The organism is Aequorivita sp. IT1282 (assembly GCF_058068205.1).
The window spans coordinates 115343-346028 of the sequence record NZ_JBYRHR010000001.1 but is presented as its reverse complement, the minus strand read 5'-3'; the positions used below and the strand labels follow the sequence as shown (position 1 = coordinate 346028).

The following is a 230686-nucleotide window of genomic DNA, read 5'->3' as shown; positions in this document are numbered from 1 at the left end:
TTGAACTCCGACCTTAAAGGCAAAATAAAATCGCCAAACTACTTTTTCACGGCTGGCGACACTATTAAAAAGAACCAACAATTAGATTTGATAATGCTCACCCAAGGATGGCGACGATTTACTTGGCAAGCATTATTAGAGAATTCTTCGCCTCAGGAATTTAAACCAGAAGTTGGATTTTTTATAGGCGGCTATACTTTAAATGCGAAATCGCCATTCCAAAATAAAGTTAGCGAAACAAAACTTACGTTTAGAAAAAAAGGATTTTATCAAGAAGCCGAAATGACCGATAACACGGGTCACTTTTCTTACGGGCCGTTTGTGTTTAATGATACTATAGACGTGTTTTTACAAGCTGGGGCCGACCTTTCTTCAGAAAAACCCAATTATACAGACACCAATATTAAATTGGATCCGCCTGCCCAGCGACCAACCATTATTCCTGATAGAATCGTAAATCCCTTCAATCGAAACCTAGAAATTGCCAACGTTGAAAATTATAGAAAAAAAACGCGGCTCAATGTTTACAGAAATTTTGAATTCGACCAGGAAAGAGAACTTTTGGATGAAGTAAAAATTGAAGGAAAAGTAACTACAAAAGAAGAAATTGCAGAGGCTAAAAGAGAAAAAAGAACGCGATCCTTTGCGCCCTCTCATCGAATTGTAGTTGATGAATTGGGGCAAAATGGAGGAGGTAATTTTATGGATTTAATAATGAATGTTCCTGGAATTCGAGTGGGTAGTAAATACGGTGCCGAAACTTCACAGGATTACGAAGTGAATCTTCGCGGTCTAAAACCAACATATTATGTTGATAATGTTGAGGTTGATTTAGGCGTTGCACGCTCAATCCATCAAGCCGATATTGACTTTATAGATATTCTAAACGTTGGGCCAGCATCAGCGGCATACGGTTTAAAAGCGCAAGGTGTTATTGCTATCTATACAAAACAAGGATCAGGTAGAGGGATTGATATAACAAACAAAAAGCTGGGGTCCATTAATTTCAAATCCGAAGGTTTTTATGAAGCCAGAGAATTTTATGCGCCCGATTATACATTGGTAGATAGAAACATTAGTCGCGAAGACATACGCACCACGCTTTTTTGGAAACCGGGTGTCGTAAATAATGGTTATAAAAAAACCGAGCTTGTTTTTTATTCAAGTGATGTAAAAGGAAAATTTCAAATAGAAATTGAAGGAATTACTGAAGACGGAATTCCATTTTATAACACTTCCTTTCTTGAAGTTGAATAACTCGTTTTTATCGCTCAAGTATTTATTCAAAAAAATAAATTTTCAGTTCAATATAACTTAAATCATAAAAAGTCTTAAAATCACAAGTGGATTGGTTTTTTTCCAATTTATGGCGTAGAGTTTGTTATTTTTGACTCAAAACTGAATAGTAATGAAAAAGCTCCTTTTCCTATTTATCCTCTTCGCAACTCAAATCACTTTTGCACAAAATGATACCGAACTATACGTTTTTAATATCGCTCCCGCGTACGAAGGTTTAGAGATTATGAATGCGCGAAATATTTCAAACAACAAAGGGTATGACAATCAACCCTTTTTTATTTCGAATGAAATACTTGTTTTTGCCGCGAATAATGAGGGGCAAACAGATATTTCAGAATATAATTTAAATTCAAAACTAAAAAAGTGGGTCAATACTAAAACGGAAGGCGGCGAATATTCTCCACAAAAATTCCCTTCAAATGAAGATTTTGCTGCCGTTAGACTCGACAAAGACGGCTTGCAACGTTTATATCGTTACAGTGCCAAAACAGGCACTTCTTCTGAGTTAATTAAGGATTTACAAGTGGCCTATTTTGCTTTTTACAACGATCAGAAAATTCTCGCTACAGTTTTGAACGGTGATTCTCTTGATTTAGTTTTAATAGATCTGTCAACAAAAACCACCGATACTATTTTCCGAAATGCTGGAAGAGGAATTCAAAAAGTTCCGAAAACAAGTTCGATGAGCTATTCACTAGTGAATGATGAAGGAAACTTAGATGTTTATATTTTAGAAATGGGAAGTTATGAAAGCTATTTTGTAACAGAATTACCTATCGGAATTCAGGATTATGTTTGGCTGAACGATACACAAATCTTGATTGGCAGCGGAAATAAACTGTATATGTACGACACATTGGGCGATTCTGAATGGACTCGAGTTGCTTCGCTTGAAGAATACGGATTAAAAAAAATATCCCGAATGGCAATCAGTCCGAACGGAAAAATATTGGCGGTAGTTGATGAAAATTAGGTAGTACGCCGTTTTATTTCAATCAAAAACCTAACAGTTTATATAAACTGTTAGGTTTTCTTATGAGCCAGTAGGTCTTAGTGGTTCTTTTTGGTATTTTTAGCTAAAATTTTCTTCCCTATGAAAATACTCGGTTTACTCTTCATTTTATGCGTTTCAATTGCATCTACTGCGCAAACTAATCAGAAAATTTATGAAATTATCAATTCTATTTCTTCGGAAAGAATTGAAGCAGATATAACCAAGCTAGCCAATTTCGGCACCCGCAATACTTTTAGCGACACGATTAGTAACACTCGCGGAATTGGTGCGGCGCGAAGATGGATTAAAAGTGAATTTGAAACCATTTCAAAAGATTGTAACAATTGCCTAAATGTTTTTTATCAAAAAGATTTAGTGAAAGCTGATGGCAATAATAGAATCCCCCAAGACACTTGGATTGTTAATGTTGCAGCCGTTCAAAAAGGAACAAAATATCCCAATCGTTACATAATTATTAGCGGCGATATCGATTCACGAAATAGTGACGGAAGCGATTTTACAAAAGACGCACCCGGAGCAAACGATAATGCTAGCGGTATGGCCGGAGCTATTGAAGCGGCTCGCGTACTTTCAAAATATAAATTTGAAAGCAGCATTATTTATTTAGGATTAAGCGGCGAAGAACAGGGACTTTTCGGCGGAAAAGGATTTGCAGATTACGCCAAAAATAACGGCTGGGAAATAATTGGCGTTTTCAATAATGATATGATCGGCAATATTAAAGGCGTAAACGGTGTAATTAGCAATCGCGATTTCAGAATTTTCAGCGAGCCCGTTCCCCCAACCGAAACAGAACGCGAACGCCAAATGCGACGTTTTTACGGTGGTGAAGTTGATGGTATTTCACGTCAGTTAGCGCGTTACGTTTATAAAACTACGAAAACATATATGCCAGAAATGAACCCGATGATGATTTATAGATTAGATCGTTTTGGCCGTGGCGGTCACCACCGTCCGTTTAACGATTTAGGCTGGGCCGGAATCAGAATTATGGAAGCCCACGAAAATTACAATCAGCAGCATCAAGACATTCGCACCGAAAATGGTATTGAATACGGCGATATGCTAAAATTCGTGAATTTTGACTACGCCGCAAAACTTACTGCCATAAACGCAATAAACTTGGCAAGTCTTGCGTGGGCGCCATCCCCTCCAAAAAATATTGCCATTGGTGGCGTTGTAGAGCCCTCTGCAAAATTAAAATGGGACAAAGTAAATGGCGCCACAGGTTATAAAATATATTGGCGAGATACCACCAGCCCAACTTGGGACCACAGCCGCAACGTGGGCGATGTTTCAGAATTTACCTTAGAAGGAATTGTAATAGACAACTACTTTTTTGGCGTAGCCGCCGTTGGAAAAGATGGCTTTGAAAGTGTTGTTGTTTTTCCGAATTCGGTGTTTAGGTAAATCAAATAACCTCCTCTAAAAACTCAAGGAATTAAAATAGAAATAAAAAAAATATGCCTAAAATTTTAATCAAAGTACGAACCATTTCCCCCTTTGAAGGGAGATTAAAGGGGATGTTCACCCTCGCATTTTTAATGTTCCTTTCCACTGCTTCTGTTTCACAAGAATTTACCCGCGCAGATACCCTTCGCGGTAGCATTACCCCAGAGCGCGCTTGGTGGGACGTTATGCATTACGATTTAAATGTTACGGTAAACCCTTCTAAAAAGTCTATTGAAGGAAGCAATACAATTACTTATAAAGTTTTAGAACCGTATAACGTAATGCAAATTGACTTGCAAAGCCCTATGAATATTGATAAAATTCTTCAAAATGGAAAAGAGATTTCATTTACTTCCGAAGGAAACGCTCACTTTTTAAAACTTCAGAAAAAGCAGAAAAAGGGTAAAGAAGAGAAAATAACAATTTATTTCTCCGGAAAGCCAGTTGTTGCAAAACGTCCGCCGTGGGACGGTGGTTTTACTTGGAGTAAAGACAGCAACGGCAAGCATTTTATTGCAACTTCCAACCAAGGTATTGGCGCCAGCGTTTGGTGGCCACTCAAAGACCATCCTTCCGAAGAAGCAGACAACGGAGTTACTATCGCAGTTACAACCCCAAAAGATTTAATGGATGTGAGCAACGGCCGATTAAAAGAAATGATAGAAAACAAAGAGTCAAAAACTTGGATTTGGGAAGTAACAAACACCATAAATAGCTATGCCGTAAACATTAATATTGGCGATTACGTACATTTTGACGATAAATACAAAGGTGAAAAAGGAATTCTAGATATGGATTATTATGTGCTTCGCGAAAATGAAGCCAAAGCAAAGGAACAATTTAAACAAGCCCCAATGATGATGGAAGCTTTCGAGCATTGGTTTGGCCCCTACCCTTTTTACGAAGACAGCTACAAGCTTGTGGAAACGCCTTATTTGGGAATGGAACATCAAAGCAGTGTAACCTACGGCAATAATTATGCAAATGGCTATTTAGGTAGCGATGTGTCTGGTTCTGGCTGGGGAATGAAATTCGATTTCATCATAATTCACGAAAGCGGTCACGAGTGGTTTGCCAATAATATTACCAATAAAGATGTGGCTGATATGTGGATTCACGAAGGTTTCACCAGTTATTCTGAAAATATTTACGTGGATTATCTTTTCGGAAAAAAGGCTTCTTCGGAATATGTAATTGGCGTTCGCAATAATGTTGTAAACGATAAACCTATTATTGGTGAGCATTACAATGTAAACAAATCCGGAAGCAGCGATATGTATTATAAAGGCGCTAATATTCTGCATACCGTTAGGCAATTGATTGCAGATGACGAAAAATGGCGTCAGATTTTAAGAGGTTTAAATAATGAATTTTATCATCAAAATGTAACCACGAAGCAAATTGAAAACTATATCAGTGAAAAAAGCGGAATAGATCTTTCAGCTTTTTGGAACCAATATTTAAGGACGATAATGATTCCAAAAGTGGAATATTCAATAGACGGCAATAACTTGAAATTTAGATATGTTGAAATTGTTGAAAATTTCGAAATGCCAGTAATCACAGTGGTTAATGGCAAAGAAGTATGGATAACACCCACTTTAGAATGGCAGACAAAGCAATTTCCCGAAACCATTAATACAATAGAGATAAAAAAGGATTTTTATGTAAATTCAGAAAAATTAGGTAATGGCTGAAAAACCTGTCCTTTATTTTGAGGAAGATTTACTTTGGCGCGAGTGCCTGCACGAGAACCATGAGGATTTTCCGCAAGGGGTCTATTTAATTTTTTATAAACTGGAAACAGAAATCCCCACTATGCGTTGGGAAGAAGCAGTAAGAGTTGCGCTTTGTTATGGCTGGATAGACAGTACCTCGAAAAGCCTTGGCGATGGAAAGCGACGACAGTACTTTTGTCCAAGAAACGCGAAAAGTGTTTGGAGTGCGCTCAACAAATCGCATTTGAAAGAGCTGGAAAAAGAAGGCTTACTTCATAAAAACGGGAAAAAGGTAATTGCCGAAGCCAAGAAAAATGGTAGTTGGACGGCATTGGACGATGTGGAAAATTTAATAGTTCCTGCAGACCTTCAAAAAGAATTCAACAAGAACAAATTAGCATTTGTGAATTTTGAGAATTTCAGTAAAAGTTATAGAAAAAGCTATCTTTATTGGCTAAACCAAGCCAAACGAGAAGAAACCCGCAATAATAGGATTTCAGAAATTATCGATCTCTGCGCAAAAAATATAAAATCAAGAAATTAACCGCCAAATACTTTAATCATGAAAATTTTTCCATTTGTAGTCTGTATTCTTTTTTCAACATCATTTTACGCCCAAGAAAAAGAGGAAAAAGATAAAGATGAAACAAAATGGGATGTCGCCAATCCCGGCAAAGATTTCAACTATAAAACGCATTCCTTCACAACAAATGAAGGCACGTGGATGAATCTTGATGTAAGTCCCGATGGGAAAACCATTGTTTTTGATATGGTTGGCGATATTTATTCGATGCCTATTTCTGGCGGAAAAGCCAAAGCAATTAGAACCGGAATTCCTTTTGAAATTCAGCCGAGATTTAGCCCCGACGGCACTAAAATTTCATTTACTAGCGACGCTGGTGGCGGTGACAATATTTGGGTAATGAATGCAGATGGCAGCGATGCAAAGCAAATTACCAAAGAAGATTTTAGACTTTTGAATAACGCCGTTTGGACCGCCGATGGCAACTATTTAATTGCGCGAAAGCATTTTTCTTCCGAAAGAAGTTTGGGTGCTGGAGAAATGTGGCAATACCACAAAACTGGCGGCTCCGGCTTGCAACTCACAAAACGAAAAAACGATCAGCAGGATGTAAATGAACCTTTTGTTTCACCCGACGGAAAATATCTTTATTACAGCGAAGACGTGTATCCCGGCGGATATTTTCAATACAACAAAGATCCAAACGATCAAATATATGTTATAAAAAGATACGAGTTTGAAACCGGCGAAACCGAAACAATAACTGGCGGACCCGGCGGTGCCGCGCGACCAACAATTTCTAACGACGGTAAAAAACTTGCCTTTGTAAAAAGAGTGCGCACTAAAAGTGTGCTATTTATCCACGATTTAGAAACTGGCGAAGAATACCCTATTTATGATAAATTGAATAAAGACCAACAGGAAGCTTGGGCGCTTTTTGGGGTTTATCCTAATTTTAACTGGATGCCAAACGACAAAGAAATCATTTTTTGGAGCGGAGGAAAAATTAATAAAATTGATGTTAGTTCATTGGCTGTTACTGACATTCCATTCACGGTTGATGTGAAAATTGAATTGGCGGAAACGGTTCATTTCAACAATAAAATTGAAACTGAAACTTTTACTCCGAAAATGATTCGCCATACAATTACTTCCCCAGATGGGAAGTTTATTGTTTTCAGTGCCTTGGGGCATTTGTATAAAAAATCGTTGCCAAACGGCGAACCAAAGCGTTTAACAAACGGTAAAGATTTTGAATTCGAACCCACTTTTTCACCCAATGGTTCCGATATAGTTTACGTTACTTGGAATGATTTGGAAAAAGGTGCAATTAATAAAATTTCGGCAAATGGCGGAACTCCGGTAAAATTGACTTCAGAAAAAGGAATTTACAGAACGCCTTCCTATTCGCAAAACGGAACGCAAATAGTTTTCAGAAAAGAAAAAGGCAATACAGACCAAGGTTTCACATACACTAAAAATACTGGTATTTACACGATGAATGCCAATGGCAGCGATGTAAAATTTGTTGTTGACAAAGGTGAATACCCAATGTTTAGCAAAGACGGGAAGCGAATTTTTCTACAAACTGGGGGAACGTATTTTGGTGAAATTGAAAAGAAACTCATCAGCGTAAATCTTAGTGGAAATGACGAAAAAACGCACCTTACTTCAAAATACGCCAATAGATTAATTCCAAGTCCAGATAATGAATGGATAGCTTTTACAAACCTTCACAAATTGTTTGTGGCGCCTTTGGTGCTCAACGGACAAACTATTGACTTGGATGATAAATCGAAAGCGGTTCCAGTTTCACAGCTCGCCAAAGATGCTGGAATAAATATACATTGGTCGCCAAATAGCCAAAAAATAATGTGGACTTTGGGTGATGAATATTTCAGTAATGAATTAAAAAATAGGTTTACTTTTTTAAATGGCTCCCCAGAAAAAGTACCTGAAATTACTTTGGAAGGAACAAAAATTGGTCTGCAAGCTAACGTTGATAAACCAAACGGAAGGATTGCATTCACCAATGCACGAATTATTACAATGGAAGGTGATAAAGTAATTGAAAACGGAACCATCGTAATAAACGGTAATAAAATAGAAGCCATTGGTGAAGCTGCTGAAGTTTCAGTCCCGTCTGGCGCTAAAATTTATTCGGCAGAAGGAAAGACTATTATGCCCGGAATGGTTGATGCGCACGCCCACGTTGGCGCTTTTAGATATGGTTTGCCAACGCAACAATATTGGCCTTTTACAGTGAATTTGGCTTTCGGCGTAACAACATCGCACGATCCTTCTGCAAATACCGAAACTGTATTTACACTTTCGGAACTTCAAAAAAGCGGACAATTGGTTGGGCCGCGATTGTTTTCAACTGGTTTCATTCTTTACGGCGCCGATGGCGATTTTAAAGCTGTAATTAATAATCTGGAAGACGCAAGAAGCAGTATTCGCCGCACGAAAGCCTTCGGAGCAAAAAGTGTAAAAAGCTACAACCAACCGCGCCGCGATCAGCGCCAGCAAGTGTTACAAGCAGCTCGCGAATTAGGAATTAATGTAGTGCCAGAAGGCGGTTCTACTTTTTACCACAACATTACTCAGGTAATTGATGGCCATACGGGTATTGAACACAACATACCTGTGGCGCCCGTTTACAAAGATATTTTGGAAATATGGAGCAAAAGCGGAACGGGCTATACCCCTACTCTAATTGTAAATTACGGCGGAATGAACGGAGAGTATTTCTACTTTGAACGCGATAATGTTTGGGAAAATGAAAAGTTGCTCACTTTTAGTCCGCGTAGTATTATTGATAGCCGCTCGCGTCACAGAATGAAAACCCCGCAGGAAGAATACAAAAACGGTCATATTTTAGTTTCAGAAACCGTAAAAAGTTTGAGCGATGCGGGTGTAAAAGTGAACATGGGTGCGCACGGACAATTGCAAGGTTTGGGCGCACATTGGGAAACGTGGATGTTACAACAAGGCGGAATGAGCAACCTGGAAGCGTTAAAAGCTGCAACAATTAATTCAGCTGAATATATTGGTGCGGGTGAAAGTATTGGCTCTTTAAAAATAGGAAAACTGGCAGATTTAATCGTGATGGACAAAAACCCATTAGAAAACATTGAAAATACGGAATCTATAAAAATGGTAATGATAAACGGTAGATTATACGATGCTGATACTATGAATGAAATTGGAAACAATCCTAAAGGTCGTCTTCCATTTTTCTGGGAAATGGACAATTATAACCAAGCTTTTCCATGGCATCAGGAAACCCACGGATTTATGGACGGCGGCTGCAGTTGTCATTAATTCAGAATTAAATGTATCGCGCATATTGGCAATTTTATAAAACCATTTTTCCGTTTATAGCGGCCTTCACTTTGGTCTGTCTGTCATTTGGAGGTTTGTTGTGGGCCTTATTACTTTTTGCACTTCTCGGGCCTATTTCCGGTATGTTGGGGTTTAGCATATTCTATAAAGATCAATTTTATTTTTATTTCAATTTGGGAATTACCCGTAAAAAATTAATGGGAGTTGCGTTTTTAATAAACCTAATGTTGGGAATACCGATAATCGGAGTTTTACTTTTAATCTTAAAAATTTTTCTTGGCAGTTTTACAATTACATAGCGCGGCAAAAAGCTTTGGCAATAAAGTGGTTATTGAAAGGGTTTCATTCACATTGAATACCGGTGAAATTCTGGGGATTTTCGGAAGAAATGGCTGTGGGAAATCTACTTTGCTGAAAATGCTGTTCGGTACAGAAAAGGCTAATTTAATTAGAGTTTCAATAGATGGCGTAAATTTTAAACCATCACAAAACATAATAGCCAAACAAATTGCCTACTTGCCGCAACATCCGTTTTTACCAAATAATATAAAGGTGCGCGATCTTATTCCTATATATTTTGAAGAAGAAAAGCAGGATGCCATTTTTTATGATCCACTAATTGCACAAATCGCTAATAAAAAAGTAGGTGAACTTTCTATGGGGCAACTACGATATTTTGAAGTTTTAATGATAGCTAACCTTAGCCATCTATTTTTAATGTTAGATGAACCATTTTCAATGATCGAACCTTTATATAAAGTTGAAATCAAAAAATTTCTCAATAAATTGAAGAAGGAAAAAGCAATCATTTTAACCGATCATTACTACGAAGACGTTTTAGATATAACTACAAAGAATATAGTAATAAAGGATGGGGAAAGCCATATAATTAAAAATAAGGACGATCTAAAATCATTTGAATATCTAAAATCTTGACATAAAAAAAGCTCCATTTCTGGAGCTTTTTAAATCATTCAAAATTGTTGAATTACATTTTTGGCATTAGCACTTTATCTACAACGTGTACCACACCGTTTGATGCATCCATATCAGCACTTGTTACAGTAGCTGTATTTCCTTTAGCATCTTTAATCATTACTTTACCACCTTTTTCAGACAAAGTTAAAACTTCACCATTCATAGTTGTAACGTCCAATTTGTTTTTAGCTTCTTTAATTTTAGCCAAAACATCGGTCGAATTCATTTTACCTTGAAGCACGTGATATTTAAGTAAACCTTGTAATTTTGCTTTGTTTTCTGGTTTCATCAATTCATCCATAGTTGCCTTTGGAACTTTGCTGAAAGCCTCGTTAGTTGGAGCGAAAACTGTGTAATTACCTTCTGCTTTTAAGGTTTGAGCCAATTCAGCAGCTTGAAGAGCACTTACTAATGTTGACAAATCTGAATTACCCATTGCTTTTGCAGCAATCGAATTAGCTTCCATTTCAGCCATTTTAGCAGTATTCATTTCTTCAACTTTCATTAAAGAATCTTTTTCCTGCTCCATGCGCATTTGTTCTGCTTTAGCTTGAGCCTCAGCTTCTTTCTTTTTTGTGTCTTCACAGCTTGCAAAAAGCATTGCTACTACTGCTAGAGACATTACAATTGTTTTTAGTTTCATAATTATTTTCGTTGATTTAAATGTTGATATCAAAGATATTCCAAGTGCAGCGATTATTTTACTAATTGAATCTAATCTTTAGTTAAATTTTTTGTAAATTTTTAAGAAGAATGGCAACGATGTGTCCGTATTATTAAACTTATACTAATGAGAAAAAAATATGGCGATTAAATACTATCTTTAGACAATAACAATAAAACTTTTTAAAAATGATTAAATCGAAATATCAAAGCGTTTTGGACTTAGGTGAAAAGCTCAATATTCAAAACGGAGATGTAAAAGAAGAAAACGGCCAGTTAAAAGTTTATGGTACTGCAAAAAACCAATATGAGAAAAACTTACTTTGGGACGAAATAAAACGCGTTGGCGGAGAAAACCCGACCGATATTATGGCGGATATTTCAGTTGCTGATAGTTCTGTTTTTGCACACCACACGGTTAAAAGTGGCGAAACACTCGGTAAAATTGCAAAGCAATATTATGGTAACGCTAGTAAATACAACGCTATTTATGAAGCGAATAAGGGCAAATTGAAATCTGCAGATCTAATTCACCCAGGTGATGAATTAGTGATTCCGAATATATAAATTGAATTTAAAACATAAAAAAATCCGCCAGTTTTTAAAAAACTGGCGGATTTTATATTGCTTAATATTTAGAGTCCACTAATGTAGCTTCCGTATAAATCTCTAAAATGCAGCCCGTTCCCCAAGCTAAATTTGCTGAGTTTTTTATTTTCGGCCAACGCCCAAAGCACTAATTCTTTTAAGAAATAACTGTCTTCCTTTGATGTTTCGGGCTGATGTTTTTCTATCAATTGCTGAAGCGGAATAATTCGGTCCAATTCATTTTTATATTCTTCTTCGGAAAAAGAATCGAGCAATTCAAAATCGTTCTCTTCGAAAAACCAAGATACAATATCGGCGTACGGATCTAAATCGCCATCTTTTGTGAGCTTTTCAATTTTTGGAAATTTATTTTTAAAAGTGGTATTTACTGCATCCACTATTAACTGCTGCGCAACTTGTGAAACGCCTTCCTGCTCACCTTCATAAACCAATTCTACTTTCCCCGTTATTGAAGGAATTATACCTATAAAATCTCCCAAACGCACACTTGTTTTTTCGTCTCCGCTATGCAAAGCGCGTCTTTCGGCAGTACTCAACAAATTTTCGAAAGCGGTGATGCTTAAACGTGCGCTCACGCCACTTTTGGCATCTATAAAATCATTTTCACGAGCTTCAAAACTAATTTGTTCTAAAACATCTTTTGCCAAATCGGGCACATAAACGTTCGATTTTGCTTTTATAGCTTCGGCTGTTTCCTGTTCGGTAATTGTTCGTGCAGTTTCTATATCTTCGGGATAATGCGTCAAAATTTGTGAACCAATTCTATCTTTTAAAGGTGTTACAATACTTCCTCGATTTGTATAATCTTCAGGATTTGCTGTAAATACAAATTGAATATCCAAGGGCAAGCGCACCGCAAAACCACGAATTTGAATATCGCCTTCTTGTAAAATATTAAACAGTGCTACTTGAATTCGCGGTTGTAAATCTGGTAATTCATTGATAACAAAAATACAACGGTTACTACGCGGAATCATCCCGAAGTGAATTACGCGATCATCGGCATATGTAAGTTTTAAATTTGCTGCTTTTATTGGATCAACATCGCCAATAATATCGGCAACGGTAACGTCTGGTGTTGCTAGTTTTTCTGAAAAACGATCATCGCGATGCAACCAACTTATGGGTGTATCGTCACCTTTTTCAATAAGTAGATTTTTGGCATAACGTGAAATTGGGTTAAAAGGATCGTCGTTTATTTCGCTGCCTTCAACCATTGGAATGTATTCGTCCAAAAGCCCAACCATTTGGCGAGCTAAACGTGTTTTAGCTTGCCCGCGAAGTCCGAGAAGATTAATGTTATGTTTTGAAAGAATAGCGCGTTCCAATTCTGGAATTACGGTTAATTCATAACCGTGAATACCCACAAAAGGGGTTTCTTTCTTCATTATTTTTTGAAGTAAATTTCGACGCAATTCTTCCTTTATTGATATTGATTCATACCCCGACTTTTTAAGTTGTCCGAAGGTTTTAATTTTATCTATTTTCATAATTTTTTATTTTTTTTTAACCGCCAAGGGCGCCTAGTGTATCGCAAAGCCCACAAAGAATGAACTGCCAACTGCCACTGAACACTGAATACTTATTTTATCCGTTTTGTCCTATTTGTTTCGTAATCGCTAAAAATCATTTCGCCCAAACCTTTTAAACCTGTGTAAAATGCTTTGCCTTTATTGGCTGCTGTAAATTCTTCAACAAACTGCATTAAATATGGGTCTTCAGCAATCATAAAAGTTGTAATTGGAATGTGAAGTTTCCTAGCTTGCGAAGCCATTGCGTAACATTTATTTACAATATAACTGTCCAGCCCATTACTGTTTTTATAATAACGTCCATCCGGAAGTCGCACGCAGCTGGGTTTCCCATCGGTTATCATAAAAATTTGCTTGTTGGTATTTCGTTTTCTACGAAGCAAATCCATCGCTAATTGAAGTCCGGCGACAGTATTTGTGTGGTACGGCCCCACGTTTAAATACGGTAAATCTTTAATTTTAATTGGCCACGCATCGTTTCCGAAAACTAAAATATCCAAAGTATCTTTCGGGTATCGCGTGGTTATAAATTCTGAAAGTGCCATCGCCACTTTTTTTGCAGGTGTTATACGGTCTTCGCCATAAAGAATCATACTGTGACTGATGTCTATCATTAAAACCGTACTCATTTGGGTTTTATACATAGTTTCTTCAACCACCAAATCGTTTTCAGAAAGTGTAAAATCGCCCAAACCGTGATTAATTTGTGCATTTTTGAAACTTTCGGTCATTGAAATTTGTTCCAGCGAATCGCCAAAACGATAATCGCGAAACTCTCCAGCCTGCTCATCTCCTTGCCCCGTTTGTTTTGTTCTATGATTGCCGGCACCACTCTTTCGCAGTTTCCCGAAGATCTGTTCCAAAGCTCGCTTCCGCAGGGCTCTTTCTGTTTTTTCGGTAATGGCTAAACCGTTTGAACCATCCATTTTTATTTCTTCACGCAAATATCCTTTCTTTTTCAAATCTTCAACAAAATCGTCTAAAGAGTAGTCCTCCGTGGTGAGTTTATATTCATCATCAATCTGTTTTAACCAATCCATTGCTTCGTCGAAATCGCCCGAAGTGTGGGTAATCAATTCTTGAAAAACATCAAAAAGTTTCTCGAAAGGTGATTGGTCTTTAGGAGTGTGTTTGGTGAAGATAAATCCGCTCTTGCCTGCTTTCCTATTCATAATCTAAAAATAAAACTTTAGTTGTTTAAAAAAAAAGTGGAAACGTTAAACTACTACCAAAAATAACTTCTGCTTCATAACATTTAAACTACGCAAACAATTCAAAAAAATTGTTAGATTTGTTTTGAAAATCAACATGATAACAGCCAAAACCTAGCTTTATGAAAAATTTTAGTTTAATCTGCACTGCATTTTTACTCTTGGTTGCTTGCAAAGACAAGCCAAAAGACAGCATCAAAGAAGTTTCGGAAGTAAAAACGTATTCCATCGAACAATTTATGGGGAATGAAAATGCTTGGGCGAATGGTTTTTCCGCAGACAAGTCGAAAGTTTTAATAACCAGCAACCGTTCAGGCGTTTACAATATGTACAACGTTTCGGTTGAAGGCGGTGATTTTATGCCCATAACACAATCCGACAGTACTTCAATTTATGGAATTTCATACTTTCCTGATGACGATAGAATTCTTTTCAGAATGGACGGAAATGGCGATGAGATTTTTAAAATTTTTGTGAAAGATAGCAGCGGTATTAAAAGATTGACCCCTGAAAAAAATGTACGTGCACTTTTTACAGGGTGGGCAAAAGATGGTAAAAGTTTTTATTATAACAGTAATGAGCGCAACCCACAGATGATGGATCTTTATGAAATGGACATAGCAACTTTTAAAGCGAAACTGATTTTAAAGAATGAAGACAATATGGATTTTGGTGGAATTTCGGCAGATAAAAATTATATGCTGCTAACAAAATCTATAAATACAAATGACGGCGACTTATTTCTTCTAAATCTTAAAACGAAAGCAAAAACCCAAATCAATGAAGGTTTAAGCGGCAATTCGGCTCAGGATTTTTCGCCAGATGGAAAATCAGTTTACTACACAACCGATGCCAATTCTGAATTCAGCTATTTAATGAAATACAATATTGAGGATGGTACTAAAGAAAAAATTCTAGTAAAAGATTGGGACATCAACGCATTCTATTTTACACATAATGGTAAGTATCAAGTGCTTTTTAGCAATGAAGACGCAAAAACCAAAATGTACTTAACCGAAGTGGCTACAGGAAAAGCGTTGAATTTCCCAGATATTGAAGGGCAGGAAATAAATGCCGCAAGCTTTTCAAAAGATGAAACAATGGCATTATTAACCGTTGGCAGCTCTCAACTTCCCACAAATACATACTCGTATAATATAGCTTCTGGAAAATATTATAAGCTTACAAATGTTTTAAACAGTGAAATAAACCCCGATGATTTGGTCGAAGCAACGGTAGTTCGGTTTAAATCTTTTGACGGTTTGGAAATTCCAGCAATTTACTATCAGCCAAAACAAGCAAACGTCAATAAAAAAGTACCTGCGCTAGTTTGGGTTCACGGTGGGCCGGGTGGTCAATCAAGGCAAGGTTTTAGTTCTTTAATTCAATATTTGGTAAATCACGGTTATGCTATTTTGGCGGTAAATAATCGCGGTAGTAGTGGTTACGGCAAATCTTTTTATAAAATGGACGATCAAAATCACGGCGATAAAGATTTGAAAGATTGTATTGCTGGTAAAGATTGGTTGGCAAGCCAAGATATGATCGACAAAGACAAGATTGGAATTTTAGGCGGCTCTTACGGCGGTTATATGACGATGGCTGCGCTTACTTATGCGCCGGACGAGTTTGAGGTTGGAGTAAATATTTTTGGAGTTACAAACTGGATTAGAACTTTAAACAGCATTCCGCCATGGTGGGCATCATTTAAGGATGCATTATACACCGAAATGGGCGATCCAAATACGGCAGATTCAATTCGATTAAAAGAAATTTCACCTTTATTTCACACTGAAAATGTTACCAAACCTTTGATGGTTTTACAGGGCGCGCAAGATCCGAGAGTACTTAAAATAGAATCTGATGAAATTGTGGCAGGAGTTAAAAAGAATGGTGTTCCTGTAGAATATGTAGTTTTTGAAGACGAAGGTCACGGCTTTGTAAAAAAGGAAAATGAAATTGAAGCCTACGGAAAAATCTTAAAATTCTTAGATCAATATTTAAAGGGTGAAGGTCAAACTACTCCAGACACTAAAAAGACTGAAAGTACCGAAGTGAAATAGCGTTTTATAAAATTCCTATGCGTGCTGAATGTGCAATTGCCTCTTCGCTATTGGTGAAATAGCAAGTTGATACATTCATGGATTCAATGTTTTTTAAAATTTTCTGGGTTGCAGGCTTCTTCCGTCTTGAAGTCTGCCTAATATAAATAGCTTTAATACTTTGCGGAAATATCTTTACAATCCGCTCGTAAAGATGTGGGTCTTTTTGTGAATCATCGCCGAGTAAAACATATTCAAGTTTTGGATAAAACATAATGATATCCTTTATTTTTTCGAACTTATGGTCGTGGCTACCTCTTCCGGTAAAAAGAAAATCTGAAATACCAGTTTTTATTTTTTTAAGTTTTATAACGGCTTTTGGAAGTTCGTGTAATCGTGCTAAGGAGTCTATAAATTCATATAAATTCCACTCGCTGCTGGAAACGTAGAAAAAGGAATTAGAAGCCGCTTCATTCTCCTGCCCTGCCCTGCTTAAGGCTTGGTAGTGTGGCACAACATCATCAAAAACCTTTCGTTTATTGATGTTTTTTAGAAGAAGAACGTAGAGTTTTTTTAAGAAATTTCCGCTGTGCGAAACCAAGAAAGTGTCGTCTATATCTGAAATTACTCCAACTTTACTTTCAAATGGTTTTAATATTTCAGAATTTTCAACAATGCCGAAATCGTAATAATTACAGATTACTTCGTAGGGATGCCAACCGCTTTCAAGTTTTTCGGAATACGGTATTGTAAACCGAAAATAGCCATCGGCCAAAGTTTTAGTAGTTACCTCAACACTTTTAAATTTCAGCGTAACTTCCACATTTTCCAGTGGCTTTATTCTAAACATATGTATTACCGAAACGGCATGACGAATTCCCTTGCGGTCTAGTCTGTATTTATCTGGCGACCAAGATTTGAATACGTGGCCAAAAACCACCAATTCTTCGTCGTTTACATAGCCACGGTAGAGTTTTAAATCAAGTTTCACTTATTGAGATTTCGTTAACGGTTTTGTAATTCCAAAATAGGTATTTTTAAAATCAATATCTACTAATGAAATCAGAAAATTATATTTTGCTTGTTGTCAACCCAATAGCTGGCGACTCTGAAAAAGACGACATTATAACAGCCGTGAAAAATGAAGTTATTAGAAGAAACTACAGTTTCAAACTTTATAAAACCACCGGCAAAGACGATAGAAAAGCGATTGATACACTATTAAAAGAGTACGAACCTTCGCACGTTTTAGTTGCAGGCGGCGATGGAACCATATCATTAGTGGCGGAATGTATTTACGAAAAAGATATCATTTTAGGTATAATTCCCGCTGGTTCTGCAAACGGAATGGCGGTTAATTTCGATTTACCTCAAACGCTAAAAGAGCAGCTAGACATTGCGCTTTCAGAATGCACATTAGGAATTGACGTTTTATTTATAAACGGAAAAATCTGCCTACATATAGCAGATTTAGGTATAAATGCCGAATTGGTTAAAAACTATGAAAATTCAAATATTCGCGGAAAGTTTGGATACTTTTTACAGTCAATCCCAACGCTTATAAATTCTGAATTTCCATTTCATTTTATTATTGAAACGGAAGAAGAAACAATTGAAGAAAGTGGAGTTTTATTAGCAATAGCGAACGCTAACAAATTTGGAACTGGCGCCACTATTAACCCAAAAGGTATTATTAACGATGGCAAATTTGAAGTTTTAGTTTTCAAAAATCTAGATTTCTTCGAAATATTAAAGACAATTCAAGACAATCCCGAAATGTCTCCAGAATTTGTGCGTATTATTTCGACTAATAAGGCAACAATTAAAAGTAAAAAGAAAGTTCCGTTCCAAATTGACGGTGAATTTTTGGGTGAAACAGACACCGTTTCTGTTATTATTTCAAAGAGGAAGCTGCAAGTTGCTTTGCCCCAAAAATTCTGTAACTTACATTCAATATAAACCCAAACCATGAATATACATAAGGTATCATTTACGAATAAAGACGAAGAACAATTGGCAGGAAGACTAGAACTTCCGTTGGACCAAGAGCCGCATAATTTCGCGATTTTTGCACACTGTTTTACATGTACCAAAAACTTAACAGCGATTAAAAATGTAGGAAGAGCACTTACCAATGCGGGTTTTGCAGTTTTAAGGTTCGATTTTACTGGTTTGGGAGAAAGTGAAGGTGATTTTGAAAACACTAATTTTTCTGGAAATGTTGAAGATTTGGTTGAGGCTGCAAATTTTCTCGAAAAAAAGTTTAAAGCGCCTACTTTAATGATCGGGCATTCGTTAGGTGGTGCAGCAGCCATATTTGCTGCCGATAAAATAGCATCAATTAAAGCTGTGGCCGTAATTAACTCACCTAGCGATCCATCTCACGTTCGACATTTATTAAAAGATAGTGCCATGGAGATTACAAAAAATGGAAAAGCAAAAGTTAATTTGGGCGGAATAGATTTCACCATAAAAAAACAGTTTTTAGAAGATCTTGAAAATAAATCGCTTGTAGATATTGTAGGAAACTTCAAAAAAGCATTGTTAATTCTACACTCTCCACAAGACACAACTGTAGGTATAAATAACGCTGAAGAAATATATAAAGCTGCACATCACCCTAAAAGTTTTGTTTCTTTAGATGGCGTTGACCATCTTTTATCTAGAAAAGAAGACTCTAGTTATGTTGGGAAAGTTATTGCGGGATGGGCGCCACGCTATGTTACTATTCCACCGAAAGAAGAACTGAAGAGCAAAAGTAAAGTGGCTGCAAGCTTAGATGGTGATGACAAATTCACAACTCAATTAAAGCTTGGAGATCATTATTTTGTTGCCGATGAGCCAACTACTTTTGGAGGCAATAACTTTGGTCCTTCTCCCTATGAGTTTCTTTCCGCCGGTCTCGCTGCATGCACAGTAATGACTATACAAATGTATGCGCGAAGAAAAAAATGGGACGTTGAGAATGTAACCTGTCACATCGATTATTCAAAAGATCACGCAATAGATTGCGAGCATTGTGAAGAAGATGCTGCTAAAATAGACACCTTTAAACGCAAGATATTTTTAGAAGGAAATCTTTCCGAAGAACAGAAAACGAGACTGCTTCAAATAGCAGATAAATGTCCCGTCCATAAAACATTGCATTCCGTAACACAGGTAATTACAAGCTTGGAAATTTCATAAAATCTAAATTGATTGTCTGAAACTATTTTGTAAACTTGTAGTACACTTAAAAACTATGGTTTATGAAAATTAAATTCAAACTATTGCTTTTTCTATTCGCAATAACGTCATTACAAAGCTGCTGCTGGAATGGCGATTGTGATGAAACTGACGACTTTCCCATCTCTATGGTAGAATCTCAGTACGATGCTGTATTTATGGAGCGCTCAACTTTTGAAAGCAGCGTTGTACTTTCTCCCGCAGAACCAGTAATTAATGCTGGAAAAATATATGTAATTGGAACTTACCTTTTCATCAATGAAAAAAATAAAGGGTTTCACGTTTTTAATAATGAAAACCCAGCTAGCCCATCGCCTATTTATTTTATAGCCTCGCCAGGAGCAACAGATTTGGCTATCAGAAATAATGTATTCTTCATAAACCAAGCAACCGATCTTATTGCCGTACAGGTAGATTTGGAAAATAGTGGCATTAATGTTTCTAAACGAATAAAAAATACTTTCCCAGAAATGCTTTCGCCAGATGGGTTTTATGCGTTTAATATTCCACAGAATAACGTTGTAGTAAACTGGATTCCAAAAACAACTACGCCATGAGAAAATTAGGTTTACTTTTTTTAATAATAGTATTGTCTTTGGCGTGTAGCCAAGATGGAAGCAATGCATCTTCAAACGAAACGATGAGCAACGGTGATGGTCAAGGTGGCTCATTAGCACGATTTGCAATGGTGGGCAATTACCTTTATACCGTTGATGAATATGGCTTAAACGTTTATAATATAACAACGCCTTCAGACCCTGTGTTTGTAAACAACGTACCAATCGGTTTTAGAATTGAAACACTCTTTAATTACAAGGAATATCTTTATGTAGGATCGCAGAACGGCATGTTTATCTATAGTGTAAACAATCCTGAATTCCCCGAATATCTTGCAGATGTGCAGCATTTTACTTCGTGCGACCCTGTAGTTGCAAATGAGACCACGGCATTTGTTACGTTGTGGTCTGAATTGGGTTGTGGATCTACTTTAAATCAATTAGAAATTTATGACGTTACAGATATTGTAAACCCAACATTACTTAGTGTAAGAAACTTAACTGCTCCAAAAGGAATGGGGCTTTATGGAGATTATTTGATTGTATGCGATGATGAAATAAAGATATTTGATGTTTCAGACCCTTCCCATTCTGTTGTGGTTCACAACATAAACAAATTAGCTTTCGATGTAATTATAAAAAATAATTTGCTAATCGCCATTGGGCAAAACGGAATTTACCAATATAATCTCGACCAAAATGACATCACAAATACTTCAGAATTAAGTACAATAAACTTTTAAAATATTCATAAATGTATAGTGGTCGCCCGAAAACTATTGTACCTTTAATTTAAACCAATTTTAAACTAAAAAATAAAATAATGATGAAAAGAATTAGTCTAGTTTGTAGCCTATTTGCTCTAATGGCATTTGTAGGTTGCAAAAATGAAAAAAAAGATATGGAAAGTATGGATTCAACAAATGATACCATACAAGTCGATTCTTCTTCTAAAAAAGAGGCTCCTAAAAACGTTTCCGTTATTATGGAAGCAAAAAGTAAAAGTACTGCAGTAGGCGAGATTTATTTTTCTGAAGCTGATGGAGTTGTATCTATGGAAGCTAAATTTTCGGGCTTAACACCTGGAAGCCACGCAATCCATATTCACGAAAAAGCAGATTGTAGTGCGGCCGACGGTACTTCTTCTGGCGGACACTGGAACCCTACCCATGCAAAACATGGAAAATGGGGCGATGCTGAAGGTTATCATAAAGGCGACATAGGAAATTTTGAAGTTGGCGAAGATGGCTCTGGCAAAATTACTATGCAAACTGATGAATGGTGTATTGGTTGTGACGATGCAAACAAAGACATTGTAGGCAAAGCAGTCATTGTACACGAAGGTCAAGATGACTTTAAAACGCAACCCACTGGTGATGCTGGCGGAAGAGTAAGTTGCGGCGGAATTATTAAATAATATTTCAAAAAAATATTTTTTTAAAGCCACTCTATAAATTAGGGTGGCTTTTTATTTTTTACCCTATTGAATTAATGAAATATTACAAAGTGAACGTTAATTTTATTATTATTGAAATATATAATAACCATTATACGCTTAGCCCCTTATGAATACATCTTCTCAATCCTGGTTAATTTTTGCTTTACTATTCTTTACGCTAAACACAATATACTCTCAAGATCGTGAGAATTACGAATTGCTTTGGGAAATTAAACACAAGGATAGCAACAAAAAATCGTATCTCTTCGGAACACTTCACCTAAAAGATGCTCGGGCGTTTAAGTTTAGCGACTCCGTTATTCCAGCAATAAAAAATTCTGAAATGTTCGCTTTAGAAATTCATCCCGATTCGGCGGTAACAGGTTTTAGCGAAAATTACTTAAATACAAAAAATGAAAATATCTATAAAAAAATTCTTTCGAAAGAGGAATACCAAAAACTAAAAGATCGCTTTTTTGAAGTTAAACAAATGGATTTGGACAGTATGCCTATGAAAAATCCAAGTTTAATAAAATCCATGTTGACTCGCAATAAAGGTAAAGCAGATGATCGCCGTACCTTTTTAGATGCCTATTTATACGGAATTGCATACAATAGTAAAAAAGAAATAGTGGGTCTTGAAAAAGTTGAAGATCAATTTTACCTGTTTGAAGAAACAAGCGATATGGAATTGAGAGAAAACATTCTCGCTATTATTAACCACCAAGATTTTGATTCAAATAACCAATTTGACAAAATAACCCAATTGTATTACGAAGGCGATTTAGAAAAAATATGGTCCTACGTTAATGGCGGTGGTTATAATGATTCCATCATGATTAAACGAAACCACGTTATGCTTAATAGCCTTGTGGAAATTATGAAATCCAAAACCATTTTTGCAGCGGTAGGCGCTGCCCATTTACCAGGAAATCAAGGATTAATTACACTTCTCCGCGAAGAGGGATATCAGGTGAGAAAAGTGAAAGCCACTTTTAGCGATAACGAACAGCAATATGATATTGCTCCAGATTTAGACAGATGGGTTTTAGATTATAATGAATCGCAAGGTTATAGTGTACTAACGCCCAACAAAGCCATCCCCATTGAAATTACCGAGTCTATTGATGCAATGACGAGTACAGATTTAATATACGGCGGCACGTTTATGTATATGATTGGCGATTTAAGAAGTCAAGTTTTAAAAGATGGGTTTAATTTTGTTGAAAACATCATAAAAAGTCAGTTGCAAACGGCTAATGATTCTATATTTAACAGAAATACTTTTGTAAAAGACGGCGTCGAGTTTACCGATGTTATAATTGCAAAAGACAAGGAGTACGTGCGCGTACGCGTAGCCATGAAAGATAAAATTGTTTACACTTTTATGACCGAAAACACTTTAGCCGAAATAACTTCGGCGTACGCAAATGCCTTTTTTGATTCAATCAAAATATTCGATTCTAAGATTGCTCCATCCGTTTGGCAAACCCAAACAGACAGCCTTGGTGCTTATAGTGTACACGTTCCTGAAAAAATTCTTGACAGAAGCCAAGTAATGGACAATCCATACGGCAACGAAGATTCTCCATATATAATCAATATTTTTTCTTCGGAAGACAAAGCCAATAATACACTTTATTTACTTCGGTATAACAACCAGCCCGTGGGCTATTATTTAGACCAAAAAGAAGATTATTACGAAGAATTCGAAAGCTATTTTAAACAAAATGGTACTTATATAAGCGAGCCGGAAGATATAATGCTGGATGGAAGCGAAGGTAAAAAATACGAACTCTCGTTTTCAGATAAATTTCATACAATTGCGAAGCTTTATCTGCGAGGCAATAGAACGTATTTATTAATGGCGCAAAAGTATAAAGAGGGCGAAAAAATTTCAGAAGACAATGAATTTTTCAATTCTTTTAAATTTCTGCCCTATGCAGAAGCGGCGTTCGACACCGTTGTAAACATCCAAGAAAAATATTCGTTTAGGGCGCCGAGCGAAAAAGTTGTTATTGAAGAAGAACCGCAGGATGCTTATTCAGAATTCAGTTATGTGAAAAATTATAGTTCAATGGATCCCACATCTTCCGGCACTTACTTGGTGCAGCACTTAAAATTAAAACCGTACTATCGGAAAAAATCACTTCAAGATTTTTATGATGATTACACCGAATTGATTGTAGATTATAACGATTCTATTACAAGCAATACTAGCACCACTTTGGGTGGGAAACCAGCGCGTGAAATTAAAATGATAAACTCGAGTACCCACGTAAAACAGCGGATGAAATTATTACTCGATGATGATTCCATACTTCTCCTTTTAACTTATTTGGGAGATGAAGAAATTAACGAACCTCGTGTAGATGAATTTTTTAATTCATTAAAAATTAAAAAAAGCTCACAGAACTTTAATCTTTCAGCCTCAAAAACCGATTTAATTTTCAAAAACCTGAAATCGAAAGACTCAATTAAGTTTGCAGAAGCAAAAGGTGCTTTAAATTATTATGAATTTGACGCTTCAGATTACAAAGTTTTAGAGAAGAATTTAAAAAGTCGCTTTAAAGATGACACCCTTTATTACGGTGCAAAATATTATATAATTAACGCATTGACAGATCTTGAGAAACCGGAAACGCTAAAAACCTTTGCTTCCTTTTACAAGAACAAAAAAAACAGTTACGAAGCACGCGTGGAGGTCCTCGAACAGCTACTAAAACTTAAAAATAGTAATGCTGTAGCCACGTATTTCGATCTTTTGCAAAACCATAAACTCAATCGAATTCCTGAAAAGGATTATGATATTATGACTTCATTAATTGATACCATTCCACTATTTGTTGCAAACGATGCTAAGTTTGCCAAGCTTGTAGATTTTGATGATTACAGGGCTGAGATAGCATCAATATATTCCTATAATGTTATGGAAGATAGTATTTATAGTGATAAAATGCCACTGTTGAAAAGCAGACTTCTATCGCATATGTATAAAGACGCAGCATTATACGTAGACACAATTGCCAGGAAAAAGAACACTCATATAAGCGATGGACTTATGTACAGTTACATTGAATTTTCAAAAGGATTTGAACCCATACCAGATGATGTTAAAAAAACATTGAATCTTATTGCAGATCAAGTAAAAGACGATAAGTGGATGCAAGCTCAAGCTTTAATGACAGCTACAGAACTAGCTATAGAAATTAATCCGCAAACGTTGAATGACGGCTTTAAAGATATGTATGTTCGGTTCGAATTAATGGAAAGCCTAATAAATGCTGAAAAGACCAACTTAATTCCGGAAGCGTATTTAGAGTTGAAGGAATTTGCAAAATTGTCGCTTTACAACAACGTAGGAGATGATTATGACGGCTACCCTACTATTTTCAACTATTTAGACGAATTGACTGTTGATGATAAAAAATATTATGTATTTGAATTTTCATATACGAAAGAAGAAGATTCAGATAAATACTTAGGAATTGCAGCGCATAAAGAAATAGATTTCTCAGATTTCGAAATGGCCGAAGCTTTTACCGATTGGGAAATAATGGAAGAAGATTGGATAACGCAAGCGACGAAAACCATAAAAGCTAATCATGTGGATGAAGTATTAGAACTTGAATAATAGCAGAAAAGCTTGAATACAATCAATAAAAAATCCCGCAAAAGCGGGATTTTTTTATACTTAAATAATGCATTATTATATATGCAATGCTCTATCTTCAGTTGCTGCTAGTGCAGCTTCTTTAACAGCTTCGGCATAAGTTGGGTGTGCATGGCTCATTCTTGCAATATCTTCTGCGCTGGCGCGGAATTCCATTGCAACTACGGCTTCGGCTATTAAATCTGCTACCCTTGCTCCTACCATATGTACGCCTAAAACCTCGTCTGTATTTTTATCTGAAAGTATTTTTACAAAACCATCGGTATCTCCACTTGCACGGCTTCTTCCCAAAGCACGCATCGGGAATTGTCCTGCTTTATACTCAACTTTTGCTTCCTTCAATTGCTCTTCTGTTTTTCCAACAGAAGCAACTTCTGGCCAAGTATAAACAACACCTGGAATTAAGTTATAATCAATATGTGGTTTTTGTCCGGCAATAATTTCAGCAACCAAAACTCCTTCTTCCGAAGCTTTGTGAGCTAGCATTGCACCGCGAACAACATCGCCAATGGCGTAAATGTTTTTAATGTTTGTTTGTAAATGGTCGTTCACGTCAATCATTCCGCGTTCGGTGATTTTCACACCAGCGTTTTCAACTTTTAAACCATCGGTATAAGGTTTTCTTCCTACGGAAACTAAGCAATAGTCACCTTTGAAAGTTACTTCTTTATCGTTTTTATCAGTGGCAGTAACCGTTACTTCTTTAGCTTTTTTAGAAACTGCAGATACTTTATGCGAAAGGAAAAACTTAACCCCTTGCTTCTTCATAGCCTTCATTAATTCCTTGCTTTGGGCAGAATCCATTGTTGGAATAATACGGTCCATAAATTCAATTACAGAAACCTCAGAACCTAAACGACGATATACTTGGCCTAATTCTAAACCAATTACGCCACCACCAATAACAACAAGGTGTTTCGGAATTTCTTTTAAACTTAAAGCCTCGGTAGAAGTTATAACTCTGTCTTTATCTAATTTTATAAAAGGAAGCGTTGCAGGCTTGCTTCCAGTGGCAATGATTGTGTTTTTTGCCTCAATGGTTTCATTTTTTTTACCACCTATAATTTCAATATGAGTTGCATCTTTAAAAGCACCCATTCCTGTATAAACGTCAATTTTATTTTTATCCATCAAAAACGCAATTCCTTTTGTGGTTTGATCCACAACCGAAGCTTTACGTTCTACCATTTTTTTGAAATTCACCTTAATATCGCCAGGAATTTCGATACCGTGTTCTTCAAAATGCTTTATGGCGTCTTCGTAATGATGAGATGAATCTAAAAGTGCTTTGCTGGGAATACAGCCTACGTTTAGGCAAGTTCCGCCCAAAACAGTATACTTTTCAATGATTGCTGTTTTCATTCCTAATTGTGCGCAACGAATTGCAGCTACATAGCCTCCAGGACCTGAACCAATTATTGCTACATCATATTTGCTCATAAAGTGTTTCTTTTAAATTAAAGTGCCAAAGGTACAATACTGTTTAAGAGTTTAAAAGTTTAGGCCTTTAAAAATTTGTTTCTAAAAAGCGATGTTTTTTAAGTTGAAAGATTGACGCTACTGCCTGTTATATTTAGAATTCTTTAAATGAAATGATATATAATTTGACCACTCCTTTAAATTTTTGCAAATTTGCGACACAATCTAAAACACATAATAATGGCTTTTAAACCAGCAGATAAAATTCAAGATTTACAGTATTTCGGCGAATTTGGAGGGGTTAATCCTTCTATTTCCGATTCTTCAACATATACGTTTCTTTCCGCAAAAACGATGTTCGACACTTTTGAAGGCAATGCCGAAGGGTGTTATTTATATTCTCGACACTCCACTCCTTCCAATTTATATTTGGGGGAAGCGCTTTCAGCAATGGAAGGTACAGAAACGGCAAACGTTGCGGCTAGTGGAATGGGTGCCATTACACCAGCAATACTTCAACTTTGTAAAGCTGGCGATCACGTTGTTTCTAGCAGAACTATTTACGGCGGAACTTACGCTTTTCTGAAAAACTTTGCCCCTCGATTAAATATTGAAACTTCATTTGTAGATATTACAAAACTTGATGAAGTTGAAAAGTCTATCACTAAAAACACAAAAATTATTTACTGTGAAACAGTGAGCAATCCTCTTTTGGAAATTGCAGATATTGAAGGAATTTCAAAAATTGCCAAAAAACACGGACTGCAATTATTGGTTGATAACACTTTTTCACCTTTAAGTATTTCTCCTGCAGTAATGGGCGCCGATGTTGTTTTACACAGCTTAACAAAATTTATTAACGGAAGCAGTGATACTATGGGCGGCGTAACTTGCGGCACACAGGAATTTATTGACAGCCTTCGTAATGTGAACGACGGAGCAAATATGCTACTTGGTCCAGCAATGGACAGTTTACGTGCAGCTTCTATTCTTAAAAACATGAGAACGCTTCACATTCGCATAAAGCAACACAGTGTAAACGCTTTGTATTTAGCTGAAAAGTTTGAATCCGATGGTTTAAAAACTGTTTACCCTGGGTTGAAATCTCATTCTGGTCATGAGCTTTTCAAAAAAATGATGAATAAAGAATACGGTTTCGGTGGAATGCTAACACTAGACGTTGGCGGAATTGACAAAGCCAACGAATTAATGGAGTTAATGCAGGAACGTAATCTTGGGTATTTGGCGGTAAGTCTTGGTTTTTACAAAACGCTGTTTAGTGCACCGGGTTCTTCTACTTCTTCTGAAATTCCTGAAGAGGAACAAAAAGAAATGGGACTAAGCGACGGATTAATACGTTTTAGTATTGGTTTAGATAACGATATAGCACGCACTTACCAGATGATGCGTGAGTGTATGGTTGAAGTTGGGATTTTATAGATCTTCAGTAAAATATATAGTTCATTAAAAAACTCCCGATTCTATCGGGAGTTTTTTTCATGTGAAATAAATTTGATTAATTATTTCAATTCCACCAATTCTATGGAAAGAGAACTGCCTGATAATATCGGCATACTACCATTACTTGAAGCTGATATTACATAAAATCTCTGATTTAGATCGGATACATCTATCAACATGGATTTCGATAAAGTATGTGAATTGTTTTTAAATTTTTGACCATACACTGAGCTTCCCACTATTTTAGTAAATGCAGTGGTATTGCTTGGGCCTTTTCCTAAATAGAATTCATGATAACTATTTTCTGTGCAATTAACCGTATATGATATTCGAAAAACTCCTTTTACAGAATTTTGCACAAAAGAGTTTCCATAAACAACCTTACTAGCTGGTCCGCTTGAATCAAAGGATATAGCATTATTAGGATTCACAGTTGTATTATTTGAAAGAAATTTTATACCATAGGCCTTAGTAACATTTATGGCAGACACCCATATGCTACCAGTCCAATAATAAAAATCGGGTTCTAAATCAGAAGTGGTATTCGTGTTAAATACTAAAGTACCTGTAACAAGACTTCCTCCCCGTGGATTTTGAACAGTGGTTACATCAGTAAGACTCCGTAATGAATATTCAGGAATTAGGAGACCCCCTCCGTTTTGACTAGAAGCAATTTCAAGCTGAGCTCTTGGAGTTGTGGTACCAATACCAACCTGCGCAGTAGAAGAAAAGGAAATTATTGAAAACAGAAGTAGTAAAGAAATTTTATTCATACATGAAAAATGTTTAGATTTTAGTAAACATAATCTCATAAGAATGGGTTGAACAATTTTCAATAGTTATTTTAGGTTTAATTGTTTAAATAATCCTTTTACCGTTTAAGTGTAACATGAAAATTTATTGGTGTCGCTTTTAACATTTTCAGCGTTGATATAACCATTACCGCCAATTCTTTTTTATTTGCGTAGGTTTTTTCAAAATCGTAACATTACATTCCTAAACGAAAAACGCAACATGCAAAGTCAAGACATAAAACCCACCGATCCCAAAGATGATAATGTAGTAGAAAATAAAGAACTAAACATTTGGGAAGCATTAATACCTGTGGTGGCGCTTATTATAATGCTGTTTTACAATGTGTTTTTTGCCTTTGGCGATTCAGCCTTAGATGGAAGTAACCAGTTCATTCTTTTAATGGGTGGCGCTGTGGCAGCAATTGTAGGCTTTTACAACAAAGTGAGTTTTGACCAAATGCTGGAAGAAGTTGCTGTTAATGTAAAATCTACAGCGGGCGCAATTTTAATTCTTTTAATGGTTGGAGCATTAGCGGGCACTTGGCTCATTAGTGGTATTATACCAACAATGATTTATTACGGATTACAAATTTTAAATCCGACGATATTCTTAGCTTCCTGTGTAATTATTTGCGCTATTATTTCGGTTGCAACTGGAAGTAGCTGGACTACTTCGGCAACGGTAGGTATTGCTTTAATTGGTATCGCCAATGCACTGGGTATCTCAGTGGGAATGACTGCCGGAGCTATTCTTTCCGGCGCTTATTTCGGAGATAAAATTTCGCCATTAAGCGATACAACAAATCTTGCACCTGCAATGGCTGGTACAGATTTGTTTACGCATATTAAATATATGCTTTATACAACAGTACCAACATTAGTAATTACGCTGATAGTATTTATCATCATTGGTTTCAATATTGATACTTCAGGAACCGCGGATACACATTTAATTCTCGCTGCCGTAAAAGAATCTATCAATGTAAGTCCTTGGTTGTTTGTTGTTCCATTAGTTGTAATTTTCTTAATTGTAAAAAAAACACCACCATTAATAGCACTATTAATAGGAACACTTTTAGGTGCTTTAGCAGCCTTAATCTTTCAACCAGATATAGTAGCCTCAATGGGCGGCGGAACCTCCCTTACTTTTGAAAATGGCTACAAAGGAATAATGAATGCTATTACTGTAGATAGTTCTATTCCTACAGAAAATGAAGCCTTGAAAGAATTGTTTTCTGCTGGCGGAATGTCTGGAATGTTAAATACAATTTGGTTAATTCTGTGCGCTATGGTTTTTGGTGGTATTATGGACGGAATTGGCGCCTTGGCGGCAATCAGTAAAGCCTTATTGAAATTGTTTCACACAACGTTCGGACTCTTTGCAAGTACTGTCGTAAGCTGTTTGGCTTTAAATGTTACTGCCAGCGATCAATATTTAGCAATTGTAATTCCTGGTAAAATGTATGCGAAAGCCTTTAAAGACAAAGGCCTTGCTCCCGAAAACCTTTCGAGAACATTAGAAGATTCGGGAACTGTTACTTCAGTGTTAGTTCCTTGGAATACTTGTGGGGCCTACCATAGCGGAGTTCTGGGTGTTGATACACTTCACTATGCAGGTTATGCAATTTTCAACTGGTTAAGTCCGTTTATGACGCTACTTTTTGCAGCCTTTAGAATCAAAATCAGAATGTTGACTACTTCAGAAAAGGCTTAATTGGTTTGAAAATGGTCTTAGGACATCAAGACGAAAGACAAAGGATTACTATCTTATTTCAAAAGTATCTTTCATATAACTTTTAGTCTTACGTCATACGTCCTATCGTCTTAAGTCAAAATATTCATACTTCATTCAAACAAAACCTTATAACTTTTATTTATCGTTAAAAATTTAACCTATTAGCAAATACTATCGGTTTATAGATTAATCCATTAAGCATTTACTCTATTTCCGTAGGTACTTTCTATCTTTGCAGTAGAAAATTATTAACCCAAATAAAAAATAAAATTATGTCATTAGTAGGAAAACAATTCCCAAACATTTCAGTAGATGCAATGAATGAAATGGGGGATACTTTTAAACTAAATGTGCTTGAAGAAGCGAAAAAAAATAACAAAAAAGTATTGCTTTTCTGGTATCCAAAAGATTTCACTTTTGTATGTCCAACTGAAATTCACTCTTTCCAAGAAGCGCTTTCAAAATTTGAAGACCGAAACACTATTGTTATCGGAGCTTCTTGCGACACGCCCGAAGTTCACTTTGCGTGGTTGAGCACTCCAAAAGACAACGGTGGGATTGAAGGTGTAACCTACCCAATATTGGCTGACACCAACCGCAACCTTTCTAGTGCACTTGGTATTCTTGATATTACAAACGAGCGTTACGATGAAGAAACCGGACATCTTATGGTAGATGGTGATAATGTAACATACCGTGCAACTTACCTAATTGACGAAGAAGGAAAAATTTTCCACGAAGGTGTAAACGATATGCCATTGGGAAGAAACGTAAATGAATTCCTTAGATTGGTTGATGCTTATACGCACGTGCAGAAAAACGGAGAAGTTTGTCCAGCAAACTGGGAAGAAGGAAAAGACGCAATGAAAGCTACTCGCGAAGCTGTAGCGACTTATTTAAGAAACTAGATTATGGTAGTTGAGTTAAAAGATGATAGCCTGCAACAGCTAATTTCTGAAGAAAAGAACGTTATCGTTCAATTTTCGGCAGGATGGTGCGGCAATTGCAGAGTGATGAAACCGAAATTCAAAAAGTTGGCTACAGAAACTGAAGGTTATAAATTCGTTTTGGTAGATGCCGAAAAATTTCCTGAAAGTAGAAAAATGGCGAATGTAGATAATTTGCCAACCTTCGCAACTTTCAAGAATGGCGAATTAGTAAACCAAGTTCAAACCAACAAATTTGAACTCTTAAAAGAGCTAGTAGATGAAGTTGCCAGTAATTAGACATATTCAAAAAAACAATTCCACGACGCAGATGGAAAACTGCATTGAAGTTTTGGAATCGTACAGCGAATATAATCGCATTACAGATGATGAACTCGATATCATCGGCGAACTAATCACCAACCTTTGTGGTGCGGTAGAAGTTCAAAAAATGATTGAAGACGGTATGCCGGAGCGCGATGCAGCTAATGCATTTGCACAGAAAGTTATTGGTTCCATAGACCGATAGAAATCTAGAATATATTTTATAAAAGTCCCTTTACAAATTTTGTGAAGGGACTTTTACTTTTAAATCACTTTTTCTTTAAGAAGTTGTTTGCATTTTAAGCAGATCAATATACGTATCTTTAGGCTTCATTTAAAAACTACAAATAATGGCAACTATAAAACTCGGTGGAAATAATATTGAAACAGTAGGAACACTTCCAAAAATAGGCGATTCTGCGCCCGATTTCGAATTAATTTCACAAGACTTAAGTTCAAAAAAATTATCAGATTACAAAGGCTCCCGCGTAATAATGAACATTTTCCCGAGTATTGATACAGGTGTTTGCGCCACATCGGTACGTAAATTTAACGAGAAGGCAACGGGCCTCAAGAATACAAAAGTGCTCTGCATTTCAAAAGATTTACCTTTTGCACAACAACGATTTGTGAGTGATGAAGAAATAAATAACGTTACCAACCTTTCAGATTTTCGCGATGGCAACTTCGGAAAAAATTATGGTATTGAGATGAGTACAGGCGCATTGAGCGGTCTTCACTCGCGTGCGGTTGTAGTATTGGATGAAAACGGAAAAGTAATTCATAGTCAACAAGTACCCGAAATTGGAGAAGAGCCAGATTATTTATCGGCATTAAAACCACTTTTATAATGTGGAATACTTTTTTAGGAAAGCGACTTAAAGCATTTCGATATGCTTTCAAAGGCGCTTTTCTTTTACTTCGGCACGAGGCAAGTATCCAGGTTCAAGCTGTGATTGCTATTATTATGATTTTTGCTGGATTTTACTTTGAAATTTCCACAACCGAATGGATGTTTCAAATTTTGGCAATTGGGCTCGTTTTGAGTATTGAAGGCGTAAATACTGCCGCAGAAGAAATAGCCGATTTTGTACATCCAGATTTTCATAACAAGATAGGATTTATAAAAGATGTAGCTGCTGGGGCAGTTTTCTTCGCAGCAATTACAGCCATAATTATAGGCTGCATCATCTATTTTCCTAAATTCTAAACGTGTTAAAATTTTATTTAGAATTTGTTTTTTGTAATTTGAAAATTTCCTCATTGATATTTGTATTTTTGCTGAAAAGACAACCGTTCCGTTAATGGCCAAAAAGAAAAAAACAACCACCAAAAAACCGCGCAAAAAATTAAGCTTTACACTAACCAAACAACAAAAAATTCTTTTAGGTAGCTTTTTGTTTTTATTAGGGCTGGCGCTTCTATTTTCTTTTGTTTCCTACTTTTTTACTTGGCAAGCGGACCAAAGTGAAATTGGAAATTTAGCAGAACGCAAATTACCTACTCAAAATTGGCTCAATAAATTTGGCGCCAACACAGCACATTTCTTCATTTACGACGGTTTCGGGATTGCTGCCTTTATTCTCGCATTTCTTGTTACACTAACCGGGATTTATTATTTCTTCGATTATGCCAAGAAACAATTACTAAAATATTGGTTTTGGGGAATGTTATTAATGCTTTGGACATCAATTTTCTTAGGCTTCTTCGGTGGATCGGCAACCCTCTTTAGTGGTATTATCGGCTTCGAAAGCAACGATTTTATGCAGGACTATTTAGGATTGATTGGCACAATGCTGATTATGGTTTTCATTCTAATTGTTTATTTAGTTGTAAGACTCAAGTTAACCCCAGAAATGGCAATTGGCGCTTTTAGAAGTACGAAAGAACAAATAGCTTCTGAATTTACTACCAATGAAAAGACAGATACAGTTAATGAAAGTATCTCTGAAAAGAAAGTAGTTATAGAAAGCGAAGACGATTTATCTAAGCACTCCATCCAAGAAAAAGTTACACCCAAACCACCTGTAGTTGAAAAAATAATATTGAAATCTGATGTGGAAGGTGATGTAGCAATGGAAGTTGAACAGACTGTTGAGGAGGAAGAAATTGAGAATTTAAGCGACAAGTTGGTGAAAGATTTTGGCGAATTCGATCCAAAACTGGATCTGAGTAACTATAAATTCCCAAGCATAGAATTACTTCGGGACCACACCGTTGGTGCCGCAATAACCATAGACCAAGAGGAGTTAGAGGAAAATAAAAACCGAATTGTTGAAACGCTCAACAATTATAAAATCGGTATAGCCAATATTAAAGCTACGGTTGGCCCCACGGTTACACTTTATGAAATTGTGCCCGACGCCGGTATCCGAATTTCAAAAATAAAAAATCTTGAAGATGATATTGCGCTTTCGCTATCTGCTTTAGGAATTCGAATTATAGCGCCAATTCCTGGTCGCGGTACCATTGGTATTGAAGTGCCGAACAAGAATGCGAAGATTGTTTCAATGCGTTCGGTAATTGCTTCGGCTAAATTTCAAAATGCTGAAATGGAACTTCCAATCGCATTTGGAAAAACCATTAGCAACGAAACTTTTGTGGTCGATCTTGCAAAAATGCCTCACATGTTAATGGCTGGTGCCACAGGACAAGGAAAGTCGGTTGGTTTAAATGCCGTACTTACTTCACTTTTATATAAGAAGCACCCTGCCGAAGTAAAATTTGTTTTGGTAGACCCAAAGAAGGTGGAACTTACGCTTTTCAACAAAATTGAGCGTCATTATTTGGCAAAATTGCCCGATACCGAAGAAGCAATAATTACGGATGTTACAAAGGTTATCAATACCTTGAATTCACTTTGTATTGAAATGGATGCGCGTTACGATCTGCTGAAAGATGCAATGGTTCGAAATATAAAAGAATACAACACCAAGTTTAAAAACCGAAAACTAAACCCCAACGAAGGCCACCGATTTTTACCGTATATCGTTCTTGTTATTGATGAATTTGCAGATTTGATAATGACTGCCGGCAAAGAAGTGGAAACGCCAATAGCACGTTTGGCACAGCTAGCACGAGCAATTGGTATCCATTTAATAATTGCAACGCAGCGACCTTCGGTAAATGTTATTACTGGTATTATAAAAGCAAACTTCCCAGCGAGAATTGCGTTTAGGGTAACAAGTAAAATTGATTCACGAACTATTTTGGATAATTCTGGAGCCGATCAACTTATTGGTCGAGGAGACATGCTTTATACACAAGGGAACGAATTAACACGAATTCAATGTGCATTTGTGGACACTCCAGAAGTGGCAGATATTACAGAGTTTATTGGTTCGCAAAAAGCATATCCAGATGCTTATTTATTGCCAGAATATGTAGGTGAAGAAGGTGGCACAAATCTTGATATTGACATATCGGAACGCGATAAACTGTTCCGTGACGCCGCAGAAGTATTGGTAATTGCACAGCAAGGTTCTGCTTCATTATTACAGCGAAAACTGAAATTGGGGTATAACCGGGCAGGTAGAATAATTGACCAAATGGAAGCGGCTGGAATTGTTGGCCCTTTTGAGGGAAGCAAGGCACGGCAAGTTTTAGTTCCAACAATTGACGCGTTACATCAACTATTAGATAACGAACTTAATGATAATTAAAATGAAGAAACTAAGTATAATTTTAATCGCTCTTTTTATTACCACGATTTCACAGGCACAGGATGCAAAAACATTACTGAAAGAAGTCTCTGCAAAAGTAAAAAGCTACGAGAACATTTCTATCGATTTTAAATACAATTTAAACAATACCAAAGAAAACGTAAACCAGGAAACCCGCGGCGATGTTACGCTGCAGGGCGATAAATATGTTTTGAATATGCTTGGCACTACCCGCATTTTTGACGGAACAAACATCTACACGATTGTTCCCGAAGATGAGGAAGTAACAATTTCAGCGTATAATCCGAAGGACGATAAAGATATTACACCTTCAAAAATGTTGACTTTTTATGAAAATGGTTACACATACAAAATGGACATCGAGCAAAACGTGAAGGGAAGAAAAATACAGTATGTAAAGCTTATGCCCATCGACTCAAAAGCAGAGATAAAAGATATTCTGTTAGGTATTGATGTGCAAACAAAACACATTTACAAACTTATCCAGACTGATGCCAAAGGCACTAAATACACACTTACCGTAAATTCTTTTAAAACAAATCAACCTGTTTCTAAAACCTTGTTTACTTTTGACGAGGCTAAATATAAAAAAGACGGTTACTACATAAATAAGCTATAATCGCGTAAGTGAAAATACTGGACAGGTACATATTAGTAAGTTATTTGAAGACGTTTTTAAGCGTCTTCATTATTTTAATGTTCATATTTGTCCTTCAGACAATTTGGCTCTACATTTCTGAACTTTCCGGAAAAGATCTGGATATTTGGATTGTGCTAAAATTTCTTTGGTACGTCTCCCCTAGATTGATTCCGTTAGTACTGCCACTCACCATTTTGGTTACTTCATTAATGGTTTTCGGAAGCTTTGCAGAGAAATATGAGTTTGCCGCAATGAAATCTACTGGAATCTCGCTGCAGCGTGCTATGGGAAGCGTAATCGGTTTCATTAGCGTATTGTCTATTACAGCTTTCTTCTTTGCAAACAACGTTATCCCCTATTCCGAATACAAATGGCAGAACTTGCGACGAAATATTTCGCAGTTTCAGCCTTCTATGGTTATTTCCGAAGGGCAATTCAGCCAAATTGGAGATATGTTCAATATAAAGGTTGAAGAGAAAAGTGGCGATCGTGACCAGTTTTTGAAAGATGTGGTTATTCATAAAAAGAATAAAGATAAACCCAATGGAAATTTCACTGTTATAATTGCGAATAACGGCGAACTTGCTAGCGAAGAAGGCAGTAATACACTTTCTTTAATTTTGAAAGAAGGTAATTATTACGAAGAAATTCAGTCTAAAAATCCTGGTAAACAAAAAGGAAATCCTTTCGCAAAGAGCTATTTTGACGAATACTCCATCAATATTGACCTTACAGAACTGAATAATAAAGACGTAGACAAGGAAAACGATCTGAACAATCAGAACATGTATAATATTAGCGAATTGCACGTTGAAATCGATTCACTTTCAGAAAGTTATACAACAGATATTAAGAGCTACACTAAAAATATGTACTACCGCAGTGGTGTAGAAAAATTCAAAGAAAATAAAATTAATGATACGGTAAAGGCCCCTGTCATTGCTTCTATTATTGATATTTACAAACCCGCACAACAAATGCAGATTATAAAACTTGCATTAAATAACGCCAAAGGAACGCTACAAACGGTAGATGCCAAGAAGGAAGAATTCAAAAACAAAACTAAAAGATTAAACAAAACCGAGATTGCGCTCCACGAAAAATATTCACTTGGCGTTGCCTGTATTATACTGTTTTTTGTAGGAGCCCCACTCGGAGCCATTATCCGCAAAGGCGGAATGGGCTTACCAATGGTTATCGCTATCTTACTTTTTTTAACCTATCATTTTATTGGCATATTCGCCAAAAACAGCGCTGAAGATGGCACGATGCATCCCTTTATTGCAACTTGGCTAAGCACCGCTATTATGCTTCCGCTAAGCATTTGGCTCACTTATCGCGCCACAACAGACCAAGGTATTTTCGATTTTGATACTTTTTTACAGCGTATTTTAAAGCTTTTCGGGAAAAAAACTACAGATGCCGCTATTGTAGATGGTGAAATAGCTATTTTACTTACACAACAAGAAAAAGCCTTCGTATTGTCTAGAAATGAGACACAACTTAAGGATGTCGTTAAAAATTATCGTCAATATGGTTATTCGGAAGAAGTAAGAAATGCTGCATTACAACAATTAAATTTGAAAGGATATTCTGAATTAGAGCTTAAAATGAGTGGTGAATTCGAGAATAAAAAATATTCTGACGCTTTTCAATATTATAAATCCTCAACAAATCTTTCAATAAAAGGATTAATTGCATACTTTGTTTCTATTATTTGTCTTTTAGGAATGATTATCTTTAATAATATTGATTCTACTATATCCGAGACACTTAAAAATATCTTTCAAATCGGTCAACTCATTTCGCTGATTGTTTTTTATATTTTAGTTGTGAAGGCACTTTTAAGTAGTTCAAAGTTCTATAAAGTTGTAGGCAAAGAACAAGATACTGGACTATGGATGGCATTCATGTTACTTGGTCCCATCATTTATGTATTCCTTCACTTTACCTATATCAAGAAAATGAAAGAAGAATTACAAATGATAAATTAATTTATTCTTTAATAAATATTTGTAGCAAAATACCAAAAGGAAGCAGTGTTTTAACCGCAAAGGTCACAAAGATTTTACGCAAAGTGCACTAAGAATTTATTACTCTTTTTAGTCCATTTTTCAGTAAAGCAACGTTGAAATTAATTAATAATCCCAATTTATAATTTCCTAGTTTCATATAAGTTAAGATTTGCGCCATATGAACATCGTTCAAACTTTCAACACTTTTAATTTCGATAACAACTTTGTTTTCAACTAAAATATCAATTCGATAGCCAACTTCCAATTTAACATTTTCATACACTAATGGCATTGGTTTTTCTTTTACAGCAATTAAATTAGCTTGTTTAAGCTTGTAGAAAAGACATTCCTTATACGCACTTTCTAGCAAACCTGGGCCTAGAGCTCTATGCACATCTATAGCTAAACCTATAACACTTTTAGAAATTTGATTTTCATCCATACTTGGCGTCCTTTGTGCTTCAAACTTTGTGAACTTTGTGGTTAATTCTTCATCTTAAATTTAGTGAAAATTAATAACTCTAATTATAGACAAACTATACTCGTTTGAAATGGCTATTTATGGACGTTTCTTATATCTTTGCACCACATATTTGTAACTATGATTTCCACAGAAAAAGAAAATTCCGTTCAACTCAACACTATTGAAGAAGCCATTGAAGATATTAGCAATGGAAAGATAATTATTGTCGTTGACGATGAAAACAGGGAGAATGAAGGAGACTTTATTGCCGCCGCTGAAATGGTAACGCCAGAGATGATTAATTTTATGGCTACTCATGGCCGAGGCCTTATTTGCGCTCCATTAACCGAAGATCGCTGTAACGACCTTGACCTGAATATGATGGTTGAAAACAACACTGTGCTTCACCATACGCAATTTACCGTATCGGTAGATTTAATTGGTCACGGCTGTACAACGGGAATTTCGGTTCACGATCGTTCAAAGACCATTAAAGCATTGGTTGATGATACTACAAAAGCGAATGATTTAGGTAGACCTGGACATATTTTTCCGCTGCGTGCAAAGGAAGGTGGCGTTTTAAGAAGAACTGGCCACACCGAAGCTACAATTGACTTAGCTCGATTGGCTGGACTTAAACCTGCCGGAATTTTGGTTGAAATTCTAAATGAAGACGGAACCATGGCACGCTTGCCGCAATTGATGAAAGTTGCGAAGAAATTCGACTTAAAAATTATTTCTATTGAAGATTTGGTGAAATATAGAATGGAGCACGATTCTTTAATTGAAAAAAAGGAAGATTTCAAAATCAATACAAAATTTGGAGACTTCAGACTTCGTGCTTATAAACAAACTACAAACGACCAAATTCATATTGCACTAACAAAAGGTTCTTGGAAAGAAAACGAATCAGTTTTGGTTCGCGTTAATGCAACCTTAGTAAATGGCGATATTTTAGGAACGCTTACAAATAACGCCGAACAAAAGTTAGACGACATGTTTAACGTAATCAATAACGAAGGAAAAGGCGCCATTGTTTTCATAAACCAACAAAGTCAATCTCTGAATCTTTTAAGTCGCTTAAAAGAATTGAAAGAAGCCCAAAAACCAAACGAAATTGCCAAAGCATCGCGTATTGAAATGGACAGCAAAGATTTTGGTATTGGAGCACAAATTCTTCACGATTTAGGAATTCATAAAATAAAGCTTATCTCTAATAGTGAGCAAACCAAACGCGTAGGAATGATTGGTTATGGTTTAGAAATTAAAGAATACGTAAGCTACTAAAGCACCGATGCAATAGCATTTTTCATTGCTTCTGCCCTTTCGTGTACTTGCTTTCCGGTCCAGCCAATTTTTATTAATAACGAAATAGTGCGTCCCATTACAGCATCGCTTTTTGAGAAATCGGTATTGTCTAAATCCTGCATTTGGCTTTTCACTTCAGAAGAAAGGTTACCCAGCGATTTTAAGTTTCGTAAATGCTCCCAACCATTTATATAATGCCAGTTGTTGGTGTACCAATAAAAACAGGCATCTACACCAGCTTCAGCTAACGCTTTATGAGCTTTTTGGGTTAATTCTTCCGTTGGAAGAAAGAAACTTAAAAATGAATAGTTTTCTTCTCCCCCTTCTGGCACTTTTCTAAAAGTAACGCCGTCCACGGTTTCTAAAGCTTCGCGAAGTATTGTATAGTTTTCCTTTTGTGTTTTTAAAATTCCGTCTAATTTATCTAATTGCGCCACTCCAACTGCAGCATTCAATTCTGAAATTCTGAAATTATACCCTAAAAACGGATGTGTTTCTGCCCCGCGATCCTTGCCAACATGATCGTGTCCATGGTCTTGGTAGTGATCTGCATGCAATGCATACTTTTCGTTATTAGTAATAACGCCACCACCTTCACCGCAAGTAATTGTTTTTACATAGTCGAAAGAGAAACACCCTAAATCGCCGTAACTTCCTAAAGCTTTTCCCTGATAAGTACCACCAATTGCTTGACAAGCATCTTCTAAAAGCAGCAAATCGTGTTTATCACAAATTGCTTTCAAGGCACCTAAATCTGCCATAGAGCCGCACATATGTACAGGCATTATACATTTGGTCCTTGGCGTAATTGCCGCTTCTACAGCTTTTGGATCTAAGGTTAATGTATCATCAATATCCACTAAAATAGGCACAGCTCCCAAAGCCAAAATAGATTCAAAACTTGCAACAAACGTGAATGTAGGCATAATAACCTCATCGCCTGCGCCAATGCCAGCAGATGCCAAAGCAACTGTTAGTGCCGCTGTTCCGCTAGAAACTAGTTGACAATATTCAGAACCCATTCGCTTTGCAAAAGCGATTTCAAATTCTTTTGCTTTCCAATGGTGATTGCGCATTCCGTCGAAACCATAGCGCATTAAAACACCAGATTCTAATACGTCGTTTACTTGCTTGCGCTCTTCGGCGCCGAAAATTTCAAATCCGGGCATTGTTTTGAATTTTTAATGATTAATGTAGAATGAATAATAGATGTGCACCAAAGGTAGCAGTTGTGTAATGGAATAAAAATTGAAATTCTAAAAATATCAACTAAATTCAATAGTAAGTTCATCAACACCTCGGCGAACTTTTTTCAGACTTTTAAAGTAGTCTGATTCGTCGCGATAACCAACCGGTAATACGAGTATAGATTCCAGTCCTTTTTTATCCAGCTCCAGTAGCTCGTCGTATTTTTCTGGTTGAAAACCTTCCATTGGGCACGCATCTATTTTTTCGACCGCACAAACGGTTAAAAGCGCTCCTAAAGTTAAATAGAGCTGGTTTATCATCCACTCGCGAATTTCGGCAGCATCTTTTTCGGTGAAAGAAGCGATTAGATTTTTTTCAAAAGGTTCCAAAACATTTCGTGGCGTTTTACGTGTACCCGCTACCCTATTAAAATGATCTATAATAAAATTTTCATTGATTTTCTTTTCAATACACAAAATTAAAACGTGCGAAGCATCGCGCACTTGCGGTTGATTGTAAGTGAACGGCATTAGCTGCTCCTTTAATGTAGTATTACTTATAACTACCAGTTTTAAAGGCTGCAGACCAAAAGAGGTAGCTGTAAGATTGAATGTTTCTTTTAAAATATTCAACTTTTCTGTTGAAAGGTTTTTGGACGCGTCAAACTTTTTAGTGGCGTATCGCCATTGTAGTTTTTCAATTGTGTTTGAAGACATTTATTTGATTGAATTTGTATTTATCACAAAAATACTGATAAAAGTATGAATGCCTATTTTTAAGTAAACAACCTTCTATTAATGACTTATAATTTTATAAAAATTTAATTGTAAAAAGAGTTAGAATATTTAAAAAAGCTTTTTATATTTGCAACCTCTTAAGCAAAATGCTTAGAGCACGCATACCACTGGAGAAATGGCAGAGTGGTCGAATGCGGCAGTCTTGAAAACTGTTGAGGGTCACACCTCCGGGGGTTCGAATCCCTCTTTCTCCGCTTAGAGATTATCAAATCTCACTAAAACCCGATAAACACAATGTTTATCGGGTTTTTTCATTTTCTTCAATAACAAAAAATAGTATTCAATATCAATTTAAAAGAGCGTCATTCGGTGCGTGTTTTTGCTACTCTATTTTACGCACCGAATGAGCCGTGAAGTACTATTAAACAGCACTTTGCAGATGTTAAACATTTTTTTGTTATAAGCTTTTTTAGTACATTTAATGTAAATAAAAAGTACGCACCTATGCAATCCAGCTTTTCCATACTATTTTATCCTAGGGGCAATGATGTCAATAAATACGGTAAAGCCCCTATTTACGCTCGAATTACCGTAAATGGGAAACGAAGTGAGTTTAGTATTAAACGCAAAGTATTATTAGAAAAATGGAATTCCGATGCAGGAAAAATTAAGGGTACGGCGTCTGAAGCCCAGGAATTGAATAGGTATATGAACACCATACAGAGTAGAATATACAGGATTCAAGAAAATTTAACTGAAAATGGAGACTTGATCACAGCAAAAAGAATAAAAACTCTTTATCTCGGCAAGGATAAGTCTCACAGAATGCTGTTAGAAATATTTCAAGAGCATAATGATAAAGTAGATAACTTAATTGGTAAAGATTTTGCTGCTGGTACCGCAGAGCGTTATAAAACGGCAAGAAAGCATGTTAAAGATTATATTTTAAAGGTGTATAAGGTAAAGGACATTCCTATTACTGACGTTGATCACAAGTTTATAACCGGTTTCGAATATTATCTTAAAACAACCCGAAATTGCGCCCATAATACAGCTATAAAATATATTACTAATTTTAAAAAAATAATCCGCATTGCATACGCTAACGATTGGATAGCCAAAGATCCATTTACCAGTTGGAAAGCTAGACTCAAAATAGTTGATAGAGAGTTTCTTACTGTGGAAGAAATTCAGGCAATGGTAGAAAAGGAACTTCACACTGAAAGATTAGACCAGGTTAAGGATATTTTTATTTTTTGTTGTTTTACTGGATTAGCCTACTCTGATGTAAAAAAGCTCTCTTCAAATAATGTGGTTATTGGAATCGATGGTGGAAAGTGGATAAAAATAAATCGCTCTAAAACAGATACACGAAGTAACATCCCAATTCTACCGACTGCTGCGTCTATATTGGAAAAATACGCAGAAGATTCAGAAATTCAAAAGAATCATCTCTTATTGCCAGTATTAAGCAATCAAAAGATGAATGCTTATTTAAAGGAAATTGCAGATTTGTGTAAAATCAATAAAAATCTAACCTTCCACTTGGCACGTCACACTTTTGCAACAACCGTCACACTTTCTAACGGAGTGCCGATTGAATCAGTGAGTAAAATGTTAGGGCACAAATCTCTCAAAACAACACAACATTATGCCAAAATTTTAGATAGAAAAGTTAGTGATGATATGTTGATGTTGAAGGATAAACTGTCTAATGCTTTCACATAGTTCGATATAGTTGAGGATTCTATATTTAAAAAAGACTGCTTTGAACAATTTTAGCAACTGCATCTGACCTTTATCAATTGCTTCCTTATTTAGATGCTCTTATTCGGTGAAAAACTTCGCATTCGTTTACAGCTTCGAGAGAATAACTACGTTGAATCTCCGATTTGCCACGCTGCGCTCGTAATATCACAATTAAAAATTTAAGAAAGTAGTATGATACTAGGGGTTGAGTAGGGAAACACTAGCATAAACGTAGCACTCGAGTAGCATAAAAGGTACATAAACCATACATGCTTCCAACCTTAACAATACATGCTTCCACCCTGAACTATACATTCATAATTTTGAAGAGCACATAGATTCATCTAAACAGCGTATTGTTTATATAAAAATTATATAGGTGAAAATACAAATGAAAACCAATAGTCACGCTTGGCAAAAGCGCGTCAGTGGTATTCATTTCAATTACAATAAAAAATATACAGGCCTTATAAAAGCGTGCAATAGGGATTCCGTAGAGATAATTCGTTACGGTCCAAATTATGCTATTCTCTTAAGATTTAAATAAGCACATGCAATTATAAATATATATTTAGCCAATTTAATATGTTGAAAAGACGGTCCAGAAATATTTTATTTCTTAATAATTTTATGTGCAAAATCTCCAAATTCAGTTATTATATTTAAAAAATACATACCATTTTGAAGCGTTGAAATATCCAATTTTTGGATATTTCCATCTAATTGAAGAACTTTATTACCCAAAATATTAAAGACAGTTAAACTAATAATAATTTCAGTTTTTGTGCTTATATACATCAATCCCTTTGTAGGATTTGGATAAAATTCCAGATTATTTAATAGGTTTTCTTCAAATCCCATAATTGTCATGTTTTCGTACCAAGCTATTTTATGGTCGTTTTGCGAGGCTGAGATCCCATCCATATCCCCATCGTTATCAAGGTCTGCGGCGATAACCGAACGGGGAAATTGCATCTCCGTACTGATACTCTTTTTTACACTAAAACTCCCTGCCCCATCTAGGTTTTCAAACCATACAATTTCGCCGTCAAATATCCCTCCTCCCATTGCAAGCACATCATTATCGCCATCATTATCCAAATCTATAACATACAGCGTCGAAGCTTCTTCAAAAGTATTGGTTATAATGTTTTTTGAGCCAAAATCGCCAAGGCCATTTAAGTTTTCATACCAGGTAACTTCTTTATCGAAAGGTGATACAGAAAAAACATCCATATCCATATCTCCATCAACATCAGCTTCAAAAATCTCATTTAAATAGCCTCCTGCATTATTGATTACATGGCGTGTTCCAAAATTTCCTAGCCCATCCATATTCTCTAGCCAATTAGCTTTTAAAGATCCTGTTCCATTGCCCAAAACATCTAGATCGCCATCTCCGTCTATATCCGCCGCTACAATAGAACGTGGAGTGCCAATAGTATTATCTATAACTTTTGCGCCACTAAAATTTCCTTGTCCATTAAGGTTTTCGTACCACTCCAAACCTGAAAATTCGGAAGCTGATAGTACGTCCATATCTCCATCGTTATCAATATCTGCTGCAATAACAGAAAATGCTCCATCCGCTTGATTGCTTACAATTTTTTGATCGCTAAAATTCCCTAACCCATCAAGATTTTCATACCAAAATATTTTATCTGATGAAATTGCCGTTATTAGGATATCCATGTCATTGTCATTGTCTAAATCTGCTAAGTATATTGAATACACTTCATCAAAAAGGTTGTTTTCAACAATATTCTCTGTTCCAAAATTTCCCAAGCCATCAAGATTTTCAAACCAAGCAATATTAAAAGTACCTGTTCTTGCACCCGATACTACATCTATATCGCCACCCCCATCAATATCAGCAGTAAAAATACTAGTTACCAGCCCATTATTCACGTAAATAATTTGTTGCGAACCAAATTGGCAATAGATATTAACGCAAAACAAATTCATTATGGTCAACAATATATATTTCATGGCCTTTGGTATAAATGAAACGGCTCCTATTCTATTTCAATAGAAGCCATTTCTTGGTTTTATTAATCTTGCTTGAATATGATATCCTGCTCCGTATTCCCTTCCTCATAAATTTTTTCAATTTTGTAAAGTCCAGGCTCCAATTGTTCTATAATAAAGGAATGGTGAATACGTTGCGGGTTTCGCAGGTGAAATAGTAAGGATTTTATTCCTTTATAATTTTTTGCTCAAAAGAACCAGTATGGGTTGTTATTTTGAAGAAATACATCCCGTTTTGAAGGTTTGAAATATCAAGTTGCTGGATATTTCCATCTACGTGAAAAACTTTTTTACCCAATATATCAAAAACGGTAGTGCCTATAATACTTTCGGTTTTAGAATCTATATAAAGTAAACCTTCAGTAGGGTTTGGATAGATTTTAATGGTGTCAATTTGGTTCTCCTCAACCCTCAAAATGGTATAATTTTCATACCAAGCTATTGTGTCGTCAACCAATGAAGAGGCAATCACGTCCATATCGCCATCGTTGTCTATATCTGCAGCTATTACCGAGCGGGGCGATTGCACTTGGGTACTGATTGTTTTTTTTGCACTGAAATTTCCTTGCCCATCCAGATTTTCAAACCAGACAATTTCTCCGCCAAAAGGTTCGGCATTGGTTGCCAATACATCCATATCCCCATCGTTGTCTAAATCGGCTGCATAAACCGTCCAGGCATCAACCAAGGTATTGGTTATCGTATTTTTTGGGCCAAAGTTGCCTAGGCCGTCCAGGTTTTCAAACCAAGCTACTTCATTATCTCCCGAAGATGCTGTAAGCACATCCGTATCACCATCACCATCCACATCTGCTGCAATAACTTTGGTTACATATTGCCCCATCTCATATATAGAGTTGGGCGCACCAAAAGTACCGAGACCATCCACGTTTTCAATCCAATAGGTTTTATTAGGAGCAGTACTATTTCCCACAATATCCAAGTCACTGTCACCATCCACATCTATTACTACTATCGAACGAGTGCCCGAAACATTATTATCAATAAGGTGCTTAAAAAAATCCCCCTGTCCATCCAAATTTTCATACCATACTAACCCTGAAAAATCGGAACCTGAGATTACATCCATATCACCATCACCGTCCAGATCGCCCGCAACCACACAATATGCGCCGTCGGTAGTATTGGAAATTATATTTTCGACACTGAAATTGCCCTGCCCGTCCAAGTTTTCATACCAAACTATCTTGTCTTGTGCAAAAGATACGGCCATAACGTCCATATCACCATCGCCATCAATATCTGCATCAGATATAAAAAAGGTCTGGTTTAAACTTGCTATTATATTCTCAGGACCAAAGGTTCCGTGCCCGTCCAGATTTTTATACCATGTGAGGTTACTCCCAAACTGATTTGCAGAAGCTACATCTTTATACCCATCGCCATCTATATCTGTAGCAATAATCCATTTGGAGCCATCTGCAGCTTGAGTAATTATTTGTTGGGGACCAAATTGACTATATGCATCAACATAAAATAAGCACATTATGGTCAATAAAAAATATTTCATGTCTTTTGTAATAAAAGAAACGGCCCCTATTCTATTTCTATTAGGAGCCATTTCTTGATTTTTAATCTTGCTTGAATATGATATCCTGTTCCGTATTCCCTTCCTCATAAATCTTATCAATTTTGTAAAGACCGGGGTCCAGCTCATTTACTAAATTTGGACTGTTTATCCCGAGTGAATCCTTTGGGGTCACTGTAACATTGGCATTAAATATATCATCATTAAATCTTGTTAAACTACCCCCTATTGGCCTACGGTTTGGGTTGTCATAACATCTGCGGGGTTGTGGCCAAAAAACAGGATTATTCTCAATTTTAATACCTATTGCGGAATGGTTTGGGTGGTAGATGGTGCTAAAATCACTTTCATATTTGCTTACCTGTTTGATTATATTTTGTGTATAGGTAAACGAAATATCTTCATAAGGGGCAGGCTCGGGACAGTCGCAATCACATTCAAAAAACCGATAGTCAAAGCCAGGCTGAAACAAGGGTTTGTATAATGGGTCGTTTGGATTGTTTGGGTCAAAATATTCCCCGGCATAAGGCTCGTAAAGTGAAGCCACATTGGTAAGAGCCGCATTATAATATCCGGTTGCTATTTTTTCGTGAACGTGGATGGCCTGCCCTATGGTTAAGTACTGCGCTGAACATCCACCATAGGCATCACCCATCATATTGATGACATCCTCATGTGTTATTGTGTATTCAAATCCTAACTCATCCGTTTCAGTACCAAAATATTCACAATTGGAATCAATATAGGGAGTACAGCCACAACTGGAGTCATAAAAACCGCTATTTGCATTGGTATCCACTATTTCATCCCCCGCTGTGGTTGCATTAAAATATAGGTTGTTGCGGTCCCGGGTGGTATGCTCGTTTAAAGAGTGGGTATGTTTTAAATTTAGGTTATGAGAAATTTCATGTACTGCATTATTACCTGCCAATCCGCCTGGACCAGAATTTGTAGCACACACGAAACCTGGCCTATATGCTAAACCGCCCGCAAAACCCATCCATCCAACAGCATATACATTTAAGGCATTTACATCTTTATAACCATTGGCAGCAGCCCAATTGACCATTGAGTGAAATTGGGATATGGTCTCTAAAACATAATACCCTGTCGGATCATTTGTGATTACAGGACTGTTAAATTCCTCAAAACCACGAAACTTAAAGAAAATACCAAACGGGTTATAGAGAATATTAAGATTGGCTATTGCTTGTAGGGAATCATGGAATCTATTATAAAAATCGGTATCGCCATTGGGATAATTGACACCCCAAAATTTTACGTTAAAGACAACAGGTTCGTAATTTGCTAGGGATGCAATGTCTGTGGAATAACTGTATATTCCTGCAGGGTCGGTTCCATTTTCGATAACGACACATTCTTGGTTATCTATCTGTGCGTTCATAAAAAATACATTTAACATAAATGTACAAAAAAGTAATTTGAAAAATAGTTTGGTTGGTTTCATAAAAACAGTATTTAGTTTAACAATAATTGAGAAAATTAGGTTTCTAAATAACTGGGGAGGAATCTAAAAATAAATAAAAATTATCTATAATCGGTGATTATCGTTTTTTTATCGATAAACAACCAATATTTAATTTAATTATCTTAGTAAATACATAATATATTTATTCTAAATTGCATAGAGAAGTTAACAAATGGATGATGTCAATAGAAATATCCCAACTCCAGTGCTTTTAAAAAAAACGAGTATATAAATGTTAGTATGAATCGGAAGCCATTTGTACAATTACCAACAACGGCTAAAGATCCTTTCAGATTTCCGCTTGGCGTCCTTAGGCGTATATTTTAACCATTACATCAATCAAACTTATTCTTGCCCGTTTAAATTTACTTTGGGGCGTAAAAGCGTTTTACTAAGATAAATATGTAAGTACTGTAGAAACCGTGGACGATGTAAATATAATTGCTATTGAAAAAGGCTATGTGCACAAAGGCGACTATTTAATAAACCTTCCGGCTATGCCTATTGTAGATAAGGGAATGGTAAATACCTTAAGGATTTCACAGGTGAAGTAGAAAGTATTATTCTGTAATTATTTTCTGAACAAACTCATCTGCGTGTTGCGTTAAGCATTGACGGCAGCAAATAGTCTGGGAATTACCTTTGTGATTTACCAATTCCTCAGTACGTTTTCGAGGAAGAAATTTTTGTAAGTGTTGGACGCTTAATGTTGAAGAGATTTCAAATGAAAAGTCAGACATTAGAAGCTGAATTAGTTTCGGATAGACTGCTGTTGAATTACAGCCTTTTGCGTTTGTTAAAATGAGTATATACGAAAAGACATGTCGCACAAGTGTGCAACTATTCTTTTAATTCAAATAAGTCAAGCTTAGATCCACCCATTACGGAAAACCGTAAGAGTGGGTTTTTATATTGGGGAGAATACCAAATATAACTATTTTGATGGTATCAAAAGTTGTGAAGGGCATTACAAATGCAACCACAAATAGACACGCTTTACAAAAGCGCGTTAGTGGGATTCCTGAGCGCTATTATTTAGCAATAGGAAAAATAGAAATATGTGTGTGATTTTCATATTACTTTACTTTAGCAGTTACATTATGGTTTTTTTGAGGCATAAATATTGTTTATAGTTTCTATAAAAATCTCTAAGCAACCCATATATTAATTTAATGTGGAGACCTCCCCTAACTTCAAGGTCCAAACCTCTTTGGTGGTGCTGCCAAACGTCTTTTGCTCCGGGTGGAAGTATATTTTTTGCTGAAGACTTTTGGTTGTTTTTTGAGTGCCTGTTTTTATTTCAAGCGTATAGGTATTTACCCAATAATCCTCAAAAGTAACGGGGGACGATTGCATGCCAACCACGATAAAGGTGGTTTTGCTGTGCTTTTCCATGGCATCCAGCAATTGTTGTAAAGTTATTTTATCTGGGTTTTCAGAGGTTGGGTCTGGGATATTTATGTTGGTATCCTTGAACAGTGTATAAATGTTTTCCCGTATTTGGGTTTTGAGGTTATTCGATAATTCTGGGGTGGTAAGCAGGCCCAGATAATTGTAAAAATCATAAATTTTGGTCTGTGAACTCTCCTGATATGCCGCGATGGAAGGTGCAGGGAATTCCATGGCAATGGCACCCCGCACACCGGAATCTTGTGAAAACAGTATTCCCGATGTCCCTATGCATATCGTTAAAAAGAGCTTTTGCCACATATTATTCCTGTTGTATCCTTATAAACCGCACCTGGTTATTGGTGCCGGTTTGTAAATCGGTTATTTTCATTTTTCTGACTGAGGCGGTTGGCAGGATGAGTTTTTGTGCAAACTCCGTTTTGTTTAAATACTCCGCACCCAGATTATTTCCCAAAATCACTATCACTTCCAGATCAGGGGACAATATTTTATCCAACTTTTGTTTCCGTGTCTCCCAGTCTTTGGTGTCTGATAGCATAAATGCTTTCAGGATCATGGTATAATCTTCGGGCCCGAGAAAGGGTTCTGTTATTCCATTCCTTTCTCCTTGCTTTTTAAGAATCCCGTTCTCTTTTTCTTTCGCTTTAAACGGAACATTCGTGCTGTTTTGAGTTTCCCTATCCGGTTCCTTTTCATTCAATTTAGATTCTTTGGTTTCCAAAATCGGTTTTTCAATGGCTTCCGAGGGTTCTGTTTTAGTATCCACAACCCTACTATTCTGTATAATTCCGTAAGCGATTATACCCACTAACACTATCCCTGCAACAACCCAAACCCAAAGCAAGGAACGCCCTTTTACTGTACCATTAAAGTCTTCCTGCTTTTGGAACGTAAACTCATCCCACCCGGTGTAGCCCACAAATCGGGAAAGGATATCGAGCATATCTTTTCTGGGGAGTTTCTCATTGGTTTCGGGTTTTAAATGGGTATATATCCACTTTTCACTGATGGTTTGCCGCGTTTTATTCTCTATGGCATCTATTAGGTTTTGGATGTCGCGCGAACCAAAGCTTTTCCAGTCCCCTTGATAAAATGGATAGCAGTCGCGGTATGCTACAAGCACCTTTTCCTTCAACCGGTAAAACAATTCCAGATCTCGCATTAAATTAAGTTCAAAAGTAAAAAGTAACTCATAAAAAACCACAGTAAAACCACTGTAAATGTATAGATAAATGTTTACAGCACATAGAAAGTGGTTGTGCTGTTTCTTTGAATTTCATGTGCTGTACTCTTGTAGTCTAATTTAAAAAACACAAAATCATGAAAACCAAAATCACAGCAATATGTATTCTTTTAGCGCAAATGGGATTTGCGCAAATTTCAGGAAACCAAATTTACGGAAACACAAACAACCAGTATCAAAACGTCGATTTGCATTTGTCTAATAACCCTAAAAAAGTGCTTTTGACTAATGAAAGTATGCAGTTTAATGTCAATCTGCTTAAAAATGTTAAGGCCACTTCTTTTGTCATAACACTGGGTTTAAACGAGGAAGGGAGCACGGTTAAAATATGTAATTCAAAAATAAATCAACGAATATCCAGTTTTAAAAATGCTATTAAATCCCTTGGAATACATGAACAGGATATGTATGTGGATTTTATAACCCAAACTAAAGTATATGGTTATGTGACGGAGAAAAACCAAAACCAAACCAAAATCAATCAGGTGGAAGGTGGTTTTGAAATCAAGAAAAACATCATTTTAAAAGTGGATGATATTTTAGTTTTTGACCGTTTGGTTGAAATTGCTTCAGAATATGACATCCACAATATTATTAAAGTAACGTATCATTCCTCCGAAATAGACGCCATATATAATGAACTACTTGAAAACGCAATGAAAATAGTAGCGAACCGTAAAAAACTCATTCCCCATAAAAACAGTGACTGGGAGACAGACCCGATACTTAATATTGAATTTGCTAATATACAACCTGCAGCACAATACAAGAAATTTCAGGCATTTGAAACATCGGATATTTCTTATTTAAACAATTATTATAGGTCTAATGAAGTTGTTTTAAAAGAAGAACTTCGCAAATCAAACAGCTTCTATTACAACAGCCTGCCAACCGATAATTTTGATAAAATAACCAACGCAGACACTCCTGTTGTGGGTTTACAATTTGTGATGCAGGTTTCTGTAACTTATAAAAAGAAAGCACAAGAAGATCCAAAGAAAGAAATTTATATTATCACCCCAAATGGGGAACTTAAATTAGTCGATTTAAAAAAGGTAGTTTAAGAATCCTAAAGGAATGTCACTTTCCGAAAAACCAATGCTGTAATTTCATAAATTAAAGTGAAATACAATCATTACGGAAAACCGAAACACCCAGCAAATTGAGTTGGGAATATGACAAAATTAGCTTTAAGCTATAATCTAAAAATCCAATAGTCTAATTGTCAATTGTTCATTTTAAAAACCCACCAATTACGGAAAACCATAAGAGTGGGCTTTTAAAATGATTCATCTCGCTCGAGGCTACGGTGACCAAAGGGAGAATACCAAATTTAATGATTTTTGATGAAGGCACAGAAAGGCATTAGAAATGCGAAAATAAATAGATACGCTTTATCCTTGGGCTCCGCTCAGTGCAGGTAAACGCCAAACGAAGGTTTTTATCCCCAATTACTCCCCTCCTACTTTTCCGTACAGAAAAAACGTTATCTATGGGATATAGTAGGCTTATAGTAGCCTTATACTAGCCTTATATACGGGTGAACCTAGGCTTTGACCCGTCCTAAAATAACTATACAGGTTAAAGAATAAATCCTGATATAGTTATACAAATGTAACTGATAATCCTAAAAGAACTATACAACTGTTTTTTCATAGTTAAAATACTTATTATAGTTCTTCCATCTTTTATACAAGTTTCCTGATTGAAGATGATCTTGGCTCCCTATCTCGCTAATGGCAAAAGAAAGTCAATTCCGAGATAGTTTGATGCTAATTTTAAGGAAGCTAATTATACCCGCTTAAGGAATCCATAAATGAATTTTTCTAAGCATGTAATACTATTAATTATAACGAGGGCAATGGCCATATAATCATAGTAAATTGGCCCAATCACTTTTCTAACATGTCGAATATATAATAATAGAAACTATAGCGAGGGACAATGATATTCCCATGATTAGCAGCATAGCATATTTAATAAAACTTGAAACTAGCAGATCGGGGCTAGTAGCATTTTGTTGGGGCATAATTAGCAACTATTTTATTTTTGTAGGCTAATGATTGAATGACTTGGGAGTGTAAATTTAAAATGAAAAATAAAAACATTTTAACGCAATCAAAAAATTTAGTAACGTAATACAGGAAAATGTATGTTCTCAATTTTCTATTGAGGATGTTGAAATGAATATAATTGATCAAGGCACCGGTTACGCCTATAATCTCAGGTTGACAACGAACCTATTCTAAGCCCACAGGCCGAGGATTAACACCCCTACCCATCAAGACTAACAATACATAATAACTCTAAAAGTCCAAATACTTCTTGCAAATATGGGTTATGATAAGTGATAGGCACTATTAAACTATTTAAGTAATCTTAGTCTATGGATAGGCAAAACATATTCTCGTGAGATGAAACTATGTAGAGGCCACGGGCGAGGACGCTTTCGCAAGCTAAGGGGTATTTAGGTAACAATTAATCACAAGGTCAATCGTTTAAAGACTGGTATCTGTTCAATAAAAGTTCAATATAATTGCGCTGCATATTCTTACTTAAAAAAGATATTTTGGTTAAGACAATAGCATCTTCTTTCAAATCAACAAAACGTTTGTAAACTCCATTTATTTGTTTTTTGGTTAAACCTAAATCCACTCCAAATTCCGTGAGGATTTTTTTAGTTATTTTTTTCTTTTTACCCGCAATTGTCAATGCCAGTTCATCTGTATCTTGTGGATTTACTATCGCTACATTCAGTAAATCGTAAGCAGGTGACAAAGCCCATCCATATGACGTTTTCAGCATCGAAAAATTCTTTAGATGCATATCGTTATTTCCTGTCAAATAGCTAAAAACAGTTAATTCAAAAAAACGAAGGATATCTAGAAAGGTATTATCAGCATATTTATGAATTGCACTACCTATTCGCTCCATGGAACCCCGATATTTATCAAATGCTTCTACTACTTGAAACATATCAATCATATGTATTTTTGAACCATCCTCATTTCTATCTACACGTTTTGTAATATAGGATAACTCACCAGAAGCTAATCTTATAAGGGAATGCGGTACAACATGAATATTAAATAATTGAGCTATTTTCATTGTTAAATGTTCATTGGCTGGTATTTCAGGGTAATCTTCTGATGGCGGTTTGAAAATGTAATTTCCACCTAAAGCCCCCACTACCGTTAGTCGATGATCCTTTTTGTTCTCCGTATTAAATGACATAGAAAGTTTAGGCTGAACTCCTGGAACAGAAATACTGCGTTCAACAACTTGCTGCGCCAATACTGATATTTCATCGAGAGTATATTCCATTTTCGGAGCTTTTTCAACTCCAAAAAAAGAGAGACTGCATGCTATGTGAAAATCATTTCCTGAAGCAACTTCGTTATAACAGTATAAACACTTACTCATCTTTCACATTTATTGGTTCCACACTAACAGCTCCTATACAATTTTGACAACATGCCAATAATAGTCCCATTCTATCATTGGTATTTATTTTCCAGTTTTTTGATGCTATGTTTAATAACCATCCTTCCGGAATCAATCCTTCAAAAAACGGAAATAACCGTTTATCCTTATACGCTTCGTTTCTAACTGGCATAGTGAATGTTATAAATTGATCCGGAAAATCTATTATATAATTTTCATGATATTTAAATGTGAATTCTCCATGATCAGTTTCCGTCAGCAGTCCACAATAAATGTTGTTATATAATATCTTAGCTTGTCTCATTTTCTTTTATATCTTTAAAACTAACGGGCATAAGTTTATGTCCAAACATCTTTAAAACTTGATTTACTTTCTCAAGGTTCAAATTCGTTTTGTTTTGTTCGATTTTTCGGATCACCGTTAAAGCTACTCCTGCCCTATCGGCAAACTCTTCTTGAGTAAGATTGGCCTCTTTTCGCCTATTCTTTACAAAATTTGCTAATTCTTCCATTATATGTAATTAAATATAAATTTAAACAAAAATATCAAATTATATGTAATTACATACAATAGAATGGAAATAAAATGTATTATATGCTATTCCATATAAAAGATTATTGCCAAAATTGTTTTTATAGTATAAACAGCTACATAAAATAAGTGTGTTTTTTAGAGCCATAAAAATTGAAAATCACGGGCGAGAAGCTTGCACCATCCAGGGTCGTTGGTGTTTTCACAAATATAAAGCAAACGCAAACCCACCCATTACGGAAAACCGCAAGAGTGGGTTTTTTAATTGGGGAGAATATCAAATATAATTATATTTTCAATTTTAAAATACGTGTAGGGCATTACAAATGCAACGATAAAGAGACATGCTTTTAAAAAGCGAGCCAGTGGGGTATTATGAATCTAAAGAGTATAAAAAACCTATAAGGGCATCTATTTTAAGCACTTTTATGTAATACAAAGCCCTAAACTTCTCGTACACCTAAATTTGCCCCGCTGATGGTTTGCATTTTACTTGAGATTAATATCTACCAGTTATTAATAATAATAATAGGCCTATACCAAACTTATACTATGCTTTGAGTAGGCTATTATACGGGTGAACCTAGGGTAAACGGGCAAGAAAGATAATGCTTGACCCGTCCAACTCAGTTTTAAAAAAAATTATGAAAGTAGCTTTATACTAGCCTTTGCCTAGCTTAAACGTAGGGAAAATGTAGCATTATCGTAGCACTCGCCCCCCTTGAACCATACATTATGACCCGTCCTAAAATAACTATACAGGTTAAAGAATAAATCCTGATATAGTTATACAAATGTAACTGATAATCCTAAAAGAACTATACATCTGTTTAGTCTTTATGGCCGAAACATCTATGCCAGCAGAGGGATGTATAGCTATTTTAGGTCAAGACACGCAACCGCTTGAGCCATATATTAATTGGCACCTGAATCTACCATTAAGTAAAGTATATTGAAGTAGCTTGATTTAAATTTTATTGTACTTTTGCAGGAATTTTCAATGAAAATACTTGCGTTTTGGTATAAAAATTGTTATCATTATAAAATCAAATGAAATTAATATGAGTAAGCTGAAAGAATTAGCAGGACATCTTCGACGTGGTAATGTATATCGTAGAGCTGACCTTGAACAATGGTCAAATGCTGTGGATCGTCATATTGGTGAACTTTTGGAAGATGGAACTCTTCAAAAGCTTGCGCCTGGGTTATACTATTACCCAAAAGTATCTGCTTTTGGATTTACCCCTCCAGATGAAGAGAAATTGGTGCGCTGTTTTCTTAAGGATGATGAGTTTCTGCTTACTTCTCCCAATGCATATAATGTTCTTGGAGTAGGGACCACACAACTTTATAATAAAAGGGTTGTTTATAACCACAAGCGACACGGCGAGTTTGAGTTAGGCGGTAGACATTTTTTCTTTCATTTAAAACCCCGTTTTCCTAAAAAATTGACCACTGAATTTTTATTAGTGGATTTAGTAAACAATCTTAATGGACTGGCCGAGGATCCTAAAGAAGTATTGTTAAAAGTGAAGGACAAAGCAAAAACAATGGATTTAAAAAAACTTAAACAAAATGTAAAAACATACGGTGGTGCAAGGGCAAAAAAAGTATTCATGCCGTTGTTTAATTCCATAGAAAAACGGGAATATGCCTCTTAATTACTTACATCAGCGATCTGATTTTCTTGATTTATTGCGAATTTTAGAACAGGAAAAAGGTATTCAAATTCAATTGATCGAAAAAGATTACTGGATTATGCATGTTCTAAATGGACTTAAAAAACAAGGTCTGGAATTTGAGCTTAAAGGGGGCACTTCCCTATCTAAAGGGTATAAAATTATAGATCGGTTCTCAGAGGACATAGACATACATATCAAACCGCCTGCTTCTTTAAGAGTTGATGAAAATCCAAAGAAAATTAAAACGAAAAGTGTTTTATCCCGAAAGGAATATTATGATTGGCTTGCCCACCATATCCAAATTGATGGCATTGTGTCTATTGAAAGAGACACTGCTTTTGATGATGAGAACTACTACCGGAGTGGAGGTATTAGACTACAATATAATAGTAAAATAAGTAATATAGAGGGTGTGAAAGAAGGTATTATACTTGAAGCAGGATTTGATACTGTAACACCACATACAAAAATTACAATAAGTTCTTGGGCTTATGATAAGGCGGTACAGAATCCTGAAATAACTATTATTAACAATCGAGCCATTGAAGTAAATTGCTATCATCCTGGATATACCTTGGTTGAAAAACTGCAGACAATAGCAACAAAATATAGACAAGAGCAAGAAGACGCAGAATCCCGCCCCAATTTGATGCGTCAATATTATGATGTGTACAGCTTATTGGCAAATGATGAAGTAAAGGCTTTTATTGGAACGGAAGATTATAAAGTACACAAAAGGGCGCGCTTTCCCAAGATAGATTTTGAAATTCCAATTTTTGAAAATGAAGCATTTTTATTAACCAATCAAGAGACAAGAGAATCCTTTAAAATAAGATATAATGGGACTGCCTCCCTATACTATAGCGGCCAACATGAATTTGAAAAATTGTTGGAGCGAATCCATACATACATAACAACTTTGTAGCACATGGAAGCTAATTCTTTAATACCATAATATACTCTTGGATAGTGCCAAGATTATCACCACTCTACATCAGAAGAATTACCAACTTCAATATCTGTAACTTTACAATTGAACTTCTGGGCACTCTTTTCCAGGTCGGAAATTAGCTAATGACCAAGCTAAACCTAATGATAATAGTATACCACAAGATATAACAATACAAATATCCCAACTTAGTGACCAAGCTAATGACCAAGCTCTTGCTGTAGTTAATGCTGAGTTTCACGATAAAGTCATTGCTATACTCAAAGCATTACAACAGCCTATTAAAAGGGCGGAGTTAATGCATAAGCTAGGACTATCAAACCACAGTACCAATAGGTCAAATTTTTTAGACCCGCTATTAAAACGAGGATGGACAACAATGACTATTCCCAACACCCCTACTCACAAAGACCAACAATACATACTAACCCTGAAAGGCCAAATACTTCTTGCGATTATTGGCTATGATAAGTAGTAGGAACTTTTATGCTATTTATGCGACCCTAGGTTTGGCTAGGCTATAATACAACCTTCTATCGGATGAGAAAGCGCAGAAGACATCGGCGAGACGCCCGTGCCAGCAAGGGAATCTTTATTTTTTCAATTCTGCCTTTCCTACCACAGAAAACCCTTTTGTCTTATTAAAATTCATGTTATGAACGAAATTCATCATACTATCAGAAGGGTCTATAGTTTCCAAATTAAGACTTTCAATTGTTTCTGGCGGAAATATAACTGATAGAATCGGCTGCTCTTCTAAATGCCCTGTTTGGGTGTTAACGAGTTTCGCAACTGCATTAATTCTAGCATAATCAATTGGTAAATATGCAAAAACTTCTCTAGCAATTCGCATCGAAGCACTACAAATATGGTCTTGATATAATTCGTTAAATCTTGTTTTTGGCATACCCTTTTTCGAGAGCTTTCCAGTGGTTGTTTGTTTTAATTCATAATCTGGTATTACATCCAAGCTATTTACATGCAAATCAATGTCGATATAGCTTTCCTCAAAATTAAAACTAATCTCTGTCCCCAACTCTCCAATATCTGAAAATGGATCAAAATAATGAAGCGCTTTTTTATAAAATTCAATTTTCCGGTCTTTTATCCCCGCACTAATTTCTTGAAGCTCTTCCCAATTATTTAATTCCTCAATATATTCCTTAAAATTTACATCATACTCTTTCGTATCTTTTGCTTTAGCCTGCTCTAAAAGAGCTTTTAATCTATTTATCTTCTTTTGGGTTGAACCAAATAATTTGTCAAGGAAAGAAGGTCTAAAATTGTCTAATTTATTTTTAGCAATTGTTTCATTTTTTGCTTGAAGAGTTGGCTCAAAAGGTTTTTTTGTACTTTCAATTTGTTTCCAATCCACAGGTTCAGTGCAATTTTTGTGTAAAGACTGAATTGTTTCAACATAATTTTCCCAATCAGAAACAGCTTGTTGTGCATTATTAATTTCTTCTAGTCTTTGCTGCTCCTTAAACCTTTTGGCAGCTTCACGAGCCTTTCGTTGTTGCTCTCTTTCCATTCTACGGACAGATGCACCGTACGAGCGGATTGCTCCATTCAATGTAGCCATAATCTTGGTTTTAAATTATTTCCTAAGTTCTTAGGATTTTAAGTGTAATAAAGGTAAAACAAACGTGAACTTACCGATTTCGGAAAACCGGAAAGCGGTAGATTATAATCGGGGAGAATATCAAATATAATAATTTTGTGGGTATCAAAAGTCAATGAAGGGCATTACAAATGCGACAGTAAATAGACACGCTTTCCACAAGCGCACCAGTGGGATAATCTATTTTAAATTTTAAATACTTTCCCGAGGGAATGTAGATGTTTCTATCATTAAGTTTTGGCAAAATCAACCGATATTTGCCAAAGTTTAATAGTAGATTCTTATTATTTATTGAAAAAAAAGTAATTGGATATAGGAAATTAGTGATCATTAAAAACTCGCCGCTGCTTGCTTACTTTTAACTTTCCGTCAATAACTTCCAAAGAGGCGGTACATTTTAACAAAGCAAAATATCAATTATAATTATTTTGTCGGTTTCAAAAGTTAATGAAGGATATTACAAATGCAACGATAAAGAGACACGCCTTACAAAAGCGCGCCAGTAGGGAAGATTATAGTTGACCAATGAACAAGGTCTGCACTTGTCAAACTTTTCTTTTGAAAAATAGATTTAGGACTATTTAAAGGTGCCCTATTTGAGAGTGTTTAATTAAATCAAAAATATTAACCTATTGCTTCAATAATTTCAAGTTTCAATTGCTCACTAAACTCATTTTCATTAATTATAGAAAAAATAATTTTGTGAAGTAAATCCTTTTCAATTTTATTATCTGCTATTTGGACTGTTATATTTTCCATATCAATAATAAATTTATCAATACAATAATCCAGTCCATTAATTTTCAAAAAATACGCACCTAATGCTATACTACTTCTTTTATTGCCATCACTAAAAGCGTGATTTTTATTTACTGAAAAAACTAAGTGTGAAATTTTATCTTCAAATTCGGGATAGTATAGATCGTTTTGTATATGCTCTAGAATACTTTCTAATAATCCAATAGAATTAATACCATGGGCACCCCCAGATTCTTCAATAATAAAGTCGTGTTCTTTAATTGCATATGCAACGTTAAAATAGTTGAAGCCCATTTTCACCTATTTTTTAGTCGCTTAAAAACATCAATATTATCCTTCAATCTTTCCTCTAATGAAATACTATGCTTGCCCAAGAATTTATCAAACTCTGTTTCATTTAGATGCGTAACATAATTGTTAAGTTTTTCGTGTAATGCATCTCTAAAGGCCATGTCCCTACTAGCCATTAATGTTCGTGCCTTTTCCAGAAGCGGTTTTAAAATGGACTGACCTTTTAATTCGAATTCACCAAATAGAAGTGTGGCTTGCGGAATAGTTAATTTATGCCCTATCTCTTCAGACTTCGTTTTTAAATCGTCCGCAAATCCATTTTCATAAGCAGCTATAAGATCTAACACCTCAGAATACATAGTCTCTCTTGGAGAGTCGGTGGCTTTCAATTTTAATATTTGTTTATATTCTTTCGCATTTTCATTAAAAATACTCTTATAAACAGCATCAGTAAATTGAGCATATTTCCATTTATTATCTACTATACATTCATCTAATGCTTTTGTGAAATTTTCTCTATAATTAAACTCTCTAATTGCACTTGGTAGAAACTCTTCCTCTCTCTGATTAATATATTTAGTTACACCACCTATCTTTGCATTAATTGTATCTATTACCAAATCCAATATTAGAGACCTCAGTTGCTTAGCTCTATTACTCTCAGTTAAAAGCATTCCTATATTGAGAAATGTTCTAAAGTCAAATACTCCTAACTTAGGAGCTCTAGAAATGTCTCCGACATCAATGTCGGTAACATCCCCATTAATAGGTTTTCTTTCATCTGAATTAACGACTATCCTTGAATATACTTCTTTAAATACTTTAAGTCTTTTACCTGTCAATACTTCATAACCATTGGCAAGAAGCTCCTCTTCGTGTTGCTCAATATATCTTTCAATAGTTCTAACATCTATTTCATAAAAGTCAGCAATTTGTTTCTTGGTATATTTAATGGTAGCTTCAAATGGAATTCCAGGAAAAGCAACTTCTTTCTCAATCTCTAATAGCGCATAACTATTATTCAGAATGTTTCTTCTATGTAGATCTGAAGTTGTAAGATTTTTATCCATGAATAATTTATTGATTAAGTAACTAACTGTATACTATTCTCCATCAAAGATACGTATTCTTAAAAATAAATTTGTCAGCCTATATTTTGAATAAGATTAAAAAAGATTGCCACAAACTTTATTAATTACTAAATATAAAATAAAACTCATCCATTACGGAAAACAGTAACAGCGCACATTTTAACAAAGCAAAATATCAATTATAATTACTTTGTCGGTTTCCAAAGTCATTGAAGGGCATTACAAATGCACCCATAAATAGACACGCTTTCCAAAAGCGCGCCTGAGGTGTATTTCAGGACAAGACATTAAAAAAATTGTGAAAGTAGTCTTATACTAGCCTTTGCATAGCTTAAACGTAGGGAAAATGTAGCATTAAGGTAGCACTCGACCCCCTTGAACCATACATTAGCACCACCTGAACATAGCATTAGGTCAAGTTGAGTATAGCATTAGCGCACTATGACGGTAGCCCTAACAGCCAATTTTGGCGCTTAAACTATTTTAGAACGAGCCATTGTAGTGGTCACGTGACGCTCGAGCCAGAATGGGGGCTTCAGATGCATTATAACTTTTGATAGGTTAAGCTGTTACCAAACTAGCTTTTATAAATTTTACATTATTTCTCAAGGGGCAATTGTATTTTTTCTAAAAGCAATAAACCTTGGATAAATTCTTTTTTATTCTCAAATGCTTTAAAGGAATTTTCCAATTCAAGTGGGATTATCTTTTTGATGTAAATGTATTTTTTCAGTCCATGAATGAAAAAGTTTATTCTTAATACACTCTCTATGTTTTCACTATAGTGCAGGAAAAGCTCATTAACTTTCTCAAGGAATACTTCATTTGATTTGTTTTCGACCAATATTTGTTTCCATTTAGAAAAATCATCATGGATTTTAAAATCTGAAAACTCAAATTCAAACTGCATTTGTAATTCTGAAAATGCTTTTTCCAATTCACTAACTGATTCTTGTATAATGTATTCTATTTGACAATTTTGTTTTAGAAATGTTTCGTGAAAATCTAATAGTTCTATTTTCTTTTCTATCAATTGATTTTTATGAAGATTACTTAATAAATTAAAATAATTTACGAAGTCTTCTACTTTTACAAAGTTCATTGGATTTTGCATTTTGATTATTCTAGAAACCTTAACAAAAGGATTTTCTAGTTCGACGAAAACTGTCAAAATATGATCTAAATCGATTAATAAATCAAATGCTTTTAGCTTAAAATCTTCACCAAATCCGGTATGTGAAAATTTGTTGCGCTGTACTGGAACAACATATTCATAATAATCAAAGTATGAATTACTTAATCCATAATCTGGTCTAACTGCTTTGACTTTTTCAGAGAGCGAATTCGAAATATTTTTGTCAGGGTTAGCAGTCATAACCATTTCTGCAAATAATCCTTCAACCTGTGGTAGCGCAAGAGCATAAAACGTCAGCCACTTCTTACTTTTAAATGATCGTTTTAATTCTTTAAAAATTGCCTTTCTATCTTTACTTAAGGGAATATATTCTAAATTAAAGTTAATATTTTGAAATATTTGATCAGGTGTTTTTCGTTTGAATAGTAATTTGTAGAATTTCTCCTTATTTTTCGAGTATAAGCTAAAATATGAAGGCAAATCTCTTACGCTCAAATCATTTATCCTATGGGAAACACAATCTATATTTCGATAGTCGAAACTTCTTGGAAACCAAGTTTTAGCTGTTTCGTATGGATAATCCTTAAAATGCTCAAACCAATCATTCATTCCGAACATATTGAAAAAATGAGATTTCGATTTATTAATTGCTCTTTCGTATACACCGTTTAAATAATAGTCTAAAATTAGTTGCCTTTCTTGAAGACATCGAGTATAAAAATCAATAATAGTCTTAGTTCTATGGTCTCGTTTATTGTTTTTTTGATTTTGGAAATTTATTACCACTTTATGCTCTTCGTAGTCTTTTACCAAATCATTTATGTAGATTAAATCTCTTTTAACATTAGGTTTGATTTGAAAAAGTTGTGTACTTGGAACCTTATCATAGCCTAAAATCCATAATTGAAATAGCTCAATTGGATCATCATCTTTATTTTTTATTAGAATTTCACCTTTATCCGTTAGTTTAGAAACCGTAACGTTATTATCGAGTAATCCTCTTTCAGTTAAAAGTTTACATATCTCCCTATTGATTGAGCCCATTTCATTTTTTACTGTTTTGTTATATGGTCTCAATCTTTTTAATGACTCAAAAAGTAGTTGAGTCATTGAGGTAATTTCAAATATATTTGGGCGTAATGAATTTTGTAAATCTCTTTGAATCTTACTCATTCCATCAAGATTATTTTCATATTCATCAAATGAAAGAACTTTTCGTCGTTTTGATTTCTCTCTGATTTTTAAAATTCTCGCCATATTAATTACAGTTGAATCAAATAATAATTGATTTTTTTCGGATATTTCGGCTTACCTCTGCGTAATATTTTGATGCGGCAACTCTTTAAGTAAAAAATCTACCTTATTCTTTCAAAATTTTTACGCGTCAATAAATAGCTATCATCATTAAAAAATATCGTAAACATTTCTTTAAAATAAGGAATATCTGAACTTCTAGATTCTATTGTTATCCAACTAAGCTCTCTCAAAATTTCAACCCAATATCTAATTATTTGAGCAACATATAATTGACGATATTTCCTTACGGCATCTGCCATTCCGGTTTTTAAACTGGATTCTCCAATTGTTCTAATTATTTCTCCCGTTTCACTGAAAAAAAGAGCTGACGAACTTTCTTTCATTAGACAATCAATATATTTTGCGTTTTCTAAAATTTTATTTTTTGTAAAATTTGAAACTTTCAGATTAAATAGTTCTTCTTCAACTTTTATATACCAATCAGAAATTGGATCAGTTTGAGATTTACTTTGAACTAAATAATTGATATTTGAATATCTATCTCCTTTTGCAAACCTTGTTAGTATGGAAAGAATGTTTTGATGGATTTGAGAATCCAAATCTTTAAGAAAATTTAATTTTAAATTATGGCGTAAAATGATCTCTTTTGACTTTTCATAAAGCTTTTCTAAGTTATGCCCAATCTCAATTTTTAAAACACTTTCATTTGGAAAACTTCCATTATTGGTAATATAGTAATCTATAATAAGACATAATTTTCCAATCCTTTCCAAACCTGTTGAAAGAGAAGTAAAAGCGGCAAAGTACATCCCTTTTTTAGCGTAATTAACTTTTCCAATTTGAGTTGTGCCAGAAGCTAATATTTCATTAGTGAATTGAGCTTCATTTAATAACATTATAAAGTTTTTATTAAGCATATTGTTGATTTACAAATTCTGAGAGTATTTAGATGCCACATCCAATAATTCCTATATCCATACTGGTTAAATTAAAATATTTTATAAAAATAAAACAAACTCAAACCCACCCATTACGGAAAACTAAAAGAGTGGGTTTTTAAATAGGGGAGAATAACAAATATAAAGATTTTTTCGTTTTAAAAGTCAGTGAAAGGCATTACAAATACAAACACAAATAGACACGCTTTTCAAAAACACGCCAGTGGAGAAATCAATTGAAGTGAATGAGGAAAAGCAGTTTATACTTACGTACCACTTTGGTTTGAAGGGTGCCAAAAAGTTTAAAGTATCTAAAATAGCAAAGGAACGCGGAACGGCAAATCAGAACGAGCACAACAAGGGATATAAGACCCTGTAAAAACTAAGGCCATGTATTGTAAATAAAAGGTATTGACATACTTCAAGTTCCCTTATCATCCATTTTACCAGTCAGTTTTGCCAAAAGTTTTAGTGGTATCCCAATATAAATGAATGGTTTGGGCTTATCCAATGATAAACACTTCGACAACAGTTTTAAACGCTTTTCGGGAAGGCAACAACAAAGGACAAATACAACCAATTTATAAAATACACCCAAGGCCGCCAGCCACAAAATAATTTCAAAATGATTTTCCATAACCACTAGTTTTATACTATAATACAGCAAGGTATTAACCAAGCTTTTAATTCATTGTGACAACTAAATTTCAATATCACAACCCAAAATAAACACTGAGTTTTTAATATTCTGTGACAGCTTTTATATATAAACAAAATGTTGTCAAATCTGTTATAAATGTGTTTTCCAACTTACATTTTATACGAAGGTAAATTCTATAATTTTAATTGACCCTGGATATAGGTAATGTTGGATTTCCAAACCTAAACCAAACCACAAATAAAAAAAAGGACATTGGTTGCATCCATTCAAATTGCAAGGTGTAACATTAGTCTTTTTAAAAAAAATACACTTTTATAATACCTCTTTCACCAAACTTAAAAACCACAAACAATACCACCTTATCCAACGAATAGGTCAAGAGAGTTATGATAAATGCAATGGAAAGGCACATAGTACCCTTTTACGCCTATACCAAACGATTGTAGTACAATGGAAAAAATGGGAAAGAAAACTTTGTTTCGTGATTTTTAACTGAATTACCAAACTAGGGTCAAAATTGAAACAAAAAAAAACCGCTCAAAGCGGCATATATCGGTTCAGTTTTTAAAAATTATGTGGTTATGCAACCGTCACCATGTTTTTTACTTAGAGTTTATATTCTTGATTTCCATCTTTTAATGTGATTTTGAAGACCTGTTTTTTCGCCACCCATAAAATAACTTCCAGAGTTTAATTTTTCAATTAGCTTTATAACATCTTCTGCGTGTCTATTATCCCAGTTTAAATTTGTAACCAAATAAGACTTAATTTTAATTGGATTTAATTCATAATTGTATTTGTTAAGGGCTCTCAAGTAGGTTTTGCATCTGTCATTATCCATATGATGAGTTATGCCTGTGCTTCGGTTAATGGCTTTACTTAGCTCATTAAAAGCTTCTTGAATAATTACATCTGGTAGATCAGTAGGTTGAGCCTTTTTATTAGAAATTAATTCAGTTGCATTCCAAGCTTTTGTCCATTCCGTAACTCCAGATTTCATCCATTGATGAGCAACAATTGCTTTAACATTTGGGTCATCATCATATTTAAATAAGTCTTTTGAGTCAAGACCGAATGCAAGAAGGATGCTATTTTTTTTCTGCCAACCATAAATTTTATCATAAGTCCGTAAAGTTTCTATCTTAATTTTTGGTCCGTTTGAATAAGCAGATACAGTTCCATTAAATAAGCCTTTTAAATATTTTTCGCCAATAGTTCTTTCTATATAACCAGTATTTCCTTTTGTATGAATTAAAATAGTGATTTGTTGAATGTTTTCAATCTCTTTACTTAATTCAACTGCTTTTTGAAGAGCTAACAATTCAATTTCAGCAATTGGCCCTTCATTGTCGGTGTAGTATCTTTGCTTTTCCATAAATTTTTTATTAAGCACAACCTGTGGATAAACGCATGATTTTTAATATAATTAAGTTTTATCCAGTCATAAATAGTATATATTATTTTCTTAATATTAAACAAACACAAACCCACCCATTACGTAAAACAATAACAGCGTGCGTTTTAACCAGAGAGAATCCCAAATACAATGTTTTACTTAAGCAAAAATTAAATCAATATTACAATCTTGTAGTGTATTAGGATAATGAAAAAATGCTTTTCAATTCATTTAAATCGATAATTATCTTTGTTAAATAGCGTTTTGTTCCTTTTCGCCTTCCACTTTAAAAACAACATCTTTTTTAACTAGTTCCATTACATTTAATGTTGGTAGCAAAAAGCTATTGAAAGGCGTGTTCTCTGTTTTACTATGAAGAACTCCTCTTGTGGTCCCAATAGTTAACATTACTAAATGGCCAATAAATCCTTTTGGAACTATTAATTCAGTTTTTGATTCATTGTAGAAACTCTCCCACGCATCTTTACTTATATTAAAGTGACAACCAACTTCTATGATTAAAAACGGTGACTTTTCTTGAATAAGACTAGTAGAAAAAACTACTGAAATAATATGATTTTCAAAGTTAATTCCAAATCTTAAACCAGCTTTTAATTCTACAACTTCACCTTCTATATAGGACGATTCAATAATTGCAAACTGTTCAGTTGTAATTTTTTTTAATGAAAAGCCTATTTTATTTTTTTCTTCAGCCATTATGCAACTAATTTAAGATAGCAATCAGGTTCATTTTCATAAGAAAATGCTCCAAACAATTCTTCATAATTTGAAAGATTGGACTCTACTTTTACTGATTCATCAGATTTATTATAATGTTGATATTGCTCAACTTGAATTTGAACTGTCGTTTGAAATACTGGAACTTCAATTAAATTTATGCTTAAAATTTGCTCAATTTTAGTAATAGTCTCTAATTGCAAGTTTTCCGTACCTTTCAATAGTTTATTAACATACTGTGGTGAGCAAACCATTGCTTCAGCTAATTCTTTTTGGGTTTTTGGAAAAACATTAGCAGCCTTATTAGCTTTTAGCGCAGACATTACTTTTACAGCAATAGCAAAAGAAATATCAAGCCAAGCTTTATTTTCTTTACGATATTTTGCTCTTTCAATCCAAGTATTATCTTGCTTTGAATTTTCCTTAAGTCTATTTTTTATACTGTTAATACTCATTGGTATCCGTTTGGTTTTTTTAATTTAATTCGAAGAATTCTAAATTTTCGTCTTCTCCATTTAATAAGTAATCACGAGTGAATTCCAACTTGTCCAATTCTAATAACAAATGGGATCTTTCATTCATTGTTGGTGTAAGTTTAATACCTCCTCCACAAATTACAAATAGATTGGCTTCAATTCTTATGGCATAAATACGAAGCCAACTAGGCCTTTTCATACCTTTAGCTTTGTCTTTTTCAAACTTTTTTTCAATTTTGCCTTCAGATAAAGGTTCAAATAGTGTAGATAATGTTTCAAGTCTTTCAGTTTTTCCGGTTTCTGCAACGTATAGTAATTCTTCTTCAAAAAGCCTGGCGTCCTCTCTTGTTTTAATAATAGCCTCTTCAATTGTAAGGCCTTTCCAAAACTCGGTGTCTAAATCCTTTTTGTGTTGTTCGAAAAACTCTCTTAGATAGATTGGATCGTTCCATAATTCAAAACATTTAGCAAATTCATTTAAGTCTTCAGTTTCATATTGAACTGAATATAAACTATCTTTTACTATTGCAAATGTATCAATTATTTTCATTAAATCAACCTGTAGGTTTATTTTTGATGTAAAATTAACATATTTACAACTATCAAGATTAATAAACAATTAAAAATTATCAACATAAAGTTTGCTGATTTACACGTAAAATAAACTTGATGAAATTAAGGATAAACCATAACAGCAAGCATATTAATTGGGGAGAATACCAAATATAGTGATTTTGATGGTTTTAAAAGTAAATGTAAACATTACAAATGCAACTTTAAATAGACACGCTTTCCAAAGAGTGCCAGAGAGGAGTTTTCTAAAATGTATGTTACCAGCAGTAATAATCCTAATAACCAAAGAAACTAATATTATGAGGATTCCTCAAGTAATTATTTGTAGTATAGGAATATTGATGCTGAATCTCGTCGTTTGCTCCTACAACGCCGTGATCCATTTGTGTTTCAAACATTAGTTCATGAAGAATTTCTTCAATCTTTTCAATAAATGTTTTATAATAAACTGGATTGAAAAATACATTTTCAGTATGCGCACCCAATATCATTGTTATGTCAGATTTCAAATTATTTCGCTTTCGAAGTTGCTCACCTAAGTTTCCGTATAAATGTTTATCCTTCTGGAAATAACTTAATATAAAATAAGTTTTATTCTCCTTAAGTTTTGGAAGCAATGTAACAAAGATATTTTCTATTCTATCATCGGAATGTGGAATTTCATTTCCTTCAAAATCAAAATCCAAATAAAAGGCGGAAGATGCTGCTATTGGATAAAAATTTGACAACTCGAAAACCTCGCTTTCGATTACCGCATGGTTTGTTGTTTTAATTGCAACATCGAAAAGTTTTTTGTTTTCTTCAATATCTTTTTTTGATTGTTCACCATAATTCATGAAACTGGAAACTTCCATTTTTTTGTGACATGCTACTACAAAACCGCGGTAAGCAAATAAAAAATTTTGCTCTTCGGTTTTTGTGTATGGTGTAGTTTCGATAGGGTTAAATATTGAATCATGAGTATTACAAAACCCCCAAAATATGGATGCAGTATTTTTTTGAATTTCTTCACCTTCAATTGTGCCTTTCTTGAATGCATAACCCATCACGAAGTCATTTTCTGATATTTCTCTTAATATTCCATTATTTTGAATTGAATGAGCTGCACTTACGATAATTTCTCCTTTCTCATCAACTTTGCAATTACTAGAACTAGCTTCAGGATGCCAACAGACCTTACTCGCTCTAATTCCTCTTTTAATAACTTCTTTTTGTATAACCATAAAGTCATCTGGAGAGACATCTGTCAAATTAAATTTATCAAAAACATTATATGCGAATGGACCTCTCATTCGAATTTTAGGTAATTGCTTTATTGTCTCAATAAATTCATTATACATAGTTGGATTGAGACCACCTCTGCGGAAATCACGCATAACCTCATAAAATTTTTCATAATTGATTTGAGGGTTTTCTAAATAATGTAAAAAATTTACCATATAAGATGATTGATGTTGCTAATACCTGCATTATTGCTGGGAACGGTCTCGGCTCACGTAATTGCGTGGATTACTAAGAAACTTCCAGGTACGCACCAAACTGAAAATCCGCGAGGATTTTAAGAAGTAGGCGAAAACAAGCAATTGCTCATCGTCATTGTCGTGTGTAGTTATTTTATATTTTCCTTTCGTTCTTTTCTAATTTTTTCAATTTTTACCTGACGTTCATGCTTGTAATCAAATGTTTCGTCAATTAAAGAAATAAATCTTGATTTTTTAAAATACCAATTATTTATATCACCATTACTTTCTACAAGATAATCGCCAACTACGTATTGTGGTACTGAATTAAAAATGAATACAATTACTTGAGAAAATACCTTTTCAATTAATTCATTTAAATTTTTGAGTTCTTGAGTTCCTTCAAACCCGATAGTTTTCCCACTCATCGCTCTTTTTATTCTCTCGGTTATTTGTTCTGAACTTGAATGAGTAAATTTTGAAAGTAAACCATAAGCTTTCTTTACTTCTGTTTTAAATTTCTTCTCGTCTTCTTCGGTAAAAAAGTCCAGTTTAAGTCTATTCAATGGATTTATGTTTGAGGAATTTAGTAGGTTTTTATACTCTTCTATCTGTTCATTAATGTCAGTTTTAGTACTTGTTCTTGTAATTATCGTTGCCTTAATAGCTAATTCGATTAAATATCTCAATTCTCTTTTACAAGTATTTATAATTCCTTCTTTAGCCAAAGTTTCGATTGATATAGTAGACTGAGATATATCTTCTACCATTCTAAGAAAGAAATTACTCTTGTCACTTGTTCCGTCTCTAACTGTATCATGATATGAGAATATTAAACAATGAAGCAAACAGTTTCTCATAGTTTGGAATTCTTGCCAAGCAGTTTTGTATTCTGTCGAATTCAGTTCCTGATTAAAATCCTCTATTTTATTCAAATCGGTTAGGGTTAGTACATTTATATTGTTTTTAGTCCACTATAATATTCGGCTATATCAAAGTTTCCTGATTTTTTTAAAGCTTTGATGTATTTTTCACTCGTAGCTGATTCAATTAGTTTATTTACTTTATTTTTAAGCCAACCAATTTTAACTTTAATATCTGGTGCTTCATTTTCCATAAGAGGTTCGATTATATTTTTTAATTTTTCTATATAATTCGCCATATCTATTTCAGGATCATCTAATTCAGATTGAACTTTTTGAATATAATCAATGTAATACATATCATCAGAATCTTTTGTAATTATATTCATAATTGAATCTTCTTCGTGAGTAGGATTCCCTCCGTGAGAATGAAACATTTTAGCTATTTCGATAACTGTTTTGTCTAAAATAACTCTTGGGTACATAGCCGCCCGAGATTCCGTTTCATAAGCCTTCACTAATCCTGGACCAAAAACGACCTTATTTGTGTGAATTAATTTTCCATATGCAATTCCTCCACGTACGAGAATACCTTTGACCATAAAATTCATTATTAGATGAAGAATTTCAATTAGGGTTGAAAAAATTTCACTTCTTTCATTTACTAAAAATGAAATTACAAACGAATCCGAAAATTGGGTTACTATTTTAGATTTAGCAAGTTTGTATTTGTCTTCTATATCTAGTAGTTCTATACCTAAAGATAGGATTTCATGGATTAATTTGATTTCGGATTCAATATCGTTATCTTCTCTATCGACAGTTCCGTTTATTATATTCTTGAAACCTAATATATCAATAAAGCAAACTATTCTATCTTCGTATTTCATTTTTTTTGTATTCACCATGACTTGGGCTATGCCCAAGTTATTAAAAAAAATTCTTTGTAAAGTTTTCAAATATAAAACAAACGCAACACGCTAAATCATATAGACTGTCAGGGTATTATGCAGAAATTCGAGATGAACGTTACCGCAATACAGAAGGGTAGGTTATTTCTTATTTATCGATTCAAAATATGATCATAACTGCAAATTGTGCCACAGGAATTATCTATTCAATTTCATTCGCGACATTCCCACAAGCCAACATACCTGCATCAAAATAAGGATTTTATTTTTCGTACTCTACCAATATGCGACAATATTGTTATCTTCCAATGGACAAAAAACTATAGATTTTTTAATAATTCAACGAAATCCCAAATCCTATACCCATATCGCTGTCGTAATGAGTGGTAATACCAATATTTCGCGTTGCTATATATCTTAATCCTCCCATATACTCCTTGTCTGTATTCCACATCAAATTCATACGCAATCTTTGAGTCAACGGGATATCAGTACGCTCAAATTGCAATCTGATAGTACCATCAGAAAACATTTCGGCCTGTGCCATAACAAGCATTGGCAAAGTATAGTTAACCCCTACACTTAATACGGCACGTTTATCCTTGGTATTTTTTTGACCAAAAAGATTTTCCTCGACCTCATTATGACCCAATTTTCTATAGCGCCAATCAAAACCTACAAATGGCATTAGCCATTGCATTTTTCCAATATACCGACCTATATGGGTTTCTGTTTCGTATCCGTGCATATTATTATATCCCAAACGCCATTCGGCACCAAAACTCCATCGTGTACTTTGAATCATTAATTGCCCATCATTTCCATTGGTCGCAAAATCATTTTCTGCCATTAGATGGAATTCCCTATCATCCCCTTTTAATTTCCTTAATGCAAGTTTTGGATTTGGAATCAATGGATTAGGTTCCTGATTCTCATAGCTAAATACTCGACCCATACCGCTCATCATATGATACAGGATGTGGCAATGAAAAAACCAATCGCCTTCAGCATTTGCCTCAAACTCGATGACGTCCGTTTCCATAGGCATAATATCCACCACATTTTTTAGAGGTGCGTAGTCGCCTTGACCATTGAGCAATCTAAAATCGTGCCCGTGCAAGTGCATAGGATGGCGCATCATAGAATTATTGTACATGGTAATCCTTACTTTTTCTCCTTTCTTTATCAGGATTTTATCACTTTCAGAAATCACCTTGTTATCCAAGCTCCAAACATAACGGTTCATATTACCCGTAAGCGTAAAATGTAGTTCTTTTACAGGTGCATCCATAGGGAGCGTTGTTATGGTAGGAGACTTCAACATAGCGTAATTTAGTGTCGTAATTTCTGAAAGCTCATTGCTTTTATACATTTCTTCGTTCATCTTCATTCCATCCATCCCATCCATTTGATCTATATTATGGCCTGAAGGTTCTTCGGGGTCCATTTTCATTTTCTTATCTTTTCCGGTATCTAAAGCACCTGTTATTTCAGGATACATCACCACATTCATATCCATTTCTTGCATACTCATATTCATCCCCATTTGGTCCAGGTCGCCATTCATTTTCATCATGCCGTTCATCATTTCCATACCTTCAAAATATTTCAATTTTGGCAGTGGCGAAGTGAGTTGTTTTATGCCTTCGCCTAAATAAATGGAAGCCGATTTTGTGCGGTCCTCCGGCGTTACCAAAAACTCAAAGGCCGTATTATCTGCTGGAATAGTCACCACTACATCGTAGGTTTCAGAAACGGCAATGAGCATTCTATCCACATCCACGGGCTCCACATCATTACCATCATTGGCAACTACTGTTATTTTTCCGCCCGCATACGTGAGCCAAAAATAGCTGGAAGCACCCCCGTTTGAAATTTGTAGACGTACTTTATCCCCTGCTTTCAAGCCTTTTAGCGACGTATCTTCATTTTCACTTTTACCATTGATAAGAAATTTGTCATAATAAACATCACTTACGTCCATCGCGTTCATACGTTTCCATTCGTTGTGAAGTTTTGTTTTTAGATGTCCCGATTTTATTGCCTCTGAATAACTTTGGGTGGTTCCTTTTTTTATGGCAAACCAGTCTGATGCATTGTGCAACATTCTGTGTACATTTTCGGGTGTAATGTCTGTCCATTCACTCAAAACTATGGGAATGGTCGGCAAATCGTCTATCCCTTTTCTGAAGGTTTTATCATCCGGTCTTTTTTTCAAAATCATAGAGCCATACATCCCTATCTGTTCCTGAAGCCCAAAATGGCTGTGGTACCAATGGGTCCCATTTTGTATGATGGGAAAGGTGTATTTATGGACGGTGTGCGGCGGAATTGGCATTTGGGTAAGGTAGGGAACACCATCTTCCTTATTAGGCAAAAACAGACCGTGCCAATGCAGGGATGTTTCTTCGTCCAATTCATTATGAACATAAATTTCGGCAATATCGCCTTCGGTAAACGTGAGCGTTGGCATTGGTATCTGTCCATTTACGGCAATGGCGCGTTTTACTTTGCCAGTAAAATTAACAATGGTATCGCGCACAAAAAGGTCGTAACGCACTATGTTTTGTGCTTGAAGAGAAAGTGTTCCCAGAAATAAAAGCACCAAGATTATTTTTTTCATTTTGTTATTGAAAATTGTGTTTTATTGTTTTTTCAGTTTTTATAGTCGATAGTTTCCACAGTGGAGCCACAGCTTAACATCTGTGAACCGTAATACGGATTTTTAATGGTCTTGTCCTTGCTCAACCAATTGGCATCCTGCATTGGGCAATATTGGTAATAAAGGGTTTCCATAGCACTGTAAAAAGGTATTATTTCGTGCATCTTTTTTGACAAGACTTTAAATTTTTCCCGTTGTTTGCCGATATCCTTGGTTTCTGAAATACTTTTTGCTGCATCCATTATAGACGGCAATACTTTAGTTACAGCAGCTTGTTCTTCAGCTTTAAGCGTTTCTACTTTTAGAGCTTTTATTGCCATCAACAATTCAGACGATTTTGTAGCCGCTACTGTAGCATTGGTTTTTACCAAAGCATTCTTTATGGCAAAATAATTGTTGAATACCGCGTCTAAAGCGTTTGGTTCTATCGTTTCAGACATAGCCATATCCATTTTTGAATCAGACATTTCCATCTTCATTTTGGTGTGATCCGTAGCCATTGCCGCTTCCTTTTTCAGCCTTTCATATTTGCAGCATTCCCCAAGTTGTGCATACGCATTGTCCGGCGCCAAAAATTGCTCATTGTCATAACCTGCAAGGGCAATTCGTTTTAATATTTCGTCCCGATTTGTTTTTTTTGAATCGAAAGTCACTTCTGCCATTTGGGTGTCTTTGTTCCAAGCAACGTTGGCCGTATTTTTCACGTTTCCCGCTTTTTCGATGGACGTTTTGCACAACTCGCAGTTACCAAAAATTTTTACGGTTTCGGTTTTTGTGTTTTTTATTTGGGCGTAACCCGAAGTAGTTGATAGTACCACCAATAGCACCATCAATATATTAAACATTGATTTCATTTATAAAAGGAATTAAAATTGTTATTGTTTTGAATGTTGAAAACAAGGTGTTTGTTTTCAACATGACAGACCTATGGCTGTCAGGATTGCAGTATTAGCTTAATTTTGGAGGAGACCAGATCTGGAAATAAATAGGTTCTGGTTGCTGTTTGCCGTAGTTCCATAAATTTTTGAAACCAGCAATAACAACAGTGTTTGTTTCTTCTGAAATTGCAGTGTAATTTATAGGTAAGGTTGTTGTGGAAGGACAGTGGCAAGAAAGATTCCCACAAGTGCCGCCACAATCTGTTGTTTTTTTGTCTTGATTTTTATGATTTTTGCAACAATCGCTAGAGGTCTGTTCCGTGCTATTGGAACAACAGCTTTTTTCTGACTGATGAGAAAAATTAATATGGGCAAATAAACTCGTAGGCATTAAAAATATGCCAAGCATAATTACCATAATCACTATTTGAAGCTTTTTTGCCATTCTTGAATAATCAGATAAATGTAATTAAAAAAACAATCTGATTTTTTAATTTGATGTGTTCTCTACTTAAATTTAAGTTTTATTTATGCTTTCTTTAGTAAAGAATATTCTCCACTAGTAATTTGTGTCAAAACTATGGAAGAGGCTGAACACTCTGCCCTTCCGCTTTGTTATAAAAATGAACAGCGAACAGCAGAATCACAACCAAAATTATAATATAGATCATATTAAAACGAAAGTATTAAGCAACAACTTCAGCTTTAAAGCCTACTTTTTGCAATGTAGCCTTTACATCTTCTTCGGTAGCACCATCGCTTTTAACGGTAAGAATTTTATCTGGATTAACAGTATCCACTTCCCAACTTTCAATTCCTTCTTGCTTGTTAAGGAAAGGTGTTACTTTCGAGATACACCCACCACAATTGATATTTGTTTTAAATTTTAAAGTTTTCATAGTATTTGAATTTATAATTAATATTAAAGTTTTATTCGTTTAAGTCTTAAGCTATTTGCAACTACAGATACGCTGCTGAAAGTCATTGCTGCTCCTGCGATCATTGGATCCAATAAAAATCCATTTATGGGATACAAAACTCCTGCTGCAATAGGTATTCCGATGATGTTGTAAATGAACGCCCAAAACAGATTCTGACGGATGCCCAATACGGTTCTCTTTGAGAGTTCCAATGCTTTGGGGATGGATTGTAAATCTGAGGTTATCAAGGTCATTTTCGCCACGTCCATTGCGATGTCTGAACCTTTACCCATTGCAATACTTACATTGGCCTGTGCCAAAGCGTGTGAGTCATTGATGCCATCGCCAACCATAGCTACTATCTTTCCGTCTGCTTGCAGTTTTTCAACAAAAGCTGCTTTGTCTGAAGGCATTACTTCGCCTTTGTAATTTGTTATTCCAACTTGTTTTGCGACGGCAGATGCGGTTTTATTATTATCTCCCGTAAGCATATAGACCTCAATGCCTCTTTCTTGAAGCATCTCTATTGCCTTTTTTGAAGTTTCTTTAATTTTGTCTGCAATGGCGAGTATCGCCAGCACTTGTTTTTCGTTAACAAAGAAAATTACTGTTTTTGCCTGGTCTTCTAAACTTTCTGCTGTTTGCATTAAAGAAGCGTCTATTTGAATATTTTTCTCAAGCATTAACTTATGGTTACCCACAAAATATGTTTAACCATTTTCTGTTTGGGCTTTCACGCCTTTGCCTGTAAGGCTTTCAAAGGAATCAATTTCAGCTTGTTCAATATTTTCCTCTTTCAAAAGTTTTACCACTGCCTCTGCCAAAGGGTGCTCTGATTGCACTTCTATTGCCAAAAGAATTTGCTTGTATTGATTTTGATTTTCAAGTTTATCCTTCCAAAATATATCAGTTACCAATGGTTTTCCTTCTGTAATTGTGCCTGTTTTATCAAGAATGACAGCATTCACTTTATAACCGAGTTCTAAACTTTCGGCATCTTTTATAAGAATGTTGTTTTCTGCACCTTTACCAATACCCACCATAATGGCAGTAGGTGTTGCCAATCCTAACGCACAAGGACAGGCTATTACCAATACTGCTACAGAAGTTAATAAGGCTTGCGAAAATGCATTCTGCCCTCCTACTGACATCCAAACAATGAACGTAATAATAGATATCCCCAATACGACAGGAACAAATATTCCAGCAATTTTATCGACCAATTTTTGAACTGGCGCCTTACTCCCTTGTGCTTCCTGAACCATTTTAATGATTTGGGATAGCAAGGTTTCTCCACCTACTTTTTCTGCAGTAAATTGAAAACTCCCTTTTTGGTTTACTGTGCCTGCAAATACTTTTTCATCCTTTATTTTTTCAACTGGAACGGGCTCTCCCGTAATCATACTTTCATCTACGTAAGAGCTTCCTTTGGAAACTTCTCCATCCACAGGTATTTTTTCTCCCGGACGTACTAAAATGGTCTGACCAACTTGCACAGCCGAAATGGGAATTTCTTTTTCTTCCCCATTCTCAATAATTTTTAGTGTTTTGGGTTGTAATCCCATCAGCTTTTTAATGGCCGAAGAGGTATTTGACTTTGCCTTTTCTTCCAAGAGTTTCCCCAAAGAAATAAAGGTTATAATTACCGTAGCAGCTTCATAATAAACGTGTGGCTCGATACCACGACTCAACCAGAATTCAGGAAAAAAGGTATTGAATACACTAAAGAGAAAAGCGATTCCTGTGCTCAAAGCTACCAAGGTATCCATATTCGCCTTACCGTGTTTGGCTTGCTTGAAAGCATTGATAAAAAAGCTACGACCGAACCAAAAAAGTATGGGAAAAGTCAATATCAAAGAAATCCACTTACCCAGTTCCCATTGCATATAGAACATTCCCAACACAAAAATGGGAAGTGTAAGAATTGCTGACCAAATAGTGCGGTTCTTTATATCTTGATAATGCTTTTGTTGAAGTTCCTGTTGCACTTCCGAGGGATTCTCCGCATCGATGATGATGTCATAACCTACCGCACGTAAGGCATTTTGTAGTTTTTCTTCTGTAACGGTATCATCATAGTCCACAAGTACCGAACTGCTCGCGAAATTAACGCTGGCACTATTTACGCCGTCAGTATGCGAAAGGACGGATTCAACGCTAGCTGCACACGATGCACAGGTCATTCCCGTAACAGGAAATGATCTTTTTACTCCCTGTTTAGAAGATTTTTCTTTGGTTTCAAATATATTGACTGTCTCCATTATCCTATTCTTATTTGTACACTACAAATTTCAGAATTAAAGGACTTTAAGGTGTTACGTTTTAAGCAGAATGATTTGTAGAATTTGCATAATTCGTTGAATTTATAAACAATTATAGCTACCCAATTAATTTCAGAATGCCTCTTAATATCACTGAAATTAAAATATTTTTTACAGCCTTTTATCTTTTAATGATATATCAAAATACAGAATAGTACTAATCCAACTTTAATACCAATTGCGCAAACTGCACTTCTATAGCCTTATCCAATCCTGGTATTACGGAATCCAAACCCGTTTCTGAAACCAAAACCTGTCCTGTCGCACTTATCAGACAAGACATATTAACGCCATGTTCTATATGGGTAATGGTTGCTTTAAATTGTGATTTATAGGATTTTCCTTGATATGAAATCTCCACCTGCCAATTAAAATTGATAGGCTCGTGACGTTTTGCCATAAAATCCACGGATGGAACTGAACCTGTAAACCGAAGGATTAACGGCTCTTCCCACTCTTATAAAATGGTATTTAACTCAGGAACATCTGTCGTTAAAGTCTTAAGATCAATAACACCATTTATTATTTTAGATTCGTAATCAAGAAATAAATCCAAATCATGACTTTCTGCCTTGATAGGCTCACCGTCAACCAAAGTCATCATCTGAATATGGCCATCATTGGTTTTATAAATTTTTTGAGCCGTAGTCTTACAAAATGTAATTAAAAGGATCGTAAAAACAAATAGTTTAGCTTTCATATTATTATAATTTTAATGTGTTTTTGTTTATAGCTCTATTTAAAATTTATATCTCATCTAACGCTATTCGATTTTTATCTACAGACTTTTTAAACTGTGAAGATGTCATTCCTGTAACCTTTTTAAACTGATTGCTTAAATAAGCTACGCTACTATAGTTAAGTTGAATGGCTATCTCACTCAAGGTTAATTCATCATAAACAATAAGTTCTTTTATGCGTTCAATTTTTTGGTTGATGATGTATTGCTCAAACGTTATGCTTTCTACTGAAGAGAATAGTGAACTTAAATATTTATAATCAAGAAGAATATTTTCGCCTATATAATCTGCCCATTTAAAACCCGGCTCCTCGGAAGAATGGTGGATTTTATCAACAACTAATGTTTTCATTTGTTCTATAAGTTGACTTTTACGGTCGTCAATCAAACTAAACCCTGAATTTTGAAGTTCTTTGGAAAGACCATTTTTGATGTTTGCATTTAATGCTGAAACCAATAAAACTTCCCCCAATTTAATAGAAACATACGGTATTTCAAGTTGTTCCAAAATATTAGATACTGCCGAAATACATCTTGCGCAGACCATATTTTTAATATGGATAGTCTCGTTCATATGGTACTTATTTCAAAATAATGTTATTCCAGATTTATATAGAGAATAATAAACGGCAGCTATTGCAGCAACCACAAAAATCAATACCATAACAACCAAACCTATAATTTTATCCTTTTTTGAAATATCAGTTATAGGTTGATGCTTTTTCCTTTCAGATTTTCTTTTATATCTTCTACTTTCACTCATTATCGTTCGCCGTGATAAAACCAAGATTACTTTATGGTCATATACAGATTACTTAATTAATCCATAATTCATTTTATTCTAAGGTTGCTTTTACCTCTCCACAGGTTTTCATAGCTTCTCCATAATATGGGTTTCGCACCTCTTTTTCTAAACTTATCCAATAAGCACCCTTATTGTTATCTGCCATTGGGCAAAACTCTACATAAACTTTTTGGTTAACCCCAAAAAGTTGTACACTACTAATCATATGAGCAGAAAGATGCTTAAAGTGTCCTCTTTGCGTTGCTATATCTGAGCTGTTCTCAATAGCGTTTGCAGAGGTCTTTATCTCCTTCTGAATTGTCATCCAATGATTATGTGCCTTTTCATCAGATAATAATTTCATATCCACATTCTTCAAGGATTGGTCTATTTGCTTTCCTGCCTGTTGAGCACCTTTGGCGTTATCATTTACCAATGCATCTTTTAACAGGATATAATCATCAAAAACCTGTTTTAATTGATTTTGAAATTTGTTTGAAACGGCAATCCTTTCCTTCATTTGGGAATGATTGGTTTTATCCACGTTTTCTACAGTAGTATTTTTATCTTCTTGCATTCCTAAATGGCCTTCATGACCTGTCGTTGTTTTACCACCTGTGGCATTCATCATACTTTTTTTGCCTTGTAATTGTGCAGCTGCATCTACGGTAAACGTTCCGTTAGTTACCACCTCATCTCCATTCTTTAAACCTTCCAGAATAGTATAACTATCGCCAGTGGCGTTGCCTAATAAAACTTCTCTCATCTCAAAAATAGCCTTGTTAGGATTTGTTTTTACATAGACAACAGAGCGTTCTCCCGTCCACATAACAGCTGTTGACGGTACGGAAACGGTATTCTCGGTACTTGTTTGGGCACCCTTAATTATTCCTTCCACAAACATTCCTGGTTTGAAAAGATCTTTCTTGTTTTCCAGAACCGCTCTTACTACGATTGTTCGAGTAGCTGAATTTAATAAAGGATCTATAAATGAAACTTTTGCATCAAATACTTCATTTCGGTAAGCATTGGTAGTTACTTTGATTGTTTGTCCTTTTTTTAAATAAGCTATTTGGTTTTCGTAAGCATCAAATTCTGCCCATACTGTATTGAGATTTGCAATTTTGTATAAGGGTTGTCCTTGCTTTAAGTAATCACCTTCTTCTACCATTTTCTGTGTTACCGTTCCTGAAACTGTTGCAAATACAGGAAAATTCTCTTGCACTTTTCCAGCAGTTTCTATGGCATTGATTTGCTTTTCTGAAAGTTTCCAAAGTTTAAGCTTGTTTCTAACTGCCTTATATAATTCTGGTTGCGATTCTTTCAAGGATGAAGCGGTAAGCAGTTCTTGCTGTGCTGCAACCAATTCGGGCGAATAAATAGTTGCCAAACGTTGGCCTGCTCCAACACGCTCTCCTGTAGTATTAACGTAGAGTTTTTCTATCCTTCCTCCAAAATATGTGACCTGTACGGCATTGGACTCTTCATTAGCTTTAATTTTACCAGATAATTTCAGAGAATTACTATCCATTTGTCCTTGTCCTACAATTGATGTTTGGATATTGGCCAGAGCCATAGCGTTTTCAGTCATTTTTATTTCATTGGCACTTAGGCCTTCGGCACCCGTTTCGGCAGGAATTAATTCCATACCACAAATGGGACAATCGCCAGGTTCTGGTTGCATAATCTGTGGATGCATAGAACATGTCCACATTTGATTAGATGCAATTTCTTCTGAATGTTCGTGCTTGTCTTTCGTATTACTTGTCGCCTTATTTGCCGAATCTCCACCGAATAGTAGAAAGCCGCCTAATAGGCCAACAATCACGGCTAAGCCTAAATACATGATGTTTTTATTCATTTTAATTTTATTTATTTGTTATTCTCCAATCGTTTTATCATTGCTTTCATTTCTGCAATTTCCTTTTCTTGTGCTTTAATTATATCATCCGCTAATTGCTTAACCTCTGGATCTTGTATATCAGCTCGCTTACTAGTCAATATAGCGATAGAGTGATGCGGTATCATTGCCTTCATCCAGAGTACATCGCCAATAATTGGGGCTTGAGCCCTTACAAGGCCTAACGAACCAGCAAAAAGAATAATACTACCCAAAACAATTGCTATATTCTTCTTTTTATTCTGATACATAGTACGCATTGCTACAAACATTATAATGGCCATAGCAGCAATACCCAAGCAACTCATATAAAATCTTGTAAGACTAAAGTAGACGTGATCTAATTGATAAGAGTTAAGATACATTGTAATGTACATTGCCACGAATGATGCTACGAGCATACCCACAAATTTTGTGTAATTATTTTTCTTTAAATTTTGATGTGAATTTTCCATTTTATGTTGATTTTAAGGTTACTTATTTTCGTTTCTTTTTAACTATTATTTTAATGGTTGGCGATGATGTATACCAAAGTAGAAAACTACTTAATACCGTAATTAAGCCTAATAATGAAAACGCTCGCAATACTATGGTATTAAAATTGTCTCTGCCTTGATAATCCATTGTAACTAATTAATTCTTTTAATTAAAACCTTTTAGTTTGAAAAAATTCAGATAAAACTTCAAAGTGCCTGATACGGAAGGGAACATAGAAACTACCAGGTAAACTATGTGTCCCCTCCAAGATCAGGGCTTTATTATAAACCATTCCTTAATATTACTCCTCATTGATTTCCTTTCTACTAGAAAAATTAAAATAACGATGTTTCCTTATATCTTTTTTAGAGTTTTTATTTCTACGCAACTATTACATTATTAATCTTAATTTGAACACCGTCAATATTTGAAAAACAGGCTGTTACTAAATTAGCCCCTTCTTAATAGCAGGTATAAATCACCAATCAAAATAATGGCAATAATGGCGTAATTGAACCATTTTCTAACTACAGACTTATCCGTTGTAGTTTGACACCCGTCTTTGCAAAATTCTTTCATATGTTATATGATCTTTTTTATGCAAACTCCTTTAAATAATAATTAAAAATGAGAGGCAAACATTTATTAATCAATAAACCATCCAAAATGTTTACCCCTCAAAATGAAGTACTCTTCACTAAACTTCTCTTTTTCAAAATTCTTTGTGCCTGACACGGGAAGGATTTCACTAACTATTAATCCTATTTTCCTTCCCACGGCAGGACTTGATAAATCTTCAGATATCCCTTTTATGCTACAACCTTCTGACAATAAATTAACAGGACATTAAAAAGATTTTATGTAAAAGCTTAACTATTGAATAGTTTTTTGAACTTTTCCGCATTTAAGCATTTTACTGCCGTAATACGGGTTTCTAACTTCGTTACTCGTACTTAACCAAGCACTACCCTTATCATACATTGGGCAAAATTGCTCGTATAACGTGATTTTTGTCCCCGTAACTGCCACCATATCAGTAATGTCCTTGCTCAATATTTTAAAATGCTCACGTTGATGGTCTATGGCACTTTCAGAAATATGTTCTGCATGTTCGGTCGCATCTTCTATAATATCGGCCAGCTCTGTTTGCTGTTCTTTTGTATAGCTAGTCATATCAAATGCTTTAAGAGAAGCTACCAATTTAGTGCCTGATTCTGCCGCCTTTTTAGTGTCATCTCCCACTAATGCATCTTTTAAATTAAAGTAATCCTTTAATATAGCTTCTGCCTTTGCATCACTATTTTTATTCATCATTTTGCTATGGTCCATTTTCATATCTCCGTGATCATTATTCATTTTTTCTTTTTCCTGTGCATTGGTAAAAGAAACTGCTAACAATAGGATAACTGTTATACTCATTTTTAAATTTTTCATTTTTCTTTATATTAAATTGTTGTTTATAAATTATCTTTTAATTGTGTGATAAAATTGATTAATTCTTCTGCTTCAACTTCTGAAAATGATGCTTCACTATGTATCAAAGTGTAAGAATCCAAAGGCATCTCGCCATTTTCGATCTGCTTGACAATTGACGTTAACTTACTTTTCTTTCTTCGACTGGATAATGAATCCCATTCGTTGAAGTTAAGCTCAGCTTTTCCTTCTTTGATATGGTCTTCCAAAAACCAAGAAACAGGTTGAATCTTATTATACCAAGGATAGGCAGTATTATTACTGTGGCAATCATAGCAGGATACCTGTAACTTTTTTTGAATAGTTTCTGGCACATCATTAACCTGCATAAAATCGGTTGACGGAACAGTATCACTTTGGTTGCGTGTAGTGGGAACAAATTGAATTCCCACAAACGCTACCAATACTATTATTGCTATGATTTTTATTATTCTCATTTAGTTAATCTCTCTTTGCACCTTACCGCATTTCAACATTTTACTTCCGTAGTAAGGGTTTTTAACATCTTTAGTCATACTTAACCAAGTACTACCGTCGTCGTACATTGGGCAAAACTGTTCGTATAGCGTACTTTCAGTTCCTGTAATTGCAACCATATCGGTTACATCTTTACTCAATATTTTAAAATGTTCTCGTTGATGGTTTATGTCACTTTCAGAAATATGTTCTGCGTGTTCCACAGCATCTTCAATAATATCTTTTAATTCAGCTTTTTGAGTATCTGAAAAACTTGATGAAACATCAAGTTTTCCAAAACTTATAGCTATTACTGCTCCAAGTTCTTTTGCTTTAGCATTATCATCTGCAACCAATGCATCTTTAAGGTTGAAGTAGTCCTTCAATACGGCTTGTGAATTACCCGTTCCACTCATTGTCATTTCCTTTTTATCGGCATCGTGATGACCATCACCATTATCGTGATTCATTTCTGAATGATCTTCACCAGGACTCATTTCAGAATGGTTTCCATCCGTGTTATTTTGTTCTTTCTTGTTGTCTTTACAAGACACTGCTGTTAAGGTTATAAATGCTATCGCAACTATACCTATTGTTGATTTTAATTTGCTCATTTTGTTTTAATTTAAATTTGTGTTTATTAATTGTTATTACTGCTTTTTGATAAGATTCTTATAATTTTTCAATGACGTTTTCCAGCATTGCAGTTATTTCACTGGCAACCTCATTCAATTTTTCATTCTCTACAGCTTGCATCGATGCCATTGGGTTAACGGCTGCAACTTCAATGATACCTGCTTCAATTTCCTGCACTATGACATTGCAGGGCAACATCGTTCCAATTTTATCTTCTGCCTGCAAGGCTTTGTGTGCAAAAGGCGGATTACAAGCACCAAGGATCCTATATTTTTTAAAGTCTATATCCAGTTTTTGCTTTAGGGTTGTTGTAATATCAATTTCTGTGAGTATTCCAAAACCTTCTTCCTTCAATTCTTTTTTCACTTTCTCGATAACCGCTTCAAAAGTTCCATTAACTGTTTTATTAAAGTAGTAGTTCATCTTTTTGTTATTTAGTTATTAAAATCTTGCGGATAGTCCTCCCCCTGCACCAAAACGGTTATCATAGCTAGCCATAAGTGATAAATTTCGCGACAAGACATACTCAACACCAGCGCTCCAGACTACTTCTTTTTTAAAATTTATATCTTGTGGTAACTCGTCCACCCATCCAAAGTCTGCTTGATACTCGTACACTCCAAAAACAACAGTTCTCGGAAAAATGGTTATGGCACGACTTAAACTGATTTGTGGCCGTAATTTACTATCCATACGAACATCCAGATTAAACAGGTAGGGTGTTAAGTATCGTACTCCCGCTATTGCAGTTGTATTAATTTCATCAAGACTATTTTCTCCTTCATTTTCAACATTCACACCACCAAAAACACGGAAATAATCGTGCAGATAGCGTTCGTATGTAAATTCCGCCTCAATATTTTCATTCCATCCGTATTCTGCCGATAGCGTAAACTGATTTCTAATATTGGACGTCATAAATGTTGCACCAGTCATATGAGAAGCAGCATCAACCATTCCCCACGAATACCATTGATTTGTTTCGTGGATTAATTTTGAAACTGGAAATGCTTCCATTCTCGTATCTCTCGGTGTATCATAACTTATCACGCGAGCCATTCCACCCATCATATGATATAGAATATGACAATGGAAAAACCAGTCGCCATATTCATCCCCATAAAACTCAATAGTAACTTCTTGCATTGGCGGCACATTTACGGTATGTTTTAAAGGCGAGTATTCCCCATTTTTATTGATGACTCTGAAAAAATGACCGTGTAAATGCATTGGATGGTGCATCATTGTTAGGTTATTTAATTTGATTCGAGTAACTTGATTTCCTTTTATCTTTATCTTATCTGATTCGGCCAGCGGGACCCCATTCATACTCCAAATATATCTGCTCATATTTCCTGTGAGGTTCAATAAAATTTCATTTACAGGTGTATCTGGCGCATAGGTTGTTTTTTCGGGGGACTTCAAATAATCATAATTATATTCTGAAAACATATCCATTCCCTGCATCGTATTTGAGTCCTTATCATTCATATCCATCGTTTTAGACTTTGCAGGTTCCTCCATTTTCATTTCACTATTTGCCATTCTAGAATGATCCATATGTGTCATTGTAGAATCCGTCTTCATACCGTCAGCCATCTTATCTATTTTTATATTGGAATGATCCATTTTCATATTCCCATCCATTTCCATACCTTTCATAGCATCCATCTTCATTCCATATTCATCTTTCATTTCAAAACGTTCGTCTTTACCCGGTTGAAATTTAAGAGCGTGTGCACCCATTTTCATTTTCATTTTCGCCATTTTCTGCATCATTTCGATTTTATCAGGTTTCTGCACGATTTCCGCAGGAAGAATTTTACCACTACCAATATATGCTAAGGCAGTACCAGAACCGTCTTGCGCCATTGATCGAAACTCAATTTTACCATCTTCGGGAACTGTTATTATAAAATCATAGGTTTCTGCAATGGCGATAAAAGTTTTACTACGTTTTATAGGAACAATGTTCTTTCCGTCAGCCGAAACTAGTGTTGGTTCTTGACCACCAAATGTCATCCAGAATTGAGATGAAGCAGCACCATTGATGATTCGCAAGCGCACTTTTTCTCCAGCTTTAAATTCAGGATATTCCGCTACCTCTTTGCCATTAACTAAAAACGCGGGATAATAAATATCTGCTATATCTGCACCTTCCATTCGTTGGCGCCAGAAATTTAATTGTGCGCCAAAAGCACCTCTTGCAATTACTTGATTTAAAGGTGTAGATGTACCTTTCTTCATTTGGTACCATTCATTGCCTCGCTTTAAATTTCGGAGAACATTCATTGGTTTTTCGTTTGTCCAGTCAGACAGCATTAATACTAATTCTTTATCGTAATCCAAGTTTTCTTCTTTTGGATGAATGACGATTGAGCCAAAAACACCGCTTTGCTCCTGTAGCATTGTGTGCGAGTGATACCAATATGTTCCATTTTGGTTGATTGCAAACTCATATTTAAAAGTGGTTCCAGACTTTATAGGTGGTGTAGTTAAATAAGGAACGCCATCATAAAAATTCGGTAAAAGAATTCCGTGCCAATGCACCGAAGTTTCAACGCTCATTTCATTTTTCACATAAATGACCGCATATTCGCCTTCAGTAAATTCGAGTGTTGGACCAGGAATTGTTCCGTTTACAGTCATACCCTTTACTTCCTTACCAGCTTTGTTAACTATTTCTTCACGAAGGGTAATTGTATATTCCTTTACCGGTAAATTATCGACGTTTCCTTCCACAGACTGTGCGAAAAGTACCTGACTACTGGTAGCGATAAGAATTATAATAAGATGTATAATTTTCATTTTAAAAGTTTTATCAAGAATATAAATTTTTGTTGTTTTCAAGTTTGAGTCATTGAATGATGCGCTCAATTAATTCGTTAAATAATTAATAAGCGCGGTTTGAACATAATAAAGCTTTGTTGTTTCAATCTGTCCCATTTGAAACTTCAACTGCAATTCCTGAATGTCTAACACGTCATTGAAATCAATAGTTCCTGTTTCATAATTTTTTATGAGGATTTCTTCCGCATCTTCAGCTTGTTTCAGGTTTTGCTCTTGTGTGTTGAATTTAATTCGCGACTGATTGCGTTGAGAAATTGCCTTTGATAATTCAGCCACTAGCACATTCAACCTTTCATCTTTTTGGGATTGTATCTCCTGTTTACGCAGTTCATTTTGTTTTGAAATTGACTTATAGCGCTTGTTGAAAATGGGAATAGTAATTGAAACCATTGGCATAACGATGTCTTTCCCATTGTCAATTAGACTCATATCCGTTCTTTCAGAAACGGGTATATAATCCAATCCAAAACCGAACATTGGCAACGCCTCCCGTTGATTCAAAAGCTCCGATTGAGCGACTGATTCATAAAGCTTATCATATTTGAGCAATTCTGGATTTACAGATAGGGCCTCGTAACTATAAAAATTGTCCTCTTCTGGAATTTCCAAAGAAGAAACCACTAACGCTTCTTTATCATATTCTCGGTTCATCAAACTGTTTATAGCTGATTGTATGCCCTTATTTTGCTGAATCAAAACATCTTTCTCCTGTTGTAATTCGTTCTGCCTAATCTGTAAACGCAACACATCTACTGCTGATGCCTTTCCTACTTCTAAGGAAGTAAGCGCAAGACGTTCATAGGTCTGTAGGAGTGCTATATTTTCATCTAACACTTCCTGCTTCGCCCTGATTTCATATAGTTGGTAATAGAATTGCGAAACAGAAAGCGCAAGCTTTCGTTTTGCAATGGTCACTTCCACAAATTGGGCTTCGGCCATTGACGTGGCATAATTTTCCCTTGCTGATATGGTTCCAAACCACGGCAACATTTGTTTTACAGAAAAACGAGCACGTTGTGCTCCCACACGTGTTTCAGGTTCCGTAACAAAATAACCTGCACTTATTTCGGTGTTGGGAATCCAATTAGCTTCGTTTATCTTTTCTTCTGCTACATTGAAGCGCAGTTCAAAAGCTTGGATTTCTGGGTTGTTCTTTTCGGCCTCCTGAATATAGGATGCTAAATCTTGTGCATTTAATTCCGCAAAAGCGAAAAAAACAATTGTTATTAAAATTATATATCTCATTTTGTAGCTCGTTTTAATTGAAATTCTTGTTTCCAGCTGAATAAAACTGGCACAACAAATAAGGTTATAAGCGCAATGAGCATCCCTCCAAAGGACGGTATAGCCATTGGAATCATTATATCACTCCCTCGACCGGTTGAAGTTAAAACTGGTAATAGTGCAAGAATTGTAGTTGCCGTTGTCATTAAACACGGACGAATACGCTTTTCTCCTGCTTCTACTACAGACGCCCTAATTTCCTGTTTTGTTTCTGGTGTATTTTTATCGAAGGTTTGGGTCAAATAAGTTGCCATAACAACACCATCATCCGTAGCAATACCAAAAAGGGCAATAAATCCAACCCATACTGCAACACTTAAATTAATGGTGTGCATTTGAAAGAGCTCTCGCAAGTTTTCACCAAAAAAGTTGAAGTTTAAGAACCAATCTTGCCCATAAAACCAAATCATTAAAAATCCTCCTGCAAAGGCTACAGCAATACCCGTAAATACCATTAGCGATGTGCCAACAGAACGGAACTGGAAATAGAGAATAAGAAAAATAATACCTAGTGCCAATGGTACTACAACCCCCAAAGTTTTCTCGGCTCGCAATTGATTTTCATAAGTACCTGTAAATCGATAGTTAATACCTTTAGGGACTATAAGTTCGCCACTATCTATTTTTGATTGGATAAGGGCTTGTGCGTTTTCTACCACATCTACTTCGGCAAAACCATCAAGTTTATCAAAAAGTACGTAACCCACTAGGAAGGTGTCTTCACTCTTGATTACTTGTGGACCTTGTTCATATCTAATAGTTACAAGTTCACTTAATGGAACTGGACTTCCATTTTCCACAGGAACATAGATGTCCTTTAAATCATTTGGGTTTGCGCGTAACTCCCTTGGGTAGCGAACTCGAATACCATATCGTTCTCTACCTTCAACAGTTTGGGTGAGTACCATTCCACCAACAGACACTTGTATAACTTGCTGTACCTGTTCTACGGTAATACCATATCGAGCAAGTCGCTCTCTGTCAATATCCAAAAGCAGATAGGGTTTCCCGACAATACGGTCAGCAAAAACAGCTTCGTCTTTAACACCTTCTGACTGTTTTAATATGCCTTCCAACTGTACTCCAAACGCTTCAATTTCTTTTAAATCCTGTCCTTTTACCTTTATTCCCATTGGTGCTCGCATACCAGTTTGCAACATTACCAAACGGGTTTCAATGGGCTGTAATTTAGGTGCTGAAGTAACTCCTGGAAGCTTTGTAACCCTAACGATTTCTTTCCAAATATCATCTGGGGATTGAATTTCAGGTCGCCAGTTCCTGAAGTATTCGCCATCCTCATCTGGTATCAGTTGTGAACGATGAACCGAATATGGATCTTTGGTTTTGGAAATATCGTAGTCGGCTGCTTCATTAACTTCGCTATTGGGGTTTACAACTAAACTTCCATCTTTTAAAATGAAAAGTCCGTCTTCGTCTACCTTATAACGTTGTCTTTTCCTATTCTCATTTAAAATATATTCAGATTTGTACTGAATCATGTTTTCATACATCGATAAAGGAGCTGGATCTAATGCCGATTCAGTACGACCAGATTTACCAACAACGGTTTCAATTTCTGGAAGGCTTGCTACTGCCATATCTAGTTGTTGTAAAACACGTTTATTCTCTTCAACCCCAGCGTGTGGCATAGAAGTGGGCATTAACAGAAATGAACCTTCATTAAGTGATGGCATAAACTCCTTACCTGTATCGCGCATTATCAATACCCCAAAAATTATAATTGCGGTGGGTACGGAAAGAAACAACAGCTTATTGCGTAATGCCCAATTTAAAATTCGCACATAATATTTTCTGAAAAGGGTGAAAATACCAAGAAGACCAAAACAGATGAGACCTACAAAAATTAAATTTATAAAGATGCTTCGATCTACTCCTAATGGCCTCCAATATTCAGCCAGTAAAAATATGATGGCAAACGCGGAAATATAAATGTTAAGAGTATTTGCACGACTTGAAGTTAACCTTTCTCTTAACTTTAAAAATCCAGTAACCGCAAAGGCCAATAATATCAAACCGAGAAGGTAACCATACACAATAGCAATGATACCAAGAACTACAAGTGCTCCATTTAAAATATAATTGTATGTTTTTTTAACACTACGTTGCTTAAAAAGGAAAGCGGCAAATGGCGGTATTAAAAATAAGGCAACAATAAGGGATGCAGTTAGTGCAGAAGTTTTAGTAAATGCTAAGGGTCTAAATAATTTTCCTTCTGCACCAATCATTGTGAATACAGGAATGAAACTTATAATAGTAGTCATTACCGCCGTCAATATAGCCCCTGAAACTTCAGCAGTTGCATTATAAACTACAGTATTTATCGGTATTTTTTCGTCATTTTCATCTAGATGTCGCAGTATATTTTCTGAAAGAATAACACCCACGTCAACCATTGTACCAATGGCAATTGCAATACCAGATAAGGCTACAATATTGGCATCCACATTGAACAGTTTCATCGAAATAAAAACCATCAATACAGCTACTGGCAATAATCCTGATATTAGTATTGATGCCCTTAAATTGAACAGCATCATAATTATGACGAAAATGGTAATGAGTATTTCTAATGATAGTGCTTCATCGAGCGTGCCCAATGTTTCTTGAATGAGTTCTGTTCTATCATAAAATGGAACAATGGTAAGCTGTGACGTTCTTCCATCTTTTAATGTTTTCGATGGTAAACCAGAACTTAATTCATTAATTTTTTCCTTTACGTTATTGATGACATCCATTGGATTTGCACCATATCTTGCAACAACAACTCCACCTACCACTTCTGCACCTTCTTTATCTAAAATACCCCTTCTTGTAGCGGGTCCGTGGGAAACTTTTGCAATGTCCTTTAAGCGTATTGAGGTAAAATTCTCTGATGTGACTACAGCATTTTCTAAATCAGCAATGGATTTAACATATCCCAAGCCACGTATTAGATATTCCGCTTGATTTATTTCTAGGGTTTGTGCCCCCACATCCTTATTACTTTGTTTTACTGCTTTAACAACTTCATTTAAACCAATCTTGTATTGTTTCATCAACTCTGGATTGACATCTACTTGGTATTCTAAAACATAACCTCCAATCGAGGCTACTTCAGAAACACCGCTAGCTGAAGACAGTGCATATTTCACATAGAAATCTTGAATGCTTCGTAATTCCTGCAAATCCCAACCGCCTGTTACGTTTCCGTTGTCATCTCGACCTTCTAGGGTATACCAATATATTTGACCCAACCCAGTAGCATCAGGACCCAATGCAGGATTTACTCCGTCTGGTAAAAGTCCTGGTGGTAGTGAATTTAGCTTTTCAAGTATTCGGCTTCGGCTCCAATAGAATTCGATATCCTCTTCAAAAATGATATAGATACTAGAAAATCCAAACATGGAAGAACTTCGTATGGTTTTAACCCCCGGAATACCTAGAAGTGAAGTCGTTAAAGGATAAGTAATTTGATCCTCAATATCTTGTGGGGAACGTCCATCCCATTTGGTAAATACAATTTGTTGATTCTCGCCAATATCTGGGATGGCATCAACGGCTACAGGGTTACGTGGAAATGAGCCGGTGTTCCATTCAAAAGGTGCATTTACGACACCCCAACCCACGAATAAAGCTAATAGCAAAACAGCTACCAGTTTATTCTCTATTAGAAATTTGATGCTTTTATTCAGCATAGATATGATTATTAAGTAATTATAAATCTTGTTTAAAAAGTGATGTACAAGCAGAATTGTCCAAAACAATTTAATGCAGGACTACAGTTCTAATTACTTAAAAATCAAATAAGGAAAGTTTGGTCTAAAACTTGAATATCCTTGACCAAGGGAGGAGGAGTATAATCTCTATATGAGTTTAAATCTTCTTGAGATTCAAAAAATAAATTTATATAGGTATGGATAAAAGCAGCAACAAATATTTGTTGGTTTTTATCAATTTTGTCGAACGACGTTTTCAATGTGTCTTGGCCTTCAACAAGAACTTGTTCATCACTACAACAATCTTTTTTGGAAATGTCGCACTCCGATGACGGAGATTGCTGCTGAATTTCCATGCCGCAAGTTTCAACGTGACCAAATAAAGAAGAATCCACTAAAATATCGCCGCAATAATGGCTATCAACAGTAAATGAAAAAGTTGATAGTAGCACGATAAGTGCTAGAGAAAATGACGTTATTTTATGAAAAACTTTTTTCATTATAGTTACAAAGTTATGAAAAACTTATATCAAAACGTTTATTTAACAAATAATTAGAATTATGAAATTATCAAATGTATAATTACAATGCATTAAATATGATTGCAAATGAAATCTAATTAGCAATAACTATTTATGACAATGGTCATATTTTTGTTCTAACTTTAAAATTATCTTCGCTTAGATTAATTTTGCCATTAAGATGTAAATATTTGATAATGATTCGAATAAAAGGCACTCTGAAACTTTCAAATAATTTTGATTGTCAAATAATATTTAAACTGTGAAATCTTTTTTTACCAAAATATTGTCCTTTTTTTTAGCAGTAGTCATACTGTTTTCTACCTCTTCTTTTAAGGTAGATCTGCATTTTTGCTGTAATAAATTGGTCGATATGTCAATTCTGGGCGAGGTCAAAACCTGTAAAGATAAAGTTCAAGAAACAGTTATTCCTACCAAACAATGTACTACCCTGCAAGAGAAAGATTGTTGTAGCAATCAGTCCATATTCAAAAAAGGAGATGACACTTTCAAAAAATCCAATATCGTAGCAGAACCTGAAACGCTGGTTTTCTTAAATACTTTCATTTATAGTTATATCAATCTTTTTATGGGATTGGAAGATAAAATAATTTCCTTTCAAACCTACAGGCCACCACTGCTCTCTACAGATATAATTATTCTCAACGAGACCTTTTTAATTTGATTTTCTACATCGCAGATTGAATTTAATCTGCATTGCCTCTATAGCCACAGTTTTACTTCTGGCTAACATTTGTTGTACCCTGTTTCAACTACACCGTACATTATTCATCAAAACCGTACAGAGCTAACCCTGTTAGCTACAAATAATTTAAACTATTGGGTTAAAACCTGACTGCAATACATTAAACACTATGAGCAAGCCAAAAGAATTTTGGATTAAAAATATGGTCTGTAATCGCTGCTTAAAGGTAATTCAGCAGGAATTACAGCAACTTGGTGTAACCGTAGTTTCTCTGGAATTGGGACACTTGTTAGTAGAAGCACCAAAAAAGACCAACGATGAAGTTGTCAATGCCGTAACAACCGTAATCCTCGCCAATGATTTTGAAATCGTTCGGAATGAAGCAGAAATGCTCGCGGAGAGAATCAAGATTATTTTAATAGAACAATTGCAAGAGTTGCCATTACATATTAAGGTTAATACATCCGAACTTCTGGCATCAAGTCTTCATAAGGATTATAAAGCACTGAGCAAACTATTTTCTGCGTATGAAAAAACCACAATAGAGAAATACTTTATAAAACTAAAGATTGAAAAGGTAAAAGAACTAATTCAGCTTAAACAATATTCATTTTCTGATATAGGCTATATATTGGATTATAGCAGTGTCAATCATTTGTCCAGACAGTTTAAAGAAGTAGTGGGTATAAGTATGACGGACTATAAAAATACGGAAAACTGGAAACGGAATTTCTATGACGAAATTATATAGATAAGAAAGAAAGTTATGCAGAGCATAATACTGCAAAGCCAATAATTTTAAACAATTAATTTAAAACAAATACCTATGAAAACACTAACAATTATTTTATCGATTATTGGGCTTTTTAGCTTAAACAGTTGCATGCAAGAAACAAATCCTCTAGCGTTAATGGAAACTCATGAATCCCGCACAGAGGTTTATAATGCCATTGCCGAGAATGACGGTTATATGACAGAGTTTATGGCAAATATGCAAAACGACGAAAACGCCATGCAAATGATGCAGGGCAACAAAAAAATGATGAGCTCTATGATGCAAGGAGAAGGAATGCAAATGATGATGAAAGATAGCATGATGATGAAAAACATGATGTAGGGAATGATGGGCAACATGGAAGGCCGTCAATCAATGATGAACGGAATGATGAATGATGGCAAAATGATGGGAGCTATGATGCAAATGATGCACAAAGAAGGTATGATGAGCGAAGATTGCATGGAGTCGTGCAAGAAGATGATGGCTGAAAAAGGAATAGATATGGAGGGAATGAATAAGATGAAAAAGTGAGTTACAAGATGAAAATATTGAAGTTTAATCGATAAAATTTAAAATTATGATGAACAATAACGAAGATCACTATTACTGGGGAATGCATATGGGCTGGTGGATTGCCATACCTCTAATTTTAATAGTATTAATGGTAATAATATTTAATTCCAGAAAAAATAACAAATAGTGCACGATTCATCGAAATATTAGAGATATAAAATTTAAGACAGTTTTCAATACTAAAATCAAATAAAGAAAAATTATTATGGAGATTTTAATAGTAGCAACCAAGAGTTGTCAACATAGGCCTTCACTTGAGAAAGTGCTTCAAAAAGCTTGGTTACCCTACAAAGTAAATTATTTTGAAGAACATCCCAAAATATTTGAAAAATATCAATTGAAACACTCACCGTTATTGATTGTAGATGGAAAAGTAGCATCCATTGGTATGCCCGAAATAGATATAGTAAATGATCTAAAGACAAGAAATAGGGATATATCAGAGATTAGAACCTCTAAAAGAGATAAGAACCATATGATTCCCAAAAATATAGGTACAGAATCTGGCTTAGTGGAAGTTGATGTAACATGGGGCAGTATTCAATCAATAAAGGCAGCACAAACCGTGCATACGGTTGGTGAGGTAGAAGTATATCAGCACCACATGAAGGATTTGTCCATTATCGATGCGCGAAAACCCGATACCTCTGATGGAGTAACTATTCCAGGATCAAAAAATATTCCTTATGACGAGTTGGTAGGAAGAATGGAGGAATTGGACGAGAGCAACCCCAGCATATTTTTTTGCAATGGGCCACAATGCCCACAGTCATCAAGCGCTATAAAGAACCTCTTGGATGCAGGTTATCCTGCTGATAGAATTTTATATTACAGGGGAGGAATGCATGACTGGATTACATTAGGTCTTCCGGTACAAAAATTATGAAAGTAGTAATGACTATTCCCAGTTGGGTAATGAATTTTTGGGATTATTAACTATTAAAACTATACGATTATGATGATGTGGTGGTGGATATTGATACCGGTTGTGCTTCTATTGGGCGTATATCTGTACAATGGAAGAAATAGATAAAATACCGTTAAGAGGCAAAATCTCATGGATATCCTCGACAACCGGTCCGCCAAGGGCGAAATATCCAAAAAATAATACGAAGAAATAAAACGGGACATTGATTCAAAAAAATGAATAAACAACAATTTTATATAAATGAGTATTAATCTAAATTCAAATTAAAATGAAAACAATTGTAAAAACCTTAATGATTATCGGAGTAGTAAGCACATTATTTAGCTGTAAATCAGTGTTTAATGCGACTGAAACAATGGAAACTCAAGCTAATCGAAACGCTGTGTACCAAGAAATAATTGCGACCCCAAGCCAACTTAGCGAATTTATCGACCTAGCACAACAAGATGCAGGAGCAAGAAAGATAATGATGCAGAACCATATGCAAATGATGGAATCTGGAAATATGAAAATGATGATGGAAAAAAACCCTGAAATGAAAGAAAAAATGCAATCCCATATGCAGATGATGATGGAAAAAAATCCGGAAATGATGCAAAAGATGCAATCCAAAATGCTCGATAAAATGATGGAGAGTGAAAAGGGTCGTAAAATGCTGATGGATGAAATCCATAACAACGAAATGATGAAAAAGGAGATGAAACCAAAGATGATGGAAATGATGAATGACAACCCTGAAATGATGGAAGAAATGATGGAAAAGATGAAAGAGAAAAAATCTAATTCAGAAAATCATAAACACTAATAATTATGATGATGTGGTGGTGGATACTGATACCGGTTGTGCTTGTATTTGGCGTATTTCTATACAATGGAAGAAATAAACAAAATAGCGAGAAGAGAGAAAATCCTATGAATATTCTGGACAACCGATTCGCCAAGGGCGAAATATCCAAAGAAGAATATGAGGAACAAAAACGAACGTTGAACCCTAAAAACTAAAATTATGAAAAATCACTGGTTATGGATGGTTCTGGGTTGTGGATTACCACTCCTATTTATATTCTTTGCCCCCTCCTTGGGTATTGGAGGTGGCACGGCACTATTTACTTTATTCATAGTGATGTTTGCCTTTCACTTACTGATGCCAATGAAACACGGCGGCCATACCCACGGGCTGTCTGATGAAAATTTAAATAGAAAAAGAAATGATAATGACCCTGAACACAAGGGTCATCATCATTAAAAAAAAACAATGACACAAAAATTTCAAATAAACGTAATCGGTTGTGGCGGTTGTGTCGCTAGGGTCAAAAAGACTTTAGAAGAACACCCCAATATTGAGGAAGTCGAGATTTTCTTGACGCCAAAAGGCGCTACACTTATCACAATGAAAGAAGCTCTTTCGGTAGCTGAGCTACAAAAACAGCTCAGCGACCTTGACGGATATACAATAACTATAATAAATCAATAACAATTTAAAACTATAAATTATGCACTATTACGACGGAAGTTTTTGGGGAATGCACCTAATATGGTGGATTATATGGATCATATTAATCGTTTGGATATTCTTTATCCCGGCAGATATCCCATATCAAAAAACAAAGAAAGACAGCCCACTGGATATTCTAAAAAAACGTTTTGCCAAAGGCGAAATATCCAAGGATGAATTTGAAGAATCGAAAAAGATTTTAAAATTAGAAGACTAATACAAAAACATAAAACTATGTATCGATTAAATGTAAAAAAACTCGGTTTTGCCTTCGGGCTTACAGGTGCCATAATTTATTTAGGCTGTATGATTGTAATGGCAACAGCAGGACAGGAAGGAACAATTATCTTTTTCAACAGCCTATTGCACGGCTTGGACACTTCAAGTCTCATCAGAATGGACGTTCCATTATTAGAAGCATTCTTTGGTATCGTTCAAACTTTCATTCTGGGCTGGTTGGTTGGGGCGTGCATAGCAGCTTTTTATAATGCTCAAATAAAGGTTGTAAAGTAATAATGCTAGTTAGCATCTATGCCCTATAGTTAATTTGTATGGTCAGTAATTATTCATACACGTTGGACAGTTTTTATGCATACAATCCAAGTTGTATAATATGAAACAAGTGAAAAACTTATGTCCATAAGCGGTTTTAGAAATAGATTGATGGATGGTTTTAATTGGGCGGTAAGCTATTTCTCTTATGAAAAGAACAATCGCGTGATTATTAGAAATTTTAAACCAAAAGCTTCAGTTAAGAATACGAAGAAATAATTTAACTATGAAAAAAAGCAAAGACCAAAAGAATAAGCTCTCCCTAATAGGTTCCATATCTCTTGGTACAGGCGTAATGATTGGCGCTGGCATATTTGTCCTTATGGGGCAAATAGCAGAGTTAGTGGGTGATTTATTCCCGATTGCTTTTATAGCTGGTGCCATTGTGGTAGGTTTTAGTTCCTATTCCTATGTAAAGTTCTCAAACGCTTTTCCTTCCTCTGGAGGGGTCGTCAAATTTTTAAATAAATCTTACGGTCCAGGAACAACAACAGGAGTTTTTTCTTTGTTGATGTATGTCTCTATGGTAGTTTCAGAAAGCTTGGTAGCAGGCACTTTCGGAGCATATACACTTCGGTTATTCCCGGAAAGTTTTGTCGGTTACGCATCGGTTTTTGGTATTCTGCTTTTGGTAACAGCATATATCGTGAATATTTTAGGCAATAAGGTAATTGGCACAACAGCCACCTTTACAGCAATTATTAAAGTTGCGGGTATAGCAATACTTGCCATTGCTGGTCTAATAGTTTCCGGATTTGCAGATATTACTGGAAACTATATTCCAAAAAATACCGAAGAATTGCCACAGGGATTAGGCTTTGTAGCTGCCCTGGCATTGGCAATTCTTGCTTATAAAGGGTTTACAACCATTACAAATCAGGGCGGGGATATTAAAAACCCGCATAAAAACTTGGGACGATCCATCATTATTTCTATTCTAATCTGCACGATCATTTATGTAGCACTGGCTTTGGCAGTGGCCGGAGGCTTAACCATTCCTGAAATTATTGCTGCAAAAGATTATGCCCTTGCGGCGGCCGCAAAACCTGTTTTTGGGGAATGGGGAACTTGGTTTACCATTGGCATTGCAATAATAGCAACAGTTTCTGGTGTTATTGCCAGTGTTTTTTCATCATCGCGCCTGTTGGCTATGTTAAGCAATATGAAGCAAGTACCTTCCTTAAAAAGAATGGGGAACTTTAAAAATCCCGCCCTCATCTTCACGGTTTCACTTGCCATTTTACTCACTGCCCTACTCGATTTAACAAGGATTGCTTCTATAGGAGCTATATTTTATCTCATTATGGACATTGCAATTCACTGGGGGCTTTTCCGCCATCTAAGAAAAGAAGTGAAATTTCAACCTCTCATTCCCTTAATAGCCATAGTAATGGATATCGCGGTGCTCACTGCCTTTCTTTATTTAAAATACTTGAATGACTCATTGGTACTTATCGTTGCAGCTATCGGGATTATTTTAATAATTGTTGCGGAACGACTATTTATGATTTCGCATACAGACGATGATGGAAATATGCCGATGGGAATGGAAACTACGAGTAATAATAACAATTAAAAATATAAGATTATGAAACAAGAAGTAGCAATTAAAGGAATGACCTGTGGCGGTTGTGTTAGGACCGTTGAAAAAGCATTGAGTCAAATAGAAGGCGTAAAAGCGGTATCGGTAAGTCTTTCACCACCACAAGCAGTGATTCAAGCAGATAGCGCTATAAGTACGGCACAATTACAGGCAGTACTATCAAAAGCAGGCAATTATGGAATTGTAGGAACTCAAGAGACAAATAAACCAAAAAAATCTGGTGGTGGATGTTGTGGATAACCGTCAGTTCTGGAAACTTCGGCCTCTTATTGATGGAGGCCGTTATTTATGCCTTAAAATTGAAACCCATCAGAAAAACATATTTAAACAATAACATAGATTTTAGTTAATTAAAATAAAGAACAAATGAAAAATATAGCAGTTATCGGCTACGGTGTCATTGGAAAAAGAGTGGCCGATGCCATCAATCTACAAGACGATATGAAACTTGTGGGAGTGTGCGATATTATCAGCGATTGGCGCATTCAAAATGCCGTAAGAAAGAATTATAACATCTACGCAGCTACTCAAGAAGCCGCTGATAAAATGAAGTCCGAAGGGATTTCAGTAAAAGGCAATATGCAGGAACTTTTAAACAAATCAGACCTCGTCGTGGACTGCACGCCTAAAAAAATAGCGGCTCAAAATGTAAAAATATATAAAGAAAAAGAAATTAAATTTATTGTTCAAGGTGGCGAAAAACACGAAACCACAGGCCATTCCTTTAGTGCCGAAAACAATTATCAATCCGCTATAAATATAGATGCTACAAGGGTTGTTTCCTGTAATACCACTTCTATCTTAAGAACTTTAACCGCTTTAAAAAGAGCTGAATTATTAGATTATGCTAGAGGTACACTTTTAAGAAGAGCTACAGATCCTTGGGAAAGTCATTTAGGAGGCATTATGAACACAATGGTTCCCGAAAGAGATATTCCGAGCCATCAAGGTCCTGATGCCCAAAGTGTCGATCCAGATTTGGATGTAATCACTTCCGCAATAAAAGTACCTGAAACCTTAAGCCATTTGCATTACTGGAACGTGAAATTGAAAAAACAAACCACAAAGGAAGAAGTACTAAAGGCTTTTAAAACCTCCAGCCGTATTAAACTCATTCAATATGACCAAGGTTTGGTTTCCAACAATACCATTAAGGAAATGTTTTTGGATATGGGCAGGCCTTGGGGCGATATGTATGAAGTTGCCCTTTGGGAAGATATGCTGAAAGTAGTAGGCGACGAACTGTTCTATGCCTATGTAGTGGATAACCAAGCTATTGTTATACCTGAAACTATCGATGCCATTCGCGCACTCACTGGAATTGAAAAGGATGGAGCAAAGTCAATTTCAAAAACCAATGCAAGTTTAGGAATACATTAATCTTTATTGAAATGAAAACAGAGAAAAATATATCAGAAATCTTAGGAGAAAAAGCATCTTTCTATTTGAATCACGTTTGTGAAAAAATAACGAAAGATGAATTGCAAACCCCTAGCAAGAATTCTCTTGACGAGGTATTTGTCAACAGCAACAGAAATCCGCAGGTACTACGAAGTCTTGCACAATTATACAATCACGGAAATCTGGGAGGCACTGGATATTTAAGTATTCTTCCTGTAGATCAATGCATTGAGCATAGCGCAGCCTTTTCATTCTATAAAAACCCAGATTATTTTGACCCAGAAAACATTATAAAACTCGCTACTGAAGCTGGCTGCAATGGTGTGGCGTCAACATTTGGTGTGTTGGGATTGAACGCCCGAAAATACGCTCATAAAATACCATTTATAGTAAAGATCAACCATAACGAGCTCCTCACCTATCCCACTAAATATGACCAAACCCTATTTGGCAAGGTAAAAGCGGCTTGGGATATGGGAGCAGTTGCAGTAGGTGCCACCATTTATTTTGGTTCAAAAGAAAGCAACAGACAGCTTAAAGAAATAGCTGAAGCCTTTGAAGAGGCACACAATCTAGGAATGGTTACAATATTATGGTGCTATTTGCGTAACGAAGCCTTCAAAACTGAAAAAGAAAATTATAACGCGGCTGCCGATTTAACAGGGCAAGCAAATCATTTGGGCGTAACCATTCAGGCAGATATCATCAAACAAAAATTACCAACCAATAATTTCGGCTTCAAAGAAATCGGGTTTGGAAAATATGATGATGAAATGTACAAATCGCTTACCACAGACCATCCCATTGACCTATGCAGGCTGCAAGTTGCTAATTGCTATATGGGAAAAATAGGGTTAATCAATTCTGGAGGAGGATCTAAAGGTGAATCAGATTTCACCGAAGCGGTGACAACGGCTGTCATCAATAAAAGAGCTGGTGGCTCTGGGTTAATTATGGGAAGAAAAGCATTTCAAAAACCTTTTAGTAAAGGAATTGAATTATTGCAAACGGTGCAACAGGTATACCTTGAAGATAGCATCACAGTAGCCTAATAATAATCTAAAAAAAATAAGAATCGCAGAACGCCTAAAAATCAATAAACTATGAAAAACATACTCGTACCTACAGACTTTTCAGAAAACTGCAATAAAGCTGCAGAACTCGGAATTAAATTAGCTAAGCTTTATAATTCCGAAATCCATTTTTTTCATTTGATGAAGACTCCTGTTGACTGGGTAAAGCTGGATAAACAAAAAGAAATGCAGTATCCCGAAACAGTGAAGCAAATTGGGAGCGCTAAAGCAGCTTTACGCGAACTGGAAAAAGCAGCGGAACGTGAAGGACTTGAATGCAGAACCTTTTTGACATTTGATGTCGGACAGGAAAATATCCTAAAACATTCTGGTCATTTCCACCACGATTTTATAGTTACTGGAAGTAGTGGTGCGAGAGGCGGAGTACGTGAGTTACTAGGAAGCAACGTAGATAAAATTGTAAGAAAATCTGATGTCCCAGTAATCGTAGTTAAGGATCAAGAAGTATCCTTTCCTTTCAAGGATATCGTATTTGTTTCAGATTTTCTTCAAGATGTGAACCAAGCCTTTAAGAAGGTTATTTCGATAGCTGATAAATGCGGCGCGAATATCCATTTATTGAGAGTCAATACTGACACAGACTTTAATAGTATTGGACAAGGTTTAAACCCCATCAAGGAGTTCCTGAAAAAATTCCCCGATGTGGATAAATATTCAATGAATGTATATAATGAGCCTGACGTGGAAACCGGCATAAACAATTTCCTACAGTACAAAAATGCCGATTTGATTGCTATGTGTACCAGCGGACGTACTGGTTTTTTAAGCCTGTTCTCCAAAAGTATAGCTGAAGGTGTAACCAATCATTCCGAATTGCCTGTGATGACCATTAAAGTATAACGATGAATAAATCAGTCTTAATAACAAAGTATTCCGGTGAGCTTCAGGCCTTTGATGTCAACAAACTCATCAACTCCTTACGCCGTTCAAAAGCAGAGGAAGACATTGTTCAGGATATAGCCCGTAAGGTACAAGAGCAACTCGAAGAAGGAATTACCACTAAAAAAATCTATCGATTGGCATTTAAAATGCTAAAGAGCAAATCGAGAGTAAGTGCTTCAAAATACAAACTCAAAAAAGCCTTGATGGAACTGGGCCCAACGGGTTTTCCTTTCGAAAATCTAGTGGGCAAACTATTTGCGCACGAAGGATATACAACAAAAGTTGGTGTGATTGTACAGGGTAATTGTGTACAGCACGAAGTAGATGTGATAGCGCAAAAAGATAACAAACATTATATGATTGAATGTAAATATCATAGCGACCAAGGAAGGACTTGTAATGTGAAAATCCCGCTCTATATCCAGTCTAGATTTTTGGATGTTAAAGCGAAGTGGGAACATCAAAAAGACCACGAAACTAAACTTCATAAAGGAGGTGTTTACACTAACACTCGTTTTACAACAGATGCGATAAAATACGGAAAATGTGTGGGAATGTTAATGACTAGTTGGAATTATCCAAAGGGAAATGGGCTTAAAGAACGAATAGATAAATCTGGCTTCCACCCACTAACCGCCTTAACAACTCTCACCAAAGCCGAAAAAACAAAACTATTAGATAAAGGCATTGTGCTCTGCAAAGAGCTTCACGAAAACCCAGTGCTATTAAACCAAATAGGAATTAGTAAAAAAAGACACAAAAAGATTTTAGAAGATTCAGAAGCGCTATGTAAAATCACTTAACTATTAAAGTTTAAAAGCTTAGCAATCCTAAAAACAAAAGTTATGAAAACTGAAGAATTGAAACAACAGAACAGCATAGATTTCGAACCATTTTACCAAGCATTGGAAGATGCCCCAAAACGACTTGAAGAAGCCCTTGAAATATTGTTGGGGATGGTAAATTTTGAACCCAAATCCATAAAGAAACTGGCGCTTTTTATCAAAGAAGATTCCCGTAATCTATACAATGAAATAGCCGATATGAGCGAATCTAGCCAAGACAAAGGAAACACGACATCTTGTTGTAGTGGACACTAAACAAATACTATAAAAATGAAAAACAATAAAATAAACATCCACTTTTTGGGCGCAGCAGGTACAGTAACCGGCTCAAAATATCTTGTGGACACAGGAGACAAAAAAATACTGATAGATTGCGGACTTTTTCAAGGGTTGAAAGAATTACGCCTTAAAAACTGGGAATATCCACCTGTGGAAGTTTCAGAAATTGATATCGTCTTGCTTACACACGGCCATTTGGACCACACAGGATATTTACCAAGACTGGTCAAACAAGGTTTTAACGGCCCAATTTATGGCACCAATCCAACGTTGGACATCGCAAAAATCATACTTAATGATAGTGGCAAAATCCAGGAACAGGAAGCCGAACGTGCCAACAAAGAAGGCTATTCTAAACACAGTCCTGCTGAACCACTTTACGATTTGAAGGATGTAGAAAAAACCATTCCACATTTTAAGGGCATTCCGCAAGCACAATGGATTCCATTGTTTGATGGCATAAGAGCTCGATTTCAATATAACGGACATATTCTCGGCGCAACTTACATCGAATTAGACGTCCACGGAAAACGCTTTGTTTTTTCAGGAGATATAGGAAGAACGAATGATTTATTGCTCTATCCGCCGCTAAGACCAAAAAAAGCCGATGTCCTTTTTATAGAATCCACCTATGGCGGAAGGTTCCATCCCGAAGAGGCAGAAGCAGTTCCAGAGATTGAAAAACTGGTCAATGAAACCATAAACAGAGGGGGTAGCCTATTTATTCCAAGTTTCTCGGTAGAGCGCGCGCAGTTGATTATGCTTATATTATGGAAGTTGCTAAAAGAAAACAAAATACCCAAAGTACAGATGATTATGGATAGCCCAATGGGCGCTAGTGTTTTAGAGCTATTCCACCGCACAAGGGATTGGCACAGACTAGAAGACAATGAATGCGATGAAATGTGTTCGCACTTTACGGTCGTTAGCAGCTATCGTGAAACTATGGAATTGCGAACAGATAACAAACCAAAAATTGTGATTGCAGGAAGCGGAATGCTTACAGGAGGCAGAATGCTCAATTATCTGGAAACCCAAGCGCAAAACCCAAATAACACGTTACTTTTTGTGGGTTATCAAGCTGAAGGAACCCGTGGTAGAAAATTACTGGAAGGCGATAAAGAATTAAAAGTGTATGGAAAATGGGTGCCATTTAATATGGAGGTAGCTGAGATTCAAGGCCTGTCAGCACACGCAGACCACGCCGAACTTATGGATTGGATGAGTAAGATAAAAAATAAACCCGAACGGATATTTATTATACACGGCGAGAAAGAAGGCGCAGAAGCCGTTCAAAAAGGTATCAAAGAAACCTATGGTTGGGATTCTGAAATCCCACAACTATACAACATTGAAGAAATAGATTAGTTACAAAATTTTAATAATCAAGAAAATATGAAACAAAATTCAAACATATTAAAATACAAACATCTCGGCATTTATACCCAAAATGAGAACGTGGTGTATATGCGCGAAGATTGCCACGTCTGTATTTCAGAAGGTTTTGAGGCACTTACCCGAATTAGAATATCCAATGCAAGTACCTCAATCGTAGCAAGTCTTAATGTTTTAAATTCAGATATTCTGTCACTCAATGAAATTGGACTATCGGATGCTGCTGCAAAAAAACTGAATGTTTCCCCAAATGACACCTTATATGTTTCACATTTGGAGCCTATTGAATCGTTAGGCCACGTTAGGGCCAAAATCTATAATCAAAAGCTCGATTACAAAGCCTTTAACGAAATAATTACCGATATCGTTGAAGGCGATTATTCCAACATCCACCTTTCGGCATTTATTACAGCCTGCGCAGGAGACCGATTGGATATCAATGAAATATCCGACCTCACGAAAGCTATGATTGCTTCTGGCAAACAATTGAATTGGAACAAAGAAATCGTAGTAGACAAGCATTGTATTGGTGGATTACCTGGCAATAGAACAACGCCATTGATAGTTGCCATCGTTGCCGCTTATGGGCTTACGATGCCAAAAACATCTTCCCGTGCCATCACTTCGCCAGCAGGCACAGCAGATACTATGGAAGTACTGACCAATGTGACACTTTCTATAGAAGAAATAAAAAATGTGGTAGAAAGTGAAGGTGGTTGCATTGTGTGGGGCGGCACGGCGCAATTAAGTCCTGCTGATGATGTCCTCATAAAAATTGAAAAAGCCTTAGATATTGATAGTGAAGGACAATTAATTGCCTCGGTGCTTTCAAAAAAAGCTGCGGCAGGATCCACACACGTTGTTATTGATATTCCTGTGGGGGAAACCGCCAAGGTACGCAGTACCGAAAAAGCAAACCAATTAAAAGAACATATGGAAACCGTGGGCAAAGCTGTTGGTCTAAAAGTGAAAGTTATTATTACTGATGGTACGCAGCCTGTTGGTAAAGGAATTGGTCCCACATTAGAAGCCATCGATATATTAAAGGTTCTAAAAAATGAAGCTGATGCACCAAACGATTTAAAGGAAAGGGCGTTGCTTTTGGCTGGCGAACTTTTGGAGCTTTCGGGGAAAGTGGAAATAGGAAAAGGAACGCAAACCGCCGAAGAATTACTTAAATCGGGTAAGGCTTATGAAAAATTTATCGCCATTTGCAAAGCACAGGGTCGTTTTACACTACCGGTTTTGGCACCCTATAAAGTTGAAATTAAAGCGGAAAAGTCAGGAGTTTTAGAAAGAATCAATAACAGAAAGATTGCAAAACTCGCCAAACTTTCAGGAGCACCTAAATCTAAATCCGCAGGAATCCTTTTAAATGCTCATTTAGGAGAACAAATTGAAGAGAACCAATTACTATATACCCTGTACGCAGAATCCAAAGGTGAACTTAACTATGCAATGGAGTATAAAAATAACCACAACGATATTATAACCATAATTTAAAAAATATACTATGAAATGCCTATTAACAATTTGCAAACCAACCGATATGATTAACAGGGTATTCAATCTGACCTATAAAAAACAAATAAATATAAACAGATGAAAACAATTTTATTCAGTCTTCCCGGAAATGAAAAGCTCACTGAACTTTTGGCAACGAAAATGGATGCCGAAGTGGGCAAAGCTTCTTTGCGCAACTTCCCTGATGGAGAATCTTACACACGTATATTATCCGATGTAAAGGATAAATGTGTAGTACTGGTCTGCACCCTGCACGAACCAGACGAAAAACTATTACCGCTCTATTTTTTGAGCCATACTGCAAAATCGCTCGGAGCGATGTGTACTTGTTTAGTAGCACCATATCTCGCCTATATGCGGCAGGACAAAGTATTTAATGAAGGGGAAGGTGTAACCTCTGGCTTCTTTGGAAAATTGATTTCAGGTTTTGCCGATAGCATTACCACGGTTGACCCTCACTTGCACAGAATAAGTTCTTTGGGTGAAGTCTATCACATTCCAAACAAAGTCATTCACGCAGCAAATGCTATTTCAGAATGGATAAAGGAAAACGTCGAAAACCCTGTTCTTATTGGCCCAGATTCTGAAAGCGAGCAATGGGTTTCTGAGGTTGCCAAAAATGCAGGTGTACCTTTTACGATATTACAGAAAGTGCGTCACGGCGACCGTGATGTGGAAGTCTCGGTTCCAGATGTAGATAAATACAAAGATGCCACACCTATTTTGGTAGATGATATTATTTCTACCGCACGTACAATGATTGAAACTGTGAAACACCTAAAAAAAGCAGGGATGAAACCGCCGATTTGTGTTGGTATTCACGCAGTTTTTTCGGGCAATGCCTATCAGGATTTGTTGGATTCCAGTGTAGAAAAAATAGTAACCTGTAACACCATTCCCCATCCTTCAAATGCTATTGATTTGAGTGATATAATGGCAAAAGAAGTCAAAAGCTTAATGCGTCATATATGAGAATTAAAGGGATTATATTAATTTTTATCCTATTCAGTATCACAATGACTAGCCAGACCGAAATGCTCATTGGGCAGATTTCAGGGAGGTTTGTGGTTCGCGAGAATTTTGATGAAAAAGGTGCTTTTCTCAACAAACAAACTTTTGAATCTGGAAAAGTTATCGCTAAAAATGGATATTATGAAATTGAAGTAATCACAGAGCTGTTTGACAAAAACATAAAATCTACCGACAAATACACAACAACCTATCGCTGTAAACCAGATGAAGCCAGTATAATGGTAATGGCATTTCCGTTTTCAGATCCAAAATCACTAGAGACCGAAATTAATACCACTTCCACAAATTTTAAAGAATTGTACGATTTAGATAATCTAGAGGATATAGAACTAGAAATGAGTTTTGATTCAGGCTTATTAAATTTTTTTGGTTCAAAAAGCAGTATCAAAATTTACGAGAGAAAATTGAACTATATCAAAGATAATATCAAATCAAAAATCAATATAAAAGCCTATGCTTTAGGTATTCGGATTAAACAACTCAACTATACCGTTAACGAGAAATTTAATGAAAAAGGTTTATTGACCTCTCAGAAATTTACCGAAGCCGATGGTAGTTATTTTACTATGAACTATAAATAAATACAAAATGAAGAATTACGATACACTTTCAGAAGCTATTAACGATTTACAGGCAAACGAATATCCCTATGACTTCAATTTAACGCCTGAATGTTTGAAATGTGCTTCGCTGAAAATTGAGATTCATCCTGAAGATTTTAAAGTAGATAAAACCTATCGCTTTGAAGGAATGAGCAGTACCGATGACAATAGCATTCTTTACGCTATATCTTCCAAAGACGGAGTTAAAGGACTTTTGGTAGATGCCTACGGAGTGTATGCAGAAAACATTTCAGAAGCAATGCGGAAAAAATTACGATAACACTAAAACAACACTATAATGGAAAATCACGAACATCACAAGAACAAAAAAATGGATCACTCAAAGATGGACCATTCAAAGATGAAAAACAAAAAGGAGGACCATTCAAAAATGGATCATTCCAGTCATGACGGTAATGCACCCACGGGAATGGCTGGACACGACCATCATAAAATGATGATTGCCGACTTCAAGAAACGCTTTTGGGTAACGCTTGTACTTACAATTCCCATATTGATATTCTCGCCAATGATCCAAGGATTTTTCGGATATGAATTTTTACTTCCGGGTAATCCATATATACTTTTTGCTCTTTCTACTATTGTGTATTTCTATGGTGGATGGCCTTTTCTTAAAGGTATTGTTTCAGAAATAAAGAGTGGTGCACCAGGAATGATGACGCTTATATCTATGGCAATTACCGTAGCTTATGTATATAGTTCCGCCACGGTATTTGGTTTAGAAGGTGTCGACTTTTTCTGGGAACTTGCTACCCTAATCGCAATTATGCTCATTGGGCATTGGATAGAAATGAAGAGTGTTTTGGGTGCTTCAAAAGCCCTACAGCTTCTCGTAAGTATGATGCCAGCCGAAGCACATCGCGTAAAAGGCGATACTATTGAAGATATTTCATTGGAAGATTTATTAATAGACGATATCATTTTGGTTAAGCCCGGAGAGAAAGTTCCTGCAGATGGGATTATTGTAGAAGGCTCAAGCTATTTAAACGAATCTATGCTTACTGGAGAATCGAAACCAGTAAAAAAAGAAGAAAAAGATAAAGTAATTGGAGGGTCAGTTAACGGTAATGGCAGCATAAAGGTAAAAGTAGAGCATACAGGTAAAGACAGCTATCTCAACAAAGTAATCACAATGGTTGAGGAAGCTCAAAAAACCAAGTCCAAAATGCAAAACCTTTCCGATAGGGCTGCAAAATGGTTGACATATATTGCTTTGGGTATCGGTTTTGGAACATTGGCAGTTTGGTTGCTTTTAGGCTTCCCATTTGTATATGCATTGGAACGAATGGTTACCGTTATGGTCATCGCTTGTCCACACGCACTTGGTCTTGCAATTCCTTTAGTAGTTGCTATTTCCACCTCAGTATCCGCACAAAATGGACTATTGATTCGTAATAGAACGGCTTTTGAAGAATCACGTAAAATTTCAGTGCTGCTTTTTGACAAAACAGGAACATTGACCAAAGGAGATTTTGGCGTTACCAGAATTGAATCTGTAAATGAATCCTATTCAACCGAAGAAATTTTGCGACTGTCTAGTGCATTGGAACAAAGTTCAGAACATCCCATTGCCGTAGGAATTATTAAAAAAGTTAGAGAAGACAAAATTGACATCCCAAAACTTGAAAACTTTAATGCGATTACTGGTAAAGGTGTTGAGGCAGATGTAGAAGGGAAGCAAGTAAAAGTGGTTAGTCCAGGCTTCTTAAGAGACGAAAAAATAGAAATTCCAAAAGATGCTTTTAGTGATGCTGCTGAAACGGTTGTTTTCGTTTTGATTGATGGGCAACTAGCTGGATACATTGCTCTTGCTGATGAAATAAGACCAGAATCTGCTGAAGCTATTAAAATATTCAAAAAGAACAATATCAAAGTCATAATGGCAACTGGAGATAATGAGATCACGGCAAAAGCAGTCAGCGATAAACTTGGTTTAGACGGCTACTATGCAGAAGTTTTACCTCATCAGAAAGTTGAGCTAGTTAAAGAATTGCAAGGAAAAGGCGAGTTTGTGGCTATGACGGGAGATGGTGTAAACGATGCACCAGCATTAGCGCAAGCAAACGTTGGTATAGCCGTTGGTTCGGGTACAGATGTAGCGGCTGAAACTGCCGATATTATTTTGGTAAATAGCAATCCACAGGATATTGCCAACCTAATATTATTTGGTAAAGCAACCTACAATAAAATGATTCAAAACTTGATATGGGCAACAGGATATAATGTTGTAGCCATTCCACTAGCTGCTGGGGTACTATATTCTTCAGGCTTTGTTTTAGGCCCAGCGGTAGGAGCTGTGTTAATGAGTTTGAGTACAATTATTGTAGCTATAAATGCTCAATTATTAAAGCGAAAAATCGGTAAAAAATAAATGAATAGAAAAGAAAAACTCAACAGGATATTTTTAATCTTGTTGAGTTTATTCGTAGTGATGTTGGGCTATGGTATATTACTGCCAACCCTGCCCTACTATACCGAAAGATTAGCATTAGCAGATAATCTCGATCCGGACCGTATCAATTTTCATATAGGATTGCTCACCAGTATTTATCCTCTTTTTCAGCTTCTCTTTGTATTAGTTTGGGGAAAGCTTTCAGATAGATATGGCCGCAAACCTATTATAATTATTGGTCTTATCGGTTTTGTAATAATGCAATTGCTTACTGGTCTAGCCACATCTCTGACAATGCTATATGTAGCTCGAATTTTTGGCGGGATATTCACTTCTTCGGTTATTCCTGTCAGCAACGCATATTTAAGCGACATTATTTCTGAAAAGCGTAGAACAAAAATAATGGCCTGGTCTGGTGTTGCCATTAGTTCAGGAGTTATTTTCGGCCCCGTTATTGGAAGCTTTCTTTCTCAGACGGATTTTCATTTACAATATTCTATAGGTCTGCTACATTTAGACCGATTTTCAATACCATTTTTATTCGCCGCCCTACTCGGATTGATTGTTCTATCCATTGTAATGAAATGGCTTAAAAACACCGCTCGTGTAAATAAGTTCACGGCACGTAAAGTGGGCTTGCGATTCATATTTTCCAAATACTTTATCGTATTACTGATACTATCCTTTGTAATCCAATTTACAGTAACCCTATTTGAAACGGTTTTTTCAATTTACGGAAAAGATGACTTAGGTTTTAACAGTAATCAAGTAGGTATTGGCTTTATGTTATGTGGAGCTATAATGGCTATTTTACAGCCCGTTTTTGCTACTTACGGAGAGAAAGTTTTATCCACAAAGAAACAAATCACTCTAGGATTATTCATATCTGGAATTTCCTTGATCATCTTTCCATTTTTTAAGAATGAATTTTTCGTATATGGACTAATCGTTGTTTTTGCTGCTGGTATTGCTATGGTAATACCTAATTTATTATCAGCAGTTTCATTAACTTCTAAAAAAAATACGGGTCGAAATATATCCATACAAAGCTCGACCAATAGTATTGGTCAGATTTTAGGTCCCGTTTTAGGAACTTGGCTTCTTGCTGGTGGTTTTTACTATCCATTCATAATTTCTGGAAGCATTACCTTGGCTACTATAGGCTTTGTGTACTTTCTTAAAAACCCCTATAAACATAAAAAAGACCAACCAAGCGTTGCAATTATTGATAACTAACCCAGATTTAAAGCCGAAATATTCCGTATAAGATAATTACAAAGAGCGATGAATGTTGAAGGGGCCGACCCGATGCTGTCTGGTTAGAGACGACCGATGGTAAACAAGCGTAAAAGTGTTGTTTGGTCAAGCACTAAAATAATATTTGAAATTCCAATATTAGAGAGACGAGGATAACTTACAGAAGTGTGATTACTAATTTTTTACATACGCCTTGTATATTTATTCTTTAAAGAGGTAAAAGAAGAATTGCAGTTTAAAAAAAAGAGCAATCCAAAAAATCCAACATGAAATAGATGAAATATGTTAAAGTTTTTATTGAGGTGCGTAATTCGGTGCGTGTTAAATTTTGCTGGTTTTTGAAACCCTATGAAGGTTAGGAAATTTGATAATTGGTTAGTTCCTCTTTCTCCGCTAAAAGCCCCGTTATCGTAATGATGACGGGGCTTTGTTTTTTTAGGTGACAATATAGTTGACAATTACCACCCTCTTAAAATTAAAGTCTAATACTTGTCGTGATAAAACTCATTGGGGCGTGTTTCTTTTTTGTGTTTGCTAACGGCTTCTTCGGCGCGGAGTTCAATTCTTCTTATTTTACCAGAAATGGTCTTCGGTAATGCAGTAGCGAATTCAATAATTCTAGGAATCTTATAGCGCGCCAGTTGTTTTTCAGAATAATCAAACAGCTCTTGTGCCACCTCGGCTGTAAGGTTAATATCCGGAGCCAAGATTACAAATGCTTTAACAGCATTGCTCCTTAATGCGTGTGGACTTGCAATAACCGCTGCTTCCAATACTTTTGGGTGTTCAAGGAGTACACTTTCCACTTCAAAAGGACCAATCCGAAAATCGGAAGCTTTTATAACATCATCATCCCTGCCCACAAACCATAAATAACCTTCTTCATCTTTATATGCTTTGTCTCCGGTATAATAGAGACCGTGTTTAAAAACCAACTCATGTCTGCCCGAATCATTTAAATAGGTTTTAAACAGTCCATTGACATTTTCTTTATTGTGAGTAAGGCAAATATTTCCTTCTTCTAAGTTTTCTAATTGCTGGCCATGGTCATCGGCTATTACAATATCATAAAGAAAAGTAGGCTTACCCATAGAACCAAATTTAACAATGCTATTGGGTAAGTTCACCACCAAAGCTGTGGCTTCCGTCTGTCCATAACCATCTCTGATAAGCACCCCTGTGCCTTTTTTCCAGACCTCTATAATTTCAGGATTAAGAGGTTCGCCAGCAGCCACACATTCGCGAAGAGAAAATGAATAAGCACTCAAATCTTCCTGTATCAACATTCTAAGCGATGTGGGGGGCGAACAAAAGGTATTTACTTTTAAATCTTGTATTGTTTGTAATTGTTCCTTCGGATCAAACCTGTCTATGTGATAACCAAGTATCGTAGCTCCTACATTCCACGGGGCAAAAAAGCTACTCCAAGAAAACTTTGCCCATCCGGGTTGCGAAATATTGTAGTGCAAATCTCCACGTTTCATACCCACCCAAGTAGTGGTTGTTAGGTGCCCCATTGGATAACCATAGTGGGTATGTACTACTATTTTAGGCATGCCGGTAGTGCCCGAAGTGAAAAAATAGAACATATCTTCATCACTCTGGGTTTTAGCACCCTCCGCCTCGGTAGATTCGGATAGAATGTTGTCTATAGATTCCCAGCCTTCGCGAGTACCTTCTGTAATTATTTTTACTTTTATCTTTTTGCCTATCGTTTTTTCGGCCTTATCAATTTTTTCGGCGTTTGCTTGATCGGCTAAAGCAACTTGGGGGAAAACAGATTTAAAACGGAATTCCAAATCGCGCACTTCCAAACTCGTGGCGGCGGGAATAATAATCACTCCTCCTTTTATACAAGCTAAATAGCTATACCAATTGGGTGGCACCAATGGCAACTGGATAAATATATTATCACCATGTTGCACGTCATGTTTCCGAATAAAATTTAGAAACTGATTGCTACGCGCAGTAAGTTCGGCAAAAGTATAGTTTTCCTGTTGGTCGTTATATTTCCATATTAATGCCAAATCATTGGGGTGCTGTTGCACATTTAATGGCTCAAAAATATCGGTAACCCAGTTAAAATGAGTTGGTTTAATAGGTTTTAATTGATCTAAAATATCAAAGTCCCGCTCCGCTATGGCTTGGGCCACGCGGCGGTATATTTCAAGAGTATTCATAAGCAGTCTGGTTTTCTCTAAAAGTATAAATTTTGGTCGGTTTTGAAGGGCCGAAGTAGTTAATTATATATGAATTAAAAAATCTAAAGTAAGCTGCATTAGGTATCAATACAATGACGTACGTAATTCATATAGAATTTTTGAAAACTGAAGAACAGTTTTTTTAAAAAAAGTTTAACAAGGCTACTCTCTTTTTCTCAGCAAAAAGCCCCGTTATCGCAATGATGACGGGGCTTTCTTATTATAACTGGTTATATAGGTTACAGTTATCGGTTATTACCTCAATTTTTAACCTTCACGTTTATGAACTACTATTTGGTACACACAAGGGATTACAATTAAGTTTAATATTGTAGCCGATAACAATCCACCAAGAATAACTACAGCCATTGGGCTTTGAATTTCGCTACCTGGTTCACCCCCTTTTAAGGCTAATGGAATCAATGCCAAACCCGTAGTAAAGGCTGTCATTAAAATTGGGTTTAAACGGTCTAAGGCTCCTATTTTTATCAATTGAAACCCTTGCATGCCTTCCTTCCTTAAATCTTCATAGCGCGATACTAATAAAATACCGTTACGTGTTGCAATACCAAAGAGACTTATAAACCCAATAGTCGCTGCAATACTGATGATTCCTGACGTGAAATACACAATCAAGATACCTCCAATTAATGCCAACGGCAGGTTTATCAATACAACAAAAGCCAATTTTACATCCTTAAATTCATAATACAACAACAGAAAAATGATGGCTATTGCAATAATTGCAGTTACCATAAGTAATTGCGATGCTTTAGATTCACTTTCAAACTGTCCGCCATATTCCACTCGATAGCCTTCCGGCATATTCACATTATTTGCAACCACTTCCTTTATTTCGTTTACGGCACCTCGTAAGTCCCTACCTTGCACATTGGCAGCAACTACAATTTTACGTTGCACGTCTTCACGATTAATAGTGTTTGGACTACTTACGGATTGAATAAGAGCCAATTCCCCCAAAGTGGTATGACCGCCATTTGGCAAACTGATTAAGGTATTGTTGATGTTTTCGATATCATCTCTAAATGGTTTTTCGTACCTAACAATCAAATCAAAATATTGTTGCCCTTCATAGATCTCGCCAGCTTCTTCTCCTGCAAAAGCAATATCTACTTGTTCCATTAAATTACCAACGGTCATTCCATAAGCTGAAAGAATTTGGCGTTTGGGTTTGATACGTATTTGTGGCACTTCAATTTGCTGGTCAACCGCAACATCTGCCAATCCATCAATATCTTTGATGTTCTGCTCTACGCTTTTACCGACTTCAAATAGACGTTGTAAATCTGAACCAAATATTTTAATGGCAATATTGGCACGTGTACCCGAAAGCATATGGTCAATACGGTGAGCAATGGGTTGACCCAATGTTATATTAACACCTGGTGCAATACTCAATTTGTTTCGGACTTCTTCAAAAAATTCTTCTTTGGTTTTGTCTTTCAAAATAAAGGGCACATCTATTTCTGATGCATTTACGCCTTGGGCGTGTTCATCTAATTCAGCTCTTCCCTGTCTTCGAGTAACAACTTCCACTTCTGGTAAATCCAGTAAAATAGTTTCTATCAATTTCCCTGTTTTGTTGCTTTCTTCTAAAGACATTCCTGGTGGACCAACCACACTAATCACCAATGAACCTTCATTAAATTCAGGTAGAAAACTCCTGCCCAATTGGGTTAATACCAATAAGCTTATGATAAAAGCCACAACTGTTACTCCAATGACTGTTTTTGGAATGTTTGTGGCACGTTCCAATAGGTTACCATAATGTTTCTGTAACCAACGTTCTACTTTTGTACCATCTGCCTGTTTATTTAAAAGCTTTTCGTTATCCAACAAATAAGAACATAATATTGGTGTTACCGTTACAGCAACTATCAATGATGTTAAAACAGACGTTACAAAAGCAATACCCAAGGGCTGCAACAATCGTCCTTCCATACCACTTAAAAAGAATAGCGGTATAAATGACACAATAATAATTAGGGTTGCGATAATGATGGAACTTCGTATTTCAACTGATGCATCACGGACAACAGTAATTGTTGATTGTCGTTCTGCTTTTGGTTTTTTGATGTTCTCTCTTAATCGTTTATATACATTTTCCACATCAATAATCGCATCATCAACCAATGCGCCAATGGCAATTGCCATACCTCCTAAACTCATTGTGTTAATGGTATAACCCAACCATTTTAAAATAATAATGGATACCAATAATGAAATTGGAATCGCTAACAATGAAATTAAAGTCGTTCTCCAATTCATCAAAAAGATGAACAGGATAATCATTACAAAGAATGCTCCTTCCAATAAGGTTTGATTTAAATTGCTGATGGAAGCATCGATAAAATCGGACTGTCTAAAAATGTGATTTTTGATGTTGACACCTTTAGGTAAGGTTGTTTCCAAATCGGCAATCGCTTCATCCAATCTATCAGTCAATTCCAAAGTATTGACATCGGGTTGTTTTGAAATGGTTAAAATCACTGCTGGATTTGCATTTAATGAACCGTCACCAATTTTATCGGCAGCTCCGATTTTAACAGTTGCTACGTCCTTAATTTTGATGGTTTGACCATTGACTTGTTTTAAAACCGCTTCCTGTAAATCTTCTATCGCATAAGCTCTACCACTACCTTTAATGATATACTGATTACCATATTGATTAATCACGCCGCTAGGGGCATTTGTGTTTGCTTCCTTAACGTGTTCTACCAATTCAGATAGACTTACATCATAATGCTTCATCTTTTCAGGATTGGCAAATACTTGGTATTGCTTATAATCGCCACCAATCACCACCACATTGGCAATACCACCAATCGCTTTTATACGGGGGCGAATTGTCCAATCTGATAAGGTTCGTATTTCCATTGGCGATAAACTATCGGAAGTTACGCCCAAGAGCATTATTTCACCCATAATCGATGAAATGGGTGCCATTGTTGGTGCTCCAATGCCTTCGGGTAAATTTTCCCTTACCATCGGGATGCGTTCACTTACAATTTGGCGCGCCCGATAAATATCTGTTCCCCATTCAAATTCTATCCATACAATGGAAATCCCTGCTGCCGATGACGAACGGATTCGTCTCACATTTGGCGAACCATTTAAGGCAGTTTCCAATTGATAGGTTACTAATTTTTCTACTTCTTCAGATTCCATTCCGTGAGCTTCGGTAAGAATAGTTACCGTTGGCGCTGTAAGGTCCGGGAATACATCGACGTTCATTGTTCGGGCATAATAAATACCCAACACGCTCAATGCAAACGCTCCCAATAGAATGAGTAATCTATTTTGAAGTGAAATTGATAATATTTTGTTTAACATTTGCTTCGTTTTTAATGTTCGTGACCGTGTGCAGGTGTTGAACCAGACATTGAAGCCATTTTAACTTGATATGCACCTGTAGTTACTACCACTTCACCAATTTGTAAGCCTTGAAGAATTTCTACATTTTCGCCATTTCGTTTTCCGATTTTTATAGGTCGTCTTTCGAAACTTTCTCCGGAAAGTTGAACCATAACGGAATAACTTCCATAATCCTCCAACAAAGCATTTACAGGAATCATTGTGTTTTGGGTTGCGTTACCCATTGCAATTTGAACCTGTGTTAGGCTACCTTCTGGCATGTCAACCTCATCATTTACTTGCGCAAATACTGAAATAAGTGGTCTGTTATTATCTACATCTTTAGCGATAGATAGGATTGAACCTCCAGATGTTGCTACATTACGCCATTGACCGTTATTGGTTTGATACCAAATACTTTCTGCGTTCTCCATTGTAAGGCCATAAGAAGGTGCTATTTGCGTTTTTAATACTCTGGATTGTTGCGTTCCAAGTGTTACCAATGTCACACCTTGGTTAACATAATCGCCATTGGACACATTAATTGCTGTAATAAACCCATCAAAAGGTGCTCGAATTTGCTTTCCTCCACCAGAAACGCCGGACGAAAGACTTTGGTAATTAGATTTAGCAATGTTGTAATTGCTCTCCACTTTTTCAAACTCTGCTTTAGGAACAATTTTAGATTCGTATAATTGTTTTTTTCGTTCGTATTCAGCTTTTGATTGCTCAAAGTTAGAACGTGCATTGGCAATTTCGGTATTCAAATTATTAGACGCCAAACCTTGACTGCTAACATTGATTAATAATTGTCCTTGTTTTACTTGCGTTCCTTCTGTGAGATTACTGACAGCAAAATCGACTACACCATTGGATTTAGCCACCAATGTTTTTACAGAACTTGGTGCTGGCGTCCAAACGCCTGATGTGCTAATTACATCATAAATTTTTCCGTTAACCACTGGAGCTGTTTGAAAGTCGATCTTCCAAGCCTGTTCTTTTAAAAACGAAATACTTCCATCATCTTCGGCAGTACCCAATGCTTTTATGGCTTCGCCTGCATTGGCATATACAGTAACATCATCTATGGTGATTTTATCTGAATACTCGGGTGTCGTTAATTCAAAAACCAACTGATAAACACCAGCTTCTTTAGGTTGAATTGTAGGCGAAAATATACCAAGTGATGAAGGTGCTTCGACTGTATTTCTAATTCCTTTATCATCTTTAATCAAACTAACGGTTACTGAACCTTCCTTAACGGGTTGGTGCTTATTTAAAACTGTAAAATGGGCTGCAAATCTGCTTGGATCGCCTACTATTAAAGCTGGAAACTCTACGAATAGTTCAGTTTTATCTGTCCAAACGGTGTGGTCCAATCGAGGAATTTCTTCTCCTTCGTGGCTACCATCGGGATTGTGGGCGTGTGCATCTTCTGCCGTGTTGTTGCATGACATTGCCAAAAAGGCAAGCACTATTATTATATATTTCATGTGTATTTATTTATTGTTTTTTAATGGTCGTGGTGTTCGGCGCCATCTTCGTGTTTGTGAGTTTCAGTCTTTATTTCTGTAGAATCTTTTTCTACATGAAATTCTTCTTGCTCTATGGTTTCATCGTGCATATGACCGCCATCTGTATTATGTTCGTGCCCGTGTTCTTCTGTAGTTTCTGTATTCTTTTTTGTATCTCTACAAGAAGTTACAGTAATCATTGCACCTATAGCTATTGCGAATATTATTTTTGAAATTTTACTCATTGCTATATATTTGTTTTGGTATTCGTGAATCTTCGATTTCATAAGTGTATGTTTTAAATTTATAATTGATGTTTTAATAATTGTGCTTGAAGCAGTTGTAATTCCATTTCCATTTGCAACATTTTATCTGAAGCATTTCTATAAAACTGAAGCTCTACATAGTAATCCATAAATGTATACTCGCCCAACATATAGGTTTTAAATAGTAAATCCTCACTTTCTAAACTGCCCATTGTGCTTTGATACTCGTTAAATTTTGAAAGCATCAATTGATAGCGACTAAAGGTTTCTTGAAATTGCAAGTAAAGCGAAGTAGTAATAACTTGGGTGTTAGATTGCTGATACTCATAATTAGCTTGTGCAGCTTTTACCTTGTTCTTGCTACTCCAAAGCGGAATTGAAAGTCCACCGTAAAAACCCGAATAATTATTACCGTTTACACCTTGATAATTATAGCCAAGTGCTAGGTTAGGTAGTATCTTATTTTTCTCCAGTTTCACTCTTTGAAATGAAGTGTTTTCATTCGCGTTTAATTCTTGTAACGATGGATCGTTCGCTAATTTATCTTGCCAAAGGTTATCTAAACTTTCTACTTCTGTTGAAGTTATAGTTTCTGCTGAAAGAGCATCTAAAGGTTTATCACCATTTAAGGTGTTTAGTTTAGACATCAGAATTTGAATATCGCTATCCAACTGTTCAATAACAAACTGTTCTTGAATCCAAGCAATTTTGGCTTTATTCAAATCTAAAATACCGACTTGCTCCTTATTAAAAAGTTCTTGAATTTGGTCAAAAATCTGCTTACTCTGGGTTCTTCTTTCGGTTTTAATGACTTTCTGTTTATGCAGAAAAGAAAGTTCTATAAGCAACTGTTTTGCGTTCAATAAAACTTCCTGTCTTTTCTTGGCATATGTAGTTTGTAGTTGTTCTGATTTTAAATCGTTCCATTTACCACGTGCCGCATATACTGTTGGAAATTCAAATGATTGTGCTATTTCATATTCGGTATAGGCATCGGTTGTATTATCACCAAAGGGCAAATAATATCCAGAGAGCTGTGGATCGGGTAAATTGTTGGTGCTCTTATTTTCGAGTTGTTGACTTTCAATATAGGATTGATAGCCTTTCAACGCTGTATTATTCTGTTCTATTTGATTAAGTAGTTCCTCTACATTTATAGTTTGAGAGAAACTATTAATAAAGAACAGGCATCCGCAAATTGCGAATACGATGTGTTTATTCATTGTATGTGATTTTTAGGTTTAATCTTGCCAGTCAGCAGACAGGCCTGAATTTATAGAAAGGACTACTGCCATAGATGGAAGTATTCCTATACGATTAACCCAAAGATGGTGGACCTCTTGTATTGAGGGATGAGAGATAAGAATTGAAATAAATATTAGGGGGATGATAGACCTTTATTTTCTCGGTCTCATCATAATTTAAAGAATTATAATAATATACAACAGAAACTGGTGTACTTACATCTTTTTTAATTTGGATGTGTTTTGAACTGCTTTCGTATGTTAATGGTATTTCATTAGATACCACTGTATGCACATGCATTTCCAAAAACAAATCTAAAAAGCCTTTGCTCGGACTTTCTTTTTCTGGCACATCGTGATGATGGCTGTGTGTATCACTAAATGCAGCTGTATTATGAGTATGCTCAGGGTTGTGTTCGTGATGCAAATGCGGCAACACTTGATGCAGCAGCAGCATAGAAAATATCCCTAAAAAGAAAAGAGCTTTTATGTGATTGTGTTTTTGCATCTATGCCAAAGGTAATAAAAGTTTAATGCTGTGCCATATAAACTTTTGAGATGATAGGCTTATAAACTTGAAGGGAGCTTATAGCTATATTATCCTACGAGGTTTCGGTATAACTTCTTCTTACAAAGATTATTTAATCTCATTAATAATTTAAAATAAAAAGCAGGTCCGCATTACAAGGGCCTGCTTTTCTAACTAAAACTAATTACGAAAATTAGTTCTTTATTACTTTATAGTTTCCAATTTTGCCGTTTACGGAAACTTTTAAAATGTATGTAATTATTTTATTTATCGAAATAATCTATGCTATAATACCCAAGTATTTAGCTGAAAAACAGGAAGGATTGTAAATAAGTTAAGATGCTTCCACTATGGCGATTTCCTCCTCCGTTAAGCCGTACAGTTCATAAACCATTTGGTCTATTTCTTTTTCGGTGGTGGTTATTTGGGTTTGTAGGGTTTGTGCTTTTTTCTTGTTTTCCTCAAAAAGTTCCATCCACTCAAACTCATCTTTTTTGGTGAGTTCTTGAACCTAGGTTAGATTATTTTTTGCTCTTTCTTTATTTGAAGCTCTTATAAATTTGTTGAGTTCTATGATAAATTAGCCGAAATCTAATTCGTGCTAACTTGAGAGTCTTCTTGAAATATTCTCCATTTCTAATGCACCTTTAAAGAAATATTGAAGCTTGCAATAAATAATGGAAGCTAAATGAAGCTTTTTTGCTCAAACCCTTTCAACGATGGATTAGGGAGTAGATTAAAATCTTTTTTAATGAATAATTCCTAAATCAGATTTCTGATTTAGGAATTATTTTTAAAAGTTTGACAAAAAAAACAAGGATTACCCATCTAAAAGATGTTCTTGCCTGCGATAGTTATTATAACGCAATGCGCTTAAATTTATGATTCTTCTTCCCCAACCTCTTCAGACTGCGTTGTAACCATAGCTTTAGTATGATCTCCATATACTGGTTTTTCATTTCGAAGAAGATCGGTAATTATTGCAAAGCTCTCTGCACTTACCGAGCCAGTGCGATTTCTTTGCCCATCGAAATATGTAAACCAAAAATAACCTCGGTTTACGCTTGAATCCCACCAAGCTTGGTACTGATTAATTAACTTAATTGCCATAATGTATTGTTTTAAAATCAGCCGTACAATTTGTAGCGTTATCACTCCAAACGGCTGTTCCGAAGTGATAGGCTTAATGATTAAATATTTTGAAAATGCAGATTCTTATGAAATAGAATCATGTTAACTTTTTTGGTTGCTAAAAAAATAAATTAGTAAACACTACAAAATCAGATAATTACATTTTTAAAAATAATAATTTAAAACAAAAACACCAAATTTTATTAAAAGCTAGACCATCTTAAAATATTCTGAATATGAGACAACCAATAATTAACAAATCCCTACAAAATTTTATCTGTTTAATTTTTGCACATTTTGGATAGTGATTTGACTGAAGTTTGGGCTTGTTAACAACAACTTTTGTTTTCTTGAATTGGTGGACAAGCTACTGTTCCATAAGAGCAATAAACACAACAATCTCCTTCTTTTGGCTTTAGAACCGTTTTACAATTCTCACACTCGTAAAAGAACTGACAAGCGTTTGTTGGCAAATCCTCCAATTTTATATGTTGGCAGTTTGGACAGGTAATTTCTGATTTTAATATAGTTTCCATTCAATTTTTTATTAAAGCATATGTGGTATGTCTGAAGCCAATGTGGGATATGAGAAAATCATTGTTCTAATATCATTAACCTTCATCTTTGTTTTTATGGCCATTGCGAAGAGGTTTATTGTTTCTTCTGTATTTGGTCCGATTAAATGCGCTCCCAAAATTGTTTGGGTTTCTTCATCAATTATAGTTTTGAAGGCATATTCTTTTAAATTCAAGCGCTTAGCATTGAACCAATTGTCGGCCTCTTTATAATTTACCCGAATATTGTAATTCAACTCTTTCGCTTTAGCTTCAGTATAACCAACAGAAGCTATAGTAGGCAAAGTGAAAACTACCGTTGGCATTGGTGGATAACTTATTTCTTTAGAATTGCCTTTAATTATATTTGAAGCAACAGTATGACCTTCCAAAACTGCAATTGGCGTTAAAGGCAAACCTTCTGTATCTGCGGCATCGCCTGCAGCATATATAGATGGGTTTGAAATGCTTTGTAGGAATTTGTTAACCGTAACACCTTTTTTAGTAAAGGCTATGCTGGCTTTGTCTAAATTCAAATCGAATATTGCCGGTGGTCGTCCGGCAGAATTAAAAACAGCATCGGCTTCAAAATATGCTGTTTTCTCTTCGGATTTACCTTCCACTCGATATTCGTTATCTACTTTTTCAATAGCTGTTACATCTGTATTAAGAATGAGTTTTATACCTAATTTTTTTGTGGCAGAAACAAGATGTTTTACTATATCCTGTTCAAAATTTTCTAAGGGGTTTTCTCCACGATGAACAATTGTTACTTCGACGCCACAGCGAGCTGCGATATGTGCAAACTCAAAAGCGATATAGCCACCACCAATGAATAATAAGGATTTTGGCAATTTTTCTAAATTCAAGAAATCTGTACTGGATTTTGCAAAATGACCACCTTCAAATTCTAAAACTCGTGGCTTGGAACCCGATGCGATTACAATTTTGTTAGCCTTTATTTTTTCTTTTCCAACTTCTAATGTGTTTTCAGACAGAAATTTTGCTGAACTATGAAAGGTGTCTATTCCGTTCTTTTTATATCCTTTTTCAATTTTTGGAGGCATTTTATCCACAAAGGATTGTTTAAAGGCCATTATATCTTTCCAATTGACTTTAGGTATGGTATCAATGCCGTTACCTTTAAGCCTTTTGGCAAAATCTCGAACTTCCGTAGCGCCTATAATTACTTTTTTTGGGTCACAACCCCTCAATGCACAAGTGCCACCGTAAGGTAATTCATCTGTTATTCCGACTTTCAAGCCTTTTGACGCGCATTTATTGGCGATGGTCATTCCTGCCATTCCTGAACCAATTATAAATACATCATATTCTTTCATACTAATTGATTTCTTTTTTATCGGTTACTTTATAACCTGTTGCGTTAATTGCTTTCTCGATTTCCGTTTCATTAGATTTGGTTCTGTCAAATTCAATGATTGCGTTGCCATTTTCGTAGGACGTTTTTGAATTTACAATTCCGATTAGTTTATTAACTTCGTGGTTTACGTGTTCTTCACAACTGGCACAGGTCATTCCGCTGATTGTAAATTCTGTTGTTTTAATATCCGATTTGTTAACTACGATGATTTGTTTTTCTGTGTTTGGATAAAAAATTCCTGTATAGTATGGAAAAGCCAACATTACAATTGCAAATGCGGTTACAATACCTAAAAAGGTTTTTGACTGTATAAATTTTGGCTTTTCGTCCGTATCGCATTCACAGTCAATTTCTTTTCGAGGTTTTAGTTTTTGATACCAAGCAAAACCAAGAACTAAAACTGTCAGTCCAATTAGATAAGGTCTAAAAGGTTCTAGCCAAGAAAATGTTGAAGCAATTCCGCTTGTTCCTGCTATTAGCGCTAAAACAGGAGTAATACAGCATAATGAAGCTGTAATGGCAGTTAACAAACCTGCACCTATAAATTTGTTTTCATTGCTCATATCGTTTCTAAAATTTTGTTTTTATCAAGTATCTCAAAGAATGGATTTAGCATTTTTTCGTATTCAGCCGTGAGCGAGTAAAAAATTGTTTGCGCCTCTCTTTCCGTTTCTAATAGATTTCGATCTTTCATTTTTCGCAAATGCTGTGAAATGGCAGAAATATTCATTCCGAGGATATCGCTTAAATCACAAACACAAAGTCTCTTTTCCTCAAATATTAAGTAAAGTATTTTCAGTCGAACGCTATTTCCGACCAATGAAAGTCCATTCGCCAAATAGTCGAACGATTCATTTAATTCTGAAACTGTGTCTTTGCAACGGTTTATTTGTTTAATATCCGCCTGTTGTCTTATGCAAGAATTATTTTCCATAGCACAAAGTTACATTTATTTCTTATTTAAGCAAATGCTTAAATACATAATTCTTAAGTGTTGGGAAAATTCTAGCTCTTTTTTTTGGGGGGGTACCGTTGGATTTGTGTGTCTAAATATGCTGAATGGTAAAAACTTTAAACAAAACTCTGGTATTAATTAATTCCCGTTTTCTGTAAATGTTTTATGAAAACATATAGTAATCAACTAAATGAGTGTTTGATCAATTTAAGGCGTTGAGGCTTTAAGCAACCTTAATTCAATATACGATTTAATGAAAATGTTGCAATACCCAACCACCCTTCTCCAGTATTTTCTCCACTTAAAGATTATAAAAGATGCTTAAAAAAACCCGCTGAATTTATTTCAGCGGGCATTTTCCTTCTTCATAATTATTAATCTTCTACTCAATTTCCTCAGAAATATCCCCACAACTCAACATTGCCGACCCAAAATACGGATTGCGAATTTCTTTCTCTGTGCTTAACCAAAATGCGCCCACGTCGTTATTCGCCATTGGGCAATAATCTACATATACCTTTTGGTTGATACCAAAGGTTTTCAGTGCATTAATTAAATGCGCTGAAAGAGCAACAAAATATTCCCTTTGTGCTTTAATTTCTGAAGTTTTAGAAATTTTGGTGACAGATTCTTTAAGTTCCTTTTCCAGTCGCATCCAATGGGTATGAGCAGATTCTTCTTTTAGTAATTTCATATCTACATTCCCGATACTTTTAAGTAAGCTGATAGCTCCCTTCTTTGAATTTTCTGAATCGTCATTAGCTAATGCTTTTTCTATGGTGATATAATCGTTAAAAACTGATTTCAGTTGCGTTTGAAACTTTGATGATACCTCTAGTCTTTCTATTTGTGCTGAATTATTTGTGGCATCTGCCTCCAATTGTCCTTCATTCCCAGTTTGTGTTTTGCCGACACCGGCATTCATCATACTTTTTTTGCCCTGTAACTGCGCTGCTGCATCTACCGTAAAGGTTCCGTTGGCTACTACTTCTTCGCCATTTTTAAGACCTTCAACAATTGTGTAAACTGCTCCGTTTTTAGCACCCAAGGTTACTTCCCGCATTTCAAAAATAGGTTCGTTAGGATTTGTTTTCACATATACCAAAGACCTACTTCCCGTCCAAAGAACTGCTGTGGCCGGAACGGTTATTTGCGATTTAGTTTCTGTATTTTTTGACAATTGCACTTTTGAAGTAACGAACATTCCAGGTTTCAAAATTGCCTCTTTATTATTTAAAGTCGCCCTTACTGAAACAGTTCTAGATTTGGTATTTAAACTTGGATCTATAAAAGAAATAGTCGCTTCAAATTCCTTATTGGGATAGGCATTGGTTGAAACCGTTATCTTTTGTCCTTCCTTTAGTTGCGAAATTTGGTTTTCGTAAGCATCGAACATTGCCCAAACTGTTCCTAAATCGCTAACCTTTACAATTGGCTGTCCTTGCTTAACATAGTCGCCTTCTACCGCCATTTTTTCGGAAACTGTACCAGAAACCGTTGCGTAAATAGGGAAATTCTCTCGAACTTTTCCAGAGGTCTCAATTTGATTGATTTGATTTTCTGAAAGTTTCCACAACTTTAATTTGTTTCGAACGGCATTATATAACGCAGGTTGCGATTCCTTCATGGAAGCTGCCGTTAAGAGCTCTTGTTGGGCGGCAACAAGCGAAGGCGCATAAATGGAAGCTAATAATTGTCCTTTGCGAACTTCTTCTCCTGTAAAATTGATATTCAGTTTTTCAATTCGGCCTTCAAAATAACTTGCCTGCACAGCATTGGCTTCTTCATTGGGCACAATTTTTCCAGAAAGCAACATTGAGTTCCCTACAATTTCAGAACCATTACCCACTATTATTGTTTGAATATTTGCTAATGCCATTGCATTGTCAGACATTTTAATTTCGTTCAATGCAAGTCCGTCAGCACTTGTACTGGCAGGAATTAATTCCATTCCACAAATTGGGCAATCGCCAGGTTCTGGTTGCATAATCTGTGGATGCATAGAGCAGGTCCACATTTGATTTGCTGCAATCTCTTCTGAATGCCCGTGAGTGTCTTTAACATTATTTGCCGACGTATTGGCAGAATCTCCACCGAATAGTAGAAAGCCGCCTAATAGGCCAACAATCACGGCTATCCCAAGGTAAATGATATTTTTCTTCATCTGATATTTATTTTATTTTTGATTCTCCAATCGTTTAATCATTGCTTTCATTTCAGCAATTTCCTTTTCTTGTGCTTTAATAATATCGTTGGCTAGTTTTTTCACCTCAGGGTCTTTTATATCAGCTCTTTTACTGGTTAAAATTGCGATGGAATGATGCGGAATCATTGCTTTCATCCATAAAACATCACCCACGATAGGGCTTTGGGCTCTAACTAAACCAAGAGCGCTGATAAATAGAATTAAACTTCCCAATAGAATTACAATATTTTTTTTCTTGTTTTGATACATCTTCCGCATAAAGAACCACATAATTACTGCCATTGCCGCAATACCTAAACACGACATATAAAACCTGGTAAGGCTAAAATAAACGTGGTCTATTTCATACGTATTCAAATACATTGTGATGTACATTGCTATAAAAGAAGCTGCAAGCATCAAAATAAACTTTGTGTAATTGTTGTTTTCTGAGTGTTGATTTGAATTTTTCATAGTATTGAATTTATGGTTTAATTTATATAATCTTAGCGTGTTTTTATATAGTGGCTTTATTGCAAACTATCTTTTATTCGATTCATATATTTTATAATTATTTCTTTTTCAGCTTTCAATAAAATGGCATCACGATGAATTAAAGTGAATGAAGTTAACGGCATTTCGTCATCTTCAATTTGGTTAATAATTGACTTTAACTTGCTGTTTTTTCTTCTATCTGAAAAGTCATCCCAATCATTGAAGTTTAGCTCATCCTTTCCCTCTTTTATATGATCTTCCATAAACCAAGCGACAGGCTGAACTTTACTGTACCAAGGGTACTGGGTATTGTTACTGTGACAATCATAACAGGATTCTTGTAATATTGAATTGATTTCTTTTGGCGAATTATTTGCCAATAAAAAATCAGCTTTAGGTATAATATTGCTCTGGTTAAGCTCTGTGGGTACAAACTGTATACCCACAAAAGCAACCAATAAAATAGTCAATATGATTCTTAGAATCTTCATATTAATATGAAATGAGACGGTAAGACGTAGGACATAGGGCTTTTCGAATTATGAATTTTTAGTCTTCCGTCCTAAGTCAGCCTGTCTTAGGTCATTTTTAATTTATTTCCTTTTGCACTTTTCCGCAATGAAGCATTTTACTTCCGTAATAAGGATTTTTAACCTCTTTGTTCATACTTAACCATGCACTGCCGCCATCGTACATTGGGCAAAACTGCTGATATAAAGTCGTTTCTGTTCCGGTAATCGCAACCATATCGGTTATATCATTACTCAAAATTTTGAAATGTTCGCGTTGGTGGTTCATTTCACTTTTGCCAATATGCTCTACGTGTTCCTTTGCATCTTCGATAATATCCTTCAACTCTTTTTGTTGCGCAGCAGTGTAGCTACTCACGTTAAAAGTATTTAAGGTACTTTCAAGTTTCTTTCCTGCCTTTGCAGCTGCTTCTTTATTATCTGCCACCAAAGCATCTTTAAGCGCCATATATTCTGCCAATACCACTTTTACATCGGAATTCTGCATCTTAGAATTGCTCATTGTATTGGATTTATCCATATTGTCGTGTTCCATCATTGAACTATCGTGATTCATTTTTGAATCGTTATCGTCCATCATTGAACTATCGTGATGACCTTCTTCTGGCATTTCGGAATGCATATCGTCATTCACTTCTTCATTTTTAGTGTCTCTACAAGACATTGCTGTTAGGCTTATTAAAGCCATTACCATAATTGCTGTTGTTACTCTTAGTTTTTTCATTGTTTTACATTTTAAAATTAGCACTGTGTTTATTTTATTAAATAATTTATAATTGTTGACTGCACATAATAGTTTTTAACCGATTCAATCTGGTTCATCTGAAATTTCAATTGCAACTCCTGAATGTCCAGCACATCATTAAAATCAATAGTTCCGGTTTCATAGTTTTTGATTAATATTTCTTCGGCATTCTTCGCCTGTCCAAGATTTTTCTGTTGCGTTTCGAATTTTATTCGCGCTTGGTTTCGTTGAGAAATTACCTTGGCCAATTCAGATTCCAAAATATTTAATCGCTCATCCTTTTGGAAATGTATTTCCTGTTGACGAAGTTCGTTCTGTTTTGAAATAGACTTATAGCGCTTATTAAAAATAGGAATCGAGAGCGAAACCATTGGCATTACGATGTCTTTGCCGTTATCTATCATAGTCATATCCGTTCGCTCGGAAACTGGAATATAATCTAAGCCAAAACCAAACATAGGTTGGGCTTCGCGAAGATTGAGCAATTCAGATTGGGTTACCGATTCGTAGAGCTTGTCATATTTTAATATTTCCGGATTTAGTGAAAGTGCATCATATGAAAGTTGTAAATCTTCAATAGGCATTTCCAAAGTATCAACTACCGTAATATCCTTATCATACTCGCGATTCAACAAACTATTCACAGCTGCTTGAATACCTATTGACTGTTGCGTTAGCACTTCTTTTTCCTGTTGCAATTCATTTTGCCTAATTTGTAAACGCAACACATCAACTGCCGATGCCTTCCCAACTTCCACGGAAGTAAGGGCCAAGCGTTCATAAGTTTGTAGCAGCTCTATATTTTGGTCAAGCACAAGCTGTTTTGCCCTTATTTCATATAGCTGGTAATAGAACTGGGAAACCGAAAGTGCAAGCTTACGTTTTGCGATGGTTACTTCCACATAGTCCGCTTCTGCCATTGAAGAAGCATAATTTTCTCTAGCCGAAATAGTTCCAAACCAAGGTAACATTTGCTTTACTGAAAAGCGGGCGCGTTGTGCTCCCACACGTGTTTCGGGTTCCGTAACAAAATAACTTGCGCTTATTTCGGTGTTGGGAATCCAATTAGCTTCGTTAACCTTTTCCGAAGCAATTTCGTACCGCATCTGAAACTTTTGGATTTCCGGATTGTTGGAAATCCCTTCGTCTATATAGGTTTGTAAGTCTTGACCATAACTATTGAATGCCGAAAGGCAAATCAGGAAGGCCAAGACCAATTTTATATGTGATTTCTGTTTAATCATTATTCAATAGTTATAGTTTGTGATTCATTTTTCAACCTTCTTTTAGCTATCCGCTCTTTCCTCCAACTATAAAGTACCGGTACAAGAAAATACGATGTTGTATCCAGAAGCATTCCGCCGAAAATGGGGATAGACATAGGGATCATAATATCGCTTCCTTTTCCTGTGGAAGTCAAAACTGGCAGGAGTGCCAAAATGGTGGTTACAGTGGTCATTAAACATGGACGAATACGTTTGGAAGCAGCTTCCAAAGTAGATCTTCTAATTTCCTGAATATCTGTAGGATCATTTTTCTCGAAAGTCTGTGTGAGATAGGTTGCCATTACCACCCCATCGTCAGTAGCAATACCAAAAAGGGCAATAAAACCTACCCAAACCGCCACGCTCAAATTGATGGTGCTTATATTGAAGAGATCCCGCAGATTTTCGCCAAAGAAATTAAAATTCAAAAACCAATCCTGTCCATAAAACCAAATCATAACGAAACCACCTGCAAAAGCTACTGCAATTCCTGTAAAAACCATAAAAGTTGTGGCCACCGATTTAAACTGAAAATACAGAATCAAAAAGATAACCAGCAAGGCTAAAGGAACAATAACAGAAAGCGTTTTTTCGGCGCGTAATTGATTTTCGTAGGTTCCCGTGAATTTATAGCTGATGCCTTTGGGAACGATTAAATCGCCATTATCAATTTTTTGTTGAATTAACGCTTGCGCATTTTCAACCACGTTTACTTCGGCAAAACCGTCCAATTTGTCAAACAGTACGTAACCTACCAAAAACGTGTCTTCACTTTTTATTACTTGCGGACCTTGTTCATAACGGATAGTTGCAAGTTCGCTTAACGGGACTGGGCTTCCTTTTTCAACAGGAATATAAATCTTTTCCAAATCTGAAGGGTCTGCGCGTAATTCCCTAGGATAGCGGATGCGAACCCCATAACGTTCCCTGCCTTCCACAGTTTGGGTTAATGACATTCCGCCAACAGCAACTTTTAAAACATCCTGAACTTCTTCTACGGTAACGCCGTAACGGGCCAATTTTTCTCTATTAATATCAATAAGAAGGTATGGTTTGCCCACAATACGATCTGCAAAAACAGCCTCCTGTTTTACGCCTTCGGCTTGTTTTAAAATATCTTCCAGTTCTAAACCAAAAGCTTCAATCTGTCTTAAATCCTGCCCTTTAACTTTTATACCCATTGGCGCACGCATACCAGTTTGCAGCATAACTAATCGCGTTTCTATAGGTTGTAGTTTGGGTGCCGAAGTAACCCCCGGAAGTTTAGTAACTCTTACAATTTCTTTCCAAATATCATTAGGCGAATTAATTTCTGGCCGCCAATTTCTGAAGAATTCGCCATCATCATCTGCAATCATTTTGTTAGCAGATTCATCAACTGTAATAGACACTTTCTTTCCGTTTTTCCGATAGTTCTCGACTGTGCTCGAACTAATATCGTTATTCGGATTTGCAATAAGACTGCCATCTTTCAATTCGAATAATCCGTCATCGTTCACTTTAAATCGTTGCCGCTCGCCTTCGCTGTTTACCATATATTCAGTTTTATACTGAATCATATTTTCGTACATTGAAAGTGGTGCTGGATCTAAAGCAGATTCGGTTCTTCCAGATTTCCCCACCACGGTTTCAATCTCCGGAAGGCTTGCAACTGCCATATCTAATTGTTGCAAAACACGTTTGTTTTCTTCAATGCCTGCATGTGGCATCGAGGTGGGCATTAAAAGAAATGAGCCTTCATTAAGGGAGGGCATAAATTCTTTCCCTGTATTTTTAAAGATGATAAAACCAAGAATTAAAAGCGTGGCTGGAATGGTTAAAAATATATATCTGTTCGCCAAAGCCCATTTAAGGATTCGGGAGTAATAATTTTTGAAAAGTGAAAAACTTCCTAGAAGACCAAAGCAGATAATGCCAACGAAAATAAGATTCCAAAAAAGATTTTTATCAACTCCCAATGGTCTCCAATATTCTGCTAATAAAAATACTATTCCTGCCACCGAAATATAAATACTGTATTTGCTTGAGCGCTCTTTAGACCAATTACCACGCAGCTTTGCAAAGGCCACAAAACTAAAAGCTATCAGCATGAGCCCAATCCAATGACCAAAAATAACGGCAATAAACCCTGCAACTAATAAAAGCCCGTTGATGCCGTAATTTGTGCTCCTTCTAATATTTCTACCCCTAAAAAGAAATGCCGCAAAAGGAGGGATTAAAAACAGGGCGATAATAATAGAGGCTGTAAGTGCGAATGTTTTGGTAAAAGCCAACGGGCGGAAAAGTTTTCCTTCTGCACCTACCATTGTAAATACTGGAATGAAACTTATAATCGTTGTTAAAACGGCCGTAACAATAGCTCCGGAAACTTCGGCAGAGGCGTTATAAACTACTGTATTTATTGGGAGTTTTTTATCATCCTCGTCCAAATGTCGGATAATATTTTCTGACAGGATAATTCCCACGTCAACCATAGTACCAATTGCAATAGCAATTCCCGAGAGGGCAACGATATTGGCATCTACTCCAAAAAATTTCATAGCAATAAAAACCATCAACACCGCAACGGGCAATAATCCCGAAATAAGTATAGATGCCCGAAGGTTAAATACCATTACAATTATTACTAAAATGGTAATTAGTATTTCTAGAGATAAAGCCTCGTTGAGCGTTCCCAATGTTTCTTGAATGAGTTCGGTTCGGTCGTAAAAAGGAACAATTGTTAGTTGGGAAGTTCTACCATCGCTCAAAATTTTAGTGGGAAGTCCGGGACTCAACTCCTTAATTTTATCCTTCACATTATTTATCACCTCCATTGGGTTAGCGCCATAACGGGCTACAACCACGGCTCCTACAACTTCGGCGCCTTCTTTATCCAAAATACCACGTCTTGCTGCAGGCCCTAAAGAGACATTTGCAATGTCTTTAATTCTAATGGAAGTATAGTTTTCAGATGTTACGACAGCATTTTCAATGTCTTCAACAGATTTCACATAACCCAAGCCACGCACAAGATATTCCGCCTGGTTAATTTCTAAAGTTTGTGCCCCAATGTCTTTATTACTTTCCTTTACCGCTTTTACAACTGCGCCCAAGCTTATGTTGTATTGGCGCATCAATTCAGGCTTCACGTCTATTTGATATTCCTTTACGTAACCACCAATAGATGCCACTTCCGAAACACCGCTTGCAGATGCCAAAGCATATTTCACATAATAATCCTGAATGCTTCTCAGTTCTTGTAAATCCCAACCGCCCGTAACATTTCCATCTTTGTCACGACCTTCCAGTGTGTACCAAAATATCTGCCCCAAACCTGTGGCATCGGGACCCAAAGCAGGATTTATACCTTCTGGCAACAAACCACTTGGCAACGAATTCAATTTTTCAAGAATGCGGCTTCTACTCCAATAAAACTCAACATCTTCTTCAAAAATGATATAGATGCTTGAAAAACCAAACATAGAAGAACTCCGTATCGTTTTCACACCAGGAATTCCCAACAAGCTTGTTGTTAATGGATAGGTAATTTGGTCTTCAATATCTTGTGGGGAGCGACCGTCCCATTTAGTGAAAACAATTTGTTGATTTTCGCCAATATCTGGGATGGCATCGACGGCTACAGGATCGCTTGGCAGAATTCCTGTGTTCCAATTGAAAGGTGCGTAAACAGTTCCAAAACCCACAAAAACGAGGAGCATTAAAACGGCAACGAGCTTATTTTCTATAAGAAATTTGATGCTTTTATTTAGCATGAACTTTGATAATTAGACTATTATAACTATTTGGTTTTAACTGTATCCATAAAATTGAATACAACAAAATGTGCCCAAAACGAGAGAACCGCTGGGCGAATCCCGATAGTAATCGGGTTATAGTCTAAAAATCAAATTAGGTAAGTCTCGTGAAGCTTTTGTAAATCCTGTTCGAGAAAGGGAGGTGCATAATCTCTAAAAGGAACGATATTAGTATCTAACGCCTCAAAAAGATTTATATATGAATAGAAAAATGAAGCAACAAAAACTTGTTGCTCGAAAGATATCTTATTAAAAGATGTTTTAATGTCATCCTGCCCGTCAACAATTAATTGTTTATCGGAACAGCAGGATTTTTCTGAAACTTCATTTTCACAATCCTTTCTAGATTGTTGTTTTTCCATTCCGCAGGTTTTCACATTTTGAAAAACTGAAAAATCAACCAATGTAGCTCCACAATAATGTACGTCTACAGTGAACGACATAGTGGTAAATAACACTAAAGTCGCCAAGGCTACAGATATAGTTTTATGGAAAATTGATTTCATTACCTCGCAAATTTAGCGAAAATCGTTCGTTCTTTCTATAAGCTATGTACAATTATTTGTTAAATGCTAAAAGAAGTACATCAAATCCTCCTTTCTCCAAGAATATTTTAGCAAATTTTTAAGTATTTTATTGGCACTATTATTAAACTCCAATTGCTGGTAAAGCAAGCTGAATAAATTTTCGACGCAATTTTTGGATCTTTTTTTTAGCTTAAAATTTCCACGTTCGCTTTAACACTTTGTTTACAGGGCTGCATAAACCTATCTTAAAATCTTGGATTAAAGCAATACGATTAAGTAACTTTAGACTAATCATCTAATTATCAACTTAAATTATATGGAGATTATTTTATTTTTCGCACTTTAATGCATTGCTTTATTTGCAAGTTTGAAATTACTTAATAAGATGTAAAGTGGATAAACTAAAACACAAAAAAAGAATTACTCATTTGCGATTTAATAGCGATTCGCAAAAAAGCAATTTATTTACTAACAACTAAATTTTAAACCTATGTCCTTACTTACAATTATTCTAAATATTTTCTTACCACCTGTCGCTGTATATATGAAACACGGCATAGGAGGAACATTTTTTATAAACCTAATTTTAACCATTATCGGTTGGTTACCTGGAGTTATTCACGCTTTTATCGTTAATGATTAAAACTTCAATTCTTAAAAAGCCCATTTAAATAATGGGCTTTTATTATATATCATATTTATATTACTCTTAAAGTTTTGTTTAACGTTTCATTGCTCACATTAAACATTTGTACCTTTAACATTCTAAAGATGTAAGTACATTATTGTATAAAACTATATTATGTTTGGAATATTCAAGAAGAAAACAGAAAAGGAAAAGTTAGAGGAAAAATATCGAAAATTACAGAAAGAGGCCTTTAACCTTTCTACCACCAACAGAAAATTGAGCGATCAAAAAACTGCTGAAGCCGAAGAAGTTATGAAACAACTCGAAAATCTAAACTGAAATTAAAACCCCGAAACGACCGAAGTGAAAAAACCTGACAACGTAGTTTTCAATTCTAAAATTCAACATGATGATGCTTCACTAACCTCAAAAAAATGAAGTTCAGCAATAAGCCGTTTTAAATGCTCTCTTCAAGAATAGTTACCCCTACGTTAGCGTAAATGAAACGCCTGATTTTTAGGTGCTAAAATTTATTATCTCCTTTCGACTAAATTCTTCTGAAATTTTACATTTCAGAAGAATTTTTCTTCCATAAAAAGCAATCAACACGCATTCAGCTTCGAGAGCGCTGAAAAGAAATTCGTCACAAAATTTGTCTTTTAGTTTTAAGAGTCGTCATATTTAGATATATTTCTGAATCCAAAAAAAAATTTCAGAAATACTCCGCAAATCCATATAAATATGAGCAATTACCACATTAAAAATTTAGAAGAATATTTTCAGGTTTACAGAAAATCGATTCGTGATCCCGAGAGTTTTTGGGAAGAAATTGCGGAGGAAAACTTTATGTGGCGCAAACGGTGGGATAAAGTGCTGGAGCACGATCTTTCAAAACCTGAAGTTTCATGGTATAAAGGCGCAAAACTGAATATTACCGAAAATTGTATCGATAGACATATTTACAGCCGTGGCGATAAAACTGCTATTATTTTTGAGCCAAATGACGCTTCCGAAGAAGCGGAGCATATAACTTACACGCAGCTACATGAGCGCGTATGTAGATTTGCCAACGTTTTGCTAGACCACGGGGTGAAAAAGGGCGATCGGGTTTGTATCTATTTGCCTATGATTCCAGAATTGCCGGTTTCATTATTAGCTTGTGCGCGCATTGGCGCAATCCATTCCGTAGTTTTTGCAGGATTTTCTTCTACGGCACTTCACACGCGTATAAACGATTCAGATTGTAAAATAGTAATTACCAGCGATGGCTCGTATCGCGGCAATAAAACAATAGATTTAAAAGGAATTGTAGATGAAGCTTTAGAATCCTGCCCAAATGTGAAAACTGTTTTGGTAGCCAAACGCATCAATTCTGAAATACCGATGAAACCCAACCGCGATAAGTGGCTACAACCTTTACTCAATGAAGCCTATCACGATTGTGTGCCAGTAGTTATGGATGCTGAAGATCCGCTGTTTATTTTATATACTTCTGGTTCAACCGGGAAGCCAAAAGGAATGGTTCATACCACCGCTGGCTATATGGTTTTTACCGCTTACACTTTTAAAAATGTGTTTCAATATCGCGAAAACGATGTGTTTTGGTGCACTGCAGATATTGGCTGGGTTACGGGCCACAGTTATATAGTTTACGGTCCGTTGGCTAACGGAGCAACAACCGTATTATTTGAAGGAGTTCCCTCCTATCCAGATTTCGGACGCTTTTGGCAGATTGTGGAAAAGCATAAAGTAAATCAGTTTTATACCGCGCCCACCGCCATTCGTGCATTGGCGAAAGAGCGATTAGATTTTTCGGCCAATTACGATCTTTCTTCCCTAAAAATTTTAGGTAGCGTTGGCGAACCAATTAATGAAGAAGCTTGGCACTGGTATAATGACAATATCGGGAAGAGAAACTGCCCTATTGTAGATACGTGGTGGCAAACCGAAACGGGCGGAATTATGATTTCACCTATTCCCTACTCTACGCCTACTATTCCTACGTACGCCACACTACCGTTACCAGGAGTGCAACCCGCATTGATGGACGAAAATGGCGAAGAATTAAAAGGAAACTTGGTTAATGGTCGTTTGTGCATAAAGTTCCCTTGGCCAGGAATGGCGCGAACTATTTGGGGAGATCACAAACGTTACAGCGAAACTTATTTTTCAGCTTATAAAAACAAGTATTTTACAGGCGATGGCGCATTACGCGACAGTACAGGCTATTACCGCATCACGGGTCGTGTGGACGATGTAATAATTGTTTCTGGCCACAATTTGGGTACAGCTCCCATTGAAGATGCCATCAACGAACACCCAGCAGTGGCAGAAAGCGCGATAGTAGGCTTTCCTCACGATATAAAAGGTAATGCACTCTATGGCTTTGTAATCTTGAAAGAAACTGGCGAAGGCCGTGTGCACGATAACCTGCGCAAAGAGATAAACCAAATTATTACAGAACACATTGGGCCAATTGCAAAGTTGGATAAAATTCAATTTACCTCAGGCTTACCCAAAACTCGAAGTGGAAAAATAATGCGCCGTATACTTAGAAAAATTGCTGAAAAAGACACAAGTAATCTTGGCGATATTTCTACCCTATTAAACCCAGAAGTGGTGCAGGAAATTATGGATGGAGCGGTTTAAGCAAGATTATAAAACAGCGATGCTTTTTCTTCCAAAAGATAATATTTGGAAATAAATTAAAAAAATATCCTTACGGGATAACTATGGTGAAAATGTTGAGATAATCTGAGACTCACTCTACTTTTAGGCGCTACTAATGGTTCTTATAAATTTACCCGCAACTGTTGTAATACGGAGACGTTAACTCCAATCTAATAAAAGACATTTTATGAATTATATAGTATTTAGTATTACAATTACATTCATTTCATGGTTAGTGGCAATGATTATAATTGCTGGAATAAAAAATACATCTTTCTACAATAATTTGTCAAACCTCAATTTTATAAAGAATGAAAATCATAACAAAATTATTGGACTTGGATATTTCAAATGGATTGTAACAAATACCTTTTTCAAATTCTTCAATCAGAAAATTAAATTGAAAGCTGAAAATACTGATTTAAACGAAATTCGAAAAGAAATGACAATTGCAGAAATTGGTCATTTAATCGGTTTCATATTCATGACAATTGTTGCTTTATACAAGGGTTTTTCAAACAATTATTTATTCGGATTCACAATAATGATATTTAATATTTTAATGAATTTATATCCTTCTTTATTGCAACAGGATAATAAACGACGAATTGACAAACTGATTAAAAGACAAAGAAAAATTTAGATAACACCTATAAACTTTATTGCTTTTTATATTTATTTACCAATCTCGAAGTGTCGAAAGTTGCCGGTTTTCTATTTGGTTTTTATTTGCTAATTTAGTTGCTTAACCATCCTCAAACACATTCGCCCTATTATAAAATTTAATATTGAAATAAGGTTATGAAAAAAGTAATTGTATTGCTCCTTTGTCTTTACTTTTCAGTGGGAATTAAAGCGCAGAGTATTATTGGTGCTTGGGAGTCTTTTTCAATTTCTGAAAATGGTGACAAGCTTAGAAATGTGGTTCTTTTTGGAGATGGGTATCAAGTATCAACAACCTATAACGCCAAGACAGGAAAGTTTATTCAGGCCGTTGGAGGTTCTTGGAAATTAGAAGGAGATACGATGACAGAAAAAGTAGAATTTAATGCATATAATTCTGAAGACGTTGGTAAAGAGCTAAGTTTTGAGGTAATTGTACAAGATTCCATTTTGGATATAGTTGGTAGTGAAATAAAACTCAAGAGAATTGATAATGGTGAACCAGGAAAATTACGAGGCGCATGGATAATGTCTGGTAGAATAAAAGACGGCGAAACACAATTAAGGGATACAAGTGGGCCAAGAAAAACAATGAAAATTTTAACTGGAACTCGTTTTCAATGGATTGCATACAATAGTGAAACAAAACAATTTATGGGAACTGGCGGTGGAACCTACACCACAATTAACGGTGAGTATACTGAAAACATCGAATTCTTTTCAAAAGACGATTCCAAAGCAGGGCTTAGCTTACAATTTAATTATGAACTTATAGATGGTGATTGGCACCATTCAGGCTTATCGAGTAAAGGAGACCCAATACACGAAATATGGAGTATTCGAGAATAATTAAAAAATTATAAAAATCCACAAATGGTAAAAATGTATATAATAGCGATATCACTTTTTTTAGTAATCACTTTTCTCTTTTGGAAGTTTACTAATGGCTATTTCAAAAAAGAATATGGTATAAAGTTGTGGAACCATTGGGGAACGAGACTTTTTTACTGGCAAGGTGCAATATACTCCAGTACGGGAATAACGATTTTACTATTGTTTCTTCTAAAATGGACAAATGTTTTGACATATTAAAAGTCATAGAAATATAGAAATAAGGATATTGTCTAACCATCGCTCAAATGAAAACTGCAGAAAACATAGCGCTCGAGTTTAACGATTTTTCAAAAAACTATACCAATGACATGATTGGTTGCGTGCCACATTATTTGCAGCAAATTTCAATTTTCGCAACAAACCTTCCAAATAATTTTAAACCTAAAAATATTCTAGATTTGGGTTGTGGCAATGGCAATGTAACCGCTCAACTTCTTCCCTATTTTCCAAATGCTACATATACATTGGTTGATGCATCTGCTGAGATGATACATTTATGTCAAAATCAATTTAAAGCGTACGATGTTATATATGCGAATAAGTACTTCAAAGATTTTCTATTTAATACTAATAGTTATGATCTTGTTTTAGCCGGATTTAGCCTCCATCATTGCGATGAAAACGAAAAACAAGTTGTTTTTAAGAATATCTATAATTCCTTAAATGAAGGGGGGATATTTTCATATAGTGATTTAATGATAAATAAAACAAATCCAGATCACGCAAACTTATTAGTACAATGGGAAGCGTTTGTAAATGGTAATTTTCCAGATGGCGAAAAATGGACCTGGGTTATGGAACATTACAAAGCATTCGACAAACCAACAGATTATTTACTTCAAATAGAGTGGTTAAAGCAGGTTGGTTTTAGTAATGTTGAAATTTGCTTTAAAGAAGATTATTGGATACATCTGCAAGCAAGAAAATAAAATTATTTAATATTTTTTCAGAAACAGGCATCGAATTTAGGCGGTGTATTTGCCATTTCTATATCTTAGCCCAATAAAACCGCTTTGAGTTATTCGAAAAAATGAATAAAAAATACCAACATCAAATAACCACCTATTACGACGAATCTTTACGTGATTATGAAATAGTTTGGCAATTAAAAGATTCTATGGCTTTGCATTATGGTTATTGGGATGAGGACACCAACACCCACCGCCAAGCACTTTGGAATATGAATTATCAAGTTGCAAAGCAAGCACAAATAACTAATAAAGATCTCGTACTTGATGCAGGTTGTGGCGTTGGAGGCACCTCTTTTTTTCTTGCAAATAATATAGGTTGTTCGGTGCATGGCATTTCGCTTGCAGAAGCACATATTGAACGTGCATTGCAATACAAGAAAAATAATGACCCCAATGATTTAGTTGCATTTTCAGTGCAAAATTTCTGTCATACTTCGTTTCCAGATAATTCATTCGATGTTATTTTGGGTATAGAAAGTATCGTGCACGCAGAAAATGAAAGCGATTTTTTTACCGAAGCTTTTAGAATTCTAAAACCCGGAGGCAGATTATTAATTTCGGACTATTTTACGAGACCTACTCAAAGTAAAATTGAAGCAGAAACATTGAAAAAATGGGGCGATTCATGGGCGATTCACAAATTTATTATTGAAAAAAACTTTTGTGAAACAGCTGAAAACATTGGGTTTAAATCTGTACTATTAAAAGACATTACTAAAAATGTTTTCCCGTCCATCAAAATCTTGCATCGATCTTATTATCCTGGAATATTTATTAGCAGAATATCTAACTTCTTTGGAAATAGAACCAACGTACAGGTAATAAATAGTAAATCTGGGAAATTTCAGTATCAGTCTTTCAAACAAGGTATTTGGAAGTATAAACATTTTCTTGCATTTAAAGGGGCAGTACAGCCATATTCTTCAATTGACGATTATGTAAAAACTCCGAAACCGTGCAATGTTTATATAGATCAAGAAAAATTTAAAGATCGTTTTCCTATCATTTCTAAAAAAGGAATTTCAACAAGAAACACTATTAAAAGACTCATGCATTTCTACCTAGAAACAGGCATTAAAAATGACGAAAAATGGTTTTAGTAAAAATTCAGATTTATTAAATATTACACACTTTTATAACAAAAACCACTTCTTTTTGAAATGTGTTAAAGATTATTCGAAATAAATTAGTTAAAAGAATTACCATTCAATATATTTATAAAGTTGATAGCGAAACATTTACAAACCAATAATCTCCTCACAATGATTTGGACCATCTTGTTTCTTTTTCTTGCAGCAGTGACCGCAGTCCTTGGGTTTTTAGGCCTAGGATTTGGCCCAATTGAACCAGCCAAAACAGCATTTTATGTTTTGGGTATTTGTCTGTTATTTTCATTTATCCTTGAACGGCGAAAAAAACGCAAAAGATATTACGAATAACACGCAAAACTTCACAGAAAACCGCCAAAACTGAATTGGGCGGTTTTTTTTCTAAGGCAAAATCTGCAAACTAATTAGTATCCAAAGCGTAACAAAAAGAACATTAATGCTAACAATAACCGTATATGTGGTAATCTATTGAGTAGGAAATAGTAATTTGCTACCACAAAACAACCAACAAAATGAATTGCATTCAAGTAAACTCACTTCCCCTAAGAGAAGTTATTAGAGACATTGCCGCCAATTTTGACATTAATTATACCGAAAATTGCGGCGAATATTTACTGCAGCTGCCTCCATCAGTGGGCGAAGGTAGCATTCGCGGCATCAACTTCGATGGCGGATTGGGGCTTATTCAATACGACTGTATGTTTAATAAGGATATGGAAATACATTTTGTTGTGAATAATATTCACCCACTTAAATTTCTATATACGGTTAATGGAACGCTGAAACATCGCTTTGAAAACGAAGATGAGCTACACGAAATTAATCAATTTCAAAATGCTATTGTTGCTAGTAGTAAGCACAACGGCCACGTTTTATTTTTTAAGGCGAACCAGAAAATTAAGGTGAACAGTCTAGAAATAGAAAGAGGAACGTTTCAGGCAAAAATGGAATGCGATATTAATAGCCTTAACGACGAGCTTCTACAGCTTTTTAAAGATATTGAAGGCAACGGAACCTTTTATTACAACGGAAATTATAGCCTCAACATTTCAGTGATTCTTGACGAAATGACGGAATTTACTGGAGAAAATTTTATGCGAAAACTCTTTTTAGAAGGTATGGCTTATCAAATACTATCGCACCAAATTCTACAATACCAAGACGATAGCATAGAAGAAAGCAATCGTACTTTACTGCGTTCGTCTGAATTGAAACAAATTTACCTCATTGCAAATTTGATAGACAACAATATTTCGCAAATACCAACTGTTGAAATTCTGGCTAAAGAAGCGGGACTTAACATCAATAAATTGCAGGAAGGTTTTAAAAAGTTGTACGGTGCGACGGTAAACAACCACATTCAGAAAAAAAGGTTAGATGCCGCTTATGGACTTTTAACCCAAACTGATTTAACCATTTCAGAAATTGTGAATGCTATAGGGTTGAGCAGTAAAAGTTACTTTTCGAAAATCTTCAAGGAAAGACACGATATCTCTCCCTCAGATTTTCGTAAAAAGTACAGAAGCAAATAAAAAAAACCCCGCTGAAAAATTTTCAGTCGGGGCTTTCTTCTTCATAGCATTTCTTTTCGAGGCTAATGTAGCAATTCCTAAAACTACATATTAACTCAAAAGAGTTAATCATTAACCCATATCATCTCTTAGTGAAATAGCTGAAAATAAAGCAATAAACTACCGTATTAGCTATTCTCCCAATTTCTAATTTCGTCTTCTAAATTTACTCTGGACTTACCAGTTTTTGTTTCCAACTTTTTAAGTGTATCTGAAAAAGACTCGCCTTTATATTCAGATTCACTAACATCTAAATTATAGGTCTTTTCAAAATCTTTTGAAATCTGTTTCCATTTATTTTTCAAATAATCGCCATCATCAGATTCATCCTTTTTAACTTCTTTAGAATTTTCAACATAGCTTTCTTCGCTATCAGCGTTATGTTGCTCTGCCTGTGCGCCTTTACCAGTGCTGTGTTTCGGACTTACATTTTTATCACTCATCTTTAAATTTTTTTATTGAATTAGTTTCAAATTTTCATCTTTCCCTTAAATAAACAGTAAAAGAAATATGCTAATATGCTAGCATCCAAGTTATTCTTTTATCTATTTTTACGATTATATTTTTTATCCCCACAAAAATGAAACCCCTTTCTCATTTCGATGATTAAGGGGTTTCACTGTACCCATAATCCCGGATACGAACATTTCTAATCCAAACGCCTATTCTTCTTCCTCTTCATTGCGTTGGTTCTGTGGTCTGTTTTGCGGATTCCTCTGCTGATTTGTTTGTTGATTTTGAGGATTCCTTTGCTCATTTTGATTTTGTGTACTCATAGCAAATTTGTTTAAATTAATAAATCATTTCCTTTTTCAAGACTAAATTAATCATTACTGAAAGTGCGTTGGCCTAACAAAATCATAAAAAAACTTAGACGTATTGTTAATTAACTATCCTTTATCTTAAAACTATAAATTATTGGCAATTCCTTCTATTTACAAATAATAGGCTTCATTTATAAGTGAAACCCTTTCTATTTAACTCGGTAGCGTTTTGTATATTTGCGCTTTTAAAATTTAAACCATGTATACCAATTCTTTACAAGCCATTTCGCCTATAGACGGCAGATACGCTTCAAAAACTTCAAGTCTTATTCCGTATTTTTCTGAAGAGGCGCTCATCCGTTACCGCGTGCAAGTGGAAATTGAGTATTTTATTGCTTTGGTAGAATTAGATTTGCCGCAGTTAGCAGACTTCGACCGAAGTCTTTTTTCGAATCTTCGAGATCTTTATCTTGAATTTTCAGTAACAGACGCTGTAATTATTAAGGAAACTGAAAAGGTTACAAATCACGATGTAAAGGCGGTTGAATATTTTATAAAAGAAAAATTTGACGCATTAAATCTTCAGAAATATAAAGAATTCATCCACTTTGGTTTGACTTCACAAGACATAAACAATACTGCGATTCCGCTTTCATTAAAAGATGCCATCAACAACGTGTATGTGCCACTTTTAATGGAAGTTAAAAATAAATTGAAATCACTTTCCGAAGATTGGGCAGATGTTTCAATGCTTGCCCGTACGCACGGACAGCCGGCTTCTCCGACCCGTTTAGGAAAGGAATTAGAAGTTTTTGTAGTGCGTATTGAAGAGCAGTTCGATTTAATGAACGATATAAAAAGCGCTGCGAAATTTGGTGGCGCAACGGGTAATTTTAACGCTCATAAAGTTGCATATCCAGATGTAGATTGGCGAGCATTTGCTCAAAAATTTGTGCAAAATACTTTAGGGTTACACCACTCCTTCCCTACTACACAGATTGAGCATTACGACCATATGGCCGCTCTTTTTGACTGTTTAAAAAGGATAAACAATATTTTGATTGATTTAGATCGCGATGTTTGGACTTATGTTTCGATGGATTACTTCAAACAAAAAATTAAAGAGGGAGAAATTGGTAGCAGCGCAATGCCACATAAAGTAAACCCAATTGATTTTGAAAACAGTGAAGGAAACTTAGGAATAGCAAATGCTATTTTTGAGCATCTTTCAGCAAAACTTCCTATTAGCAGATTACAGCGTGATTTAACAGATAGTACGGTGTTGCGAAATATTGGTGTGCCAATTGGACATACACTTATCGCTTTTTATTCAACTTTAAAAGGTCTCAACAAATTATTGCTAAACGAGCCAAAATTTAAAGAAGATCTTGAAAATAACTGGGCGGTTGTTGCGGAAGCAATACAAACAATACTTCGCCGCGAAGGTTATCCAAATCCATACGAAGCTTTAAAAGGACTTACGCGCACAAACGAACGTATCAACCAAACTTCGATGGCTAACTTTATTGAATCTTTGGAAGTGCCGGAAAACGTAAAGCAGGAAATGCGAAACATAACTCCGAGTAACTACACGGGGATTTAAGAATACACAACACAAATTTTTTAGAGGAAAAAACCTCAACAATTAAGAAATAAAAAAAGGCTTCAACCCAAATTGGGAGAAGCCTTTTTCAACTATTAATCAACGAAAATTAATCTTTAAATATTTCTCCGAAACCTGTTAGTTTGGAGACATCCAAATCGCCACGTTCGGCAGATTCCATAAGTTTTAGCATTTGGTCTGGGCGCATATTTTCTCCCAGCAATCTGAAAACCGCAAAACCACGATTATCATCACTTGCAAATACAATAACCTCATTTATGGCATCTTCATCGCCAGTATATTTTAAGGTGGCGTTCCAGTCATTGCTTTTAATTCGGGTTAATTCTTTGTATTGCTCTTGGTCTAAAATAGCTTTCAATTCTTGTCTTTCCTGTACGTAATCGGCTGTGTCGCCTTCTATAATTGGATACGCAACTACATTCACTTTTTTAATAGTTTTCAGAATGTCCTTTTCCTCTTGGGTAAAGTCGCTATTTTTTCCTTGCAGCAAACTAGCGGCAATGTCCATTTTCACAAACTTATCGTCGTCCTGCTTTTCCACCAAATACTTCTGAAGTGATTCGTTACTACAGGAAGTAATGGTTAATAATCCGAGCACTAAGGCTATAAAATATCTTACAAGTACCATATTATTGTCTTTTCTTTTTATCAATATTTTTCAACTCTTCACTCCCAGGAACTTTTAGATCTTCGGTAAGTTTAGATATTTGTTTTAAATCTATATTTCCGGTTATGCTCATAATTACGGTTGTAGGTTTTCCGTCCACAATGCCATCCATATGCATCAACAGTTCGCTTACAAAGTTCTCGCTCTTTCCTTCTTTGCTGTAAAACCGTATATTTCTGCCGTCTTCTTTTATGCGCATCAATTCGCCTAAATTTTTAGAGGTTGAAATATATTTTGTTACAGCAGCATCCATTCTTTGCGAAACAGCAGGATTATCTGTAGTATATATTTTAATGTTCTCTAAATCATTAACCATTTTCAGGTATGCTTGAGCTTCTGGATCGGCAGAGTTTAAATCCATCTTACTCAAAAGTTTGAACATATTTTTTGTAACCACTACCGAGGTTACATCTTTTTCGTTTTCAAAGGAATCGAAAGCATTCTGTGCCCACGAAACCATCGGCGCTATTGCCAGTGCTACTAAAATTGCTATTTTTTTCATCGTTATTTATTTATTTATGTATTGTTATTTCTATTTTTTATTGATTTTGAAATTTTAAATCACAGCGTCTTTTGACACTGCAAAGGATAAACTCCGTTAAACTATTCTTTATTCAAAAATTTTATCTTTAGTATCTTCAAATTGTCCCACGAAAGTAAGTCGTTCTGCACCTTTGTTTAAATTTTCGGAAAGTAGCAACATCGCTTCTTTGCTTTTTTCGAAAGCCGCAACTGCTTCTTTTTCTTCTTGGGTATAGTTGGGTTGCGAAAAATAAAATGTACCTACCCCAAATGCTACTACAAGTATTGCGGCCACAGAAAACCACCAACTTTTAACGCTCGTTGACTTAGATTCTGGCAAATTAAATTCCATAGTTGAATGTTCTGCTTTTGCAGCTTTTAAACCCGCAAAAATGGGTTGGTATTGAATAAATTCATCTGCAACGGTTTCATTGTTGAAATAATCTCGAAGCATTTTTTCTTCTGCAAGGCTGGTGTTACCTTCAAAATAAGCATCCAGCAGTTTTTTTATTTTAGCCAATTCCATAATTATATTTTTTTATCAATGCGTCCCTAACTGTTTTACGTGCACGGGAAAGTGCCACTCGTACTGCGGTTTCATTACTCTCAAGCATTTGCGCTATCTCGGAAAACTCAAATTGTTCCACATCGCGTAGCTGGAGTACGATTCGCTGTTGTTCGGGCAAGGTTTCCATTATTTTGAAAACCATTTCGACCCCGTCATTCGCTTCAATATTCTTTTCAATATTTTCAGAAGTTTGAAAATTGCTGTGTACAATCTTTAAATTTGATGCCTGTTTCGATTTTAATCGATCCAAACAATAATTCTTCGTCATTGTAATTGCAAACGCTTCGGGGTTTTTATAGTTTTCAATGTCCTTTTTACCCTTCCATAATTTCAAAAATACTTCCTGTACAGCATCTTCCGCTTCATCTTTGGAGACCAAAATCCTCTTTGCTAAGCGGTAAAGCTTATCTTTAAAAGGCATTATAATCGTAATAAACTCGGTCTTTTCCATCTTGGTTGGTTGTGGTTGGTGTGCCGTCTATTTAAATGACGAACAGGTTGAGTTTTTGTTACATTCTTTTTTTGAAAAAAATCAAGACCTTCCATAAATACTCTTTCAATTCTAAATTTATTCACTTTGAAAAGTCTCGAAACAATTTCGACTAAAAAAGCATATTTTTACCTTTACAATATAATCCCTAATTTACTTGTTTAAACAGAATACCTTAATAAACCTTTTTATGAAAAGAAAAATTTTCATTTCCCTTTTAGCTGTTTCAATCCTTTTTGTTTCATGTTTTGAAGATGCCGATGATAATCTTCAAACGGCTTCAACTCAAGAAATTCAGAATTTTATTTACCGCGGTCTAAATTATTTTTATCTGTACAAAGCGGATACGCCAGAATTAGCGAACGACGCCTTTGCAAATCAAGACGATTTAAACGCATTTTTAGACAACTATCAAACCCCTGAAACCCTGTTCAATTATTTATTGTCGCCTCAAGATAGGTTTAGCAGTTTATTCAGCGATTATACTTTAATTGAAAATGCGCTAAGTGGAATTACATTAAGCAACGGAATGGAATTTGGCTTAGTGTTTTATCCAGACAATAGTGGAAATGTTTTTGGTTATGTGCGTTACGTGCTCCCAAATACCGATGCACAGTCGCAAGGTTTAGTGCGCGGCGATCTTTTTACCACTATAGATGGCCAGCAAATAAACGAAAACAATTTTAATGATTTGCTCGCTGCAGATAGCTATTCTATCGGACTTGCAACTTACGATGGCACCAACTTTACCGCTACTGGTGAAACTGTGCTTTTAAACAAAATTCAATATAACGAGAATCCAGTTTACAAAGCCGAAACACTTACCGTGAATGGCAATAAAATTGGTTATTTAATGTACAACGGATTTATTAAAGATTACGATACTGAACTAAATAATGCCTTCGCACAATTTAAAGCTGATGGAGTAAGTAGTCTCGTTCTCGACCTTAGATACAATGGCGGTGGTTCAGTAGAAACTGCAACCGATTTGGCGAGTATGATTACTGGACAGTTTAACGGACAGATTTTTTACAAAGAATTTTGGAACGACGATCGTCAAGAGGAAAATGCAGAAGACGGTCTTTTTGATAACTCTATTAGCAACGGAAGCGCTATAAACAGTTTAAATCTTTCACAAGTTTATATACTTACAACCAGAAGATCTGCTTCTGCAAGTGAACTAGTGCTTAACGGACTAAAACCGTATATCGATGCTGTGCAAGTGGGCGACACTACTACAGGTAAGTTTCAGGCCTCCTTTTTACTTTACGATGCGCCTGCTCCACAATTTAGCAGAAGTGCAGCAAATCCAGGACATACGTATGCTATGCTTCCTTTAGTGTTTAAAACAGCCAATGCAGCTGGAACTACAGACTTTGTTGATGGTTTATTTCCACAAATTAATTTAAAGGAAAACTATTTCAATCTTGGTCAACTTGGTGATGAAAACGAACCATTGCTTGCTGCAGCACTATTCGAAATCGCTGGCAGACCAGTACCAAGAAACGCAGACGCTCCGCGTTTAAAGGAAATTTCAGACAGTAAAGCGAATTCTCCCATTAACGGAAAAATGATTGGGAATTAGATTAGGTAGCCTGTAAAAAATAAAGACTCCCTTAAATTTCAAAATTTAAGGGAGTCTTTTCATTAAAATCAGAAGCGTTTATTCGTTAAAATAAATTCCACCTGGAATTATACCAGTTTGCAAATCTTGAATTTCAAGGTTTGTAGAAAGATCAAATATTTTCAGCGAACCTTGGCTTGCAAAATCATTCGCATCAGTAGCATATAGCTTTCCATCTTTTGCTTGAAGCGCATAAAAGAAACCATTAATAATATCGCTTCCCGGTAAAGAGACTGATAAACTATTCAGTTTAGAAACCTTTCCATTCATTGCATATATAAGACTCGTTCCGTCCATTGTTAAGTTTGATGGGTGTTCAGTTGTTCCGAAATTATATGTGTTTGAAACTTGTCCGGTAGAAAGGTCAATTTTTACCAAAGAACCAGCTGTTTCGTTACCCGTGTAATCAGGATTTCCACCGCATAATACGAATAAGGAATTTCCAGAAACTACCATACTATTTGGCACATCGCCAACCGTAATTGTTCCGTCTAAACCGTTAGCAGAAATAATTGAAATCAAGTTATTCTGTCCGTAAGCTCCTTGATGAGCAACGTATACTTTCTCGTTATAAACAACCATTTTCTCAGGACCAAAAGCCACGGGAATTGTACTAGAAACAGTATTAGTTCTCAAATCTAAAACTGCCACATAATCGTCAGAATTATCATTTGGATCGCCCCAATTGGTTACATAGCCTTTGTTTCCATCAACACTCATAAAATATCTTGGATTGTTAATGCCCACTGTTATCGAATCTACACTCTCGAAAGTATAGCGATTGGCTATCATTATTTTATTCGAATTATTTACAACTATATAAGCATTCTCATCCTGAAAACCCATAGACTGAACTATATTACCCAAGTCAGATCCATTCACAGTTTTATAAATATTTTGAGAAACTGTACTGTAATCTTCAGATATGTATGTAATTGTTCCGCTTCCGCCACTAAACGGACCTTCATTAGTTATAAGGATTCCATTTTCAAAAGCTGCAGGAATAATTTCTGGTTGCACATCATCATCATCATTGCTACAGGATATAAAAAGCATCGTGGTTAAAGATAGAAACAATAGTTTTTTCATAATTTTCATTTGTTATATATTAAAGTTTAAGAATATTTGAAAGTTTCGGGAAGTCATTGGCCGATAAGCCACATTTTCGTAATAGGTATTAAAAACATTTTTGAATCTGCCACCTACCGTGATATTTGGATTAAATGGCAACACATATTCAGCTCCTAAATTAAAAACCGTAAAAGCATCGAGGCTCTCGCTATTGTCTGTAGTTGTGTATATTTCGCCGTTAAATAATCCTTGCGCATAAGCAGAGAAATTTGCGAAATTATATTGTAATGTGCCAGACGTTTTGTGAAACGGTACATAAATAAGCTGCTTCTGCTTTTCTAAATCTTCTGCTTTGGTATAGGAATAATTCGCACTAAAATCCAACGATTGCTGTTGGTTAATTTTCACAAAATAACCAACAGATGCTTCGAGGCCGTAATTTTGTGTTTTACTAATATTTATAGGCTCCCAAACATTGCCGCTGGCGGGAACCCATTTTATTAAATCTTCGGAAGAGATATAGAATGCCGCAAAATCTGCTTTCAAATTTCCAACGGAAAACTCCTGCCCCAATTCAATTTGATATGAAGTTTCTGGCTGCAAATTTAAATTGCCACCTGCGTACCAAAACAAATCATTAAAGGTTGGCACGCGATAGTTCTTTGAACCGTTTATACGAAGCGCATACTTTTCTGAAAGTCGCCATTTAGCATCAGCCGAAAAAAGAAATGGGTTGTCAAAATCATTCAGAAATTCTTTTCTAAAATTTAAACCGTAGCTAAAATCTTTCGAAATTTTATGATTTAACAGAATTACAGCAGCTAAAGTTTTTCGAAAATTCTCACCCACGTTGTCTCCAGTGGCATTTATGTATGTGTATTCAACTTTTGCGTTTAGCCGAAGTTTTTCCCGAAGAAAAACTTCAGATTGCAGGGCACTTATAAATGTGTTCGCACTGCCCTCGTCAAACAAAGGTTTTTCACTATTTGGATAATAGCGGTATTGTTCAAAAAGGTGCGCAACGCTAGCTTTTGTTGTAAATAACCCAATTCTTTGCTGCAATTGCCAAAGGTTACGTGTTGCAATATCTTTATAACCGTCCTTGCCGATAGTATTTAAACTGCCAGAAAAATTACGGTCGTTATAGGTGTATTCAGAATTCCACGTAGCAACGCCATTCTTCAATTTTTTGGCACCATTTACATTAGCTGCTAAGCGCAGAAATTCACCGTGTTGATTTTTTTGGTTTTTACCCACATAATCGTAATCGTTATCAGAACTAGTAAAATCTACGCCTACATTTAAATAAAGGTTATCCCAAGATTGAGTAGTGGTTGCATTTCCGCCAATTGTAGAAAAACTTCCGTAACGAAGTCCGATTGCAGTAGTATCAATCTTTTCGAAGGTATATGTGTTGTTTAAATGAATACTTCCGCCAACGGCACCGCTGCCGTATTGCACACCGCCGCCACCGCTTCTTATTGCAATTTCATTGTAATTTAAAGGTGAAATAGTATTGAAATCTGTCTGTCCCGTAAAAACCGAATTTATATTGATGCCGTTCCAAACCACAGCAGTTTGAGCGGCGTTTGTTCCACGGAAAGAGGGAGATGAAACCATTCCGAAACCATTTTCTTTAAAGTAGATTGAAGTATTGTAGCGAAGCGTTTCAGTTAAAGAAGTGGCATTTCTTTCAACAACAGAATCATTGAGTTTTTCTAGTTTGAACCCTTTTGAAAAATGAATGAGTTTTGCATCGGTAAGCATCACTTCCGGCAATTGCTGAATGCTATCCAGTTGCGCGTAGGCAGAAACCGTACACAGCAAAAAAAATAAAATAATATGGATACTAGTTTGTTTCATAATTCAACCTTTATCCCGAAAGTTTGATATTTTTAAATTATGAATCTGGCAGGTCTCCTGGCTTGTCTTTTGTGCTACCTTCCCATCAGCCTATGACTGACAGTGGTTTTTGAAGTTATGCACGCCCAAAATATATTGGGACGACTTACAGTTGCGGGAACAGCTTCGGGTTTTAACCGAATTCCCTTTTAAAAGCATTTTCCAGTGTGGAAAACTGCTTACCAAAATTCATCGCAAAAATAGACTTTAAATACTAGTACACCCAAACAAAACCATTATTTTTGGGGATGCAAAAATTTGTCTTCATTATAAGTTGCTTCCTTTTTTTTACCGCTTGTAAAAACACCAATAACGATATTCAATCATCCGATACCTCAAATGCTGAAGGAATATTGACGGATATAAAATACGCCAAAGGTTTTGAGATAGCCACTTTTGACGGTTACAAAACCATCACCCTAAAAAACCCGTGGCCCGGAACCGAGAAAACATTTACTTATGCTTTAATTGAAAAAAACGGTGCGATTCAAAATCCGGAAAAGTATGACGCAGTAGTTGAATTACCGGTAAAACGAATTGTTGTTACTTCCACCACTCACATTCCTTCTTTGGAAATGTTGGGGGAAATTGAAACATTGGTCGGTTTTCCTAATCTCAACTATATTTCTTCGGAAAAAACACGACAACTAATTGTAGCCGAAAAAGTAAAAGAGCTCGGTAAAAACGAAGATATCAATACCGAAATTTTAATCGAATTAAATCCAGAAGCAGTAATTGGTTTTGCGGTTGACGGAAATAATTCTGCTTTTGCCACCATTCAGAAAACAGGTATTCCTGTGCTTTATAATTCAGATTGGACAGAAACTTCACCTTTGGGAAAAGCAGAATGGATTAAATTTTTTGGAGTTCTTTTCAATAAAGAAAAAGAAGCTGATAGTATTTTTAATACTATTGAAACCGATTATAACGCTGCTAAAAAAATTGCTTCCGAAGCAAAAGAAACCCCCACAGTTATTAGCGGGGCAATGTATAAAGACGTTTGGTATATGCCGCAGGGCGATAGTTGGGGCGCACAATTTATAGACGATGCCAATGGTGATTATCTTTGGAAAGATTCAGAAGGCACTGGCAGCCTCGCATTAAATTTAGAATCTGTTTTGGAGAAAGGCCAAAATGCAGCATATTGGATAGGTCCCGGACAATTTACAAGCCTAGACGAGATGAAAAATGCGAGCCAAGTATATGCCCAATTTGAAGCGTATAAAACTGCAAACGTTTATTCTTACAGTATGAAAAAAGGCGAAACGGGCGGTGTGATTTATTATGAATTGGCACCCAATCGTCCAGATTTGGTTTTAAAAGATTTAATTAAAATTCTACACCCAGAGTTGTTTCCGGAGCACCAATTTTACTTTTTTGATAAATTGAATTAATGCAAACTACCCAAACATTTCGCCTTCAATTTGCGGTGCTATTTATAGCGCTCATTGCTGCGTTTTTGGTGAATTTGAGCATCGGATCGGTTTCAATTCCTATTGATGAAATTATTTCTGTCTTCATTGGCAACGGTGCTTCTAAAGAAACTTGGCGCTATATATTGATGGATTACAGACTACCAAAAGCAATTACAGCAATACTTGCCGGTGGCGGTTTGGCTGTTTCGGGATTGCTAATGCAGACCTTGTTTCGCAACCCGTTGGCCGGTCCTTTTGTTTTAGGATTGAGCAGCGGCGCGAGCCTGGGTGTTGCCATTTTAATATTGGGTGCAAGTACCTTTGGCGGAATTTTTGGAACTTTACTACTAAGTCAATGGAGCCTTGTCGTGGCTTCGGCATTAGGTAGCTTTTTAGTCCTTTTAGCCGTTTTGGCGGTAACTTTCAGAATAAAAGACACCATGGCAATTTTAATAATTGGTTTAATGTTTGGCAGTGTTACTACCGCTGTGGTTTCGGTTTTGTCTTATTTCAGTAATGCAGAACAGCTTCAGCAATACATTTTTTGGTCTTTTGGAAGTTTGGGAAATCAATCGTGGCAAGGCGTATTAATTTTAGGAATTTGCTTTTTAGCAGGTTTAACATTGAGTGTTTTCAGCAGTAAATCTTTAAACGGTTTACTTTTAGGTGAAAATTATGCGAAAAGCATGGGCTTACACATTAAAAGAACAACCTTCATAATAATTTTGGCAACTAGTATTTTAGCAGGAAGTATTACGGCTTTTGTTGGGCCAATTGCCTTTGTAGGGCTTGCGGTGCCACATTTGGTGCGTCAGTTTTATAAAACCTCAAACCATTTCGTCTTATTGCCCGCAGTTCTCATTTGCGGAAGTTTGCTGCTGCTGATTTGTGATACCGTGGCACAATTACCTTTTAGCGAATTTACGTTGCCCATTAATGCAATCACTTCGCTTATTGGTGCGCCGGTTGTAATTTGGTTGTTGGTTCGAAAACGAAAACTTTTCTTTTAATGAATTCAGAAGAAAAAAATATCATTTTAGAAGTACGTAACCTCTCTGTGGGTTACTCAAAAAAAGGAAGCGATTCTGTGATTGCTGATGCAATCAATTTTTCAATCTTAAAAGGTGAATTAGTTGGTTTGGTTGGCGCAAACGGAATTGGAAAATCTACATTACTACGCACATTAACGGGAATGCAGGTCGCTTTAAATGGCGACGTTTTTCTGAATAGTAAACGCTTAAACGAATATTCTTCCTTTCAACTCGCCACACAATTAAGTGTAGTTTTAACCGAAGCGCCCGCCTCAAAAAATCTTTCGGTTTTAGAAATGGTTTCGTTGGGAAGGCAACCGTATACTAATTGGATTGGCTCTCTTTCCGAAGAAGATAATAAAGCAATTCGTTTTGCTTTGGAAGCCACAGACACCGCTACCCTCGCCCACCGAAAATGTTTTGAATTAAGCGACGGACAGATGCAACGTGTGGCGATTGCACGGGCTTTGGCGCAGGATACGCCAATTATTATTCTAGATGAACCCACAACCCATTTAGACATTTATCACCGTGCATATGTTCTAAAATTACTGAAGAAACTAGCTTCAGAAACTCAGAAAACTATTTTCTTTTCAACCCACGAAATAGATTTAGCCATTCAACTTACAGACAAAATGTTGGTAATGGCAACGAACGAAACTTATTTTGACGATCCCTGTAAACTGATTGAAGCAGGAAGATTTGATGCACTTTTCCCCAAAGAAACTATAGATTTTGATGGAAAAACTGGTCGGTTTACCATTCGCAAATAGATATATTTACTTTAAATTTTACTGTAATGAACGAAACATTTCTATACCTCTTATTGGCTGCAATAAGCATTTTAATTGGAGCGTTTTTAGGTAATTACTTTGCGCGTTTAAAAAGTAAAACTGAAACTAGCAAACTAGAAGCGCAGCTTGAAAATGCGCAATTTCAAGAGAATAAACTAAAGGAGCGATTTGAGAAAGCTTTGCGCGAAGGTGAAGCAATTAGGAAGGAAAAAGAATTTCTCAACATGGAACTTACGCGGCGAAATTCAGAATTTAATAATCTTGAGATTCGCAACCGCGAACAGAAAGAAGAAGTTGAAAAACTGCAGGAAAAATTCACAAAGGAATTTGAAAACCTTGCGAATAAAATTTTGGATGAAAAATCTACAAAATTCACCAAACAGAATAAAGATAGTTTGGAGATAATTTTGAATCCACTTCAAGAAAAAATAAAAAGCTTCGAAAAACGGGTTGAAGATACCCATAAAGAGAGCATTGATCGACACGCAATGCTTCGTCAGCAAATCATCGGTCTTAAAGAATTGAACGAGCAGATGAGCAAAGAAGCTACTAATCTAACAAGAGCACTGAAAGGCGATAGCAAAATTCAGGGTAATTGGGGTGAATTAGTTTTGGAGCGCGTGCTGGAAAAAAGCGGACTGGAAAAAGACCGGGAATATTTTGTGCAAAACAGTTTTACCACAGAAGAAGGCCGCCGAGTACTGCCCGATGTTGTGCTGCACTTGCCCGATAATAAAAAGATGATAATTGATTCAAAAGTTTCACTTGTTGCGTACGAGCGCTTTGTGAACGAAGATGATGAAGATTTGCGCGCCCGCTTTTTGAAGGAACACATTGCTTCACTTAAGAAACATATTGAACAATTAAGCGCTAAAAACTATCACACGCTCTACGAAATAGAAAGTCCAGATTTCGTGCTACTTTTTGTTCCAATAGAACCCGCTTTTGCTGTGGCAATTAACCAAGACAATAATATTTATAATCAGGCTTTCGAAAAAAATATAGTTATAGTTACACCTTCAACGTTACTTGCCACATTGCGTACTGTGGACAGTATGTGGACCAATGAAAAGCAACAACAAAACGCCATTGAAATTGCCACGCAAGCCGGCCGTCTTTATGATTCTTTCGTGAATTTAACCAACGATCTTTTAAAAGTTGGGGCGCAATTAAATACTGTACAAGGAAGTTATGACGGCGCAATGAAAAAACTTACCGGACAAGGAAATCTAGTTTCAAGAGTAGAAAAACTGAAAAAACTTGGCGCTAAAGCCAATAAAAGCATTGACGATAAATTGCTGAATAAAGCCCTAAATAATGGGGATGAAGACTAATAAAATAATGATATATTTACCCTTTCAAAATTAAAAAACCCCAAATTAAATGAAGTCAAAATTACTCTTTCTAACTATTTTATTCTCAGCAATTACCGCTTTCTCGCAAACTAATTTTGAACCAGGTTATATTATTCAAACCAATGGTACAAAAGTAGATTGCTTAATAAAAAATGAAGACTGGAAAGGAAGTCCGACTACATTTATTTATAAACTTGGGGAAAATGGGGAGACTAAAATAGGAACTCTTGCCAATGTAAATGAATTTGGTTCCGGCCAATCTTTTAAATACGTAAAAGCAACGATTAAAGTAGACCAATCTAGCGATAATATAAATTCTCTTACGGATAATCGCAATCCTGAGATGAAAGAAGAAACACTTTTTCTAAAAACATTGGTGGAGGGTAAAGCATCACTTTATTTCACTTCAAGAGAAAACATATCGCTTTATTTTTATAGTAAAGATGGCGGAAAAATAGAACAGCTTATTCATAAGAGATATATGGTAACCCGAACTAAAATGGGTAAAAACGAACGCTATAAGCAACAACTTGCTACAGATTTAAACTGTACTTCCTTAAATGAGAATAGTTATGAAAGCCTTCAATACAAACACTCTAATTTGGTTAATATAATTATTAAATATAACAAATGCGAAAATGCTGAAACCATCGTATACCAAAAGAATTCGCAGAAAGCTAAATTTAATTTAAGCATACGTCCGGGGGTAACTTTTTCTTCTTTTTCAATGCAAAGAAGAGGTGATGAACAATTAAACTTTGACAGCAACACCGGTATTAGAATTGGGTTGGAAGCGGAGTATGTACTTCCCTTTAATAATGGTAAATGGTCTATTTTTATTGAACCAACCTACCGTAACTACAAATCTGAGAAGGAACATCTGTTTGTAGATATGCTTACGTTTCAACGATACACGCTTATATCTGTAAATTACGAATCTATTGAGCTTCCGGTAGGTGGGCGCCATTATATGTATTTAAATAAAGACGCAGCATTTTTTATTGATGCTGCAGTTATAATGGATTTAACAACGCTAGGTTCTGAAATTAATTCAAGCGCTGAAACCAGCTACGATCTTAATGTTATGGCTGATGCTGCGGTAGCTTTCGGGGTAGGATTTAGATTTAAAGATAAATACAGCATAGAAGCTAGGTACCACAGTTCGCGTAAGCTTTTAAACTACGACAATATAGATTCAGCATATAATTCATTTGCCATAATTGCTGGGTTCAATTTTCTATAAAAGCTGCGGATAAATTGATTATTTTTAGAGAATGAAAAAAGTTCTCTTTATAATCCTAGGAAGTATTTTGGCTTTGTATCTACTTTACTTCGCCTTTGTCTATTTTGTGCCTTACAGTGAAGGAACACGCGCAGGCGAGCTAATAAAGTTCAGTCATCGCGGAGTGGTTATTAAAACTTGGGAAGGCGAAATAAGCCAAGGTATTAGCGGCGCGCAGATTTTTTCCTTTTCAGTTTTGGACCAAGATAAGGACGTTATTGAAAATTTAAAGAAATTCCAGGGTAACTATGTGAAGGTTACTTATATTGAACGATTTGCAAGCTTTGCAATTTGGGGTGAGACAAATTATTTTATTACCGATGTTGAATTAGAAAATTCGCCTCACTTCAATCGAAATTAAATTAGGCTAACTTTCCCGAATTACTTTTTGGCGATTTTTAGGGTGGTTTGCATATTTTTTGAAATAACTTTCACAAAATACAAACCACTATTTAACCTGCTCATATCCACTTGGGTTACTTTGCCCATTCCTTTTCCTTCCGAAACAAGTGTACCCAATACATTATAAACTTGGTAGCTATCAATTTTGAAAATAGAAGAAATAGTAAGATTATTTTTTACCGGATTGGGGTAGAAATTTAGATTTTTTACAAACTTATCTTCAGTAGAAAGCTTGTTAACAACCGTAACTTTGCCGTGCATTAAAGGGTTCGAATCGTTTTGGTACTCCGTTACCCCTGTTTTTGAAAAAGTATACGAAAAGTCGTTATTCACGTCTTTTAATGTACCGCTATCAAAATATTCACTTCCGTTGGGAAGGGCAGTCACACTTTTTTGAGAAGCATCGATCCACGTCCATAGAACGGTGTCGCCAACCTCAATTGTTGGACTGGCAACAGATTCGTTAATCCCTTGTTCCCACGCAATTTCAACAACATTCTGCGCAGCGAGGATGTTAATTGCAATAAAACAAAAGAACATTGTAATTTTTTTCATAAATGAACGGTCTAGTAGGTTAGTAATCTAATTTACGAAAAATTATTAACACAAAATCTGATGATAACGAAATATACTGTTATTTACTTAGATACATTTTTCTACGTGCGTAAAGGTCGTAAAACGCATCATCTTTTAAACTATCTATAAAAAGTATGCTCTCGCCGGTACTTTTCATCTCTGGGCCTAATTGTTTGTTTACGTTCGGGAATTTGTTGAAACTAAACACAGGTTGTTTAATTGCAAATCCTTCTAGCTTCGGGTTAAAGTTAAAATCGGTCACTTTGTTATGGCCTAACATTACTTTGGTAGCGTAATTAACATAAGGTTCGCCGTATGCTTTCGCAATAAACGGAACCGTACGCGAAGCTCGTGGATTGGCTTCAATAATATATACTATATCATCTTTTATAGCGAACTGAACATTTATTAAACCAACCGTATTTAATGATTTGGCTATTTTAATTGTATGGTCTTTTATTTGTTGCATTACAAATTCACCAATATTAAAAGGTGGCAATGTTGCGTTTGAATCGCCCGAATGAATTCCACAAGGCTCAATGTGTTCCATTATTCCAATGATGTATACATTTTCACCGTCGCAGATTGCATCGGCTTCTGCTTCAATAGCACCATCTAAATAATGATCTAACAACAATTTGTTATTCGGAATTTTACGAAGCAAATCTACCACGTGCTCTTCCAATTCTTTTTTGTTGATTACAATTTTCATTCCCTGACCTCCCAAAACATAAGAAGGACGAATTAAAAGTGGAAAGTCAAGTACATCGGCAAGCGCTAAAGCTTCTTCCGTTGTTTCGGCAACTCCAAATTCTGGGTAAGGAATGTTATTTTCTTTTAAAATATTCGAAAAACTTCCGCGGTCTTCGGCTAAATCTAAAGACTTATAGGTTGTTCCAATAATATTTATACCGTAGCGATCTAGTTTTTCAGCAAGTTTCAATGCTGTTTGTCCGCCCAATTGAACAATAACGCCTTCGGGGTTTTCGTGACGAATTATGTCGTAAATATGTTCCCAAAAAACAGGTTCAAAGTAAAGCTTGTCTGCAACGTCAAAATCTGTAGAAACAGTTTCGGGGTTACAGTTTATCATTATTGTTTCGTACCCACATTCTGCAGCTGCCAATACACCGTGCACGCAACAGTAATCGAATTCGATACCCTGCCCTATCCTATTTGGACCAGAACCGAGTACAATAATTTTCTTCTTTGCAGTTACAATACTATCGTTTTCAGCGTAGGCTTTTTCACCCTCTAGCTGCATTTCATTCTCAAAAGTAGAATAGTAATAAGGTGTTTCCGCTTTAAATTCTGCAGCACAAGTATCTACTAATTTATAAACGCGTTGAATATTCATATCCTCACGTTTCTTATAAATTTGGCTTTCCAAACATTTCAGCATATGCGCAATCTGTCGATCGCCGTAACCTTTTTGTTTAGCTTCCAAAAGCAATTCTCTCGGAAGTGTTTCCAAAGTATATTTTGAAATCTCCTTCTCCAAAAGATATAATTCTTCGTATTGACGAAGAAACCACATATCAATTTTAGTGATTTCGTGAATTCTACTCAAAGGAATTCCGATCTGAATTGCATCATAAATCACAAATACACGATCCCAACTTGCATTTTTCAGTTTATCGAGAATTTGCTCGTAGTTAGTGTAGCTTTTTCCGTCGGCGCCAATTCCATTTCTCTTAATTTCTAGAGATTGTGTAGCCTTGTGAAGCGCTTCCTGAAAAGAACGGCCAATACCCATCACTTCTCCAACGGATTTCATTTGCAATCCTAAAGTTCGGTCTGATCCTTCAAATTTATCAAAATTCCAACGTGGAATTTTCACAATTACATAATCTAAAGTCGGTTCAAACAACGCTGAAGTAGATTTTGTAATTTGGTTTTTTAACTCATCGAGTCTATAACCAATTGCAAGTTTAGTTGCTATTTTAGCGATTGGATACCCCGTTGCCTTTGAAGCCAACGCTGAAGAGCGAGACACACGCGGGTTAATTTCAATTGCAATTATTTCTTCATCTTCATCAGGGCTCACTGCAAACTGAACATTACATCCACCTGCAAAATCGCCAATGCTACGCATCATCAATATTGCCATATCTCGCATTCTTTGAAAAGTGCGATCATTTAGCGTCATTGCTGGAGCCACTGTTATGGAATCTCCTGTGTGGATTCCCATTGGGTCCATATTTTCAATGGTACAGATAATAACCACATTATCATTATTGTCGCGAAGTAGTTCTAGTTCGTACTCCTTCCAACCCATCATTGCTTTATCAATCATCACTTCGTGAATTGGAGAAATCTCCAAACCGTATGATAAAAGCTCATCAAAATCTTCTTCTTTGTAAACGATGGACGCACCCGCGCCACCTAAGGTGTAAGAGGCTCTAATAACCAGCGGGAAACCAAACTCCTGCGCAATTTCTTTTCCTTGTAAGTATGAATTTGCTGTAGCTTGAGGCGCCATTTTCACGCCTATTCTTTCCATCAATAATCTAAACTTTTCACGGTCTTCTGTAATGTTTATGGCGTCAATATCTACACCTATTAGCTTTACGCCAAAATCTTTCCAAATTCCTTTTTCATCTGCTTCAATACACAAGTTAAGTGCTGTTTGCCCGCCCATTGTTGGCAAAACAGCATCTATTTGTGGATGCTCTTTTAATATTTTTACGAGTGATTTTGTAGTAAGTGGCAATAAGTAAATATGATCGGCCATAGAAGGATCGGTCATAATGGTTGCCGGATTGCTATTAATCAAAATGGTTTCTATCCCATCTTCGCGCAAAGAACGAAGCGATTGTGAACCGGAATAGTCAAACTCACAAGCTTGACCGATTACGATAGGACCTGAACCAATAATTAGAACTGATTTTATGGAAGGGTTTTTAGGCATTTTGTTTACTTTTTCGGTGCTGCAAAATTACGGCACATTAGGGTATAAAAAAAAGGTGTTGCTTAGTTAAACAACACCTTTTATATATAATTTATCAACATTATTTTTTGTGACGACTTTCAGTAGATACAGATAGTTTCTTTCTGCCTTTCGCTCTGCGGGCAGCCAATACCTTTCTTCCGTTTACAGAAGCCATACGCTCTCTAAAACCGTGTTTGTTTCTTCTTTTTCTTTTTGATGGCTGAAATGTTCTTTTGCTCATTATAGTATTCTTTAACTTCCGTTATATCTTTAGACACTCTACCCTCTTCAAAAGTTGGGCTCGTTTGCCAAAGCAGTTATTTGCGTAGGCGGGTGCAAAAATACAACAAGTTTTCACTTAGGCAAACCTTTTTTGAAAAATATCTGTATTTTTTTTCATTCCTAATTTAACGTCACTATATTAAATACGCAGATAAAAGAAATTCCCTTCAAAGCTACAAAATATTCTCAAAAAGCATTTGGTTTTTATACCTTTGCAGGCTCTTATAAAGATGACACATGTTTAACAAAAATATAAAATTAGTTTTGGCTGCATTGGTAATTGGTGCAGCTGTTTGGCAATTCACCGAAACAAATATCGGCAACGGCATAATGTTGATATTACTTGCATTGATGTTCGTTTTTCTCTACTTTAAAAATGAAATCATCCTGCTTGCCTTTCTTCGTCTTCGGAAACAAGATTTTCCAGGTGCAAAAAAATGGTTAGATAAAATAAAAAACCCAAGCGGCGCTTTAGTGGCTAAACAAGAAGGTTATTACAACTATTTAAACGGTTTAATGATTTCGCAAACCAATATGGTTGAAGCCGAAAAGCACTTCAAAAAAGCTGAAAAGTTAGGTTTAAATATGTCTGCAGACATGGCAATGACAAAACTAAACCTTGCCGGAATTGCGATGACCAAAAATCGTAAGCGCGAGGCAGAACAGCTTATGACCGAGGCTAAAAATCTGGACAAACACAATATGCTGGACGATCAAATAAAAATGATGAAGCAGCAAATGAAGAAAATGGGTCAACCTCGCCAACAATTTGGCAAGAGTGGTCGTGGCGGCGGCGGCAGAAAATTTTAAGTTAACTCCCTCAGCTTCCTGTTTTTAAGCATATTGCAGTTAATCGATTTTAAACCACCCTTGGTCGAATAGCCGAATAAGAGACTATGTAAAAGCTTATCTTCACTAAAAGCATTTTGCTTATGGAAAGAAAGCTACTTTACCTGTTCTTATTACTATTCTTTTCCGCACAATCACAGATTGAGCAAAGGACTTTTTTTTCTGAAGCTATTGGAAAAAACATAAAACATTACACGAGAAATTCGCAAAAAGCATACACCGAGCAGAATTTTGAACGTGCTGAGTTCTTATTTGATTCCCTAATAAATAACGTGGTAAATGGTAGTTATCTTGACAACTTCAAAGTGCGAAAACTTTCAAGTAGAAAAACTACGCTTTATAAGTTTGAAAAGCCAATTTTCTTAATGACCTACGCATCTTGGTGCACACCCGGTATTGGAGAAATTCCCGCTTTAAACGAAATTGCTGAAAAATATTACAAAGACATAGATTTTGTAATTCTGTTTTGGGATTCAAAAGAAAGTGTTCGCAAATCTACACACGATTATTCTAATAGAATAAATATAATCTACGTAGATGAAAAGGAGAATACAAACGACCACGTGGTCGAAATAATGAAGCACAGCCTTGGTTTTCCCACTTCATTTTTTATAGATGAAAACAAACGTATTGTAGATGTTCGGCGAGGCGCACTTCACCCTTATAACGAAAAATACGAGATTTCTTTCGAGCTAAACTACAATTCCTTTTTAAACGGAATTTCACTTCTGAAAACCTTGGTAGACGACGATAAATCGCGATTTGCTTCAAAAGAAAACCCGTAGAAATTTTACTTTATACGGGTTTTAAAATTTTATAATTAAGGTCTACTTATAATAACCCTTTTCAGGAATTTCAATAAAATATTCCTTTCCCGAAGAATTTTTAAGATACGTATCACGCAGCCACGGATTGTGAAGCTTCAAGATTTTATAGTTAATTCCATAGGGTTTTATCCATTCTGCCCAATCTTCAACCGCAGTATCCACTTTAACCTGATAAGTAGGAATGTTAGTATAAAGATCCTTTTCTCTAAAATTGAAACCATATTTTTGCGGATTCTCCATTATTTCCTTTATCGCCAAAATTCTAAATACATACCTGCTGGTTTCGGTATTTAGTAATAAATCGTAATAACTGGTTTCTTTCTGACGGTTTATTTGTTTGTTCATTCCTCCTACTCCCGCATTATATGAAGCAGCAGCCATAGTCCAGCTACCAAATTTATTTTTAGATTTCTTTAAATATTCTGCCGCTACCATTGTGGCTTTTTCAAGATTATAGCGTTCGTCTACATAATCATTTATCTCAAGTCCGTATTCTAATCCGGTGCCTTTCATAAAATGCCAAATACCTGAAGCACCCGCTGGCGAACTTGTAAATTCTAAGCCACTTTCAGCCACAGCTAAATATTTAAAATCATCTGGCAAACCATATTTTTTCAAAAGGGGTTCTATTAACGGAAAATACCTATTTGCCCGCTTAAAAAGCAGAAGCCCATTGGACTGCCAATAGGTGTTAACCAAAAGTTCCCGATCCATTCGCTCTCTAATATCTGGATTGTAAAGTGGAACAGATTCACCCGCAAATTCCATTTTTTCAGGTAATGGAAGCGCGTAAACATTATAGTCGTTAACTAATTTCTTCTCAAGATTTGCATCTGTCGGCGCATCCTGCACCGCGTTAATACTCACGGCGCTCACCGCTAAAATAGCGATACCTACTCCTATTTTACCTATCATTTTCATCTGTATAATCTTTTTATTTTTGAATATTTCTTAAGCCTTTATCATATTTTGGAATGCCTTAATTGCTAGTTTTAACTTTAAATAAGAGAGAATAACTTGCAACTTATAAAATACGAATTTTTTAATTAAAGATAGTGAATTCAGCTACTTTTTAAACCGGAATGCAATAATTATTCCTCGAAAATTTCCAAAAGTTTTTCCGAAATTTTCCTGCCTTTATTTAAAATCATAATATGTGTTCCGCCTTTAATAACTTGGCAATTATCAATATATTTTATTGGGAAGACCATATCTTTTTCACCGTGGAGATGAACAATGTTATTAATTTGTTCTTTCCGATCCCAAGTAATCATTTTTTCGAGTGCCCAGTCTAAATATTGTTTATCGCGAACGTGAAGATATTCCTGATAAAGAGACAACCTTTTCTGGGTTTTAGGTCCAATTGAAAACTTGGTTAAATCGTCTACACTTAAAACCAAACTCGTGGGAATTAACTTATATGCCTTGGTGAAACTAGCAAGCTTGATACGTCGTGGAAGCTCATTTCTAGATTTCACACTCGAAATAATAATGAGTTTTTTCAACTTTAAAAACTCGCTCATTTCTTGCACCACTACTCCTCCAAAAGAAACGCCAATCAAGATTGCATTCTTTTCTTTTACGCGCAAAGCCATCCTTTTTGCATAAACTTCTAAAGCTTCCCCAATTTCGGGAATTAGCCACTCCAAAATATGGATTTCGTATTTTTCAGTAAATTTAATGTTTCTAAAAATTTCACTTCCGGCAGCCAAGCCAGGAACAAAATAGACATGCATTGTTACAGAGTTCATAAGTCTTTTGTGAAGAAAATGGTAAAGCCCAAAGATTATTCGTAAATTTACGAATACAAAGATAGAATTATATACTAGTTTCTTATCAACTGAATAATATCAGTCATAATTTGCTTTGAAAACAAATCGAACAACCAGTAATTGCTTAAACAAAAATAGATTTTTATTCTACCAAATCATCTATATAATAGCCCATCCCCTTCACTCCATTACAAACACATTATTCCAAATCTAAAATAAATCATAATGATTGAAGATGTAGAAATTACCGATAACGAATTTTTAAGACAGTTCGAACTAGAAATTGGCGACAATATGGCTCGCATAGAATACGCACTGCAGGACCGAAAAATATTTCTTACCAAGTATGAAATGTCTGAAGAACTCGAAGAGCAAGGCTTTAGAGAAATTTTTATTAAAGCCGTTTTTGAGGAAGTAAAAAACCGAGGCATTAGCTTAGTACCAACAAGTCCAGAAGTTGCTGGTTTTATGCGAAAAAACCGTAGAAAATATAAGGATTTATTGCCAGTTGGTATAAATATTTAAGCCAAGGCAGCTTCCGTCACCTTAAACCGAACTAAACCATCTTCATCAATTTCGGTGAGTTTAATTTCTTGTAAAGTGTTTACTAATTCTGGATTCCAGGGTGCTTTCACTTTTACGTAGTTTTCGGTGAAACCGTGAATATAGCCTTCTTTATTTTCGCCCTCAAAAAGAACAGTTCGGATTGTTCCAAGTTGACTTTCATAGAAAGCTCTTCGCTTTTTTGCGGAAAGCCCACGCAACATTTTACTGCGTTTGCTTCGCACTTTTGTAGGCACCACATCTTCCATTTCGGCGGCAGGTGTATTGTCTCTTTCCGAATACGTAAAAACGTGTAAATACGAAATATCAAGTTCATTTAAAAAATGATACGTTTCTAAAAACCGTTCATTCGTTTCTCCTGGAAATCCAACGATTACGTCAACGCCTATGCAGGCGTGCGGCATTACTTCGCGAATTTTAGCAACACGCTCTGTGTAAAGCTCGCTCATATACCGACGGCGCATCAACTTTAAAATAGCATCGCTCCCACTTTGCAATGGAATATGGAAATGCGGAACAAAAGTTTTCGATTTTGAAACAAATTCTATGGTTTCATTTTTCAAAAGATTAGGTTCAATTGAAGAAATACGAAGTCGCTCAATACCTTTCACTTCATCTAAAGCCTTTACAAGGTCCAGAAAAGTGTGTTCGTGTTTTTTATTTCCGAACTCACCTTTTCCATAATCACCGATGTTTACGCCTGTTAAAACGATTTCCTTAATTCCCTGTGCTGAAATATCTGATGCATTTTGCAAAACATTATCCAAAGTATCGCTTCGCGAAATACCGCGAGCAAGCGGAATAGTGCAATACGTACATTTATAATCGCAGCCGTCCTGAACTTTCAAAAAAGCGCGGGTTCTGTCGCCAATAGAATACGATCCCACGTAAAAATCTGCATCTTCTATATCGCAGGAATGCACTTCGGCTTTCCCTCTTATTCGGTCGGGCACAGAAAGTAAATCGTTAATATATGAGGTAAGTTTAAATTTTTCTGTTGCACCCAATACCAAATCAACGCCATCAACATCTGCCAATTCGTGTGGTTTCAGCTGGGCGTAACACCCCACTGCTGCAACAAATGCTTCTGGATTCGCTTTTTGTGCGTGCTTAACAATGGTTTTAAAACGCTTATCAGCATTTTCAGTTACGCTGCAGGTATTAATAACATAAATATCTGCTTTTTCAGAAAAATCTACGCGGTCAAAACCCTCTCCTTCAAAACTTCTGGCAATTGTAGAAGTTTCACTGAAGTTCAGTTTACAGCCTAACGTGTAAAAAGCGACTTTTTTTGGTGCGTTCATTATTGTATTTTTGGCAATTGAGGGCACAAAAATACAAACTAAAATCGGTTCCCAAAAACACATGCAGAAGCCTTTAAAAAATCTAATACTACTATTTTCAGCCTGTTGCGCCTCACTCTTTTTGCTATCCTGCGGAAATGACATAGAAACAGATCGAGACCATCTCGTTTTCCGCTATAACGAGCACGGAAACATTCCAACGCTAGACCCTGCCTTTGCTCGTAATCCACAAGCTATTTGGCCAGACAACCAGCTTTATAATGGATTAGTTCAACTCGACGATTCGTTGAATATTAAACCAGACATCGCCAAAAGTTGGGAAGTGAATGATTCAACTTATACATATACATTTTACCTGAGAGACGATGTTTTTTTTCACCAAAACAAAGCTTTTGCACAAGATGGACTTCACGAACCAACCCGCTATACACGAAGAGTTGTAGCGCAAGATTTTGTATATAGTTTTGACAGACTTACTGACGAAAAGGTAGCCTCTTCCGGAAGTTGGGTGATGAATTACGTAAAAAGCTACAAAGCTCAAGACGACAACACATTGGTTATTCAACTAAAACAACCGTTTCCTGCGTTTCTGGGATTGCTTTCAATGCGCTATTGCTCGGTAGTTCCGAAGGAAGCCGTGGAATTTTACGGAAATGAATTTAGAAGAAATCCTGTGGGCACCGGTCCTTTTCAGTTTAAAATGTGGGAGGAAAATGTAAAACTGGTATTCCGAAAAAATCCTCTTTATTTTGAAAGAGATGAAAACGGAGAAAAACTTCCCTATTTAGAAGCCGTAGCAATCACTTTTCTACCCGATAAACAGAGTGAATTTTTACAATTCGCACAAGAAGAACTCGATTTTATTTCAGGTTTGGACGGTAGTTATAAAGACGAACTTTTAACTACTCACGGCAAACTTCAGTCAAAATATGAAGATATGGCCTACATGATTACGGGGCCGTATTTGAACACGGAATATCTCGGTTTTTTCCTCGGTACGAATACGCCCGAAATACAAAGCAAAACCTTACGCCAAGCTATAAATTATGGTTTCGACCGTCAAAAGATGGTAATGTATTTGCGTAATGGAATGGGTATTCCTGCCACTCACGGTTTTATTCCGAAAGGATTGCCAGGTTACGCCGAAATAGACGGATACTCTTATCAACCCGAAAAAGCACAGCAATTAATTGAACAATATAAAATAGAAACTGGCGATTCAAAACCAGAGATAACCATTGGTACGAATAGCCAATATTTAGATTTATGCGAATATGTGCAACGCGAGCTTGAAAAACTTGGAATTGCCGTAACGATAGACGTAATGCCGCCTTCCACGCTTCGCCAGATGAAGAGCAGCGGAGAGCTAGATATTTTTAGAGCTAGCTGGATTGCAGATTATCCCGATGCCGAAAACTATCTTTCACTATTTTACAGCCCTAACTTTGCGCCAAATGGCCCTAATTATATGCATTTCAAAAATCAGCTTTATGATAGTCTTTATGTGAAATCGCTTTCAATTTCAAATATTGACGAACGTAAAGTATTATACACAAAAATGGATTCTATTATTGTAGATGAAGCGCCCGTAGTGCCTTTGTTTTATGACATGGCTGTTCGTTTTGTAAACAAAAAAGTTTCGGGTTTGGGTATTAATCCACAGAATTTTTTGATTTTGAAGTACGTAAAGAAATCAAAATAATTTGTAAATTACTTTTTTAAAAAAATAAAAAGTAATCTATGGGATTTGGAGGTTCGGCAGCCGCAATGGCACAATCAATTCGCAATAATGCGAAGCAACTAGCCAAACGAGATAAATATTTTAAAAAAGACGTTGTCTCTTCCAACGAAAACTACGGCAAAATTGTTGACTACAAAAAAATGTCGCCTGCCCAGTTTACTGCCTTTAAACAAAAATTAAAAGAGAACGAATTACGCCGTCAAAAACGTTTAACTATTGTTTTTGGCGGCGTAATGTTGGTAGTAGTTGGTGTGTTGATTTACTTTTTATTTTTTCATTAGGCTTTTCGCCATTTTGCAGTTTCTTCAAAAACGTGCTCTAAAATCTTTGCCTCTGTTTCTGTGAACTCAATATTTCTTCGGCTCATAACCACTTTTGCAACTTCAAAAGCCTTATCGGTTTTGTAGGTTGTGAAACCTCCACTACCACCCCAACTAAAGCTGGGAATGTAATTTCGAGGAAAACCGCTGCCAAAGATATTCGCACTAACGCCTACAACTGTTCCAGTATTAAACATTGTATTAATGCCACATTTGCTGTGATCGCCCATCATCATCCCACAGAATTGTAATCCGGTTCTCGCGAAACCTTCAGTTTCGTAATCCCAAAGACGAACTTCAGCGTAGTTATTTTTTAAGTTTGAATTGTTTGTGTCAGCACCCAAATTGCACCATTCTCCTATAACAGAATTGCCTAAAAACCCATCGTGCCCTTTATTCGAAAATCCAAAAAGCACAGAGTTGTTCACTTCTCCCCCAACTTTACAATGTGGACCAATGGTAGTGTTACTATAAATTTTAGCACCCATTTTCAAAGTAGAATGTTTGCATAGTGCAAATGGGCCACGCACTAATGCGCCTTCCATAATTTCGGCATCTTTCCCAATATAGATTGGTCCTTCGGAAGCATTTAAAGTGCAAAATTCTATTCTTGCGCCTTCTTCAATAAAAATATTTTCGGGGTTTTTTGCCCAAACTCCTTCGGGAATAGGTTGCGATTCACGGTCTTTGGTAAGCATTTCAAAATCGCGCTTTATCGCTTCACCGTTTTTTGAGAAGATATCCCAAGTGTGCTCAATTCGCAGAATGTCGTTGTGCTCGTATTGAATTACATCAAAAGTGTCAAAATCTACTTCCTGTCCTTCTGTTGTGAAAAAAGCAATTGGTTCGTCATCAAAAAATACAGCTTGATTTTCTGATAAGCCTTTAATTATGTTCGCCAAATTTTCTGAAGGAAGAAAGGAAGCATTTATTAAAATGTTCTTTTCCAATTCTAAAAAAGGATATTTTTCAGAAAGATAATCTTCGGTTACTGTAGTTGTAGTGAAACCTAAAAGGTGTTCCCACTTTTCGCGAATGGTTAAAATACCCACACGGATATCTGCCACTGGGCGCGTAAATGTAAACGGTAAAAGCTGGTTACGGACGCTGCCGTCAAAAAGGATGTAGTTCATTTTTTGCTTTAAAATGTCGTTTAGACTCTGCTTAACGACCATTGATTCACAAAAATAATAAACAAAATGGATACTGAGCATTTCCGACCGCGCTCAATACAAACTTTCATAAAAAAAGCCTTCGATTTCTCGAAGGCTCTTATATATTGTACCAAACGGAAGACTATTCTTCTGTTTTAGCTTCTGTAGCTGCGGGCTTTTTAAACTTCTCGTATTTGTTTTTGAATTTGTCAATACGTCCTGCAGTATCGATAAGTTTTGCTTTTCCAGTGTAGAAAGGATGTGAAGAACGTGAAATCTCCATCTTCACCAAAGGATACTCAACACCATCTACCTCGATAGTCTCTTTTGTATCTGCAGTTGATTTTGTAAGGAATACATCTTCATTGCTCATATCCTTAAAAGCAACTAATCTATAATTTTCTGGGTGGATACCTTTTCTCATCTCTTTAATATTATTATTTAAAATGCGCTCTTCCGACCTTTCGGAATTGAGTTTGCAAATTTAAGTATTAATTGGAAACTAGCAACAAAATTATTCACTTTTTTAATTCATTTCTAAATCGCCTGCAAATGTAACGTTTTGCTATCTTTGTTTACTAACAAACCGAACCAATATAAACATTTCAAAATGGAAAATCAACCTATTTCAATTAAACAATCAGCAGCCAATTACGGCTTCATTCTAGGGGCTATTTTAGCGCTAATGACTACCTTAATGTATGTTTTAAACCCAGATTTATTTACAAAATGGTGGGTTGGCATTATTAGTTTTATTATTATAATTGCACTAGGAATCGTGTCTACAGGAAAGGGAAAGGGTTTGCTTGGCGGTATAATGACATTTAAACAAGCCTTTACAGTCTATTTTATTACTGTTGCAATTGGCCTAATAATTAGTACCGTTGTAGGTATCTTAATTTTTAATATTATTGACCCAGATATGGCTACATTTCTTCAAGAGAAAACGCTAGAAATGACTGCAGAATTTTTGCAAAAAATGGGCACACCACAAACTGCAATTGACGAACAAATGGCAAAAATGGCAGAACAAGATAATTTTTCTATTGCTACGCAGCTAAAAAATTACGTTTTCAGTCTTGCTTTTATGAGTGTAATCGGATTACTTGTTGCACTTATTTTCAAAACGAAGAATCCAAATCCGTTAAATTAATTAATGAATATCTCCATCGTTATACCTCTTCTTAACGAAGAAGAATCGCTAAATGAACTTCACCGTTGGATTGCATCTGTTATGCAATCCAATGGTTTTTTATATGAACTCATCTTTATTGACGATGGAAGTACTGATAGTTCTTGGGAAATAATTGAAAAATTATCTACTAATAACACCGAAGTAAAAGGTATCCGTTTTCAGAAGAACTACGGAAAATCGCAAGCGTTGCACGCCGGTTTTGCAATGGCTCAAGGCGATGTTATTATCACTATGGACGCCGATTTGCAGGATAATCCCGAAGAAATTCCCGACCTCTATAAAATGATTACGGAAGAAGGATTCGATCTGGTTTCAGGTTGGAAAAAAAAGCGCTACGATTCTGTATTGAGTAAAAATTTACCTTCCAAATTATTTAATTATGCTGCGCGTAGAACTTCTGGTGTTAAGCTCCACGACTTTAATTGCGGTCTAAAAGCATACAAAAGAAATGTTGTAAAATCCATTGAAGTAACGGGCGAAATGCACCGTTATATTCCTGTTTTGGCTAAGAATGCAGGTTTTATTAAAATTTCAGAAAAACCTGTTTTGCACCAAGCCAGAAAATACGGAACTACCAAATTTGGCGCAGAACGCTTTGTCCGCGGGTTTTTAGACTTAATTACCATTTGGTTTTTGTCACGTTTTGGAAAACGACCAATGCATCTTTTTGGAGCTTGGGGCGCATTTATGCTTTTTATAGGGTTCTGTTTCGCTCTGTATTTAGGCATCGACAAATTATTTATAAATCCTTCGGCAAGACTTATTACAGATAGACCCGAATTTTTTATTGCGCTAACCGCAATGATACTAGGATCACAACTTTTTCTTGCTGGATTTTTAGGCGAATTGATTCTTAGAAGCAAGAAAGACTCTCAAAATTATATAATAAAGGAAAAGGTTAATTAAGAATTCGAGATTTAAAAGTCAGAAAACTTTGCGTTTTTTGAATTTTAAACGTTGAACCTTCAATTTTTGAATTCTCCCCATTAAAATACCTATTTTTACAAATTAATTTAAGCGAATGATTTACGTAGATCCGAAAATTTTAGCCCGCGTTAACCAATGGCTCACCCCCTTTTTCGACCAAAAAACCCAGAATAGTATAAAGGAATTAATAGCTAACGACCCTGTTGGGTTGGAAGATAGTTTCTATAAAAACCTTGAATTCGGAACTGGTGGAATGCGAGGTATAATGGGCGTTGGCGATAACAGAATTAACGAATATACTTTAGGAAAAAACACCCAAGGGCTTTCAAATTATTTAAAACAGCAATTTCCAAATCAGGAGATTAAAGTCGCAATTGCATTCGATTGCCGTCACAATAGTAAAGAGTTCGCGAAAATTGTAGCGAATGTTTTTTCTGCCAACGGAATAAAGGTTTTTCTTTTTTCAGAATTGCGCGCTACGCCCGAGCTATCTTACGCCGTAAAGCATTTAAATTGTCAAGCTGGAATTGTATTAACAGCTTCTCACAATCCGCCTGAATACAATGGTTACAAAGTGTATTGGGAAGATGGCGGACAACTAGTTCCGCCGCAGGATGGTGAAATTATTACCGAAATAAATTCGCTTAAATACGAAGACATAAAATTTAAAGCAAACGAAAATTTAATTCAATTTATAGATACCGATGTTGACGAAGCTTTTGCAAAGGCTTCAGTTGAAAACGGCACTTTTAATACTTCAAATGAAGCAAAAGCCAATTTGAAAATTGTTTTCACTTCGCTTCACGGAACATCAATCACAATGATTCCGCAGGTTTTGGAACTAGCGGGTTACAAAAATGTTTTAATTGTTGAAGAACAAGCAAAACCGAACGGAGATTTCCCAACGGTAAAATCGCCAAATCCCGAAGAACCAGCAGCTTTAAAAATGGCTTTGGAATTGGCAGAAAAAGAAAATGCAGACATCGTTATTGGTACCGACCCAGATTGTGATCGTTTAGGCGTTGCAGTTAGAAACGATAAAAACGAAATGGTTTTGCTCAACGGAAACCAAACCATGGTTTTAATGACGCATTTCCTTTTAGAACAATGGAAAAAAGCGGGAAAATTGAACGGTAAACAATTTGTTGCCTCCACAATTGTTTCTACCCCAATGGTAGAAAAGGTTGCAAAAGATTTCAATGTGAAATATATTGAAGGTTTAACCGGTTTTAAGTGGATTGCCAAAATGATTAATGACTTTCCCGAACTCGAATTTATTGGTGGTGGCGAAGAAAGCTTCGGCTATTTGGTTGGCGATTTTGTACGAGACAAAGACGCCGTTACCGCTACCCTACTGGCTTGTGAGATTGCTGCACAGAAAAAGCACGAAAGCGGAAGTATGTTTCAATATTTAAATGATGTTTATAGTAAGTACGGAAATTACCGCGAACATTTAATTTCAATTACAAAAAAAGGAAAACAGGGTGCTGAAGAAATATCAGCAATGATGAAATCGCTTCGTGAAAATCCGTTTAAAGAAATTGTCGGAAGCAAAGTGACGCGAATGGATGATGTATCGAAAAACGAGACTACCGATTTTCTGAATCAGAAAACTTCGCCACTAAACCTTCCAAAATCGAACGTATTAATTTATTATACCGAAGACGGCAGCAAAATTGCCGCACGCCCAAGCGGTACAGAACCGAAAATAAAGTTCTACATTAGCGTGAATACTTCCGAAAAGGAAAATTTTGAAGAAATACTTCAGAAAAAAATAAACGCTATTGCCGCACAACTAAACATTAGTTAATGAGTTATTTCAAAAAAATACTGCGCTACGCATACCCTTATAAAAAATATGCTTTTTTAAACATCTTTTTTAACATTTTGTATGCCTTGTTCAGCACGCTTTCTTTTGTGGCGTTAATACCGGTTTTAGAAATAATTTTCAGCAATGATCGCGAATTAGGCGCCCCACCAGTCTACGAAGGAATCTCTAGTATTAAAGATTTTTCACAAGAATACTTAAATTACTTTATTATCGAAAACATCAATAATCACGGCGAGTTTCGGGTGTTGATGTATATGGTAGGGATCATTATCGCTTTGTTTTTGTTGAAAAACTTGAGCAATTATTTGGCAATGTTCTACTCTACTTTTATGCGTAATGGCGTGTTAAAAGATCTTCGGAATGCGCTTTACAGTAAGGTAATTCAGTTCCCGTTGGCGTTTTATTCCGAAAAGCGAAAAGGCGATACTATTTCGCGATTAAGCGTTGATGTTGATGAAGTAAAAAACAGCGTGCTTTCTGTGCTAGAAATGATTGTTCGCGAGCCTTTAACCATTATATTTTCACTGGTTACGATGCTTTTTATAAGTGCAAAGTTGACACTCTTTGTGTTTCTATTTTTACCCATTTCAGGATTTCTAATTTCTAGAGTTGGTAAATCTTTAAAAAAGGGCTCATTAAAAGTGCAGGAAGAACAAGGTGTTTTTCTTTCTATTTTGGAAGAAACAATGGGCGGATTGCGCATTATAAAAGCTTTTCACGCTGAAAATTTATTTCAGAAAAAATTCGAAGATAGTAACGAGAGGTTTTATAAACATTCTAATACGGTTTTAAACCGTCAAAATCTCGCTTCGCCGTTAAGCGAGTTGCTGGGTATTATTACTATTGGCGTTCTTTTAGTTTACGGCGGTTACTTGGTTTTTGTTGATAGAACATTGGAAGCCAGTTTTTTTATTGGTTACATTATGTTGGCATATAATATTTTAACTCCGGCAAAGGCCATTGCAAAAGCAAGTTATTCTATAAAACGTGCAGATGGTTCTGCGCAGCGTATTTTGGAATTGCTGGAAGCCGAAAATACAATTACTGATATTGAAAACCCTGTTCAAAAAGAAGGTTTTGACGGTGTAATTTCAATTAAAAATATTTCGTTTAAATACGAAGATCAGTATGTTTTGAAAGATTTTTCACTTGAAATACCGAAGGGGAAAACCGTTGCATTCGTGGGTCAATCTGGTAGTGGGAAAAGTACAATTGCTAACCTATTAACGCGATTCTACGACGTAAATAAAGGGACTATTGAAATTGACGGTGTAGATATAAAAAATATGTCGAAAAGGTCGCTAAGAGGCTTAATGGGCATCGTTTCGCAGGATTCTATTCTTTTTAATGATACGGTTGCAAACAATCTTAAACTCGGAAAACCTAATGCTACCGAAGCAGAATTGCGTGACGCTGCAGAAATAAGCAATTCCTACGAATTCATAAAAGACCTTCCTGAAGGTTTTGAAACCAACATTGGCGATAGCGGTAACAAACTCAGCGGTGGACAAAAACAGCGATTAAGCATTGCCCGCGCTGTTTTGAAAAATCCGCCGATTATGATTTTGGACGAAGCAACTTCTGCTTTAGATACTGAAAGCGAACGTTTGGTGCAGGATGCGTTAGATAAAATGATGAAAAATAGAACTTCCATCGTTATTGCTCACAGGCTTTCTACCATTCAAAACGCAGATAATATTGTGGTTCTTTCTAAAGGAAAAATTGTGGAACAAGGAAAACATCAAGAGCTTTTGGAGAAAAAAGGCGTTTATTATAGCTTAGTGGAAATGCAGTCTTTAGCATAACCCATATTTCTTTGCGAACCGCTATGTAATAGTTTTACCACAAAGTGGCACAAAGGAAATACGCAAAGTTTCACGAAGGGTTTTACTGATTAAACCTTTCTCGCTTTTTACAGTCCAAAAACCGATTGCGCAAACAATGGTTGAAGAAAAAAAACTGGTAACGGCATTACAGACCGAAGGAGCCAAAGAGGCCGCCTTTCGCGACCTAGTAGCGCAGTATAAAGAAAGGCTATATTGGCAGATAAGGAATATGGTTCTGGACCACGATGATGCCGACGATGTGCTTCAAAATACATTTATAAAGATTTTCAGAAATATCAATTCTTTTAAAGGGGAGAGTAAATTGCACACTTGGATGTATAGAATTGCCGCAAATGAATCTATTACTTTTCTCAACAAAAAGGCTAAACGCAATAATGTTTCCTTAGAAAATGTAAAAGATGAAGCGCTTCGGAATTTGGAAAGTGATGTATATTTTGAAGGCGATGCCATCCAGCTTCAGTTTCAGAAGGCGATAGCAACGCTTCCGGAAAGGCAGCGGTTAATTTTCACAATGAAATATTTTGAAGACCACACTTTTGAAGAACTCTCAGAAATACTTGAAACGTCAACAGGTGGTTTAAAAAGCAGTTATCACATTGCAGTAAAGAAAATTACACAATTCATAAAATCGAATGAAACATCCTTAAATTAGAAATGAATTAATGCAATAAATATAATTAGGATGTTCTATTTGTCCAATCAAAAAAAATAAGCAAGACAGATAAAACCTTATAAATTATTGAAAGTCAAAACTTAAAGTGAAAAAAGATAAAAACATACCAGATTTTAAAGTGCCCGAAGGTTATTTCGAAACTTTCGAGGAGCGTCTTTTCAGTAAAATTGCAGAAGAAAACTTTCCGAAGTCTGCTGGCTTTAAAGTTCCCGACAGTTATTTTGAAGTTTTGGACGAACGTATTTTGAAAACGGTTACAATTTCAGAAAAGCCTAAAAAGGTTATTCCACTTTTTCCGAAGAAATACTACGGTTATGCGGCAGCTATTGCGGCTTGCTTATTAATTGGCTTTACTATTTTCAATAACGATAGCAATCAATCGGGTCTCGATGCGCTACAATTAGCTGCAATTGACACCTATATTGAAGATGGTAATTTAAATTTTGATTTGTATGATTTAACCACTTATATAGACGACAAAGACATTAAAGACATTGATTTTGACACGCAGCAGTTTTCAGACAATGCGTTAGAAGATTACCTTTTAGAAAACCTGGATGCAGAAACTATAATTAACGAGCAATGAAAAAATTAGTAATATTGTTCCTCTTATTAGCCGCCACTGTGCAGGCGCAAGACGGAAAGCACGAAAAAATAAAAGCTTTAAAAACGGCTTATATAACAGAACGATTAGCGCTTACCTCTTTAGAAGCCGAAAAGTTTTGGCCAATCTACAATAGCTATCACGACAAATTCCACGTGCTTCGACTTAAGGAGCGCACCGAGATTTTCGAAAAACTTCGGGGAGGTTTAGACAATTTAACCGATACTGAAGCTAATGAACTTATAGATAAAAACCTTTCAATTGAATCTACTGAATTAGAATTGAGGAAACAGATGACAGCGGAATTGCGGAAAGTAATTTCGCCAAAAAAAATAATCTCCCTTAAAAAAGCAGAAGACGATTTTAAACGAGAGCTTTTTAACCGATACCGAAATAGTCGAGAAAAGTAAAAAATGGATAAAAAAAAGCCCCGAAATTTTCGGGGCTTTTTTTATATAATGAAACCAATTAAATTACATGGCTCCCCATTCTTTTAAAGACTTCTCATTTAAAGCTACATAATCAGTATTACCTGCAGCTTTTGCAAGTTCCAACGATTTTTTAGCCGCTGCAATTGCACCTTTCTTGTCTCCAGCTTTTGCGTAGATCAAAGATTTTTGGCGTATTTGATAGAACTTTGGATCCTTGTTCATATCAATAGCCTTGTCAATCCAAGTTTTAGCTTGGTTTATGTCTTTACCAACTTCTAAATAATAAACTGCAGCCGAGTAATAATCGTTTGCAGATGGACCATTCATTGTTTTTAGAATACTTGCAGAAACTGTTTTGTCTGTGTTAAATTTAATTGGCACACCAACATAAGTTTTTTCCCAAAGCATACCTAATGTAGCTCCATCATTTGATAAGTCATCAAAACTCATTGTAAATGATTCAATATTCATTGGCATTGGGTATGATTGCGTTGTTACTTTAGCTGCAACTTTGTTATCATCCCATTTTTCTGGAGTTCCCCAGTTATTAGCGTCGCTATAAAAATAAACATCCCAGCTTGTAGCACCTGGTTTTGTGTAAATAGCATACGATCCTGCTTTTAAGGTTTTTCCACCAACCTCAACGTCATCGCTAAATGTAATTTTAGAATTAGCATTTGCACCAGTACGCCATACAGCGTCATAAGGCACCAAACTTCCAAAAATAGTTCTACCTCTCATGGCAGGTCTAGAATATTCTAAAGTTACATCTGTTAAGCCAACTTTCTGTTCAATTTTCTGAAATGGACTTGATTGTGGTGTTTCTATTTGAGCTTGAATACTAACTGTTAGCATTAAAGCAGAAAAAAGTAAAATAATCTTTTTCATTGTAATGGTTTTAAGAAGGTTATATTTTTTACGAAGTTACTCTTTTGAAAATTTTAGAAGAGTTAAGGAAAACTTAAATTAACATAAAAATTAAGATAATACAATTGCCCGAATACTAAGCTATAGAATGAATTACGAACAATAGTTAATGTTTTGTTTAAACTTTTTTAAATATGGTAAAACAAAGTATTTTTAGAGAAAATTTCAAAAAAATGCTAAAGTTATTTAAAAAATTATTTAGACCGGGCTTTCGTCAAGCAGACGTTAGGGCAAATACGTATAGGTTATTACGCATGAATCGTAAATTAACACTCGATCAAGAAAAATAAAGATTGAATGAAAATTTATACGCTACACGCAAAACAACACTTACCTATTACCATAGAAGAAGCTTGGAAATTTCTGTCAAATCCTAAAAATTTGAAGGTTATAACCCCAGATTATATGGGATTCAATATTCAGTCCGGCGCAGACAGACCAATGTTTGCTGGGCAGATTATTGAATATATTGTAACCCCAATTTTAGGTATTAAAACTAAATGGGTTACCGAAATAACGCATTCGGTAGAAGGTAAATACTTTGTAGACGAACAGCGCTTCGGTCCCTATGCACTTTGGCACCATAAACATTTTATAAAAGAAATTGACGGCGGCGTAGCGATGGAAGATTTATTACATTATAAGTTACCCTTTGGTTTTTTAGGCCAAATGATTCATCCCTTTTTGGTGAAACCGAAGCTGGACGAAATTTTTAAATACAGACACAATAAATTGGTAGAGCTCTTCGGCACTATATAACTTCAATATTTTTAAGATGCGGAAAATAATATTACTAATTGTTGGCTTTTGTGGAAAAAGAGTGGTCTTTCAACTTTAAAAATAATTTAAATTTTGGTGGAAAAAGTAAATGTATTTTGGTTTCAAAGAGATCTGCGATTGGATGACAATGTTGGTTTCTACGAAGCCTTACACGGAAATTTTCCCGTAATTCCCATATTTATATTCGATTCAGAAATACTCGGTGAACTTCCCCAGGACGACGCACGAGTTACTTTTATTTTTGAAACACTTCAAAAAATGCGCGATGAATTGCAGAAACACGGCAGCAGTCTTGCTATGTTTCACGGCAAACCAGAAGCTATATTCAAAAAAATAATTTCAGAATTTGATATTCAAAATGTAATAATAAATCGTGATTATGAGCCTTATGCGAAGAGTCGCGATGAACAAATAGAAAAATTACTTTCTGAGGAAAATATCGGTTTTCAAACATTCAAAGACCAAGTTATTTTTGAAAAAGATGAAGTGGTAAAAGGCGACGGCGATCCTTATATAGTTTATTCTCCCTTCATGAAAACGTGGAAAGAAAAGTTTAAAAAGGAATACAACGAGAAGATTTATAATACCACAGAAGTTTTAAAAAATAACTTTCAAAATTCACAGTTACCAAATCTCACATTAAGCGATATTGGTTTTCGTAAATCGAAAATTGAGATCACCGATTATGTCGTAACGCCCACTACTATTCAAGAATACGAAAAAAGAAGAAATTTTCCTGCGGCCGATGCAACTTCACATTTGGGCCCACACTTACGCTTTGGTACTGTTAGCATTCGGAAAATTATGAAAAAAGCAACTTCCGAAAAAAACGAAGTCTTTTGGCAGGAATTAATTTGGCGCGAATTTTTTATGCAAATTTTGTGGCATTTCCCAGAAACGGTTGAAAATGCTTTTAAAAAGAAATACGACCGAATTGAGTGGCGCAATAACGAAATTGAATTTAAAAAGTGGAAAGAGGGTAAAACTGGCTATCCAATAGTAGATGCAGGAATGCGACAATTAAATGAAACTGGCTATATGCATAATCGGGTGCGGATGGTTGTTGCCAGTTTTCTCTGCAAGCACCTTTTGATTGACTGGCGTTGGGGCGAAGCGTACTTCGCCGAAAAACTTTTAGATTATGAAATGTCCAGCAATGTTGGCAATTGGCAATGGGCTGCAGGAAGTGGCGTTGACGCCGCGCCATATTTCAGAATTTTTAATCCAACAACTCAAATTGAAAAGTTTGATAAAGATTACGAGTACATAAAAAATTACGTTTCAGAATTTGGAACTGACTCCTACCCCGATAAAATAGTAGATCATAAAGAAGCACGCGAACGCTGCTTAAAGGTTTATAAAGCTGCCGTTTCTTAGCAAATAGCTATTCCGCTTATTTAAATTTGTTAAAAAAAAGGTAAAGGGATTGTATTTTTATGCCATTCAGCACAATTTTGCTACTCTTGCACAGTTAAGATATGCACTACATCAAACCAAAAGACATGAAGAAGATTTTTATATTAATCTTTCCCCTATTTCTATTTGCCTTAAATGTTTCGGCTCAGGATTCTATACAAGTTATCAAAAACAGTCTGAACGACCAAATGACCGATGCTTTTGATAATAGCAATAGTTATCAAGAATATAAAGTTATTAAAAAGACGCAGTTGGCCAAGCTGAAAAGAAACGTTTTAGACTCCGTTTCTTCATTGGAAAAAAATATAAGTAATCAAGAAATTGAATTAAGACATCAGAAAAGTGAGATTGATTCACTTCGTCAGAATTTAAAAAACACCCAACAAAATCTATCTAAATCGAAGGAGAAAGAAGACGGAATTGAAGTTTTCGGTATTCTTACTTCTAAAGCTACCTATAATACAATATTATGGGGTATCATTTTAGTTTTGCTTTTAATTAGCGGACTTCTATTCTACAGATTTTTGAATAGTCATAAAATCACCAAGGACGCCCAACTTAAAACGGCAGAGATGGAAATTGAAATTGAAGACTATCGCCGAAACAGTTTAGATCGCGAACAAAAACTTCGTAGAAAATTACAGGACGAAATTAATAAACACCGAAAAGTCTAATTAATTAGGGCTCGGTTCGAGTTATTTTTGCACCCAGCGCTCTAAGTCTTTCATCAATATTTTCGTACCCACGATCAATCTGCTCGATATTGTGGATAGTGCTGGTTCCCTGCGCAGATAATGCTGCAATTAAGAGTGAAATTCCCGCACGAATATCTGGTGAAACCATTGTTGTAGCTTTCAAGTTAGATTCAAAGTTATGGCCTATTACTGTAGCGCGGTGAGGATCGCAAAGAATAATTTTTGCACCCATATCAATCAACTTATCTACAAAAAACAAGCGACTTTCAAACATTTTTTGGTGAATAAGCACACTTCCTTTTGCCTGCGTACAAACTACAAGAACTATACTTAATAAATCTGGCGTAAAACCTGGCCATGGTGCATCTGCGACAGTAAGGATAGACCCATCAATGTAGCCTTGAATCTCGTATTCATCTTGTGCAGGAATATATATATCGTCTCCTACTTTTTCGAGAATTATACCGAGTTTTCTAAAAGTTTCAGGAATCAATCCCAAGTTTTCCCAGCTTACGTTTTTAATAGTAATTTCGCTACGTGTCATAGCCGCAAGGCCAATCCAACTTCCTATTTCAATCATATCTGGCAAAATGCGATGCCTACAGCCTCCCAATTTCTTAACGCCTTCAATAACCAAAAGATTAGAACCAACCCCGCTAATATTAGCGCCCATTGAATTCAGCATCTTACAAAGTTGTTGAATATACGGTTCGCAAGCGGCATTGTAAATGGTTGTTGTTCCCTTAGCCATAACAGCTGCCATAACAATATTGGCAGTTCCTGTTACCGAAGCTTGGTCTAAAAGCATATAAGCACCTTTTAAACCATTGGGAGCTTCTACACCGTAAAAACGCTCTTCTCTGTTATAGCGGAATTTCGCGCCGAGTTTAATAAAACCTTCAAAGTGAGTATCAAGCCTTCTTCTTCCTATTTTATCTCCTCCTGGCCGCGGAATATATCCTTTGCCAAACCTTGCTAATAAAGGACCCACAATCATGATGGAACCGCGTAATGAGCTTCCCTCCTGTTTAAAAAGTTCTGATTCTAGATAATCTAGGTTGATTTCGTCTGCAATAAAAGCATATTTGCCTTTAGCCAACTTTTGGATTTTTACACCTAGATTTTCTAAAATTTTTATCAGTTTATTGACATCCAGAATATCTGGAATATTCTCAATAATAACTTTTTCTGGAGTTAATAATACGGCACAAAGAATTTGTAGCGCTTCATTTTTGGCACCTTGTGGAGTAATTTCACCCTTAAGTTTATGCCCGCCCTCTATTTGGAAAGTTCCCATAAATACTGGTTGGAATTTTAATAACGTTTACGGTTGCGGTTGTTATTGCTTGGTTTGTAGTTTTTCTTAGCAGAAGAATTACTCGTGTTAAAACGTTTTTTATTCTTCAATAAATCTGAAGCATCGCTCAAATCTTCATCGCTGTTTTTCAGATTGATTTTCCCCTCGGAAAGTTCCAAAAGATGTGCAAAGATTACGTCGTCTTCTACGGTATCTTTGTTCCAATTCAGAAAACATTTCTTCATGTGGTTCGCGATAGTAATAATAAGTCCATCTTTTTTATCTCCTTCTTCCCAACTTACCGCAACATCAATCATTCTTTTGATGTTATTACCGTAAAAACGATATTTAGGAAAGTTTTGAGGATAACCCAATGGTTCTGGACGCTCCATTAATTCCTCTCTCGAAGGAATTGGATATGGAGAATCTACATCAAGTTTAAAATCTGAGATTATAAAAAGTTGATCCCAAAGCATCGGTTGAAAATCTGGAACATCGCGAAGATGCGGGTTTAGATTTCCCATTACAGCAATTATGCCTTTGGCAATTTTATTTCGTTCGTCTTTATCTTCTGTGGCAATGGCGTGATCCACCATTTTTTGAATATGACGCCCGTATTCTGGAATAATTAGCTTTGGGCGTTCTGTATTATACTCTATTTGGGCTACTTCTTGTATCAAAATGTTTTTATTAAGGAAAGAATATTAACGTACTCGGAAAGATTGAAAATCATTTCAGACGCAAAATACTAAAAATTATAGTGAAATAACGCCTTCAACCTTGGAAACTTCAAGATATTTCTTTACCACTTGGTCTGGGTTTTCCATCGTAACATTCACAGATAGGCTTGAATAGGTTCCTTTGGAAGAATCGCGGGTGCTTATTTTAGCATCGGTGCCATCAAAAATTCGTTCTATCTCAGCAATTTTTTCGAGCTCGGCAGGTACTATAAATTTAAAAAGATAGGGCGCGGGCCAAGTAGTATCTTCTTCGAGTTGCTTTTTTAAACGGTCGTAAAATTCTGAAGTGTTCTTATTTTGATCCATCAAATAATTTTGCTCTGTGAGCAACAAAGATACACTTTCACCTCAAATATTTATTTACTTACTTTGCATAAAATTGAATCTTTTGAAAACGAAAAAAATTGTAATAACTGGCGGACCTGGCACAGGGAAAACAGCGCTTATAAAATACTTGGAAGAAGAAGGACATGTAGTGATGCACGAAATTTCAAGAGCTGTAACTTTGGAAGCTCAAAAACAAGGGATTGAGCAATTATTTCTGGAAAGCCCAATTCTATTCAGCGAAAAATTGCTGGAAGGAAGATTGAAACAATATCACGAAGGAAAAGAATGCGCCGCATCCATACTTTTTTATGATCGTGGCATGCCCGATGTTACTGCATATATGGATTATATGGGAACGGATTACCCCGAAAATTTCTCAATAACCTGTAACGAATTTCGGTATAATAAAATATTTCTTCTTCCACCCTGGGAAGAAATTTACAAACAGGATAACGAGCGTTACGAGAGTTTTGCTCAAGCTGAAAAAATATTTCATTTTCTGAAAACTGGTTACGAAAACTATGGCTACAAAATATGCGAAGTGCCCGTAGGTACTATTGAAGAGCGGGCAAATTTCATATTAAGTAAAATTTAGTCATTAAGTGATTGAATTTCTTAAATCAATCACTTTTACACAGGCAACCTACTATCTTTACAATTTAATAACGCATTAACCCAATGAGAACAATTTGACAAATGTCCACGACATCCTGAACAAATATTGGGGGTTTACTTCCTTCAAACCAATGCAGGAAGACATAATTGCGTCTGTGTTAAATGGAAAAGACACGGTAGCATTATTGCCAACCGGCGGCGGAAAATCACTGTGTTTTCAGGTTCCCGCTATGGCAATGGACGGTATTTGCATAGTAGTTTCGCCACTTGTTGCTTTAATGAGCGACCAAGTAAATGCATTAAAAGATCACGGCATAAAAGCTTTAAAATTGACCGGCGGAATTACTTTCGATGAGTTAAATACCTTATTAGACAATGCTCTTTACGGAAATTACAAATTTCTTTACCTCTCTCCCGAGCGACTGCAGCAAGAGATAGTTCAAAATTACATTCGGCAGATGAATGTTAACTCCATTGCGGTAGATGAAGCACACTGTATTTCGCAATGGGGAAATGATTTTAGACCAGCCTATAAAAACATAACGGTACTTAGGGAAATTCATCCCTTGGTTCCCATTATAGCACTTACTGCCACTGCGACGCCCGAAGTTTTAGAAGATACTATTTCTGAATTAAAAATGGAACTTCCTGTAATTTATAGGAATTCATTTGTTCGCGAAAATCTTTCGTATCAAGTTTTTAAAGAAGAAGACAAACTATATAAAACCGAGCAGCTGCTAAAAACCAATACTGGCTCTGCAATTGTATATGTTCGAAATAGAAAAAGCACCGTCGAAATAAGCGAACAGCTTAACAGTTTAGGAATTTCGGCAACATTTTATCACGGCGGAATTTCAGCTAAAGAAAAAGCTCAAAAGCTACAGTCGTGGCGCAATGGATCGTTTTCTACAATGGTTGCAACTAATGCTTTTGGAATGGGAATTGACCATCCAAATGTGCGTTTTGTAATTCACCTTCAAATTCCCGAAAGTTTAGAGAGCTACTTTCAAGAAGCCGGTCGAGCAGGGCGCGATGGCAATTATGCTTCTGCAGTGCTTCTTTATAATGAATACGATAAAATATACGTAAAGCAGCAATTTATAGAATCGCTGCCTACCACTGCAGATTTAAAAAAAATCTATCGCACGCTGAACAATTATTTTCAGATTCCCTACGGTGAAGGAGAATTTACAAAACATAATTTCAGTTTTTCTGAATTCTGTAAAATATACACCTTAAATACTTTGCTTGCCTATAATGCCTTAAACAGCTTAGACCGATTGGGCGTTATTCAGTTGTCGCAGGAATTTGGACGTAAATCCATGGTCCATTTCTTAATTTCTTCAGAACAGGTTTTAACCTATTTTGCAAAGGACATCACCGCCTCCGTCATCGGCAAAACAATACTAAGAATTTACGGTGGAATTTTTGAAATGCCCACTTCAATTAATTTAGATTTAATTGTTACCAAAACGGGGCAATCCATTGAAACAGTTATTGCTGTTTTGAATAAAATGCAACGCGACCAAGTTGTGGAAATGACTTTGCAGATAACCGATGCTACGCTCACCTTTTTAATACCGCGCGAAGACGACAAAACTATCAATGTTATTTCGCGCGAAGTAGAAGCATTAAATCGTAAAAAAACGGCCCAAGTTAATTCGGTTTTACAATATATTGAAAACACCAAAACCTGCCGAAGCGTGCAATTAGTCAACTATTTTGGTGAAACTACTGCTTCAAAATGTGGTATATGTTCGGTTTGTAAAGGGCAAACTTCAAAACTTTCAAAAGGTGAAGTTCGGCAGATGGCAAGACAAATACTTGCATTTCTTGAAGGGGAAGAATTAAGTTCGCGCGAGATTTCAGAAAAACTTACTTTTGCCGAAGCTGATGTTTTAAAGGTTATCCGTCTTCTAATGGATGCCGAAAAGATAAAAATAAATCCGAAAAACCAATATTACTTAAACTGAAAAAATGCATAACGATTTGAGAATAGTATTTATGGGAACTCCCGATTTTGCTGTTGGGGTTTTAAAAGCGATGGTTGAAACGGGCCAAAATATTGTGGGCGTCATTACCGCTCCAGATAGACCTGCGGGCCGCGGCAGAAAGCTTATGGGTTCTGCGGTAAAGGACTATGCCGTTTCGCAAAACTTAACCGTCCTTCAACCCACAAATTTAAAGGACGAATCTTTTCTGAAAGAGTTGAAAGATTTAAATGCAAACCTTCAAGTAGTAGTGGCTTTCCGAATGCTCCCAAAAGCAGTTTGGCAAATGCCGCAATTAGGCACCTTTAATCTTCATGCTTCGTTGCTTCCACAATATAGAGGTGCGGCGCCAATAAATTGGGCTATTATTAATAAGGAGGAAAAAACAGGCGTCACCACATTTTTTATTGACGAAAAGATCGATACCGGTTCCATAATCGCGAATAAGGAAATTCCTATTGAAAAAAATGAAAGCGCTGAAACCCTTCACGATAAGTTAATGCTTAAAGGCAGTGAACTTGTATTGGAAACCTTGAATTTAATCGAGAAAGGAAATGCTAATCCAAAACCACAACCCGAAAGCGGTGATTTAAAAGATGCTCCAAAACTTACTCCAGAGAATACAAGAATAGATTGGACAAAACCTGGACTAGAAATAGATGCTTTTATAAGAGGTCTTTCTCCCTATCCTGTGGCGTGGTCAGTTTTGTATAATAATAAGGAGGAATTAAAAGCGAAAATTTATGCGGCTAGTTTCGAAATGGACGACCATAATTTAGAAATGGGAACTATCCAAGCTTCAAAAAAAGAACTGAAAGTAGCATGTTCAGCGGGTTTCATCATTATTAAGGAAATACAACTCCCCGGAAAACGAAAAATGGATGTTTCTGCGCTGTTGAATGGGTATTCTTTTGAGGACGATTCGAAACTATTGTAAACCCTTGTTATCACTGATTTGGTTAAATTTCTTAAAAAACACGTCATGTTTATTAACAAACAGTCTAAGTTATTAACAATAATAATGATTTCCTGCGTGGTTACTTGCCTGAACGGATATTCCTATTAAATTTGTAGAGCAATTAATCGAAGTTTAACCAACAATTTAATTTAAAAAAATTATGAACAAATCAGATTTAATCGATGCAATGGCAGCTGATGCCGGAATTACAAAAGCTGCTGCTAAGAAATCCTTAGAGTCTTTCTTAGGGAATGTTGAAGGTTCTCTTAAAAAAGGTGACAGAGTATCACTTGTAGGTTTCGGATCTTGGTCAGTATCAAAAAGAGCTGCCAGAGAAGGAAGAAACCCTCAAACTGGTAAAACCATCAAGATTGCTGCTAAAAAAGTAGTTAAATTCAAAGCTGGCTCAGATTTACAAAATAGCGTAAACTAATTGTAAAATATTTTACAAAATTTTAAGTCCTTCTTTTCATTAAGTTGAAAAGAAGGATTTTTTTTATAAGACTGATTTTGAGCAAATTGAAAATTCGTAACATTTTATCATAATTATTCAATTAAATTTAAATTAAACATCAGTTTAGTAATTTTTTGGTATTTTTAAAATTATTACTTAGATTTAATGTATTGAATATATTCTATGACCACTCTAAAACCCGCCAAAGGCCTCCTATTAGTTGCAGAACCATCAATAATTGGTGATGTTTCTTTTAATCGTTCAGTAGTACTTTTAGCCGAGTATACTGAAAATGGATCTGTTGGGTTTATTCTCAATAAGCCCTTACAATACAAGCTTCGTGATTTTGTGCCGGAGATAAATTCTAAGCTTCCTGTCTTTAACGGAGGTCCAGTAGAGCAAGATAATCTGTATTTTATTCATTGCATTCCTGATATTATTCCCGACAGCATAGAAATATCTAGTGGTATTTATTGGGGTGGCGATTTTAGTGCAATTGTTGATCTTTTAAAAGAAGACAAATTAAAAAAAGACCAAATTCGTTTCTTCCTTGGCTATTCTGGTTGGGAAAGCGAGCAACTGGAACAGGAATTAGAAGTTAATAGTTGGGTAGTAGTGCCAAACGATTATGACAATAAAATTATAGGCAAAACCAATATAAATTTTTGGAAAGAAAAAATGATTGAATTTGGTGGAGATTATATATTATGGTCTAATGCCCCAGAAAATCCCAGCTTCAACTAACTCATTCTTGCCTTAAGGTTCAATTTTGGCAATAACAACTTCGCAGTAGCATTTACAAATTCTTTTTTCCGATATTTTGTTACGGGAACAATTCCTTGAATTGTATTTGTAATAAAAATTTCATCAGCTTTCTGCAATTCAAATGGTGAAACCGAGATTTCTTCAAGCGAAAATTCTGGCATCAATTTAATAATTGCAATAAGTTGTTTGCGCAAAATACCGTTTAAACAACCATCTGCAAGTGGCGGTGTTTTGATAGAATTGCCTGAAACCAAAAATATATTTCCGTTCAGTGCCTCAACAACCTGTTTCTTTTCATTTAACAAAAGACAGTTTTTATAATCATTTTCTTTAGCGTAAATGCTGCCAAGTATATTTATAAGTCGGTTAGATGTTTTAAGGGTGGCCAGTAAACTAGAGGTGATAAAATGATCTTTATACAGCTCAATTTCGTAGTTCTCTTCACTTAAAATGTAGAATGGCGTCTCAAGTTTTTCAAACGAAATTGTATATTCAACATCGTTGGTTTCGGGCGTATATTTACCACCAGTTTTACGCCATACTAGCATTTTTACACGAAATGTAGCGTTTACTTCTTCAGAAGAATTAACGGTCTTCATTATTTCTTCTTCCAGAAATTCCATAGTAAAATTCATAGGGATTTCCATCCTCAGAATTCGCATAGAAGCCATTAAACGAAAGTAATGGTCTTCCCAGAAATAAATCTTTCCGCCACCATATCGCAACGTTTCAAAAACGGCATCGCCATAATTGAGGCCTCTATTATCTGTTGTAACCGTTGCCTGGTTATTCGCTACTAATGTTCCGTTTAAATTTACCATAAAAAAAACCGCCCATTTTTATTGGACGGTGCAAAGGTATTATAATTTAAAGGGATTTTAAACGGATCCCAAGATTGACTTTAGATTGGAAACCATATTTTCCCATAGCATTTTTCCTTCTTCTATTTCATCCTCTTCCGCATAATCCGTTACCATTAATGAAACATCTTTTGTTATTTCATCAACTTGAATACGCAATTCAAAATAGAACTCTTCGCCCTCATCTTCTATCCATCTGAATTTGATTCGTTCTGGACTCTTTTTACTTAGTAATTTTGCGCGTTCTTCACTTCCAGACCAGATGAAAGTGTAGAATTCGCCCCTTGAATTTACATTGTCGGCGTACCATTCGGAAAGTCCCGAAGGCGTTGAAATATACTGATATAAAAGTGAAGGGGAAACCTGTATAGGGAATTCCATTTCATATTTAATTTTATCTTCCATAGCTTTTTGTTAGTTGATGCCCAATATATAGATATTAATCTTAAACTCAAATTAAAGATTGAAATTTTTTATTTTAAAGAGCGTGTTGAGAAAGATGCAATTTTTATGACAAATATTGAAACTTAAATTTGCCACACATAATTTTGTTTCTATCTTTGCACCCGCTTAAGCATATAGCTTGAGTTTTATTACAATAATAAACACGGCGAGGTAGCTCAGTTGGTTAGAGCGTCGGATTCATAACCCGGAGGTCGGGGGATCGTGCCCCCCTCTCGCTACTAAAAATCCCCAAAGATAATTCTGAGGGGATTTTTTTATGGAAGAATTTGAAAGCTCTGCGCTACCTTCTGCTATTATATTTTACTTTTTACCAGAACACACATATTTATTCCGTTTATCGAAAACATATTGCAGTTGTAGCTATTTTACTTACATTTGTTAAGAATGCGTTAATAAGTTATTGCTCAACCTATTGATATCTGTCGTTTGAAGGCTTAAATTTACATTTAATCCTTAAAACTCAATATCATGAAAAATTATGTATTCGCAATTGTAATGCTAGCCGGTCTAACCTTTAGCTGTACCCCAGAAAATCAAATTAGTGATGAACAACAAATCGACAAGCACAAATCATGTCCCCCAAGCGACAGAAACTGTAATGGGATTCCAGACCACTTGGAGCCACAAGATTAATATATATTTAATATTTTTATGTGTAGCGGCGATTTTATCACCTTTTCTACACATGATATATCTTATTGAAGACAAAGAGGGCTTATTCGGTTATGCGTATATGTCCTCTTTCTTATTTTCTATAAGTCTACCAATTATGGCAATTTCATCTGGTTTGTTGTTGAAATTTGTATCGGGCTATATTATAGCCGATTTAAAAAAGCCCATTAACTATATAGCAAATGCATTCCTCTTTGTAGGCTTCTTTTTTGCAATTTATATTTTATTGCCTATTAGAGATTATTCCATAACAACTTATTATGTAACTCTTTTGGCTCTTGCCGTTGTGCTTACCATAGTCGCACATTATATACATAATGCAGTGTTAACTACAGAGCAACGTCTTAAAAAAATAATTTCAAAACTATTTGATTTTATAATTCTTGAAACTCCGCAAAAGCATGTTTCAGAAGAAAAACAAATAGATTACGTTATTTCTTACGAGAAAATAATTAATGAAATTGGAGATGAATGATACTTTAAGCAACATAACGAAACTACAAATAGCTGGTTTGCTATCTGAGTCTGCGCGCTTAGAAGTTGAAAACAGGTTAACGCGAAAACCTCATAGAGCCAATTCTCCATCGGGTTCACGGGTGGAATTGGGCTAAGCTAAGTGCTTTTCTAATTCTGAATAAGTTATTTGAAACTGTTCGCCACTTTTCATGTTTTTAAGCGTGAAAGACTGCGCCTCCATTTCTTTTTCACCAGCCAAAGCAGTATAAGGTATTTTACGCTTATCTGCATACCCCATTTGCTTACCCATCTTTGCTTCATCAGGATACAATTCTGCTTTAACACCTACTTTTCTCAAGTTAGTGATTGCTTTCATTGCATACAAAGCCTCCTTTTCACCGAAATTTATAAAAAGCGCTTTGCTATTTTCTGAAACAGTTTCGGGAAATAGACTCAATTCCTCCAAAACCAAGTAAATACGGTCCAAACCAAAGGAGATACCCACACCGCTCATATTTTTTAAGCCAAAAATTCCGGTGAGATCGTCATACCTTCCGCCACCACCAATGCTTCCCATATTCACTTCTGCAGGAGCTGAGACTTCAAAAATTGCACCTGTGTAGTAATTCAATCCTCGGGCAAGTGTAACATCAATTTGCAATGAAGCAGCCTGCAAACCAAGTGTTTTAATATTATTTGCGATAAATTCGAGTTCTTCCACACCTTTCAGCCCAATTTGCGAGCTGTGTAGCAATTGCTTTAAAGAATTAATTTTTTCATCGTTACTTCCCTTAAAAGAAAAAAGCGGTTGTAATTTTTGAAGTGCATCTTCCGAAATACCTTTTTCTCGCATCTCTTTCTTCACGCCGTCCTCGCCTATTTTATCGAGTTTATCTAGCGCCACAGTAAAATCTATTAACTTGTCCTCCGCACCTATGGTTTCTGCTATTCCACTTAAAATTTTTCGATTGTTGATTTTAATTGTTACATCTTTCAAACTAAGTTTGCTGAAAACGGCATCGTAAAGCTGCACGAATTCCACTTCCTGCCAAAGTGAAGTTGAACCCACAACATCGGCATCGCATTGAAAAAACTCACGGAAACGTCCCTTTTGAGGTCTATCTGCTCGCCATACGGGCTGTATTTGGTAGCGTTTAAAAGGAAATGTTATTTCGTTTTGATGTTGCACCACGTAGCGTGCAAATGGCACTGTTAAATCGTAACGGAGCGCTTTTTCAGAAATTTTTGAAGTTATTTTATTACTATCCTTTTCGGAATATAACTTATCATCAACTTTTGATAAATAATCGCCACTATTCAAAATTTTAAAAATCAATCGATCGCCTTCTTCGCCATATTTCCCCATTAAGGTATCACTATTTTCGAAAGACGGCGTTTCAATTGGTTGAAATCCATAAAGCGAAAATGTATCCTTTATAGTACTGAATATATAATTGCGACGCGCAACTTCATCTGGATTGAAATCGCGGGTGCCTTTAGGAATTGATGGTTTTTTTGACAAAATTCTACGTTTTTTGAATTTGTATTTTGAATTGACAAATATCCTAAATAATAATGAAGTTTGCCACAATAAGATTACGTAAAGGCGATTCATGTCTTCGAAGGAATTCTGTAACTTTATCCCACTTTTGCAGTCTAATGTAAAATACACACTAATTATATGTTTTCACTTTTCCGGGAAAATGTCCGTATTGCGATGGACAGCATTAAAAGCCAACTCTTAAGAACCATTTTAACAATAGTTATAATTGGGATTGGTATTTGGGCGCTCGTTGGCATTTTAAGCGCAGTGGCTGCGCTGGAAAATACCATTTCAGGCAATTTTGCTTCCATGGGCGCCAATACGTTTAATATTCAGCAGTATGAATTTTCGGTCCAATCCAGAAATGGCGGCGAACGCGAAAAAATAAACCCCATAATAAGTTATAATAACGTTCGAGAATTTACGGATAAATACAAATACCCCTTCACCAAAACATCGCTCTCTTTTATAGGAACAGCAGGGGCCGAAGTAAAATATGGTTCTGAAAAGACCGATCCCGAAATTCGCGTTTATGGAGTGAATGAAAATTATTTAGACAACACCGGAACCGAAGTGGATCGTGGAAGAAATTTTACAATTTTCGATATTGAAAATAATAATAAAGTCTGCTTAATAGGCTCAGATTTTACGAAAAACCTCTTTGAAAACGAAGACCCCATCAACAAAACAATTAGTATTCGCGGAGTGAAATTTAAAATTATTGGTCTTTTAGAGTCTAAAGGCTCAACTTTTGGAAACAATCAAGATTTAAAAGTGCTAATCCCCGTACAAGTTGCCCGCGGCATTTACACACAACCTAATATAAATTACAATATAAGTGTAAAAGTAGACGACAAACAAATGATGGAGGCCGCCCAGGACGATGCTATTATAACATTCAGAAATATCCGGGGACTAAACCCGATTGAAGAAAATAACTTCGGAATAGAGCGCAGTGACGATTTAATTAATCGAATTTCGATGATAACTGGTTATTTGCAAGCTGCCGCATGGATTATTAGCATCATCACTATTCTTGGCTCTTCTATTGCGTTAATGAATATAATGTTGGTTTCGGTAACCGAACGCACCCGCGAAATTGGTGTGCGGAAAGCACTTGGCGCTAAACGTTCTACAATCTCCACCCAATTTTTTATGGAAACGATTGTAATTGGTCAGTTTGGTAGTCTTTTAGGAATTATTCTCGGTGTACTTACAGGTTTCGCCTTTGCAAAAATCTTTGAGTTCGATTTCACTCTTCCTTGGACAGCAATGATTTGGGCGACAATTATAACCTTTGTTGTAGCTGTAATCGCAGGATCTTATCCGGCATCAAAAGCGGCTGGATTGGACCCTATAGAAAGTTTGCGATACGAATAAGGTCTGTAAATTTTTAAAACACAAATATTACATTCCAAATTCCGAATAATTTGAAAATTGATTATTATTCTTTCAGAAGATCCCCAAAATAATTATAAAGCTCTCCTTTAGTAATTACGGCACCTTGTTGAATCAATACAAAAATATCTTTGTTGCGATCGTCTGTAATTGCTTTGGTAGACGTGTAAAGGTTTACCGAATCATCATGTATGTTTTGCTGAAGCCATTTGTAGCCAATTTGGGTGGTAATGTCTATAGTTTCATCTTCCACTTTTATAGCAATCAACTCCATAAACGCATCTGTAATATGAAAAAGCATTAACTGGTTAGGCGAAATGTGCTCTATATACTTCACTTTAATTAAAACCCCTTCCCAAATAAGATCGCTAAAAATGTCGAGTTCCTGTTCGGCAACTTCGGGTGTTTCAGTTTTCAACTTTTTCCATTCATCAGCAGTGATGGATTGCGTAGCAAGAAAATTTATAAATTCTTGATGTAGCTCTTCAAATTGTTCTTTTGTTAATCTGGCGTATTTCATATCAGTTCTCTGTTGACAGTTATCTGTAATCCGTTTGCTTTACTTTGTAATCTTCACTCTTTTCTTTGAAAAAAAAGATAAAATAAAAAAACCTTCCCCGTAAACGAGAAAGGTTTTAATACAATTAATCGTGTTATTTAATTTGCTTCAGAATTATCTTCTGTTTTATCATCAGACTTTTCTTCTGTTTTAGCTTTTACTTCTGGCTTAGCTTTCCCTTTAACTTCTGGTTTAGCTTCTGCAACTACTTCGAAAGCGAAGTTAGATACTACATCTCTGTGGAAACGGATAGTAGCATCGTACTGACCAGTACGCTTAACAGCGCCACCAGCTACAGTAATATACTTCTTCTCGATAGAAACACCTTCTTTTTCAAGTGCGTCAGAAAGATCTCCGTTAGTAACAGAACCGAATAATCTATCACCTTCGCCTGTTTTGGCGATGATTTTAATTTCAAGTCCGTTTAGTTTCTCAGCCTGTGTTTTAGCTTCGTCAACAACTTTCTTTTCTTTGAAAGCACGTTGCTTCAAAGTTTCAGCCAATACTTTTTTAGCCGATGGGGTTGCAAGAACTGCGTGCCCCTGTGGAATCAAAAAGTTTCTTCCGAAACCGTTTTTCACGGTTACAAGATCATCTGTAAATCCCAGATTTTCTACGTCTTTTTTTAATATAAGTTCCATACTATCTCTGGTTTTTTATTTTAATAAATCGGCTACGTAAGGCATAAGTGCTAAATGGCGTGCTCTTTTAACGGCAACAGCCACTTTGCGCTGATACTTCAATGAAGTTCCGGTAAGTCTTCTTGGAAGAATTTTACCTTGTTCGTTTACAAATTTCAATAAGAAATCTGCATCCTTATAGTCAACATACTTAATACCAGATCTCTTGAAACGACAGTATTTTTTAGTTTTGTTGGTTTCTATATTAAGAGGAGTAAGATATCTGATCTCTCCGTCTTTTTTTCCTTTTGCTTGTTGTTGTAGTGTGGCCATAATTTATGCTGATTTTTTATCGCGGTTTCTTCTTTTTTCTGCCCAAGCAATTGCATGCTTGTCAAGGCTCACTGAAAGGTAACGCATAAAACGCTCATCCCTTTTGAATTCAATTTCTAATTCATGTACAGCTTCACCATCTACGGTGTACTCAAAAAGGTGATAAAAACCACTTTTTTTGTTCTGGATTGGGTAAGCAAGTTTTTTCAAGCCCCAATTTTCTTTGGATATCATCTTAGCACCTTTAGAAACAAGAAGATCTTCGTATTTCTTTACTGTCTCCTTTATCTGATCTTCAGATAAAACGGGATTTAAGATGAAAACAGTTTCGTAATGATTCATAAAAAATCTATTAAAATTAATAATTAAAACCTTGGCCTTCTGCCAAAGAGGGTGCAAAAATAATACTTTATTTGGTATTATCAAACCTTATTTTAAAGAGACTTTAGAAATAAAAAACATAGATTAAGTGTGTATTTTTTACGATTAAACACAAAATAGTTGCAGTTCATCGATAATTTCCATATTATTGCCTTAAGTAAAACCTACTATTATGGAAAAAACCATATTAAAGTGCGCAATTGTAGATGATTCTACCCTGCAGCGACTTTCTATTGTGAAGCTTGTTCAAATGCACCCATCTCTTGAACTTGTTGGCGAATATAAGAATGCCATCGAAGCTAAAATGGGGCTTGCCTCTACAGAAATTGACCTTATCTTTCTAGATATTGAGATGCCAATTCTTTCAGGATTTGATCTTTTAGACGATATCCAGAGAAAGCCTCAAGTAATTTTTGTTACTGGAAAAACGAAGTACGCTTTTAAAGCATTCGATTATGATGCCGTAGATTACCTCAGAAAACCTATTGCCAAAGATCGTTTTTTAAATGCTGTACACAAAGCAATTACTAATTATAAATTAAAAAATGAGGAAGGCTTTGACGATGAAGATTTTATCTTCGTAAAAAGCAACCTCAAAAAACGAAAAGTTTTTTTAAACGAACTACGTTACATTGAAGCTTTAGGCGACTATGTAAAATTAGTAACCGAACACGAATCTCTTGTGGTGCTTTCTACCATGAAGGCTTTTGAATCATTATTACCTGGCGAACGTTTCCTTAGAATTCACAAATCTTATATCGTGAATTTAGACAAGGTACAGCGCTATAATAGCAAAACAATAGAACTTGATAAAGACAAATTGCCATTAAGCCGAAATAGAAAGGCCGATTTGGTTGATGCCTTAGCCGCAACGCACAACATTTAGTAATTATCTACATCTATAGTTGTCTGCACACTTGAAAATTCTTTTATAGAATTGAAAGTGCGCAAAACGTTTTCAATGTATTTTTTCGTTTTCTCCAAAGATTGCTTCTTGGGGATTTTAACAAGAAGATTAATGATGTATTTATTCTTTATTCTACCCACTGGTGGCGGCTCTGGCCCCAATATATTTTCCTTAAACTGAATTTCTAACGCTTGCCCAAACCAGATTGAAGCTTTTTGAACGCGCCCTAAATTTTTATCTTTAAAAATAATTTTGATCGTCCTGTAAAAAGGAGGATATTTAAAATTATAGCGCTCTTCCAGCTGTTCCTTGTACATTCCTTCAAAATCATTCACACTTACTTGCTTCAAAATTTGATGGAACGGGTTGTACGTTTGTATTAAAACTTTGCCGCGTTTCTGCGTGCGGCCTGCCCTACCCGATACTTGTTGAAGCAATTGGAAACTTCGCTCGTGGGCTCTAAAATCTGGGAAATTGAGAAGATTGTCTGCATTCATGACTCCAACCAAACTAATATTTCTAAAGTCTAAACCTTTGGCAAGCATTTGCGTGCCTACCAAAATATCTATCTCCTCATTTTCTAAAGCTTCAATTAATTTTGAATAAGAATTTTTCCCCTTGGTTGTATCTTGATCCATTCTAGCCACTTTGTGGTTTGGAAAAAGAGTTTTTAATTCAGTTTCAATCTGTTCGGTGCCAAAACCTTTAGTGTCCAGTGTTTCGCTTCCACAAGCCATACAGCTATGCATCATTGCCATATGGTAACCACAATAATGGCAACGCAATTGATTTTTTTGTTGATGAAAAGTCAAACTCACGTCGCAATTTGGACATTGGGGCGAAATTCCGCAGGTTGTGCATTCAACCACTGGCGAAAAACCTCTTCTATTTTGAAAAAGAATTATTTGTTCGCCATTACTTAAAACTTCGCGCATTTCTTCTAACAAACGATCGCTAAAATGGCCAGTCATTTGTTTTTTACGCGTTTTTTCTTTTATATCTACCAGTTCAATTTCTGGCATCATAACATTTCCGAAGCGTTTTTTAAGCGTCACCAATCCAAACTTCCCCGATTTTGCATTGTGATAACTTTCCAACGAAGGCGTTGCAGAACCCATCAATACCTTAGCTTTATGAAGATTTGCTAAAACCACAGCGCTATCGCGAGCATTGTAGCGTGGCGACGGACTGTATTGTTTAAAACTCGGTTCGTGTTCTTCGTCCACCACAATAAGTCCTAAATTTTTAAAAGGAAGAAATAAAGACGAACGCGCGCCAATTACTACTTGTGCTTTCGGTTTTTCTGCAAGCACATTCTTCCAAACCTCAACTCTTTCATTAACCGAAAACTTGGAATGATAAACAGAAATTTTTTCGCCAAAATACTTTTGAAGTCGAATAATTAGCTGCGTGGTTAAAGCAATTTCAGGAAGCATATATAAAACCTGTTTTCCAGAATTAATTACTTCTTCAATTAGCCGAACATAAATTTCAGTTTTTCCACTTGAGGTTACTCCGTGAAGCAAAACCACAGCGTCTGTTTCAAAAGATGTTTTTATTTGTTGATAAGCCACTAATTGTGCTTCGTTCAACGTTTTTATTTCTGTTGAAGCATCACCAGAAAATTCTACGCGGTCGTGCTGAATGTAATATTCTTCTAAAATTTCCTTATCCACCAATGTTTTCAAAGTAGCGGCTGAAGCTTCACTTTTCTTTTGAAGTACTGTAGAGCTAATAGGTTTTTTAGTTTGGCTGCTCAACATAAATAGATGCATTAGCACATCGCGTTGTTTTGGAGCTCGGCTTAAAGTTTCTAAAAGTTGGCGTAGATTTTCTTCGGAAGTATAATCAGAAGATAATTTTATGTAGCGTTTTAGTTTGGGAGTGTACTGTTCATATACAGTTTCTTCGACTTCAATTATATTTTTCTCCAACAATTTCTGAATCACAGAAACAATATTTCGTCTATCCAGAATTGATCGCGCATCATTGATGTGCAAAGAAGATTGATGTTGCAAGGCTTCGTATAAAACATATTCATCATCACTTAGCGTAGCTTCATCTTTAAATTCTTTCGAAGAAAGTTTAATAATTGTTTCACTTTCCAGCATAAAGGCACTCGGGAGCGCCGCTTTGATTACTTCACCCAAAGAACACATATAATAATGCGCCATCCACTCCCAATGTTTTAATTGATGCGCTGTAATAATAGGTGTTTCATCTAAAATATGATCTATAGATTTAGTTTCGTAACCTACCGGTGCTTGGTCATGAACTTGATACACAATGCCCGTATAAACCTTTGATTTTCCAAAGGGAATTGCAACTCGCATTCCAGGCTGCAAAAAAGCAGCTTCGTCCTTATTCACACTATATGTGAATGCTTGTTTCAGTGGAATTGGGAGAATGACGTCTATAAAATACAAATGGAAAACTATTATTTATTACTATTATAAATTCTTTATTGGGTCGCTTTGATGTTGAAAATACGGTCTCAGTTTTCACTGCCTTCTTTCCTACTTCCCGAATAAAAAAGCCACCAAAATTGGTGGCTTAAAGATACTATTTTTAATAATTTTTAATTAATGCGACTCCAAGTTTGTGTTCTTCCAAAAAGAGAGAAGCCTACATATCCGCGAACATTCAATTTGTTAGCGCCATCGAGTTCAATGTAGCATTTGTACACTTTTCCGTTGTTTGGATCCATTATGGTACCATCGTTATATTCATCGCCATCTTTTTCAAGACCTTTAATAATTACTAATCCCAAAATTGGTTTCCCTTTATCAGAATCCGGGCATTTATCGCAGACGGCGTTTTTCTTCGCAGGATTTAAAATCTCTACTACTTTTCCATAAATTTTACCATTGTCTTTGTAGATTTCAACGATAGATTTTGCTTCGCCGGTTTCATCATCAACGGTTTTCCATTTACCTGTTACATCTTGTGCAGCGGCAGTAATTACTGTTAACGCAATAAGTGAGAAGGTTAAAAGTATTTTTTTCATAATTTTAAATGTGTTAAATTCAGTTTTAAAGTTTTTCTTTTAGTCGCTTTATTGAAACATTTAATTCAAAACCAAGCAACAACAGGTTTGAGTTAATCCAAATATATAACATCAATATCAATAGTGCACCAATGGAACCGTATAACTCGTTGTAATTTGAAAAATTATTGATATACACCCCAAAAAAATAGGTTGTTAGTACAAATAGCACCGTGGTTGTTACTGCTCCAATTGAAAAGAATCGCGAAGATTTACCTTCTTTGGTGCCGTAATAATACAAAGTTGCGATAACTACGTATATCATTATTAAAAAGACAATAAATTGAAAGAACGAAATCCAAAAAGTATCATTAACTATATAGGCTTTTGACTTTAGGTCGTGAATTATATATTCGCCATAAAGAATAACCCCAACTGATGTTAACAACAACAGTGCCAAGGAGATTGAAACCACTAACGCCACAAAATATTGTCTAAAAAAACTTCGGTTGATAGTTACATGAAACGAATATTCAAAAGCACTGAAAATAGCATTTACTCCGTTTGTCGATAAAAATATGGAAAGGAAAAACACAAAAGACAACAAGCCTGCCCTGGGATTTACCGCTATATCTGCAATGATTGGATAAAAGAACTGCGTTGTCTGTGCAGGCAAAAGCGCTTCAATAAAAATTAAAAATCGCGTTTGAAATCCATCAATGGGGATTATTGGAATCATATTTAGCAAAAACAAAAGAAATGGAAAGAGCGCAAGAAAAAAGCTATAGGCAATTGAACTAGCACGAAAGGAAAAAGTTCCCTTTAAAATTCCAGTTCCATAAACATCCAGCAAATTATACAACGAAAACTCGCCCATTGCGGGTAGTTTTATCTTTTTACTAATTCGTACAAGATCTCGAATTACAGGAATGTTTATTTCCTTTTCGCCTTCTTCGTTCATTTAATAGCTTTTAGGCTAAGGTCCATATTGTAAACCGAATGCGTCAATGCGCCACTGGAAATATAATCTACCCCACATTCTGCGTATTTTCGTGCAGTTTCAAGTGTTATTCCACCGCTCGATTCCGTAAGGCATTTGCCATTAATTAAGGTTACCGCCTTTCGGGTATCTTCGTAATTAAAGTTATCTATCAAAATACGATACACGCCGTCACTCTGTAATATTTCTTCTATTTCGGTTAGGTTTCTTGCTTCAACAATTATTTTTAAGTCTAAGTGACGACTTTTTAAATACTGCTTCGTTTTCTCAATTGCTTGCGTTATTCCACCACTAAAATCAATATGATTGTCTTTCAACATCACCATATCGTAAAGTGCAAAACGATGATTTTCTCCACCGCCAATTTTTACGGCCCATTTTTCCAAAGCTCGTATTCCGGGAGTTGTTTTACGGGTATCGAGAATTTTAGTATTCGTTCCCTCCAGCAATTTTACATATTGGTGTGTTTTAGTAGCAATGGCACTCATACGCTGCATGGCGTTTAGCACCAACCGTTCCGATTTCAAAATAGATTGTGATAAACCTGACACATAAAAAGCTACATCGCCATATTTTACTGGGCTGCCGTCCCTTATTTTTATATCGAGTTCTAAACCGGGGTCTACATATTCAAAAACTTGGCGGGCAAATTCTACCCCAGCTATAATACCTTCGTCTTTCACCAAAAGTTTTGCGGAGCCTCTGGCATCTTCTGCGATGCACGCCAGTGAACTGTGATCGCCATCGCCAACATCTTCTCTTATAGCGTTGGCAATGATGATGTCTATTTCTTTGTTGAATTGTTTTTCTGAAATCATAGCAAGGAAATTTCAGCTAAAATACTTTAAAAAGTTTGAAGGACGATGCTTCGGCTCCGCTCGGCACCGCAAAAATTTAAAATTATAGTAATTTATCTTTGTATTTTTGAATTTTGAAATAAAATGCAATGAAAATTACACTACTCGCAATAGGCAAAACCGATAATAAACAACTGCAAACCCTGATGGATGAATATACCAGGCGGTTGGGGTTTTATATTTCGTTTGAAATGGAAATTATTCCAGATATAAAAAACGCTAAAAATCTTTCGGAATCGCAACAAAAGCAAGCTGAAGGTGAAGAAATTTTAAGACGAACTTCCACTCCCGATGTATTAATACTTCTCGATGAAAAAGGAGAAACTATTACTTCGGAAGGCTTTTCGAAGTTTCTACAAAAGAAAATGAACAGCGGACTAAGAAACCTCATCTTCGTAATTGGAGGCCCGTATGGCTTTAGTGACGCGGTTTATGACCGTGCTAACGGAAAGGTATCCCTCTCATCCATGACCTTTTCGCACCAAATGGTTCGGCTTTTCTTTATTGAACAACTTTATAGAGGTTATACAATTCTACGGAACGAACCGTATCATCATCGGTAGAGCAACAAAATAAATCGAAATTACCACTGACAGTCTATAAAGTCTGTTAGCATATGGAATAACAATCCTACGGCGATGATTCTGGTCTTTTTGAAGAACAATAAAACTATATACACAGCCATTGCCCAATAAGTGTGCAACGGGTGAAAATTAATACTACAACGGCCAGCATCAAAAATGGGGGAGGCAAAAAGATGATCTACATCTACCAGCATTGTGGCCAGCATAATGAGCCAAGCTTTTTTCCATTCTTTCCTAAAGAAAACATACGCGATTAGCCCAGGGACTAATAGATGCAGCGTATAATGTACCAAGGATTGCAACATTGGGTAAATTTTTGCGCAAAGATAGGGAATCAGTGATTAGAAAATTGTTTCAGAAGAAGTGTATAATAACACAAAAAGTTGCTCGAAATATATATTTTGCTAAGATTTTTAAAAAGATTATTTTTCAACATAGAAATACTTATTAAAGGAATACATATGAAAAAAATATACGCAGTAGCTCTTTTATTTTTAGCCACTTCATTTGCACCGAATATTATATTCGCGCAGTGCGACGATGTAACAATTGAGAGCTTAACAAATCCTGGACCGTACGATGTTGCCACACTTACCGAAGCAGATGGCCTTAGAAATGGTCCAGATTATGCAGGCGCAACCGTATATTATCCCACAAATGCCACGCCTCCTTTTATGAGTATCGCCATTGTTCCCGGGTTTACAGCATTGCCTTCAAGTGTTGCAGAATGGGGTCCTTTTTATGCTTCTCATGGAATAGTTACTATAATTATTGGAACCAATTCACTATTTGATAATCCAGAAACTAGAGCAATAGCGCTTATTGATGCTTTAGAAACTATGCGACAAGAAAATACGCGAACCTCCTCTCCGTTAGAAAACCAACTTGATGTAGATAAATTTGCAGTTAGCGGATGGTCAATGGGCGGCGGCGGAGCACAGCGTGCAGCAGTTTTAGACAATACGATAAAAGGCGTAGTTGCTTTGTGTCCGTGGTTACCAAACCCAATCTTAAATCACGACAGTCCTGTGCTAATTTTTAGTGGTGAAAATGATCCTACCGCTCCTCCCGCGCAGCACGCAGATATTCATTATAACGTTACTCCTAATACAACCAATAAACTTCTTTTTGAAGTTGCTAACGGAAACCATTCAGTTGCAAACACACCAAACGGTGGTAACGGTGCTGTGGGTAAAATTGCACTTTCGTGGCTTAAATTATATGTAGATGAAAATAACTGCTATTGTCCGTTATTAACTGAATCACTGTTGGTTAATCCTCCTGCAGCTTCTAAAGTTGAATCTAGTTTTGAGTGTGAGTCGGTGCTGGGTATAACTGAAAATAATTTTGATGTAAGCGTATATCCAAACCCAACACAAGACTTTGTAACAGTTAACACCACCAATACAGCACATTTTGAAGTATATTCTGCACTCGGGCAACGATTACTTTCAGGTGAACTTACCCAAAACGAAAAGCAGATTGACTTTTCAAATCTTTCTAAAGGAATTTATTATGTTCGGGTAGGAAATGAGACTTTGAAGATTGTTAGGAATTAAGTACCAAGGTTTCATTCGGGCTAAGGTGAGCAGTACCCTAAATTAATAATTCGTAAAGCACTCAAAATGAGTATTTTTACACTACCTTTCTACTTAGAGCGGAACAATTGTTTAGGCAGTTATGTAATTTTCTTCTAAAATAAAAATGCTACAAATGTTTTCTCCAGGGATGCGACTATCCTGCCTAACAAAAGAAAACTATTATGAAAGTAGCAAAAGATGACATTGAAGTGAAATTAGAAATTCCGGGGGCAATTATTAGGCAGAAAACCAATTTTGGAGATGCCACAGGCCTGGGAAAAATAAGTGCCGAGTATTTTAGTCTTTCTGCGGGTGTAGATACAACGCCATTATTTATCGGGCTTGAAGGTAATTTATGCCAGTGTCCGCATTGGGGATTTCTTATAAGTGGTCAAATTACCACTACGGATGCAAAGGGTATTGAAGAGCAAGTAAATGCCCAAGAACTATTTTACTGGCCTTCAGGTCACAATGTAAAGGTAAATGCAGATGCTGAAATTGTGATGTTTAGCCCTCAGCAGCAGCATACACCTGTAATTAACCATATGATTGATATGACCAAAGGGTAAAATTGCCGTGTTTTGAAATACACTGCATACCTAAGAGGGGGAAACTGTTGCCCTTTTTGAAAGCCTCTTTTACTTTTAAAATTTTGAACTTTCTAAACACTAGCGGGCCGCACGTGCTTGCAGGGATTGAGAGACTGTAAATCTGCTTTACTAATAATTTGGATACTCGCTTGCAAGGTCTATAATCTAGCGTGTATTCTATCTACTAATTCCTCAATATTTCTGGTAGTAGCAAGCTCCACCATTGGGATATCTAAAGATAAGCTCTCCAAAGTCATCATCACGATTTCGGCACGGTCTATAGAATTTGCTCCCCAATCCTTTAGTGAATCGGTTATAGGGATGTCTTTACCTTCTAATTCTGGTATTACCTCCGTTGAGATGTCAATAATTAATTGAAATATTTCGTCTTTATCCATAATTTTTATTGCTTAAGTTTTACGATACTTTTCTCCTTTTCGCTGGCATTATTTTTACGTCATAATTTCTTTACCATAATTGCCTTCTTAATATATTCGAGTTTTATAATTATGAAGAATATCGGGGAAAAATTTATATAAACGTAAGTCCAATCTTTCTATTTAATCCCTGTTCAAATATTCGTATTAAGGTAGAAAGTTGGATATTTCCTTTTCCGTTTTCCAGTTTTGAAATATAACTTTTTTTAGTCCCAGCTTTTTCTGCGAGTTGTTCCTGTGTAAGGTTTGCTTCCTTTCGAGCCGCCTTTAGCATTTCACTAACAATAAACATTTGAGCGCCTTCTTCATACTTGTTACGGCTTTCAGAACCAATTTTTCCATGTTCTAACTCAGTTAACTCATCGAATGTTTTTATGTTTTTATAATCCTTCATAGTTTTAAATTTTGCTTTCAAAATATTCTCTCCATAATCGCACTGCTTTTTCAAGTTCAGATTTCGGTATTTTCTGTGACTTTTTCTGAAACCCATTGAAAAGGACAACCAATTTGCCTTCGTCAAAACAACAAAAAACCCTGTATATGTTTGATTGGTATTCTATCCGGATTTCATAAAGTCCATCGGTTCCTGATAAATGTTTTAAGAACTTTGAAGGTACCTGATCCACTTGTTTTATTAACTCAAAAACATATTGAATCTTCGCTTTTGCTTTATGATCCAACTTTTTATAGAATTCGAGAAAATGATTTTCGTAAAAAATTATGGTTCTAACCATTCGGTAAAGTTATCTTAAAGGATAACATTTTCCAAATAATTTAGATTTTTTTTGATTTTCTAAAGTTGCAGGCGCTTAATCAAAAAACAGTTCCATAAAAGAATATGTGAAAACCAAATTCATTACAACAGTAAAAAAACTGAGCGCTAAAAATTGTCTATAACTTTTAAACCTTTTTAAGAAGAACAGTATTATTGAAATAATGAAGATAACCACTGTAAGAATCATTAGCCCAGCAGTAATAAAATCACTAACATCAAATTCTAAATTGTTCAAAATTTTAGATTGTAATAAATCTGCAAGATATTCAAGGATTGTTGGCAAAAACAGAAATACAATGAGAACACATATTAAAACTATCCAATGGTTGCGGGAAATGCCTAAATTTTTCTTTATCAATAAATAGATCATCATTACAGATTGCAAATAAATCAGAAAACATATAACGACCCAAGGATAATAAAATCCCCAATAGCGCATTATTGCAGAATCTTCTCTACTGTATGCGAAAATAGCTTCCGAAAAAACATTTCTAAAATGGACATCTGGGTTTGAAATGTATTTCCAATTTAATATTATAAAAAGACCAAATGCACCGCAAACTAACAACAACGCAATAAACATCAATATGTTGATTGTTTTAGAATGGTCTGGTTTGGTCATTAAAAAATATTATGTTGCAAAGGTTAACTAGCGCGGAAGTATACTTTCAATATACTTTTTCTTTTTTAAGCTTTCCATCCGGGTAGTAAGTTCTCCACACCCCACTCTTTCTACCGTTAGTAATTTCACCTTCCTTTTTTAAGTAGTATTTGCAAAGCTTGTTTGAAAATAAATAACGTTTTATATCACTAACGAACCTAAGGTGTTTATCAGATTCAAGAAACTCATAAGCACTTAATGCTGTGGTAGAAATGTATTTTCTTTTATCTTCATAAAGCACATTCCCCTCTGAATCAAAACCTCTGTGAAGCATTATATTCCCAAAAGCATCATAATCGGTTTCATTCCATTGACCGCCTTTAAAATAGAGATAATGTTTCCCGGTTAGAAATGAATATTCTCGGTTGTTTACGGTATAATATATTTGCCAGCCTGAGTCTTTTATTTTGCCATCTTTATATTTATGCTCAACTTTAATTGAATCTCTTGGAGCGCTAATTTTTTCAACCAAAGTTTTATACTCCGCTGAGTATTGAGAATACATTGAAAGCTGAATGAAAAATATCAAAAGAACGAAGATTTTCATTTGCTTGTTTAGGTTAAGTATATTAACAGGCCTTGGATAGTTAAATTCATGTTTTTTGCGGGACACATTGCAAACGTACGCGAGCTTGGATCAAAAAGGAAGATTATCTTCGGGATATTCTGCCACAAAAGATATTAGTTCGTCCTTAAAGTCACTGTCTTCACCATAATTTTCAAGAATCCAATTATAAATTAAAACATTTCCATTTAATAATTCTAACTTGAATATATCCTGAAAATTTTCTCCGAAAAATAATTCTTCTTCTAATTCTTCTAAATAATTTCCAAAAAATTGTAAAACAAATTCTTGCCGTGCTTCATCTCTCGATTTAAGTGCTTCAAGTAATTTCTTTGCGATTTCATTTTTTAATAGCGATTTATTTAATATTTCGGTTAGCCACGAAGCATAAGAGCCATATTCATTTGTTTTTTCATTTGGTCCAATTTCTGCTCTTTCCAGTGTTTTTATAATTTTATGTTCTGCTCTATATCTAGCATCCTCATCTATTTTTTCCCAATCTTTCTTAAATAAAGCAATACACTTTGTAACATTTGATAATGATTCAGTAAAACGTAATTCTTCAGATACCAATTCAAAAAGTTCTTCTAGTTCTTCTTTTTTTAGTTTTTTTACAAGACTTCTCCAAACATATTTTATATTATGAATTTTACCTATATTTTTTTTATTGAAAACTTCAATTGCTACTTCGTGAAATTTATTACTCGGAATATCTTTTACTAACAAATCAGCATATTTTTGACTAGGAACAAAATCGCTATCAAAAACACGTTTTAAAAATATGTCTGCTGAAAATTTACCCTTTGAAACGTCAATAATTTTCAATAAATGATTTATGAAAATAATTATTTCAAAAGCCTCAATTTCGGTATCTTCGATAGATGAATGAGTTCTCGGGTTCCTATAGGCTGAATAAATTCCCCGAAGAATACTCTCTATTCCTTTTTGAATATTTTTTTCAGATTCAGTATTTAGTTTATTTATTTTTATTTTAGGATTATTACCTCCAAAGGCATTTCCAATTAACTGATTACCATCGTTATCTAGCCCTGATTTTTCCCTAATAACATCTCCAATGAATTGTATTGCATCCAGAATTGCATTATTATAGCTTTCTGCAATATAATTTCTCTTAATAACGTTCCAGAGTCGTTCTTCTAAATGCTCTTTTAAATTTTCCATATTTGAAATAAGTTTTAACTTACCCCCGCAATTAAAACCCCCAACATTTCAATAGCGGCATCGCTAATACGGGTTCCTGGGCCATAAACTGCCACGGCTCCAGCATCAAAAAGGTATTGGTAATCTTGGTGTGGTATAACACCGCCTACGATGACCATTATATCTTCGCGGCCGTACTTTTTTAGGGCTTCAATTACTTGTGGCACTAAAGTTTTGTGGCCTGCAGCAAGAGACGAAACACCAAGAATGTGTACGTCGTTTTCCACAGCCTGTTTGGCAGCTTCGGCAGGCGTTTGGAACAATGGACCAATGTCTACATCAAAACCTACGTCGGCATAGCCTGTAGCTACTACTTTGGCGCCGCGGTCGTGACCGTCTTGACCCATTTTGGCAATCATAATACGTGGACGGCGGCCTTCCAATTCTGCGAACTGGTCTGCTAGTTGTCTTGCTTTTTCAAAACTTTCGTCTTTCTTAATTTCTTTACTATACACGCCGCTAAAAGATCTAATTTGTGCTTTATATCTGCCGAATTCCTTTTCCATTGCGGTAGAGATTTCGCCAAGTGTCGCCCTGTGACGGGCAGCTTCTACGGCTAAAGCTAATAAATTTCCCCGACCTGTCTTTGCACATTCGGTTATATCTGCTAAAGCACTTTCTACCTTTTTGGTATCGCGCGTCGCTTTTATTTGGTTTAGTCTTTCAATCTGCGAGGTGCGCACTTTTTGATTGTCCACATCAAGAATTTGCAGCGGGTCTTCTTTAGCGAGGCGATACTTGTTTACGCCTACAATTATATCTTGTCCGCTATCAATTCGCGCTTGCTTTCTAGCCGAGGCTTCTTCAATGCGAAGTTTAGGAATCCCAGCTTCAATAGCTTTGGTCATTCCGCCCAGTTCTTCAACTTCTTCAATAAGCGCCCAAGCTTTGTCTGCGATTTCGTTGGTAAGTTTTTCTACGTAATAACTACCTGCCCAAGGATCAACCGTTTTGGTGATTTGGGTTTCAGTTTGAAGAAATATCTGTGTATTTCTAGCAATTCGCGCAGAAAAATCTGTTGGCAAAGCAATGGCTTCATCTAAAGCATTTGTGTGCAAAGATTGGGTTCCCCCGAAAACTGCTGCAGCTGCTTCAATGGTAGTTCGTGCCACGTTATTAAACGGATCTTGCTCCGTAAGACTCCAACCACTGGTTTGGCAGTGGGTACGTAGCGAAAGTGATTTATCGCTTTTTGGATTAAACTGTTTTACAATTTTTGCCCACAGCATTCTGGCAGCGCGCATTTTTGCGATTTCCATAAAATGGTTCAAGCCAATTGCCCAAAAGAAGGATAATCGCGGCGCAAACGTATCTATGTCCATTCCCGCTTTAATTCCGGTGCGAATGTATTCCAAACCGTCGGCAAGCGTGTACGCAAGCTCTATATCTGCTGTAGCTCCAGCTTCCTGCATATGGTAACCAGAGATGGAAATACTGTTGTACTTGGGCATATTTTTGGAAGTGTATTCAAAAATATCGCTAATAATTTTCATCGATGGCGTGGGTGGATAGATGTATGTATTCCGCACCATGAATTCCTTTAGAATATCGTTTTGAATAGTTCCCGCTAAGTCTTTTGGTGAAACTCCCTGCTCTTCCGCAGCAACTATATAAAAAGCCAGAATGGGAAGCACGGCCCCGTTCATCGTCATGGAAACGCTCATCTTATCCAGCGGAATTAGGTCGAAAAGAATTTTCATATCCTCAACGCTATCAATCGCTACACCTGCTTTCCCAACATCGCCTTCTACCCTTTCGTGGTCGCTGTCGTACCCGCGATGCGTGGCAAGATCGAAAGCCACGGAAAGGCCTTTCTGACCTGCGGCAAGGTTTCTTCTGTAAAAAGCATTACTATCTTCTGCCGTCGAAAAACCCGCATATTGGCGAATAGTCCACGGACGGCGCACATACATTGTGGAATACGGACCGCGAAGGTTTGGCGCAATTCCCGCAACGAAATTTAAGTGTTGAAGATTTTCTATATCGTCTTTACTATAACTTTTCTTTAGCTCAATATTCTCGGCCGTAGAAAAAGCTTCAGGTTTTTGGTCGCTTGTTTCAGGGTGCAAGGTTGTATTTGCTTCCGTCTTCAGTCTCCCGTCTCCCGTCTTTAATTCTATATGTTGTAAATCTTTTCTACTCATTGCTTATTCTTTGCTGTTCAACATTTTCTGCCAAGCGTTTTTCAATGATTGGAGTGATTAAAGTTTTTACAGGGTTGTGTTTTACGAAAGGAAAAAGTTTCAGATCGTCTTTCATTCGGTCATTTTTATTAGGATGATAATTGGTTCCTAACAATTTAAGTTCGCCGCTATCAAATAGTTGTTGTTCCTTTTCGGCGCTTTCCTTTATTTTTTTCTGAATATTTCCGTCTTTTAATTGCTGAAGAAAACCGCCGCCTTTTTCTATTTCTTTTAAAAGTTGCAGCGCTTTTTCGGCAAGCTCTTCCGTTAGACTTTCAATATAATACGTGCCATCTGCGGGATTGCTTACAGCATCAAAATAGCTTTCGTGCTTTAAAATCAATAATTGATTACGAGAGATGCGTTCGCCAAATTCGTTGCTTTTATGATAAAGCGCATCGTAGGGTAAATTGCAAACTGAGTCTGCGCCACCCAAAATGGCACTCATACATTCGGTGGTACTTCGCAGTAAATTTACATTGTAATCGTAAAGTGTTTTGTTTCTTTTTGAAGGTGTAGCAATTATGTGGCAGCTTTCTTTAACGCCGTATTCCTTTGCTAAAGTTGCGTATAATTTGCGAAGTGCGCGGATTTTCGCTATTTCGAAAAAGTAGTTTGGGCCGGATGCAACTTGGAAGGTCATTTGTATTTCACTCCTATCGGCATCACTCAATGGCGACTCCTCCGAAACGAAATGATTTAAGTATTCATTAGCATGCGCTAAAGCATAAGCCAATTGTTGCACCATATTTGCACCTGCGTTTTGGTACAAAGTTGTATCTACCGAAAGTAAATTTTCAGAACTGTTTTTTTGAAAAACACTTTCTAAAAGTTCATGGTCTCTATTTAAATTATGAAACCAATTTCCGGTGCGAGCTAGATTTCCTATTACATCTATATTGTAATAAACAGTCGCTTTTTTAGAAGAAAAAAACTGGATGAGTTTGTTGTAAAACACTTCAGAAAGAAATGTTAGATTGAAATAAATTGAAACGTCTTTATAGGTAAAATCTTTAAAAACAATCTTCGTATCAAAATCTTCCGCCGCTGTAAATATTAGCGCCTCTGCGCCTCTGCTTAAAGAATCCAAAGCAATTTTGTTGGCTATCTTTTCATCATCAATAAAGATTTTTTGGGCTATTTTCCAAGACTTCGGCTGCCCGGGAATAAGCTGAAAATCTTCCGTAAAATTATCTTGATGATAAAACGGTTTTACATTGATGCCTTCCGGACTTTGCCAAACTAAAGTTTCGTTGTAGTCTGCACCTTTTAAATCGACCTGAATTTGCTGTTTCCATTGTTTCGCGGAAACTTCATCAAAGTCCTCAAATAAAAATTTACTCATCGTTTTTCTTCTTTTTTGATGCTGTCTTCGTGTTCAATAATATAAATATCTTCGTTTTCTCTTTTCAGGTAATATTTTTCGCGCGCAAACTTTTCCATCTGGTTACTGTCCTCCATTTTTTGGATGAAAACTTTATCATTATTTATTTCCTTTTGATAAAATTCAGCATTGTCCTCCAAACCATTGATTTCATTATCTAATTCGTGATGAATTAAAAATGAATTGGCATCAAAAAAAATCATCCAAACAATAAATAGCATTACAATAAGCACGTATTTATTGCTTATAAATCTAAGCCATTTGTTCTTTTTTATTTTAGACAGTTTCACAGTTCAGAGTAACTTATTTTTTGGTGAATAATACTTCTAATTACGTTAACAGCAACGCTATTGTATCTATTTGTGGGAATAATTATATCTGCGAATTCTTTGGTTGGCTCAATGAACTGTTGGTGCATTGGTTTTAGCGTGGTTTGGTACCTATTTAAAACCTCTTCCAAATCGCGGCCACGGGTGGCAATGTCGCGTTTTAATCGTCGTATAAGTCGTTCATCGCTATCTGCGTGAACAAATATTTTAATATCGAACATTTCTCGAATATCGGGATGCGCTAGTATTAAAATACCTTCAACAATAATAACTTTTTTCGGGAAAGTGGTAACAGTTTCACCGGTTCTATTGTGCTCTACAAACGAATATACAGGCTGCTCAAATGCGTTGCCGTTTCGCAATTCTTTTAAATGACTCACCAACAAATCGAAATCGATTGCTTTTGGATGGTCAAAATTTATTTTTTTGCGTTCTTCAATAGAGAGATGACTCGTATCGTGATAGTAGGAATCCTGCGAAATAACACACACTTCGTCAACGGGAAGTTCTTCCACAATTTGGTCTACAACAGTTGTTTTTCCGCTCCCAGTTCCGCCAGCGATGCCAATTATGAGCATAGTTTTAAAGTTTATACAAATGTAATAAAAGGTTTATAGTTTATAAGGTAGTTTATGAGTCGATGAATTTATAAGTTTTGAGAAATTTACCCCAAACTCAACTTAGCGACTTCAATTTAGATTTTTCTTTTCTTTTATCTTTATTCACTCCTCCTTTTTCTTTTTCGCTATTTTTGAAGTCTTTAAAATTTGAATGAAAACAATACTGCTACATCCCTCCTATTTTCCGTCCATTGAACAAATGGCAGCCGTGGCGCAAGCTGGAAAAGTGGTTTTTGAGGTTGAAGATAATTACCAAAAACAAACCTATCGAAACCGTGCATTTATTGCGCATAGCAACGGAAAGTTACTTTTAAATATTCCTATAAAACACAATAAAAACGGAAAGCGCCAAAAATCGAAAGATGTGATGGTTGAAAATGATTTTCCGTGGCAGGAACACCACTGGAGAAGCCTGCAAAGCGCATACCGCACTTCACCATTTTTTGAGTATTACGAAGACGATTTAAAATTATTATTTACAGAACCCGTTGGAAATTTAATGGAGCACAATCTTAAAATCTTCGATTTGCTCTGTGAACTTATCGGCATTGAAGTGGAAGTTTCAAAAACAACAATATTCGAAACAACTCCTGAAATAATGGATCTCCGCATTTTAGTTAATGCCAAAAGAAATTCACCTTTTAACACCGAAGCATATACCCAAGTACACGAAGCAAATCATCCGTTTTTGCCAAATCTTTCGGTTTTAGATTTACTTTTTAACGAAGGCCCGAATGCATTAAATTATTTGGAAAGCCAAAAACTAGTTTCCCAAACTGAAGTTTAAAAATAGATTACCAACCAATGGTAGCACGCACTGCGTAGTGATCTGAAAAGGTTTTTGTTAAAGTTTCGAATGATAAAACTTCTAAATCTTCGGAAGCTAAAATATAATCTATTCGCATTGGAAATTTTTCAAATTTGAAGGTAGTTCCTAACCCATTTCCGCGTTCGCGAAAAGCATCTTTCATCGGGCCATTCAATTTTCGGTAGATATACGAAAATGGCGTATTGTTGAAATCACCACAGATTAAAACGGGGTTCGAAGTATTTTGTTTATGCTCTAAAATAGATTCCACTTGAAACTGTTGCTTTCCAAAGCCTCGTGAAAGACGTTTTCTAAGTTTATCGTTATCACTTTCTTGTAAAAAACTTACGCGCGGAATAATACCGAGCGACTGCAAGTGGACACTGTAAATACGAATAGTGTCTTTTCCTTTTACAACATCGGCATAAAGGGTATTGTTGTAAGTATCTTTAAAGTCGAAGGCTCCAGTATTCACTAGCGGATATTTAGAAAATATGGCATGGCCAAGTTTTGCCTTTTCAGATTTAAAGTGAATGTATTGATGCGGATACCTCGAAAAATCGATTTTATTCGCTTTATAAAACTCTTGTAAGCAAACAATGTCTGGGTTTTGTTCAGCTAATATTTCAGAAAATATTTGGGCCGCATCAGTATCGGGATCTTTTTCGTAGGCATTAAATAGACGAACGTTATAGGAAAGAACACTTAATGAATTTTCGTACTGAGACGCATCACCTTCAGAAGATACTTCGTAAAATACATTAAAGTAAAAGTAGGAAAATATAAGTACGGTAAACGATACGAAAAACCTCCTTCGAAACTGAACTGCCCAGTAAATTGCGAAAATGATATTCACAATTATTAGCAACGAAACTATCAAGCTAAGCAGCGATAGTGTGGGAAAGGTTTTTGGTGGTAAATACGGCAGAATAAAGGATATCAACAAAAGAGTAGCCGCGAGCAAATTGCCCCAGTAAATCATCTTATTGAAAAATTTCCGCATAGGTTAATCTTCTTTTCCAGCCTTAAAAAGAAAGTCCTTTTCTTCCTTTGTAAGACTTTCATAGCCACTTTTACCAATTTTGTCTAAAATACCATCCACCTTTTTTTGATGACCAGATTTTGCCTCTTTTGTCTTAGAACGCTTTGAAGTAGCATGTGTTGTGCGATGTACTTTTTTGAATGGATTATTCTTTTGCGACTTAAAAAGATTCGCAACCCAATCCAAAATATTTTCAAACCACTTGCCTATATCGTTCCCTTTTGCCAGCTGAATTGCATAAATATAACCGAAGATCGCACCACCAACGTGCGCCATCAACCCACCAGCATTACCAGAAGTAGGAATTCTAACCAAGTCGAAAAGAAATAGAAAAAGCGCAATATGCCACAACTTTATTGTAAAAGTGAAAATACGCACTTCAGTATTTGGTGTATAGGTAGCAATAAAAACCATGATAGCTGTTACTGCGCCAGAAGCGCCAATTAGAAAACCGCGACTTTCTGCAAAAGCAGGAAATAGATTGTAAGCTATTACAAATAGTAACCCACCAAAAAGGGCTCCCAGTAAATAGACCGTTAACAATCGTTTCCCCGTGAATAGATTTATAACTATTTGCCCAAACCAATAAAGCCAGACCATATTAAACAGTGTGTGTAGAAAGCCAAAATGCAGAAAACCGTATGTAATTAAAGTCCACGGACGGAACAATAGCGTATCAAAATTATCGCTCAACACAAACCAACGCGAAAAGTATTGTGGGCTGGTACTTAAAATAAAGGATCCCAAATAGACCGCCAAAAATACAGCTACATTGATAACAATGAGCTTTACCAAAAGGTTGGCAGTTTTATATTGATTTAAAAAATTAGTAGTAGCCATAGTTAATTCCAGCGATGATCGTTAAAACTATTTTTTTTCCAGTACCAAGCCATTATAAAACCGAAAAGCGCGCCACCTAAATGTGCAAAATGCGCAATGCCCGTTTGTGCACCTGAAATTCCAAGAACCAAATCCATAACTATAAGACCAGGAATGAAATATTTAGCTTTAATTGGTACCGGCACAAACATTAGCATTAGCTCCACATTAGGGAACATAACACCGAAAGCGACCAAAATACCATAAACAGCGCCAGAAGCCCCTAAGGCCACGCCATGGTATGATTGAGCCATAGACTGAATGCTTTCCATAGAAACCGTATCTAATACAGCCTGACTTCCTCCATTACCACCAGATAAATAGCTCATTATTTCAGCTTGACTCCACCCACCTGCTAATAGTGAATCCATAACGCTATGAATGTGAAAATAATTTACCGAAGTATGTATTATTGCCGCCCCTAAACCTGCAGAAAAGTAAAAGAACAAAAACTTTTTCTGTCCCCAGCGCATTTCCAATGGCGAACCAAAAGCCCATAGCGCATACATATTAAAAAGTATGTGAAATATGGAAGTAGGGTCATGCATAAACATATGCGTGAATGGCTGCCAATATTGAAAATTCGGGTTTTCAAAGTAATAAAGCGCAAACAGTTTTATTGATAAATCACCAATTATAAATGACCCTATATAAAAGATCACATTCAGTATTAAAAGAAATTTTATAGTATCGGTTATTTTTCCCATATTTATTTCCCGCGTAGGCTGGAATCTTTTTAAACCCTCCGAGGGTTTGTTTTACATAAATTTTTTATCCAATTCACTCACATCCATAGTAGTGAAAACTGGTTTGTTAGTAGGGCTAACTGTTGGTTCCTTGCAAGCAAAGAGTTGATTTATTAAATGTTCGCGTTCTTCTTTATTCAGCGAAACACCCGTTTTTATTGCCATACTTGCCGCCATAGATTTTGCCAGCATATCGTTTTGGCTAAATCCGCTATCGGGCACTTCTTCTTTAATATCGTGCACCAATTGGCTCAGCAAATTTACAACATGGCTTTCTAGTATCAGCACTGGAATTCCGCTAATCTCAACCGTTTCTTCTTTCAATTCTGAAAAAATAAAACCCGTGTGTTCCAGTTGTTCGCGCACCTTTTCAATAATTTCTACATCGGGCTTTGAAAAATGCAGCTGCAGCGGAAACAACAATTGCTGACTCACGGCTTCTTTAATCGTTATATTCTTCAACAATTCTTCATAAAGAATTCGTTGATGCGCCAAATTTTGATGAATTACCATCATTCCGTTTTTCAACGGACTTACAATATATTTATTCTGAAGCTGAAGCGTAACTTGTCCGGTTTCAGTTTCTTTACTTTCAAAAAGACTTCCGGTTACTTCTTCGCTTTCAAATTCAATATCACCAACTCCCGAAACTGCTGCGGTATCATCTTTCAACCCAACATACAGAGATTCCCAAGACTGAGTTTGTTCCCTTTTAAAAGGAAAGTTAATATTACCCTGTTTTGGTTTTTCTTTAAACGGATTAAAATCGCGATCTACATCTATTGATGGCACGGTGGGCGATTTTTTGCTGTATTCATAAGGCGTGTCAAAACCTTTGTCTCTTTCAAAATCCAGCACCGGAGCAATGTTAAACTGCCCTAAACTATGCTTTACGGTTGCACGAAGCATTGCATAAATGGAATGCTCATCGTCAAATTTTATTTCAGTTTTTGTGGGATGGATGTTTATATCGATGGAATGCGGATCTACTTCTAAAAACAGAAAATAACCTGGATGGATTTCATTTCTCATCAACCCTTCAAAAGCAGAAGAAACGGCATGGTGCAAATACGGGCTTTTTATAAATCGATCGTTCACAAAAAAGAACTGCTCTCCCCTACTTTTCTTTCCATATTCAGGTTTTAAGACGAACCCTTCTATTTTTAATATTTCGGTTTCTTCACTTACCGGAACTAGTTTCTCGTTGGTTTTACTACCAAAAATATTTACAATCCGTTGTCTCGAATTAGTTAACGGCAGATTAAAAACATCACTTCCATTGTGAAGCATTTGAAAAGCAACACTTGGGTGCGCCAAAGCCACACGATGGAATTCATCAATTATATGACGATTTTCTACAACGTTGCTTTTTAAAAAATTGCGCCGCGCAGGAATATTATAAAAAAGGTTTTTTACTGAAATTGTAGTTCCCTTTGGAACCACCGCAGGATCTTGCGAAATAACTTTACTTCCTTCAATTGTGAGGTGCGTGCCTATTTCTGAAACATCGGTTTTTGTTTTAAGTTCAACGTGCGCAATTGCAGCGATGGAAGCCAATGCTTCGCCACGGAAACCCTTCGTATGCAGATTAAAAAGATCTTCTGCCGATTTAATTTTTGAAGTTGCGTGCCGTTCAAAACTAAGCCGCGCATCGGTAACACTCATTCCAGAACCGTTGTCGGTAACTTGAACGAGGGTTTTTCCGGCATCTTTAATTACGAGTGTAATGGAAGTTGCATTTGCATCAATAGCATTCTCTAACAGCTCCTTAACTACCGAAGCGGGCCGTTGCACAACTTCCCCAGCTGCAATTTGATTTGCAACGTGATCTGGTAATAACTGAATAATGTCTGCCATTAAAATTTATGCGTAGAAAATAGATAAATCAAAATCGATTATAAATAGGAAAAGTAGCACGAGTATCGCAATTATCACAATCAGCCTTCGGTTTGCGGTTCTGTCTGAAGATTGTCGCAAATCTGACCACGCAGTTTTAAATTTTCCTTTTAAACCTTTGTTGTCGCCAACAGTAGTTCGATATTCATCAAACTTATGCCCCATTGCAAACGGGCTGCTTTCACCATCAAATTCGTAATGACGCGGTTTGTAGCTGTACTTTTTGTTTTTTCTCTTGCCTATTAGTCCCATAATTGTCGTGCTTCAAAGTTACTTAAAATAGTGTGTTTTCTAAAAGTAATTACGAAGCCATTTTAAACAATTACTGTACCAAGGATAAGTGTTCAGTAATCCGAAGCATTTGACAGTAGTCGGGGTAATTTGAGATTTGGGAATTAAATAAAGAAAATTAAAACTTAGACTCTTTCCGAAGTTGCGCCATTTTTATGGCTGCAATTGCCGCCTCGGTGCCTTTGTTGCCGTGTTTTCCACCGCTTCGGTCTATGGCTTGTTGCATATTATTATCTGTAAGCACGCAGAAAATAACGGGAATATTACCCTGCACATTTAAGTCTTTTATGCCTTGGGCAACTGCTTCACAAACGTAATCGAAGTGTTTTGTTTCACCCTGAATTACGCTTCCAATAGCTATCACTGCATCGAGCATATCGTAACTTTGGGTAATTCGTTTGCTACCGTAAATAAGTTCAAAACTACCGGGAACATTCCAACGAACAATGTTTTCGTTGATAGCTCCGCAATCCTTTAAAGCGTCAAAAGCGCCTTGAAACACACCTTCGGTGATATCGTGATTCCATTCTGAAACAACAATCCCAAACCGAAAATCTTTCGCGTTTGGGATTGTGTTTTTATCATAAGTCGATAAATTAGTATTTGCTGTAGCCATTTATTTTTTCATTGCTTCCGCGCGACCTGTATAAATTTCAGCTTTTGTAGCTTCGGTTGCTTTTGGATATTCGTCAGCTATTTTTTTGAAGTGCGCTAATGCTTTATCATTTTGGTTTAAAGCCATTGCAGCAATACCAGCTTTCAAAAGAAAACGTGGGGTTGTAAAATCGTTTGTGCGCATTGAAGCTGCTTCTTCGTAATATTTTAAAGCGTCTTCATTTTGTCCTAATTGAACAAATGCATCGCCAATTGCGCCTTTTGCCAAAGGTCCCAACATATCATCATCGCTGCTAAATTTGTCTAATTGTGCAATAGCATCTTGATATTTGTTAGTGTTCAAATAAGCCATTCCAGCGTAATAATGCGCAAGATTGGCAGCGTTTGTACCACCGTAATTATCAATAATATCGATAAAACCGTATTTTCCTTCACCACCTTGTAACGAAAGATTGTAAAGTGAATCTTTTGCTGGAGCGGTTAACGCTTGTTCCCAATAGTTTTGAGCTTGGAACATTTCGTTCATAGCCTCAGTTTCCTTTGGAGCTTTAATATATCGATCGTATGCAAAGTATCCCAATACACAAACAGCAACCAATATGATAAAGGCCAAAATGCCTTTTTGGTTTTTTTCTACCCAAGCTTCCGTTTTTGATGCACCCTCGTCGAGTGTATTAAATACTTCTGCCGTAGTACTGTTATCTTCTAGCTGAGCATCTTTGTCAGCCTTTGTAGTTGGTTTACCTCCGCGTTTCTTGTACGTTGCCATAGTTATAGGTTATAGTGGCGCAAAAATAAAATTTTTAATGGAATTTAAAAGGATTAATATTTCTTATTTTTTAATAATTTGCAAAGCGGTAATACCTCCTTTTCAGAAAGCATACCGAAGACCAACTCTCTCATTTTTATGATATTACAAAAACTCTCATTACTCAACTATAAAAACTTTGAAGCAGAAAGCTTCGACTTCGACCCTAAAATAAATTGTTTTGTGGGAAATAACGGTGTGGGAAAGACAAATGTGCTCGATGCAATTTACCATCTTTCCTTCGGAAAAAGTTACTTTAATCCTATCACTACCCAAAACATAAAACACGGTGAAGAATTTTTTGTAGTTGAAGGATTTTATGAGAAAAAAGACGCTACCGAAAAAATTGTAGTGAGTGCCAAAAAAGGACAGAAAAAGATTATAAAACGAAACGGGAAAGCGTACGATAAATTCAGCGAACACATAGGGTTTTTGCCTTTGGTAATCATTTCGCCGGCAGATAGAGATTTAATTATTGAAGGAAGCGATACGCGCAGAAAATTTGTTGATGGCGTTATTTCGCAACGCGATTCGGAATATTTGCTCACGCTTATTAAATACAACAAAGTACTAGCGCAACGTAATTCACTCTTGAAATATTTTGTGGCAAACAATACTTTTAGTCAGGATACAATTGATATTTACAACGAGCAACTTCATAATTTTGGCACTTCCATTTATGGAAAGCGGACTGCTTTTTTAGAAGAATTTCTACCTATTTTTCTCAATCGTTACAAATCTATTAGCAGTGGTGACGAAAGTATAAATTTGGTTTACGAAAGTCAATTGCAAGAAAACGATCTGTTGACGCTGCTTCAGAAAAATATAATGAAAGATAAAATTTCGCAGTATACCAACTTCGGAATACATAAAGACGATTTGGTTTTTGAAATTGACGGACATCCAATCAAGAAATTTGGCTCGCAAGGGCAACAAAAATCGTATCTTATAGCTTTAAAGTTGGCGCAATTCGACTTTATAAAAAATCATTCAAAAACGAACCCTATCTTGCTTTTGGATGATATTTTCGATAAGTTGGACGAAACCCGCGTAGAGCATTTAATTAGCTTGGTGGATAATGAAAATTTTGGACAGCTTTTCATTACAGACACCCATTCTGAACGCACTGAAGAAGTAATTAAGAAAGTGCATCAGACTTATAAAATGTTTCCGTTGGCATCCAACCAATAAATAGTAACTTAAAAATCTTAGCGTGCTTTGCGGCTTTGCGGTAAATTCTCAACCACCAAGCCACAGCGAGACAAAGAAGTCCATAAAAAATAGTAATTATGAATTCAAAGTTTATAATCGTTTTAGTTTCGTTATTAGCACTTTCGTGCGAAAAACCAAATCCCGAAGCCCAAAAACAAAACCTTAGTGGCTATTGGGAAATAAAAACAGTGAAAATGCCCGATGGCGAAAAGAAGGAATTCAATATAAATACGATTGTTGATTATATTGAAATGAAAGGAGACAGTGGCACTCGAACAAAGGTTTCCCCAAAATTTGATGGTTCTTTTACAACCAACGGAATTTCGGAAGATTTCACTTTAAAAATTGAAGAGGACAGTTTGCGAATGTACTACAAAACCCCTTTTAATGAATGGAAAGAAACTGTAATTGAAGCCAAGGACAGTACGCTCACAGTGATTAATAGAGACAATAAAATTTACACATATTCAAAATTTAAAAAGTTCGATTTAGCGAAACCGGCTACTGAAAACTGAAAACTTACAACTGAAAAATGGCAAAACGAAACGCAGAAAACATATCAATTGGCGATGCTTTAAAGGATTTCATTGGCTCCAACCGCCTGGAAAAAGGCTTGGATAAAGTGAATGCAAAAGAATCGTGGGATTCGGTGATGGGTGTGGCAATTTCTAAATACACAACCGATATAAAATTAGATCGGGAAACATTATATGTGCAGCTTTCTTCCTCAGTTCTGCGCGAAGAATTGGGTTATGGGAAGGAAAAAATTATAAAATTACTGAATGAAGAATTGGGAAAAGAATTGATTCAGAAATTGGTGCTGCGTTAAATTTCAAATATTTTAAAAACGTAGGCGCGTGATTAATCGCGCGACTACAAATAAAAAAAACGCCTTCCAAATTGGAAGGCGTTTTCAATTATTATATATCGTAAATGCTTAGAACATTTCGCGACCTGCAAAATGAAAAGCACCTTCAATAGCTGCGTTTTCATCGCTATCACTTCCGTGAACGGCGTTTTCGCCAATAGAAGCTGCGTATAATTTACGGATAGTACCTTCAGCTGCATCAGCAGGGTTGGTAGCTCCAATTAAAGTACGGAAATCTTCAACAGCGTTTTCTTTTTCAAGAATTGCTGCAACGATAGGACCGCGTGTCATATATTCTACCAATTCGCCATAAAAAGGGCGCTCACTGTGTACTTCGTAAAATGCTTGTGCATCTTGCGTAGTCATGTGGGTAAGTTTCATCGCTACGATTCTAAAACCTGAAGCGTTAATTTTGTCAAGAATGGCGCCGATGTTTCCTTTTTCAACCGCATCTGGCTTTAACATTGTAAATGTTCTGTCTGTTCTCATTTTGTTTTTTAAAATTTCGGCAAAAGTAGGTATTATATTTTCAACATTCAAAAGTTATCTTTTTCAATTACAAAAAAACAAAAACACCGATCATCCAAAAAACTAAAAATTCTTTTGAAGTATTGATTTCATTGAGGGAAAAGCAATTGCAGTATCAACTGCTCAACCTGGCAGACTTTTTTACTTTTTTATATTCGAGATAAATTTTTAAATTTCCACGTAAATATGCAATTGTTCGAATTCCCCCTTTGGGGGTTAGGGGGCTTTTATTGTATCTTCGCCCCTTATGAAAAAAGACACTACTCAAATAGTTGAAAAACTGCTAGCCTCTCCACAAAATATTGTAATTGTGGGCCATAAAAACCCCGATGGCGATGCAGTTGGCTCGTGTTTGGGACTCTCCTTTTTTCTGAAAAGTTTGGGTCATAATACTACTGTAATTATGCCCAACGATTTCCCCGAATTTTTAAAATGGCTTCCCGGGGTTGAAGAAATTATCATTTTCGAAAAAGAAAAAGAAAAGAGCACCAAATTGATAAACGCATCAGAATTGGTGTTTACGTTGGACTTTAATAGTTTAGACAGAGTTGGCGATCTACAAACGGTTTTCGAAAACTGTTCTGCTAAATTTGTAATGATTGACCATCATCAGCAACCTGCAGATTATGCAGTAGCAACTTATAGCGATGTGAAAATGAGTTCCACTTCCGAAATGGTTTACCATTTTATGGAAGCGCTAGGTCTAGCAGAAAAGCTTTCGAAAGAAATTGCTGTAAATCTTTACACAGGAATTATGACAGATACGGGTTCGTTCCGCTTCTCCTCCTCTAGCCCAACTACACACAGAGTTGCTGCAAAATTGATTGAAGCTGGTGCAGAAAGCGCAATTATAAATCAAAATGTGTACGATACTAACAGTCCAGATAGAATGAAATTGCTGGGTGTAGCTTTAAATAATCTGGTAATTTTGCCCGAATTGCACACTGCATATATTACATTAACCCAAAAGGAACTGGACGAAAATAATTTCAAAAAGGGCGATACCGAAGGCTTTGTAAATTATGCGCTTTCAGTAAAAGGTGTTTATTTCGCAGTGATATTTATTGAAAATAAGCAGGAAAGTATTGTGAAGATTTCCCTTAGAAGTAAAGGTAAATTTTCAGTGAATGATTTTGCTCGTAACCACTACAGCGGCGGTGGCCACATTAATGCTGCCGGTGGAAAAAGTTCGCAAGACCTTAACAAAACAATAAACGAATTTATTAGTATCTTGCCCCGTTATAAAAATGAACTCACAGATGCTTCGTAAGCTGCTTTATAGTACATTATTCTTTACCTTAGTTATTTCCTGCAAAAGTCCGGAGGCTAGACGCCCAGCGCAAAGTGCTTCAGGATCATTTATTAAGGAATCTGCAGAACGCAACAAAAAAATCTACGACGAAGAGAAAAGTTACATCGAAAAAATGATGGCTATCGACTCTACTACAGATTATATTTCTTCCGAAAATGGTTTTTGGTACTATTACAACCGAAAAGATACCGCAAATACAGAAATGCCAGATTTAGGCGATATAGTAAAATTTACGTACGATATAAAAAATCTCGACGGCAGTGTAATTCTTTCAGAAGAAGAAAACGGCCTACAACAATATAAAGTTGACCAAAGCAACCAAGATTTAATATCTGGCGTTCGCGAAGGCATAAAGCTTATGAAGGAGGGCGAAAAAGTAACCTTCCTTTTTCCTTCCTATAAAGCATATGGCTATTATGGGATCGAAGAAAAACTCGGCACCAACATACCGGTGCAGAGCACTATTACATTACATTCAATAGAACAATCAAACTAAAATTAATTTTAAAAGATGAAAAAACTAACATTTTTATTTTTATTACTTACCCTTGCTCTTGCCTCTTGTCAGGAAAAATATCCTGAGCTAAAAGACGGTGTTTATGCTGAATTTGTTACCAATAAAGGAACTTTTGTTGCACAGCTTAAAAACGAAACCGCACCACTTACGGTTTCTAACTTTGTGGCTTTAGCCGAAGGAACCAACGGAATGGTTGACTCACTTTACAAAGGAAAACGTTTTTATGACGGTCTAACTTTCCACCGTATTATTAAGGATTTTATGATCCAAGGTGGTGATCCAAAAGGAGATGGTACTGGTAATCCAGGTTTTGCATTTCCTGACGAACCAAATGACACGATCCGTTTCAGCAAAAAAGGACTTTTAGCAATGGCAAATTCTGGCCCAGATACTAACGGTAGCCAGTTTTTTATCACACTAAAAGAAACTCCGTGGCTTGATGGAAGACACACAATTTTTGGCGAAATAGTATTGGGACAAGAAGTTGTAGATTCAATAGGAAATCTTGAAACTGAAAAGCCAGGCGATAAGCCAAAAGAGCCAATTATTCTTGAAAAAGTGAATATTATAAATAAAGGAAAAGTAAAAGTTCCTTATTTCACTGAAGAAATGGCGAAGCTTGAAAAAGAAAAGAAAGAGAAAGAAGAACGCATCAATAAAGTAGCAACAAACAAAGCTAAGGAGCTTGAAGCTTTCAGAGGAAAAGCAGATTCACTTCCTTCAGGTATTAAAATCTTTTTCGCGAAAAAAGGAGAAGGCCCACAACCCAAAGAAGGCGATAAAATCTTGATGAACTATGCAGGATATCTTGCAGACGGACATTTATTTGATTCGAATATTCTTTCAAACGCAGAACAATTTGAAATGGTTGACGAAATGCGCAAAGCTGCTGAACAATATGTGCCGGTACCAACAGATTATAGTACTGAAGCAAAATTGATCCCAGGCTTCCGTGAAGGTTTATTGAATATGAAAGTAGGCGATGAAACCATAATTTTCATTCCTGCTCATTTAGCTTATGGCAAAAGAGGAATTCCAGGAGTTATACCTCCAGATTCTGAATTGATTTTCAACCTTCAGATTGTTGAGATAGTAGAGTAATTTCAGACAAAATACAATTGCAAAAAAGGAATCGATCTCTCGGTTCCTTTTTTTTTGCGTAAATAAGTTTAAATTTATAATAGATTAAAGTACTACTAATCTTAAGTCCAAAAAGATAATGAGACAATCACACAAATATGGATTGATCAAACATGTATCGATTGTCACATTCTTCTTTTTATTACTATTATTGAATAGTTGTAATAAGGATGATGATAGTGTGAAAGATTCTATAATTGGTTCATGGCAAATGATAGAGTTCTATGGAAGTGATGGCTCAAACTTTCCAGAGTGGTACTCAGTGGCGAATGGCTTCACTTATAATTTTCAGAGTAATGATGTAATTACTTCAAATGACTTTACGTGTAATGGGGTTTGGACGTTCAATTCATCCAACAATATTAATATCACGTTTGATTGTCTAGAAGCTGGTTCACTCGGGGATTACGATGTAACATTTGAGGAAGGAAATTTGATATTAACACCAAACCCATCGTCCTGCGACGAAGGTTGCGCAGAAAAATTTAAACGATTGGACTAGTAATAAATACAAAAAGAGGAACCAGTTTTTAAACTAGTTCCTCTTTTTTTTTGAAGCGTTACTCAAGGGAAACACTACTATTTCTAATAATCAATAAACTTATTATTAAAGAAGAATCCGTCGTGCCTCGTATAGCGCAGCGGTCTTGAGTCTTGGTTCTATTTTTTCGGAATGTTCTTCAATATTTCCAATACAAATTCCCAATATTTTTGAGCGGAAGAAATACTTGCGCGTTCATCGGGAGAGTGTGCTCCTCTAATTGTTGGACCGAAAGAAATCATATCCATTTCAGGATAATTCTGACCTAAAATACCACATTCCAATCCGGCGTGGCAAGCAGCTACTTCGGCTTTTTCGCCGTTCATTTTTTGATAAAGACCGTCTAAAACCTTTAAAATTGCGCTGTCCATATTTGGCGCCCAACCAGGATAATCGCCATCTAATTTTACTTTATAGCCTGCAAGTTCAAAAACTGAGGTTAATGCGTTTGCCAAAACATCTTTAGAAGACGCTACTGAACTACGAGTTAAACATTCTACTTTAATGTTGCCATTTTCAACTGAAACCTTCGCAATGTTATTTGAAGTTTCCACCAAATCTCCAATATCTGGGCTCATTCTGTAAACGCCGTTATGTGCAGCGTTCATTACATTAAAGAAATTTCTTTGATCGGCTTCACTCATTACTTTCGTACTAGCTTCATCAGCTTTTTCAGCAGTAATAGAAAGATTTGGATCTAAAGATTTGTATTCTGAAACAATAACTTGCTTCATTTTTTCAATTCCCAAAAGAAAATCTTCTTCCGAAGTAACTACAACTTTAGCTACACTTTCGCGCGGAATTGCATTGCGAAGACTTCCGCCTTCCAGTTTCGCCAATTGCATAGAATCTTGCACAGCGAAAAGCAAACGATTCATTAATTTGTTGGCGTTACCCAAACCTTTAATAATTTCCATTCCACTATGACCACCGCTAAGACCTTTCACTTTTATAGTAAAGCTAGTTGCATTTTTTGGAGCGTCAACTTCAGAATAGTTACCAGTTGCAGTAACATCAACACCGCCGGCACAGCCAACGCCTATTTCGTCATCTTCTTCTGTGTCAAGATTTAAAAGAATATCGCCTTTTAGCAAACCGCCTTTTAATCCTTTGGCACCCGTCATTCCTGTTTCTTCATCTATCGTAAAAAGCGCTTCAATTGCAGGGTGTTCAATTTCGTTGCTTTCAAGAATCGCCATAATAGTGGCAACTCCCAAACCATTGTCTGCGCCCAGCGTTGTTCCTTTTGCACGAACCCAATCTCCATCTACATACATTTCAATTCCCTGTGTATCAAAATTGAAATCGGTGTCGTTATTTTTTTGGTGAACCATATCAAGATGGCTTTGTAAAACAATCATTTTACGATCTTCCATTCCTTTGGTTGCAGGCTTGCGAACTATAACATTACCCACTTCATCTTCCATAGTTTCCAAACCGAGCTTCGTTCCGAAGTCTTTCATAAAAGCAATAACGCGTTCCTCTTTTTTAGAAGGGCGCGGCACAGCGTTTAGGTCTGCAAATTTGTTCCAAAGCGCTTTGGGCTTTAGGTTTCTTATTTCTTCGTTCATAGTTTATAATTTATAATTTGAGTTGTGATTTTTTTTACCACGAATACACGAATAACAATAAATTCTCTTTGTTGTGTTTTTCCAAATATTTTAAAAAATAATTCATGCATTAGTGGTTAAATATCCATCACGAATGCGCGAATTATTTAAACTAAATACAATGAAAATACATTCGTGTATTCGTGGTCAACTAATCGCAAATTTACGGTTTTGTGATCGCTATAAAAATTATGTAGTGAAAGAATTCCTTTGTAAGTTTGGATTATGCAAAAACGAACCTCAGCATTCCTCGCTTTATTTCTATTTGTGCAGATAATTGCACTTCAGGTTTTAAAGCATTTTCCAGCGTTCGTTGAAAAATATTACAGCCTCGGAATCTACCCTTGGATTTCAAAAATCTCCCGCTACCTTTTTGGCTGGGTTCCATTTTCTGTTGGCGATTTGTTTTATCTACTCATAATTATAGTTGCCATTCACTGGCTCTATAAAAATGTGAAAAGACTAAAAAACGACAAATTGTATTTTTTTGTAGATATTCTGGCGGCTGTTTCGGTAGTGTATTTAATGTTTCACGTGCTTTGGGGGTATAATTATTACCGGCTTCCCTTACACAAATCATTGCAGTTAAAGAGCGATTATACCACTGAACAACTTTTAAACACAACCAACCGTTTTATTGAAAAGAGCAATGCATTGCACCGCGAATTGGGCTATGCCGATAGCGTAAAAATTGAGCTACCGTACACTCAAAAGGAGATATTCAAAAAAACATTGAATGGTTATGAAAATCTGGAGAAAGAATTTCCGCAGCTGGCCATTTCGCCGCGAAGCATCAAAAAAAGTGGTTGGAGTTTAGGCCTTACCATTATGGGTTATAGTGGCTATTTAAACCCTTTTTCAGGCGAAGCACAAGTAAACAACCTCATCACAACCTACAAGTTTCCGGTAGTAACTTGCCACGAAGAAGCGCACCAAATAGGCTATGCCGCAGAAAACGAAGCCAATTTTATAGCCACACTTTCCACATTGCACAATGACGACCCGTATATTCAGTATGCTGGATATATTTTTACACTGCGTTATTTAATTAATGAAATTGCCCGCAGAGACGAACCAAAATACTTCGAACTATTAACCACGATAAACCCAGGTATTTTGGAAAGCTATAAAGAAATGCGCGATTTCTGGGAAAGCTATCAAAACCCATTGGAGGATTTTTCAAAAATATTTTGGGACAACTTTTTAAA

226 protein-coding genes, 2 tRNA genes, 3 pseudogenes and 1 riboswitch (2 of these 232 cut by a window edge) are annotated in these 230686 nt (G+C 35.9%); of the genes and pseudogenes, 114 read left to right on the top strand and 117 right to left on the bottom strand.

What is annotated here, in order from left to right; translation table 11 throughout:
- The 7 genes from AC3RVG_RS01665 to AC3RVG_RS01635 form a co-directional block, all read left to right on the top strand.
- On the top strand, positions 1 to 1257 hold the 3' portion of the coding sequence (locus tag AC3RVG_RS01665; RefSeq protein ID WP_489689689.1) for an MG2 domain-containing protein. It extends 1143 nt beyond the left edge of the window; only the last 1257 of its 2400 coding nucleotides appear in the window; its start codon lies off the left edge, out of view; it ends in the stop codon at positions 1255 to 1257.
- A 151-nt stretch (positions 1258 to 1408) separates the two neighbouring features.
- A complete protein-coding gene (locus AC3RVG_RS01660; RefSeq protein ID WP_489689688.1) occupies positions 1409 to 2272 on the top strand; it encodes a TolB-like translocation protein in 864 nt (287 codons plus the stop codon).
- A 120-nt stretch (positions 2273 to 2392) separates the two neighbouring features.
- Positions 2393 to 3724, top strand: a complete 1332-nt coding sequence (locus tag AC3RVG_RS01655) for a M28 family metallopeptidase (RefSeq protein ID WP_489689687.1) — start codon at positions 2393 to 2395, stop codon at positions 3722 to 3724.
- Positions 3725 to 3858: 134 nt separating this feature from the next.
- Positions 3859 to 5463 carry a M1 family metallopeptidase gene (locus tag AC3RVG_RS01650; RefSeq protein WP_489690123.1) on the top strand — a complete coding sequence of 535 codons (1605 nt, stop codon included), beginning with the start codon at positions 3859 to 3861 and terminating at the stop codon, positions 5461 to 5463.
- Positions 5456 to 6028 (top strand): YdeI/OmpD-associated family protein, encoded by a 573-nt coding sequence (locus AC3RVG_RS01645; RefSeq protein WP_489689686.1) that lies wholly within the window; start codon positions 5456 to 5458, stop codon positions 6026 to 6028. The genes AC3RVG_RS01650 and AC3RVG_RS01645 overlap by 8 nt, the downstream gene beginning before the upstream one ends.
- Before the next feature lie 18 nt (positions 6029 to 6046).
- Complete coding sequence (locus AC3RVG_RS01640) at positions 6047 to 9331, top strand: amidohydrolase family protein (protein ID WP_489689685.1); 3285 nt, start codon at positions 6047 to 6049, stop codon at positions 9329 to 9331.
- Between the two features lie 297 nt (positions 9332 to 9628).
- Positions 9629 to 10288, top strand: a complete 660-nt coding sequence (locus AC3RVG_RS01635; protein ID WP_489689684.1) for an ATP-binding cassette domain-containing protein — start codon at positions 9629 to 9631, stop codon at positions 10286 to 10288.
- Positions 10289 to 10340: 52 nt separating this feature from the next.
- Here the strand turns inward: AC3RVG_RS01635 and AC3RVG_RS01630 are convergent, their stop codons facing one another.
- Positions 10341 to 10973, bottom strand: coding sequence for a fasciclin domain-containing protein (locus AC3RVG_RS01630; RefSeq protein WP_489689683.1), 633 nt, complete (start codon positions 10971 to 10973; stop codon positions 10341 to 10343).
- Between the two features lie 209 nt (positions 10974 to 11182).
- Here AC3RVG_RS01630 and AC3RVG_RS01625 point away from each other — a divergent pair, with 209 nt between their 5' ends.
- On the top strand, positions 11183 to 11560 hold the full coding sequence (locus AC3RVG_RS01625; protein WP_489689682.1) for a LysM peptidoglycan-binding domain-containing protein: 378 nt from the start codon (positions 11183 to 11185) through the stop codon (positions 11558 to 11560).
- Positions 11561 to 11628: 68 nt separating this feature from the next.
- On the opposite strand, the gene AC3RVG_RS01620 is transcribed toward AC3RVG_RS01625, so the two are convergent.
- Both AC3RVG_RS01620 and AC3RVG_RS01615 read right to left on the bottom strand, forming a co-directional pair.
- On the bottom strand, positions 11629 to 13092 hold the full coding sequence (locus AC3RVG_RS01620; protein ID WP_489689681.1) for a magnesium chelatase: 1464 nt from the start codon (positions 13090 to 13092) through the stop codon (positions 11629 to 11631).
- Positions 13093 to 13184: 92 nt separating this feature from the next.
- On the bottom strand, positions 13185 to 14306 hold the full coding sequence (locus tag AC3RVG_RS01615; RefSeq protein ID WP_489689680.1) for a vWA domain-containing protein: 1122 nt from the start codon (positions 14304 to 14306) through the stop codon (positions 13185 to 13187).
- A gap of 161 nt (positions 14307 to 14467) precedes the next feature.
- On the opposite strand from AC3RVG_RS01615, the gene AC3RVG_RS01610 reads away from it, so the two are divergent.
- A complete protein-coding gene (locus AC3RVG_RS01610) occupies positions 14468 to 16408 on the top strand; it encodes a S9 family peptidase (protein WP_489689679.1) in 1941 nt (646 codons plus the stop codon).
- 4 nt (positions 16409 to 16412) lie between these two features.
- On the opposite strand, the gene AC3RVG_RS01605 is transcribed toward AC3RVG_RS01610, so the two are convergent.
- A complete protein-coding gene (locus AC3RVG_RS01605) occupies positions 16413 to 17378 on the bottom strand; it encodes an App1 family protein phosphatidate phosphatase (RefSeq protein WP_489689678.1) in 966 nt (321 codons plus the stop codon).
- A 65-nt stretch (positions 17379 to 17443) separates the two neighbouring features.
- Between AC3RVG_RS01605 and AC3RVG_RS01600 the strand changes: the two genes are divergently transcribed.
- From AC3RVG_RS01600 to AC3RVG_RS01575, 6 genes are all read left to right on the top strand, one after another.
- Positions 17444 to 18346, top strand: coding sequence for a diacylglycerol/lipid kinase family protein (locus AC3RVG_RS01600; protein WP_489689677.1), 903 nt, complete (start codon positions 17444 to 17446; stop codon positions 18344 to 18346).
- 9 nt (positions 18347 to 18355) lie between these two features.
- On the top strand, positions 18356 to 19573 hold the full coding sequence (locus AC3RVG_RS01595; protein ID WP_489689676.1) for a bifunctional alpha/beta hydrolase/OsmC family protein: 1218 nt from the start codon (positions 18356 to 18358) through the stop codon (positions 19571 to 19573).
- Positions 19574 to 19635: 62 nt separating this feature from the next.
- Positions 19636 to 20169: a hypothetical protein gene (locus tag AC3RVG_RS01590; protein ID WP_489689675.1), complete on the top strand. Its 534-nt coding sequence runs from the start codon at positions 19636 to 19638 to the stop codon at positions 20167 to 20169.
- Positions 20166 to 20912, top strand: a complete 747-nt coding sequence (locus tag AC3RVG_RS01585; protein WP_489689674.1) for an LVIVD repeat-containing protein — start codon at positions 20166 to 20168, stop codon at positions 20910 to 20912. Before AC3RVG_RS01590 ends, AC3RVG_RS01585 begins: the two co-directional genes overlap by 4 nt.
- A gap of 83 nt (positions 20913 to 20995) precedes the next feature.
- The gene (locus AC3RVG_RS01580) at positions 20996 to 21586 is read left to right on the top strand and encodes a superoxide dismutase family protein (protein ID WP_489690122.1); all 591 of its coding nucleotides are present in this window, start codon (positions 20996 to 20998) and stop codon (positions 21584 to 21586) included.
- A gap of 148 nt (positions 21587 to 21734) precedes the next feature.
- Positions 21735 to 25241: a TraB/GumN family protein gene (locus AC3RVG_RS01575; protein WP_489689673.1), complete on the top strand. Its 3507-nt coding sequence runs from the start codon at positions 21735 to 21737 to the stop codon at positions 25239 to 25241.
- A 75-nt stretch (positions 25242 to 25316) separates the two neighbouring features.
- On the opposite strand, the gene lpdA is transcribed toward AC3RVG_RS01575, so the two are convergent.
- The gene (gene lpdA / locus AC3RVG_RS01570; RefSeq protein WP_489689672.1) at positions 25317 to 26720 is read right to left on the bottom strand and encodes a dihydrolipoyl dehydrogenase; all 1404 of its coding nucleotides are present in this window, start codon (positions 26718 to 26720) and stop codon (positions 25317 to 25319) included.
- 219 nt (positions 26721 to 26939) lie between these two features.
- Here lpdA and AC3RVG_RS01565 point away from each other — a divergent pair, with 219 nt between their 5' ends.
- Positions 26940 to 28139, top strand: a complete 1200-nt coding sequence (locus AC3RVG_RS01565) for an aminotransferase class I/II-fold pyridoxal phosphate-dependent enzyme (protein ID WP_489689671.1) — start codon at positions 26940 to 26942, stop codon at positions 28137 to 28139.
- Positions 28140 to 28219: 80 nt separating this feature from the next.
- Here the strand turns inward: AC3RVG_RS01565 and AC3RVG_RS01560 are convergent, their stop codons facing one another.
- Positions 28220 to 28933, bottom strand: coding sequence for a hypothetical protein (locus AC3RVG_RS01560; RefSeq protein WP_489689670.1), 714 nt, complete (start codon positions 28931 to 28933; stop codon positions 28220 to 28222).
- A gap of 187 nt (positions 28934 to 29120) precedes the next feature.
- Here AC3RVG_RS01560 and nhaC point away from each other — a divergent pair, with 187 nt between their 5' ends.
- From nhaC to AC3RVG_RS01515, 9 genes are all read left to right on the top strand, one after another.
- A complete protein-coding gene (nhaC, locus tag AC3RVG_RS01555; RefSeq protein ID WP_489689669.1) occupies positions 29121 to 30668 on the top strand; it encodes a Na+/H+ antiporter NhaC in 1548 nt (515 codons plus the stop codon).
- A 293-nt stretch (positions 30669 to 30961) separates the two neighbouring features.
- Positions 30962 to 31597 (top strand): peroxiredoxin, encoded by a 636-nt coding sequence (locus AC3RVG_RS01550; RefSeq protein ID WP_489689668.1) that lies wholly within the window; start codon positions 30962 to 30964, stop codon positions 31595 to 31597.
- A gap of 3 nt (positions 31598 to 31600) precedes the next feature.
- Entirely contained in the window at positions 31601 to 31915 is a 315-nt protein-coding gene (locus AC3RVG_RS01545) for a thioredoxin family protein (protein ID WP_489689667.1), read from the top strand.
- A complete protein-coding gene (locus tag AC3RVG_RS01540) occupies positions 31896 to 32144 on the top strand; it encodes a DUF6952 family protein (protein ID WP_489689666.1) in 249 nt (82 codons plus the stop codon). Before AC3RVG_RS01545 ends, AC3RVG_RS01540 begins: the two co-directional genes overlap by 20 nt.
- Before the next feature lie 145 nt (positions 32145 to 32289).
- On the top strand, positions 32290 to 32790 hold the full coding sequence (tpx, locus tag AC3RVG_RS01535) for a thiol peroxidase (protein ID WP_489689665.1): 501 nt from the start codon (positions 32290 to 32292) through the stop codon (positions 32788 to 32790).
- Positions 32790 to 33149 carry a diacylglycerol kinase family protein gene (locus tag AC3RVG_RS01530; RefSeq protein ID WP_489689664.1) on the top strand — a complete coding sequence of 120 codons (360 nt, stop codon included), beginning with the start codon at positions 32790 to 32792 and terminating at the stop codon, positions 33147 to 33149. The genes tpx and AC3RVG_RS01530 overlap by 1 nt, the downstream gene beginning before the upstream one ends.
- 94 nt (positions 33150 to 33243) lie before the next feature.
- Complete coding sequence (locus AC3RVG_RS01525) at positions 33244 to 35601, top strand: FtsK/SpoIIIE family DNA translocase (protein WP_489689663.1); 2358 nt, start codon at positions 33244 to 33246, stop codon at positions 35599 to 35601.
- A 1-nt stretch (position 35602) separates the two neighbouring features.
- The gene (lolA1, locus tag AC3RVG_RS01520; protein WP_489689662.1) at positions 35603 to 36241 is read left to right on the top strand and encodes an outer membrane lipoprotein periplasmic chaperone LolA1; all 639 of its coding nucleotides are present in this window, start codon (positions 35603 to 35605) and stop codon (positions 36239 to 36241) included.
- A gap of 8 nt (positions 36242 to 36249) precedes the next feature.
- A complete protein-coding gene (locus tag AC3RVG_RS01515) occupies positions 36250 to 38256 on the top strand; it encodes an LptF/LptG family permease (RefSeq protein ID WP_489689661.1) in 2007 nt (668 codons plus the stop codon).
- Between the two features lie 88 nt (positions 38257 to 38344).
- On the opposite strand, the gene AC3RVG_RS01510 is transcribed toward AC3RVG_RS01515, so the two are convergent.
- Positions 38345 to 38719, bottom strand: a complete 375-nt coding sequence (locus AC3RVG_RS01510; protein ID WP_489689660.1) for a GxxExxY protein — start codon at positions 38717 to 38719, stop codon at positions 38345 to 38347.
- Between the two features lie 159 nt (positions 38720 to 38878).
- On the opposite strand from AC3RVG_RS01510, the gene ribB reads away from it, so the two are divergent.
- Complete coding sequence (gene ribB / locus AC3RVG_RS01505) at positions 38879 to 40027, top strand: 3,4-dihydroxy-2-butanone-4-phosphate synthase (protein ID WP_489689659.1); 1149 nt, start codon at positions 38879 to 38881, stop codon at positions 40025 to 40027.
- On the opposite strand, the gene AC3RVG_RS01500 is transcribed toward ribB, so the two are convergent.
- Both AC3RVG_RS01500 and AC3RVG_RS01495 read right to left on the bottom strand, forming a co-directional pair.
- Positions 40024 to 41217, bottom strand: coding sequence for a DegT/DnrJ/EryC1/StrS family aminotransferase (locus AC3RVG_RS01500; protein ID WP_489689658.1), 1194 nt, complete (start codon positions 41215 to 41217; stop codon positions 40024 to 40026). The genes ribB and AC3RVG_RS01500 overlap by 4 nt on opposite strands.
- A 96-nt stretch (positions 41218 to 41313) precedes the next feature.
- The gene (locus AC3RVG_RS01495; protein ID WP_489689657.1) at positions 41314 to 41952 is read right to left on the bottom strand and encodes an NAD(P)H-dependent oxidoreductase; all 639 of its coding nucleotides are present in this window, start codon (positions 41950 to 41952) and stop codon (positions 41314 to 41316) included.
- A gap of 190 nt (positions 41953 to 42142) precedes the next feature.
- Between AC3RVG_RS01495 and AC3RVG_RS01490 the strand changes: the two genes are divergently transcribed.
- Positions 42143 to 42227 (top strand) — tRNA-Ser (locus AC3RVG_RS01490).
- A gap of 250 nt (positions 42228 to 42477) precedes the next feature.
- The gene (locus AC3RVG_RS01485; RefSeq protein WP_489689656.1) at positions 42478 to 43701 is read left to right on the top strand and encodes a site-specific integrase; all 1224 of its coding nucleotides are present in this window, start codon (positions 42478 to 42480) and stop codon (positions 43699 to 43701) included.
- Positions 43702 to 44334: 633 nt separating this feature from the next.
- Here AC3RVG_RS01485 and AC3RVG_RS01480 read toward each other — a convergent pair.
- From AC3RVG_RS01480 to AC3RVG_RS01470, 3 genes are all read right to left on the bottom strand, one after another.
- A complete protein-coding gene (locus tag AC3RVG_RS01480) occupies positions 44335 to 45711 on the bottom strand; it encodes a T9SS type A sorting domain-containing protein (protein WP_489689655.1) in 1377 nt (458 codons plus the stop codon).
- Positions 45712 to 45916: 205 nt separating this feature from the next.
- Entirely contained in the window at positions 45917 to 47332 is a 1416-nt protein-coding gene (locus AC3RVG_RS01475; RefSeq protein WP_489689654.1) for a T9SS type A sorting domain-containing protein, read from the bottom strand.
- A 10-nt stretch (positions 47333 to 47342) separates the two neighbouring features.
- Entirely contained in the window at positions 47343 to 48704 is a 1362-nt protein-coding gene (locus AC3RVG_RS01470) for a zinc metalloprotease (protein WP_489689653.1), read from the bottom strand.
- Positions 48705 to 49030: 326 nt separating this feature from the next.
- On the opposite strand from AC3RVG_RS01470, the pseudogene AC3RVG_RS01465 reads away from it, so the two are divergent.
- Positions 49031 to 49342: pseudogene (locus AC3RVG_RS01465) on the top strand (pyruvate kinase alpha/beta domain-containing protein); the annotation flags it as partial.
- A gap of 610 nt (positions 49343 to 49952) precedes the next feature.
- Here AC3RVG_RS01465 and AC3RVG_RS01460 read toward each other — a convergent pair.
- Together AC3RVG_RS01460 and AC3RVG_RS01455 are read right to left on the bottom strand one after the other, a co-directional pair.
- Entirely contained in the window at positions 49953 to 50498 is a 546-nt protein-coding gene (locus AC3RVG_RS01460) for a hypothetical protein (RefSeq protein ID WP_489689652.1), read from the bottom strand.
- Position 50499: 1 nt separating this feature from the next.
- Positions 50500 to 51360, bottom strand: a complete 861-nt coding sequence (locus AC3RVG_RS01455) for a hypothetical protein (RefSeq protein ID WP_489689651.1) — start codon at positions 51358 to 51360, stop codon at positions 50500 to 50502.
- A gap of 158 nt (positions 51361 to 51518) precedes the next feature.
- On the opposite strand from AC3RVG_RS01455, the gene AC3RVG_RS01450 reads away from it, so the two are divergent.
- The gene (locus AC3RVG_RS01450; RefSeq protein ID WP_489689650.1) at positions 51519 to 52505 is read left to right on the top strand and encodes an SIMPL domain-containing protein; all 987 of its coding nucleotides are present in this window, start codon (positions 51519 to 51521) and stop codon (positions 52503 to 52505) included.
- 1426 nt (positions 52506 to 53931) lie between these two features.
- Here AC3RVG_RS01450 and AC3RVG_RS01445 read toward each other — a convergent pair.
- The 3 genes from AC3RVG_RS01445 to AC3RVG_RS01435 form a co-directional block, all read right to left on the bottom strand.
- Entirely contained in the window at positions 53932 to 54765 is an 834-nt protein-coding gene (locus AC3RVG_RS01445) for a HipA domain-containing protein (RefSeq protein ID WP_489689649.1), read from the bottom strand.
- A 91-nt stretch (positions 54766 to 54856) separates the two neighbouring features.
- Positions 54857 to 55189, bottom strand: coding sequence for a HipA N-terminal domain-containing protein (locus AC3RVG_RS01440; protein ID WP_489689648.1), 333 nt, complete (start codon positions 55187 to 55189; stop codon positions 54857 to 54859).
- Entirely contained in the window at positions 55176 to 55397 is a 222-nt protein-coding gene (locus tag AC3RVG_RS01435) for a helix-turn-helix transcriptional regulator (RefSeq protein WP_489689647.1), read from the bottom strand. The genes AC3RVG_RS01440 and AC3RVG_RS01435 overlap by 14 nt, the downstream gene beginning before the upstream one ends.
- A gap of 1081 nt (positions 55398 to 56478) precedes the next feature.
- On the opposite strand from AC3RVG_RS01435, the gene AC3RVG_RS01430 reads away from it, so the two are divergent.
- The 3 genes from AC3RVG_RS01430 (at position 56479) to AC3RVG_RS01420 (ending at position 58523) form a co-directional block, all read left to right on the top strand.
- Complete coding sequence (locus tag AC3RVG_RS01430) at positions 56479 to 57078, top strand: hypothetical protein (protein ID WP_489689646.1); 600 nt, start codon at positions 56479 to 56481, stop codon at positions 57076 to 57078.
- A complete protein-coding gene (locus AC3RVG_RS01425) occupies positions 57068 to 58024 on the top strand; it encodes a nucleotidyl transferase AbiEii/AbiGii toxin family protein (protein WP_489689645.1) in 957 nt (318 codons plus the stop codon). Before AC3RVG_RS01430 ends, AC3RVG_RS01425 begins: the two co-directional genes overlap by 11 nt.
- Before the next feature lie 178 nt (positions 58025 to 58202).
- A complete protein-coding gene (locus tag AC3RVG_RS01420) occupies positions 58203 to 58523 on the top strand; it encodes a Fic family protein (protein ID WP_489690121.1) in 321 nt (106 codons plus the stop codon).
- Positions 58524 to 58640: 117 nt separating this feature from the next.
- Here the strand turns inward: AC3RVG_RS01420 and AC3RVG_RS01415 are convergent, their stop codons facing one another.
- The 5 genes from AC3RVG_RS01415 to AC3RVG_RS01395 form a co-directional block, all read right to left on the bottom strand.
- Positions 58641 to 59630: a hypothetical protein gene (locus AC3RVG_RS01415; RefSeq protein ID WP_489689644.1), complete on the bottom strand. Its 990-nt coding sequence runs from the start codon at positions 59628 to 59630 to the stop codon at positions 58641 to 58643.
- A gap of 663 nt (positions 59631 to 60293) precedes the next feature.
- The gene (locus AC3RVG_RS01410) at positions 60294 to 60722 is read right to left on the bottom strand and encodes a type II toxin-antitoxin system death-on-curing family toxin (RefSeq protein ID WP_489689643.1); all 429 of its coding nucleotides are present in this window, start codon (positions 60720 to 60722) and stop codon (positions 60294 to 60296) included.
- A 2-nt stretch (positions 60723 to 60724) separates the two neighbouring features.
- Entirely contained in the window at positions 60725 to 61789 is a 1065-nt protein-coding gene (locus AC3RVG_RS01405) for a DNA-binding protein (RefSeq protein WP_489689642.1), read from the bottom strand.
- 619 nt (positions 61790 to 62408) lie between these two features.
- A complete protein-coding gene (locus AC3RVG_RS01400; RefSeq protein WP_489689641.1) occupies positions 62409 to 64202 on the bottom strand; it encodes a hypothetical protein in 1794 nt (597 codons plus the stop codon).
- Between the two features lie 98 nt (positions 64203 to 64300).
- Entirely contained in the window at positions 64301 to 65119 is an 819-nt protein-coding gene (locus AC3RVG_RS01395; RefSeq protein ID WP_489689640.1) for a hypothetical protein, read from the bottom strand.
- A gap of 244 nt (positions 65120 to 65363) precedes the next feature.
- On the opposite strand from AC3RVG_RS01395, the gene AC3RVG_RS01390 reads away from it, so the two are divergent.
- Positions 65364 to 65519: a hypothetical protein gene (locus tag AC3RVG_RS01390; RefSeq protein ID WP_489689639.1), complete on the top strand. Its 156-nt coding sequence runs from the start codon at positions 65364 to 65366 to the stop codon at positions 65517 to 65519.
- Positions 65520 to 65561: 42 nt separating this feature from the next.
- Here the strand turns inward: AC3RVG_RS01390 and AC3RVG_RS01385 are convergent, their stop codons facing one another.
- The 18 genes and pseudogenes from AC3RVG_RS01385 to AC3RVG_RS01300 all read right to left on the bottom strand — a co-directional run bounded on the left by AC3RVG_RS01385 (position 65562) and on the right by AC3RVG_RS01300 (position 82877).
- Positions 65562 to 65777 (bottom strand): hypothetical protein, encoded by a 216-nt coding sequence (locus AC3RVG_RS01385; RefSeq protein ID WP_489689638.1) that lies wholly within the window; start codon positions 65775 to 65777, stop codon positions 65562 to 65564.
- Between the two features lie 637 nt (positions 65778 to 66414).
- Positions 66415 to 67176 (bottom strand): DUF1889 family protein, encoded by a 762-nt coding sequence (locus tag AC3RVG_RS01380; protein ID WP_489689637.1) that lies wholly within the window; start codon positions 67174 to 67176, stop codon positions 66415 to 66417.
- Positions 67177 to 67449: 273 nt separating this feature from the next.
- Positions 67450 to 67914 carry a hypothetical protein gene (locus tag AC3RVG_RS01375; RefSeq protein ID WP_489689636.1) on the bottom strand — a complete coding sequence of 155 codons (465 nt, stop codon included), beginning with the start codon at positions 67912 to 67914 and terminating at the stop codon, positions 67450 to 67452.
- Entirely contained in the window at positions 67914 to 68390 is a 477-nt protein-coding gene (locus tag AC3RVG_RS01370; RefSeq protein ID WP_489689635.1) for a helix-turn-helix domain-containing protein, read from the bottom strand. Before AC3RVG_RS01370 ends, AC3RVG_RS01375 begins: the two co-directional genes overlap by 1 nt.
- Before the next feature lie 19 nt (positions 68391 to 68409).
- Positions 68410 to 68961: a hypothetical protein gene (locus AC3RVG_RS01365; RefSeq protein ID WP_489689634.1), complete on the bottom strand. Its 552-nt coding sequence runs from the start codon at positions 68959 to 68961 to the stop codon at positions 68410 to 68412.
- A gap of 298 nt (positions 68962 to 69259) precedes the next feature.
- A complete protein-coding gene (locus tag AC3RVG_RS01360) occupies positions 69260 to 70423 on the bottom strand; it encodes a hypothetical protein (RefSeq protein ID WP_489689633.1) in 1164 nt (387 codons plus the stop codon).
- 170 nt (positions 70424 to 70593) lie between these two features.
- Positions 70594 to 71379: a hypothetical protein gene (locus tag AC3RVG_RS01355; protein ID WP_489689632.1), complete on the bottom strand. Its 786-nt coding sequence runs from the start codon at positions 71377 to 71379 to the stop codon at positions 70594 to 70596.
- 20 nt (positions 71380 to 71399) lie between these two features.
- Positions 71400 to 72197, bottom strand: a complete 798-nt coding sequence (locus tag AC3RVG_RS01350; protein ID WP_489689631.1) for a hypothetical protein — start codon at positions 72195 to 72197, stop codon at positions 71400 to 71402.
- A gap of 352 nt (positions 72198 to 72549) precedes the next feature.
- Positions 72550 to 74841 carry a multicopper oxidase domain-containing protein gene (locus AC3RVG_RS01345; RefSeq protein ID WP_489689630.1) on the bottom strand — a complete coding sequence of 764 codons (2292 nt, stop codon included), beginning with the start codon at positions 74839 to 74841 and terminating at the stop codon, positions 72550 to 72552.
- Positions 74842 to 74873: 32 nt separating this feature from the next.
- Entirely contained in the window at positions 74874 to 75725 is an 852-nt protein-coding gene (locus AC3RVG_RS01340; protein WP_489689629.1) for a DUF3347 domain-containing protein, read from the bottom strand.
- 103 nt (positions 75726 to 75828) lie between these two features.
- On the bottom strand, positions 75829 to 76203 hold the full coding sequence (locus AC3RVG_RS01335) for a hypothetical protein (protein WP_489689628.1): 375 nt from the start codon (positions 76201 to 76203) through the stop codon (positions 75829 to 75831).
- Positions 76204 to 76444: 241 nt separating this feature from the next.
- Positions 76445 to 76657, bottom strand: coding sequence for a heavy-metal-associated domain-containing protein (locus tag AC3RVG_RS01330; protein WP_489689627.1), 213 nt, complete (start codon positions 76655 to 76657; stop codon positions 76445 to 76447).
- A gap of 23 nt (positions 76658 to 76680) precedes the next feature.
- Positions 76681 to 78939: pseudogene (locus AC3RVG_RS01325) on the bottom strand (heavy metal translocating P-type ATPase).
- 217 nt (positions 78940 to 79156) lie between these two features.
- Positions 79157 to 79399 carry a hypothetical protein gene (locus tag AC3RVG_RS01320; RefSeq protein WP_489689626.1) on the bottom strand — a complete coding sequence of 81 codons (243 nt, stop codon included), beginning with the start codon at positions 79397 to 79399 and terminating at the stop codon, positions 79157 to 79159.
- Between the two features lie 57 nt (positions 79400 to 79456).
- Positions 79457 to 79699, bottom strand: a complete 243-nt coding sequence (locus AC3RVG_RS01315) for a hypothetical protein (protein ID WP_489689625.1) — start codon at positions 79697 to 79699, stop codon at positions 79457 to 79459.
- A 46-nt stretch (positions 79700 to 79745) separates the two neighbouring features.
- Positions 79746 to 80312 carry a helix-turn-helix domain-containing protein gene (locus AC3RVG_RS01310; RefSeq protein ID WP_489689624.1) on the bottom strand — a complete coding sequence of 189 codons (567 nt, stop codon included), beginning with the start codon at positions 80310 to 80312 and terminating at the stop codon, positions 79746 to 79748.
- A 262-nt stretch (positions 80313 to 80574) separates the two neighbouring features.
- Complete coding sequence (locus AC3RVG_RS01305; RefSeq protein ID WP_489689623.1) at positions 80575 to 82383, bottom strand: efflux RND transporter periplasmic adaptor subunit; 1809 nt, start codon at positions 82381 to 82383, stop codon at positions 80575 to 80577.
- An 11-nt stretch (positions 82384 to 82394) separates the two neighbouring features.
- On the bottom strand, positions 82395 to 82877 hold the full coding sequence (locus tag AC3RVG_RS01300; protein ID WP_489689622.1) for a DUF305 domain-containing protein: 483 nt from the start codon (positions 82875 to 82877) through the stop codon (positions 82395 to 82397).
- Positions 82878 to 83581: 704 nt separating this feature from the next.
- Here AC3RVG_RS01300 and AC3RVG_RS01295 point away from each other — a divergent pair.
- On the top strand, positions 83582 to 83749 hold the full coding sequence (locus AC3RVG_RS01295) for a hypothetical protein (protein WP_489689621.1): 168 nt from the start codon (positions 83582 to 83584) through the stop codon (positions 83747 to 83749).
- A gap of 23 nt (positions 83750 to 83772) precedes the next feature.
- On the opposite strand, the gene AC3RVG_RS01290 is transcribed toward AC3RVG_RS01295, so the two are convergent.
- From AC3RVG_RS01290 to AC3RVG_RS01255, 8 genes are all read right to left on the bottom strand, one after another.
- Positions 83773 to 84333 (bottom strand): DUF3347 domain-containing protein, encoded by a 561-nt coding sequence (locus AC3RVG_RS01290; protein ID WP_489689620.1) that lies wholly within the window; start codon positions 84331 to 84333, stop codon positions 83773 to 83775.
- Between the two features lie 23 nt (positions 84334 to 84356).
- On the bottom strand, positions 84357 to 84809 hold the full coding sequence (locus tag AC3RVG_RS01285; protein ID WP_489689619.1) for a heme-binding domain-containing protein: 453 nt from the start codon (positions 84807 to 84809) through the stop codon (positions 84357 to 84359).
- A complete protein-coding gene (locus AC3RVG_RS01280; RefSeq protein ID WP_489689618.1) occupies positions 84810 to 85442 on the bottom strand; it encodes a DUF3347 domain-containing protein in 633 nt (210 codons plus the stop codon).
- 58 nt (positions 85443 to 85500) lie between these two features.
- Positions 85501 to 85887, bottom strand: a complete 387-nt coding sequence (locus AC3RVG_RS01275; protein ID WP_489689617.1) for a DUF302 domain-containing protein — start codon at positions 85885 to 85887, stop codon at positions 85501 to 85503.
- 18 nt (positions 85888 to 85905) lie between these two features.
- Complete coding sequence (locus AC3RVG_RS01270) at positions 85906 to 88272, bottom strand: multicopper oxidase domain-containing protein (protein WP_489689616.1); 2367 nt, start codon at positions 88270 to 88272, stop codon at positions 85906 to 85908.
- A gap of 69 nt (positions 88273 to 88341) precedes the next feature.
- A complete protein-coding gene (locus tag AC3RVG_RS01265) occupies positions 88342 to 89559 on the bottom strand; it encodes a TolC family protein (RefSeq protein WP_489689615.1) in 1218 nt (405 codons plus the stop codon).
- Positions 89556 to 93293 carry an efflux RND transporter permease subunit gene (locus AC3RVG_RS01260; RefSeq protein ID WP_489689614.1) on the bottom strand — a complete coding sequence of 1246 codons (3738 nt, stop codon included), beginning with the start codon at positions 93291 to 93293 and terminating at the stop codon, positions 89556 to 89558. The genes AC3RVG_RS01265 and AC3RVG_RS01260 overlap by 4 nt, the downstream gene beginning before the upstream one ends.
- A gap of 104 nt (positions 93294 to 93397) precedes the next feature.
- Positions 93398 to 93814, bottom strand: coding sequence for an HYC_CC_PP family protein (locus AC3RVG_RS01255; RefSeq protein ID WP_489689613.1), 417 nt, complete (start codon positions 93812 to 93814; stop codon positions 93398 to 93400).
- Positions 93815 to 94097: 283 nt separating this feature from the next.
- On the opposite strand from AC3RVG_RS01255, the gene AC3RVG_RS01250 reads away from it, so the two are divergent.
- The 27 genes from AC3RVG_RS01250 to AC3RVG_RS01120 all read left to right on the top strand — a co-directional run bounded on the left by AC3RVG_RS01250 (position 94098) and on the right by AC3RVG_RS01120 (position 113173).
- Positions 94098 to 94520 (top strand): HYC_CC_PP family protein, encoded by a 423-nt coding sequence (locus AC3RVG_RS01250; RefSeq protein WP_489689612.1) that lies wholly within the window; start codon positions 94098 to 94100, stop codon positions 94518 to 94520.
- 190 nt (positions 94521 to 94710) lie between these two features.
- A complete protein-coding gene (locus tag AC3RVG_RS01245; protein ID WP_489689611.1) occupies positions 94711 to 95292 on the top strand; it encodes a helix-turn-helix domain-containing protein in 582 nt (193 codons plus the stop codon).
- A 159-nt stretch (positions 95293 to 95451) separates the two neighbouring features.
- A complete protein-coding gene (locus AC3RVG_RS01240) occupies positions 95452 to 95658 on the top strand; it encodes a hypothetical protein (protein WP_489689610.1) in 207 nt (68 codons plus the stop codon).
- Between the two features lie 3 nt (positions 95659 to 95661).
- Complete coding sequence (locus AC3RVG_RS01235; RefSeq protein WP_489689609.1) at positions 95662 to 95850, top strand: hypothetical protein; 189 nt, start codon at positions 95662 to 95664, stop codon at positions 95848 to 95850.
- Positions 95851 to 95896: 46 nt separating this feature from the next.
- Positions 95897 to 96019 (top strand): hypothetical protein, encoded by a 123-nt coding sequence (locus tag AC3RVG_RS01230; RefSeq protein WP_489689608.1) that lies wholly within the window; start codon positions 95897 to 95899, stop codon positions 96017 to 96019.
- Positions 96020 to 96097: 78 nt separating this feature from the next.
- The gene (locus AC3RVG_RS01225) at positions 96098 to 96778 is read left to right on the top strand and encodes a rhodanese-like domain-containing protein (protein WP_489689607.1); all 681 of its coding nucleotides are present in this window, start codon (positions 96098 to 96100) and stop codon (positions 96776 to 96778) included.
- Positions 96779 to 97088: 310 nt separating this feature from the next.
- Positions 97089 to 97625: a hypothetical protein gene (locus AC3RVG_RS01220; protein ID WP_489689606.1), complete on the top strand. Its 537-nt coding sequence runs from the start codon at positions 97089 to 97091 to the stop codon at positions 97623 to 97625.
- 5 nt (positions 97626 to 97630) lie between these two features.
- On the top strand, positions 97631 to 97822 hold the full coding sequence (locus AC3RVG_RS01215; RefSeq protein ID WP_489689605.1) for an SHOCT domain-containing protein: 192 nt from the start codon (positions 97631 to 97633) through the stop codon (positions 97820 to 97822).
- Positions 97823 to 97826: 4 nt separating this feature from the next.
- On the top strand, positions 97827 to 98066 hold the full coding sequence (locus AC3RVG_RS01210) for a hypothetical protein (protein WP_489689604.1): 240 nt from the start codon (positions 97827 to 97829) through the stop codon (positions 98064 to 98066).
- 9 nt (positions 98067 to 98075) lie between these two features.
- Positions 98076 to 98294, top strand: a complete 219-nt coding sequence (locus AC3RVG_RS01205) for a heavy-metal-associated domain-containing protein (protein WP_489689603.1) — start codon at positions 98076 to 98078, stop codon at positions 98292 to 98294.
- 19 nt (positions 98295 to 98313) lie between these two features.
- Positions 98314 to 98532 (top strand): SHOCT domain-containing protein, encoded by a 219-nt coding sequence (locus tag AC3RVG_RS01200; RefSeq protein ID WP_489689602.1) that lies wholly within the window; start codon positions 98314 to 98316, stop codon positions 98530 to 98532.
- Positions 98533 to 98549: 17 nt separating this feature from the next.
- Entirely contained in the window at positions 98550 to 98828 is a 279-nt protein-coding gene (locus AC3RVG_RS01195) for a DUF5676 family membrane protein (RefSeq protein WP_489689601.1), read from the top strand.
- 120 nt (positions 98829 to 98948) lie between these two features.
- A complete protein-coding gene (locus AC3RVG_RS01190) occupies positions 98949 to 99086 on the top strand; it encodes a hypothetical protein (RefSeq protein WP_489689600.1) in 138 nt (45 codons plus the stop codon).
- A gap of 7 nt (positions 99087 to 99093) precedes the next feature.
- Positions 99094 to 100443 carry an APC family permease gene (locus tag AC3RVG_RS01185; protein ID WP_489689599.1) on the top strand — a complete coding sequence of 450 codons (1350 nt, stop codon included), beginning with the start codon at positions 99094 to 99096 and terminating at the stop codon, positions 100441 to 100443.
- 12 nt (positions 100444 to 100455) lie between these two features.
- Entirely contained in the window at positions 100456 to 100710 is a 255-nt protein-coding gene (locus AC3RVG_RS01180; RefSeq protein WP_489689598.1) for a heavy-metal-associated domain-containing protein, read from the top strand.
- 126 nt (positions 100711 to 100836) lie between these two features.
- The gene (locus AC3RVG_RS01175; protein ID WP_489689597.1) at positions 100837 to 101850 is read left to right on the top strand and encodes a type II glyceraldehyde-3-phosphate dehydrogenase; all 1014 of its coding nucleotides are present in this window, start codon (positions 100837 to 100839) and stop codon (positions 101848 to 101850) included.
- Between the two features lie 11 nt (positions 101851 to 101861).
- The gene (locus AC3RVG_RS01170) at positions 101862 to 102923 is read left to right on the top strand and encodes a class I fructose-bisphosphate aldolase (RefSeq protein WP_489689596.1); all 1062 of its coding nucleotides are present in this window, start codon (positions 101862 to 101864) and stop codon (positions 102921 to 102923) included.
- A 51-nt stretch (positions 102924 to 102974) separates the two neighbouring features.
- The gene (locus tag AC3RVG_RS01165) at positions 102975 to 103805 is read left to right on the top strand and encodes a universal stress protein (protein WP_489689595.1); all 831 of its coding nucleotides are present in this window, start codon (positions 102975 to 102977) and stop codon (positions 103803 to 103805) included.
- 2 nt (positions 103806 to 103807) lie between these two features.
- On the top strand, positions 103808 to 104650 hold the full coding sequence (locus tag AC3RVG_RS01160) for a restriction endonuclease (RefSeq protein ID WP_489689594.1): 843 nt from the start codon (positions 103808 to 103810) through the stop codon (positions 104648 to 104650).
- 42 nt (positions 104651 to 104692) lie between these two features.
- Complete coding sequence (locus AC3RVG_RS01155) at positions 104693 to 104947, top strand: hypothetical protein (RefSeq protein ID WP_489689593.1); 255 nt, start codon at positions 104693 to 104695, stop codon at positions 104945 to 104947.
- A gap of 15 nt (positions 104948 to 104962) precedes the next feature.
- Positions 104963 to 106339 carry an MBL fold metallo-hydrolase RNA specificity domain-containing protein gene (locus AC3RVG_RS01150; RefSeq protein ID WP_489689592.1) on the top strand — a complete coding sequence of 459 codons (1377 nt, stop codon included), beginning with the start codon at positions 104963 to 104965 and terminating at the stop codon, positions 106337 to 106339.
- A gap of 27 nt (positions 106340 to 106366) precedes the next feature.
- A complete protein-coding gene (locus tag AC3RVG_RS01145) occupies positions 106367 to 107869 on the top strand; it encodes a thymidine phosphorylase family protein (RefSeq protein WP_489689591.1) in 1503 nt (500 codons plus the stop codon).
- Positions 107870 to 107968: 99 nt separating this feature from the next.
- On the top strand, positions 107969 to 108862 hold the full coding sequence (locus AC3RVG_RS01140; RefSeq protein ID WP_489689590.1) for a ribose-phosphate pyrophosphokinase: 894 nt from the start codon (positions 107969 to 107971) through the stop codon (positions 108860 to 108862).
- Between the two features lie 44 nt (positions 108863 to 108906).
- Complete coding sequence (locus AC3RVG_RS01135) at positions 108907 to 109503, top strand: hypothetical protein (protein WP_489689589.1); 597 nt, start codon at positions 108907 to 108909, stop codon at positions 109501 to 109503.
- A gap of 7 nt (positions 109504 to 109510) precedes the next feature.
- Entirely contained in the window at positions 109511 to 109804 is a 294-nt protein-coding gene (locus AC3RVG_RS01130; protein WP_489689588.1) for a phosphoribosylpyrophosphate synthetase, read from the top strand.
- An 18-nt stretch (positions 109805 to 109822) separates the two neighbouring features.
- The gene (locus AC3RVG_RS01125; protein WP_489689587.1) at positions 109823 to 111916 is read left to right on the top strand and encodes a copper-translocating P-type ATPase; all 2094 of its coding nucleotides are present in this window, start codon (positions 109823 to 109825) and stop codon (positions 111914 to 111916) included.
- Positions 111917 to 113173 carry an MFS transporter gene (locus AC3RVG_RS01120; RefSeq protein ID WP_489689586.1) on the top strand — a complete coding sequence of 419 codons (1257 nt, stop codon included), beginning with the start codon at positions 111917 to 111919 and terminating at the stop codon, positions 113171 to 113173. It begins immediately after the preceding gene.
- Between the two features lie 503 nt (positions 113174 to 113676).
- Here AC3RVG_RS01120 and AC3RVG_RS01115 read toward each other — a convergent pair.
- The 19 genes and pseudogenes from AC3RVG_RS01115 to AC3RVG_RS01025 all read right to left on the bottom strand — a co-directional run bounded on the left by AC3RVG_RS01115 (position 113677) and on the right by AC3RVG_RS01025 (position 135867).
- Positions 113677 to 115374 carry an AMP-binding protein gene (locus AC3RVG_RS01115; protein WP_489689585.1) on the bottom strand — a complete coding sequence of 566 codons (1698 nt, stop codon included), beginning with the start codon at positions 115372 to 115374 and terminating at the stop codon, positions 113677 to 113679.
- A gap of 288 nt (positions 115375 to 115662) precedes the next feature.
- Positions 115663 to 118749, bottom strand: coding sequence for an efflux RND transporter permease subunit (locus AC3RVG_RS01110; protein ID WP_489689584.1), 3087 nt, complete (start codon positions 118747 to 118749; stop codon positions 115663 to 115665).
- 11 nt (positions 118750 to 118760) lie between these two features.
- Positions 118761 to 120263 (bottom strand): efflux RND transporter periplasmic adaptor subunit, encoded by a 1503-nt coding sequence (locus AC3RVG_RS01105; protein WP_489689583.1) that lies wholly within the window; start codon positions 120261 to 120263, stop codon positions 118761 to 118763.
- Between the two features lie 20 nt (positions 120264 to 120283).
- Positions 120284 to 120571 carry a hypothetical protein gene (locus tag AC3RVG_RS01100; RefSeq protein ID WP_489689582.1) on the bottom strand — a complete coding sequence of 96 codons (288 nt, stop codon included), beginning with the start codon at positions 120569 to 120571 and terminating at the stop codon, positions 120284 to 120286.
- Positions 120572 to 120588: 17 nt separating this feature from the next.
- Entirely contained in the window at positions 120589 to 121773 is a 1185-nt protein-coding gene (locus AC3RVG_RS01095) for a TolC family protein (RefSeq protein ID WP_489689581.1), read from the bottom strand.
- A gap of 94 nt (positions 121774 to 121867) precedes the next feature.
- Entirely contained in the window at positions 121868 to 122302 is a 435-nt protein-coding gene (locus tag AC3RVG_RS01090; protein WP_489689580.1) for a hypothetical protein, read from the bottom strand.
- A gap of 355 nt (positions 122303 to 122657) precedes the next feature.
- Positions 122658 to 122828 (bottom strand): annotated as a pseudogene (locus AC3RVG_RS01085) (DUF8810 domain-containing protein); the annotation flags it as partial.
- A 374-nt stretch (positions 122829 to 123202) separates the two neighbouring features.
- Positions 123203 to 123433, bottom strand: a complete 231-nt coding sequence (locus tag AC3RVG_RS01080) for a hypothetical protein (RefSeq protein WP_489689579.1) — start codon at positions 123431 to 123433, stop codon at positions 123203 to 123205.
- Positions 123434 to 123783: 350 nt separating this feature from the next.
- Positions 123784 to 123990, bottom strand: a complete 207-nt coding sequence (locus AC3RVG_RS01075) for a GDCCVxC domain-containing (seleno)protein (protein WP_489689578.1) — start codon at positions 123988 to 123990, stop codon at positions 123784 to 123786.
- An 11-nt stretch (positions 123991 to 124001) separates the two neighbouring features.
- The gene (locus AC3RVG_RS01070; RefSeq protein ID WP_489689577.1) at positions 124002 to 125348 is read right to left on the bottom strand and encodes a dihydrolipoyl dehydrogenase family protein; all 1347 of its coding nucleotides are present in this window, start codon (positions 125346 to 125348) and stop codon (positions 124002 to 124004) included.
- Position 125349: 1 nt separating this feature from the next.
- A complete protein-coding gene (gene merTP, locus AC3RVG_RS01065) occupies positions 125350 to 125952 on the bottom strand; it encodes a mercuric transport protein MerTP (protein ID WP_489689576.1) in 603 nt (200 codons plus the stop codon).
- A complete protein-coding gene (locus tag AC3RVG_RS01060) occupies positions 125949 to 126323 on the bottom strand; it encodes an ArsR/SmtB family transcription factor (protein ID WP_489689575.1) in 375 nt (124 codons plus the stop codon). Before AC3RVG_RS01060 ends, merTP begins: the two co-directional genes overlap by 4 nt.
- 403 nt (positions 126324 to 126726) lie before the next feature.
- The gene (locus AC3RVG_RS01055) at positions 126727 to 128508 is read right to left on the bottom strand and encodes an efflux RND transporter periplasmic adaptor subunit (protein WP_489689574.1); all 1782 of its coding nucleotides are present in this window, start codon (positions 128506 to 128508) and stop codon (positions 126727 to 126729) included.
- A 12-nt stretch (positions 128509 to 128520) separates the two neighbouring features.
- Positions 128521 to 129003, bottom strand: a complete 483-nt coding sequence (locus tag AC3RVG_RS01050) for a DUF305 domain-containing protein (RefSeq protein WP_489689573.1) — start codon at positions 129001 to 129003, stop codon at positions 128521 to 128523.
- A gap of 56 nt (positions 129004 to 129059) precedes the next feature.
- Positions 129060 to 129515 (bottom strand): heme-binding domain-containing protein, encoded by a 456-nt coding sequence (locus AC3RVG_RS01045; protein ID WP_489689572.1) that lies wholly within the window; start codon positions 129513 to 129515, stop codon positions 129060 to 129062.
- Positions 129516 to 129612: 97 nt separating this feature from the next.
- Positions 129613 to 130278 carry a DUF3347 domain-containing protein gene (locus tag AC3RVG_RS01040; protein ID WP_489689571.1) on the bottom strand — a complete coding sequence of 222 codons (666 nt, stop codon included), beginning with the start codon at positions 130276 to 130278 and terminating at the stop codon, positions 129613 to 129615.
- 29 nt (positions 130279 to 130307) lie between these two features.
- Positions 130308 to 131543, bottom strand: coding sequence for a TolC family protein (locus tag AC3RVG_RS01035; protein WP_489689570.1), 1236 nt, complete (start codon positions 131541 to 131543; stop codon positions 130308 to 130310).
- On the bottom strand, positions 131543 to 135319 hold the full coding sequence (locus AC3RVG_RS01030; protein ID WP_489689569.1) for an efflux RND transporter permease subunit: 3777 nt from the start codon (positions 135317 to 135319) through the stop codon (positions 131543 to 131545). Before AC3RVG_RS01030 ends, AC3RVG_RS01035 begins: the two co-directional genes overlap by 1 nt.
- A 131-nt stretch (positions 135320 to 135450) precedes the next feature.
- Complete coding sequence (locus AC3RVG_RS01025) at positions 135451 to 135867, bottom strand: HYC_CC_PP family protein (RefSeq protein ID WP_489689568.1); 417 nt, start codon at positions 135865 to 135867, stop codon at positions 135451 to 135453.
- 511 nt (positions 135868 to 136378) lie between these two features.
- Here AC3RVG_RS01025 and AC3RVG_RS01020 point away from each other — a divergent pair.
- From AC3RVG_RS01020 to AC3RVG_RS00985, 8 genes are all read left to right on the top strand, one after another.
- Positions 136379 to 136531 carry a YqaE/Pmp3 family membrane protein gene (locus tag AC3RVG_RS01020; RefSeq protein WP_489689567.1) on the top strand — a complete coding sequence of 51 codons (153 nt, stop codon included), beginning with the start codon at positions 136379 to 136381 and terminating at the stop codon, positions 136529 to 136531.
- A 159-nt stretch (positions 136532 to 136690) separates the two neighbouring features.
- Positions 136691 to 136855, top strand: coding sequence for a Lacal_2735 family protein (locus AC3RVG_RS01015; protein WP_489689566.1), 165 nt, complete (start codon positions 136691 to 136693; stop codon positions 136853 to 136855).
- Between the two features lie 402 nt (positions 136856 to 137257).
- Positions 137258 to 139165, top strand: coding sequence for an acetate--CoA ligase (acs, locus tag AC3RVG_RS01010; RefSeq protein WP_489689565.1), 1908 nt, complete (start codon positions 137258 to 137260; stop codon positions 139163 to 139165).
- Positions 139166 to 139373: 208 nt separating this feature from the next.
- Positions 139374 to 139829, top strand: a complete 456-nt coding sequence (locus AC3RVG_RS01005) for a glycosyl-4,4'-diaponeurosporenoate acyltransferase CrtO family protein (protein ID WP_489689564.1) — start codon at positions 139374 to 139376, stop codon at positions 139827 to 139829.
- Positions 139830 to 139987: 158 nt separating this feature from the next.
- Positions 139988 to 140698: a membrane or secreted protein gene (locus tag AC3RVG_RS01000; protein ID WP_489689563.1), complete on the top strand. Its 711-nt coding sequence runs from the start codon at positions 139988 to 139990 to the stop codon at positions 140696 to 140698.
- A 290-nt stretch (positions 140699 to 140988) separates the two neighbouring features.
- Complete coding sequence (locus tag AC3RVG_RS00995) at positions 140989 to 141672, top strand: class I SAM-dependent methyltransferase (protein ID WP_489689562.1); 684 nt, start codon at positions 140989 to 140991, stop codon at positions 141670 to 141672.
- 101 nt (positions 141673 to 141773) lie between these two features.
- Positions 141774 to 142814 carry an SAM-dependent methyltransferase gene (locus tag AC3RVG_RS00990; protein ID WP_489689561.1) on the top strand — a complete coding sequence of 347 codons (1041 nt, stop codon included), beginning with the start codon at positions 141774 to 141776 and terminating at the stop codon, positions 142812 to 142814.
- 521 nt (positions 142815 to 143335) lie between these two features.
- Positions 143336 to 144355, top strand: a complete 1020-nt coding sequence (locus tag AC3RVG_RS00985) for a helix-turn-helix domain-containing protein (RefSeq protein ID WP_489689560.1) — start codon at positions 143336 to 143338, stop codon at positions 144353 to 144355.
- A gap of 167 nt (positions 144356 to 144522) precedes the next feature.
- Here the strand turns inward: AC3RVG_RS00985 and AC3RVG_RS00980 are convergent, their stop codons facing one another.
- Positions 144523 to 144837: a hypothetical protein gene (locus AC3RVG_RS00980; RefSeq protein ID WP_489689559.1), complete on the bottom strand. Its 315-nt coding sequence runs from the start codon at positions 144835 to 144837 to the stop codon at positions 144523 to 144525.
- Positions 144838 to 145417: 580 nt separating this feature from the next.
- Between AC3RVG_RS00980 and purB the strand changes: the two genes are divergently transcribed.
- A complete protein-coding gene (purB, locus tag AC3RVG_RS00975) occupies positions 145418 to 146761 on the top strand; it encodes an adenylosuccinate lyase (RefSeq protein ID WP_489689558.1) in 1344 nt (447 codons plus the stop codon).
- Between the two features lie 109 nt (positions 146762 to 146870).
- Here the strand turns inward: purB and AC3RVG_RS00970 are convergent, their stop codons facing one another.
- The 4 genes from AC3RVG_RS00970 to AC3RVG_RS00955 all read right to left on the bottom strand — a co-directional run bounded on the left by AC3RVG_RS00970 (position 146871) and on the right by AC3RVG_RS00955 (position 148990).
- Complete coding sequence (locus AC3RVG_RS00970) at positions 146871 to 147410, bottom strand: DUF4252 domain-containing protein (protein ID WP_489689557.1); 540 nt, start codon at positions 147408 to 147410, stop codon at positions 146871 to 146873.
- A gap of 1 nt (position 147411) precedes the next feature.
- Complete coding sequence (locus tag AC3RVG_RS00965; protein WP_489689556.1) at positions 147412 to 147951, bottom strand: DUF4252 domain-containing protein; 540 nt, start codon at positions 147949 to 147951, stop codon at positions 147412 to 147414.
- 108 nt (positions 147952 to 148059) lie between these two features.
- Entirely contained in the window at positions 148060 to 148497 is a 438-nt protein-coding gene (locus AC3RVG_RS00960; RefSeq protein ID WP_489689555.1) for a hypothetical protein, read from the bottom strand.
- Positions 148484 to 148990 (bottom strand): RNA polymerase sigma factor, encoded by a 507-nt coding sequence (locus AC3RVG_RS00955; protein ID WP_489689554.1) that lies wholly within the window; start codon positions 148988 to 148990, stop codon positions 148484 to 148486. The genes AC3RVG_RS00960 and AC3RVG_RS00955 overlap by 14 nt, the downstream gene beginning before the upstream one ends.
- A gap of 229 nt (positions 148991 to 149219) precedes the next feature.
- Between AC3RVG_RS00955 and AC3RVG_RS00950 the strand changes: the two genes are divergently transcribed.
- Positions 149220 to 150614, top strand: a complete 1395-nt coding sequence (locus tag AC3RVG_RS00950; RefSeq protein WP_489689553.1) for a S41 family peptidase — start codon at positions 149220 to 149222, stop codon at positions 150612 to 150614.
- Positions 150615 to 150692: 78 nt separating this feature from the next.
- Here the strand turns inward: AC3RVG_RS00950 and AC3RVG_RS00945 are convergent, their stop codons facing one another.
- Positions 150693 to 151742 (bottom strand): YncE family protein, encoded by a 1050-nt coding sequence (locus AC3RVG_RS00945; RefSeq protein ID WP_489689552.1) that lies wholly within the window; start codon positions 151740 to 151742, stop codon positions 150693 to 150695.
- Positions 151743 to 151754: 12 nt separating this feature from the next.
- Complete coding sequence (locus AC3RVG_RS00940) at positions 151755 to 153587, bottom strand: TonB-dependent receptor (RefSeq protein ID WP_489689551.1); 1833 nt, start codon at positions 153585 to 153587, stop codon at positions 151755 to 151757.
- A 30-nt stretch (positions 153588 to 153617) separates the two neighbouring features.
- Positions 153618 to 153829, bottom strand: a riboswitch (cobalamin riboswitch).
- Positions 153830 to 153874: 45 nt separating this feature from the next.
- On the opposite strand from AC3RVG_RS00940, the gene AC3RVG_RS00935 reads away from it, so the two are divergent.
- From AC3RVG_RS00935 to AC3RVG_RS00910, 6 genes are read left to right on the top strand one after another with little or no spacing between them, the layout of a single operon-like run.
- Entirely contained in the window at positions 153875 to 155020 is a 1146-nt protein-coding gene (locus tag AC3RVG_RS00935; RefSeq protein WP_489689550.1) for an ABC transporter substrate-binding protein, read from the top strand.
- A complete protein-coding gene (locus AC3RVG_RS00930) occupies positions 155020 to 156051 on the top strand; it encodes a FecCD family ABC transporter permease (protein WP_489689549.1) in 1032 nt (343 codons plus the stop codon). Before AC3RVG_RS00935 ends, AC3RVG_RS00930 begins: the two co-directional genes overlap by 1 nt.
- On the top strand, positions 156051 to 156845 hold the full coding sequence (locus AC3RVG_RS00925; protein ID WP_489689548.1) for an ABC transporter ATP-binding protein: 795 nt from the start codon (positions 156051 to 156053) through the stop codon (positions 156843 to 156845). Before AC3RVG_RS00930 ends, AC3RVG_RS00925 begins: the two co-directional genes overlap by 1 nt.
- A gap of 26 nt (positions 156846 to 156871) precedes the next feature.
- Positions 156872 to 158200 (top strand): DNA recombination protein RmuC, encoded by a 1329-nt coding sequence (locus AC3RVG_RS00920; RefSeq protein WP_489689547.1) that lies wholly within the window; start codon positions 156872 to 156874, stop codon positions 158198 to 158200.
- Positions 158201 to 158249: 49 nt separating this feature from the next.
- Complete coding sequence (locus AC3RVG_RS00915) at positions 158250 to 159464, top strand: porin family protein (RefSeq protein WP_489689546.1); 1215 nt, start codon at positions 158250 to 158252, stop codon at positions 159462 to 159464.
- A gap of 31 nt (positions 159465 to 159495) precedes the next feature.
- Positions 159496 to 159864 carry a 6-phosphogluconate dehydrogenase gene (locus tag AC3RVG_RS00910; RefSeq protein WP_489689545.1) on the top strand — a complete coding sequence of 123 codons (369 nt, stop codon included), beginning with the start codon at positions 159496 to 159498 and terminating at the stop codon, positions 159862 to 159864.
- 20 nt (positions 159865 to 159884) lie between these two features.
- On the opposite strand, the gene AC3RVG_RS00905 is transcribed toward AC3RVG_RS00910, so the two are convergent.
- The 3 genes from AC3RVG_RS00905 to rpmH all read right to left on the bottom strand — a co-directional run bounded on the left by AC3RVG_RS00905 (position 159885) and on the right by rpmH (position 163654).
- Positions 159885 to 160460: a T9SS type A sorting domain-containing protein gene (locus AC3RVG_RS00905; protein WP_489689544.1), complete on the bottom strand. Its 576-nt coding sequence runs from the start codon at positions 160458 to 160460 to the stop codon at positions 159885 to 159887.
- A 79-nt stretch (positions 160461 to 160539) separates the two neighbouring features.
- A complete protein-coding gene (carB, locus tag AC3RVG_RS00900) occupies positions 160540 to 163392 on the bottom strand; it encodes a carbamoyl-phosphate synthase large subunit (protein WP_489689543.1) in 2853 nt (950 codons plus the stop codon).
- A gap of 100 nt (positions 163393 to 163492) precedes the next feature.
- A complete protein-coding gene (gene rpmH, locus AC3RVG_RS00895; protein ID WP_111882075.1) occupies positions 163493 to 163654 on the bottom strand; it encodes a 50S ribosomal protein L34 in 162 nt (53 codons plus the stop codon).
- Positions 163655 to 163932: 278 nt separating this feature from the next.
- Here rpmH and AC3RVG_RS00890 point away from each other — a divergent pair, with 278 nt between their 5' ends.
- Both AC3RVG_RS00890 and AC3RVG_RS00885 read left to right on the top strand, forming a co-directional pair.
- Positions 163933 to 164505 carry a DUF2892 domain-containing protein gene (locus AC3RVG_RS00890; RefSeq protein ID WP_489689542.1) on the top strand — a complete coding sequence of 191 codons (573 nt, stop codon included), beginning with the start codon at positions 163933 to 163935 and terminating at the stop codon, positions 164503 to 164505.
- Between the two features lie 122 nt (positions 164506 to 164627).
- Positions 164628 to 165329: a TlpA family protein disulfide reductase gene (locus AC3RVG_RS00885; protein ID WP_489689541.1), complete on the top strand. Its 702-nt coding sequence runs from the start codon at positions 164628 to 164630 to the stop codon at positions 165327 to 165329.
- A 42-nt stretch (positions 165330 to 165371) separates the two neighbouring features.
- Here AC3RVG_RS00885 and AC3RVG_RS00880 read toward each other — a convergent pair whose 3' ends face one another.
- Both AC3RVG_RS00880 and AC3RVG_RS00875 read right to left on the bottom strand, forming a co-directional pair.
- Entirely contained in the window at positions 165372 to 166292 is a 921-nt protein-coding gene (locus tag AC3RVG_RS00880; protein ID WP_489689540.1) for a lytic transglycosylase domain-containing protein, read from the bottom strand.
- Between the two features lie 170 nt (positions 166293 to 166462).
- Entirely contained in the window at positions 166463 to 167122 is a 660-nt protein-coding gene (locus AC3RVG_RS00875) for an alpha/beta hydrolase (RefSeq protein ID WP_489689539.1), read from the bottom strand.
- 246 nt (positions 167123 to 167368) lie between these two features.
- Here AC3RVG_RS00875 and AC3RVG_RS00870 point away from each other — a divergent pair, with 246 nt between their 5' ends.
- Positions 167369 to 167668 carry a GNAT family N-acetyltransferase gene (locus AC3RVG_RS00870; RefSeq protein WP_489689538.1) on the top strand — a complete coding sequence of 100 codons (300 nt, stop codon included), beginning with the start codon at positions 167369 to 167371 and terminating at the stop codon, positions 167666 to 167668.
- Here AC3RVG_RS00870 and mtaB read toward each other — a convergent pair.
- Positions 167665 to 169011, bottom strand: coding sequence for a tRNA (N(6)-L-threonylcarbamoyladenosine(37)-C(2))-methylthiotransferase MtaB (gene mtaB, locus AC3RVG_RS00865; RefSeq protein ID WP_489689537.1), 1347 nt, complete (start codon positions 169009 to 169011; stop codon positions 167665 to 167667). The genes AC3RVG_RS00870 and mtaB overlap by 4 nt on opposite strands.
- Positions 169012 to 169072: 61 nt before the next feature.
- Here mtaB and AC3RVG_RS00860 point away from each other — a divergent pair, with 61 nt between their 5' ends.
- Together AC3RVG_RS00860 and AC3RVG_RS00855 are read left to right on the top strand one after the other, a co-directional pair.
- Positions 169073 to 170713: an ABC transporter substrate-binding protein gene (locus AC3RVG_RS00860; protein WP_489689536.1), complete on the top strand. Its 1641-nt coding sequence runs from the start codon at positions 169073 to 169075 to the stop codon at positions 170711 to 170713.
- A gap of 38 nt (positions 170714 to 170751) precedes the next feature.
- Positions 170752 to 171033 (top strand): hypothetical protein, encoded by a 282-nt coding sequence (locus tag AC3RVG_RS00855; protein ID WP_489689535.1) that lies wholly within the window; start codon positions 170752 to 170754, stop codon positions 171031 to 171033.
- On the opposite strand, the gene AC3RVG_RS00850 is transcribed toward AC3RVG_RS00855, so the two are convergent.
- Both AC3RVG_RS00850 and AC3RVG_RS00845 read right to left on the bottom strand, forming a co-directional pair.
- Positions 171030 to 172205, bottom strand: coding sequence for a GlmU family protein (locus AC3RVG_RS00850; protein WP_489689534.1), 1176 nt, complete (start codon positions 172203 to 172205; stop codon positions 171030 to 171032). The genes AC3RVG_RS00855 and AC3RVG_RS00850 overlap by 4 nt on opposite strands.
- Positions 172206 to 172368: 163 nt before the next feature.
- A complete protein-coding gene (locus AC3RVG_RS00845; protein WP_489689533.1) occupies positions 172369 to 172650 on the bottom strand; it encodes a type B 50S ribosomal protein L31 in 282 nt (93 codons plus the stop codon).
- Positions 172651 to 172836: 186 nt separating this feature from the next.
- Between AC3RVG_RS00845 and AC3RVG_RS00840 the strand changes: the two genes are divergently transcribed.
- The 7 genes from AC3RVG_RS00840 to AC3RVG_RS00810 all read left to right on the top strand — a co-directional run bounded on the left by AC3RVG_RS00840 (position 172837) and on the right by AC3RVG_RS00810 (position 179713).
- Positions 172837 to 173379, top strand: coding sequence for a DUF4199 domain-containing protein (locus AC3RVG_RS00840; RefSeq protein WP_489689532.1), 543 nt, complete (start codon positions 172837 to 172839; stop codon positions 173377 to 173379).
- Positions 173380 to 173382: 3 nt separating this feature from the next.
- Positions 173383 to 174327, top strand: a complete 945-nt coding sequence (locus AC3RVG_RS00835) for a glycosyltransferase family 2 protein (RefSeq protein ID WP_489689531.1) — start codon at positions 173383 to 173385, stop codon at positions 174325 to 174327.
- A 115-nt stretch (positions 174328 to 174442) separates the two neighbouring features.
- Complete coding sequence (locus AC3RVG_RS00830) at positions 174443 to 176158, top strand: phospho-sugar mutase (protein ID WP_489689530.1); 1716 nt, start codon at positions 174443 to 174445, stop codon at positions 176156 to 176158.
- Positions 176158 to 177984, top strand: coding sequence for an ABC transporter ATP-binding protein (locus tag AC3RVG_RS00825; RefSeq protein ID WP_489689529.1), 1827 nt, complete (start codon positions 176158 to 176160; stop codon positions 177982 to 177984). The genes AC3RVG_RS00830 and AC3RVG_RS00825 overlap by 1 nt, the downstream gene beginning before the upstream one ends.
- Positions 177985 to 178120: 136 nt before the next feature.
- A complete protein-coding gene (locus AC3RVG_RS00820; protein WP_489689528.1) occupies positions 178121 to 178678 on the top strand; it encodes an RNA polymerase sigma factor in 558 nt (185 codons plus the stop codon).
- 106 nt (positions 178679 to 178784) lie between these two features.
- On the top strand, positions 178785 to 179285 hold the full coding sequence (locus AC3RVG_RS00815) for a hypothetical protein (protein WP_489689527.1): 501 nt from the start codon (positions 178785 to 178787) through the stop codon (positions 179283 to 179285).
- Positions 179282 to 179713 carry a hypothetical protein gene (locus tag AC3RVG_RS00810; RefSeq protein ID WP_489689526.1) on the top strand — a complete coding sequence of 144 codons (432 nt, stop codon included), beginning with the start codon at positions 179282 to 179284 and terminating at the stop codon, positions 179711 to 179713. Before AC3RVG_RS00815 ends, AC3RVG_RS00810 begins: the two co-directional genes overlap by 4 nt.
- Positions 179714 to 179776: 63 nt before the next feature.
- Here the strand turns inward: AC3RVG_RS00810 and AC3RVG_RS00805 are convergent, their stop codons facing one another.
- Positions 179777 to 180622, bottom strand: coding sequence for a DUF2911 domain-containing protein (locus tag AC3RVG_RS00805; protein WP_489689525.1), 846 nt, complete (start codon positions 180620 to 180622; stop codon positions 179777 to 179779).
- A gap of 336 nt (positions 180623 to 180958) precedes the next feature.
- On the opposite strand from AC3RVG_RS00805, the gene AC3RVG_RS00800 reads away from it, so the two are divergent.
- The 3 genes from AC3RVG_RS00800 to AC3RVG_RS00790 all read left to right on the top strand — a co-directional run bounded on the left by AC3RVG_RS00800 (position 180959) and on the right by AC3RVG_RS00790 (position 183531).
- Positions 180959 to 181420 carry an SRPBCC family protein gene (locus tag AC3RVG_RS00800; RefSeq protein ID WP_489689524.1) on the top strand — a complete coding sequence of 154 codons (462 nt, stop codon included), beginning with the start codon at positions 180959 to 180961 and terminating at the stop codon, positions 181418 to 181420.
- A gap of 93 nt (positions 181421 to 181513) precedes the next feature.
- Entirely contained in the window at positions 181514 to 182818 is a 1305-nt protein-coding gene (locus tag AC3RVG_RS00795; protein ID WP_489689523.1) for a cryptochrome/photolyase family protein, read from the top strand.
- Between the two features lie 101 nt (positions 182819 to 182919).
- A complete protein-coding gene (locus tag AC3RVG_RS00790) occupies positions 182920 to 183531 on the top strand; it encodes a hypothetical protein (RefSeq protein ID WP_489689522.1) in 612 nt (203 codons plus the stop codon).
- Positions 183532 to 183535: 4 nt separating this feature from the next.
- Here AC3RVG_RS00790 and murA read toward each other — a convergent pair whose 3' ends face one another.
- The 3 genes from murA to AC3RVG_RS00775 all read right to left on the bottom strand — a co-directional run bounded on the left by murA (position 183536) and on the right by AC3RVG_RS00775 (position 185895).
- The gene (gene murA, locus AC3RVG_RS00785; protein ID WP_489689521.1) at positions 183536 to 184849 is read right to left on the bottom strand and encodes a UDP-N-acetylglucosamine 1-carboxyvinyltransferase; all 1314 of its coding nucleotides are present in this window, start codon (positions 184847 to 184849) and stop codon (positions 183536 to 183538) included.
- Positions 184850 to 184866: 17 nt separating this feature from the next.
- Entirely contained in the window at positions 184867 to 185529 is a 663-nt protein-coding gene (locus tag AC3RVG_RS00780) for a DUF4290 domain-containing protein (RefSeq protein WP_489689520.1), read from the bottom strand.
- A gap of 75 nt (positions 185530 to 185604) precedes the next feature.
- A complete protein-coding gene (locus AC3RVG_RS00775) occupies positions 185605 to 185895 on the bottom strand; it encodes a DUF493 family protein (RefSeq protein WP_489689519.1) in 291 nt (96 codons plus the stop codon).
- An 82-nt stretch (positions 185896 to 185977) separates the two neighbouring features.
- Here AC3RVG_RS00775 and AC3RVG_RS00770 point away from each other — a divergent pair, with 82 nt between their 5' ends.
- The 5 genes from AC3RVG_RS00770 (at position 185978) to AC3RVG_RS00750 (ending at position 190678) form a co-directional block, all read left to right on the top strand.
- Positions 185978 to 186511: an AAA family ATPase gene (locus AC3RVG_RS00770; protein WP_489689518.1), complete on the top strand. Its 534-nt coding sequence runs from the start codon at positions 185978 to 185980 to the stop codon at positions 186509 to 186511.
- Between the two features lie 94 nt (positions 186512 to 186605).
- A complete protein-coding gene (locus AC3RVG_RS00765; protein WP_489689517.1) occupies positions 186606 to 188504 on the top strand; it encodes a RecQ family ATP-dependent DNA helicase in 1899 nt (632 codons plus the stop codon).
- A gap of 4 nt (positions 188505 to 188508) precedes the next feature.
- Positions 188509 to 189459: a methionyl-tRNA formyltransferase gene (gene fmt, locus AC3RVG_RS00760; protein ID WP_489689516.1), complete on the top strand. Its 951-nt coding sequence runs from the start codon at positions 188509 to 188511 to the stop codon at positions 189457 to 189459.
- Positions 189460 to 189640: 181 nt separating this feature from the next.
- Positions 189641 to 189913 carry an HU family DNA-binding protein gene (locus tag AC3RVG_RS00755; RefSeq protein WP_489689515.1) on the top strand — a complete coding sequence of 91 codons (273 nt, stop codon included), beginning with the start codon at positions 189641 to 189643 and terminating at the stop codon, positions 189911 to 189913.
- A gap of 204 nt (positions 189914 to 190117) precedes the next feature.
- A complete protein-coding gene (locus tag AC3RVG_RS00750; RefSeq protein ID WP_489689514.1) occupies positions 190118 to 190678 on the top strand; it encodes a YqgE/AlgH family protein in 561 nt (186 codons plus the stop codon).
- On the opposite strand, the gene AC3RVG_RS00745 is transcribed toward AC3RVG_RS00750, so the two are convergent.
- Positions 190675 to 191520 (bottom strand): aminotransferase class IV, encoded by an 846-nt coding sequence (locus tag AC3RVG_RS00745; RefSeq protein ID WP_489689513.1) that lies wholly within the window; start codon positions 191518 to 191520, stop codon positions 190675 to 190677. The genes AC3RVG_RS00750 and AC3RVG_RS00745 overlap by 4 nt on opposite strands.
- Before the next feature lie 57 nt (positions 191521 to 191577).
- Positions 191578 to 191964 (bottom strand): START-like domain-containing protein, encoded by a 387-nt coding sequence (locus AC3RVG_RS00740; protein ID WP_489689512.1) that lies wholly within the window; start codon positions 191962 to 191964, stop codon positions 191578 to 191580.
- 204 nt (positions 191965 to 192168) lie between these two features.
- Between AC3RVG_RS00740 and AC3RVG_RS00735 the strand changes: the two genes are divergently transcribed.
- Positions 192169 to 192242, top strand: a tRNA-Met gene (locus AC3RVG_RS00735).
- 323 nt (positions 192243 to 192565) lie between these two features.
- Positions 192566 to 193171: a hypothetical protein gene (locus AC3RVG_RS00730; RefSeq protein ID WP_489689511.1), complete on the top strand. Its 606-nt coding sequence runs from the start codon at positions 192566 to 192568 to the stop codon at positions 193169 to 193171.
- 132 nt (positions 193172 to 193303) lie between these two features.
- Here the strand turns inward: AC3RVG_RS00730 and hisS are convergent, their stop codons facing one another.
- Positions 193304 to 194674 (bottom strand): histidine--tRNA ligase, encoded by a 1371-nt coding sequence (hisS, locus tag AC3RVG_RS00725; RefSeq protein ID WP_489689510.1) that lies wholly within the window; start codon positions 194672 to 194674, stop codon positions 193304 to 193306.
- 159 nt (positions 194675 to 194833) lie between these two features.
- Here hisS and AC3RVG_RS00720 point away from each other — a divergent pair, with 159 nt between their 5' ends.
- Positions 194834 to 196075: an ABC transporter permease gene (locus tag AC3RVG_RS00720; protein ID WP_489689509.1), complete on the top strand. Its 1242-nt coding sequence runs from the start codon at positions 194834 to 194836 to the stop codon at positions 196073 to 196075.
- Positions 196076 to 196139: 64 nt separating this feature from the next.
- On the opposite strand, the gene AC3RVG_RS00715 is transcribed toward AC3RVG_RS00720, so the two are convergent.
- From AC3RVG_RS00715 to rpsF, 4 genes are all read right to left on the bottom strand, one after another.
- The gene (locus AC3RVG_RS00715) at positions 196140 to 196613 is read right to left on the bottom strand and encodes a DUF6495 family protein (RefSeq protein ID WP_489689508.1); all 474 of its coding nucleotides are present in this window, start codon (positions 196611 to 196613) and stop codon (positions 196140 to 196142) included.
- A gap of 137 nt (positions 196614 to 196750) precedes the next feature.
- Positions 196751 to 197293 (bottom strand): 50S ribosomal protein L9, encoded by a 543-nt coding sequence (gene rplI / locus AC3RVG_RS00710; protein ID WP_489689507.1) that lies wholly within the window; start codon positions 197291 to 197293, stop codon positions 196751 to 196753.
- 15 nt (positions 197294 to 197308) lie between these two features.
- Positions 197309 to 197605 carry a 30S ribosomal protein S18 gene (gene rpsR, locus AC3RVG_RS00705; protein WP_111881944.1) on the bottom strand — a complete coding sequence of 99 codons (297 nt, stop codon included), beginning with the start codon at positions 197603 to 197605 and terminating at the stop codon, positions 197309 to 197311.
- 3 nt (positions 197606 to 197608) lie between these two features.
- Entirely contained in the window at positions 197609 to 197947 is a 339-nt protein-coding gene (rpsF, locus tag AC3RVG_RS00700; RefSeq protein ID WP_489689506.1) for a 30S ribosomal protein S6, read from the bottom strand.
- Between the two features lie 211 nt (positions 197948 to 198158).
- On the opposite strand from rpsF, the gene AC3RVG_RS00695 reads away from it, so the two are divergent.
- The gene (locus AC3RVG_RS00695) at positions 198159 to 198872 is read left to right on the top strand and encodes a LytR/AlgR family response regulator transcription factor (protein WP_489689505.1); all 714 of its coding nucleotides are present in this window, start codon (positions 198159 to 198161) and stop codon (positions 198870 to 198872) included.
- Here AC3RVG_RS00695 and priA read toward each other — a convergent pair.
- The 4 genes from priA to nadC form a co-directional block, all read right to left on the bottom strand.
- Positions 198869 to 201319 (bottom strand): replication restart helicase PriA, encoded by a 2451-nt coding sequence (gene priA / locus AC3RVG_RS00690; RefSeq protein WP_489689504.1) that lies wholly within the window; start codon positions 201317 to 201319, stop codon positions 198869 to 198871. The two genes, AC3RVG_RS00695 and priA, sit on opposite strands and share 4 nt — an antisense overlap.
- A gap of 152 nt (positions 201320 to 201471) precedes the next feature.
- Positions 201472 to 201900 (bottom strand): DUF2147 domain-containing protein, encoded by a 429-nt coding sequence (locus AC3RVG_RS00685; RefSeq protein WP_489689503.1) that lies wholly within the window; start codon positions 201898 to 201900, stop codon positions 201472 to 201474.
- Positions 201901 to 201925: 25 nt separating this feature from the next.
- Positions 201926 to 202840, bottom strand: coding sequence for a YihY/virulence factor BrkB family protein (locus AC3RVG_RS00680; RefSeq protein WP_489689502.1), 915 nt, complete (start codon positions 202838 to 202840; stop codon positions 201926 to 201928).
- A complete protein-coding gene (gene nadC / locus AC3RVG_RS00675; protein WP_489689501.1) occupies positions 202837 to 203697 on the bottom strand; it encodes a carboxylating nicotinate-nucleotide diphosphorylase in 861 nt (286 codons plus the stop codon). Before nadC ends, AC3RVG_RS00680 begins: the two co-directional genes overlap by 4 nt.
- A 128-nt stretch (positions 203698 to 203825) precedes the next feature.
- On the opposite strand from nadC, the gene rlmH reads away from it, so the two are divergent.
- Entirely contained in the window at positions 203826 to 204299 is a 474-nt protein-coding gene (rlmH, locus tag AC3RVG_RS00670) for a 23S rRNA (pseudouridine(1915)-N(3))-methyltransferase RlmH (RefSeq protein WP_489689500.1), read from the top strand.
- A gap of 20 nt (positions 204300 to 204319) precedes the next feature.
- On the opposite strand, the gene AC3RVG_RS00665 is transcribed toward rlmH, so the two are convergent.
- The gene (locus AC3RVG_RS00665; RefSeq protein WP_489689499.1) at positions 204320 to 204625 is read right to left on the bottom strand and encodes a DUF6122 family protein; all 306 of its coding nucleotides are present in this window, start codon (positions 204623 to 204625) and stop codon (positions 204320 to 204322) included.
- A 156-nt stretch (positions 204626 to 204781) separates the two neighbouring features.
- Here AC3RVG_RS00665 and AC3RVG_RS00660 point away from each other — a divergent pair, with 156 nt between their 5' ends.
- Together AC3RVG_RS00660 and AC3RVG_RS00655 are read left to right on the top strand one after the other, a co-directional pair.
- A complete protein-coding gene (locus AC3RVG_RS00660; RefSeq protein ID WP_489689498.1) occupies positions 204782 to 205879 on the top strand; it encodes a T9SS type A sorting domain-containing protein in 1098 nt (365 codons plus the stop codon).
- Between the two features lie 203 nt (positions 205880 to 206082).
- On the top strand, positions 206083 to 206469 hold the full coding sequence (locus AC3RVG_RS00655) for a cupin domain-containing protein (RefSeq protein ID WP_489689497.1): 387 nt from the start codon (positions 206083 to 206085) through the stop codon (positions 206467 to 206469).
- A 179-nt stretch (positions 206470 to 206648) separates the two neighbouring features.
- On the opposite strand, the gene AC3RVG_RS00650 is transcribed toward AC3RVG_RS00655, so the two are convergent.
- The 10 genes from AC3RVG_RS00650 to udk all read right to left on the bottom strand — a co-directional run bounded on the left by AC3RVG_RS00650 (position 206649) and on the right by udk (position 214623).
- Positions 206649 to 206888: an acyl carrier protein gene (locus AC3RVG_RS00650; protein ID WP_489689496.1), complete on the bottom strand. Its 240-nt coding sequence runs from the start codon at positions 206886 to 206888 to the stop codon at positions 206649 to 206651.
- Between the two features lie 133 nt (positions 206889 to 207021).
- Positions 207022 to 207321: a helix-turn-helix domain-containing protein gene (locus AC3RVG_RS00645; RefSeq protein ID WP_489689495.1), complete on the bottom strand. Its 300-nt coding sequence runs from the start codon at positions 207319 to 207321 to the stop codon at positions 207022 to 207024.
- Between the two features lie 4 nt (positions 207322 to 207325).
- On the bottom strand, positions 207326 to 207661 hold the full coding sequence (locus tag AC3RVG_RS00640) for a type II toxin-antitoxin system RelE/ParE family toxin (protein WP_489689494.1): 336 nt from the start codon (positions 207659 to 207661) through the stop codon (positions 207326 to 207328).
- Between the two features lie 75 nt (positions 207662 to 207736).
- Positions 207737 to 208324, bottom strand: a complete 588-nt coding sequence (locus AC3RVG_RS00635; protein WP_489689493.1) for a hypothetical protein — start codon at positions 208322 to 208324, stop codon at positions 207737 to 207739.
- A gap of 46 nt (positions 208325 to 208370) precedes the next feature.
- Complete coding sequence (locus AC3RVG_RS00630; protein ID WP_489689492.1) at positions 208371 to 208910, bottom strand: hypothetical protein; 540 nt, start codon at positions 208908 to 208910, stop codon at positions 208371 to 208373.
- A gap of 90 nt (positions 208911 to 209000) precedes the next feature.
- A complete protein-coding gene (locus tag AC3RVG_RS00625) occupies positions 209001 to 210110 on the bottom strand; it encodes a TIGR02391 family protein (RefSeq protein ID WP_489689491.1) in 1110 nt (369 codons plus the stop codon).
- Between the two features lie 14 nt (positions 210111 to 210124).
- Positions 210125 to 212293, bottom strand: a complete 2169-nt coding sequence (gene scpA / locus AC3RVG_RS00620) for a methylmalonyl-CoA mutase (protein ID WP_489689490.1) — start codon at positions 212291 to 212293, stop codon at positions 210125 to 210127.
- Entirely contained in the window at positions 212286 to 213677 is a 1392-nt protein-coding gene (locus AC3RVG_RS00615; protein ID WP_489689489.1) for a methylmalonyl-CoA mutase subunit beta, read from the bottom strand. The genes scpA and AC3RVG_RS00615 overlap by 8 nt, the downstream gene beginning before the upstream one ends.
- Positions 213674 to 214006, bottom strand: coding sequence for an FtsB family cell division protein (locus AC3RVG_RS00610; protein WP_489689488.1), 333 nt, complete (start codon positions 214004 to 214006; stop codon positions 213674 to 213676). The genes AC3RVG_RS00615 and AC3RVG_RS00610 overlap by 4 nt, the downstream gene beginning before the upstream one ends.
- Positions 214003 to 214623 carry a uridine kinase gene (gene udk / locus AC3RVG_RS00605; RefSeq protein ID WP_489689487.1) on the bottom strand — a complete coding sequence of 207 codons (621 nt, stop codon included), beginning with the start codon at positions 214621 to 214623 and terminating at the stop codon, positions 214003 to 214005. Before udk ends, AC3RVG_RS00610 begins: the two co-directional genes overlap by 4 nt.
- 193 nt (positions 214624 to 214816) lie before the next feature.
- Here udk and AC3RVG_RS00600 point away from each other — a divergent pair, with 193 nt between their 5' ends.
- Positions 214817 to 215452, top strand: a complete 636-nt coding sequence (locus tag AC3RVG_RS00600; RefSeq protein WP_489689486.1) for a WbqC family protein — start codon at positions 214817 to 214819, stop codon at positions 215450 to 215452.
- A gap of 7 nt (positions 215453 to 215459) precedes the next feature.
- Here AC3RVG_RS00600 and AC3RVG_RS00595 read toward each other — a convergent pair whose 3' ends face one another.
- From AC3RVG_RS00595 to AC3RVG_RS00565, 7 genes are all read right to left on the bottom strand, one after another.
- Entirely contained in the window at positions 215460 to 216476 is a 1017-nt protein-coding gene (locus AC3RVG_RS00595; RefSeq protein WP_489689485.1) for an endonuclease/exonuclease/phosphatase family protein, read from the bottom strand.
- A 3-nt stretch (positions 216477 to 216479) separates the two neighbouring features.
- A complete protein-coding gene (locus AC3RVG_RS00590) occupies positions 216480 to 217355 on the bottom strand; it encodes a rhomboid family intramembrane serine protease (protein WP_489689484.1) in 876 nt (291 codons plus the stop codon).
- Positions 217356 to 217357: 2 nt separating this feature from the next.
- Positions 217358 to 218101: a rhomboid family intramembrane serine protease gene (locus AC3RVG_RS00585; RefSeq protein ID WP_489689483.1), complete on the bottom strand. Its 744-nt coding sequence runs from the start codon at positions 218099 to 218101 to the stop codon at positions 217358 to 217360.
- Positions 218102 to 218152: 51 nt separating this feature from the next.
- Entirely contained in the window at positions 218153 to 219997 is a 1845-nt protein-coding gene (gene mutL, locus AC3RVG_RS00580) for a DNA mismatch repair endonuclease MutL (protein WP_489689482.1), read from the bottom strand.
- 6 nt (positions 219998 to 220003) lie between these two features.
- Positions 220004 to 220288: a riboflavin synthase subunit beta gene (locus tag AC3RVG_RS00575; protein ID WP_489689481.1), complete on the bottom strand. Its 285-nt coding sequence runs from the start codon at positions 220286 to 220288 to the stop codon at positions 220004 to 220006.
- Positions 220289 to 220445: 157 nt separating this feature from the next.
- Positions 220446 to 220943: a 6,7-dimethyl-8-ribityllumazine synthase gene (gene ribH, locus AC3RVG_RS00570; RefSeq protein WP_489689480.1), complete on the bottom strand. Its 498-nt coding sequence runs from the start codon at positions 220941 to 220943 to the stop codon at positions 220446 to 220448.
- Entirely contained in the window at positions 220944 to 221711 is a 768-nt protein-coding gene (locus AC3RVG_RS00565) for a tetratricopeptide repeat protein (protein ID WP_489689479.1), read from the bottom strand.
- Between the two features lie 138 nt (positions 221712 to 221849).
- Here AC3RVG_RS00565 and recF point away from each other — a divergent pair, with 138 nt between their 5' ends.
- From recF to AC3RVG_RS00550, 3 genes are all read left to right on the top strand, one after another.
- Complete coding sequence (gene recF, locus AC3RVG_RS00560) at positions 221850 to 222941, top strand: DNA replication/repair protein RecF (protein WP_489689478.1); 1092 nt, start codon at positions 221850 to 221852, stop codon at positions 222939 to 222941.
- A gap of 98 nt (positions 222942 to 223039) precedes the next feature.
- Positions 223040 to 223477: a lipocalin-like domain-containing protein gene (locus AC3RVG_RS00555; protein ID WP_489689477.1), complete on the top strand. Its 438-nt coding sequence runs from the start codon at positions 223040 to 223042 to the stop codon at positions 223475 to 223477.
- A 17-nt stretch (positions 223478 to 223494) separates the two neighbouring features.
- On the top strand, positions 223495 to 223791 hold the full coding sequence (locus tag AC3RVG_RS00550; RefSeq protein ID WP_489689476.1) for a DciA family protein: 297 nt from the start codon (positions 223495 to 223497) through the stop codon (positions 223789 to 223791).
- A 108-nt stretch (positions 223792 to 223899) separates the two neighbouring features.
- On the opposite strand, the gene AC3RVG_RS00545 is transcribed toward AC3RVG_RS00550, so the two are convergent.
- Positions 223900 to 224319, bottom strand: a complete 420-nt coding sequence (locus tag AC3RVG_RS00545) for a nucleoside-diphosphate kinase (protein ID WP_489689475.1) — start codon at positions 224317 to 224319, stop codon at positions 223900 to 223902.
- Positions 224320 to 224605: 286 nt separating this feature from the next.
- Between AC3RVG_RS00545 and AC3RVG_RS00540 the strand changes: the two genes are divergently transcribed.
- The 4 genes from AC3RVG_RS00540 to AC3RVG_RS00525 all read left to right on the top strand — a co-directional run bounded on the left by AC3RVG_RS00540 (position 224606) and on the right by AC3RVG_RS00525 (position 227829).
- Positions 224606 to 225628 (top strand): DHH family phosphoesterase, encoded by a 1023-nt coding sequence (locus tag AC3RVG_RS00540; protein ID WP_489689474.1) that lies wholly within the window; start codon positions 224606 to 224608, stop codon positions 225626 to 225628.
- On the top strand, positions 225606 to 226166 hold the full coding sequence (gene gldI, locus AC3RVG_RS00535) for a gliding motility-associated peptidyl-prolyl isomerase GldI (RefSeq protein WP_489689473.1): 561 nt from the start codon (positions 225606 to 225608) through the stop codon (positions 226164 to 226166). The genes AC3RVG_RS00540 and gldI overlap by 23 nt, the downstream gene beginning before the upstream one ends.
- 15 nt (positions 226167 to 226181) lie before the next feature.
- The gene (locus AC3RVG_RS00530) at positions 226182 to 227288 is read left to right on the top strand and encodes a peptidylprolyl isomerase (protein WP_489689472.1); all 1107 of its coding nucleotides are present in this window, start codon (positions 226182 to 226184) and stop codon (positions 227286 to 227288) included.
- 118 nt (positions 227289 to 227406) lie between these two features.
- Positions 227407 to 227829 carry a hypothetical protein gene (locus tag AC3RVG_RS00525; protein ID WP_489689471.1) on the top strand — a complete coding sequence of 141 codons (423 nt, stop codon included), beginning with the start codon at positions 227407 to 227409 and terminating at the stop codon, positions 227827 to 227829.
- Positions 227830 to 227987: 158 nt separating this feature from the next.
- Here the strand turns inward: AC3RVG_RS00525 and AC3RVG_RS00520 are convergent, their stop codons facing one another.
- Positions 227988 to 229439, bottom strand: a complete 1452-nt coding sequence (locus tag AC3RVG_RS00520) for an aminoacyl-histidine dipeptidase (RefSeq protein ID WP_489689470.1) — start codon at positions 229437 to 229439, stop codon at positions 227988 to 227990.
- Positions 229440 to 229703: 264 nt separating this feature from the next.
- On the opposite strand from AC3RVG_RS00520, the gene AC3RVG_RS00515 reads away from it, so the two are divergent.
- Positions 229704 to 230686 carry the 5' portion of a DUF3810 domain-containing protein gene (locus AC3RVG_RS00515; protein ID WP_489689469.1) on the top strand. Its footprint extends 85 nt past the window's final position, so only the first 983 of its 1068 coding nucleotides appear in the window; it begins with the start codon at positions 229704 to 229706; the stop codon falls past the right edge of the window.

Coding starts and splice junctions, on each gene's coding strand:
- AC3RVG_RS01660 (WP_489689688.1), top strand. CDS start 1,409: ATGAAAAAGCTCCTTTTCCTATTTATCCTCTTCGCAACTCAAATCACT.
- AC3RVG_RS01655 (WP_489689687.1), top strand. CDS start 2,393: ATGAAAATACTCGGTTTACTCTTCATTTTATGCGTTTCAATTGCATCT.
- AC3RVG_RS01650 (WP_489690123.1), top strand. CDS start 3,859: ATGTTCCTTTCCACTGCTTCTGTTTCACAAGAATTTACCCGCGCAGAT.
- AC3RVG_RS01645 (WP_489689686.1), top strand. CDS start 5,456: ATGGCTGAAAAACCTGTCCTTTATTTTGAGGAAGATTTACTTTGGCGC.
- AC3RVG_RS01640 (WP_489689685.1), top strand. CDS start 6,047: ATGAAAATTTTTCCATTTGTAGTCTGTATTCTTTTTTCAACATCATTT.
- AC3RVG_RS01630 (WP_489689683.1), bottom strand. CDS start 10,973: ATGAAACTAAAAACAATTGTAATGTCTCTAGCAGTAGTAGCAATGCTT.
- AC3RVG_RS01625 (WP_489689682.1), top strand. CDS start 11,183: ATGATTAAATCGAAATATCAAAGCGTTTTGGACTTAGGTGAAAAGCTC.
- AC3RVG_RS01620 (WP_489689681.1), bottom strand. CDS start 13,092: ATGAAAATAGATAAAATTAAAACCTTCGGACAACTTAAAAAGTCGGGG.
- AC3RVG_RS01615 (WP_489689680.1), bottom strand. CDS start 14,306: ATGAATAGGAAAGCAGGCAAGAGCGGATTTATCTTCACCAAACACACT.
- AC3RVG_RS01610 (WP_489689679.1), top strand. CDS start 14,468: ATGAAAAATTTTAGTTTAATCTGCACTGCATTTTTACTCTTGGTTGCT.
- AC3RVG_RS01600 (WP_489689677.1), top strand. CDS start 17,444: ATGAAATCAGAAAATTATATTTTGCTTGTTGTCAACCCAATAGCTGGC.
- AC3RVG_RS01595 (WP_489689676.1), top strand. CDS start 18,356: ATGAATATACATAAGGTATCATTTACGAATAAAGACGAAGAACAATTG.
- AC3RVG_RS01590 (WP_489689675.1), top strand. CDS start 19,636: ATGAAAATTAAATTCAAACTATTGCTTTTTCTATTCGCAATAACGTCA.
- AC3RVG_RS01585 (WP_489689674.1), top strand. CDS start 20,166: ATGAGAAAATTAGGTTTACTTTTTTTAATAATAGTATTGTCTTTGGCG.
- AC3RVG_RS01580 (WP_489690122.1), top strand. CDS start 20,996: ATGAAAAGAATTAGTCTAGTTTGTAGCCTATTTGCTCTAATGGCATTT.
- AC3RVG_RS01575 (WP_489689673.1), top strand. CDS start 21,735: ATGAATACATCTTCTCAATCCTGGTTAATTTTTGCTTTACTATTCTTT.
- lpdA (WP_489689672.1), bottom strand. CDS start 26,720: ATGAGCAAATATGATGTAGCAATAATTGGTTCAGGTCCTGGAGGCTAT.
- AC3RVG_RS01565 (WP_489689671.1), top strand. CDS start 26,940: ATGGCTTTTAAACCAGCAGATAAAATTCAAGATTTACAGTATTTCGGC.
- AC3RVG_RS01560 (WP_489689670.1), bottom strand. CDS start 28,933: ATGAATAAAATTTCTTTACTACTTCTGTTTTCAATAATTTCCTTTTCT.
- AC3RVG_RS01550 (WP_489689668.1), top strand. CDS start 30,962: ATGTCATTAGTAGGAAAACAATTCCCAAACATTTCAGTAGATGCAATG.
- AC3RVG_RS01545 (WP_489689667.1), top strand. CDS start 31,601: ATGGTAGTTGAGTTAAAAGATGATAGCCTGCAACAGCTAATTTCTGAA.
- AC3RVG_RS01540 (WP_489689666.1), top strand. CDS start 31,896: ATGAAGTTGCCAGTAATTAGACATATTCAAAAAAACAATTCCACGACG.
- tpx (WP_489689665.1), top strand. CDS start 32,290: ATGGCAACTATAAAACTCGGTGGAAATAATATTGAAACAGTAGGAACA.
- AC3RVG_RS01530 (WP_489689664.1), top strand. CDS start 32,790: ATGTGGAATACTTTTTTAGGAAAGCGACTTAAAGCATTTCGATATGCT.
- AC3RVG_RS01525 (WP_489689663.1), top strand. CDS start 33,244: ATGGCCAAAAAGAAAAAAACAACCACCAAAAAACCGCGCAAAAAATTA.
- lolA1 (WP_489689662.1), top strand. CDS start 35,603: ATGAAGAAACTAAGTATAATTTTAATCGCTCTTTTTATTACCACGATT.
- AC3RVG_RS01510 (WP_489689660.1), bottom strand. CDS start 38,719: ATGGATGAAAATCAAATTTCTAAAAGTGTTATAGGTTTAGCTATAGAT.
- ribB (WP_489689659.1), top strand. CDS start 38,879: ATGATTTCCACAGAAAAAGAAAATTCCGTTCAACTCAACACTATTGAA.
- AC3RVG_RS01500 (WP_489689658.1), bottom strand. CDS start 41,217: ATGCCCGGATTTGAAATTTTCGGCGCCGAAGAGCGCAAGCAAGTAAAC.
- AC3RVG_RS01495 (WP_489689657.1), bottom strand. CDS start 41,952: ATGTCTTCAAACACAATTGAAAAACTACAATGGCGATACGCCACTAAA.
- AC3RVG_RS01485 (WP_489689656.1), top strand. CDS start 42,478: ATGCAATCCAGCTTTTCCATACTATTTTATCCTAGGGGCAATGATGTC.
- AC3RVG_RS01480 (WP_489689655.1), bottom strand. CDS start 45,711: ATGAAATATATATTGTTGACCATAATGAATTTGTTTTGCGTTAATATC.
- AC3RVG_RS01475 (WP_489689654.1), bottom strand. CDS start 47,332: ATGGCTCCTAATAGAAATAGAATAGGGGCCGTTTCTTTTATTACAAAA.
- AC3RVG_RS01470 (WP_489689653.1), bottom strand. CDS start 48,704: ATGAACGCACAGATAGATAACCAAGAATGTGTCGTTATCGAAAATGGA.
- AC3RVG_RS01460 (WP_489689652.1), bottom strand. CDS start 50,498: ATGTGGCAAAAGCTCTTTTTAACGATATGCATAGGGACATCGGGAATA.
- AC3RVG_RS01455 (WP_489689651.1), bottom strand. CDS start 51,360: ATGCGAGATCTGGAATTGTTTTACCGGTTGAAGGAAAAGGTGCTTGTA.
- AC3RVG_RS01450 (WP_489689650.1), top strand. CDS start 51,519: ATGAAAACCAAAATCACAGCAATATGTATTCTTTTAGCGCAAATGGGA.
- AC3RVG_RS01445 (WP_489689649.1), bottom strand. CDS start 54,765: ATGGAATATACTCTCGATGAAATATCAGTATTGGCGCAGCAAGTTGTT.
- AC3RVG_RS01440 (WP_489689648.1), bottom strand. CDS start 55,189: ATGAGACAAGCTAAGATATTATATAACAACATTTATTGTGGACTGCTG.
- AC3RVG_RS01435 (WP_489689647.1), bottom strand. CDS start 55,397: ATGGAAGAATTAGCAAATTTTGTAAAGAATAGGCGAAAAGAGGCCAAT.
- AC3RVG_RS01430 (WP_489689646.1), top strand. CDS start 56,479: ATGAGTAAGCTGAAAGAATTAGCAGGACATCTTCGACGTGGTAATGTA.
- AC3RVG_RS01425 (WP_489689645.1), top strand. CDS start 57,068: ATGCCTCTTAATTACTTACATCAGCGATCTGATTTTCTTGATTTATTG.
- AC3RVG_RS01415 (WP_489689644.1), bottom strand. CDS start 59,630: ATGGCTACATTGAATGGAGCAATCCGCTCGTACGGTGCATCTGTCCGT.
- AC3RVG_RS01410 (WP_489689643.1), bottom strand. CDS start 60,722: ATGGGCTTCAACTATTTTAACGTTGCATATGCAATTAAAGAACACGAC.
- AC3RVG_RS01405 (WP_489689642.1), bottom strand. CDS start 61,789: ATGGATAAAAATCTTACAACTTCAGATCTACATAGAAGAAACATTCTG.
- AC3RVG_RS01400 (WP_489689641.1), bottom strand. CDS start 64,202: ATGGCGAGAATTTTAAAAATCAGAGAGAAATCAAAACGACGAAAAGTT.
- AC3RVG_RS01395 (WP_489689640.1), bottom strand. CDS start 65,119: ATGCTTAATAAAAACTTTATAATGTTATTAAATGAAGCTCAATTCACT.
- AC3RVG_RS01385 (WP_489689638.1), bottom strand. CDS start 65,777: ATGGAAAATCATTTTGAAATTATTTTGTGGCTGGCGGCCTTGGGTGTA.
- AC3RVG_RS01380 (WP_489689637.1), bottom strand. CDS start 67,176: ATGGAAAAGCAAAGATACTACACCGACAATGAAGGGCCAATTGCTGAA.
- AC3RVG_RS01375 (WP_489689636.1), bottom strand. CDS start 67,914: ATGGCTGAAGAAAAAAATAAAATAGGCTTTTCATTAAAAAAAATTACA.
- AC3RVG_RS01370 (WP_489689635.1), bottom strand. CDS start 68,390: ATGAGTATTAACAGTATAAAAAATAGACTTAAGGAAAATTCAAAGCAA.
- AC3RVG_RS01365 (WP_489689634.1), bottom strand. CDS start 68,961: ATGAAAATAATTGATACATTTGCAATAGTAAAAGATAGTTTATATTCA.
- AC3RVG_RS01360 (WP_489689633.1), bottom strand. CDS start 70,423: ATGGTAAATTTTTTACATTATTTAGAAAACCCTCAAATCAATTATGAA.
- AC3RVG_RS01350 (WP_489689631.1), bottom strand. CDS start 72,197: ATGAAATACGAAGATAGAATAGTTTGCTTTATTGATATATTAGGTTTC.
- AC3RVG_RS01345 (WP_489689630.1), bottom strand. CDS start 74,841: ATGAAAAAAATAATCTTGGTGCTTTTATTTCTGGGAACACTTTCTCTT.
- AC3RVG_RS01340 (WP_489689629.1), bottom strand. CDS start 75,725: ATGTTTAATATATTGATGGTGCTATTGGTGGTACTATCAACTACTTCG.
- AC3RVG_RS01335 (WP_489689628.1), bottom strand. CDS start 76,203: ATGGCAAAAAAGCTTCAAATAGTGATTATGGTAATTATGCTTGGCATA.
- AC3RVG_RS01330 (WP_489689627.1), bottom strand. CDS start 76,657: ATGAAAACTTTAAAATTTAAAACAAATATCAATTGTGGTGGGTGTATC.
- AC3RVG_RS01320 (WP_489689626.1), bottom strand. CDS start 79,399: ATGGCAAAACGTCACGAGCCTATCAATTTTAATTGGCAGGTGGAGATT.
- AC3RVG_RS01315 (WP_489689625.1), bottom strand. CDS start 79,699: ATGAAAGCTAAACTATTTGTTTTTACGATCCTTTTAATTACATTTTGT.
- AC3RVG_RS01310 (WP_489689624.1), bottom strand. CDS start 80,312: ATGAACGAGACTATCCATATTAAAAATATGGTCTGCGCAAGATGTATT.
- AC3RVG_RS01305 (WP_489689623.1), bottom strand. CDS start 82,383: ATGAATAAAAACATCATGTATTTAGGCTTAGCCGTGATTGTTGGCCTA.
- AC3RVG_RS01300 (WP_489689622.1), bottom strand. CDS start 82,877: ATGGAAAATTCACATCAAAATTTAAAGAAAAATAATTACACAAAATTT.
- AC3RVG_RS01295 (WP_489689621.1), top strand. CDS start 83,582: ATGAAGTACTCTTCACTAAACTTCTCTTTTTCAAAATTCTTTGTGCCT.
- AC3RVG_RS01290 (WP_489689620.1), bottom strand. CDS start 84,333: ATGAAAAATTTAAAAATGAGTATAACAGTTATCCTATTGTTAGCAGTT.
- AC3RVG_RS01285 (WP_489689619.1), bottom strand. CDS start 84,809: ATGAGAATAATAAAAATCATAGCAATAATAGTATTGGTAGCGTTTGTG.
- AC3RVG_RS01280 (WP_489689618.1), bottom strand. CDS start 85,442: ATGAGCAAATTAAAATCAACAATAGGTATAGTTGCGATAGCATTTATA.
- AC3RVG_RS01275 (WP_489689617.1), bottom strand. CDS start 85,887: ATGAACTACTACTTTAATAAAACAGTTAATGGAACTTTTGAAGCGGTT.
- AC3RVG_RS01270 (WP_489689616.1), bottom strand. CDS start 88,272: ATGAAAATTATACATCTTATTATAATTCTTATCGCTACCAGTAGTCAG.
- AC3RVG_RS01265 (WP_489689615.1), bottom strand. CDS start 89,559: ATGAGATATATAATTTTAATAACAATTGTTTTTTTCGCTTTTGCGGAA.
- AC3RVG_RS01260 (WP_489689614.1), bottom strand. CDS start 93,293: ATGCTGAATAAAAGCATCAAATTTCTAATAGAGAATAAACTGGTAGCT.
- AC3RVG_RS01255 (WP_489689613.1), bottom strand. CDS start 93,814: ATGAAAAAAGTTTTTCATAAAATAACGTCATTTTCTCTAGCACTTATC.
- AC3RVG_RS01245 (WP_489689611.1), top strand. CDS start 94,711: ATGAGCAAGCCAAAAGAATTTTGGATTAAAAATATGGTCTGTAATCGC.
- AC3RVG_RS01240 (WP_489689610.1), top strand. CDS start 95,452: ATGGAAACTCATGAATCCCGCACAGAGGTTTATAATGCCATTGCCGAG.
- AC3RVG_RS01235 (WP_489689609.1), top strand. CDS start 95,662: ATGATGGGCAACATGGAAGGCCGTCAATCAATGATGAACGGAATGATG.
- AC3RVG_RS01230 (WP_489689608.1), top strand. CDS start 95,897: ATGATGAACAATAACGAAGATCACTATTACTGGGGAATGCATATGGGC.
- AC3RVG_RS01225 (WP_489689607.1), top strand. CDS start 96,098: ATGGAGATTTTAATAGTAGCAACCAAGAGTTGTCAACATAGGCCTTCA.
- AC3RVG_RS01220 (WP_489689606.1), top strand. CDS start 97,089: ATGAAAACAATTGTAAAAACCTTAATGATTATCGGAGTAGTAAGCACA.
- AC3RVG_RS01215 (WP_489689605.1), top strand. CDS start 97,631: ATGATGATGTGGTGGTGGATACTGATACCGGTTGTGCTTGTATTTGGC.
- AC3RVG_RS01210 (WP_489689604.1), top strand. CDS start 97,827: ATGAAAAATCACTGGTTATGGATGGTTCTGGGTTGTGGATTACCACTC.
- AC3RVG_RS01205 (WP_489689603.1), top strand. CDS start 98,076: ATGACACAAAAATTTCAAATAAACGTAATCGGTTGTGGCGGTTGTGTC.
- AC3RVG_RS01200 (WP_489689602.1), top strand. CDS start 98,314: ATGCACTATTACGACGGAAGTTTTTGGGGAATGCACCTAATATGGTGG.
- AC3RVG_RS01195 (WP_489689601.1), top strand. CDS start 98,550: ATGTATCGATTAAATGTAAAAAAACTCGGTTTTGCCTTCGGGCTTACA.
- AC3RVG_RS01190 (WP_489689600.1), top strand. CDS start 98,949: ATGTCCATAAGCGGTTTTAGAAATAGATTGATGGATGGTTTTAATTGG.
- AC3RVG_RS01185 (WP_489689599.1), top strand. CDS start 99,094: ATGAAAAAAAGCAAAGACCAAAAGAATAAGCTCTCCCTAATAGGTTCC.
- AC3RVG_RS01180 (WP_489689598.1), top strand. CDS start 100,456: ATGAAACAAGAAGTAGCAATTAAAGGAATGACCTGTGGCGGTTGTGTT.
- AC3RVG_RS01175 (WP_489689597.1), top strand. CDS start 100,837: ATGAAAAATATAGCAGTTATCGGCTACGGTGTCATTGGAAAAAGAGTG.
- AC3RVG_RS01170 (WP_489689596.1), top strand. CDS start 101,862: ATGAAAACAGAGAAAAATATATCAGAAATCTTAGGAGAAAAAGCATCT.
- AC3RVG_RS01165 (WP_489689595.1), top strand. CDS start 102,975: ATGAAAAACATACTCGTACCTACAGACTTTTCAGAAAACTGCAATAAA.
- AC3RVG_RS01160 (WP_489689594.1), top strand. CDS start 103,808: ATGAATAAATCAGTCTTAATAACAAAGTATTCCGGTGAGCTTCAGGCC.
- AC3RVG_RS01155 (WP_489689593.1), top strand. CDS start 104,693: ATGAAAACTGAAGAATTGAAACAACAGAACAGCATAGATTTCGAACCA.
- AC3RVG_RS01150 (WP_489689592.1), top strand. CDS start 104,963: ATGAAAAACAATAAAATAAACATCCACTTTTTGGGCGCAGCAGGTACA.
- AC3RVG_RS01145 (WP_489689591.1), top strand. CDS start 106,367: ATGAAACAAAATTCAAACATATTAAAATACAAACATCTCGGCATTTAT.
- AC3RVG_RS01140 (WP_489689590.1), top strand. CDS start 107,969: ATGAAAACAATTTTATTCAGTCTTCCCGGAAATGAAAAGCTCACTGAA.
- AC3RVG_RS01135 (WP_489689589.1), top strand. CDS start 108,907: ATGACTAGCCAGACCGAAATGCTCATTGGGCAGATTTCAGGGAGGTTT.
- AC3RVG_RS01130 (WP_489689588.1), top strand. CDS start 109,511: ATGAAGAATTACGATACACTTTCAGAAGCTATTAACGATTTACAGGCA.
- AC3RVG_RS01125 (WP_489689587.1), top strand. CDS start 109,823: ATGGAAAATCACGAACATCACAAGAACAAAAAAATGGATCACTCAAAG.
- AC3RVG_RS01120 (WP_489689586.1), top strand. CDS start 111,917: ATGAATAGAAAAGAAAAACTCAACAGGATATTTTTAATCTTGTTGAGT.
- AC3RVG_RS01115 (WP_489689585.1), bottom strand. CDS start 115,374: ATGAATACTCTTGAAATATACCGCCGCGTGGCCCAAGCCATAGCGGAG.
- AC3RVG_RS01110 (WP_489689584.1), bottom strand. CDS start 118,749: ATGTTAAACAAAATATTATCAATTTCACTTCAAAATAGATTACTCATT.
- AC3RVG_RS01105 (WP_489689583.1), bottom strand. CDS start 120,263: ATGAAATATATAATAATAGTGCTTGCCTTTTTGGCAATGTCATGCAAC.
- AC3RVG_RS01100 (WP_489689582.1), bottom strand. CDS start 120,571: ATGAAATCGAAGATTCACGAATACCAAAACAAATATATAGCAATGAGT.
- AC3RVG_RS01095 (WP_489689581.1), bottom strand. CDS start 121,773: ATGAATAAACACATCGTATTCGCAATTTGCGGATGCCTGTTCTTTATT.
- AC3RVG_RS01090 (WP_489689580.1), bottom strand. CDS start 122,302: ATGCAAAAACACAATCACATAAAAGCTCTTTTCTTTTTAGGGATATTT.
- AC3RVG_RS01080 (WP_489689579.1), bottom strand. CDS start 123,433: ATGGCAATTAAGTTAATTAATCAGTACCAAGCTTGGTGGGATTCAAGC.
- AC3RVG_RS01075 (WP_489689578.1), bottom strand. CDS start 123,990: ATGGAAACTATATTAAAATCAGAAATTACCTGTCCAAACTGCCAACAT.
- AC3RVG_RS01070 (WP_489689577.1), bottom strand. CDS start 125,348: ATGAAAGAATATGATGTATTTATAATTGGTTCAGGAATGGCAGGAATG.
- merTP (WP_489689576.1), bottom strand. CDS start 125,952: ATGAGCAATGAAAACAAATTTATAGGTGCAGGTTTGTTAACTGCCATT.
- AC3RVG_RS01060 (WP_489689575.1), bottom strand. CDS start 126,323: ATGGAAAATAATTCTTGCATAAGACAACAGGCGGATATTAAACAAATA.
- AC3RVG_RS01055 (WP_489689574.1), bottom strand. CDS start 128,508: ATGAAGAAAAATATCATTTACCTTGGGATAGCCGTGATTGTTGGCCTA.
- AC3RVG_RS01050 (WP_489689573.1), bottom strand. CDS start 129,003: ATGAAAAATTCAAATCAACACTCAGAAAACAACAATTACACAAAGTTT.
- AC3RVG_RS01045 (WP_489689572.1), bottom strand. CDS start 129,515: ATGAAGATTCTAAGAATCATATTGACTATTTTATTGGTTGCTTTTGTG.
- AC3RVG_RS01040 (WP_489689571.1), bottom strand. CDS start 130,278: ATGAAAAAACTAAGAGTAACAACAGCAATTATGGTAATGGCTTTAATA.
- AC3RVG_RS01035 (WP_489689570.1), bottom strand. CDS start 131,543: ATGATTAAACAGAAATCACATATAAAATTGGTCTTGGCCTTCCTGATT.
- AC3RVG_RS01030 (WP_489689569.1), bottom strand. CDS start 135,319: ATGCTAAATAAAAGCATCAAATTTCTTATAGAAAATAAGCTCGTTGCC.
- AC3RVG_RS01025 (WP_489689568.1), bottom strand. CDS start 135,867: ATGAAATCAATTTTCCATAAAACTATATCTGTAGCCTTGGCGACTTTA.
- AC3RVG_RS01020 (WP_489689567.1), top strand. CDS start 136,379: ATGTCCTTACTTACAATTATTCTAAATATTTTCTTACCACCTGTCGCT.
- AC3RVG_RS01015 (WP_489689566.1), top strand. CDS start 136,691: ATGTTTGGAATATTCAAGAAGAAAACAGAAAAGGAAAAGTTAGAGGAA.
- acs (WP_489689565.1), top strand. CDS start 137,258: ATGAGCAATTACCACATTAAAAATTTAGAAGAATATTTTCAGGTTTAC.
- AC3RVG_RS01005 (WP_489689564.1), top strand. CDS start 139,374: ATGAATTATATAGTATTTAGTATTACAATTACATTCATTTCATGGTTA.
- AC3RVG_RS01000 (WP_489689563.1), top strand. CDS start 139,988: ATGAAAAAAGTAATTGTATTGCTCCTTTGTCTTTACTTTTCAGTGGGA.
- AC3RVG_RS00995 (WP_489689562.1), top strand. CDS start 140,989: ATGAAAACTGCAGAAAACATAGCGCTCGAGTTTAACGATTTTTCAAAA.
- AC3RVG_RS00990 (WP_489689561.1), top strand. CDS start 141,774: ATGAATAAAAAATACCAACATCAAATAACCACCTATTACGACGAATCT.
- AC3RVG_RS00985 (WP_489689560.1), top strand. CDS start 143,336: ATGAATTGCATTCAAGTAAACTCACTTCCCCTAAGAGAAGTTATTAGA.
- AC3RVG_RS00980 (WP_489689559.1), bottom strand. CDS start 144,837: ATGAGTGATAAAAATGTAAGTCCGAAACACAGCACTGGTAAAGGCGCA.
- purB (WP_489689558.1), top strand. CDS start 145,418: ATGTATACCAATTCTTTACAAGCCATTTCGCCTATAGACGGCAGATAC.
- AC3RVG_RS00970 (WP_489689557.1), bottom strand. CDS start 147,410: ATGGTACTTGTAAGATATTTTATAGCCTTAGTGCTCGGATTATTAACC.
- AC3RVG_RS00965 (WP_489689556.1), bottom strand. CDS start 147,951: ATGAAAAAAATAGCAATTTTAGTAGCACTGGCAATAGCGCCGATGGTT.
- AC3RVG_RS00960 (WP_489689555.1), bottom strand. CDS start 148,497: ATGGAATTGGCTAAAATAAAAAAACTGCTGGATGCTTATTTTGAAGGT.
- AC3RVG_RS00955 (WP_489689554.1), bottom strand. CDS start 148,990: ATGGAAAAGACCGAGTTTATTACGATTATAATGCCTTTTAAAGATAAG.
- AC3RVG_RS00950 (WP_489689553.1), top strand. CDS start 149,220: ATGAAAAGAAAAATTTTCATTTCCCTTTTAGCTGTTTCAATCCTTTTT.
- AC3RVG_RS00945 (WP_489689552.1), bottom strand. CDS start 151,742: ATGAAAAAACTATTGTTTCTATCTTTAACCACGATGCTTTTTATATCC.
- AC3RVG_RS00940 (WP_489689551.1), bottom strand. CDS start 153,587: ATGAAACAAACTAGTATCCATATTATTTTATTTTTTTTGCTGTGTACG.
- AC3RVG_RS00935 (WP_489689550.1), top strand. CDS start 153,875: ATGCAAAAATTTGTCTTCATTATAAGTTGCTTCCTTTTTTTTACCGCT.
- AC3RVG_RS00930 (WP_489689549.1), top strand. CDS start 155,020: ATGCAAACTACCCAAACATTTCGCCTTCAATTTGCGGTGCTATTTATA.
- AC3RVG_RS00925 (WP_489689548.1), top strand. CDS start 156,051: ATGAATTCAGAAGAAAAAAATATCATTTTAGAAGTACGTAACCTCTCT.
- AC3RVG_RS00920 (WP_489689547.1), top strand. CDS start 156,872: ATGAACGAAACATTTCTATACCTCTTATTGGCTGCAATAAGCATTTTA.
- AC3RVG_RS00915 (WP_489689546.1), top strand. CDS start 158,250: ATGAAGTCAAAATTACTCTTTCTAACTATTTTATTCTCAGCAATTACC.
- AC3RVG_RS00910 (WP_489689545.1), top strand. CDS start 159,496: ATGAAAAAAGTTCTCTTTATAATCCTAGGAAGTATTTTGGCTTTGTAT.
- AC3RVG_RS00905 (WP_489689544.1), bottom strand. CDS start 160,460: ATGAAAAAAATTACAATGTTCTTTTGTTTTATTGCAATTAACATCCTC.
- carB (WP_489689543.1), bottom strand. CDS start 163,392: ATGCCTAAAAACCCTTCCATAAAATCAGTTCTAATTATTGGTTCAGGT.
- rpmH (WP_111882075.1), bottom strand. CDS start 163,654: ATGAGCAAAAGAACATTTCAGCCATCAAAAAGAAAAAGAAGAAACAAA.
- AC3RVG_RS00890 (WP_489689542.1), top strand. CDS start 163,933: ATGTTTAACAAAAATATAAAATTAGTTTTGGCTGCATTGGTAATTGGT.
- AC3RVG_RS00885 (WP_489689541.1), top strand. CDS start 164,628: ATGGAAAGAAAGCTACTTTACCTGTTCTTATTACTATTCTTTTCCGCA.
- AC3RVG_RS00880 (WP_489689540.1), bottom strand. CDS start 166,292: ATGAAAATGATAGGTAAAATAGGAGTAGGTATCGCTATTTTAGCGGTG.
- AC3RVG_RS00875 (WP_489689539.1), bottom strand. CDS start 167,122: ATGAACTCTGTAACAATGCATGTCTATTTTGTTCCTGGCTTGGCTGCC.
- AC3RVG_RS00870 (WP_489689538.1), top strand. CDS start 167,369: ATGATTGAAGATGTAGAAATTACCGATAACGAATTTTTAAGACAGTTC.
- mtaB (WP_489689537.1), bottom strand. CDS start 169,011: ATGAACGCACCAAAAAAAGTCGCTTTTTACACGTTAGGCTGTAAACTG.
- AC3RVG_RS00860 (WP_489689536.1), top strand. CDS start 169,073: ATGCAGAAGCCTTTAAAAAATCTAATACTACTATTTTCAGCCTGTTGC.
- AC3RVG_RS00855 (WP_489689535.1), top strand. CDS start 170,752: ATGGGATTTGGAGGTTCGGCAGCCGCAATGGCACAATCAATTCGCAAT.
- AC3RVG_RS00850 (WP_489689534.1), bottom strand. CDS start 172,205: ATGAACTACATCCTTTTTGACGGCAGCGTCCGTAACCAGCTTTTACCG.
- AC3RVG_RS00845 (WP_489689533.1), bottom strand. CDS start 172,650: ATGAGAAAAGGTATCCACCCAGAAAATTATAGATTAGTTGCTTTTAAG.
- AC3RVG_RS00840 (WP_489689532.1), top strand. CDS start 172,837: ATGGAAAATCAACCTATTTCAATTAAACAATCAGCAGCCAATTACGGC.
- AC3RVG_RS00835 (WP_489689531.1), top strand. CDS start 173,383: ATGAATATCTCCATCGTTATACCTCTTCTTAACGAAGAAGAATCGCTA.
- AC3RVG_RS00830 (WP_489689530.1), top strand. CDS start 174,443: ATGATTTACGTAGATCCGAAAATTTTAGCCCGCGTTAACCAATGGCTC.
- AC3RVG_RS00825 (WP_489689529.1), top strand. CDS start 176,158: ATGAGTTATTTCAAAAAAATACTGCGCTACGCATACCCTTATAAAAAA.
- AC3RVG_RS00820 (WP_489689528.1), top strand. CDS start 178,121: ATGGTTGAAGAAAAAAAACTGGTAACGGCATTACAGACCGAAGGAGCC.
- AC3RVG_RS00810 (WP_489689526.1), top strand. CDS start 179,282: ATGAAAAAATTAGTAATATTGTTCCTCTTATTAGCCGCCACTGTGCAG.
- AC3RVG_RS00805 (WP_489689525.1), bottom strand. CDS start 180,622: ATGAAAAAGATTATTTTACTTTTTTCTGCTTTAATGCTAACAGTTAGT.
- AC3RVG_RS00800 (WP_489689524.1), top strand. CDS start 180,959: ATGAAAATTTATACGCTACACGCAAAACAACACTTACCTATTACCATA.
- AC3RVG_RS00790 (WP_489689522.1), top strand. CDS start 182,920: ATGCACTACATCAAACCAAAAGACATGAAGAAGATTTTTATATTAATC.
- murA (WP_489689521.1), bottom strand. CDS start 184,849: ATGGGAACTTTCCAAATAGAGGGCGGGCATAAACTTAAGGGTGAAATT.
- AC3RVG_RS00775 (WP_489689519.1), bottom strand. CDS start 185,895: ATGGATCAAAATAAGAACACTTCAGAATTTTACGACCGTTTAAAAAAG.
- fmt (WP_489689516.1), top strand. CDS start 188,509: ATGCATAACGATTTGAGAATAGTATTTATGGGAACTCCCGATTTTGCT.
- AC3RVG_RS00755 (WP_489689515.1), top strand. CDS start 189,641: ATGAACAAATCAGATTTAATCGATGCAATGGCAGCTGATGCCGGAATT.
- AC3RVG_RS00750 (WP_489689514.1), top strand. CDS start 190,118: ATGACCACTCTAAAACCCGCCAAAGGCCTCCTATTAGTTGCAGAACCA.
- AC3RVG_RS00745 (WP_489689513.1), bottom strand. CDS start 191,520: ATGGTAAATTTAAACGGAACATTAGTAGCGAATAACCAGGCAACGGTT.
- AC3RVG_RS00740 (WP_489689512.1), bottom strand. CDS start 191,964: ATGGAAGATAAAATTAAATATGAAATGGAATTCCCTATACAGGTTTCC.
- AC3RVG_RS00720 (WP_489689509.1), top strand. CDS start 194,834: ATGTTTTCACTTTTCCGGGAAAATGTCCGTATTGCGATGGACAGCATT.
- AC3RVG_RS00715 (WP_489689508.1), bottom strand. CDS start 196,613: ATGAAATACGCCAGATTAACAAAAGAACAATTTGAAGAGCTACATCAA.
- rplI (WP_489689507.1), bottom strand. CDS start 197,293: ATGGAACTTATATTAAAAAAAGACGTAGAAAATCTGGGATTTACAGAT.
- rpsR (WP_111881944.1), bottom strand. CDS start 197,605: ATGGCCACACTACAACAACAAGCAAAAGGAAAAAAAGACGGAGAGATC.
- rpsF (WP_489689506.1), bottom strand. CDS start 197,947: ATGAATCATTACGAAACTGTTTTCATCTTAAATCCCGTTTTATCTGAA.
- AC3RVG_RS00695 (WP_489689505.1), top strand. CDS start 198,159: ATGGAAAAAACCATATTAAAGTGCGCAATTGTAGATGATTCTACCCTG.
- AC3RVG_RS00685 (WP_489689503.1), bottom strand. CDS start 201,900: ATGAAAAAAATACTTTTAACCTTCTCACTTATTGCGTTAACAGTAATT.
- AC3RVG_RS00680 (WP_489689502.1), bottom strand. CDS start 202,840: ATGAACGAAGAAGGCGAAAAGGAAATAAACATTCCTGTAATTCGAGAT.
- nadC (WP_489689501.1), bottom strand. CDS start 203,697: ATGATTTCAGAAAAACAATTCAACAAAGAAATAGACATCATCATTGCC.
- rlmH (WP_489689500.1), top strand. CDS start 203,826: ATGAAAATTACACTACTCGCAATAGGCAAAACCGATAATAAACAACTG.
- AC3RVG_RS00665 (WP_489689499.1), bottom strand. CDS start 204,625: ATGTTGCAATCCTTGGTACATTATACGCTGCATCTATTAGTCCCTGGG.
- AC3RVG_RS00660 (WP_489689498.1), top strand. CDS start 204,782: ATGAAAAAAATATACGCAGTAGCTCTTTTATTTTTAGCCACTTCATTT.
- AC3RVG_RS00655 (WP_489689497.1), top strand. CDS start 206,083: ATGAAAGTAGCAAAAGATGACATTGAAGTGAAATTAGAAATTCCGGGG.
- AC3RVG_RS00650 (WP_489689496.1), bottom strand. CDS start 206,888: ATGGATAAAGACGAAATATTTCAATTAATTATTGACATCTCAACGGAG.
- AC3RVG_RS00645 (WP_489689495.1), bottom strand. CDS start 207,321: ATGAAGGATTATAAAAACATAAAAACATTCGATGAGTTAACTGAGTTA.
- AC3RVG_RS00640 (WP_489689494.1), bottom strand. CDS start 207,661: ATGGTTAGAACCATAATTTTTTACGAAAATCATTTTCTCGAATTCTAT.
- AC3RVG_RS00635 (WP_489689493.1), bottom strand. CDS start 208,324: ATGACCAAACCAGACCATTCTAAAACAATCAACATATTGATGTTTATT.
- AC3RVG_RS00630 (WP_489689492.1), bottom strand. CDS start 208,910: ATGAAAATCTTCGTTCTTTTGATATTTTTCATTCAGCTTTCAATGTAT.
- AC3RVG_RS00625 (WP_489689491.1), bottom strand. CDS start 210,110: ATGGAAAATTTAAAAGAGCATTTAGAAGAACGACTCTGGAACGTTATT.
- scpA (WP_489689490.1), bottom strand. CDS start 212,293: ATGAGTAGAAAAGATTTACAACATATAGAATTAAAGACGGGAGACGGG.
- AC3RVG_RS00615 (WP_489689489.1), bottom strand. CDS start 213,677: ATGAGTAAATTTTTATTTGAGGACTTTGATGAAGTTTCCGCGAAACAA.
- udk (WP_489689487.1), bottom strand. CDS start 214,623: ATGCTCATAATTGGCATCGCTGGCGGAACTGGGAGCGGAAAAACAACT.
- AC3RVG_RS00600 (WP_489689486.1), top strand. CDS start 214,817: ATGAAAACAATACTGCTACATCCCTCCTATTTTCCGTCCATTGAACAA.
- AC3RVG_RS00595 (WP_489689485.1), bottom strand. CDS start 216,476: ATGCGGAAATTTTTCAATAAGATGATTTACTGGGGCAATTTGCTCGCG.
- AC3RVG_RS00590 (WP_489689484.1), bottom strand. CDS start 217,355: ATGGCTACTACTAATTTTTTAAATCAATATAAAACTGCCAACCTTTTG.
- AC3RVG_RS00585 (WP_489689483.1), bottom strand. CDS start 218,101: ATGGGAAAAATAACCGATACTATAAAATTTCTTTTAATACTGAATGTG.
- mutL (WP_489689482.1), bottom strand. CDS start 219,997: ATGGCAGACATTATTCAGTTATTACCAGATCACGTTGCAAATCAAATT.
- AC3RVG_RS00575 (WP_489689481.1), bottom strand. CDS start 220,288: ATGGGACTAATAGGCAAGAGAAAAAACAAAAAGTACAGCTACAAACCG.
- ribH (WP_489689480.1), bottom strand. CDS start 220,943: ATGGCTACAGCAAATACTAATTTATCGACTTATGATAAAAACACAATC.
- AC3RVG_RS00565 (WP_489689479.1), bottom strand. CDS start 221,711: ATGGCAACGTACAAGAAACGCGGAGGTAAACCAACTACAAAGGCTGAC.
- recF (WP_489689478.1), top strand. CDS start 221,850: ATGATATTACAAAAACTCTCATTACTCAACTATAAAAACTTTGAAGCA.
- AC3RVG_RS00555 (WP_489689477.1), top strand. CDS start 223,040: ATGAATTCAAAGTTTATAATCGTTTTAGTTTCGTTATTAGCACTTTCG.
- AC3RVG_RS00550 (WP_489689476.1), top strand. CDS start 223,495: ATGGCAAAACGAAACGCAGAAAACATATCAATTGGCGATGCTTTAAAG.
- AC3RVG_RS00545 (WP_489689475.1), bottom strand. CDS start 224,319: ATGAGAACAGACAGAACATTTACAATGTTAAAGCCAGATGCGGTTGAA.
- AC3RVG_RS00540 (WP_489689474.1), top strand. CDS start 224,606: ATGAAAAAAGACACTACTCAAATAGTTGAAAAACTGCTAGCCTCTCCA.
- gldI (WP_489689473.1), top strand. CDS start 225,606: ATGAACTCACAGATGCTTCGTAAGCTGCTTTATAGTACATTATTCTTT.
- AC3RVG_RS00530 (WP_489689472.1), top strand. CDS start 226,182: ATGAAAAAACTAACATTTTTATTTTTATTACTTACCCTTGCTCTTGCC.
- AC3RVG_RS00525 (WP_489689471.1), top strand. CDS start 227,407: ATGAGACAATCACACAAATATGGATTGATCAAACATGTATCGATTGTC.
- AC3RVG_RS00520 (WP_489689470.1), bottom strand. CDS start 229,439: ATGAACGAAGAAATAAGAAACCTAAAGCCCAAAGCGCTTTGGAACAAA.